The following is a 167298-nucleotide window of genomic DNA, read 5'->3' as shown; positions in this document are numbered from 1 at the left end:
CCGACGCCCGCGGCCAGCGGCAGCTGGCCGGCGGCGGAACGCAACCAGAAGCGGGCGGCGGCCGCCGGCAGCATCATGATGCCGACCACCATCAAGGTGCCCAGCACCTGGAAGCCCGCCACCAGGTTCACCACCACCAGCACCAGGAAGATCATGTGGACCCAGCCGCCACGCCCGCCACTGGCGCGCAGGAAGGCCGGATCCAGGCACTCCGCCACCAGCAGCCGATAGAGCGCGGCCAGCGCCAGCAGCGTGACGCTGGCCGTGATCGTGACCAGCAGCAGCGACGCGTCATCCAGCCCCAGCACCGTGCCGAACAGCACGTGCAGCAGATCCATGTTGGAGCCGCGCAGCGACACCAGCAGCACCCCCAGGCCCAGCGAGATCAGGTAGAACGCGGCGAAGCTGGCGTCCTCGCGCAGCGGCGTCAGGCGCGCCACCAGGCCGGCCAGCAGGGCCACCACCAGGCCGGTGATGATGCCGCCCAGCATCATGGCCCACAGCGACAGGCCCGATAGCAGGAAGCCGGCCGCCACGCCTGGCAGGATGGCGTGCGACATGGCGTCGCCCATCAGGCTCATGCGCCGCAGCACCAGGAACACGCCCAGCGGCGCCGCGCCCAGCGACAGCGAGCAGGCGCCGGCCAGCGCGCGCCGCATGAAGCCGTAATCGATGAAGGGCGCCACGACCCATTGCAGCACGCTCATGCGTAGGCCCTCGCGTGCCATTGGCGCGCCGTCTTCAGGTGCGCATCGGTCAGGACCGACCCCGTGTCGCCCCAGGCCACCACCGACCCCGACAGCAGCAGGCACTGCGGAAAGTGCTCGCGCACCAGGTCCATGTCGTGCAGCACCGCGATCACCGAACGGCCCTGGCCGTGCAGGCCGCACAGCAGCGCCATCAGGTCATCGGCGGTATGGCTGTCGACCGCCGCGAACGGTTCGTCCAGCAGCAGCACCGGCGCGTCCTGCACCAGCATGCGGGCAAACAGGGTGCGCTGCATCTGGCCGCCGGACAACGTATCCACGCCGCGGCCGGCCATGTCCGCCAGGCCCACGGTCTCCAGCGCCTGCATGCAGCGGTCGATCTCGTCGCCGCCGTAGCGCCGCCATCCGCCGACCCGGCGCCAGGCGCCCAGGGCCACCAGATCGAACACCGTCACGGGAAAGGCGCGGTCCAGCTCGGCGGCCTGCGGCAGCCAGGCCAGCTCGGCGCGGCCGGCGCCGCCGATGCTGACGCTGCCCGACATCGGCCGCAGCACGCCCATGATGCCCTTGAGCAGGGTCGACTTGCCGGCGCCGTTCGGCCCGACCACGGCGGTCATGGCGCCCGGCTCGAAGCGGCCCGACACGCCGCGCAGCACTGCGTGGCCGTGCCACCCGAAGGAAGCATCGCGCAGTTCGATGGGGACCGGGGCGGGACTCACCGCGGCCACCAATCCAGCGCCCAGCCGGTCAACGCCCACAGCGCGGCGACCGCCACCAGGGCGAAGGCCATGCGGCGCCAGGCGGATACGAGGAAGGCGGAACGGGACGGCACGCCGGACCCCGGCGCGGCGCCGGGCCGCGGGGGCAGGAGCGAGAAGTGGGACATGACTGACAGCAAGCGCTAAAACATTATTATGTTATATCATAACCAAACCGGCTTGAATCAACGGCTTTCGCCCGCACCTGGGTGTTTTCTGCTACCTTCCAGGCATCTCGCGCGCGTCGCGCGCGTTCCTTATTCAGATGAAGCCCTCCATGCCCGCTCCGCCCCGTTCCCCCCGCAGTGACACCGTAGGCGCCCAACTCAGCGTCGCCGAGGCGCTGTGCGAACAACGCGGCCGCCGCCTGACCCCCATCCGCCGCAAGGTGCTGGAGCTGCTGCTGCGTCATGGCCGCAGCCTGAAGGCTTACGAACTGCTCGAAGCGATGCGCGAGGTGCACCCGGGCGCCGCGCCCCCCACCGTGTACCGTGCGCTGGACTTCCTGATGGACGAAGGCCTGATCCACCGGCTGGACGCGGTCAACGCCTGGAGCGCCTGCCACGATGTCGGCGGCGCGCCCCACGACCTGCTGGTGGTCTGTACCGGCTGCGGCGCGGTGGCCGAAGTGTCCGACCCCGCCATGAGCCGCCAGCTGGCCGAGCGCGTCGCCCAGACGGGCTACGTCCTGGCCACCCATGAGACCGAGATCCGGGCCCTGTGCCCGCAGTGCCAGAAGCAGCAGCCGGCCGACGCCGGGCACCACCACCATCATCACTGAGACGCGCGGCGCGGCCTGTCGCATGACGGGCCCCTGCCCCCGCCGTCCACCCGCGCTCATCCGGACCCTTGAAATCCGGAAAATCGCCCCAAAATAGTGATATCGCCCGATACTTGACGGCGTACAGCCGCGATCTGGGCGGCTACGGCCCCCGGGTTGGCCCGGGGTTTGCCCCCTGCCCCCGACTGTGCTGTAATCCTGCGTCCGGCCGCGATCGGCGGCCCTCGCAGCCTGTGGCAGTAACATCGGCCGAGCGATGTCTGGCAGGCCATCGGCACCCGCCGCCGCCCGCCAGAACCCAGCGCTTGACCGCCGTGTCTAACCGCCTTTACTTCACGCAAGCAGCTTCGCCATGAACACCCCGCGCAGTTTGGACAAAATGGTTCCCGTCACCATCCTCACCGGCTTTCTCGGTGCGGGCAAGACCACCCTGCTCAAGCGTATCCTGACCGAATTCCACGGCCGCCGCGTCGCGGTCATCGAAAACGAATTCGGACCGGAAAGCATCGACAACGACCTGCTGGTGCAGGACAGCGATGAAGAAATCATCGAGCTGTCCAACGGCTGCGTCTGCTGCACGGTGCGCGGCGACCTGATGCGCACCCTGTCCGACCTGCGCGCCAAGCGCGAGGCCGGCGCCCTGAATTTCGAACGCGTCATCCTGGAAACCACCGGCATGGCCAACCCCGGCCCGGTGTGCCAGACGTTCTTCATGGACGACGACATCGCCGAGTACTACCGCCTGGACGCGGTGGTCACGGTGGTCGACGCCAAGCACGGCATGGCGACGCTGGATGAACAGCCCGAAGCCCAGAAGCAGGTCGGCTTCGCGGACCGCATCCTGATCTCCAAGAAAGACCTGGTCAACGACGTCGACTACGAAGCGCTGCGCGCCCGCCTGCTGCGGATGAACCCGCGCGCGCCCATCACCGCGGTCAACTTCGGCGACGCCGACCTGAAGTCGATCATCGACATCAGCGGCTTCAACCTGAATTCCATTCTCGACATCGACCCGGACTTCCTGGCCGATGAGCACCCCGATGCCGCCCACAGCCATGCCCACGGGCACGGCCACGATCATGACCACGGCCATGACCATCACGGTCACGACCATGACCACGATCACGACGGCGACTGCGGGGCGCACTGCAATCACGCGCATCATCACCACCCCAAGCACGACGACGAAATCGGCGCGTTCGTGTTCCGCTCCAACAAGCCGTTCGATCCCGCGCGCCTTGAGGAATTCCTGGGCGGCGTGGTGCAGGTCTATGGTCCCGACCTGCTGCGCTACAAAGGCATCCTGTACATGAAGGGCATCAACCGCCGCATGTTGTTCCAGGGTGTGCACATGATGATGGGCGCCGAACCCGGCAAACCGTGGACCGCGGCCGAAAAACCGTCCACCAAGATGGTCTTCATCGGACGCAAGCTGCCCCAGGAGATTTTCACCCGGGGCTTGGAGCAGTGCCTGGCGGGGTAATCCCCTTTCCGGATAACGTGACGCGGTGCGACGAAGGCAGTACTGTGAGGGTACGAACAGCGTAGGCAGCAAACACGGACCGGGAAGACAAGCCCGCGCCAGGATCGATTCATAGTGGAGTGTTTTCATGGCTACCAAGGCAGCAACCAAAAAATCAAGCAAGTCGACGAGCGATACGGCGATTGATCTGCCCAGCGAGAAGGAATTGCTGGCCATGCCCGAGTCCGACTACATGAACGAACGCCAGCTGGCGTTCTTCAAGGAACGGCTCAAACAACTCGAACAGGACATCCTGGCCAACGCCGGCGAAACCACCGAGCACCTGCGCGAAACGCAGTTCGTGCCCGATCCCGCCGACCGCGCCACCATCGAGGAAGAACACGCCCTCGAGCTGCGCACCCGCGACCGTGAGCGCAAGCTGCTCAAGAAGGTGCAACAGTCCATCGCCCGCATCGACAGCGGCGAATACGGCTGGTGTGAGGAAACCGGTGAACCCATCGGCATCCCGCGCCTGCTGGCCCGTCCCACCGCCACCCTGTCGCTGGAAGCGCAGGAACGGCGCGAAATGCGGCAGAAGCTGTACGGCGACTGATCCGTCCCGTTATTCAAACGCCACATCGAAAGGCTATGCTGGTTTCCAGCATGGCCTTTTTTTCGTCTCGGCGCCGCCGCGAGATGAAGCCGCCTCCCCCGGCGACAGCAAGGGGCCATCACGGATTGGCCCGCAAGCCTTGATTTCGCTCGCATCGCCCCCAGCTAGTCCTTTCAAAGGAAGGAACGCATGGAACAATTTCACGCCACCACCATCGTGTGTGTGCGCCGCGGCAACCGCGTCGCACTGGGCGGCGATGGCCAGGTCACCCTGGGCAACATCGTCATCAAGGGCACGGCGCGCAAGATCCGCCGCCTGTACCACGACAAGATCCTGGCCGGCTTCGCCGGCGCCACCGCCGACGCGTTCACGCTGCAGGAACGCTTCGAAGCCAAGCTCGAAAAACACCAGGGCAACCTGATGCGCGCGGCGGTCGAACTCACCCGCGACTGGCGCACCGACCGCGTCCTGCGCCGGCTCGAAGCCATGCTGATCGTGGCCGACGCCGAGCACACGCTGGTGCTGACCGGCAACGGCGACGTGCTCGAGCCCGAGCACGGCCTGGCCGCCATCGGCTCGGGCGGGGCCTATGCCCAGTCCGCCGCGCTGGCGCTGCTGCGCAACACCGACCTGCCGCCCGAGACCATCGTCAAGCAATCGCTCGAGATCGCCGGCGATCTCTGCATCTACACCAACCAGAACCACGTCATCGAGACGCTGGGAGACTGACGCCCGCGACGCGGCGCCCGCGCGGCGCCGCGCCCCGTTCTCCCGCCCAGCCCCGCTTCAAGGATCCGCCCTCATGTCCGCCTCCAACATGACGCCCGGAGAGATCGTCTCCGAACTCGACAAGTACATCGTCGGCCAGAACCGCGCCAAGCGCGCGGTGGCGGTGGCCCTGCGCAACCGCTGGCGCCGCCAGCAGGTGGCCGAGCCGCTGCGCCACGAAATCCACCCCAAGAACATCCTCATGATCGGCCCCACCGGCGTGGGCAAGACCGAGATCGCGCGCCGCCTGGCCAAGCTGGCCAACGCGCCGTTCATCAAGATCGAGGCCACCAAGTTCACCGAGGTGGGCTACGTCGGCCGCGACGTCGACACCATCATCCGCGACCTGACCGAATACTCGATCAAGCAGACCCGCGAACTGGAAATGCGCCGCGTGCGCACCCAGGCCGAGGACGCCGCCGAGGACCGCATCCTCGACGCGCTGGTGCCGCCGCCCCGCGGCGCCTCGGGCGAGCCCGAGCGCGGCGAGGACAACAGCGCCCGCCAGACTTTCCGCAAGCGCCTGCGCGAGGGCAAGATCGACGATCTCGAGATCGAGATCGAAGTGGCCCAGGCCGCGCCGCAGATGGACGTCATGACGCCCCCCGGCATGGAAGAAATGGCCGAGCAGCTGCGCGGCATGTTCGCCGGCATGGCGCGCGACAAGAAGAAGTCCAAGAAGATGAAGGTGCGCGAAGCCTTCAAGCTGATCGTCGACGAGGAAGCCGCCAAGCGCGTCAACGAGGAAGACCTGCGCACCACCGCCATCAACAACGTCGAACAGAACGGCATCGTGTTCCTGGACGAGATCGACAAGATCGCGGCGCGCCAGGAAAGCGGCGGCGCCGACGTCTCGCGCCAGGGCGTGCAGCGCGACCTGCTGCCGCTGGTCGAGGGCACCACCGTCAACACGCGCTACGGCATGGTCCGCACCGACCACATCCTGTTCATCGCCTCGGGCGCCTTCCACCTGGCGCGTCCGTCCGACCTGATCCCCGAGCTGCAAGGCCGCTTCCCGATCCGCGTCGAGCTGGAATCGCTGACCGCCGAGGACTTCGTTCGCATCCTGAGCGATACCGACGCCTCGCTGACCAAGCAATACACGGCGCTGCTGGCCACGGAAGACGTGCAGCTGGAATTCACCGACGAAGGCGTGCGCCGCCTGGCCGAACTGGCCTACGACGTCAACGAGACCACCGAAAACATCGGCGCCCGCCGCCTCTACACCGTGATGGAAAAGCTGCTGGACGAACTGTCGTTCGACGCCACCGCCTCCGGCAACAAGACGGTGAAGATCGACGCCGCCTACGTCAACGCGCAACTGGCCGAAGCCGCCAGCAGCCAGGACCTGGCCCGCTACGTGCTGTAACGGAGTAGGTGCGAAATTGTACTTTCGCACCTACTACCTTGAAATTTCCGCATGGTAAAAACCTCAATTGTGCTGCTGCGGCACAACGGGCATCCTGTCTAACGCAGTCCAATGCGGCATAGTCAAAGCAACGCTACGGCATCCAATTGAGGAATAAATTGACAGATAATCAAAAGAGCGCTTTCACTAGCGGTGGAGAAGGCGACAGATTCTTCGAACGAAATCGAAGCGAGTTTCAGAAAATGGTCCTCTCGTCCGAACTCGGGCCTGCCAATCGTCTGTATTTTCCGTATCTGAAAGCGGGCAACCGAATTCTTGAAATTGGCAGTTCTTCAGGCACCAACCTGTCGCTTCTAACCCGCGATATCGATGTGGAAGCCTATGGCATCGATCCCTCCGAAGCAGCGGTAGCCAAGGGGCGTAGCGAGTTTCCTCAGCTACATTTGAGCGTGGGAACCGCTGATGAACTTGCATTTCCCGACGGCCATTTTGATTTCATCGTTTTCGGCTTCTGCCTCTACCTGGTAGACAGGGCGCTCCTGACGAAGACCATAGCGGAAGCGGATCGCTGCCTCAAGGATGGCGGCCATATCGCAATTACCGATTTTCGCCCCGATGTGCCGACCGCACGCCCCTATAAGCATCTTGACGGCCTGATATCGTACAAATTCCCATACGAAAAGCTGTTCACGGCTTTCCCCCAATTCCAACTGATCGAGTGCCGCACGTTCAGTCATGGCACGGAGGCTTATCACGCCGACCCCCAGGAACGCGTGTCCGCCAGCATCATCCGCAAGAGCCTCAAAGAAGGCTATCAAAAACTCTGAGGAATGCGTTGGCGCCAGCCGTTCGCGGCTTGGCGCCACATTCCCGAGCCCTAGTTGGAAATAGCCGTCACGACATACTTGCCGTCTTTGCGTTCGGCTGTGAAACGCACTTTGTCACCAGCCTTGATCTTCGCCAATAGCGAGGGATCCGCCTGATACACCAAAGTCATCGCGGGCAGATCCAACGCGGCGATCGCATCGTGCTTGATCGTGACTTTCCCAGCGGCAGGATCCACCCGCCGCACTTCTCCGCTGGCTTCAGCCTGCTGGGCGAACGCAAACGGCCCCACCAGCACCGCTGTCGCGGCTGCAATGGCCACGGGAAACACCAATCTGCGGTTAAATAACATTGCGCTATTCTCCATACACCGCACCGACCTGCCCACGGGACGGCCGACGCTCACAGTGCTAGGATACCGCCCTTTCGTGCAACCCTTCGGAGCCATGCATGGCCAATCGTTTATCCGTAATTGCAACTCGCACGGGCGATGACGGCACCACTGGGCTGGGAGACGGTTCACGCGCACGCAAGAACGCCCCGCGCGTCGCTGCGCTCGGGGATGTCGATGAACTGAACAGCATGATCGGCCTGCTGTTGACAGAGGCCTTACCCCCTGATGTCGCGACGGATCTGGTTACGATCCAGAACGATCTGTTCGATATGGGAGCTGAACTATGCATCCCCGGCCACGTCGCCATCACTGAGACCCAAGTGGCGCACCTGGATACGTGCCTGCAACGCTATAACGGTACCTTGCCCGCGCTGCGCGAATTTATCCTGCCAGGAGGCAGCCGTTCCGCGGCCTGCGCCCATGTGGCGCGCACCCTGTGTCGCCGTGCCGAGCGTACCGTCATAACCCTCAGCGACACGGAATCTGTTGGTGCACCGGTCTGCCAGTATTTGAACCGCCTTTCCGATCTGCTGTTCGTGCTGGCGCGCTACATCAATCAATCTCAGAATGTCCCGGATGTATTCTGGAGTAGCAGGCACGCTCGCCCTGAATGATGAACGACTCGCGCGGCACCATGGTTCGCGGCATTGGATTCGCCCGCAAGGGAGCCTGACCTATCATGACCATCATCGTCACTGGTGGCGCCGGATTCATCGGCTCCAACTTCATCATTGACTGGCTGGATGGGCACGACGAGCACGTGGTAACGCTCGACAAATTGACCTATGCCGGAAACCAGGAGAACCTCGATACGTTAGCGGGCGACCCCCGCCATAGTTTCGTGCAGGGAGATATCGCGGATGCCGCGCTGATGCGCCGGCTACTCCTGCAACATCAGCCCCGCGCTCTCCTGAATTTCGCTGCAGAATCACACGTCGACAGGTCGATCGATAGTCCCGAGGATTTCATCCAGACCAATGTGGTCGGCACCTTTCGCCTGCTCGAAGCTGCGCATCAATACTGGAAGACCTTGACAGGCGAAGCACGAGACACGTTTCGCTTTCTCCATGTATCGACAGATGAGGTCTACGGCACACTGCTGCCCGACGAAGCACCATTTAGCGAAAATACCCGCTACGCGCCCAACGGCCTATACGCTGCGAGCAAAGCTGCCAGCGATCACTTTGTGCGCGGCTATCATCAGACCCACGGCCTCCCCGTGCTGACGACGAACTGCTCGAACAATTATGGGCCCCGTCAGTTTCCAGAAAAATTGATCCCGCTGACGATACGCAACGCGCTCGCGGGCAAGACCATCCCCATCTATGGCGATGGTCGCCAGATCAGGGACTGGCTGTATGTGAGCGACCATTGCCAGGCACTGCAACGCGTGCTGGAACACGGGCAACCCGGGCAGACCTACGCCATAGGCAGCCGGACAGAGAAAAGCAATCTCGACGTCGTGCTATCCGTCTGCGCACTCCTGGACCGCTTGCGGCCACTGGCGGGCGGTGCCACCTACCAACACCAGATCCGATTTGTGGACGACCGTCCCGGACATGACCGCAGGTACGCGATCAATCCCTCGAAGACCGAGCGAGAATTTCACTGGCATGCTCGAGAAACCTTCGAAACAGGCCTGCTCAAGACGGTGCAGTGGTATCTCGACCATCCGGCTTGGGGCACCCATGCCGATCTGGCTACGCCGCCCCGCTGGCTGAGCGGCGAGCCAACGGACCCCACCCCTTCCCTCGAATAGCCCAAATGAAAGCCACGCCACTCTCGATCCCCGACGTCATCCTACTCGAACCTGTGGTCCATGCGGATGACCGCGGGTATTTCTTCGAGAGCTTCAACAGCGTGACTTTTACCGCAGCAACTGGCGTGCACGCTGATTTCGTACAGGACAACGAATCACTGTCCATCCGCGACACGCTGCGGGGCCTACATTATCAGATCAAGCAACCGCAAGGAAAATTGGTCCGTGTCATGCAAGGCCGGATCTATGACGTTGCAGTCGATCTGCGCAGGTCTTCCCCTCATTTCGGCCAATGGGTGGCCGTGGAGCTTTCAAGTCAGGATCGGCGCCAACTCTGGGTTCCTCCGGGCTTTGCCCACGGTTTCTTGACCCTGAGCACCCAGGCAACCGTGCTATACAAAGTCACGTCGCATTACGCGCCTGAACACGAGCGGTGCATCATCTGGGACGACCCATCCTTGGACATCAAGTGGCCGCTGACGCGCACACCACTGCTGTCGGAAAAGGACAAGAGGGGCGAACACCTGCACTTGGCAAGCGTCTACCCCTGAAAGACAAAGCGTGGATCAGTTCACGCCAGCAGCGTGAGCCTGCTCATCCGCATGATACGAAGAGCGTACCATTGCGCCGACCGCCGCATGCGAGAAACCCATGGCATAGGCTTCGCGCTCGAACATCGCGAACGTATCGGGATGCACATACCGCAACACCGGCAGGTGATGCTCGGAGGGCTGCAGGTATTGACCGATCGTGATCATGTCCACGTTGTGCGCACGCATGTCGCGCATGACCTGCAGGATTTCTTCATCAGTCTCTCCCAGGCCCAGCATCAGGCCGGACTTGGTGGGGACTTCCGGATGCAGCGTCTTGAACTCGGCCAGCAGCTTGAGCGAGTGCGCATAGTCGGAGCCAGGGCGTGCTTGCTTGTACAAGCGCGGCACGGTCTCCAGGTTATGGTTCATTACGTCGGGCGGACCCGCATTCAGGATAGTCAGAGCGCGATCCAGGCGTCCACGGAAATCTGGCACCAGAACTTCGATACGCGTGGACGGAGACAATTCGCGAATCTTAGTGATGCATTCGACGAAATGACCCGCACCACCATCGCGCAGGTCATCGCGATCAACCGACGTGATCACGACATACGACAGCTTCAACGCCGCGATCGTGCGCGCCAGGTTGGCAGGCTCTTCGGTATCGAGTGGATCCGGACGACCATGCCCGACATCACAGAAGGGGCAGCGGCGTGTGCACTTGTCGCCCATGATCATGAACGTGGCAGTGCCCTTGCCGAAGCACTCGCCGATGTTCGGACACGAGGCTTCTTCACAAACGGTATGCAGATTGTGTTCCCGCAGGATGCGCTTGATGTCATAGAAGCGCGACCCCGGAGCGGCGGCCTTCACGCGGATCCACTCGGGCTTCTTGAGGCGTTCGGCCGGGATGATCTTGATTGGAATGCGGGCCGTCTTGGCCTGAGACTTCTGCTTTTGCGTCGCGTCATAGCTAGCCGCCGCGGGCGCGGGCGCCGGCTCGCCGGGAGAGACCTGAGAATCGACCTGTGTAGACATAAGACACCTTCTGGGCCGGCGCTCAGGGCGTCCGACCAGGGGAAAAACCAGTATTTTACTCCCCACAAGTGGATCCCTCCTCCGTCCGAAGGGAAAGGGTGCGTTTGAGGTATCGTTCGATCGTATGAATACCAATGCGCGCGCCCCTGCTGCCTTACTCGCTGGAACGCCCGACCGGCGGCCAGTTCTCATACTCATCGCGGACGATGCCCCGGCCCATTTCGTCTTCGACGCATTGCTAGGTGCATCCCGCGAACTCGCGTTGGCCGGCCTATTTTCAACCCTGATCCCGGTATCGACGTCCCGGCCGTTGGATGGCCCCGCGTTGGCCAGCATGGATCCTGCCGGCATCCTCCTGCTGGCGCTCCCAGACCAGCCGGACCAACAAACGACATTGCGTGGCCTGCAGATCCCATGCGTGCAGACCTGGTCAGCGGTGGATGTTGCCGATAGCGCCATAACTCCGGACAATGTTCTCGGCGGACGCATGGCGGCAAGGCATCTGGCCGCCCGGAAGTACTCGAAAGTCGCTTGCATCAGCGGCGATAGCGTCTGGGAAGCCGAACGCCGAACCGGCTTTCTCGCCGAAGCCAGCACGCTCGGCCTGGAAGTGGCGGCCGACGTCATCCAGAGCAGGTTGAACACGTTGCAGGATGGGCGCCAAGCCTTCCTGCGGCTGCTCACGACTTACACATTATTTGACGCGGTATTCTGCTGCGGAGACCACAGCACAGCCGCCACTGTTTCAGAAGCCCACAACCGTGAGCTTGTTGTCCCGCAAGATCTCGCCATCCTGGGTTTCACCGACAATGGTGACGCAGCCCAATGGGTTCCCGGCCTGTCTACGGTAGGCGTCGATGCGGAACGTCTCGGCGGATTGGCTGGCCGCTTGCTGCTGGACCGCATGGCAGGCAGGCGTGGGGCCGGGCAACAAGATCTGCTCCCCCCCGAGCTGACCGTGGGCATCAGCAGCTAAGCAGCGGAGGCAGCATATGAAAGCCATCATCCTGGCGGGCGGCAAAGGCACGCGGCTCTATCCGTTGAATCTGGTGGCCAGCAAGCAGTTGCAGGCGGTCTATGACAAGCCGATGATCTACTATTCCCTCACCGTCCTGGTGGCGAGCGGGATCCGCGAGTTCTGCCTCATCACTACCCCATATGACCTGTCACGCTTCGAGGCGCTGCTTGGCGACGGTTCCCAGTGGGGCATTTCCATCCAGTATCGTGAACAGCCCCGGCCTGAAGGCATCGCCCAGGCATTCCTGATCGCGGAATCATTCATCGGCGACGACAAGGTCGTGTTGATGCTGGGAGACAACATCTTCTCGGGTGGAGATGCCTTTCCCCGCGCTCTGGCGGACTTCAAATCAGGCGCCAGTATCTTCGCCTACCGCGTCAAAGATCCCCAGCGTTACGGTGTCATAGAGTTCGATGTGCAGGGAAAGGCACTGTCAATCGAGGAGAAGCCGGCCAAGCCTCGCAGCAATTATGCGGTACCAGGCGTCTACATCTACGACAATCAGGTCGTCGGCATTGCGCGCGCCCTGCGGCCTTCCGCGAGGCACGAGCTTGAGATCACCGATGTGAACCGCGCCTATCTCGAGCTCGACCAGCTACGAGTCCATCGGCTGAGCCGCGGATTCGCATGGCTCGACGCGGGTACCAGTACCGCCTTGCAAGAAGCGTCATCCTACATCCAGACCATCGAAAAACGGCAGGATGTCAAAATAGGCTGCCCAGAAGAAGCCGCGCTCATGCGCGGATTCTTGTCGATCTCGCAATTCGAGGCCCTGCTGCAAACCATGCCGGAATGCGAATACCGGGCATATCTACAGCGCGTAGCTGAAGACGTGCGCCGACAGCAGTCACCCTGACGCGGGGCTTTCGGCCGCGGCCATCAAGGCCGAGCGCCCCCGGCGCTCAGATAAGGCTCGAAAAAGGCCGCCGCGGAGTCCTGCCCCGCATCCAGCAACATCGCGTGCGCCTCAACCAGAAAAGCACTCGTGGCCGTCTCTGGAACACGCGCCAGCCATTGAGCCGCCTCCCGCTTATCGCCGCGCAGCAGCAGCATGCGGCCCAGGTGAAACATGCCGCGGAAGTCGCCGCCCTCGGCGCAGCGCTGGTAGCAGTCGAACGCGCGCTCCAGGTCCTGCTCGACCACGTCGCCCGTTTCGTAGAAGCGGCCGACCACGCCGATGGATTTGACGTGTCCGGCCTGCGCGGCCTGCTGGTACAGCGCCAGCGCCGCCGCGCGGTTCTGCACCACGCCGCCGCGACCGCTCTTGAGCATGTGGGCGTAGTTGTACATGCCCCAGTCCAGTCCGCGATCCGCGGCCAGCCGGAACCAGTAGGCCGCCACGGTATCGTCCGGCGCGATGCCCCAGCCGTTTTCGTAGCAGCGGCCGATCATGTTGATGGCCATGAGATGGTCGGCATTGGCGGCGCGCTTGAACCAGGCCAGCCCTTCGGCCTGATCCTGAGGCACGCCGACGCCGTCGAGCAGCATCTGGCCGAAGATGGTCTGCGCCTCGACCAGGCCCATTTCGGCCGCCGTGCGGATCCAGGCGGCATATTGCGGCGCCGGCCCGGCGCGCAGCCTGGCCAATTGCTCGGGGGTGGTCGCGGCCACGTCGGCCGGGGTATAGCTTGTCTTCATGCGGGTGTCCTTGCCTGGCGCCACAAGCGGGCCAGGTTGCGAGCCAGCGCGTCGCCCACCTCGGTGGGCTCGCGCCGCACGCTACAGGACGCCATGTCGACCGTGCGCAGGCCGGCGTACCCGCAGGGATTGATGCCCAGGAACGGCGCCAGGTCCATCGCCACGTTCAGCGACACGCCGTGATAGGCGCGGCCGTTGCGGATCTTGATGCCCAGCGCGGCGATCTTGGCCAGGTCGCCGCCCTCGGGATGCGCCACGTACACACCTGGCGCGCCCGGCTTGCGGCAGGCGCCGGGCAGGCCCATCTCGTCCAGCGTGTCGATCACCGCCGATTCCAGCAGGGCCACGTACTCCTTCACGTACATGTCGACCCGGCGCAGGTCGAACAGCGCGTAGGCCATCACCTGGCCGGGGCCGTGGTACGTGACCTGGCCGCCGCGGTCGCAATGGACGATGGGGATGGCGCCCGGATTGAGCACGTGCTCGGGCAGGCCCGCCTGGCCCAGCGTGTAGACCGGGGCATGCTCGCACAGCCAGATTTCATCGGGCGTCTCGGCCGACCGCTGGTCGGTGTACGCCTGCATGTCCCGCCACACGGACAGGTAGTCCGCGGGCCGCGCCAGCCACTTGATCACAGCCACTTGCCTTTACAGGACGATCGACACCATCGGGTGGCCGTGCAAGGCCTGGTACAGGCTGTCGAGCTGCTCGCGCGAGGTGGCGCGCACCGTGAAGGTCAGGCCCATGTAGTTGCCGCCCTTGCTGGGCCGCATCTCGACCGTGGCGGCATCGAAGCCCGGGTCGAAGCGCAGCACGACCTCGGTCAGCGTCTGCGCGAACTCCGGATGATGCTTGCCCATGACCTTGATGGGAAAGTCACTGGGGTACTCGATGAGGGATTCTTCGGGCGGAATATGCATGATGGATGGCCTGGAACGTCAAACTATCTATATGGGGGCAGGCATCGTGCAGGCAAGGCCCGCCGCCGGCGCGGGGGGCCGCCAGGGCCGCCCCGCGTGGCCGTTCTAGAGTGCGGCGATGCGGGCATCATAACCCGCGCGCAATTGCTCAAAAACGGGGCCAGGCTTACCCGAACCCACCGGCCGGCCGTCCAGCGACACGATCGCCAGCACTTCCTTGGTGGCCGAGGACAGCATCAGTTCGTCGGCCCGCGCGACCTCGTCCTGGGTGATGCGGCGCGCCTCGAACGGGATGCCGGCTTCGGCCGCCAGCTCGCCCATCAGGCCATAGCGGATGCCTTCCAGGATCAGGTTGTTCTTGGGCGGGGCCAGCAGCTTGCCGCCGGAGACCACCCAGATGTTGGTGGACGAGCCCTCGGTGAGGAAGCCATCGCGGAACTGCAGCACTTCGTCGACGTGGGCGTCGACCGCCTGCTGCTTGGCCAGCACGTTGCCCAGCAGCGACACCGACTTGATCTCGCAATGCAGCCAGCGCTCATCGGGAATGGTGATGGCCGACAGCCCCTGCGCGCGGGACGCGGCCGACGGCGGCGCCCAGGCCGAGATCATGCCGAACACCGTCGGCTTGACCGGCTCGGCCGGGAACTGGTGGTCGCGCTTGGCCACGCCGCGCGTGACCTGCAGGTAGACGATGCAGGTGTCCAGGTTCGAGCGCGCCAGCAGCTGCTCGATCAGGTCGATCCAGCCCGCGCGGTCGAACGGCTGGGCGATGCGCAGGGCCGCGAGGCTGCGGTCCAGGCGGTCCAGGTGTTCGGCCATGCGGAAGGCATTGCCGCGGTAGACGGGCACCACTTCGTAGATGCCGTCGCCGAAAATGAAGCCGCGATCGAGCACCGAGATCTTGGCCTCGTCGATACGCACAAACTCGCCATTGAGAAACACCTGGCTTTCGCCCGGCACGCCCGGAATCATGAGCCGCTCCTGAGAATCAAATGGATAGGGACGGGCCACCCGGCCCGCCCCTTCTTGGTAAAGCTTACACCCGCGACCGCGCCGGTGGCGCGTCCGCTTACTGGAACCAGCGCTTGACGGTGTCGACCATGCGGCCGAAGAAGCCCGCGCGTTCGACGGCGTCCTGCACCACCAGCGGCTCGGTGCGCAGCACCTTGCCGTCCAGCGTGAACTGCAGCGTGCCGACCTGCTGGCCCTTGGTCAGCGGCGCGATCAGGGGATCGGTGCGCTGCGCCACGGGCTTGAGGTCGCCGGCCTTGCCGCGCGGCACCGCGATCGAGACCGGGTTGGGCGGGCCGAGCTTGACGTTCTCGGCGGTGCCTTCCCAGACGCGGGCGTCGATGCCGGGCTGGCTCTTGTCGAACAGCTTGACCGTGTCGAAGTTCTGGAAGCTCCAGTTCAGCAGCTTCAGGCTTTCCTCGGCGCGCGTGGCTTCGCTGTCGGTGCCCACCACCACCACCAGGATGCGGCGGTCGCCGCGCACCGCGGTCGACACCAGGCAGTAGCCGGCCGAATCGGTGTGGCCGGTCTTCATGCCGTCGACCGACGGATCGGCCCACAGCAGGCGGTTGCGGTTGGGCTGGGTGATCTTGTTGTAGGTGTAGCTCTTCTGCTTGTAGTAGTGGAAGAACTGCGGGTGATCGGTGATCAGGTGAGCCGACAGCGTGGCCAGGTCGCGCGTGGACGTCATGTGCTGCGGATCGGGCAGCCCGGTGGCGTTCATGAAATGGGTGTTGCGCATGCCCAGGCGCTCGGCTTCCTGGTTCATGAGCGAGGCGAATGCGGTTTCGCTGCCGCCGACCGCTTCGGCCAGCGCGACCGAGGCGTCGTTGCCCGACTGCACGATCATGCCCTGGTTCAGCTCATCGACAGTGACCGGCTTGCGCGGTTCGATGAACATGCGCGAACCGCCAGTGCGCCAGGCGTGCTCGGACACCGGCACGGTCTGCTCCAGCGTCAGGCGCTTCTCTTCGAGCGCGTTGAACACGACGTAGGCCGTCATGATCTTGGTGAGCGAGGCCGGCTCGACCTTCATGTCGGGATTCGACGCCGCCAGGGTCTGGCCGCTGTTCACGTCGATCACGATCCAGGCCTTGGCCGCGATGGTGGGCGCCGGCACCGCCGACACATCGCCCACCGGCACCACGCCCGTTGCCGTCGGCGCGGGGGCCGTGGCGCCCGCGGCCGCCGGCGTCGCGGCGGGCGCCTGCTGGGACCAGGCCGGCAGCGACGTCGCGAGCATCGCCGACAACACCGCGCCAGCCAAGGCGCGACGGGCAAAAACAACGGGGAAGTGAGCGGAGTGAGGCAAATTCTTCATCGGCAACGTGGGTCCAGGAAAGACGCCCGCTGGCGCGGGGCAAGTGGCTGACAATTATAGGCAGTCGATGAGACCCGTCCGGCCCGGGATGGGTTCCTTGGGCATTTAAAACATGCAACTTGATGCAACGCGCCGCATTGCGCGGCGCGCCGCTCAATCAAGCTTGACCTTCAGGTGCGCCTGCACCAGCTGGCGCAACACCAACAGCTTGCCGTGGAAAAAGTGCGACGCGCCGGGGATCACCACCACCGGGATTGAACGCGGGCGAGCCCAGTCCATGGCTTCCGACAAGGGCACGACCTCGTCTTCCTCGCCATGCACCATCAGCGTGTCGCCGGGCACCTGGACCTCGTGCGACTGGAAACGGTTGACGGCGGGGCCCATCAGCATCAGCGCGCTCGGCAGCACCGCATCGCCCTGGTCGGCCAGTGCGGCATAGGTTTGCGCGGCCACGGCCGTGCCGAACGAAAAACCGGCCAGCACCCAGGGCGCCTGCGCCAGTTCCGGGTGCAGCTCGCGCATCTGCGCCACCACGGCCAGCATGTCCTGGGTTTCGCCGACCGACTTGTCGAACGCGCCTTCCGACAGGCCGACGCCGCGGAAATTGGGCCGCACCGCCACCAGGCCGTGCTGGACACAGGCGCGCGACAGCGTGGTCACCACCTTGTTCTCGCGCGCGCCGCCCTGCAGCGGATGCGGATGCAGCACCAGGGCCCAGCCCCGCGGCGTGCCGTCAGGCCAGTCCAGCGCGCAGTCGATGCGGCCGGCGGCGCCGGTAAAGGCGTGGGTTTGGGTGCTTGCGGGCATAGGAAAACTCGTGCTGCGTGGAAAAGGAAGATGTTAACCGGCGGGTCGGGCCGCGGCCTTCGGTTGCGTGGCCAGCCATTGCGCCAGCTGGTCGGCGGCGTCGTCGGTGGCTTGGCGCAGGGCGGCCACGCCGCCCGCGGCGTCCTGCGTGGGCGCGGGCGCCCGCGTCGCGATGCGCAGCTGGCCGACCACGGCGCGGCCGTTCAGCAGCACCGCCTGCAGCAGCACACGGCCCTCGCTGGCCGACCCGTCGGGCGTGAACACCTGCTCGAACTGCGACAGGTAGACCTGCACCTGCGGCGTCTGGCCGTTGGCGCGGTCGGCCAGCACCGGCCCCTGGCGCGACAGACGCTCGAGCAGGCGCTGGCGCACCAGGTCGGACGGCGACGAGGCCCAGCGGTAGGTGGCATAGGATTGTGGCGCGGCGCTGTCGCCGACGCGCCAGATCACGCCGGTGCCGGACAGCGCCGGCACCGCCGAGAACGTCAGCGCGATGGGCTCGCGCGCCGGCAGCTGCGGCGCCGGCCGGGCGTCCAGGCCCAGATCGAATACGGCCGGCGGCGCGCCGACGCGGCCCACGCCGCAACCGGCCAGCGCCAGGGTCAGGATCAGGATCGCGCTACGCATCTTCATTTCGGCTGTCTCCCAAAACCGGCGAAGCCGGCCTCGCCCGGCCCGGGCGCCGCCGGCGCCGGCCCGAACAATAACGATTGCGGCGTGTTGTCCACGCGGCGCAGGGTGTAGGTGGCGCCGCGCGCGGCCTCGGTGACGCTGGCCGCCATGCCGGTGATGGCCGGCAGCGTCTCGTTGTCCAGGCGCGAGGCGGCATAGGCGATGTCGCTGAGGCTGCGCGTGGCCATGGCCAGCGCGCCGTCGGGCGCGTTCAGGCGCGCCAGCGACTGCCGCGCCTGTTGCGCCAGATCCGCCACTTCGCGCGCGGCGCGGTCCGCCTGGCGCGAGGTGCTGCCCAGCGACTCGACCAGCGGCCCCAGCTTGGCCAGGGTCGGCGCCAGGTCGCGGCTGGCCTCTTTCAACGACTGGGTGATGTCAGTGGCGTTCTGCAGGCTGGCGGTCAGCGCCTGCACGTTCTGTTCGCTCAGCAGGCGGCGCAGCTGCTCGGTGGCGTCTTCGACGTTGGAAATCAGCCGTCCGCCGCGCTGCTCGATGCGGTCCAGGAAGCCCGGACGCAGCGGAATCGCCGCGGGATTGGCCTCGGTCGACGCCAGCCGCTTGAACGAACTGCCGTCGTCGCGCAGTTCGACGTTGGCCATGCCGGTCACGCCCTGCACGCCCAGTTCGGCCCAGGTCGACTCGGTGATCGGCGTGTTCGGCGCCACGCCGATGCGGATGCGCACCTGGCCCGGCTTGTCGGGGTTGAGCGCGAGCGCCTGCACCTTGCCCACCGGCACCCCTTGATAGCGCACGGTCGACTGCGGATTGAGCCCGCTGACGGCGGTCGCCGAGATGATTTCATAGGTTTGCAGTTTGGTCCGGTCGCGGCCGATCCAGACGGCCACCAGCGCAGCGGCGGCCAGCAGGACCAGCGTGAAGATGCCGGCCATGAGCGCGTGACTACGGTTTTCCATGATGCGTTCCCTTCGGCGCCATGTCCCCGAGCGCGCGCAAGCCGCGCTCGCCCAGGAAGAATGTATGTATGAACGGGTGGTCGACCTTCAGCACTTCCGGCACCGTGTCGCAAACGATCACCCGCTTGTCCGCCAGCACGGCGACACGGGTGGCCAGCGCGAGCAGCGTGTCCAGATCGTGCGTCACCATGACGACGGTAAAGCCCAACTGCCGGTGCAGGCTGCGCACCAGGTCCACGAATTCGTCCGAACGCAGCGGATCCAGGCCCGCCGTGGGTTCGTCCAGGAACACCAGTTCCGGGTCCAGCGACAGCGCGCGCGCCAGCGCCACGCGCTTGATCATGCCGCCGGACAGGTCGGACGGCCGCTTGTCGGCATCCTGCGCCGACAGGCCGACCATCGCCAGGCGGCACATCACCACATCGTGCACCAGGTCCTCCGGCACCGTGCGCAGCTCGCGCAGCGGCAGCGCGACGTTGTCGTACACCGACAGCGCCGAGAACAGCGCGCCCGCCTGGAACAGCATGCCCCAGCGATACGACAGGCGCCGGCGTTCGCTCGGCGTCAGTTCCGACAACGTGCTGCCCAGCACCCGGATGGTGCCGGCCGCCGGCCGGTCCAGCCCGATGATCTGCCGCAGCAGCACCGTCTTGCCCGTGCCCGATCCGCCCACCAGCACCAGGATCTCGCCCGGAAAGACGGTCAAGTCCAGATTGTCGTGCACCACGTGGTCGCCGAAGGCGGTCCGCAGGCCGCGCACGGTGATGACCGGGGCGACCGTGACGTGCTCTTCGGTGAACAGGCGTTGTTGCTCGGCGCCGGCCATCAGATGCCCACCGAACTGAAAATGACCGCGTACAGCGCGTCCAGCAGGATCACCCCGGTGATCGAGGTGACCACGGAGGTCGTGGTGCCGCGCCCCAGGCTTTCCGTATTGGGCTGGATGCGCAGGCCGAAATGGCAGGCGATCAGCGCGATCAGGATGCCGAAGGTCACGCCCTTCAGGATGCCGATCCAGTAATTGGTCAGGGAAATGGCGTCGGGCAGCGACTGCAGGAACCATTGCGCCGACACCCCCAGCTGCACCTGCGCGGCCAGCATCCCGCCCAGGATCGCCATGGCGTCGGTCCACAGCACCAGCAGCGGCATGGTCACGGCCAGCGCCACCACCCGCGGCAGGATCAGCCGCTGGCCATGCGAAATGCCCATCACCAGCATCGCGTCCAGTTCCTGCGTGACCCGCATGACGCCGATCTGCGCGGTGATGGCCGACCCCGAGCGGCCCGCCACCAGGATGGCCGCCAGCACCGGTCCCAGCTCGCGCACGATCGACACGCCGAGCAGCCGCACGATGAAGCGGTCGGCGCCGATCATCTGCAACTGCTGGGCGGACAGGTACGACAGCACCACGCCGATCAGGAAGCCCACCAGCGCGGTGATGCCCAGCGCCTGCGCCCCCGTGCGGTAGACCTGGGCCGAGATCTCGCGCCACGGGCCGCGCGACGGGCGCCGCAGCATGCCGAACAGGTCCAGGATCAGTTGCCCCAGCATGATCAGCAGCGCGCGGCCGTTCTCGGCCGCCAGCAGCACGGCATCGCCCACGGCGCGCAGCCAGCCCCACGAGGGCTCGGGACGCGGCGGCGCCTGCTTGCCGCCCTTGTTCGTCGCCAGGGCGGTGAACACGTCCTGCTGGCCGGCCGACCAGCGCACCCGCTCGGGCAGCTTTTCGCCCCAGGCCTGCCAGATCAACAGCGCGCCGATGGTGTCGAGCCGGCTGATGCCCTGCAGGTCCCAGCGCACGCCGGCGTCGGCGGCCTTGGCCATGGCGGCGCGGCGGCGCTCGACCTCGCCGGGCTCGGCCAGCGCCAGCACGCTCCAGTCGCCCCCGACGTGGCACACACCCGCTTCCTGGCGGAAGGGCGCGGCGGCGGCGGACGCGGACGGGGCGGAATGCGGCATGAACGCTGGATCGCAATGCAAAATGTATCGCTCATCATATACGCTGCGGACGGCAGGGCGCGAACGCGGCCCGCGCGTGCCCTACAATCGGCGCCATGTCCGCTCAAGTCCGCCCCACCGACCTGCCCGCGCCCGAAGATCTCGCGCGGATGCTGGGTTCACGCCTGCCCGCTTTCCAAGATGTCGCCTGGACGTCCAGCACCGGCTCCACCAACGCCGACCTGCTGGCCCGCGCCCGCGCCGGCGGCGGCGCCGGCAAGCCCTGGCTGCTGGGCACCCATCTGCAGGAAACGGGCCGCGGCCGCGCCGGCCGCCCCTGGCAGAACCGGGTGGGCGCGGCGCTGATGTTCTCGTGCGCCTTCGACGTGCACCTGCCGGCCGCCCAGTTGCCGGCGCTGTCGCCGCTGGCCGGCCTGGCCGCCTGCGAGGCGCTGCGCGCCGTGGCCGGCCCGGGCGCCGGGGGCCTCTGCATGAAATGGCCCAACGACGTGCAATGGCACGACGCCAAGCTGGCCGGCGTGCTGGTCGAAACCACCCGCAACCCGGGCGGCCGCGAGACCGGCTACACCGTCGTCATCGGCATGGGCGTCAATCTGGTCGATGCCGGCGCGCTGTCGCAGGCGCTGGGCCGCCAGGTCGCCGACTGGACCTGTGTCACCGAACACGCGCCGGGCCATGCCGCCACCGCCGCGGACCTGGTCTGCGCCGCGGCGACCGCCTGGCACGAGGCCGTGCGGTCGCTGGAGCGCGAAGGTTTCGCCGCCTTTTCCGGGCGCTTCGACCAGGTCGACGCGCTGGCCGGCCGCCCGGTCAACGTGCTGGACAAAGGCGACGTGGTCCTCAGCGGCACCGCCTGCGGCGTCGACGGCCAGGGCCGCCTGCTGGTGCAAACGCCCCAGGGCGCCATGCCGATCTCGGTCGGTGAAATCTCGATTCGACGCCAAGCATGATCATCCTCATCGACTCCGGCAACAGCCGCCTCAAAGTGGGCTGGCTGGACCCCAGCAGCCCGGACATGCCGCGCGAGCCGGCCGCCGTCGCCTTCGACGGCCTGGACCTGGACGCCCTGGACCGCTGGCTCGCCGCCCTGCCGCAACGGCCATCGCGCGCGCTGGGCGTGAACGTGGCCGGCGCCGAGCGCGGCGCCGCGATCTCGGCCATCCTGCAGCGCCATGGCTGCGCGGTGACCTGGGCCACCTCGCAGGCCACCTCCCTGGGGCTGGTCAACCACTACAAGACGCCGTCGCAGCTGGGCGCGGACCGCTGGGCCTCGCTGCTGGGCGTGCTGTCGCGCCTGCCCGGCGCCCATCCGCCCTTCCTGCTGGCCAGCTTCGGCACCGCCACCACCATCGACACCGTGGGACCGGACAACGTCTTCGCCGGCGGCCTGATCCTGCCGGGCCCGGCGATGATGCGCAACGCGCTGGCCCACGGCACGGCCAACCTGCCGATCGCGGACGGCCAGGTGGTGCCCTACCCCACCGACACGCACGAGGCCATCGCCTCCGGCATCGCCGCCGCGCAGGCCGGCGCGGTGGTGCGCCAGTGGCTCGCCGGCCGCCAGCGCTACGGGCAGACGCCGCAGATCTTCGCCGCCGGCGGCGGCTGGCCCGAGGTGCACTCGGAAATCGAACGCCTGCTGGCCGATGCCGGCGGCGCATTCGGCGCCGCGCCGGTGCCGATCTACCTGAACCACCCGGTTCTGGACGGGCTGGCCGCCGTTGCGCGCGCCAACCTGGCAGCGAACGCCTGACGGGGCCGCGGCATGCGAGTGCTCTTCATCCTGATCCTGCTGGCCAACCTGGGCGTCTACGCGCTCGGCCAGGGCTGGCTGGGCGTGCGCCCGGAAGACGAGGGGCGCGATCCGCGCCGTTTCAGCCAGGAACTGAACCCCGGCGCGGTCACGCTGGTGCCGCGCAAGCCTGCCTGACGGCCTGACAGGCCGCCAGCCTCAGCGCAGCCAGGGCGCCAGCGCTTCCATCGTCCGCGCCGTGGCGCCGGCATGGCTGGCGAACCAGGCGCGCGCCGCGTCGCCGGCCGCCTGCCTGGCGGCGGGATCCGCCACCAGCGCCAGCGCGGCCGTCACGGCCTGCTCCGGATCCGGCTGGCGCTGCGCCGCGCCGGCCTCGATGGCATCGCTGGCGGCCTGCTGGAAGTTGAACGTGTGCGGCCCGACGATGACCGGCACCCCGGCGGCGCAGGCCTCGATCAGGTTCTGGCCGCCCAGCGGCGCGAAACTCCCCGCCACCACCGCCACGTCCGCGGCGGCGTAATAGAACGCCATTTCACCCAGGGTATCGCCCAACAGCACTGCCGTCTCCGGGCCGGGTTCCTGTCCCGATGACCGTCGCACGTGGGCCAGGCCGGCCTGCGCCAGCAGCGCGGCGGCCTCGTCGAAACGCTGTGGATGGCGCGGAATCAGCAGGAACAGCGGCCCGCCGGGCGTGGCGTGGCGCTTGAGGGCGTCGATGAACGGCGCATCCTCGCCCTCGCGCGTGCTCGCCACGGCGATCACCGGACGACCCAGTCGGGCGCGCCAGGCCTGTCCCGCCTCGACCTGGGCCGCGGGCAGTGACAGATCGAACTTCAGATTGCCGGACACGGAGGGACGCGGCGCACCGGCCCGGGCCAGCCGGCCGGCATCCGGCGCCGTCTGCGCCAGCACCAGGTCCAGCCCCGCCAGCGCCTCGCGCATCACCCCGCCCATGCGGCCAGCCTGCCGCAGCGACGATTCCGAGAACCGCGCGCTCACCAGCGCCATCGGCAGCTTCGCGCGCCGCGCCGCGGCCAGCAGGTTGGGCCAGATCTCACGCTCGATCAGGATGCCGCAACGGGGCGCGGCGGCGGCCAGGAAACGCCGCGTGGCGCCGGGAAAATCGTAGGGCAGCCAGGCCTGGCGCAATTGGCCGCGGGCGATGGCGTCCGCGAACAGGCGCGCGCCCTCGGCCCGGCCGGTGGCGGTGATGTGAGTCAGCAGCACCGGCAGGCCGCGATCCAGCAGGGCCTGCAGCAGTGGCTGCGCGGCGCGGGTCTCGCCCAGGCTGACGGCGTGGACCCAGACCGGGGCTTGCGCGGTTTCGGCGGCCGCTGTCGCGCCACCGGCCTCGGCCCGACCTGACGCGGCCCGGCCTGACGCGGCCCGACCAAACCGCTCCGGCGAGAAGATCTGCCATTCGCCGCCGGCCCGCTTGGCGCGGCGGGCCATCCACAGCCAGATCAGGGGGGCCAGCGCCCGCAACCCCAGGGTGTAGACGGCGCGATTCATATCACTGTGCCGCCAGCGCCTGCTCCAACGAAGCCATCACGGCCTCGCGTGAAGGCGAAGCGCCGCGATCGCCGAGGCTGGCCGTATAGTTGGAGCCGACCAACGGGGTACGAACAGGTGTGGACGCACGATAGATACCTATGGTCGGTCGGCCAAGGGCGGCCGAGAGGTGGGTCAACCCGCTGTCCAGGCCTACCATCAAGCGCGCTCCCGCCAACAGGCGAGCAACGGAGGTCAGATCCATACGTGGCATGACCTCGGTACCGTCCATGCCAGCGACCAGCAATCTGGCACGCTCGGCTTCCTGTTCGTTGCCGGCCAACAATTTCAACGTACAACCGGCATCACGCAACCGCCGGAATACCGCCCGCCAGTCTTCTTCCGGCCATAGTTTATCGTCGCGGCTGGCCGACGGCATGATCACTGCGTAGCCACGATCATTGTCCAGATGGTGTAGTCGTGGCAAATCAGTGGCATTCAGGCCTTCGCTGCCAACTACGTGGGCGAGATCGGTGGGCTGTCCCGCCTGGCGTGCAAAAGACTGCAACCCGAAATCCGGCAGGCCGCCGTGTTGATACCCGAAGGTCAATGCCGCCAGCTTGCGTTGCCGAATGACCGCAGGCTGCCAGAACTCCACCCGGTGCCGCACGTTGTAAAACAAGGAAGCCAACGGCTCCCGGGCGGATCGCCAGTCCAAGCCGTGGCGCACACCGCGCGCCTGGCGTACCAGCCAGGCCGACTTCAGCAGGGCCTGCATATCCAGAACAATGTCGTACTGCTTGGCGCGCAACCGATCCCGCAACGCCCTGCGCTCGGACCGCACCTGCCCTGACCACCAAGCCTTGCGCCAACGGCGATGAGCAACCTTGATGACCTCTTTCACCGCCGGATGCCACAGCGGAATCTCGGCAAACGCCTCTTCGACGATCCAATCTATCTCGGCGTCGGGAACATGCCTCGCAATATCGGAAATTGCTGGCAGCATATGGACGAGATCGCCCAATGACGAGGTACGAACGAGAAGAATGCGTGTTGGCATCGATAAGAGCTAAAGAGATCCGGGCTGGCCCCCCCCGGGAAACTGGCCTGGCGCCGATCAATCCGAAGACGAACCAAAAGCGTAATCTCGGAATTTACAACAAACCCGTGATGCGGCATCGGCGCAACCCTGTCGGGCGGTGTAATACCCCCCAGGCCACGGTATCAATGCACGCGAACGTCCCCTTCCGCGCCACGCTCCAGATGTATCCAATCGACAATACCGCCATTCGGCCGGTAACCCGACACCAGCGCCAGCAGGAATGCACGCACCGCAGGAATGTCGTTCACTCTCAAGGCGCACTGCAGTTCCTCGAGCTTGCCCTGCAACACGTGCCAGGGCAGACAATCTTCATGAGCCTTCATGATGCGCGAATGCTGGGTCGGCTCGGGATTATCTCCGATCAGCAATTCCTCATAGAGTTTTTCACCTGGCCGCAGCCCGGTGACTTCAAGCGCGATATCGCCATCAGGCTCCTGCGCCGTCCTGATGGTCAAGCCGGACAGTTCCACCATCCGTCGTGCCAGATCGACAATCTTCACTGGCTCGCCCATGTCCAGTACGAAAACGTCGCCGCCATTGGCCATGGCGCCGGCCTGGATCACCAGTTGCGCGGCCTCGGGAATGGTCATGAAATAGCGCGTGATTTCGGGATGCGTCAATGTAACCGGGCCGCCCGCCTTGATCTGCTGACGAAACTTGGGAACCACTGAGCCTGAAGAGCCCAGTACATTGCCAAAACGTACCATCGAGAACTTGGTCGACGTATCTTCCGCCGCCAGCGCCTGCAGCACCATTTCCGCCAGCCGTTTGGTCGCTCCCATGACGTTGGTGGGACGCACCGCCTTGTCGGTACTGATCAGAACAAAGTCAGCGACTTTCTGGGTGATTGCGGCTTTAGCGACGATCAGCGTTCCCAGTACATTGTTGCGTACCCCCTCGGCAGGATTGTGCTCCACCAGTGGCACATGCTTGTATGCTGCGGTGTGATAGACCGTATCCGGCCGCCAGGCCGCCATGATTTCGCCCAAGCGGATCTCGTCACGCACCGAAGCCAGCAACGGCACCAGCCTGAATGTCGGACCGCCGGTATCTGCCAGCAAGGCGGTCAGTTCCTGGTGCAACTCATACAACGCGTATTCGTTCTGTTCCACGAGCAATAGCGCAGACGGCGCAAGATTCACGATCTGGCGACACAATTCACTACCAATCGACCCCCCCGCGCCTGTCACCAGGACCGTCTTGCCCGCGATATTCCGGGCGAGCAGCTCAGGATGAGGCTCCACCGGCTCCCGACCTAGTAGATCGTCGATATCCAGTTCCCGTACGTCAGCAATGCTGACCCGCCCCTGGGCCAGATCGGTCACGCTCGGCAACGTACGCACCGAAACCTTGGCCGGCAGTACGCGTTGCAGAATTTCGTTGCGGCGATGCCGTCCCGCGGAAGGCAGCGCCAACAGAACATCATCGACTTCCAGTGACGCGACCAGCATGGGCAGATCGGTCGGCGAATAGACAGCCAGGCCATTCAAGATCCGGCCATGAAGACGTTCGTCATCGTCCAGGAAACCCACCACCCGCATTTCAGGACCATTGGCCATGGCGGCTGCGAGCTGGCGGCCGGCCGAACCCGCGCCGTAGATAAGCGCCTTGCGCAGAGCATTGCGTTGCAGCTGGCCACGGTACAGCCCCCCCAGCCAATATCGTGCGATAACCCGAGAACTACCCACGGTCAGCAGCAGCAGGATCGGCTGAATCAGACCGACGGTGCGGGGGATGCCATTCACGCCGACTGCGGTGAAAATGGCGGAGTACACCAACCCATAGATCACGATGGCTTTGAGCACCGCGATCATCGCCGGCAACCCCGAATACCGGAAAATGGCGCGGTAAAGGCCGGAGACGATGAAAATGGGCAAGGCGATAGCCATCGATGCAACCGCGGCCCAGAGCGGCCGCCCGGACAGCAATACCCAATCATCGAGGCGGAGATAGAACGCTAGCCACGTGGTAAGCACACAGAGGCTGGCATCAACCGACAGGGCGAGCAATCGCTTGGCCGTACGCGGCATACCAAGCATGGGTTTGGCCAAGCTAGTCAACATCTCTTGTCCCTATCCTGCTTAGTGTGAGACGCCATCTTGCCGAAGCACCCTGGCGGCCGTCATCCAGATGATTTTCAAATCGAACCAGGCTGACTTCCGGCGCAGATACTCCGCATCCAGTTTGACCTTCTCAGGGATAGGAAGCTCATCGCGCCCGTTAACCTGGGCCCAACCGGTCAAGCCTGGCAACAATTCGTGCACGCCGTACTCGGTGCGCAATTGGATCAGATCCTCCTGGTTGAACAATGCGGGACGTGGCCCGACAAAACTCATTTCTCCGGCCAGGATGCTCCACAATTGAGGCAACTCGTCCAGACTGCTGCGCCGCAAGAATGAGCCGATCGGTGTCAATAGTGTCTTCGGGTCCGGCAACAAATGCGTCGCCACAGTCGGTGCGCCCACCCGCATGGTACGGAATTTCGGCATGCGAAAGATCCGATTACCGCGACCGACCCTGTCAGACCAATACAGAGCGGGCCCCGGCGATGTCAATCGAACGGCGAGAAAAACCACCAGAGCCGGCAGCACGAGCAACAGCGACAGCAACACGGCAAAGCAGAAGTCGAATAGGCGTTTCACGGGGAATTGGCGAAGTTATTATTTACTAACGGCATCAAGCAGTTCGAATGGCAGGATGGCGGGCTGATAGCCCAGGATCTTTCGAGCCTGCGAATCGTCTACCTGCAACCATCCTGACAACTGTTCATACGAGCCTCCCTGGCCTGCCGCCCTGGCCACGGCGCGCAATAGCGACTGTGGTGCTGGAAACAGGCGCGCCGGACGGTGCAGCGCTTGCGCCACGCGTCTCAACAGATCCGGCGTGGAGTAGTCCTGCGCATCCCGTACATGAAACACATGACCCGCAGCTTGCGGCTTAGTGATGCATGCGCACAATACGGCAGATAGGTTATCCACATGAATCAGGCTGCGCTGATTCGAAATGTTGCTTAGTGGCAACGGAATGCCGGCATTCACCCAACGAGCCAGGCGAGCCATGTTGCCCGGCGCGCCCTGGCCGTAAACCAGCGGCGGACGCACCACTACGAGTTCGGCGCCATGACGCTGCGCGATATCTGCCAACTCGCCCTCGGCCTTGAGCTTCGACCTGCCGTACGGTGTCGTGGGCTGACAGGGGCTGCCCTCGTGTAATGGCTCACCCGGAACGCTATAGGTCGCCACCGCGCCGATGGAGCTGACGAACACGAACCGACGAACCCCTGCCTCGAACGCGGCTTGTGCCAGGCGACGTGTCCAATCGACATTCACGCTTTCGAACTGGGCTTCATGATCCGCCGGCGCTTTACCAAGAACGTGAGCCCGCCCGGCCAAGTGACAGACCACATCCACGCCAACCATTGCCCGTGCCAGCGCGGCATCGTCCGCCATGTCAGGGATGTTGCAAACCTCGACACGTGGATCAGTCACGGCCCTGCGGGTCAACAATCGCAGCGGTATCCCGCTTTCGTACAGATCGCGTACCACCCGCCGACCCACGAAGCCGGTCCCACCCGTAACCAGTATCCTGCTCGTATCCATGGCGACTCAGAATTGACGGTATTTCAGCAAACCCCTCAGCGCATATTGGCTGAAATGCCAGACCGATGCCACCACACCGAGTTTTTCAAGGTCCCGGTAGGCTCGCCAGACATGCATTGCCGAACGCCGCTTGTTGCGTGACACCGATTGGCTCATGACGCGATAGCGCATCAGATCCTCGTCCAAGCCGTGGGCGAGACGCCCAGGCTTCAGTATCTGCAGCCAGCAATCGAAGTCGTCATAGTAGGTTTTCCTCATGCGCACATCACCCAGCTCGACACGGTCAAGCAAGACCGTCGAAGTCGCAATCGCTGTGTTGCCCAGCAATGAGCGGTAAGACAGCGTGCGAGGCACATGAACCTGCTTACCGGTCTGAGCGCCGTCAGCTGAAATGCGGCGGAAGCCGGTATAGGTCAACACCGAACCATTCGCCTTGGCGTGCGCCAACGTGCGCTCCAGCTTTTCGGGTAGCCAGAGATCATCGCTGTCGAGAAAAGCAATCCAACCGCCTGTTGCCTGGGCCAGCGCCGCATTTCGCGCCATAGCTGGCCCGCCATTGGCGGGCATGGACACCAGCTTAATTCGTGAGTCTCTTTTCTCCCATTCCCGGATGACGTCCCGCGTATTATCGGGCGAACAGTCCTCCGCGATCAGCAATTCCCAATCCGTATATGTCTGGGCCAATACAGATTCGATCGTCTCTCCGATGATCAACGCCGCCTTGTAGGCTGGCGTAATGATGGAGACCCGGTTGGCATTCACGATAGGCATGGATTCAAACCGCCCCGCCCGCTTCGGCCACCAGCAGCTTGTCGAAGTATTCGATCGTCTTGACTAGGCCCGATTCCAGTTCGACCGTAGGCGTCCAGCCCAATTTTTCACGCGCTAGCGAGATATCCGGCTGGCGCTGTTGCGGATCGTCCTGCGGCAATGGTCTGAACACCAATTTGGAAGCGGAACCGGTCAATTCCAGTACCTTTTCGGCCAATTGGCGAATGGTGAATTCGCCCGGATTCCCAAGATTGACGGGGCCCGTCAACGTGTCAGGCGAGTTCATCAAACTGATGAAACCTTCCACCAGATCGTCAACATAGCAGAAGCTGCGTGTCTGCTGGCCCTCGCCATAGATTGTGATGTCCTGGCCTTTCAACGCCTGCACGATGAAGTTGCTAACCACCCGACCATCGTTCGGGTGCATCCGGGGACCATACGTGTTGAAAATCCGCGCCACCTTGATATCGAGCGCATGCTGACGGTGATAATCGAAGAATAGCGTCTCCGCGCAACGCTTTCCTTCGTCGTAGCACGAGCGAATTCCGATGGGATTGACCCTACCCCAATAGCTCTCACTCTGCGGGTGGACTTCCGGATCACCATAGACTTCGCTAGTCGATGCTTGGAAGATCTTCGCCTTGAGACGTTTGGCCAGACCCAGCATATTAATGGCACCATGCACGCTGGTCTTCAGCGTCTGGACCGGATCGAACTGGTAATGCACCGGCGAAGCGGGGCATGCCAGATTGTAGATTTCATCCACCTCCACGTAGAGAGGAATCGTCACGTCGTGGCGCAGCAATTCGAAATACGGATTGGCGAACAAATGAACGATATTCTGCTTCGAACCCGTGAAGAAATTGTCGACGCACAACACCTCGTTGCCCTGCGCCAGGAGACGCTCACATAGGTGTGACCCGAGAAACCCAGAACCACCAGTAACCAATATTTTTTTCACATCAGCTCCACATATTCAATGACCTGACAGCTCGTTGCCAGATCGTACCGGCCACGTCGTCAACCCGCCGCCGCGCCGAGACAGTGCATACCAAAGCGCTACAAAGACGCCGAAGCGCCACACACCCAGTCCGTTATAGATGTAATTGTCGATACCCGAAACCAACACCACCATCACGATATACACCACGAATCCTGATACGTGGCCGTTCTTCCTCCCGCTCAACAGGTAGATGACAAGCAACAGAATCAGGATCAGAGTTCCAATAAATCCGAAATCCAGCAACAGCGACGCGTACAGTGTCTGATACGTTCCCGCGCGAGGATTTATCTGCAAGATCGCATCCTGAATCGCCTGACGATCGCACGCCAACAGCAGACAAACCTGATCTTCAAAATACAACCCCGATCCGAAGATACCGATCGCGCCATGCTCCAGTACGACACCGAACTCAGCCATCGAGTGCGTGACGTACTGCACCAGGTAAATCAAGGGCATCAGCACTGGAAACACCTCGTTCGTCGACGACACCACGTCCGATGGAATCGGCATGTTGTCGAAAATCCAGGAATACCGGATGGTCGCCACCCAATCCCAGCCCACGGTCAGCACGTCGGCGGAACGACCACGAGTCTGGTAGTCGACCAGCACCACCATGAAGATCGCCAGAGCCACCAGGCAGCAGATCGACCTGACTCGGAAGAATCTCACCCGGAGCATCAGAAGGTGAAACAGCAATACGAAAAATGGCGCGTTGCGAGTACCTAGGATGATGAAGTCCACCGAGATGACAGCAAACATCAACACCGCATATCCGTAGTATTTTCTCCTGGGTATATCGATGAATGCGAGCAGGATGCACAGCGGATAAAAAAGGATCGAAAATGCGGAATACCATCCACCGCCGCCGACCGACGTGTCCAGCCGAGTCAGGTACAACCCTTTTTCAAGGAAAACAAAAATGTAAGGCAACCGGCTACATACAAACGTGATAACGAAAGTGCTCAGGAACAGCCACTTGAAGACCCGCTGATTAAATGCGGGCCACTCCATGCTCTGACTCATTCTCAAATAGCTGAGCAACAGCAGAATCATGCCCAGCGTCACCGTTCCTTCCAGAACCAACAGGCTGCGGATATCGAATTCGGCAACAAAGGTAATGTGCAGCAGCTGGATGATCCCCATAAGCGCGTACAGAATCGACGCGCGCATGACGAACACCCTCGGAGAGATGCTCTGCATGTTCACATTCATGCGCATGAGTCCCACACGCCAGCAGGCATCGTCGCGCTCATGTGAGTGATTCCGCTTGCAAAGCCTGCCGCTTTCTGAATCTGATTATGCAGCACAACAACACCGCGCTCCCGATCGTGAATGTCAACGCCAAGCCATAGGCAGCCCCCGCCGCTCCCCACTTGGACACGAAAATATACAGGCATACGAAGTTGAATATGACCATACCGGCATTTATATACGCAATTGCCACCGTCTTCCGCATGAAAATCAAGACCGCGGAAATCATATTGAACATACCGGTGCAAGCCGTCGCGAGCAGACAGGGAAACAGGAACACTTGTGCCGGGGCAAAATCTTTGGACGTCAAATAGGGCATCATGAATCCGAGGATCCCGGGCAGGATGAGGACCAGCACGCACATGCCAGCAAATATCCCCAACAGGCGCAGGCCAATTCGCCTAATTGCCCTGCCATCAATCGGGCCCAGGCTAGTGAAAACCCATGATTCCCAGGCCGGCAACACCGCGCTGAACACCAGACCCGCAGCTGCAGCCAGTTGCAGTGCCACGCTGTACAGGCCCAGCTCATGAGCGCCGCTGAACTCCGCGATGAACATGCGATCGGAAACCATGAATACATAGCTCATCAAGCCACTGGGTAGCAACGGCAGACTGAACCGCAGCATTTTCTTCATCAACGCCGGGTCGAACGACCAGCGCAATTGGTATTGCTTCCGCAGGTAGTAAATAGCCACGGGGAACGCAACCATCGCTGCAATCCATTCGCCCCACGCCCGGGCGCGCCAATCTGCGCCCACTGCAAAGATAAACAATATCGCCAGCCCATAAGACAGGATATTGGAAGTCAACGCCCAGATGCCGAACGGCAGAGCCCGATTGGTGATCTGCCACAAGTGGTGCAGCACCATACTGTTGAACCGAAAATACACCAGCAACACGATCAGGAACAGCCAATGCCAGGGAATGCCATAGAACCTGTCAAAGAATGGCCAAAGCAGCAGAACCACCAGCGCATACGGCACCATCATGAAGGTCGAGAACACCGTCGCACTGCTCACGTAGGGCGAGAACTTCTGCGGTGCCTCGACGTATTCACGCTTCAAGGCCATGTTCAGTTCGAGCCGAAATGCATTGCCCGCGAACATGCTGACGATGGTGAAGATCGTGAACAGCCCGTAATCTTCCGGCGTCAGGTAGCGAGTAAGGATCGGCAACGCCATGATCGGCACGACTGCCGACAGGACATTGAACACCAGATAGATCGATACGCTTCTGAAATTCACGCGTTTGCCTTCAGGACCTTATCTGGCTTGGCTAGACCGATGTAAGCGGTCAGGAAGCGTTCAAACTCGGCGCTGTAGCTGCCGTTGTCCGGCACATGGATGTACTCGTCGAGAAACTCCCGGACGTAGGTAGCCGGAATCGGCGGCGTCTGGCCACGTACGCTGGCCTCGATCATCGCCAACAGCTCAGCCGGCGAGCGCGCGAACCCCACGACCCGGGAGATGACTTCCCGGTCAGCCGGATACATGACCTCGTCGCCACGGTCCATGCATTCACCCCAAGCGGGGATTACCGAACTCGCACGCGCCATCACCGCTTCCACCAGTGACAGCGAGTTGTAGTTGATCACCAGGCGTGACTTGGGAAGTACGTCGAAGAGATTCAGCTCGTGACCGCAGCGCACCCCCCCCAGCCCCATCTCAGTCATGATCCTGCGCACCGCCACCGAATCATTGACATCTTTCGTCTTGACCAGAAAATCCAGGCCGCCCCGGCCATATAGGACGGCTGCCTCGCAAAACAGCTTCAACACTTCCTTGAAGGTCTGGTCGGCATAATAGCCTTCGGTGAAGGTCAGCAGCGTGACCAAGGGCCGCTCGGCCACCGGCAGCGACGTGTCCACATCCTGCCACGCGTCATAGCGGGGAAGGCCTGTGATGGTGATCTGGTCGGGCCGACAGACCGTGCCAACAGCCAACGTGACATCACGAGTGGACTTTCCTGCTACGGCCATGGCGGTCCCCTCGAAGCGGTACCCGGATTCGCGATACCAGCGAATCACCTCGGCGCATACCTTGGGTACGACAGGATGCTCGCGCGAAAGCACCAGAAACGGAATGGATAATTCCTTGGCGACCTGCTTGAACCCGTTGTCCTGCCAATAGTCGAAGTTGGCGGACAGGATCGCATCCACCCGCTGTTTACGACCGACAAGACGGACCAGATGACGCGCATAGGCAGTGCTCTGCCGCAATGCCCGTGGATTGTCGGCCATCTGGCGCTGGTAGAACGTCTGGATCTGCATGGCAGTTGGCGTCCATGCCATCTGGAATCGGGTGAACCCCCCCATCACCATTGGATAGTTGAAGGACGAACGTTTGCGCAATTCCACCACGTCCTTCACGAACGACTCACGAGACAGACAAAGGACAGTCCGCTCCCGCGTCATCGCCCCCCAATCAATACTCAAGTAGCTCAGGTAGGCTGCCACTCTCGGGCCGCCCAGCCGCACCATCGTCGACGAAAGCCAAGGCCAAATGCGAGCAAGGGCGCCATAACGCAAGGAGTGCAGGACTCTCTTCATCTTCGTCTTCAACGATCGCCACGCGGGAACGCGTCGCGAATAATGTCTATCGGGCGGAACATCCAACGGCGATGAACCAGGCGTGGGACTGCCGGTAGTTGCTCAACGCCGTCTCCCAATGCATTGAGTTCCTCCCACTCGCGCCGCGAAACCATCGCCAGCACCTCATCTTCGCCGCTTTCATTGTCCGCATGGGTGGCATCATCGGCGGAAAGAGCGCCACGACGGAACGTGTCGACCAACCGGCCGGCATCCGCACCCTCCCGATATTCGTAGCGGGTGGCGGTGATACTGCGTACATAATCCACGTACTGAGGTGCGCGATAGATCATCGTGTAGGCAAAGCGCAAAGTCAGGCGGGCAATATGGGCGCGCTCGCTGAAATTCGACGCCGGCAGCAGGCTCATGGCCTGCAGCGCAGCAGGCGACATTGCATCACTTTGGAAGCCCGCCTGCTGATAGATCGATGGCCCCATCGCAATGACCTGCTTGCCCAACATGCCCGCTTCCAGCGCGGCGGAGCCCCCCGCGACCACGATGGCATCGCTGCGCTCGATCAGACCCAGAGTACTGGCCGTGTCCGTGCTGGCGATACAGTGCACGCCCCTACGGTTTGCCCAATCCGTGTAGTAACGCTCCGCTTTGCTGCCATCCGCCGTGCCAATCCTTTCACCCCAGTTCGGATGGCAGCGCAACACCAGCTCAGAGGGCTGCAGATCGAACCGGTCAATCAGGGCATCATAGGCAGCCGTCTGCTCTGACCATTTCGACACCCAATCCGGGTGCCCCCAAAATTCGTTGTAGCTGCCCGGCACCAACAGAATGCGGCGGGCCGATTCGGCTTGCGGCCATTCCACGGTCCGAGCCGCAACGTTATAGGCACGCCACTCCTTGTCATTGCGGCGCAAGAATCGCGCAGCCACATGACGCACGGCGCGCAGGGCCTGATTGCGTGTGAGTGGACGATCGCGCCATTGCGCCATCATTTTTCCCAAAGTCCTCAGGCCCAAGCAGTTCTCGTTCGGCAGAAGCTGCAAGCCGTCGCCAAACCAGGTCCGCTCGAGACTGACAAAGGGAATGCCGGCGCTACGCGCCGCCTCGAGGACAGCACGAGTCGCATCCATGCGCCCGTTAAACAAGCAGACGGCCTCGAGCCGCTCCCGCTCGATCCAGCGCAGTGCAGCAGAATAGGCTTTCTGCGTGCCGTCCTCCAGACTGCGAGCGATCGCATGGAATTCCGGGCTCTGGAAATCCGCCTTCGATTCAAAACGGCCCAGCGTGCTGGCGCTGGAAAGCGCGCCATGATGAGCGTCCTCGGAAAACGGCACGCCGCTGTCCGCAAATGACCCGATAGAACAGACATGCTGGCCAGCAAACGAACGGATATTGCCGGCCCGGCATCGCAGACAATGCATCAGCGCGCTGCGCTGTGGATGCAGTGCCTTTGGATAGCAACCACTCAAATTGCCGTCGCAAGCCAGGAACGAAGCCGAATGGCCAGCATCGCGCATGATGCCGGCTAGATAGTAAAGATGCTCTACATGCGGGCGCCAGCTGTAGATGCTTGCATAACCAATACGCATAGATCCGCGGCTCAATCAGTCCCGAGGCGCCACGTCGACCGAGTTCCAGTCCACAGGCATTCCGTAATGCACGTCCCGAGTGACCCGGCTACCGATCAGGACTTCCAGATGTTTGGGCGCGAGCCCGAAACCGGGCCGCACACTGCGCACGGCATCCGCCGAGACGAGATCGCCAACCTTCAGGTCTCGCACGAAATAGAGTGAACGACGGAATTTGGCATTGCCCTGCTCACTGGATTTCCGGCCATAATCGATCTTGCCCAACGACTCCCAAGCGGTCCGCGCACCTTGGCACAACTGAGCCATTTCCGCAGGCTCCAGCGAGAAACTGTCGTCGGGTCCACCACCACTGCGATTGAGCGTGAAGTGTTTCTCGATGATCGCGGCGCCCAGCGCAACACTGGTAATCGCGGTGGTATTGTCCAGCGTGTGATCCGACAAGCCCGTCACCAACCCGAAGCGCTGCATCATGTCCGGAATGGTGCGCAGGTTGTAGTCGGCGGCGGGGGCGGGATAGCCACTGACACAGTGCAGAATCGCAAGCTCCGTGCAACCGCCCTCGCGGGCGGCATCGACGGCCTCCTGTATCTCTTCGGCGTCAGCCATGCCGGTCGAGATGATCATGGGCTTTTTCGTGCCCGCCACATACTTGATGAGCGGCAGATCGATCGCTTCGAAAGACGCGATCTTGTAGGCCGGCGCGTTCAGGTCTTCGAGCAGATCGACGGCCGTAGTGTCGAACGGCGAACTGAAAATACTGATGCCCAGTTTGCGGGCGTGCTCGAACAAGGGGGCGTGCCATTCCCAGGGCATATGCGCTTCCTGGTACAGGTCGTACAGGCTGCGCCCATCCCACAGGCCACCGTGGATCAGGAAATCGTCGGTATCGCAGTCCAGGGTGATTGTGTCTGGACGATAGGTCTGCAGCTTCACCGCATCGGCGCCGGCCTTGCACGCTTCCTCGATGATCCGCAGGGCAACATTGAGTTTGCCGTTGTGATTGGCCGACAGTTCAGCAATCACATAGGGAGGCTCTTCGACGCCGATGCGGCGTCCGGCAATTTGCAGGCTCGGTGTAGTGGACATGGCATTTACTCTCAGAACTTCACAATAATCCGCACCAGCCTTGACAGAATCAAGGCTGGTGTTCGCGTCAGCGGCGGACTCTGGCGCCTGGCATCAGTTCAGTCGCTTGAACCCGCCGTGGCATACCGGGCCCTTGAGCAGTCCCATCACATCACGACCATCCTCGCACTCTTTCACCATCCCGAAGATCGGATCGAGCGCGGTGAAATATCCATCGACGATCTCCGGCGTGTGCTCGGTGCAGGCGTACACACTATTGCCCGCCAAATAACCCTTGGTGAGCATTTCTTGCGTCACCAAAGTCTTGTAGGCCAACGCGTTCGGGCTTTGGAAGGTGTACCCCGTCAAAGCAGGCAGCCCCCATTGTTCGATCTTCAGGCCGTGCTTGTCAGCCAGTTTCTGCCAACGCGCGCGGACATCCAATCCGATCTTGGTGATGGTTTCCCAGGATTGGGTACGTTCCATCACTTCGAGCGTCTTGAGCGCCGCGGTGGGACCAATACGCTCGGTCCAGAAAGTGCTGCTGATGAAAGTGGACTGAGCGGCCTCCATGATCTCGCGGCGCCCAATGGTCGCGGTGATGGCGTAGCCGTTACCGAGCGTCTTGCCGAACATCGCCATGTCGGGCTCAACGTCGTACATTTTGTGCAGGCCACCAAACGTCTGACGGAAACCCGACGTGCACTCGTCAAAAATCAGCACAATGCCATGGTCGGTGGCCAGTTTGCGCACCTTGTGCAGGAAGTTATCCTCCGGGCCCTTGTTGCGCACCACTTCCATCTTGATGACGCCGATGTCGTGAGCTTTGACCAGGGCTTCGAGCTCGGCATAGTTGTTGTAGTTGAAAGGGAACACCGTGCCACGCAGATTCTGCGGCACCCCCTTCGGCTCCAGGCCGGGCAACAAATGGCCGGCCAGGTTTTCGTTCTCGCCCAGATTGGCCGATAGGTACCAGTCATGCCAGCCGTGGTAGCCGCAGACGGCGACCTTGTCCCGGCCGGAGGCGGCGCGGGCGATGCGGATGGCAATAGCGTTGGCCTCGCCGCCCGACCGTGCGAACCGCGCCATGTCGGCCCACGGATGCAGTTCGATCAGCTTCTCGGCTAGGTAGACCTCCTCGGGGCAGTTGAGCGTCGTCATATTGCCCAGGTCCACCACCTGACGCACTGCCGCGTCAACCTCCGGATTGCCATAACCCAGGCTGTTCGTACCGACACCCATTAAGGACATGTCGAAGTACTCGTTGCCATCCAAGTCCCATACCCTGCAGCCCTTCGCCTTGCTGAAGTACGCCGGCCATTGATCCGGCAGCATCATTTCGGCACGCTTGGACAAAAGCATGTTCCCACCCGGGATGATCTGCTTGGCGCGCTTCCAAAGTTTTTGACCGGTGCCCATACTGGCTCCTTCGTTTCGGATAAGTTGTTTGTTGGCAGAAAACAATTGCGGCTGGGCCTGCTGCAAATCCAGCACCTGCCGCCACGTGAAGTGAATTTCCGGAGCGAAATGCGCAAACACCTGAGAAATCACATCGAGATCGACCGGCTCATCCACCGTCCATCGCAATCCGGACAGGTCGTCCTTGTGACTCGTTCCAGCCCGGCTGAAGTGATCGGATCCCCTCAGGTAAGGGGTCACATGCTCACGGTCGAACGGCACGGACGTCTCTTTGGCAGCGCGCTCCAGCGCGGCAAAACTAAAAACCTCGATATCCAGACCATCAGGGTAGGTCGGCGGATCCGTATTCGAGAAGTAATCCACCTCGGCAACCTTATAGCCACGGATCACGTCATCGACCAGAGCAGGATCCACCAATGGACAATCACCCGTGATTCGAACGACCACCGTGGCGTCACTGATGCGCGCGGCCTGGTAATAACGGTCAAGCACATCGTCTTCGCTGCCCGCGTGACAGCGATATCCCAGCGAACGGACATGTTCGATCAGCGGCGCGTTCTGCGCTGCCTCCGACGTCGCCAGGACAATCTCGTCGATCTCGTTCGAGCACGACAGGCGAGCCAGTAACAGCTCGATCATCGGCTTGCCGCCGATGCGCTTCATGACCTTGTTGGGTAGGCGCGTAGAACCCATGCGCGCCTGTACGATCGCTACCACTTTCATAGGGCACTCCAGCGTGCGGGATTAACCAGATCGGTATCGATGGGAGACGGCCAGACCGGCAGGTCTGGCAGGGGCGCCTGCGTCACCGCGAGGATGCCACGCAATTGTTCCAGGCTGTCCACGCCGACGACCACCTTGTCCACTGATGGGACCGACAGCGCAAAGCGTAGGCACGCGTTTATGGCGGGAATTTCAGTTGCCTGTAACCAGCGTTCCCATTCCTGCCACAGGCCGTCCCAACGATCAAACTTCTCGGCCCTGTCGCCCCGCGCCATCAACAACAGGCCTTGCAGGAACACGGACCGCACATGCAATTCGATACCTGCCGCCTTGAGACGATCCGCCCAGCCGGAGACGATCATGCGCTGATCCAGCACGCTCAACGGTGCCTGCACCATGTCGATATCCAGAACCTGCAGGAGCGCTTCCAGCTCCTGCGGCGCATAGATCGACACGCCGACTTTTGCCACGAGCCCTTCGCGCCTCAACTCACGGAGGGTACGCGCCAGCGCGGCCCCCTGGCCCCCAAGAAGTTGCTCCGGGCGATGCAGCAGGAGCCCGTGCAGCGCATCGACACGCAAGCGCCGCAAAGATCCCTCGAGTTGCTGGCGCACCCAGGTGGCACAATCGCCGCAATCGTCGGGCATGCCCGGCAATTTGCTGATGATCTGCCAGCCTGCCACATTCGCATCGCCCAACGCCGACTCGCTATCACCGTAGGCAATTGCCGTATCGAGCGTATCGACACCCGAGTCCCGGGCATCCGCCAGAATATGGCGGACTGCAGACGGCGCCACCCGCCCCGTCTGGTTGGCGATACCGTACGGCAGGCCAAACTGCGCCGTTCCTAACACCAAACGCCGACTCATCCAATGTCTCCTGGCTAGCCGCGCAACGCTTGGCGCAGCACGTCGACCACGCGGTCTTGCTCGGCTTCTTGCAAAATCGCGTACATCGGTAGACTGATCGCCTCGGAGTAATAGCGCTCGGCCTCGGGAAAGTCCCCGGCCTTGAAACCCATGGCGGCGTAGTACGGCTGGAGATGTACCGGTATGTAGTGCAGATTCACGCCTATGCCATTTTGGCGCATCGCGTCAAACACTTGGCGATGCGTGCGCGCCGTCTTGTCCAATTGCAGGCGAATCACGTAAAGATGCAAACCGGAATACGTATCGGGATGCTGCCACGGCACTGTCACCGGGCATTCCGCGAGCAACCCGTCATACCGACGCGCCAGTTCATGGCGCCGAGCGACGAACTCATCCAGACGATCGGTCTGACTGACACCCAACGCCGCCTGCAATTCCGTCATGCGGTAGTTGTACCCCAGCATGATCTGCTGGTAGTACCAGTCCCCATCCGGAGCGTGCGTCATCTTGGTGGCGTCGCGCGTGATGCCATGGCTGCGCAACAGCGCCATACGTTCGGCCAGCTCATCGCTGTTGGTCATCGCGACGCCACCCTCGGCTGTCGTGATGATCTTCACCGGGTGAAAACTGAATACCGTGATATCGCTGAACTCGCAGGAACCGATAGGCTGATCGGCGTATCGCCCGCCGACTCCGTGCGACGCGTCTTCAATGATCTTGAAGCCATAGCGCTGCGCCAACGCATGGATGGCCCGCATATCGCAGGACTGGCCCGTCAGATGCACTGGCACCACCACCTTCGGCAACCGGCCTTCCCGCTCAGCCTGCTCCAGCTTGCGTTCAAGCGCCACCGGGCACATATTGTAAGTACTCGGATCGATATCCACGAAATCGACCCTTGCACCGCAATACAGACCGCAATTGGCCGACGCCACGAATGTGATGGGCGAGGTCCAGAGCCAGTCTCCCGGCCCAAGGCCCAGGGCCATGCAAGCCACGTGCAACGCCGACGTCGCACTATTGACGGCCAGCGCATGCGCCGTACCACAGTAGTCCGCCAGGAGTTTTTCAAACTTGGGGACGGCGGGTCCCTGGGTCAGATAATCCGATTGCAGCACACGCACGACGGCATCGATGTCCGCCTGGTTGATATGCTGCCGGCCATACGGAATGGATTGCATCAGATGGCTCCGATCTTTTCGCGATTCGCGTCGATCCAGGCCTGCAGTTCCTCGTCCCGCATCCATTCTGTGTTGTTATCGCTGGCATACACGAAACCCTCCGGCACCTTCTGGCCGGTCTTGATGCGCTTTTCGCAGGTTGCCCATCCATTGATTGTGGGCAGGATCTTGAAATGCTCAGGATACTCGTAGGTATAGTAGGCATCCTCGGCGCTGATCATCTGTTCATGCAGCTTTTCACCAGGACGGATGCCAATCACTTCCTGCTTCGCCTCGGGAGCAATGACGCGAGCCAGATCAGCAACCTTCATGGACGGAATCTTCTTGACGTAGATCTCACCGCCTTCCATATCCTCGAAGGCATGCCAGACAAGTTCCACACCCTCTTCCAGCGAAATCATGAAACGCGTCATACGTGGGTCCGTGATCGGCAACACGCCCTGATCCTTGATGGACATGAAAAACGGGATGACCGAACCGCGAGAGCCCATAACGTTGCCGTACCGCACCACGGCAAAGCGCGTGTTGTGGCCACCGGAGTACGAGTTGCCCGCCACGAACAACTTATCCGATGCGAGCTTGGTTGCACCATAGAGATTGATGGGACTGCTGGCCTTGTCGGTAGACAGCGCGACAACCCGCTTGATCCCCTTATCGATGCAGGCATCGATAAGGTTCATCGCACCGATAACGTTGGTCTTGACGCATTCGAACGGGTTGTATTCCGCAGTCGGGACGATTTTAGTCGCCGCGGCATGAACGACGTAATCCACGCCATCTAACGCGCGGTAGAGACGATCCTTGTCGCGCACATCGCCGATGAAAAAACGGATGCGATCATCTTTCTGGTACTTCTTGGCCATATCCCATTGCTTCATCTCGTCGCGCGAAAAGACGATTATCTTTTTGGGATTGTATTTGGCCAGCGTCATCGGAACGAAGGTATTGCCGAACGAACCCGTGCCGCCAGTAACCAGTATGGTTTTATTTTCGAACATGTCGTTAAATCCTATGGATTTTTAATCATTTCCAAAAAGGTCGCGGGTATACACCTTCGACTCAACATCAGCCAATTTTGGACTCATTCTATTGGCAACAATGACATCTGCACGCCGCTTGAATTCATCCAGATCGCGGATCACTTTAGAATGGAAAAACTCATCGTCGGTCAACGACGGTTCATATACGATGATTTCCACCCCCTTGGCCTTGATACGCTTCATGACTCCCTGAATACTGGACGCGCGGAAGTTATCCGACCCACTCTTCATTATCAGACGATATACCCCGACGACGCTCGGCCTGCGCGCCAGAATGCTATCGGCCACGAAATCCTTGCGCGTCGTATTGGACTCGACGATGGCATGAATCAAATTCTGAGGCACATCCCGATAATTAGCGAGCAACTGCTTGGTATCTTTCGGCAGACAGTAGCCGCCGTAGCCAAATGATGGATTGTTGTAGTGCGCACCAATACGAGGATCCAGGCCGACCCCTTCGATGATCTGACGCGAATCCAAACCGTGGGTGGCTGCGTACGTGTCAAGTTCGTTGAAATACGCTACACGCATCGCCAAATAAGTATTTGAAAACAGCTTTACTGCTTCGGCCTCGGTAGAACTGGTGTAAAGGATCGGAACATCCTCTTTCAGCGCACCTTCCCGAAGCATATTGGCAAATATCTCGGCACGACTTGACTGCTCACCAACGATAATACGAGAAGGATAAAGATTGTCATATAACGCCCTGCCCTCCCGCAAGAATTCAGGTGAGAAAAAAATATTGGCGCAATTCAACTGCCGGCGCATTTTCATGGTAAAACCAACCGGCACGGTGGACTTGATGACAATTACTGCCTCGGGATTGATCGCCATCACATCGTTTATAACCGCCTCGACGGTCCGGGTATCGAAGTGATTGGTTTTCGGATCATAATCCGTAGGCGTCGCGACAATAACGAAATCGGCCCCCTCGTAAGCCTCACCTTTGTCCGTCGTCGCCTTTAAATTCAAAGACTTGGTCTTGAGGTAGTCCTGCAACTCGGCGTCCACGATCGGGGTTTCACGCCGATTCAACATATCCACTTTCGACGCCACGACATCAAGCGCCACGACCTCATGGCGCTGTGCCAGCAGCACTGCGTTGGACAATCCGACATAGCCACTGCCGGCGACCGCAATCTTCATTCATTGGCCTCATTTATTTTCGACATCTCTTCCTTCAGAGCCTCGATCTCGACGCGTATAGCCTCGTATTCCTGCATCTTGCGTTTCAGAAAACGCGCGGTTAGCGACGTTTTTTCTGCAATTCCGGCGGGTGTCAACAAATAAACATAGCCGAATTTGTTTTTGCTGTGGCTGAAATTCTGCATTTTCACCAGCCCCTTTTCCATCAGGGCTTTAATGCAATAATTAACCCCGCCCAAACTGATTCCGAGCTCTTTCGCCAACTCGCGCTGAGTGATGTCCGGATTTTCCTCCAGACGCTTCATCACCCAGAAATGGGTATCTTCCTGTGATTTGAGTCGACGATCGATCATTTACAAGATGATTAAACCAAAGTTGAGGGGCGGCAGACTGTTCAACCGTCCGGCCAGTAGCGGCAGGGGATCGTTCAGCTTCTGAACAAAAAAGACACGCCAATCCACAATCGGGCGTACCCCCATGCATCAGCAGGGCATGCCCATCGATCCGTACTCGAATCCGCGTCTGGCCCCCCTCGTTGGCTGGCGGCCGGTCCGGGAAGCGCGCAAGAGTATGCATCTCGTCCCCTACCTTGCACAACAACCCAATTGTAACAATCACGAGACATCATGCGGGCGCAACAAGGAGCACTCTACCCCGCTCGTCAGTTATTGCACTTGCCGTAACAAAATAGTAAACATCGGGTGTTAGCACTAGCAACAAATCCCACCAAGCTACAGCAAGATACAACTGATTTCGACCACCCCGTCTACAATATTTATTTCCGCTGCCAAACGCAATTTATGACCACATCTCATAGCGCCCCAACCCCGATGGGCAGCAATTTCGACCTTGGGGACGTTATCGTCTTTCTCAGATCTAATGTAATCACTATTTTCATCTGTGGCACGATCGGCTTGCTGGCGGGGGCTGCGCACATATGGCTTACACCCAAGCAATACGAATCCGTAGGGCTGATTCAAAGTGCGTTGACAACGTCGTCGACCAATCTGCGCAGGGGCTCGTCGGCTCCCCAAATTCCTGTGGAAGACTCAGCCCTGACGATCGCCAGACTGCAAATACCGAGTTCCTATACCGATGCTGTTGTGAAACTTTGCGAGCCGTCGAGCAACGGTCCACTGAATCGCGAGGCAATGCTGAGCATCGTGAAGCCGACAATCAATCGCATGAGTCCGGGAGCCATCGAATTGCGAGTACGGCGAGAGGATCCGGCCGTGGCTCAGGCCTGTGCCCAGGCGGTGTTCGAGATGATACGACAACAGCAAATAGCGATGACCGAGCCGATGATCAAGTCGCTTGAAGAACAACGGACAACCGCGCAAGCCCAGATCGCGAGCGGCCAGGACATGATCAGGAAGATGGAGTCCGCTCAGGAAAAATCCGTGGCCTATCTGATCACTCGTGACGAAACCTTGGTCCAGCAGGATCGACTGCACTCGATCGACAACGACATCGGCTTTATCACTCGCAATCCGACCTCGTTGCTGGCCCCTTGGTACACACCAGAAACACCTGTGCTGCCGAAAGTACGCATCACCTTGTTGGCCGGCTTGCTCGCGGGCCTGCTGATCGGTGTACTGTATGCCTTGGGACGTCAGGTCTTGCGCACTTCAGTACGTCACAGATGATGCCTGGCGAGGCATACGCGCCTCGTCGAATGGGCCTCGCCCCTTCAATGCTCAGGCCACCTTCGTTGGCAGGACCGAGGTGAGCCCCCTGGCGGTGAGCGATCCTCAGACTGCGGTGGACCGGCCCAATTGGTCAATGATGCGCTGGACACCCTTGCCATCCACCAATTTGGCTGCGCGTTCGCTCAGGCCGCGCAACATCGCCGGCTGGTGCAGGGCATATTCGACAAGGTTCACACAGTCGCCGACTTGATCCGGCGATTCTCGCGACACGCCTAGTACCAACCCATCTTGTTCCAGGTCGCGCAACACTGGCTCCTGGTTATCCGCCACCGCGACCGCAATAGCGGGCGCGGCCAGGCAAAATCGTTCCCAATTGCTGCTACCGCTTGCACCGACAACAAGGTCGGCCGCATCAATCAATTCGGCCATACGGTCCGACTGGACGTGCAGTTGAACATCCGACCGCGCCATACACAACGACTGCAACAACGCACGCTGCGGATTGCCCCCTCCAATGACCACATCCATGAAACAACCGTCGTTGCGAGGCGGAAGCGCCGCCAAGAAACGGCCTGTATGATTGGCCAGGTCCATGCCGCCGAACGCGACTAGGATCTTGCGCACAGAGCCATCACGGACACGGCTCTGATCGCGCAGGCGCTGAAACTCCGATCGCAATAGCGCATAGCGGGGGCCGAGCAGCTGGACACAATGCGGAGGCACCCGCCCCCGGTAGCGGTCCGAATCACGGAAATAATTCTGGTCCAGCAATACATCGCAATCATGGTTGCGGTCTGCTAGGTCATCGATCACCAGGATCCCACCCACCCAGGGACGCAACGGCGACTGCCACGCCCGACCGAGCGCGTAGTGATCGACAACGAGCCAATCAGGGCGGACCTGGCGCAACACCCGTGCTGCAGCCTGTGCGTCTTGCGCCTGCGTAACCCCGAGCCACTTGCCGTAACCCTCGAGTTCCAGAGCGGGCTCGGCGTCATCCAGCCAATGCACAACATGTCCCTTGCTCTCGATCAGATCGCCAAGATGTGCAACGTGCCGCCGGGTAAGAAAATGCACTTGGCCACCTTGGCGCGCAATACCGTCCGCCAAGGCGAGGCATCGCATTACATGCCCCGCTCCGATCAAGAGAGAAGCGTCGGCCCGGATGGCAACAACGGGAAGCGGCCGCAGCATAGGAACCTGTCGAGAAACTCATGGGGGAATGACTCGCATTGTAGATCTGTATCGCACAAATGAGCAGAGCAGAGCCTCGTTCAAAACGCCTTTCGTCCGCGCGGGAAGGCATCAACCAGGTAGCAGGACCGAGCTATGATTGCGCCCACCCTTCCCACACCACACACTCATGCAATATCAGTCCATCCAAGCGCTTCGAGCGATCGCGGCATTGACTGTAGTCGTGTTCCACTCTCACTGGGCGTCAGCGTGGAACTCCAGCCAGCTCCTGCGACTGCCTCTCATTTCCGACTACGGATACATCGGGGTGGATCTGTTTTTCTGTATATCGGGCTTCATCATTTGCCACGTGGCATCGTCAGCGCCACGTTTCAATCCAATCCGATTTCTGCTCAAGCGCGTTTGGCGAATCGCTCCGCTGTACTGGGGGATCCTGGCACTGATCCTAATCTGGACGCTAGCCACCAACCGCTACGCCAATGAGATCAGCGCCTTGGGCATGAACGGAGTTATCAAGAGTTTCCTGATGTTCCCGATGGAGGCTTACCCGCTCCTTTCGCCGGGCTGGTCACTGGAACACGAAGTGCTCTTCTACCTGCTCGCCGCATTGGTCGTGCCTTTCTTTGGAACAGCCGGCCTCGCCGTGACCCTCTTCTGCCTTTGGGGAACCGGCCAACGGTGGACGGGCTGGGACTATCACCTGTTCTCTTACGCTCAGCTCTATTTCGCGGCCGGCATCCTCGCCTATCGGCTGCGTCATGCGCCGATGAGAGTCACTGGCGTTGTTTGCCTGGCGTCCCTGGCCGCCGGGTTGCTCATGCTCTATGGCATCGTCGGATTGCCCGGATGGCTCAGGCATCCACTATTCGCGACGGCATTTGGCGCTTTGATTTCCTTTCTGGCCGCCGCGGAACAGGCCGGCTTGAAGTTCCCAATGCCACTCCTCAAGCTGGGGGATGCATCCTACTCGCTTTACCTGGTGCATGGCCCCATATTCGTGGAATTGTCAGTCATTGGATATCGCTCAGGCATGCCGATCGAAATCTGGCGCTGGCTCTCGATCGCCGTCAGTATCGGCGCCGCGCTGTTGGCCCGACGCTACATCGAACTGCCAGCGCAGGAACTAGGTAGACGGTTGCCGGGAATGTCCGAAGCAAGGCCCGCATCGGTTTGAGCTCGAACGGCAAGTCCTTACTTGGCATGGTCTTTTTTCAAATTTGGGTTCACAATAAAAAGAAGAAGTGCCAAATAAAAGGAGACAGCCATGCGCATTGCAGATGCCCAATGGATTCCCTCCACCCAGCATCAAACCTGGGACGCCCTCACGGATCCCGCGGTATTGCAGCGATGCATACCGGGTTGCATCAGCGTGACACAGCGGTCCGCCACCGAATATGCGGTCACATTGCGGGCCAAGGTGGCCGGCATCGATACCGACTATGAAGGCGAAATCCTGCTGTCCGACGTCGATCCGCCCAACAGCTGCACGCTGGTGTTCGAGGGCAAGGGGCTGGCGGCCTGCCTGGCGATCGGCACCGCCCAGGTCAATCTCAGCACCAAGGACGAAGGCACCCGCGTCGCCTACACCCTCGCCGGCATGACCGGCGGCAAGCTGGCCGAATGCGGCGAGGGCCTGGTGTTGAAGGCCGGCGAGAAAATCATCGAACGCTTTTTCACTGCCTTCATCGACTACATGGCCGCGCAGCCGCGGCTGGCGCCGCCACCGCCGCCGCCGGAACCCCCCGGCCGCGGGCTGTCGAATTCACGCTGGTCGTGGGCCATCGTGGTGCTGGTCATCGCGGTTTTCTGGAGTTACCACGCCTTCTACAAGTGAAAACCCTAGTGGGCCGATGATATGCTTGGCGGCATGAACCCGCCCCCCCCATCGACCCAGCCCGCCGCTCCCGTACATTCCCGCCGCGATCTGCTGATGGCCATGGCGGGGGTCTCCGCCACCGTGGTGCTGGCGGCGTTCGATTCCACCATCATCAGCACCACCCTGCCGCGCGTGGCCGAGGCCCTGAACGGCATGGCGCTCTATGCCTGGGTCGGTACCGGGTATCTGCTGGCCACCGCCGCATCGATCCTGATCTTCGGCCGCCTGGGCGACATGTTCGGCCGCAAGCCGCTGATGCTCGTATCGGTGCTGATCATCGCCCTGGGTTCCATCGCCTGTGGCCTGGCGCAGTCGATGACGCAACTGATCATCTTCCGCTCGCTGCAGGGCATTGGCGGCGGCATGATGATCGCCACGGCCTTCGCCGCGCCCGCCGATCTGTTCCCTGACGCCAAGCAACGCGTGCGCTGGATGGCGCTGGTCTCCGCCGCGTTCGCCATGGCCAGCGGCATCGGGCCGGTGCTGGGCGGCGCGGTGACCCAGGCGCTGGGTTGGCGGGCCGCGTTCTTCATTTCGCCGATCGCGGCGGCCTTCACGCTCTTCCTGCTGGCCCGGTACTTCCCCCGCATCCGGCCGCTGCACGATGAAAGCCGCAAGATCGACTGGCTGGGCGCCGTCCTGCTCGTCATCGCGGTGGGCGCCCCGCTGGCGGCGCTGGAGCTGGCCTTCGCCAGCGGCGACCACGCCCATCCCGTGCTGGGCCTGTGCCTGGCGCTGGCCGGCGTCATTGCCATTGCCATCCTGATACCGACGGAGCGCAGGGTTGCCACCCCGATATTCCCGCTGCGCGTGCTGGCGGGCTGGGAGTCACGGCTTCTGAATCTGGCCGCCATGATGGTCGGCGCCGTCATGTTCGTCCTGATCTTCTACAGCCCCCTGCTGTTGCAGCAGGTGCTCGGATACTCCCCGAGCGAAGCGGGCCTGCTGCTGACGCCGCTGGTGGCCGCGATTTCGGTCGGCAGCATCATCAATGGCCGCCTCTTCCCCAGGCAGACCGAACCGCAGCGCCTGATGGTGTTCGGCGGCGGGCTGCTGGCGACAGGTTCGCTGATGGTGCTGCTGATTTCCCCCGGCACCTCGGCCTGGTGGATCCTGGCGGCCTTCTTCGTCAACGGCTGCGCGCTCGGCTTCCTGTTGCCGAACCTGACCCTGTTCATGCAGATGCTCAGCGAGCGCCGCGACGTGGGCGTGGCTTCCGCCCTCGTCCAGACCACCCGCGCCATCGGCAGCGCCCTCGGCACCGCGGTGGTCGGCATCCTGATCTCCCACAGCAGCGTACTAAACGGAGTGCGCACCGGCCTGGTCCTCTGTATCGTCCTGTCCCTGACCTGTGCGCTGCTGGCGCACCGGGTCAAGATGAAGAATCTGGCCACGAGCCGGAAGACAACGTAACCCGGGACTGAACGCATGCGTCAACGTGATCTGCTGGACCTTCTGGTACTGGCCGCCGTCTGGGGCGGCTCTTTTTTGTTCATGCGCCTGGCGGTGGCGGACTTCGGTCCGGTCGCGCTGATCGAACTGCGCGTGGGCCTGGCGGCGCTGTTCCTGCTGCCGATTGCCTTGTGGCGCGGCAAAATGCCGATCATCCGTCGGCACTGGAAATCGCTGCTGGTGGTCGGTACGCTCAACGCGGCGGTGCCCTTCCTGCTGTATGCCTACGCGGCCCAGTCGCTCGGCGCCGGATTCCTGTCCGTGGCGAACGCTGTCACCCCGGTCTGGGGCGCGGTCGTGGGCTGGCTGTGGTTCAAGGACCGTCTGCCCTGGATGCGGTCGCTCGGCCTCATGATCGGCCTGGTCGGTATCGTCGTGCTGGTCTGGGACAAACTGCACTTCCAGGACGGCGGCACCGGTCCTGCCGTGATTGCCGCGATTTCCGCGCCCATCTTCTACGGCATCGCCGCCAACTGGACCAAGCGCTTCCTGAGCGGCGTGGACGCCTTGGCCAATGCCACGGGCAGCATGATCGCCGCCTCGCTGGTCCTGCTGCCGCTGGCGATCTCCGCCTGGCCCGAAACACCCGCGTCGGGCTCCGCCTGGATCGCCACCATCCTGCTGGCGATCGTCTGCACCGGCGCGGCCTATATCGTGTTCTTCCGGCTGATCGCCAATGTCGGCCCCACCGGGGCCGTCAGCGTCACCTTCCTGGTGCCGATCTTTGGCGTCGTCTGGGGCGCCTGGTTCCTGGACGAGGCCATCACGCCATCCATCGGCGCCGGCGCCGCCATCATCCTGGTCGGCACGGCGCTGGCCCTGGGGCTGCTGAAAAAACGCGCCTGAGGCGGCGCGCGTCAATACTTGTCCGACGTCCCCGTCAACGCCACCCCGATCCGCAGCAAGGTATAGGACGCCGCGTCCACCCAGCGCCGCACCCAGCCGCGCCGCTGGTACTCCAGCGGCCGGATGAAGCGCCCGCCCTGCTCGATGGCCGCCTCCAGCCGCTCCTGCAGGTCCCAGGCGAACGGCTGGTCGTCGACCACCACGTTGGCCTCGCGCGCCAGCAGCAGGCTGAAGGGGTCCAGGTTGGACGAGCCCACGGTGGCGACGTTGTCGATCACGGCCACCTTGGCATGCAGGTAGCTCGGCATGTACTCGTAGATCTCGATGCCGTCGCGCAGCAGCTGGTCGTAGAGCGAGCGCGTGGCGTGGTACTGCATGCGGTATTCGACCTTGCCCTGCAGCAGCAGCCGCACGCGCACGCCGCGCGCGGCGGCCTTGGCCAGGGCGCGGCGGAACTGGCGGCCGGGAAAGAAATAGGCGTTGGCGATGAGGATGTCGCGCCGCGCCTGGGTGATGCCGTAGAGATAGGCGCGTTCGAAGGTCTGGCGAAAGCGCAGGTTGTCGCGCAGCACCAGCGCGGCGCGCAGCTCGCCGCAGGGCGCGACGTGCGCGTGGCTGGGCTTGGTCAGGCGCATGCGGTTCCAGTCGCGCGGATGGCGCCGCAGGCGCGCCCAATTCAGGCGGACCCACAGCAGGTCCTGGGCATAGGCCGCCTCGGTCACCAGCGGGCCGCGCACCTGCACCGCGAAATCGAAGCGCGGCGCCGAGATGCCATCGGTGGGATCGAGGTCGTCGTAGTCGTCGATGATGTTGATGCCGCCGATGAAGGCGACGTTGCCATCGACGATGGTGACCTTGCGGTGCAGCCGTCGCAAGCGGCTGCGCGAAGGAATGAACCTGGCGAACCAGCGCGGTTCCGGGCGGAAGACGCGGCATTGCGCGCCCGCGCCGGTCAGGCGCTCGCGCAGCGTGTCCACCGTCTCGGCCGCGCCGAAGCCATCGAGCACTACGCGCACCTTGACGCCGCGCGCGGCCGCCGCCATCAGGCAGTCCAGGACCTTCAGGCCGGTGCGGTCCAGCATGAAGATATAGGTTTCCAGGTGCACGCTGGACTGCGCCGCGTCGATCGCCTGGCACAGCGCCGGGAAGAATTCGGTGCCGTTCTGCAGCAGCCGGATGTCGTTGCCGTCGGTCCACTCCAGCCTGACCTGCTCGGCCTTCACGGGAGTTCCAGCTCGGCCAGCAAGGGGGAATGATCGGACAGCCGCGCCCACTCGCGGCCCCGCAGCACGCGCGCGCTGCGCACGGCGAAGCCGCGTTGGTAGATGCGGTCCAGGCGGAACCAGGGGAACACGGCCGGGAAGGTGCGCGGCGGCGGCAGCAACAGGCGCGAGCTGCCGTCCATGCCCAGCTGGTTGGTGCGCTCCAGCACCGACACGCCGCTGTTGGGCAGGCCGCGCAGGGCGTTGCTCAGGCGCTTGACCGAATCACGCAGCCGCGGCAGTTCGCCGCCATGGCTGCGCGGCGCATGCGAGAACACCTCGTACAGGCCCAGCTGCTGCACGAACAGCGGCGCCAGGCGATCGCCCCAGTCGTTGAAATCGCCCGCGATCAGGATGGGCTCGCCGTCGGGCACCATGCGCCGGATGCGTTCGGTCAGCGCCAGGATCTGGCGGCTGCGGCTGCCGGCGAACAGCCCCAGGTGCACCACGAAGCAATGCACCGAACGGCCGTCGAGCTCGATGGTCGCGTGCAGCAGGCCGCGCTGCTCCAGCCGGTGGTCGGAGATGTCCTGGTTTTCGTGGTCAAGAATGGGAAAGCGCGACAACAGGGCGTTGCCGTGGTCGGTCTCGTGGCGGATCGCGTTGCGGCCGTAGGCCACGTCCAGCTTGAGCGCGGCGGCCAGCGATTCGTGCTGGGCGTCGAGCAACGACTTCTGCTCGTTGCGGCCCTGCACTTCCTGCAGGAAGACCAGGTCGGGGCGCAGGCCATACAGGCCCAGGCGCAGTTCATTCAGGGAGTCGCGGCGGCCCAGCGCCGAGCGGCCCTTATGGATGTTGTAGCTGACGACACGGATGAGCGACATGGAGGAGATGGCGCCTCTCAAGACAGTGAAACCGCCAACCGCGGCCCACAAAAAAAGGAGCCCCGGCAAGCGCCGCCAACCCAGGCGGCGTCTGCCAGATTACTCCAATTCCATGAACCCTTCCCACCTCGGAGACACCCTGAAACCAGAGTGACCGGGCCGGTGCGCGTCCCGCGCACAGGCCCAGGCAAGCCAGATGTCCCGCCCCAAGCCAGGCCGCCGGGATCCGGCTCCGCCGGTCCCGCGCGGCGCCCCCTTGAGGGGGAGCGCCGCAGGCGCTCGGGGGTGGGCCTACTTCGGCTCTGCGTTGCGCAGGCGGATGTGCAGCTCGCGCAGTTGCTTCTCGTCGACTTCCGACGGCGCCTGGGTCAGCAGATCCTGGGCGCGCTGGGTCTTCGGGAAGGCAATCACGTCGCGGATCGATTCGGCGCCGGTCATCATCGTAACGATGCGGTCCAGGCCGAAGGCGATGCCGCCGTGCGGAGGCGCGCCGTACTGCAGCGCGTCCAGCAGGTAGCCGAACTTCTCGCGGGCTTCCTCGGCGCCGATCTTGAGCGCGCGGAACACCTTGCTCTGCACTTCCTCGCGGTGGATACGGACCGAGCCGCCGCCGATTTCCCAGCCGTTCAGGACCATGTCGTAGGCCTTGGCGAACGCCTTGCTGGGATCGGTCTCGAGGAAGTCCTCGTGGCCGTCCTTGGGGCTGGTGAACGGATGGTGGGCGGCAGTGTAGCGGCCGTCTTCCTCGTCGTATTCGAACATCGGGAAGTCGACCACCCACAGCGGCTGCCAGCCGGCGGTGAACAGGCCGGTCTTCTTGCCGAATTCGCTGTGGCCGATCTTCACGCGCAGCGCGCCGATGGCGTCGTTGACGACCTTCTCGCGGTCAGCGCCGAAGAAGATGATGTCGCCGTCTTGCGCGCCGGTGCGCTTGACCAGTTCGGCCAGGGCGGCGTCATGCAGATTCTTGACGATGGGCGATTGCAGGCCGTCGCGGCCCTTGGCCACTTCGTTGACCTTGATGTAGGCCAGGCCCTTGGCGCCGTAGATGCCGACGAACTGGGTGTAGCCGTCGATCTCGCTGCGCGACATCTCGGCGCCGCCGGGCACGCGCAGGGCGACCACGCGGCTGCCGGGCGCCGTGGCGGCGGCGGCGAACACCTTGAAGTCCACGTCGCGCATGACGTCGGTCATGTCGGTGAACTCGAGCTGCACGCGCAGATCGGGCTTGTCCGAGCCGTAGCGACGCATCGCTTCGGTCCAGCTCATGATCGGGAACGGCTCGGCCAGGTCGACGCCCTGCACCACCTTGAAGACGTGGCGGATCAGGTTCTCGAAGATCTCGCGGATCTCGAATTCGTTCAGGAACGAGGTTTCGCAGTCGATCTGGGTGAATTCAGGCTGGCGGTCGGCGCGCAGGTCTTCGTCGCGGAAGCACTTGGTGATCTGGTAGTAGCGGTCGAAGCCCGACACCATCAGCATCTGCTTGAACAGCTGCGGCGACTGCGGCAGCGCGAAGAAGTGGCCGGCGTTGACGCGCGAGGGCACCAGGTAGTCGCGCGCGCCTTCGGGCGTGCTCTTGGCCAGCATCGGGGTCTCGATGTCGATGAAGCCCAGCTGGTCCAGGAACTTGCGGGTCTCGATCGAGACGCGGTAGCGCAGCATCAGGTTGCGCTGCATCTGCGGGCGGCGCAGGTCCAGCACGCGGTGCGTCAGGCGGGTGGTTTCCGACAGGTTGTCGTCGTCCAGCTGGAACGGCGGCGTGACCGACGCGTTCAGGATCTCGACTTCCTTGCACAGCACTTCGATTTCGCCCGAGGCCAGCTCGGCGTTGGCGGTGCCCGCCGGACGCTCGCGCACCAGGCCGGTGACGCGGATGCAGAATTCGTTGCGCAGGCGCTCGGCGGTGGCGAAGGCGGCGTTATCCGGATCGAACACGATCTGCGCCAGGCCCGCGCGATCGCGCAAGTCGATGAAGATGACCCCGCCGTGGTCGCGGCGGCGGTTCACCCAGCCATACAGGGTGACGGTCTGGCCGAGATGGTCGCGGCAAACCTGGCCGGTGTAGCAGGTACGCATCGGGATAACTCCGTTGTGTGCTTGGTAGTAGCGTAAAGGGTTACAGGTCGACGCCCGGCGCGCGCTGCGCGTCCGGCGTCGGAGCGGGCGGCGCCGGCCGGGCGCCCGGCATGGCCGGACCCGGGGCGACGACGCCCATGGAAACGATGTACTTCAAGGCCGCGTCCACGCTCATCTGCAGGTCCACCGTGTCGGCACGGGGCACCATCAGGAAGAAGCCGGACGTGGGATTCGGCGTGGTCGGCACGTACACGCTGATGTGGTCCCCGGGCAAGCGCTCGGCCACTTCACCGCTGGGCGTGCCGGTGACGAATGCGATGGTCCAGCTGCCGGCGCGCGGATACTGCACCAGCACCGCCCGGCGGAACGCCTGGCCGTTCGGGGCTAGCACGGTATCGCTGACCTGCTTGACCGAGTTGTAGATCGAACGCACCAGGGGAATGCGGCCCAGCAGGTTTTCCCACTGGTCCACCATGGTACGGCCGATCAGGTTGGCCGCGAAGATGCCCGTCAACAGTACCACCACGATGACCAGGACGAAGCGGAAGCCGGGAATGTCGACGCCGAACAGCGATTCGGACGACAGGAAGCCAGGCACGAACCCTTCGAGGGTGGCGACCAGCAGCCCCAGCACCCACACCGTGATGACCAGGGGAACCCAGATCAGCAGGCCGGTGATGAAGTACTTTTTGATGACGCGCATACGCATCGCGCGCGTGCTCAGGAAGTGGTGGCCGGTCCCGCGGCCGGCGCGGGGGCAGCGGCCGGAGCCGGTGCGCTGGCGGCCGGCGCGGCGCTGTCAGCGGGCGTCGACGGGGCGCTGGCGCCGGTGGCCTGCTGGCCGCCGCTGCCGTTGCCGCGGAAATCGGTGACGTACCAGCCCGAGCCCTTGAGCTGGAAGCCAGCCGCGGTCACTTGCTTGGAAAACGTGCTCTGGCCGCATTCGGGGCAAACCGAAAGCGGCGCGTCGGAAATCTTCTGCAGGACGTCTTTGGCATGGCCACAGGCGCTGCACTTGTAAGCGTAGATGGGCATCGAGGGCTCCCAGGCGCGGGCCCGGTATATCTATGACCGTCGACCGGACGCTGCGCAAAACCAGGGGCGCGAGGGTCCTCCAACGAGAGGCCCCGGGGCCGGAACTGGCTTGGACCGGACAACGGCCGGGCACGGCCGGAAAAATACGGGAAAGTCTTGAATTTTAGCGGTTTTTCATGAAAGGCCGGCGGCACCCCCGCGACGGGGCGCCCCGGGGCTCCGGCGGGGGTGCGCGCCCCGCTCCGTCAGACGGGCAGCAGGAACATCAGGGCGGCCACCAGCGTCGGCCCCAGGGCGGACAAAAACAGCCGTCCGGACGAGATGCTGCCGTCCGGGAAATGATTCTTCAGGATGGCGAAACCGGCCGGATTCGGGGCGTTGGCGATCACCGTCAGGCCGCCGCCCGTCACCGCGCCCGCCACCAGCATGTAGCGCCAGGCCTCGCTGGTGCCTTCCACCAGCGACCCCAGGTAGGTCAGCGCGGCGTTGTCGGTGATCGCCGTCAGGGCGGTCGCGCCCCAGAACAGCACGAACGGCTCCAGGCCGCCCAAGAGGTCCTGCAGCCACCACTTCTGCAGGCCGCCCAGCACCACCAGGCCCGCCAGGAAGAAACCCACCATCAGCCCCTCCTTGATGAGCAGGCGGTTCTGGTGGCGCTTGTAGGCCTCGGCAAAACCGATGAACATCATCAGCAGGCCCAGGAAGATCGCCGGATGATGCGCGCTCAGCACCACCGCCACCAGGAACACCAGGTGGATCAGCATCACCAGCGCCGGCACCGGCGGGCGGTTGTCCTTGCCGTCCGGCGCGTCGACCCCGCCGCCCGTGCCCACCGAGCGCTCCAGCAGCGCCTTGCGGCAGATGAAGGTCAGCAGGCCCGCGTTCAGGCACACCGCCACCGCCGCGCGCCAGCCGAAATGCTGCGCCATGAAGGCCGAGTCCCAGCCGAAGGTGGACGCCACCATCAGCACCGGCGGCGCCGCGTACGAGGTCAGCACGCCGCCGATGGAGACGTTGACGAACAGCACGCCGAGCGTCAGGTACTTGAAGCCGGCGCGCCCGCTGCTGCGGAAATAGGCGTCGCGCAGCAGGATGGCCGCCAGCGTCATGGCCGCCGGCTCGGTGATGAACGAGCCGCCCAGCGGCACCAGCGACATCACCACGAAGAACGTTGCCAGCTCCCGCGGCAGCGGCAGCACGCGCGCCGTGGCGCGCACCAGCAGGCCCACCAGCTCCAGGATCGGCCGGCTGGCCGCCACCACCATGATGGTGAACACGAACAGCGGTTCGGTGAAGTTGCGCGTGTCCATGTAGCCGATGGCCGCGGACGGCCCCGACAGCGCCGCCATCGCCACGATCAGGGCGAACGCCCACACGCCGAACACCGCCTCGACCTCGGCCAGCAGGTGCCAGAAGCCGGCGTGCGGGCCGCCGCGATGGGCCAACCGCGCAAACACGGGAACGGAGAAGGTGTGCAACACCGCCACGACGAACAGGAGTGTGGCAATGACTTCTATGGACTGGGGCATCGAAAGCGCTTCCGGAATGGGAATCCGGGTCACGCGCACGCGGCCCCGAATCGGCGGACAAGGGTCGCACTATAGCGTAGCGACCTCGACCCGCCCTATAGGGACAACGCCAGGATCCACCCGTTTTTCAGGCGATCGGCGCCGGCGGTTCGCCGCCCTGCTGCGCGTCCCGCATCTCCATCAGCAGGCTGTGCAGCATCTCGGTAGACAGGCCGTGCAGCACCAGCCGGTAGCCGGCGCGCAGCGTCGACATCGGCACCAGCGGATGGCTGTTGTTGACCAGAATCAGGTGCTGCGGCGCGCCCAGCAGCTTGGCCGCGTAGATGCCGATGGTCTCGTCCAGCTGCAGCGAGTTGGCCGCGCGCCAGAAGTCGTTGTCGGTCAGCATCAGCTGGTAGAGCGGCGTGAACAGTTCGATGGCGCTCTGCAGGTCGAGGAAATTCAGCCTGCCCTGCGGCATGTCCTCGAGCTTGAGACCCGGGTCGCGGATCATCGAGAAGTCGACGCGCTCGGGCGCATGCATCTCCACGCCGGCGTCGCGCAGCGCCTGGTTCAGCCGGATCACGAAGTTGAACAGGTTCAGGTCGTGCTTGACGAACAGCTCGTCCTTGAGATCGTCGATCTCCATCGGCTCGAGCGGCGTGGTGGCCACGCGCACCGGCGAATTGGCCGCGATGAACGCCAGGATCTGCGCGCCCAGGTGGAAATGCCGCAGGATCAGCCAGTTGGCCTCGGGCGACACGAAGCGCTTCAGGCCCCACGCCAGGATGCGGTGCAGCAGCCGCGAATGCGACCAGCGGCGCGGCAGGAAGGTCTTGATGACCTGGATCAGGATGATGAAAGCGCGCGCCAGCGGCCGCAGGAACGGCAGCAGGTACTGGCGCGAGCCGCAGCTCGAATCGGTCAGCCAGGCCTTCTTGACCTTGTCCGGCAGCGGCGTGCTGCGATCCAGGTACAGCGCCAGCCAGGGGCTCGGATCGGCGGGATCGTGCCCCTTGGCCAGGAATTCCGGTTCCTTGTTCATGCGGCGTCATCCTCCATCACGTGATGAAACTGCATCAGGTACAGCGCGGCCGTGCGGCGCGCGGTGTCGACGATGCGCTGCTCGGCGCGGCCGTCCTCGTCGCAGTCCAGCGCCAGTTCCACCGCCGTCAGCCAGCGCGCCAGGTGGTTCTCGTCGTTGTGGCCATGGTATTCCAGGAAGCGGAAGGCGTCCGGCGGCAGCTTCAGGCTGGCCTTGAGCAGCGGCAGCAGGGCCGGCACGATGCGCTGGCCGGTGCCCTCGATGATGTAGATGGCGCCCAGGAGGCCGATCGGGTCGCGCGTGGCGGCCAGGCTGTGCAGATAGGCGTTGAGCGCCTCGCCTCCGGGGTTGCGGCGCAGCGCGTCGATGCTGTCGATGGCGCCGCCGGCCGTGCGGTAGTCCTGGAACAGGATCTGGAAATCGTTCTGCTCCTCGCCGGCATGCATGTCGATCAGCGCGGCCAGCGGCTGGTACTGCTCGGTCAGCGAGGCCGCGCCTTCGCGCATCCACTTGCTGCCCTCGCGCACCTGCGGGATCCAGTTCTCCATCCAGTTCAGGTAGTCGGCGGTCTCGAAGCGGCGGTTGCGCAGGCGCCGCACCACCGGCGTGCGCCAGACGCGCGAGCGGTAGTCGTGCCAGATCGCCGCCAGTTCGGTCAGCAGCTGGCCCAGGCCCTGCGGCGCCATGTCCGGATCGTGCGGCGGCGCGATGGCGTCGGCATCGGCGCTGTGCGCGTCCTCGCGCCCGGCCGCGGCCGCGGCCGGCGTGGCGCCCACCACGGCCACCGACGGCGCGGCCTCATGCGCCGCCTCGGCTTCCAGCAACATGTAGGCCGCCATGAAGCGGCCCGACTCGGGGATGTAGCAGAAGATCTGCTCGCCCGGCTTGATCTCGCGCGTTTCCAGGAACTCGGCCAGCATGATCAGGATCGACGCCGCGCCGGTGTTGCCGCGCCAGGCCAGGTTGCTGAACCAGCGCTCGCGCGGGATCACCAGGCCGGCCTTCTCCATCAGGTCCTCGACCACCGGAATGAATTTCTCGGACGAGTAATGGCACAGGAAATGGTCGACCTGATCCGGATCCAGCCAGCCGTCGCGCACCAGCTTGGCGTACTCGTGGATGCCGATGTCGAACAGATGCGGCAGCAGGCGGATGTCCTGGCGCAGCGACAGCGCGCCATCGGCCTCGGCCTCGTTCCACGACGGATAGTCCAGGTGGCCCTTCTGCCGGTCGGCCGACAAGCCCAACTGCATGCAGACCGGATAGTCGCCCGAGAACGAACGCTGGTGCACCCACTTCAGGCGCAGCCGCACGCCCTTGGAGGCGCCCGGCAGCGGCCGGCCGCCGCGTCCCAGCAGCAGCGCGCCAGCGCCGTCCGACAGCATCCAGCGCAGGAAATGCGCATCGAAGTCGGCGTCATAACCACGCGCGGCAAAGCGCGAGCGCTTGAACAGGCGCGACGGCAACTCGGCCGCCACCGCCAGCGCGCTGGCGTGGCCGCCCATCTCGACGCCCTGCGCAGCCACCTGGATCGCCGACACGCCCGCGGCGCAGATGCCGTGCACCGACAGCGTCTCCATCGGATGCGCGGCCAGCTCGCCCTGGATCATGTTGGCAAAGCCCGGCATCAACGCATCGCCGCCCGACGAGCCGCTGGTCAGCAGCGACACGTCCGCCAGGTCGCCGTCATTGCGCCGCAGGCAATCGCGGATGGCGTTGGCGGCCAGCTGCGCGTTGGTGAAAACGGTGGAACCCTCGGCATCGATCGCGTAGTAACGCTGCTTGATGCCGTTCTCGGCCAGGATGCGGCTCTTGATGCGGCTGGACATGCGGTTCAGCGGCGCGATGTAGCTGTCCATGGCCTCGTTGGACACGGGTTCGCCCGGCATGAAATAGCCGGCGCTTTCCAGGTAAACACGATTGAACGCGATAGGCATGGCGGGTCTCTAGTGGCAGGTATGGGGTTGCGGCGCTAGCGCACGTGCTCGGGCGCCATGCACGAGCGGCTGCGAAAGCGCGGCAGGAAGGTGCCCAGCACGAACACGCGGAACATGTACGGCGTCAGGCCGCCTTCGTTCAGCGCGGGCGTCACGCGGGCCCGGTAATGGTCGCGGTGCAACCGGGTCAGTTCGGACCAGTGCGCGCGCGGACTCTCGTGATGCGCGGTGTGCAGGCCGATGTTGAACAGCAGCGGATTGACCAGCCCTTCGAAATTGCGGGCGTAGTTCAGGCCCGCGACGGCGCGCGGCCCGCCATCGGCGTGCGCGTGCTGCAGGTAGTTGGTGGCCAGCAGCCAGTGCAGGCCATGCAGTTGCGGAATGATGACGAACACCAGCGCCTTGACCGGATTGATCGCCAGCAGGCCGCCCCACAGCCCCAGCCAGGCGCCGTACTGGCACAGGCAATAGCGCCAGGCGCCCGGCCAGTGGCGGCGCAGCCGCCCGAGCCAGGCGAAGAACAGCGGATACAGCACCCACACGGCCTGCGCCGGATGGATCAGGTAGCCCCACAGGTGATTGGTGTCGCCGCCGAAGCGATAGGTGCGCGCCACGTCGCGCGCGCCGTGCTTGAAGCGGTGATGGTTGGCCACGTGCGCCGGATAGAACACGAAGGTGGGATGCCCCTGCAGCAGCGTGATCCAGAAATCGGTGGCGCGATTGGCCCAGCGGCCATGCCACATGCGGATGTGCGTGTGGTTGTGATGGATCACGCCGATGCCCAGCGTCAGGAACAACATCAACGCATACAGCGGCCACCAGAAGCCGTGCAGCCACTGCCACGCCGCCAGGGCGGGCAGCGCGGCCAGGTAGGCCAGGCTCTGCCAATCGCGCCGGTTGCGCAGCGCGGGCAGCCGGCGCCTCTTGCTAAGCCCGTCCGCCAATCGATTCTCGCTGCCGGAAAGCCTCCAGCTGGGACGTCGCCGCCTCGGCCTTCAGCCGGGTGCGGAACAGGCGGTCCATGAAGGTGAACTGGAAACCGAAATTGCCGTTGTAGCAGGCGTGGTGCAGGTGATGCCGGCGGCTCGCGGCGAACCAGTGCGAATACGACACGTTGGGAAAAAAGTCGTAGTTGGCGTGGCCGATGCAGTTGAAGAACAGGCTGAACAGCGGCACCGACGCCAGCGACCAGAAGCTGAAATCATGCAGCACCATCGGCAGCATGATGACGTTGCCCAGCATCAGCGCCTCGATCGGATGGAAGCTGTAGGTCGAGAACGGCGTGGTCACCACCGAGCGGTGGTGCGGCAGGTGGAAACGGCGCAGCAGCTTGGTGTGCAGCAGCCGGTGGTTGATCCAGAAATGCACGTCGTTCCAGGCCACCAGGGCCAGGATCTCCAGCGTGATTTTCTGCCAGCTGGCATCCGGATCCAGGTGCGCCCAGCCCAGCTGCAGCAGGCCCCAGGGAAAGATCATGCCGGTGCCGAACAGCAGGATCGACACGCCCGACTGCGTGAACTCGCGGCGCAACTGGCCCGGCGCCAGCGGCCGCGGATCGAGCGGCCGGCCGATGCCCAGCGCCGGCAGGATGCGCTGGGTCAGCAGCCAGGTGGCCGCGCCGAAAAGCAGGTAGATGCCGCCGAAGAACAGCAGGCCCGCCAGCATGACCTGCCAGGCGGACAACGCGACAAAAGCTTGGGCCATGAACGTTTTGTTTCACCCCGGAGAATGGCCGCATCATAAGCAATCCGTCAGCCTCGCGGTGAGACATTTATTACCAAATGAATCCGGGCGCCACAAAGCTGCCGCGCCCGGGCGCAACTTCCCGCTATTGGCAGGGAAACTGCCGGTTCAGGCCCGCTACCGCCGCGTCCATGCGCCGCGCCAGCGCCGCGCTGGCGGCCGGCATGGGTTCGCGCAGCTCGTCGCTGAGCAGCCCCTGGCGCCCCAGCTGTGCCTTGACCGGTCCCGGGTTGGGTTCGGCGAAGGCCAGCTGGATCACCGGCGCCAGCGCCTGGAACAGCCTGCGCGCCAGGTCCAGCTGCTGCGCCCGCACCGCCTGGTGCATGGCCACGAACAGATCGGGACGGATATGCGCGGCCGCCGCGATCAGGCCGCTGCCGCCCAGGCACAGCAGCGACAGCGATTGCAGGTCCTCGCCCGCCAGCACGTTCATGTTGCCGTCGGCGATCAGCGCCAGGGTCTTGTCGAGCGAACCGCCGCAGTCCTTGATCGCGGCGATGTTCGGATGCGCGGCCAGCGACAGCAATGTCGCGGTCTCCAGCGTTGTGCCTGTGCGATAGGGAATGTCGTACAGCACCAGGGGAAAGCGCGAGGCATCGGCCAGGCTGCGGAAATAGGCGGCCGCGCCGTCCTGGCCCGGGCGCACGTAGTATGGCGCCGGCGCCAGGATGCCGGCCAGCGGCCGGGTGCCGAACGCGGCCAGCCGCTGCAGCACGTGGCCCTGGTGATTGCCCGCCAGGCCCATCACCACCGGCATGGCGCCGGCCTCGTTCAGCACGGCGTCCAGCACCGCCAGTTGCTCGGCGTCATCGAGCGCCGCGGCTTCGCCCGTGCTGCCGCAGACGACCAGGCCGTCGACGCCCGCGGCCTTGAAATGGCGCACCAGGCGGCGCAAGGCCCCGCCATCGACGGCGCCGCCGGAAAACGGCGTCACCAGGGGAATCCAGACGCCTTGGAACGGGGATTGATGAGTTTGCATGAACACTCCTTCGGTGTAAGCGGACCGTGGTTGGACCGTACAGAAGTGCTCGGGATACTAGGGGGGTGCGCGCGAAGGCGCCGTGGCGCCGCCGTGAGGCCGCTGTTCCGTCGCCCATCTGACGGAACAGCATGCTCCGGTCAGATGAGCGGCTGTTTTTTGGATTTCAGGCCGGCGCAAACCGTCGCCACGCCGAGGGCGCGGAACAGGAAAGCGGACTGGAGGGCCTGAGGAATCATGAATGGAATAAAGGGTTGAAACCGGCCGCGAGCGACCGATGCGCAAATCTACCGGGCCGCCGCCACGCTGTCAACGCAGGCTGGCCAGGAAGATCGCGCACAGCGCTTCCATGCCCTGGCGATCGTCTTCGTCGAAGCGGTCCGGCACCGGGCTGTCCACGTCCCACACGCCGATCAACTCGCCCCGGTGCACCAGCGGCACCACGATCTCGGAACGCGAGGCCGCGTCGCAGGCGATGTGGCCGGGGAACGCGTGCACGTCCGGCACCAGCTGCGTCTGGCGCTGGCTGGCGGCCGCGCCGCACACGCCGCGATTGAGCGGAATGCGCACGCAGGCCGGCTTGCCCTGGAACGGGCCCAGCACCAGCTCGGTGCCGTCAAACAGGTAGAACCCGACCCAGTTCAGGTCGGGCAGCGCCTGGTAGGCCAGCGCGCTCAGGTTGGCGGCATTGGCGATGCGGTCGTGCTCGCCGTCCAGCAGGGCGCGGGCCTGCTTGGCCAGTTCGGCGTACAGCGCGGCCTTGGAATCGGCGGTGATCGGGGCGGCTTCAAACATATATCTAAATGTAACTGTACAGGCGATTATCGATGCAAGTGATTTTAGGGGCTGCCCACGATAAAGGGGCCGCCTTGCCACGCTGTGGGACAATAGTTTACGCAGTAACGTCTTTACCGCGCCGTTGTCATCACCCCGTCACCCCCTTCTTGATTAAGAAGCAAACCATGGACAAGCCTCTCGAACCGACGTTCGCATTTTCCGAACGCGCCCTGCAACTCACCAGCTCCGCGATCCGCGAGATCCTCAAGGTCACCGAGCGCCCCGAAGTCATTTCGTTCGCAGGCGGCCTGCCGGCGCCCGGCGGCTTCCCGGTAGAAGTGGTGCGTGCGGCATTCGACAAGGTACTGTCCACCAACGGCCGCGCCGCCCTGCAGTACGGTCCCACCGAAGGCTACGCGCCGCTGCGCCAATGGGTCGCCGACGACCTGAACCGCGCCGGCGCCAATGTCGCCGCCGACCAGGTCCTGATCGTGTCCGGCTCGCAGCAGGCGCTGGACCTGCTGGGCAAGGTGCTGGTCGACAAGGACAGCAAGGTGCTGGTCGAAGACCCCAGCTACCTGGGCGCCCTGCAATCGTTCAGCCTGTACCAGCCCAAGTACGTGCCGGTGCCCACCGATGACGGCGGCCTGATCCCCGAGGCCATCACGCCCGAGCTGGCCGCTGGCGCCCGCTTCCTGTACGCGCTGCCCAACTTCCAGAACCCGACCGGCCGAACCCTCAGCCTGGAACGCCGCATCGCGCTGGTCAAGCGCGCCGCCGAGCTCGGCCTGACCATCATCGAAGACGATCCCTACGGTGAACTGCGCTACGCCGGCGAACCGCAACCGGGCCTGATCGCCCTGGCCGCCGAATACGGCGCCAACGTCGTGCGCCTGGGCACGTTCTCCAAGGTGCTGGCCCCCGGCCTGCGCCTGGGCTACATCGCCGCCGCCCGTCCGCTGATCAACAAGCTGGTGCAGGCCAAGCAGGCCACCGACCTGCACACGCCCACGCTGACCCAGATGGCCGTGTACGAAATCGTCAAGGACGGCTTCCTCGAAGAGCACCTGCCCAACGTGCGCGAGATCTACCGCGCCCAGGGCAGCTGCATGCTGGACGCCATCGCGCGCGAATTCCCCGCCACCGTCAGCTGGACCAAGCCCGAAGGCGGCATGTTCATCTGGGTGACGCTGCCCGAGCACATCGACAGCACCAAGCTGCTGGAAAAGGCCATCGCCCAGAACGTCGCGTTCGTGCCGGGCGCGCCGTTCTACAGCGGCGCCGGCCGCGCCAACACGCTGCGCCTGAGCTTCGCCACCGTGCCGGAAGACAAGATCCGCACCGGCATCGCCATCCTGGGCAAGCTGCTCAAGGAATACACGGCCTGAAAACCGGGTCCTGACCAGGCTTGACGGTCCCACGGCCGGGCGCGATGCCCGGCCGTTGTTTTATGCTGTCGGCTTTCCTCCCTTTTCTTTCGCCGTGACAGTGAGCGCTCCGCAACCCTCTCCCGTCGACCTCAGCGACATTGTTTTCACCGACTGGGTCGAACGTTGGCTGCCCAAATCGTGGCGCCCCTACGCCCGGCTGTGCCGGCTCGACCGCCCCATCGGCACCTGGCTGACGCTGCTGCCCTGTATCGCCGCCCTGATCCAGGCCGCCGGCGGCCTGCCCGACCTGCAACGCCTGGTGGTGTTCTCGCTGGGCGCGCTGCTGATGCGCGGCATCGGCTGCACCGTCAACGACATGTGCGACCGCGACTTCGACAAGCACGTCGAACGCACCCGCTTCCGTCCGTTGACCAGCGGCCAGCTCAGCATGCGTAATGCGGTCTGGTTTTTATTTGGCCAATTGGTGGTCTGCGGCTCGCTGCTTTTCTTCCTGAATGGCATGAGCCGCTGGCTCGCGCTGGCCGTTTTGCCGTTCGTTTTCATCTATCCGCTGTGCAAGCGCGTCACCTATTGGCCGCAGGTCGTCCTGGGCATCTGCTTCAACTGGGGCATGCTGATGGCCTGGTCGGATACGCAGAACCACGTGTCCCTGGCCGCCATCGCGATGTGGTTCGGCGCGGTGCTGTGGCAGGTGGGCTACGACAGCATCTACGCCTACGTCGATGTGCGCGATGACCGCAGCCTGGGCCTGCATTCCACGGCCATGCGCTTCGGCGACCAGGGCAAATTGTGGATCGGCGGCTTCTATTTGGCCACCGTGATCCTGTGGGCCTGGGGCGGCTATGCCATCGGCATGTCGTGGGCCTATTACGTCGGCATGGCGGCGATCGGCGTGCACCTGGCGTGGCAGTTGAAGGTGTTCGACATCCAGCGTCCCGACCGCAACTTCATGCTGTTCCGCGCCAACCTCTGGCTGGGCGCGATCCTGGTCGCGGCGGCGCTCGCGGGCACCCTGATCGGCTGATCCGGCGCATTGCGGACGCGCCATGCTTGGGAGATGATGGCCGTTCCGACACGCTTTACGGAGACACCGATGTCCGCTCTGACGAAAACCCTGCTGGCCTTTGCTTCGGCCAGTGCCCTGCTCGGCGCCCTGCCGGCCCACGCCCAGGCCACCACCGATTGCTCGGCCCAGCGCGGCTGCGCTGCCAAGTTCTGCCATCTCGAAAACGAAATCACGTATGCGCGCGCCCACGGCAACACGCACCGGGTGGCTGGCTTGCAGAAGGCGCTGGCAGAGGCCAAGGCCTACTGCACCGACAGCCGCCTGCAATCGCAACGCGAAGCCGACGTGCGCGACAAGCAGAACAAGGTGTCCGAGCGCGAAGACGAGCTCAAGGCCGCTCGCGCCAAGGGCAAGCAGGAAAAGATCGACAAGGCCCAGCGCAAGCTGGACGAAGCCCGCACCGAATACGACGCCGCGCTGGCCGACCTGAACCGCTGACCCCTTCCCCTTGCCGTATCCGCCCCCGGAGCCCCGCGCTCCAGGGGGCAGGTTCCGCGCCGCGCCTCCCCGCACCGCCTTTTTTTATCGCCCGTCTCTCGCCTGCCGAGACGCGGCTTGCGAGCGCACGCCCGCTGCCTGCCCCGCGGGCCGGAAACCTACCCCGCCCCTCTCGTCCGCGGCCAATGCCGCCAACCACTACCTATTGCGTCATCAAATGGAAATATCGCCACCTATGGTGCCATTTGGTAAGTTCCCAGCCGATTAGTATTCATTTTGGAAAGATGTTTTCAGGTAATAAGGGTTTATCCCAGGGTTATTTGGGCCGAGAATGCATCTCATCGGGACACAGCAAGCGACCCCCGGCAATCAGGCCAGAGGATCGGATCCCAAGCTCAAGACATATGGAGGTCTGCTATGAAAACCCTTGCTACCGCTTTGATGCTGTCCATGTCCGTTCTGGCCGCCGCTGGCGCCCAAGCCGCTGAAGCCGACCAAGGCCCGACGCGCGCCCAGGTTCAAGCCGAACTGCAACAAGCCAAGGTTTCCGGCCAATACACCTTCGGCGAAGAAGGCTACCCCGCCGCTATCGCCTCGAAGTCGAGCCTGACCTCGCAGCAAGTGCAGGACCAACTGGCCCAGGCCAAGAATGCCGGTGAAGTCACCTTCGGCAACATGGACTACCCGCCCGTCGCCCACGCCGCCAGCACCACGTCGCTGAGCCGCAGCCAGGTCCAGACCGAACTGGCCCAAGCCAAGGCGGAAGGCCTGGTCACCTTCGGCAACATGGACTACCCCCCCATGGGCAGCTGATTGCACGGCCTGGCTTCCAGGCCCGGCAATCGCCCCCAAAGCCCTCCGGCCTCACCCGGGGGGCTTTTCTTTTTGACGTTTCGATCTTCAATTAAGTCATAACGACGTTACTTACAGCCGTTACGACGCTTTGCTATCTACAAATCGACAGCGCCCGCGCATAGGATGAGGCCAACCCATCCCCCTCTATGCAGGAGCCGCACCATGTCCCCCTCCCCCAAGCCCATCCTCCTCCTGGGCGCCGGCAAAATCGGTTTCGCCATCGCCCTGATGCTCGAGCGCAGCGGCGACTATTCGGTCCTGGTGGCCGACCAGGATCCGGCGCGGCTGCGCGTTGTCGCGGAATTGGGTTGCGAGACGCGCCAGATCAGCGACGACGCATCGCTGGCCCGCTGCATCGAGGGCCGCTACGCGGTGGTCAACGCCCTGCCGTTCCATCGCGCCATCGCGGTCGCGCAGTTGTGCGCCCAGGCCGGCGTGCACTATTTCGACCTGACCGAAGACGTCGCCAGCACCCATGCCATCCAGGCGTTGGCCAGCGACGCCCGCGCGGTGCTGATGCCGCAGTGCGGCCTGGCGCCGGGCTTCATCGGCATCGTCGGCAATGCGCTGGCGCGACGCTTCGACACCCTGCTGGACCTGCGCATGCGCGTGGGCGCATTGCCGCGCTACCCGTCCAACAGCCTGCGCTACAACCTGACCTGGAGCACGGAAGGGTTGATCAACGAATACTGCAATCCGTGCGAGGCCATCGTCGACGGCCAATTGACCAGCGTGCCGGCGCTCGAAGGCTACGAGACCTTCGCGCTGGATGGGGTCGAGTACGAGGCCTTCAACACCTCGGGCGGCCTGGGCACCTTGCCGGCGACCTTGCTGGGACGCGCCCGCAACGTGGACTACAAGTCGGTGCGCTATCCCGGGCACTGCAACCTGATGAAGCTGCTGCTCAATGACCTGCGCCTGCGCGATCGTCGCGACCTGCTCAAGGACATCTTCGAGACCGCGATTCCCACCACCGAGCAGGATGTCATCGTCATCCAGGCGCAAGCCTCGGGCCACCGTCACGGCCGGCTGGAGGAAGAGTCCTATCCCATCCGCGTGTTCGGCGCCGACGTCGACGGTCACCGGCTCAGCGCCATCCAGCTGTCGACCGCGGCCGGCATTTGCGCGGCGCTGGATCTCGTTGCCCACCAGGTGCTGCCGCAGCGCGGCTTCGTGGGCCAGGAGCAGATCTCGCTGGAGGCCTTGCTGGCCAACCGCTTTGGCCGCGTCTATGCGGGCAAGCCGCTGGCCCTGGCCGGCGCCGTGACCGAAGACCGCTGAGCCCGGCGACGCGCGCGGCATCATCGCGCAGCGGGCCGGCTGTCGGCCCGTCCGCCGCCCCGATCCGCGCGGTCGCGTTCAGGTCCACCCTTCCAGGCGCAGCGTCGCCCGCACCAAACGCTGCTCTTCCTGTTCGATCTCGGCCAGGTTCTGCCGCACGCTGTCGACGTGGTCGGCCGCGGCGCGGCGCGCCTGCTCCGGCTGGCGGCCGATCACCGCATTGAAGAGCCGCGCGTGCTGCTTGTCGATCTGGCGCTTTTCGGGCTCGCGGTGGTACAGGTTGTTCACACAGGCGAACACCGAACCGAGCATCAGGTCGTTGAGCGACTGCAGCGTGTGCACCAGCACCGGATTGTGCGAGGCCTCGCAGATGGCCAGGTGAAAGGCATGATCCAGGTGCGCGTGCGTGGCGGTGTCCGCGGCCTGCGTGTTCACCATATCGTCGTAGCGCCGACGGATCATGATGAAATCGGCCTCGGTGCCGCGCAAGGCCGCCAGCCGCGCCGAATCCGCCTCCAGCAGCGAGCGCACTTCCAGCAGGTCATACAGCGTGCGCGGCTGCGAATTGAACAGATGCATCAGCGGCCCGGCGTCCACCTTCGAGATGCGGGCCACGAACGAGCCCTTGCCCTGCGAGGTATGGATGATCTCGCGCGCGCGCAGCAGCTTGAGCCCTTCGCGCAGCGCGGTGCGCGACACGCCCAGTTTTTCCGTGAGCCGCCGTTCCGATGGCAAGGCCTGGCCGGCCTTCAGGACGCCGTCCAGGATCAGGCGCTCGATGCGCTCCGCCACCTCGTCCGCCACCTGGCGGGGTTTCGCTTCAGTTTCCGCGTGCATTGCGTTCTCCAGACCAGTGGTATGACCATGCCGCCGCCATCCTTGGTCCGTCGCTCCCTGCCTTTGTAAGTTACTGATATAGAACCATAAAAAAACGATGTTTGCCGGACCGCCGCCAAATAAACTGGTATGACCAGCGGTTTTTGATATGGACTTTGGGTCGGGTGCGAACGATGATGTCAGGACCGATTCGCCCGGCGCCCGCGCCGCCCAGACCTACTACCGTCAGAGATCCGCATGACTCAACGCACCCAGCACCACGGCCTGCAAGTGGCGGCCAATCTCAGCCAGTTCATCGAAAAGGAAGCGTTGCCCGGCTCCGGCCTGGATGCCGACGCGTTCTGGAAGGGATTCGCGGCCCTGGTGCATGACCTGGCGCCCAAGAACCGCGCCCTGCTGGCCGAGCGCGACCGCCTGCAGGCCGAACTCGACGCCTGGCATCGCGCCCATCCGGGCCCGATCGCCGATCCGGCGGCCTACCGCCAGTTCCTGGAAGGCATCGGCTACCTGCTGCCGCAGCCGGCCTCGGTGCGCGCCACCACCGACCACGTCGATACCGAAATCTCGCAACAGGCCGGTCCGCAGCTGGTCGTGCCGATGTCCAACTCGCGCTATGCGCTGAACGCGGCCAACGCGCGCTGGGGCAGCCTGTACGATGCCCTTTACGGCACCGACGCGATTCCCGCCACGCCGGGCGACAACGGCGCCGGCTACAACCCCGAGCGCGGCCGCGCCGTCATCGCCCGCGCCCGCCAGTTCCTCGATACCGCCGCGCCGCTGGCGCAGGGCTCGCACGCCGACGCCCGCGGCTACACGGTCGAGAACGGCCAGCTGAAGATCGCGCTGGCCAGCGGCGCCACCACGCTCAAGACGCCGGCGCAGTTCACCGGCTACCAGGGCGACGCCAGCGCGCCCACGGCCATCCTCCTCAAGAACAACGGCCTGCATTTCGAGATCCAGGTCGACCGCGCCCACAGCATCGGCGCCACCGATGCCGCTGGCGTCAAGGACGTGCTGGTCGAGGCCGCGCTGACCACCATCATGGATTGCGAGGACTCGGTCGCCGCGGTCGACGCCGAAGACAAGGTCCACATCTACCGCAACTGGCTCGGCCTGATGAAGGGCGACCTGACCGAGGACGTCACCAAGGGCGGCAAGACCTTCACCCGCAAGCTCAACGCGGACCGCCAGTACACGCGTCCGGACGGCTCGGCGCTGACGCTGCATGGCCGCTCGCTGATGTTCGTGCGCAACGTCGGCCACCTCATGACCAACCCGGCGGTGCTGGACCGCGACGGCCAGGAGATCCCCGAGGGCATCCTCGACGCCGTGGTCACCAGCCTGGCGGCGCTGCAGGATCGCGAGCGCAAGCTCAACTCGCGCACCGGCTCGGTCTACATCGTCAAGCCCAAGATGCACGGCCCGGTCGAGGCCGCGTTCGCCAGCGAGCTGTTCGATCGCGTCGAGGACCTGCTGGGCCTGCCGCGCAACACCCTGAAAATGGGCATCATGGATGAAGAGCGCCGCACCAGCATCAACCTGAAGGCCTGCATCCAGGCCGCGGCGTCGCGCGTGGCGTTCATCAACACGGGCTTCCTCGACCGCACCGGCGACGAAATGCATTCGAGCATGGAAGCCGGCCCCATGCTGCGCAAGGGCGACATGAAGTCCACCGCCTGGATCACCGCCTACGAGCGCAACAACGTGCTGGTCGGCCTGGACGCCGGCCTGCGCGGCCGCGCGCAGATCGGCAAGGGCATGTGGGCCATGCCCGACCTGATGGCCGCCATGCTCGAACAGAAGATCGCCCATCCCAAGGCCGGCGCCAATACGGCCTGGGTGCCCTCTCCCACCGCCGCCACGCTGCACGCGCTGCACTACCATCAGGTGGACGTGCAGGCAGTCCAGCAGGAACTCGAGCGCACCAAGCTCGACAGCGTGCGCGACGAACTGCTGGCCGGCCTGCTGACGGTGCCGGTGGGCGACCGCAGCAAGTGGTCCGCCGCCGACATCCAGCAGGAACTGGACAACAACGTGCAGGGCATCCTGGGCTACGTGGTCCGCTGGATCGACCAGGGCGTGGGCTGCTCCAAGGTGCCGGACATCCACAACGTCGGCCTCATGGAAGACCGCGCCACGCTGCGCATCTCCAGCCAGCACATCGCCAACTGGCTGCGCCACGGCGTGACCAACAACGACCAGGTCATGGAGACCTTCAAGCGCATGGCCAAGGTGGTGGACGGCCAGAACGCCGGCGATCCCCACTACCTGCCGATGGCGGGCCACTTCGACAGCTCGCTGGCGTTCAAGGCCGCCTGCGCGCTGGTGTTCGAGGGCCTGACCCAGCCCAACGGCTACACCGAGCCGCTGCTGCACAAGTTCCGCCTGGATTTCAAGGCCGCCCGCGCCTGAGTCTTCCGCCTCGGCACGCGCAACACCCGGACACCGGGCAGCCCAGGCTGCCCGGTTTTTTTTGGGGTGCGCGGCCCCGACCCGGCGCGTTGATCGCGCTTTTTTCGCACAGTCGTGCTAAATTTCCGACATGACTGCCAAGACCGAAAAAAGCGAACTGACCTTCGCGGCCATTGTGGACGCGGCCCTCGACATGGCCGCCGCCCAGGGGCTGGAAAGCCTGTCGCTCGGTCAATTGGCCAAGCGCCTGGGCATCAGCAAGAGCGGCGTGTTCTCGCGGGTGGGATCGCGCGAAGCCCTGCAGCAGGCAGTGCTCGAGGAATACGACCGCCGCTTCGTGGCGGCCGTCTTCACGCCCGCCATGGCCCAGCCCCGCGGCCTGCCGCGGTTGAACGCGCTTGTCACGCTCTGGATCGAGCGCGCCTGCAACGTCGAGCTGCTGACCGGCTGCATCTACGTGGCCGGCGCCTTCGAGTTCGACGACGTCGAGTCGCCGCTGCGGGCGGTGCTTGAAGAGCGCCTCAAGCGCTGGCGCGCCGCCATGGTGCGCACGGTCGGCCAGGCATTGGAAGAAGGCCACCTGCGCCCGGACACCGATCCGGAACAGCTGGTGTTCGAGGTCTACAGCCTGATGATCGGGCTGATGCACGACGCCCGTTTCCTGCGCGATCCGCGCGCCCGCGAACGGGTGCGGGCCGCGTACGAACGGCTGATTTCCACGTATCGCAGCTTCCAGTACATCACGTAGTCGTTGCAACGGATACCGGCACGGGCCGGTATTTCTTTCGGATAATTTCGCACGATCGTGCGAATTTTTGGACAAGGAACGAGATCATGGTCTTCTACATCGGCGGGGCCGTCGTCATCGCGGCGCTGGCGCGTTTCTGGCTGCTGTGGCGCGCCCTCCTGCGCCAGTTGCCGGACCAGCCGCACCATCTGGTGCTGTTCTAGGCGCGACCACCGGCGGGCAGGCCGGCCCCCGGGGCGGGTCGGCGCGTGGCGCTCGCCCGCGGCGCGCATCCCGGTCTATATTTCACATTCACTCCCCGTCACTGCCCCCATGTCGCGCTCCGTTCACCTACTGATCATCGATCCGCAAAACGATTTCTGCGACCTCCCTGCGGAATATCTCCCCGTCGATCCGCTGACCGGCCGCGCCACCGCGCCCGCGTTGCCGGTGCCGGGCGCGCATGCCGACATGCAGCGGCTGGCGCGCTTCGTCGATGCCGCCGCGCCCGCGCTGTCGGCCGTCACCGTCACGCTGGATTCGCACCATCGGCTCGACATCGCCCATCCGACCTTCTGGCGCGGCGGCGACGGCCGCCCGGTGGCGCCCTTCACGCCCATCACCGCCAGCCAGGTGCGTTCGGGCGCCTTCCTGCCCCGCCACGTCGACGACCTGCCGCGTACGCTGTCCTATCTGGACGAACTGGAGACGCGCGGCCGCTACACCTTGATGGTCTGGCCGGTGCACTGCGAGATCGGCACCTGGGGCCACAACGTCCACCCGGACGTGCGCGCCGCCTATGGCCGCTGGGAAGAAGAAAGCCAGTACATCGTGCGCAAGGTGCCCAAGGGCGCCAACCCCTGGACCGAGCACTACAGCGCGCTGATGGCCGAAGTGCCCGATGCCGATGATCCGCGCAGCCAGCTCAACCGCAAGCTGCTGGACTCGCTGGACCGCTCCGATCTCATCATCGTGGCCGGCGTGGCGGGCAGCCATTGCGTCAAGGCCACGGTCGAGCACCTCGCCGAACATCTGCCGGGTGGCAACCTGTCGCGCGTGGTGCTGCTGACCGACTGCATCAGTCCGGTCACCGGCTTCGCCGACGCGCAGTCCGCCTTCCTGCAGCGCATGCGCGACCTCGGCATGCAGGCGCGCAGCAGCGCGGACATGGCGCGCGCCCTGGGGTAATACCCCCGCGCCGCCCGCGCCAAAAACACAACGGCCGCACGCTTGCGCGTTGCGGCCGTGGCACTGGAAAAACGGATGGATCAGGCGGCGGGCTTGTCCTGGCACTCGACGTACAGGGCGCTGATCGCTTCGCACAGGGCCGGCGGCGCCTGGAACAGGCGTGACACCAGCATGCAGCCCTGCACCGTGGCGAACACCGCCCGGCCGGCCGCTTCGGCGGTGCCCGAAAACTTCAAGGTGCCCTCTTCGGCGCCTTGCGCCAATACACGGGTGAGCCAGGCTTCGTGCGCACGGAAGAATCCCTGCAGCGCGCCGCGCACGCGGTCGGGCAGGCTCATCATTTCGGCGGCCAACATGCCGCCCAGGCACAGTTCGCCGTGGCCGCAAGCCTTCGATTCCATCATCGTCAGATAGGCGTCGAGCTGGGCGTGGGCCGGCTGCGCGGTGTCGATGCTGCGCACCGACGCCAGGGCACGAGCGCTGTAGGCTTCGACGGCCTCGTAGAGCAGGTCGTCCTTGCCGGGAAAGTAGTAGTGGATGCTGGACGTCTTCACGCCCACGTGCTCGGCCAGGTCGCGATAGCTGAAGCCGTTGCAGCCGCGGGTACGGATCAGCTTTTCGGCATGGGCCAAAAGCTGGTCGCGGGTGGTGTTGGGGGTCGGAGTGTCCATGGCTGAATATTACCTACTAATAGGTCGGTTCGTCATCGGCGGTATCCCTAGGCGGTGATCCGATGCAACCGTGCGAACCCCGGCCGGGAATGATCCCGCCCCCCGGGGTTCGCAGTGGCCGTCATCGGACTCAGCCTTGCACGGGCGGGTAGTCCAGTTCGCCGCTTTCGGTCAGGCCCTGGGCGCGCGCGGCGGCCAGTTCCTGCTTCACCTGGGCGCGGCTCTTGTCGCCGGCGCTGGCGAAGGCGGTGGCGGCGTAGCCTTCTTCACCGCTGGCCAGTTCGCCGTTGGCGCGGGCGGCGGCCAGTTCTTGCTGCACTTGGGCGCGGGTCACCGTGCTGTGGGTGTCCACGGCGGGCGGATAGTCCAGTTCACCCGCATGGGCGGCGCCCAGGAACGAAGCGGTCAGGATCAGGGCGGATACGAGGGTCTTCATGGTGGATCTCCAGTAAGGATCAGTACGGCACGATTACGTTGTTGCTATCTATCTGTAGATAGATTCGATGGGAAAAAAATCAGCCTTGGACGGGCGGATAGTCCAGTTCGCCACTTTCGGTCAGGCCTTGGGCGCGGGCGGCGGCCAGTTCCTGCTTCACCTGGGCGCGGCTCTTGTCGCTGGCGCTGGCGAACGCGGTGGCGGCGTAGCCTTCTTCGGTCGTGGCCAGTTCACCGTTGGCGCGGGCGGCAGCCAGTTCTTGCTGCACCTGGGCGCGGGTCACCGTGCTTTGGGTGTTCAGGGCGGGCGGGTAGTCCAGTTCGCCGGCTTGGGCGGCGCCGATGAAGGAGGCGGACAGGATCAGGGCGGATACGAGGGTCTTCATGATGTGATCTCCAGATAACGATGGCTAGGGTGTTTCGTTTAAACTATCTACTTATAGGTAGATAACAAGGCAAATAAAAAGGGGTGCTACTGTATTTCTGGTTTGGGGCGACGCTGCGGTGTTGCTGGGTGCTGCGTCGATGGATGAATCTTACCTACTACTAGATAGATAGCGCAAGAGGCTTTTATGAAACTAAATATTTCACGCCACCGAACTGCGCTTTTCCTCCCCGCGCCTGCCTGAAGCCCCTCCTCCTCCGGCCGGTCCGTCAGCGGCTGCATAGGACGATCCCGGCCCTCGCGGGCGGCACTGCCTCCGTTGGAAACATCACGCCGTTGCAGCGATGCCGGAATGCGCCCTTTCACCCCTGTTGAAAAGCTGTGGAAAAACCCCGAATCACGGTGCACAAGCTGTGCATATGCTGTGCGCAGCCTGTGGACAGCAAGCCCTCCCGCTACCTGTAGATCCAGCCTGCGGGCGGCTTGCAGGCGGGTGGCGAAGCACGGATCCGAAATCCGGCCGGTTGAGGCACCGCCTCGCCGGCCCGAGGGCGCCAGGGACCTGTCTGGCAGACCCTGTGAACAAGCGGTGGACAAGGCCCGAAAATCAGTGGGCAAGCTGTTGAAATGCTGTGCACAGCCTGTGGATAGCTGGCGAGATTTCCCTGAAAAAACAGCGGCTTCCCGCCGCAGCGCAGCCGTGGCGGCGCCCAAACGGCACAAAGCCCGGCAAGCGCAAGGGCTTGCCGGGCTTTGTTCGTGAACTGCCGCGTGGACGCGATCAGAACGGAATATCGTCGTCCATGTCGGCCAGGTTGGCGCCGCCGCCGGCGGGCGCTGCCTGGGGCGCGGGACGCTGCTGCGGCGCCGGGCGCTGGGCCGGGGCGCGCTGCTGCGGCTGGCGCGCCGGGGCGTCGTCGTAACCGCCGCCGCCACCGTAGCTGCCGCCACCGCCGCCGCCGTCTTCGCGGCCGCCCAGCATCTGCATCTGGTCGGCGACGATTTCGGTGCTGTAGCGGTCAGCGCCGGTGTCCTTGTCTTGCCACTTGCGGGTCTTCAGGCGGCCCTCGATGTAGACCGAGCGGCCCTTCTTCAGGTATTCGCCGGCGATTTCGGCCAGGCGGTTGTACATGACCACGCGGTGCCATTCGGTTTCTTCGCGGCGTTCGCCCGATGCCTTGTCCTTCCAGGTGGAGGTCGTGGCGATGGACATGTTGCAGATTGCGGCCCCGTCGGGGCTGTAGCGGACTTCCGGGTCGCGACCCAGGTTGCCCACGAGAATGACTTTGTTAACCGATGCCATGCCGTTGTCCCTCTGTTGTTGACAGCCTGTGCCACACGTTGCCGCGAGCGCGCCGGCAACAACATAAAAAGCGATGTTGAAGACCGGCTTCATGAAACTCGCCGGTCACCGCAATGATGACCGGCGACGCCGGTGAAGCCCTAGTTTGTCTTCTATTATCGACGAAAAGCGCTTGCCGCGCCAAACCGGAATCGTGACAAAGCTGTCCTGTCAGGGAAACGATTTCACCGCTGTTGGGCACCGTTGGCGGCGCGATCCGCGACTTTCCGCCGCCCGCTGGGCGGGCGGCTCAGGCCAGCGGCTTGAGCGCCCAGGTCACGGCCAGCCAGACGGCCGCCAGCACGGCCGCGCCGATGAAGACCGCGCCGGCGCCGGAGTGCGATGCCACCCAGCCGCCCAGCGCGCCGCCCGTGAACAGGCCCGCGGCCTGGGCCGTGTTGTAGAACCCCAGCGCCAGGCCCTTGTAGGCCTGCGGCGCCACGCGCGACACCAGCGAAGGCTGCAGCGCCTCCAGCACGTTGAACGCCACGAAGAAGCCGGTCAGGGCCGCCGCCAGGGTGTAGAAGCCATGGCTGGCGGCCGGCAGCAGCGCGCACACCAGCACCAGCCCGGCCACGGCGGCGCGCAGGGCGCCCCGGTGGGCGCGGCGCTTTTCGGCGACGAACACCACCGGCACCATCAGCACGAACGACACCAGGATCACCGGCAGGTAGACCTTCCAGAGCTCGCGCGCATCCAGGCCGCCGACCTTGGCCAGCAGCGCCGGCACCACCACGAACAGCGACACCTGGATCAGGTGCAGCACGAACACGCCGAAATTGAGCCGCAGCAGGTCGGTGTGGGTCAGCACCTGGCGCGGACTGGCGGCCTGCATGCTACGGGCCTGGGTGCGCGGCACCACCGGCACCACCCAGCGCGCCACCGCCAGACAGACCACGCCCAGACAGGCGATGGTCCAGAACAGGCCCGACAGGCCCCACCAGCCCACCAGCACCGGCGACAGCACCAGCGACGCGGCGAACGACAGCCCGATCGAGCCGCCCACCATGGCCATGGCGCGGGTGCGCACCTCGTCGCGGGTGGCGTCGGCCAGCCAGGCGGTCACGGCGGCCGAAATGGCCCCGGCGCCCTGGATGGCGCGGCCGATGGTGATCCAGAACACGTCGTCGGCCTGCGCACAGACCACGCTGCCCGCCACGAACAGCAGCAGGCCGAACAGCACCACGGGCCGGCGGCCCCAGCGGTCGGAGGCCAGCCCGAAGGGAATCTGCATGAATGCCTGGGTCAGGCCGTACATGCCCAGCGCCAGGCCGACGCGGGCGGGGTCATCCCCCCCGGGCAGGCCGCGGGCGGCGACGGCGAACACCGGCAGCAACAGGAACAGGCCCAGCATCCGCGCGGCGAACAAACCGGCCAGCGCCACGCTGGCGCGGCGCTCGGAAGGGGTCAATTTCAGTTTCGTGTCTGCCGGCATGCGGAATTTTCAACGATGACGAGGGCCGTTCGCGCGCGAATGTCATGCGCTTGCGGTCTGATCTATGGCCTGAGGACTCGGCGCGCTATAGTACCAAGTTGGCCTTTGCAACCGCTTAAAAGAGCCCGATAGACGTGACCATACGCATTCGGGGTGCCCGCACCCACAATCTCAAGAACGTCTCGCTGGATCTGCCGCGCCACAAGCTGGTGGTGGTCACCGGCCTGTCCGGCTCGGGCAAGTCCTCGCTGGCATTCGATACGCTCTACGCGGAGGGGCAGCGGCGCTACGTCGAAAGCCTGTCCGCCTACGCCCGCCAGTTCCTGCAGCTGATGGACAAGCCCGATGTCGACCTGATCGAGGGCCTGTCGCCGGCCATCTCGATCGAGCAGAAGGCGGCGGGCCACAACCCGCGCTCCACCGTCGGCACCATCACCGAGATCCACGACTACCTGCGCCTGCTGTACGCGCGGGTCGGCACGCCCTATTGCCCGGACCACGGCCTGCCCTTGCAGGCGCAGAGCGTCAGCCAGATGGTGGACGCGGTGCTGTCCTGGCCGGCCGACACCCGGTTGGCGGTGCTGGCCCCGATTGCGCGCGGCAAGAAAGGCAGCTTCGAGGACGAATGCGCCAGCCTGCAGGCGCAGGGCTACGTGCGCCTGCGCGTGGACGGCCAGATGGTGGAAATCGACGGCATGGCGCCGCTGAAGAAAACCGAGAAGCACGACATCGACGTGGTCATCGACCGCCTGCGCATCAAGCCCGAGAGCAAGCAGCGCCTGGCCGAGAGCTTCGAGACCGCGCTGCAGCTGGCCGACGGCCGCGCGCTGGCGCTGGACATGGACGGCAGCCGCGAGCAGGTGTTCTCCAGCCGCTACGCCTGCCCGGTGTGCAGCCACAGCCTGCCGGAACTGGAACCGCGCCTGTTCAGCTTCAACAACCCGATGGGCGCCTGCCCCAGCTGCGACGGCATCGGCCAGGTGGGCTTTTTCGATCCCAAGCGCGTGGTCGCCTTCCCCGAACTGAGCCTGGCCGCCGGCGCCATCCGCGGCTGGGACCGCCGCAACGCGTTCACCCATTCGCTGCTGACCAGCCTGGCGGCGCACTACGAATTCGACATCGAGGCGCCCTTCGAGGACCTGCCCGAGGCGCTGCGCGACAAGGTGCTGTATGGCTCGGGCGACGAGGAAATCTCGTTCCTGTACCTGAACGAAAAGGGCCGCAGCACCGTCAAGCGCCACACCTTCGAAGGCGTGATCCCGAACCTGGAGCGCCGCTGGCGCGAAACCGATTCGGCCACCGTGCGCGAGGAGCTGGGCAAGTACCGCAACATCAAGACCTGCCCGGACTGCGGCGGCTCGCGCCTGCGGCCGGAAGCGCGCCACGTGCTGATCGGCCAGGATCCGCGCGGCGACGAACGCCACGGCCAGGCCATCTATGAAGTCGAGGCGATGCCGCTGTCGACCTGCCTGGCGTGGTTCCGCGACCTGGCGCTGACCGGCGCCAAGCAGGAGATCGCGCAGCGCATCGTGCGCGAGATCGAGGCGCGCCTGAGCTTCCTGAACAACGTCGGCCTGAACTACCTGTCGCTGGACCGCAGCGCCGACACCATCTCCGGCGGCGAGGCCCAGCGCATCCGCCTGGCCAGCCAGATCGGCTCGGGCCTGACCGGGGTAATGTACGTGCTGGACGAGCCCTCCATCGGCCTGCACCAGCGCGACAACGACCGCCTCATCGGCACGCTGCAGCACCTGCGCGACCTGGGCAACAGCGTCATCGTGGTCGAGCACGACGAAGACATGATCCGCATGGCCGACTGGGTCGTGGACATGGGCCCGGGCGCGGGCGAGCACGGCGGCGAGGTGGTGGCGCAGGGCGATCCCGAAACCGTGCAGCGCGACCCGAACTCGCTCACCGGCCAGTACCTGAGCGGCCAGCGCGCCATCGCCATCCCGCAGCGCCGCCCGGTCACGGACGAACTGCCCTGGCTGACGCTCACGGGCGCCACCGGCAACAACCTCAAGAATGTCGACCTGCGCCTGCCCGCCGGCCGCCTGATCTGCGTCACCGGCGTGTCCGGTTCGGGCAAGTCGACCCTGGTCAACGACACGCTGGCGGTGGCGGTATCGCGCCAGTTGCATCACGCCCAGAGCGAACCCGCCCCCTACGCCGCGATGCAGGGCCTGGAGAACTTCGACAAGATCATCAGCGTCGACCAGAGCCCGATCGGCCGCACCCCGCGCAGCAACCCGGCCACCTACACCGGCCTGTTCACCCCGATCCGCGAGTTGTTCGCTGGCGTGCCCGAGGCCCGCACCCGCGGCTACGATCCCGGCCGCTTCAGCTTCAACGTCAAGGGCGGGCGCTGCGAGGCCTGCCAGGGCGACGGCGTGGTCAAGGTCGAGATGCACTTCCTGCCGGACATGTACGTGCCCTGCGACGTCTGCCACGGCAAGCGCTACAACCGCGAAACGCTCGAGATCCGCTACCGCGGCCGCAACATCAGCGAGGTGCTGGACCTGACGGTCGAGCAGGCGCTGGAGTATTTCGAATCGGTGCCGGCGATCGCGCGCAAGCTGCACACGCTGATCGACGTCGGCCTGTCGTACATCCGGCTGGGCCAGAGCGCCACCACGCTCTCGGGCGGCGAAGCGCAGCGCGTGAAGCTGTCGCAGGAACTGTCGCGCCGCAGCACCGGGCGCACCCTGTACATCCTGGACGAACCCACCACGGGCCTGCATTTCCGCGACATCGAACTGCTGCTGCAGGTGCTCAACCAGCTGGTGGACAGCGGCAACACCGTGCTCATCATCGAGCACAACCTGGACGTCATCAAGACCGCGGACTGGCTCGTCGACATGGGCCCGGAAGGCGGCGACGGCGGCGGCCGGGTGGTGGCGCAAGGCACGCCGGAAGACGTGGCGGCCGCGCCGGAAAGCCACACCGGACACTATCTCGGCAAACTGCTGCGCCGCACGCCGGGCGGCTGAACGGCGCGGCGCAATCAGGGCCTACTAAGGGGAATCGGCATGTACACCTTGATCATCGGCAACAAGAACTACTCGTCGTGGTCGCTGCGGCCCTGGCTCGCGCTGCGCGCCACCGGCGTCGCCTTCACCGAACAGAAGCTGGGCCTGTTCACCGAGGCGTTCGCCCGCCGCCTGGAAACGCTCACGCCGGCCGGCCTGGTGCCGGTGCTGCTGGATGGCGACCTGGCGGTCTGGGACTCGCTGGCGATCTGCGAATACGTGGCCGAACAGCATCCCGAGGCCCGCCTGTGGCCGCAGGACGCGCGCGCCCGGGCCCGCGCCCGTTCGCTGACCGCGCAGATGCACAGCGGTTTCGGCGCGCTGCGCCAGGCGCTGCCGATGAACATCGAGGCGCACCTGCCCGGCATCGATATCCCCGAGGCCGCGCGCCAGGAGATTTCGCGCATGCACGCCATCTGGCAGGACACGCGCGCGGAATTCGGCCAGGGCGGCCCGTTCCTGTTCGGCGCCTTCTCGATCGCCGATGCGTTCTTCGCGCCGATCGTGTCGCGCTTCGTCACCTACGGCATCGCCGCGGCCGGCCCGGTGCGCGACTACATGGACGCGGTGCTGGCGCTGCCGGCGATGCAGGAATGGATGCGCGACGCGCGCGCCGAAGCCACTTTCGTCGAGGCCGACGAACCCTACCGCAAACATCGTTGATGCCGGCGGGCCGCGTCTCGCCGCCTGAACCCGGCGCGCATGCCGCCCAGAACGCCGCCTGGCGCCGGCCCTAGCTCATGTCGAACAGGCGCCGGTGCTCGCGGATGGCGTAGCGGTCGGTCATGCCGGCAATGTAGTCGGCGATGGCGCGGGCCTGGTCGTTGAAGGCGGCGCGGCGATAGTCCGGCGGCAACAGGCGCGGATCGTCCAGGAACGCCGCGAACAACTCGCGCACGATGCGGCGCGCCTTGGTGGTCATGCGCAGCACGCGGTAGTGCCGATACAGGTTGTCGAACAGGAACTTCTTCAGTTCGTCAGCCTCGCGCCGGATGCCTTCCGAGAACCCCGCCAGCGGCGGCGCGCGGCGCACGTCGTCGGCGCTGGCCGGCGCCGCGTCGCGGATGCGCGCCAGCGACGTCTGCGTCAGGTCGCCGATCAGGGTGTTGATCATGCGCCGGATGGTCTCGGCCACCGCGCGGCGCGACGCCAGGCCGGGATAGCGCGCCAGCACCTCGGCGTAATGGCGCTGGAAGATCGACACGCCCTGCAGCTGCTCCAGCGTGATGAGGCCGGAACGCAGGCCGTCGTCGATGTCGTGGTTGTTGTAGGCCACTTCATCGGCCAGGTTGGCGATCTGCGCCTCCAGCGACGGCTGGGTGCGCGCCAGGAAGCGCTCGCCCACCGCGCCCAGCTGCCGCGCATGGGCCGCCGAGCAATGCTTCAAGATGCCTTCGCGGGTCTCGAAGCACAGGTTCAATCCGTTGAAATCGGCATAGCGCTCTTCAAGCTCATCGACCACCCGCAGGCTCTGCAGGTTGTGCTCGAAGCCGCCGGCCTCGGGCGCCAGTTCGCGCATGCAGGCGTTGAGCTCGTCCTGGCCGGCATGGCCGAACGGCGTGTGGCCCAGGTCGTGCGCCAGCGAAATGGCTTCGGTCAGGTCTTCCGACAGCCCCAGGCTGCGCGCCAGGGTGCGCGCGATCTGCGCCACTTCCAGGCTGTGTGTCAGCCGGGTGCGGAACAGGTCGCCTTCGTGGTTCACGAACACCTGGGTCTTGTATTCCAGCCGCCGGAACGCGCTGGAATGGATGATGCGATCGCGGTCGCGCTGGAATTCCGTGCGGTTTTCCGGCGCGGGTTCGGCATAGGCCCGGCCGCGCGATCGGGACGGGTCGGATGCATAGGAAGCCAGTTCTTTCATCTGCGACACCGTCTCTCCAGCGGTCTTTACTGAGTGGTTCGGGCCAGTACGGCGCGCACGGCATCGGCCGGCGCCGCCCGCATCATCGCTGCGCCGATGCGGGTCATGAGCACGTAGCGGATCTCGCCGCCCTCGGTCTTCTTGTCGACCTGCATCAGGTCGAGCCAGCGATCGGCCCCCAGGTCGGGCGCGACCACGGGACAGCCGATGGCCTCGACCAGGGCGTGCACGCGGGCCACGTCGGCGCGCGGGAAGCCGGCCACGTCGGCCGACAGTTCCGCCGCCTGCACCATGCCGCAGCCGACCGCCTCGCCGTGCAGCCAGGCGCCGTAGCCCAGGCCCGCCTCGATGGCGTGGCCGAAGGTATGGCCCAGGTTCAGGATGGCGCGCAGGCCGGATTCGCGTTCGTCCTTGCCCACCACCTGCGCCTTCAGCTCGCACGAACGGCGGATGGCATAGGCGATGGCCTGCGGGTCCAGGCTGCGCAATTTCTGCGCATTCTGTTCGCACCAGGTCCAGAATTCCGGATCCAGGATCAGGCCGTACTTGATGACTTCGGCCAGGCCGGCCGACACTTCGCGCGCCGGCAGCGTGGCCAGCACGGCGGTGTCGATCTCGACCGCCAGCGGCTGGTAGAACGCGCCGATCATGTTCTTGCCGAGCGGATGGTTCACGGCCGTCTTGCCGCCGACCGACGAATCGACCTGGGCCAGCAGGGTCGTGGGCACCTGCACGAAACGCACGCCGCGCATGTAGACCGCGGCGGCGAAGCCGGTCATGTCGCCGATCACGCCGCCGCCCAGCGCCACCAGCACGCAGCGGCGGTCCAGGCGATGGGTCAAGAACGCGTCGAAGATCAGGTTCAGGGACTGCCAGTCTTTGTACGACTCGCCGTCGGGCAGCTCGATGCGCAGCACCCGCTTGCCGGTGCGCGCCAGCGCGGCTTCGGCGCGTTCGCCGTACAAGGCGGCCACGGTCGGGTTGGTCACCACCGCGATGGCGGTGGCGTCGGCGGGGATGCTCTCGTGCAGGGCATCCAGGCGCCCCGGCGCGATGCGGATCGGGTACTGTCCGCCCGGGGTGTCGACCTCAACAACGTTCATATCTGCTTCTCGAAGGCTTGTAATTGCGGCAGGAGCGCCTTGACCAGGGTGTGGATGGGCATGGAGCCGGTTTCCACCACCAGGTCGGCGACTTCCTTGTAGAGGGGTTCGCGCAGGGTCATCAGGTCGCGCAGCGTGCCGCGCGGATCGGCGGTGGCCAGCAGGGGCCGGTTGCGATCGCGGCAGGTGCGGCGGAACAATTCGTCCACACTGGCCCTCAAATAGACCACGATGCCCCGCTCGCGCAGGCGCAACCGGTTTTCGGCGGCCAGGATGGCGCCGCCGCCGGTGGCGAGAATTATGTTGCGGCGTTGGGTACACTCTTCCAGGGCGGCGGATTCCCGGCGACGGAAACCGGCCTCACCCTCGATTTCGAAGATTACCGGCACCCGCACGCCGCAACGCGCCTCGAGCTCATGGTCCAGATCGATAAAATCGCGCCCCAGGGCTCGCGCCAGGCCACGGCCGATGGTCGTCTTGCCCGCCCCCATCATCCCCACCAGGAAGATGGGCAGGTCGTGCGGCAACGACACGGTCTTGCCCAGGCACTCCGAGGCGCAAGGCGGGTTTTCGGGCGCCTCGCCGGAGGGCGCCAGGTCCGGGTCAGCCTCCGGACATGAGTGAGCGGAAAAGTTCATGACGGCATTATCACATCTGCCGCCAAGTTGCCCGCGCACCACACTGAACTATCTTGTTACAGAAACCGATCCGCCACACTGAGGCGGGACCGGAGATACCCGTAAAATCGCCGCGATGAGCAAGCCGCAGAATTCCTCCAAAAAAGACAAGCCCGCCAATAACGGTTCCCCGATATTGCGTTTTTTCGTCAAGACCGGCATTTTCTTTGCCGGCCTGTTCCTGTGCGGCGTGCTGCTGGCGGGCATGGCGCTGGCGCTGGCCTGGCCCAACCTGCCGGACCTGAACGCCATGACGGACTACCGCCCGCGGGTGCCGCTGCGCGTCTACACGGCGGACAAGGTGCTGATCGGCGAGTTCGGCGAAGAGCGCCGCAACGTGCTGCGCTTCAATGAAATCCCGGACGTGATGAAGTCCGCGGTGCTGGCGGCCGAGGACGACCGCTTCTACCAGCACGGCGGGATCGACTGGACCGGCGTGGTGCGCGCCGGCCTGACCAACCTGATCAACATGTCCAAGACGCAGGGCGCCAGCACGATCACCATGCAGGTGGCGCGCAACTTCTACCTGTCGTCGGAAAAGACCTACTCGCGCAAGTTCTACGAACTGCTGCTGACGTTCAAGATCGAATCCGAGCTCACCAAGGACCAGATCCTCGAGCTCTACATGAACCAGATCTACCTGGGTCACCGCGCCTACGGCTTCGCCGCCGCCTCGCGCACCTATTTCGGCAAGCCGCTGTCCGAAGTGACGCCGGCCGAGGCCGCGATGCTGGCCGGCATTCCCAAGGCCCCGTCGCGCTTCAACCCGATCTCCAACCGCCCCCGCGCCGAACTGCGCCAGCGCTACGTGCTGGGCCGCATGCAGTCGCTGGGCTACCTGACCGAGCCTGAGTACAAACAGGCGATGGCGCAGCAGATCGTCATGAAGTCGGCGGAAGGCACGCCGGCCGGCGGCTACAGCATCCATGGCGAATACGTGGCCGAACTGGCGCGCCAGCTGCTGTTCAATGTGTACCAGGACAACGTCTACTCGCGCGGCATCAACATCTACACCACGGTCCAGTCCAAGGACCAGGAAGCGGCCTACCGCGCCGTGCGCGAAGGCGTGCTGGAATACACCCGCCGCGCGCCCTACCCCGGCCCCGAGGAACAGCTCGACCTGCCCCCGGGCACCGAGAACAACCCGCAAGCCCTGGATGAATTCCTGGACGGCGTGTTCGACAAGTTCGGCGACAGCGGCGACCTGCTGACCGCGCTGGTGCTGTCGGCCAGCCCCACCGAAGTGAAGCTGGCGCGCAGTTCGCGCGAGATCATCACTGTCACCGACAAGAAGGTGCTGGGCGTGGTGGCGCGCGCGCTCAACGACAAGGCCAAGCCCGAGCAGCGCATCAAGCGCGGTTCGGTGGTCTACATCCGCAAGCTGGGCGACAACTGGGAAATCATCAACCTGCCGTCGGTGCAGGCCGCGTTCGTGGCGCTGTCGCCGCAGGACGGCGCGATCCGCGCCATGGTCGGCGGTTTCGATTTCTACCGCGGCAACTTCAATCGCGTGACGCAGGCCTGGCGCCAGCCCGGCTCGAACATCAAGCCGTTCATCTACGCCGCCTCGCTCGAGCGCGGCCTGACGCCGGCCACGCAGATCTCCGACCAGCCGTTCGAGCTGACCGCGGCGCAGACCGGCTCCAAGGCCTGGAACCCGAAGAACTACGGCAACCAGTACGAGCCCATGCTGACGCTGCGCCAGGGCCTGTACAAGTCCAAGAACATGGTCTCGATCCGCATCCTGCAGGCCATCGGTCCGCAGTACGCCCAGGACTACCTGACCCGCTTCGGCTTCGACAAGGCGCGCCAGCCCGCGGTGCTGCCGCTGGCGCTGGGCGCCGGCTCGGTGACCCCGCTGCAGCTGGCCGGCGCGTTCTCGGTGTTCGCCAACGGCGGCTACCGCGTCACGCCCTACCTGATCGATCGCGTCACCGACAGCAACGGCAAGATCGTGATGCAGGCCAAGCCGACCGTGGCCGGCGACGCCGCCGCCCGCGCCATCGACCCGCGCACCGCCTGGATCATGGACGACGTGCTGCGCGGCGTGGCCACCTACGGCACCGCCGCCCGCGCCCGCGTGCTGCTCAAGCGCAACGACATCGCCGGCAAGACTGGCACCACCAACGAATCGGTGGACGCCTGGTTCTCGGGCTATACGCCCTCGCTGGTGGCCACCGCCTGGCTCGGCTTCGATCAGCCCAAGTCGCTGGGTTCGCGTGAAACCGGCGGCGGCGTGGCCATGCCGATCTGGGTCGATTACATGCAGGACGTGCTCAAGGGCGTGCCGGAAGAAAAGCCGCGCCCCCGTCCCGACGGCATCATCGTCGAGAACGGCGAGTACTACTTCTCGGAATTCCCGCCCGGACAGGCGGTGGCGCGCCTGGGCCTGCCGCAGGCCGATACGCTGGGCGAGTTCCTGAACGGCCTGAACAACGACAGCGGCGAAGACAACCGCATCAAGGTCGGACCGGGCGTGGGCTCGCAGAACGCCCAACCCTGGTCGCAGAAGATCCCGTTCTGAACGGAATGAAAAAAAGGCCGGCGTCAGCCGGCCTTTTTCTTGGGCGTTACAGGCGGATCGTGACGGGCACGCCGGCCGCCGCCGAACAGATCTGGGACAGGGCGTCCGGCAATTTCGGGCCGCCTCGGGTATCGTTCCAGTTCTGGCCGTCGTAACGGTAGTGGAAGCCGCCGCTGCGCGCGGCCACCCACAGTTCCTGCATGGCGGCCTGGCTGTTCACCACCACGTGGGTATTGTCTTCGAAGACCATCGTCAGCACATTGCCGCTGCGGCTGGTTTCGACGTCGACGTCGAGCGAAGCCGCCCAGTCATCGGCCTGGCTTTCGATGCTGTTCAGCACCTGGTCGATCAACGCAAGAAATTCGGATTCGGTCATAATCGAGCCTGCAAGAATTACGGAGTTCCCAGTGTTCCAATTGGCATTCAGCCGCATGTCTCTTCGCATTGTAGCCACGCTCTTGGCGACCGGCATGGTTGCGGCCTGCGGCTACAAGGGTCCGTTGTATACCCCGACGCCTGATGGGAAACCGCCATCAACCCACCAGCGACCGCCCACGACGCCACAAATCCCGACGCCCCTCTCCCTGCCATGACCGCCGCGTTCCCAGTTCCGCCCGAACTGGCCGGGCACCCCTTCTTCCAGTACCGCAACAACGTGCTGTACGCCGAAGACGTGCCGCTGGACCATCTGGCCGAAAAACTGGGAACGCCGCTCTACGTCTACTCCCGCGCGGCGCTCAAGGCCGCCTGGGAGACTTACCGTAGCGCCATCGGGCAACGCCCCGTGCAGGTCTGCTACGGCATGAAGGCCAATTCCAACCTGGCCGTCCTCAAGGAATTCGCCCGCCTGGGCGCGGGGTTCGACATCGTCTCCGGCGGTGAATTGAAACGCGCCCTGGCCGTCGGCGCCGATCCCGCCCGCATCGTCTTCTCCGGCGTCGGCAAGCAGGCCTGGGAGATGCGCGCGGCGCTGGCCGCCGGCGTCATGGGCTTCAACGTCGAATCCGAGGCCGAACTGCAGCGGCTGTCCGACGTGGCCCAGGACATGGGCTTGCGCGCCAGGGTATCGCTGCGCGTCAACCCGGATGTGGACGCGCAGACCCATCCCTATATTTCCACCGGCCTCAAGGAAAACAAGTTCGGCATCCCCATCGGGGCGGCGCTGGACGCCTACCGCAGCGCCCGCCTGCTGCCCGGCCTGGAGATCACCGGCCTGGACTGCCACATCGGCTCGCAGCTGACCGACATCAGTCCCTATTTCGACGCGCTGGAAAAACTGCTCGACCTGGTCGCCGACCTGGACGGCATCGGCATCCGCCTGTCGCACCTGGACCTGGGCGGCGGCCTGGGCATCCGCTACCGTGACGAAGTGCCGCCCTCGCCCAAGGCGCTGCTGGATCACGTGTTCCAGCGCCTGCAGGCGCGCGGCCAGGGCCATTTGCAGCTGGTGCTCGAACCCGGCCGGTCGCTGGTCGGCAACGCCGGCGTGCTGCTGACCACCGTCCAGTACCTGAAGCACGGCGAGGCGCGCAATTTCGCCATCGTCGATGCCGCCATGAACGACCTGCTGCGGCCGGCGCTGTACGACGCCTGGCACGGCCTGCGGCCGCTGCGGCCGCGCGCCGGCGACACGCTCGAATACGACGTCGTCGGCCCGGTCTGCGAAAGCGCCGACTGGCTGGCGCGGCAGCGCGCGCTGGCGCTGGAACAGGGCGACGTGCTGGCGCTGGAATCGGCCGGCGCCTACGGCATGACCATGGCCGGCAACTACAACACCCGCCCGCGCGCGGCCGAGGTCATGGTCGACGGCGACCGCTATCACGTGGTGCGCCAGCGCGAAACGCTGGACGACCTGCTGCGCGGCGAATCGACGCTGCCCTGAACGCCCCGCCGCCCCACGAAAAAGGCCCCGTCGAAACGGGGCCTTTTGCCGTGCGCGTCTGGCTCAGAGCTGGCCGTAGGAATGCAGGCCCGACAGGAACATGTTCACGCCGAGGAAGGCGAAGCCGGTGATCAGCAGGCCCGTCAGCGCCCAATAGGCCGCCATGGTGCCGCGCAGGCCCTTGATCAGGCGCATGTGCAGCCAGGCCGCGTAGTTCAGCCAGACGATCAGCGCCCAGGTTTCCTTGGGGTCCCACTGCCAGTAGGCGCCCCAGGCGTCCGCGGCCCACAGCGCGCCCAGGATGGTCGCCACGGTGAAGAAGGCGAAGCCGATGGCGATGGCGCGGTACATGATGTCGTCCAGCACCTCCAGCGGCGGCAGCGCGGCCGCGATGCGGCGCCGGCCCAGCAGGATGGCGCCGACGATCACGGCGCCGATGCCGAAGTACAGCATCCAGGTGGCCGACAGGCCATCGGTGCGGAACACCATGGGCTCGGCGCACAGCAGCACGCCCAGCACGAACAGCGGCGCCAGCTTGAGCCACGACGAGGTCTGGCCGTGCTGCTTGACCAGGTAGGCAAAGCCGACCATCGCCGCCAGCGAGAAGGTGCCATAGCCGATGAAATTGGCCGGCACGTGCAGCTTCATCCACCAGCTCTTGAGCGCCGGCACCAGCGGCTGGATCTGCCCGGCGTCGCGCGTGAACGAATACCACAGCAGGAACACCACCGCCGAGGTCACCACCAGCAGCACGAAGCCGCCCAGCGCGCGCGTGGCGTACTTGCGTTCGTAGTACAGGTAGAACAGCGCCGTGATCAGCGCGAACAGCACGAACACTTCGTACAGGTTGCTGACCGGGATGTGGCCCAGGTCCGGGCCCATCAGGTGGCCTTCGCGCCAGCGCACCAGCAGGCCGGTGACGCCCGCGAACACCGCGCCCCAGGTCAGCGCCGTACCCAGCCAGGCCGCGGTCGGGCTGAAGAAGCCGATCCAGTAGCAGACCATGGCCAGCGCGAACAGCGCGCTCATCCACAGGATGGCCGACTGCGACGAGAACAGGTATTTCAGGAAGAACACCTGCTCGGCCCGCGCCAGGTCATTGCCGTAGAGCATCAGCGCCAGGCCGGCCGCGATCGCACAGGCCACCATCAGGCGGCGCAGGGGCCGCCACAGCCAGCCCATCCAGGCCAGCACCGGCACGGTGCCGCACAGGATGATCTTCTCGTAGTAGTCCATGGCGCCGCTGAAACGCGTCAGCGCGAAACCGGCGCCCGCCGCCAGCAGCAGGAAGAACACGATGTCCGTCCAGTCCGGCCGGCCGCGCTGCGCGCGGCTGTCACCGGTCTCGGACAGGCTGTCCTGCCAGAGGTTGTCGGGCGTGGGGGAATGCGTGGTGGTCGTCGTGGACATAGGAAACCTTAAGACCCTTTCTGGCGCAGCAGCGCCTGCTTGAAGCGATCGAATTCCTGGTTGAAGTCGAGTGTACGCTTCTGCGACGTCATCGCCGCCAGGATGCCGCTGCCGCCTTGCTGCGGCTTGATCCAGATCCAGACGCGACGATCCCGAATATAGAACATCGAGAACACCCCCAGCACCAGCAGCAGGCTGCCGAGGTAGACCGTATTCTTGCCCGGCGTGCGGCTGACCTGGAACACGCTGGCCTGCACGTGGTTGAAATCGGCCAGCGAGAAGAAGACCGGCGCCGGATAGACCGTCAGGTCCGACAACGCCGCCACCGCCAGGCGCGACCACAGCGCGGCGCGCTCGGCCTCGGGGCCTTCGGTCGGGACCGGCGGCAACCCGGCGCGTTCGCGCTCGACCGCCCGCAGTTCGTTCATGCTGGCGCCGATCAGGCGGATCACCACGTCCGCGGCGCGCTCCAGGTCGGCGGCCGGCGTGTTGGCCTGCAGGAACGCGGCCACGGCCTGCAGGCCGCCGGAAGCATAGGTTTCCAGGGCGCGCTCGGCGGCCGTCTGCAGCGGCTGGTGGTCGGCGCCGCTGGGGCTGTTGCGCTCGGCGAAGCGGCGGGCCGCCTCCTGGCGCGCGGCGGGATCGGCCAGCGTCGCGCGCAGCCGCATGAACTCGGCCACGGAGCTGTCGTCGTCGGCCGGGATGCGCAGATAGCGGAACGGCTCGGAGGCATTGTTGCGTATGCCGGCCAGGAACACGCTGGCGCCGTCCAGCTGCACCGGCAGCATGTAATTCTGGAATTCGTGCGCCTGGCCGGCGTCGTCGATCAACTTGTATTCGACGCTGGGGCCCACGTTGCGCAGGTTCTCGTTCTTCTTGCCGGCGGCGCTGCCGGACACCGAGGCCACGTGCTCGGCGAAGCTCTGGTTGCCGCCCTTGGGATCGCCGCGGGTCAGGTCCTCGACGTTGATCGGGCGCAGGGCCGTGATCTCCACGCCCATGCTGCGCGGGCCACGCGCTGTGTTAGCGCTTACTTCGGCGGTCTTGCCCACGGTGCCGTCAACATTGAACGTGGCGCTGTCGGCGCCCACCAGCGGATAGCCCTTGAGCACCACCGTGCTGCCGCCGTCGTCGAAGCTGGACTGGTAGACCGTCATGCCCTTGAACCGCAGCGGCTCGTTGACCTCGATGGTCGAATCGAAACTCTTGCCGGTATCCGGATCGGTCACTTCGACTTCGCTGGCGAAGCGGCTGGGCATGCCGGTCGAGTAGTAATCGACGACGAATTTCTTGAGCTTCAGGGTGAACGGCATCGGCTGCACCAGCGCGCCGTCGCCCACCATCACCACCGCGGTGCTGGCCTGGCCATTTTCCGGCACCAGCACGCTGGCGCGGAAGCTCGGGTTGTTGACCGACAGGCGGCCGCTCTCCGGCACCTCGGAAATCAGCATGTTCTCGACGATCGGCTTCTTGCCGCCGAACATCACCTGCAGGCGCACCGGCAGCTCGCTGTCGAGCAGCCCGCCGATACAGATGATGACCATGGCGGCGTGGGCGAACACGTAGCCCAGCCGGTTGGCGCTGCCCTTCTTGGCCGCCAGCAGCACGCCGGTGCTGTCCTGGCGCTCGCGCACCGCGTAGCCCATGCGCTTGAGCAGCGCGGTCAGGCCCGCCGCGGTCTGCGGCACGTCGGTCGGCGCCTCGGTCTCGACGCGATGCGGAAAGGCCCGCAGGCTGCCGCCGCGCACGTGCTCGCGGAACGAGCGCGCGTCGCGCAGCATCTTGGGCGCATTGCGGATCAGACAGACCGTGGTCGAGATGACCAGGAACGCCATGATCAGCAGGAACCACCAGCTGTTGTAGACGTGCCAGATCGAGAACTTGTCGAACACCTCGAACCAGAACGGGCCGAACTGGTCGATGTAGTTGTTGGACGACCGGTTCTGCTGCAGCACCGTTCCCACCAGGCTCGCCACGCAGATGAACATCAGCAGGCTGACGGCGAAGCGCATCGAGCCCAGCAATTCAAACAGATCGCGGGGCAGGCTGCGCAGGGAGGGACGGGAGTGTGTCTGAGTCGAATTCATGAAAAAAGGGGGGCCGCACGATCGGCTACCCCCCTCGTAGACAGCGCAGGACGGAAACAGGTTCCGTCATGCCCAGGTTGCGTGAACGCGGACCAGCCGCGCGCGTTGCCGGCGGGTGCTTACCGCAGGCCGGCCGCGTAGTCCGCCACGGCCTTGATGTCGGCATCCGACATCCGGTCGGCCACGGCGTGCATCACGTCGTTGGCGCGATCGCCGCTGCGGAACAGCTTGAGCTGCTCTTCGATATACAAGGGGAACTGGCCCGACAGGCGGGGATACTGGCCCGGAATGCCCGCGCCGTTGGCAGAATGGCATGCCGCACAGGCGGGAACATTGCGCTCGGGCAATCCACCGCGCCAGATCTTTTGACCCAGATCAACCAACTTCTCATAACCGGCGGTGGCCGGCTCTTTCAGCGGTTGCTGCGCCAGGTACAGCGCGATGTTCTGCATGTCGGCCGGCGTCAGGTTCTGCGCCATGGCGGTCATGGGGGTGGGATTGCCGCCCGGGCCGTTGCGCACCGGCAGCTTGGCGCCCTGCTTGACCTGGAAGTCGGTCAATTGCTTGACCAGATATTCGTGGGGTTGCGCAGCCAGGTTGGGATTCACCGGGATGGTGCTGTTACCCGCCGCGCCATGACAGGACGCACAGGCGATGATGCCGCGCGAGGCATCGCCCTGGTCAAACAGCTGCCCGCCCTTGGCGGCATCTGGCTTGGCCGGGCCCGCGGCGCCATCGGCGGCGAAACTCGTAGTAGATAAGGCGGAGGCGCCGAGCAACAGCCCGCTCGCAACCAACATCCGGGACAGCACACGCTTCATGAAGACCTCGACGATCACATCGATCAAGGCGCAAAAAGGCGCCCACGCCTGCCCGCACATCTGGAAAACCGTATCGAACCTGATTTGCCCGTTTGCCTGCTCGTCAAAGGCCGGGGTACCTGGGAAACCGGCTGGCCGGCTGGTACGAAATGCCCTCAACAGTAAGCAAAAGAGACGGCTCCGCGCACGGGGACCACTGTTGCAAACGCCGGATTATACAATAGGGCTCGAAACCAACTGTAGCCAAAGCCATCCGTGTCCCTCCTACATCGCGCCTCTTTCCTCACGTCAGCCGCTCGCCTCGACCAGTTGCCGCCCCCTGATGCGCCCGAGGTTTGCTTCGTCGGCCGCTCCAACGCCGGCAAGTCCACGGCCATCAACGTGCTGTGCAACCAACGCCGTCTCGCCTTCTCGAGCAAGACGCCGGGCCGCACGCGCCTGATCAACATGTTCGGCCTGCCCGACCCGTTGAACCCGGAAGGCCACATCGGCTATCTCGTCGACCTGCCCGGCTACGGCTATGCGTCCGTGGCCCGCGATGAAAAGGAAAAGTGGGCCGACATCCTGGGCGGCTACCTGCGCGACCGCGAATCGCTGGCCGGCATCGTGCTGCTCATCGACATCCGCCGCGGCGTCACCGAACTGGACCGCCGCCTGGCCAACTTCATCGCCCCCACCGGCCGCCCGGTGCTGGCGCTGCTCACCAAAGCCGACAAGCTGCCTTACGGCCAGCGCGTGCGCACCGTGTTCTCGGTACGCAAGGACCTGGCGGACATCGGCGCCCTGCACACCATCCCCTTCTCGGCGCCGGAGCGCATCGGCCTGGAAGAAGCTGGCGCGCACATAGAAAACTGGATTTCTCCCAAGGTCGTACCATGAACCCGCAGATCATCACCCCCGACTTCCCGGTTTCCCGCCCCCGCCGCCTGCGCCGCGACGACTACACCCGCCGCCTGGTGCGCGAGAACGCCCTCACCGTCAACGACCTGATCTATCCGGTCTTCGTGGCCGAGGGCAATGGCCTGAAGCAGGCCGTGCCGTCGCTGCCGGGCGTGGTGCGCTATTCGCTGGACACGTTGCTGCCGGTGGCCGAGGAATGCGTGGCGCTGGGCATCCCGGTGCTGTCGCTGTTTCCCGCCATCGACCCGGCGCTCAAGACGCCCGACGGCATCGAGGCCACCAATCCCGACGGCCTGATCCCGCGCGTGGTGCGCGAGCTGAAGAAGCAATTCCCGGACCTGGGCGTGCTGTGCGACGTGGCGCTGGACCCGTACACCAGCCATGGCCAGGACGGCGTCATCGATGAAAACGGCTACGTCATCAACGAGCCGACCGTCGAGATCCTCGTCAAGCAGGCGCTGACGCAGGCCGCCGCCGGCGTCGACATGGTCGCCCCCAGCGACATGATGGACGGCCGCATCGGCGCCGTGCGCCGCGCGCTCGAAGCCAACGGCTACATCCACACGCAGATCATGGCCTACTCGGCCAAGTACGCCAGCGCCTTCTACGGCCCGTTCCGCGACGCCGTGGGCTCGGCCACCAACCTGGGCAAGTCCAACAAGATGGCCTACCAGATGGACCCGGGCAACCTGGACGAAGCGCTGCGTGAAGTCGCCGCCGACCTGCAGGAAGGCGCCGACATGGTCATGGTCAAGCCCGGCATGCCGTACCTGGACGTGCTGCGCCGCGTCAAGGACACCTTCCGCGTGCCGACCTTCGCCTACCAGGTGAGCGGTGAATACGCGATGATCAAGGCGGCTTCGGCCAATGGCTGGCTGGACCACGACAAGGTCATGATGGAAGCCCTGCTGGCGTTCAAGCGCGCCGGCGCCGACGGCATCCTGACGTACTTCGCGATCGAAGCGGCGCGGCTGCTCAAGCAGCAGCGCTGATCCTGGAGGGCGAGGCCGCCACGGCCCTGCCCCGCTTGTCATCCGCGCGCATCGACATGATGCGCGCGTGCCAACGGCGGGCCCTTGCGGCCCGCCGCGTTTTCAGCGCGATGCCGGCGCGCCACGGCGCAGGCCGAGCCACGTGCCGCTGAGAATGCAGGCCAGCCCCGCCACGTGCACCAGCGTCACGTGCTCGTCCAGGAACAGCGCGGCGAACAGCAGACCGAAGATCGGCAGCCAGTTCACGAACAGCGCCGCGCGACTGATGCCCAGCCTGGCGATGCCGGCGTTCCACAGGATGTTGCTGACGCCCGAGGCGATCACCGCCGAGAACAGCAGCACCAGCCACGGCCACCAGGTCATGCTCCAGTTGTCCGCGTCATACGACGATGGCGTCATCGCCGCGTGCACCATCAACATCAGGCCGCCGGCCAGGTACATGTACCAGAGCATCGCCAGCGGATCGAGCGTGCGCGAGATGCGCTGGATCACCAGCCCGCCGAACACGAACACCGCCACCGCCAGGAACACGATGGCATCGCCCCAGCCAGTCAGCCCCAGCTGCGCGCCGCTGCCCACCACCACCATCGCCACGCCGGCCAGGCCCAGCAAGGCGCCGGCGATCCGCAGCCACGTCAGCCGCTCGCGATAGAACAGCGCCGCCAGCAGCGCCGACAGCAAGGGACTGGTGGCCATCAGCAGCGTGCCATTGGCGGCCGACGAGAACTGCAACCCGTACACCAGCGCGGTCTGGTGCGCGTACACCACCAGGAAGCCGGCCAGCGCCACCCAGGCCAGTTCCACGCGCCCCAGCTTCGGAATGCGGCCGCGCCGGGCCTTGACGATGAGCGTGACGGCGACGAACGCCACGGCGATCCGCAAGGCCGCCAGGGCGCGGATATCCATGTGCTGCGTCAGGTACTTGATGGAGACGATGTTCAGGCCCCAGGTGGCCATGACGAACATCAGTTGCAGATAGATCAGACCGGTGCGGTCCTGGCTTGCATCGACTGTCGGAGACGTCACGGGCGCCGGCCTGAGGGAGTGGAGGCGCCGCCCACGCGGCGCGAGCCCTCATGGTAGCGGCCGGCCGCCGCTCAGCGCAATAGCACGCGGTCCAGCGACTCGGTGAAACGCTTGGCGTCCTGGAAGCCCACCACGCGGGCCTCCGGCAGTTCCTTGCCACCGGGTTCGAAGAACATGATCCCCGGCGGGCCGAACAGGCGGAAGCGCTTGAGCAGCGCGCGATCGTCGGCATTGTTGGCGGTCACGTCGGCCTGCACCAGCAGCATGCCGGCCATGCGTTGCGCCACGCCCGGATCGGTGAAGGTGAAACGCTCCATCTCGCGGCACGACACGCACCAGTCGGCGTAGAAGTCCAGCATCACCGGCTGCTGGCTCTGCGCCAGCAGCGCATCCAGTTCGGCGTTGTTGCGCACCCGCTTGAACTGCACTTCGCCGGCATGCGCCGCGGCGCCGGCCGCGGCCGGGCCGCCGGAAGCGAAGTGCGACAGCGGCTGCAGCACGTCGCGGCCGCCGCTGGCCGCGCCGATCAGCCACGCGGCGGCGGCCAGGGCCAGCAACAGGCCGATGCCCTTGCCGAACATGCGCGCCGAGCCGGCGCCGGCCGGCAGCGCGTCGAACGCGCGCAGCATCACCGCGCCGACGATCGCCAGGAAGGCCCAGCCGGTCATCTGCACCCAGGTCGGCACCACCGGAATCAGCATCCACCAGGCGGTCGCCAGCAGCAGCATGCCGAACAGCCGCTTGACGCCATCCATCCACGGCCCCGCCTTGGGCAGCAGCGCGCCCGACGAGGCGCCGACGATCAGCAGCGGCACGCCCATGCCCCACGCCATCGCGAACAGGGCCGAGCCGCCCAGCACTACGTCGCCGGTCTGCGAGATATACAGCAGCGCGCCCGCCAGCGGCGCGGCCACGCACGGCCCGACGATCAGCGCCGACAGCGCGCCCATCAGCAAGGCGCCGGTATAGCGGCCGCCGGGAATGCGCGACGAGCGCTCGGCCAGCCGCGCCTGGATGCCGGACGGCATCTGGAAGGTGAAGGCATCGAACATCGCCAGCGCCAGCACCGCCAGCAGGATCGCGAACAACGTCAGGATCCACGGCGTCTGCAGCCACGCGGCCAGGCCCGCGCCGCTCAGGCCGGCGGCCACGCCCAGCGCGGTGTAGACCACCGACATGCCCAGCACGTAGGTCGCCGCCAGCGCCAGGCCGCGGCCGCGCGTCGGACGTTCCTGGCTGGCGCCGCCCAGCACGATCGAGGACAGGATGGGAATCATGGGCAGCACGCAGGGCGTGAACGCCAGCAGCAGGCCCAGCACCAGGAACACGCCGGCCGTCTTGATCCAGCCCAGCCCACCCAGGGCATCGGCCAGGCCGGTGTCGCCCGCGTTCACCAGCGCGCTCAGGCCACCGCCCGAAGCCGCCGGCGCGGCCGAGGCGCCGCCGCTGCCCGCCAGCGCGTAGCCGCCCGCCACCGGCGTCAGCTTCACGCTGCTGTCCATCGGCGGATAGCACAGGCCGGCATCGGCGCAGCCCTGGCCGGTCAGCGTCAGCGTGAACGGCTGGCCGCCAGGCGTCACCGGCACGCGGATCACCACGTCCTGGTGATAGACCTCCATGTCCTTCTCGAAGGTCGGGTCGTATTTGACGTCGCCCTTGGGATAGACCGGCTCGCCCAGCGTGGCCGCGCCCAGCGGGCTGATGCTGATGCCGAAGCGCTCGCGGTACATGTAGTAGCCCGGCGCCACGCGGAAACGCAGCTCGACGGTATCGGGCGTGGCCATCGCCGCGCTGAAGACAAACGCCTTTTCAGGCTCGAGGAACTCGGCCTCGGCGCGCGCCGGCGCGTTCCAGGCCAGCCACAGCATGGCCACGGCCAGCAGCGCCAACAGCTTGGGGAAAAAGGCACGCATCGGTGCGCCGGTTCGGACCGCGGGTTGCAACATCAGTCTCTCTTGTTCTGCACGACGGCCGTTTGCTGGCGCACCCAGTCGAGATAGGGCGCAGCGCCGCCGATGACCGGCAGCACGATGATTTCGGGCACGTCGTAGGGATGCATCTGCGCCAGGGCCTGGACCACGGCCTGGTGGCGCGCGTAGGTGGTCTTGATGTGGATGGGGATTTCCTCGGCCCCTTCCACCTCGCCTTGCCACTGGTAGATGGACAGGCCCGGCGCGCCAAGGTTCACGCAGGCGGCCAGGCCATCCTCGACCAGCACGTGGGCGATGCGCTTGGCCAGCAACAGGTCCGGCGCATTGCTGATGACCAGCACGACGTCGTCATCGCGCAACATGGAGCCTCCTGGGAATACCCGTGTGGGATGTAACTCGGGGTATTTTATCGGTATCGCCGCCCGCGTCCGCCGACAATCAGACCCGTGGCCATCGCGCACCCCATCCCACCGAGACAAGCATGTCCGACAACTGCCTGTTCTGCCGCATCGCCCGCCACGAGATCCCGGCCCACATCATCCACGAAGACGACCGCCTGATGGCCTTCCTGGACATCCAGCCGGTGCGCCCCGGGCACACGCTGATCATCCCCAAGCAGCACTATCCCTACTACGAGGACATGCCCGCCGACCTGGCCGGCCACATCGTCAACCTGGGGCAGAAGCTGGGGCGCCACATGAAGCGGCTTTACGGCGTGGACCGCGTCGGCTTCGCCTTCACCGGCATCCACGTGGCGCACACCCATGCGCACGTGATCCCCATGCACCATCCGCAGGACGTGACCTCGACCCAGTACATCGAGCAGCAGGACCTGACCTTCCGCATGCCGCCGCAGGCGCCCCAGGAGGCCCTGGCGGCCACCGCCGCGCAATTGCGGGGGGAACTGCACGCCTCGTAGCGATCGGCCCGCCTGCGCCGTCTGGGCGATCCGCAAGCGTCGCGCAAAAAAACAAGGGCGGGTCCGAAGACCCGCCCTTGTCGCTTATCTAGACACCGAAACTTATTCGGCGCTGTCCTCAGCGGCCTCATCGACTTCCGGACGGTCGACCAACTCCATGAAAGCCATGGGAGCGTTGTCGCCTTGACGGAAACCCATCTTCAGCACGCGGGTGTAGCCGCCGTTGCGGGCCGCGTAGCGCGGGCCGATTTCGGCGAACAGCTTCACCACGGCGTCGCGATCGCGCAGACGGGCAAAAGCCAGACGCTTGTTCGCGAGGGTGGGTTCTTTACCCAGCGTGATCAGGGGTTCGATGACGCGGCGCAGTTCTTTCGCCTTGGGCAGCGTGGTCTTGATGGCTTCGTGGGTGATCAACGAAACGGCCATGTTGCGGAACATGGCAAGACGGTGACTGCTGGTGCGGTTGAGCTTACGCAAGCCATTACCGTGACGCATGATAAGTATCCTTTGAATCTAATGAAGGCGTTTCCGCCATCGGGTTATCCGGCTCTTCTATCAACCTGCAATCAGGCCGCGGTCCGGTGGAAAACGGTGCATTTTACGACGGTTTCGCAAACCGCCCGGCGGTGAGGCCGGGCGCCGCGGGAAACGCCCCTGCGAGAGGGGCGCCACCCTGCAAGACTTACGGACGCTCCAGGCCCAGCGGGGGCCAGTTTTCGAGCTTCATGCCCAGCGTCAGGCCGCGTGCGGCCAGGACTTCCTTGATCTCGTTGAGCGACTTGCGACCCAGGTTCGGGGTCTTGAGCAGTTCGTTCTCGGTGCGCTGGATCAGGTCGCCGATGTAGTAGATGTTTTCGGCCTTCAGGCAGTTGGCCGAACGCACGGTCAGTTCCAGGTCGTCGACCGGACGCAGCAGCACCGGGTCGATCTGCGGCGTGCCGCGGACCGGGGCTTCGTACGAATCGCCAGCGCCTTCCAGGGCGGCGAAGACCGAGATCTGGTCCATCAGGATGCGAGCCGACTGGCGCACCGCTTCCTCGGGCGAGATGACGCCGTTGGTTTCGATGTCCAGGACCAGCTTGTCCAGGTCGGTGCGCTGTTCCACGCGGGCGCTTTCAACCGCGTAGCTGACGCGGCGGACCGGGCTGAACGAGGCGTCCAGGACGATGCGGCCGATGGTGTGGGTGCGGTCTTCCGACAGCGCGCGCACGTTGCCCGGCACGTAGCCGCGGCCCTTTTCGACCTTGATCTGCATTTCCAGCTTGCCCGCGTCCGTCAGGTTGCAGATGGCGTGGCCGGGGTTGATGATCTCGACGTCGTGCGGCAGCTCGATGTCGCTGGCCAGCACGGTGCCGGCGCCGGTCTTGCGCAGGACCAGGGTGACTTCGTCACGGTTGTGCAGCTTGAAGACCACGCCCTTCAGGTTCAGCAGGATGTCGACGACATCTTCGCGAACGCCCGGGATGGTCGAGTATTCGTGCACCACGCCCGTCATCTGGACTTCGGTCGGCGCGTAGCCGGTCATCGAAGACAGCAGGATGCGGCGCAGGGCGTTGCCCAGCGTATGGCCGTAGCCGCGCTCGAACGGCTCCATCACGATCTTGGCATGGTGGGTGCCGACCGGTTCGACTTCAATGGAGCGCGGCTTCAGGAAACCTTGAGTGGACATGTACTGTGTTCCTTTTCAATACCCTCGGCTCGTTACACCGATAAGGCTGATGGACAGGTTGAAACGTGAAACGCGGGCAGCGCAAAAAGCCGCCCGATACTTACCGCAAAGCCCGCCCCGCCGAATGGCGGAAAGCGGGCTGCTGCGAGACTTGCAAACCGGTCGCGAAACCAGCGTGCCAGCACCTTGCGAAGGAGGCGCCGGCAGGCGTGATTAACGCGAGTACAGTTCGACGACCATCGATTCGTTGATGTCGCGAGCGACGTCAGCGCGATCGGGGGCCGACTTGAACGTGCCGGTCAGCTTGGTCGTGTCGACTTCCACCCACTGGGGGATGCCGATGCTGGTGGCCAGGTCGAGCGATTCCTTGATACGGCCTTGCTTCTTGGCCTTTTCACGGATCGAGATGACGTCGCCAGCCTTGACCAGCATCGAAGCGATGTCGGCGGTGTGGCCGTTCAGCTCGATGGCGCGGTGGCTCACCAGCTGGCGAGCTTCGGCGCGGGTCGAGCCGAAGCCCATGCGGTAGACGACGTTGTCCAGGCGCGATTCCAGCAGCTGGATCAGCGTTTCGCCGGTGTTGCCACGGCGACGCTCGGCTTCAGCGAAGTACTTGCGGAATTGCTTTTCCAGCACGCCGTACATGCGCTTGAGCTTTTGCTTTTCGCGCAGCTGCAGGCCGTAGTCGGAAGTGCGGGCACCCGAAGTGCGGCCGTGTTGGCCAGGCTTGGAATCCAGCTTGCACTTGGAATCCAGCGAGCGACGGGCGCTCTTCAGGAACAGGTCAGTACCCTCGCGGCGCGAGAGCTTGCATTTGGGTCCAATATAACGTGCCATGTGGATTCCCTTTAGATACGACGACGCTTCGGCGGACGGCAGCCGTTGTGCGGAACGGGCGTGATGTCGGCGATGGACGAGATCTTGATGCCCAGCGCGTTCAGCGCGCGGACCGACGATTCACGGCCGGGGCCGGGGCCCTTGATACGCACTTCCAGCGTCTTGATGCCGTATTCCAGCGCGACACGGCCGGCCGTTTCAGCGGCGACCTGCGCGGCGAACGGGGTCGACTTACGCGAACCCTTGAAGCCAGCACCGCCCGACGTGGCCCACGACAAAGCGTTGCCCTGACGGTCGGTGATGGTGATGATGGTGTTGTTGAACGAAGCGTGAACGTGCGCGATGCCGTCCGAGACGTTCTTCTTGACCTTTTTGCGCACGCGCGAAGCGCCGCTGGTGGAAGCTTTCGCCATAATCCAGTTCCTCGATTATTTCTTCAGGGACGCAGCAGCACGACGCGGGCCCTTGCGGGTCCGGGCGTTGGTGCGAGTGCGCTGGCCGCGCACGGGCAGGCCGCGCTTGTGGCGCATGCCGCGGTAGGTTCCCAGGTCGATCAAACGCTTGATCGAGAGCTGCACTTCACGACGCAGGTCACCTTCGACCGTGAACACACCAACGTGTTCACGGACGCGTTCCAGTTCAGCGTCGCTCAGATCCTTGACCTTTTTGTCAAACGGGACGTTAGCCGCTTCGCAGATCTTGCGAGCGCGCGTACGACCGATGCCAAAAATGGCGGTCAGGCCGATCTCGGCGTGCTGATGCGGCGGAATGTTAATGCCAGCAATACGGGCCATGACTGTTCCTTGAATAAATCCGTTGCGTAGTCGCTAACCCGAGTTAGCCTTGACGCTGCTTGTGACGCGGGTCGGTGCAGATAACGCGCACCACGCCGTGACGTTTGATAACTTTGCAGTTGCGGCAGATCCGCTTAACCGATGCCATTACTTTCATGGTTGACTCCTAATTTTCCGTAATCCGGTTTCGCTCACTTGGAGCGGAAAACAATCCTGGCTCGCGTCAGGTCATAGGGCGTGAGCTCCACTGTGACCTTGTCACCCGGCAGGATCCGGATGTAATGCATACGCATCTTGCCGGAAATATGGCCCAACACCACGTGGCCGTTTTCGAGCTTGACGCGAAATGTCGCGTTCGGGAGGTTCTCAAGAACCTCGCCTTGCATCTGAATGACGTCGTCCTTGGACATCTTTTGCTTACCGCATCGGCAAACCCGCGCCCTTGAAGTTAGCCTTCTTGAGCAACGAGTCGTACTGGTGAGACATCATGTAGGCCTGGACCTGCGCCATGAAATCCATCGTCACCACCACAATAATCAACAGAGACGTACCACCGAAGTAGAAGGGGACGTTCCACCGCATCACCAAGAATTCCGGCAACAGGCACACCAACGTGATGTAGATGGCACCTGCGAGCGTCAAACGCATCAGGATCTTGTCGATGTAGCGGGCCGTCTGTTCGCCCGGACGGATGCCCGGAACAAACGCACCACTCTTCTTCAGGTTGTCCGCCGTTTCGCGGCTGTTGAACACCAGAGCCGTGTAGAAAAAGCAGAAGAAAATAATCGCGACCGAATACAGCGTGATGTAGAGCGGTTGACGAGGCGACAGGGCCGCAGCCAGGTCGCTAAGCCAGCGCATGTTCTCACTGCTGGAGAACCAGCTCGTGATCGTTGCCGGGAACAGGATGATCGACGACGCGAAGATCGGCGGAATCACCCCGGCCATGTTCAGCTTCAGCGGCAGGTGCGAGCTTTGACCACCGTAGACCTTGTTGCCGACCTGACGCTTGGCGTAGTTCACCGTGATCTTGCGCTGTCCGCGTTCCACGAACACCACAAAAGCGGTAACCAGCACCACCAGGGCCACGATGAACAGTGCCGACAGCACGGACATCGCGTTGGTGCGAACCAGGTCCAACAGTGCAGCCAGCGCCGCGGGCAGACCCGCAACGATACCTGCGAAGATCAGGATGGAAATCCCGTTACCGAGACCGCGTTCCGTGATCTGCTCACCCAGCCACATGACGAACATGGTGCCGGTGACCAGGGTCACGACGGTCGTGAAGCGAAACAGCATGCCCGGATCGATCACAAGTCCCTGCTGGGACTCAAGCGCAACCGAAATGCCCACAGCCTGCACCAGCGCCAGCACGACCGTGCCATAGCGGGTGTATTGGGTAATCTTCCGACGGCCGGCCTCGCCCTCTTTCTTGAGCGCTTCCAGCGACGGCACCACCACCGACATCAACTGCATGATGATGGATGCCGAAATGTACGGCATGATCCCCAGGGCAAAAATCGAGAAGCGCGAGAGCGCCCCGCCCGAGAACATGTTGAACAGGCCCAGGATCCCGCCCTGGTTCTGACGGAACAAGTCCGCCAGCGCGTCCGGGTTGATACCCGGAACGGGGATGTGTGTACCCAAACGGTAAACCACCAGGGCGAGCACCAGGAACACGAGGCGGCGCTTGAGGTCGCCGTACCGCGTTCCGGTTTTACCCAATGCCTGCGCGTTAGCCACTCGTCACCTCGTGATCAAGCAAGCGAGCCGCCCGCGGCTTCGATGGCGGCGCGAGCGCCGGCCGTCGCGGTAATGCCCTTGAGCACGACCTTGCGCGAGAGTTCACCCGACTTGATGACCTTGGCGTAACGAACCGCCTGGCCAATCACGCCAGCCGCCTTCAGCACTTGCACGTCGATTTCGTCGACGGGCACGGCTTGCAGGTCCGACAGACGGACTTCGGCGTACAGGTGCTGACCGAGCGGGGTGAAACCACGCTTGGGCAGGCGACGCTGCAGCGGCATTTGACCGCCTTCGAAGCCAACCTTATGGAAACCGCCCGAGCGCGACTTCTGACCCTTGTGACCACGGCCGGCGGTCTTACCCAGACCCGAACCGATGCCACGGCCGACGCGGCGCTTGGCGTGCTTGCTGCCCTCGGCGGGCTTCAGCGAATTAAGTTGCATATCCGACATGGTGATTCCTTAGGCTTCCGAGACGGAAACGAGATAATCCACCTTACGGATCATCCCACGCACCTCGGGCGTATCGACCAGCACGCGGCTGCTGTTGATACGGCCCAAGCCCAGACCGCGAACCGTGTCACGGTGCGATTGCTTGGTACCGATCACGGAGCGCACGAGGGTCACTTTGATCTGCTTCTGAGCCATGATTTACCCCAGGATCTCTTCGACGGTCTTGCCGCGCTTAGCAGCAACATCCGCCGGGGTCAGGGAGGCGCGCAGGCCGTTCAACGTGGCGCGAACCATGTTGTAGGGGTTGCTCGAGCCCAGGCTCTTGGCAACCACGTTACGCACACCCATCACTTCGAAAATAGCGCGCATCGGGCCGCCGGCGATGACGCCGGTACCTTCAGCAGCGGGCGAAATCAGCACGGTGGCGGCGCCATGCTTGCCGACCACGGTGTGGTGCAGCGTGCCGTTCTTCAGGGCCACCTTGAACATGCCGCGACGGGCCTGTTCCATAGCCTTCTGAACCGACACCGGCACTTCACGCGCCTTGCCCTTGCCCATGCCGACGCGGCCATCGCCATCGCCAACCACGGTCAGCGCGGCAAAGCTCATGGTGCGACCACCCTTGACCACTTTGCTCACGCGGTTGACCGCGATCATCTTTTCGCGGAGGCCGTCATCGTTCTCTTTTTCCGCGGCGTTCTTGCCTTGTACTTTAGCCATTTGACAGATCCTCGCTTAGAACTTCAGGCCGGCTTCACGCGCGGCGTCGGCCAGCGCTTTCACGCGGCCATGGTAACGAAAGCCCGAGCGATCGAAAGCGACCAGTTCGATACCGGCAGCCTTGGCCTTTTCGGCCACGCGCTTGCCAACCAGCGAAGCGGCGGCCTTGTTGCCACCTTGGCCGGTCTGACCAGCCAGCTGGGCGCGCACTTCGGCTTCCACCGTCGAGGCGCTGACCAGAACGCGATCGCCTTCCGGCGAAATGATATTGGCGTAGATGTGCTGGTTCGAGCGGAAAACCGAGAGGCGATGAACGCGCAGCTCGTTGATCTTCCGGCGGGTAGGAACCGCACGACGCAAACGGGAAACTTTTTTGTCCATGATTCGTCCTTGCGTGCGCCGTTATTTCTTCTTGGTTTCTTTGATGACGACGCGTTCGTCCGAGTAACGCACGCCCTTGCCCTTGTAGGGTTCGGGTTCGCGGTACGCGCGGATTTCAGCGGCCACCTGGCCGACGACTTGCTTGTTGGAGCCCTTGATGACGATTTCCGTCTGGGTGGGGCATTCGGCCTTGATACCGGCCGGCAACTTGTGCAAAACGTCGTGCGAGAAACCGAGCTGCAGCTTAACGGCGTCGCCTTGAATCGAGGCGCGGTAACCCACGCCAACCAGATTCAGCTTGCGCTCGAATCCCTTGCTCACGCCGTTGACCATGTTGGCCACCAGCGCGCGCACGGTACCCGACATGGCGTTGGCGTGGCGGGTTTCGTTGGCGGCAACAAACGTCAGCTTGCCGTTGTCCAACGCGACCGTGACGTCGCCAGTCAGGGCTTGGGTCAGGGAGCCCAGCGGGCCCTTGACGGTGATCTGATCCTGCTTGATGTCAGCTTCGACACCCTTGGGCAGGTCGACCGGATACTTAGCGATACGTGACATTCGAATTTCTCCTTAGGCCACGTAGCACAGCACTTCGCCGCCGACGCCGTTGGCGCGAGCCTTACGGTCGGTCATGACGCCGCGCGAGGTCGACACGATAGCCACGCCCAGGCCGTTCATGACCTGAGGAATGCTGGTACGGCCCTTGTAGATACGCAGACCGGGGCGCGAAACACGTTCGATGCGCTCGATGACCGGACGGCCAGCGTAGTACTTCAGGGTGATCTCGAGCTCAGGCTTGGCCTGGGTGCCCTTGATTTCAAAGCTGTCGATGTAGCCTTCGTCCTTCAGCACAGCGGCAATGGCCGCCTTCAGCTTCGAGGAGGGCATGTTCACCGTAACTTTGTCCACTTGCTGCGCATTGCGAATGCGGGTCAGCATATCGGCGATGGGATCGCTCATGCTCATATTCGTTCTCCTACCAGCTGGCCTTGGTGATGCCGGGGATTTCACCCTTCATCGCCATTTCACGCAGTTTGTGGCGCGTCAGGCCGAACTTGCGGAACACACCGCGCGGACGACCGGTGACCACGCAACGGTTACGTTGACGCGTCGGGTTGGCATTGCGCGGCAGCTGTTGCAGCTTCAGCCGAGCTTGGTAACGTTCTTCGTCGGTCTTCGACTGGTCGTCGATGATCGACTTCAACTCAGCGCGCTTGGCAGCGAACTTGTCAGCCAGCTTGGCGCGCTTGATGTCGCGATTGATGAGGGAAAGTTTAGCCACGTCATCAGCCCCTTAGTTACGGAACGGGAAGCTGAAGGCCGTCAACAGCGCCTTGGCTTCTTCGTCGGTCTTCGCGGTGGTGGTGATGCTGATGTTCAGCCCACGCAGCGCGTCGATCTTGTCGTACTCGATTTCGGGGAAAATGATCTGCTCTTTCACCCCGATGTTGTAGTTGCCACGGCCGTCGAAAGCACGACCCGAGATGCCGCGGAAGTCGCGCACGCGAGGCAGCGCAACCGCCACCAGGCGATCCAGGAATTCGTACATGCGTTGACCACGCAGCGTGACCATGCAACCGATCGGGTAGTTTTCGCGGATCTTGAAACCGGCGATAGCCTTCTTGGTCTTGGTCACGACAGGCTTTTGGCCAGCGATCTTGGTCAGGTCCGAGACAGCGTGCTCGATGACCTTCTTGTCGGCGACGGCTTCCGAGACACCCATGTTCAGGGTGATCTTGGTGATGCGCGGCACTTCCATGGCGCTCTTGTAGCCGAACTTGGCCTGCAGGTCGCCAGCGACCTTGCTCTTGTAGAAATCTTGCAAACGAGACATGTCTATCGCCCCTTACGCCTTGGCGCCGACAACGGCACCATTGGAACGGAACACGCGAACCTTGCGGCCTTCGACTTCTTGCACGCCGACGCGGTCGCCACGACCGGTAGCGGGGTTGAAGAGCGCCACATTCGAGATGTGGATCGGCATGGTCTTTTCGACGATGCCACCCGGGTTGTTGGCCATCGGGTTGGCTTTCACGTGCTTCTTGACGACGTTGACGCCTTCGACCAGAACGTGGTCGGCATCGACGCGCGCCAGCACGGTACCGCGACGCTTCTTGTCGCGGCCGGTCAGGACGATGACTTCGTCGCCTTTACGAATGTTGTTCATCGTAGGGCTCCTTACAGCACTTCCGGGGCCAGCGACACGATCTTCATGAACTTCTCGGTACGCAGTTCACGCGTAACGGGTCCGAAGATGCGGGTGCCGATGGGCTCCAGCTTGGCATTGAGCAACACGGCGGCATTGCCACCGAAACGAATCAGCGAACCGTCCTTACGGCGCACGCCCTTGGCGGTACGAACCACCACGGCATTGTAAATTTCGCCTTTCTTGACGCGTCCGCGCGGAGCCGCATCTTTGACGCTCACCTTGATGATGTCGCCGATACCGGCATAACGGCGCTTGGAGCCACCGAGCACCTTAATGCACATGACATGACGCGCACCAGTGTTATCGGCCACGTCCAGCGTGGTCTGCATTTGGATCATGATTTTTCCTGTTCCAACTTAACTGGAAATACGGTTTTCCCCAAAAAAGGGAACACTGCAATTCCTGCCAGTTTTGGTCCCGTCAGGTCAGCCGCCCTGCTTTATTGCTGGCTGGCGCATCGAGCTTTCGCATCGAACGCCATCAACTGGTGGCAACGCAACGACCCTGGGTTGAAATCCTGCGGGTATTCCCCCAACACGTTGGCCCGGCTAGTTCCTGGCCAATCGACAATCTGGGAAAGCTGACCATTCTATCCTGGTTAGATTTTGAGCGCAAGGCCTTTGTTGAGAGAGTGAGCAAATACGCGACAGTGCCTGTGGACAACTGTCTCTTTTCCACCCTCCCGGGGGTCGATTTAGTCTGACCCCGTTTTATTTCGGTAGTAGTTGCGCTCCCAGGCGTCGTGGTTGGCCTTGCCGCGCCGGATCTCGTCGGTGAACGGCGCCGCCATCAGCACCAGCCGGTTGAGCCAGCGGATCGGCGCCCGGCAGGGACGCTCGAAGTCGATGAACAGCACCGCGCGGGTGCCGTCCGTGTCGTTGTGCACCTGGTGCGGGTAGAGATCGTCGAACACCACGGCCTGGCCTTCCTTCCAGTGGTAGCGCTCGCCGCCCACCTCGATCCAGCAGCGTTCCGCCGGCTGCGGCACCAGCAGCCCCAGGTGCAGGCGCAGGACTCCGTTGTACGGGCCGGTGTGCAGGGGAATGCGCTTGCCCGGTTCGAGGATCGAATAGAACGCGGTGCGCAGGCCGGGAATCTCGCGCAGCGCCCGGGCGGTGGCTGGGCAGCGCGCCAGGTTGCGGTCCGAGCGCAGGCCGTAGCCCATGAAGACGAAGGTCTTCCACTGGTCGTCGGAGGTGATCATGCCAACATCCGGGGACAGTTCATGGAAGGACGGCAGCTGCTCGCGCTCGGCCAGCAGGGCCATCAGTTCGGCGCGGATGGCGGGCGCCTGGGCCTCGAGGCGGGCGATCCAGGGGAACTGGCTGTTCTGGAAGATCGGGTGGTCGCCCACCAGGGAGGACTGCGCGATACGGTGGCGCAACCAATCGATGAAACGGAAAAAGACGCGGGAATAGACACTGGGCTGGCTGGGCGGACGCGTATCGACGGGTTGCACAATAGTTATCTATATAGACAGCCAAAGATGCACCATTTTGTCCATGGCGCCCCCGGGGCGCAAGTACCGGCCATTGGCTCCTAGCCGGCGGCGGGGATTGGACCTCCCCGCGGCGGACAAGCTGGTTTAGACTGGCACGGGCGATTGCGATCGCTACCCACTCCTATTTCGCAAGGAAAGACAGGCATGTATGAACAGTTGGCGCTGTATATCGACGGCGAATTCGTCGCCGGCGAGGGCAGGCGCACCCAGGACGTCATCAACCCGGCCACGCTGGAAGTGCTCGGCCAGCTGCCTCACGCCACCGAAGCGGATCTGGACCGTGCGCTAGCCGCCGCCCAGCGCGCGTTCGAATCCTGGAAGAAATCGTCTCCCATGGATCGTTCGGCCATCCTGCGCAAGGTCGCCACCCTGTCGCGCGAGCGCGCCAAGGAAATCGGCCGCAACATGACGCTGGACCAGGGCAAGCCGCTGGCCGAAGCCATCGGCGAAGTCACCTCCTGCGCCGAGCACGCCGACTGGCACGCCGAGGAATGCCGCCGCATCTACGGCCGCGTGATCCCGCCGCGCAACCCCGACGTGCGCCAGATCGTGGTGCGCGAGCCGATCGGCGTCTGCGCCGCCTTCACGCCCTGGAACTTCCCCTACAACCAGGCCATCCGCAAGATCGCCGCCGCGCTCGGCGCCGGCTGCACGGTGGTGCTGAAGGGTCCGGAAGACTCGCCCAGCGCCGTCATGGCGATCGCCCGCATGTTCCACGACGCCGGCCTGCCCAAGGGTTGCCTGAACATCGTCTGGGGCGAACCGGCCAAGATTTCCGACTACCTGATCCGTTCGCCGATCGTGCGCAAGGTCTCGTTCACCGGCTCGGTGCCGGTGGGCAAGCAGCTGGCCGCGCTGGCCGGCGCGCACATGAAGCGCGTCACGATGGAACTGGGCGGCCACTCGCCGGTGCTGGTGTTCGACGACGCCGACATCGACCGCGCCGCCACCATGCTGGCCAAGTTCAAAGTCCGCAACGCCGGCCAGGTGTGCGTCTCGCCGACCCGCTTCTACGTGCAGAACGGCGCCTACGAACAGTTCCTGGCGCGCTTCTCCGACGTGCTCAAGAACATCAAGGTCGGCGACGGCCTGGAAGCCGGCACCGACATGGGCCCGCTGGCGCACGAGCGCCGCGTGCCCGCCATGAGCGCCTTCATCGACGACGCCAAGAAGCATGGCGGCAAGGTGGTGGTGGGCGGCGGCCCGCTGGACCGCAAGGGCTTCTTCTTCGCCCCCACGGTCGTGACCGACCTGCCCGACAACTCCATGCTGATGACCGAAGAGCCCTTCGGTCCGGTGGCGCCGGTGGTCCGCTTCACCGACACCGATGAAGTGCTGGCGCGCGCCAACAGCCTGCCGTTCGGCCTGTCTTCCTACGTCTTCACCAACTCGCTGCAGACCGCCACCAAGGTCTCCAACGGCCTGGAAGCCGGCATGGTCAACATCAACCACTTCGGCAGCGCGCTGGCCGAGACGCCGTTCGGCGGCATCAAGGACAGCGGCATCGGCAGCGAAGGCGGCCTCGAAACGTTCGATGGCTACCTGGTCACCAAGTTCATCACGCACATCTGATCGCTGTTGCATCAGTCCCGAAAAGCCCCGCAAGGGGCTTTTTTTTCGCCCTCGCCGCGCGATTGTTTCTCACTTTGGCGCCATTCTTTCATGTTGCTGTAATCCTGGCCGGCGAGGATTGCGCCTCACTCGCGGGCGGCACCTCCCAGGAACAGGGAAAACGCGCCTGAAGAAAAATCCGTTCCAATCAGAGAAGCACAATGCATCGATATCAGCAAAGCGCGCGCGCGCTGGGCGCGGCCGCGCTCATGGGTCTGTTGGCCGCCTGTGGTGGCGACAAGGATGACGACGACAAATCGCCGACCGCCGAAACGCCGGTGGTACAGCCGGCCGCGATCCAGGTCGCGTTCATGCCCGACATCCACTTCCACGACATCTACGCGGACTTCAAGGACGGCTCGTTCCCGGGCATCCCGAACCCCAAGCGCGGCGACAACGCCACCATCCGCACGATGTACGCGCAGCTGACGTCGACGCGCCTGTTCAACGAGAACTACTTCGCCTTCCTGGCCGCGCTGGACGACGCGGTGGCGCGCGGCGTGAAGTACATCGCCCTGCCCGGCGACTTCTCCGACGACGGCCAGCCGGTGCACATGCGCGGCCTGGTCAAGATCATGGACGAGTACACGCGCAAGCATGGCATCCAGTTCTTCGCCGCCCCCGGCAACCATGACCCGGTGCGGCCCTTCAACCAGGCCAACGGCAAGAGCGACTACCTGGGCCTCGATCCGGTGACCGGCGACATCGGCTTCTCGCAGCCGATCTACAGCCGCGGCGGCAACGCCGCCTGCAGCACGCCCTATGCCGGCGACTGGGCGCGCGTGGGCGATACCTACTGCACCGAGGAAGTGCTGCACATGGGCTACGCGGGCATCACCGACGCCCTGACCCAGCACGGCTTCATGCCCAAGCCCGAATACCTGTACTACGAGACCCCGTACAGCAGCTACAAGTACGAGGACTACAACTACAACACCGCGTTGTCGCAGGCCAGCTGGATCAACCGCCAGTACGAGATCTGCGCGCAAGGCACCGGCGGCCCGAACAAGCCGGCCAACTACACCTTCTGCAAGATGGTGCCGGACACCTCGTACGTGGTCGAGCCGGTCAAGGGCGTGTGGCTGGTCGGCATCGACGCCAACGTCTACGTGCCGACCGGCAACGGCGCCAACGACTTCACCGGCTCGGGCGACCAGGGCTACAACAAGATGCTCACGCACAAGGCGCACGTCATCAAGTGGCTGGCCGATGTGGTGGCGCGCGGCAAGGCGCAGGGCAAGCAGGTGGTGGCGTTCAGCCATTTCCCGATGACCGAGTTCTTCAACGGCGCGTCCGATGACATCGAGGCGCTGCTGGGCGCCAACAAGATGCAGATGGTGCGCCGCCCGGCCGAGAACACCACGCGCGCGCTGGCCGACACCGGCCTGAAGGTGCACGTGGGCGGCCACATGCACTTCAACGACACCGCGTCGCGCAACTACGGCGGCGACAAGGCGCTGTTCAACATCCAGGCGCCGTCGATGGCGGCCTACGTGCCGGCATACAAGCTGATGACGATGCAGGGCGCCGACCAGATCGAGCTGCAGACCATCCGCCTGGACAAGGTGCCGCGCTTTGACGAACTGTTCGACCTGTACCGCGCCGAGCACGCCTACAACGTGCCGCCGCGCTGGGACGTGTCGATCCTGGATGCCAAGGACTACGGCGACTTCAACTACCGCTACATGAGCGAACTGGTGCGCCTGCGCCTGCTGAACGATGACTGGCGCTGCGAAATGCGCGAGCTGGTCAAGAGCCCGCTGACCGGCGCCGACCTGCTGGTGCTGTCGCAGCTGCGCACTTCGGTGACGCTGGGCGAACTGCAGAACACCGGCGACCGCGCCCAGCTGACGCCCGAGTTCTTCAACTGCCTGTACGTCGCGGGCGGCCCGACCGCCAGCAACCCGGCCTTCGCCGGCGACATGGCCGACGCCACCACCCGCGCCCGGGCGCTGGCGCAGGCCAACGGCATGCAGCTGGCCGACTTCGCCAAGTGGAAGGCGCTGGACATGGCGGGCGACTTCGTGCGCCTGGCCAACGCCGGCGACCTGGCCTACGCCGACATCCCGGCGCAGCGCGCCAGCCAGTACAAGCTGCTGGCCCAGGCCCTGAGCCAGACCAACGCCAGCATGCAGATGAACGGCGACCGGGTCAGCGACGCCAATACCCCGGCCGACATGTTCAAGGCGCGCTTCAAGCCGCTGATGGCGATCATGCTGAAGCTGGCCGATGGCCTGCCGTCCGAGCACATCCGCCTGGACCTGAAGACCAACAGCCTGGTCAACCTGTCGACCACGCCGTCGCCGTTCTGATCGAACCGCGGGCCGCCGGCCCGATGCGACAAGGCCCGCGCGAGCGGGCCTTTTTCATTGCGCGGCGCGAACCTAGCCGCGCGCGCGCCATTCGCGCGGCGACACGCCGAAGCGGCGCTTGAACAGCCGGCTGAAATGCGAGGGATGGGCGAAGCCGGCCTGATACGCCAGCTCGGCGATGCCGCGGTGGCGTTGCGCCGGGTTCAGCAGCAGTTCGCGGCAGCGCTCCAGGCGCTGGTCGAAGACGAAGCTTTCCACCGACAGGTCGCCCGCCTGGAAGATGCGGTGCAGGTAGGCCACCGACAGGCCGCAGCCCTGCGCCACCCGCTGCGGCGACAGCGCCGGGTCGGCCAGGTGCTGGCGGATGTAGGCCATGGCGCGCTGGCGATGCGCCATCGTCACGCTGCTGTCGGCTTCCGAGGCGTGGCCCTGCCCCGGCTGCACCAGGAACAGCACGATCAGGTCGATCAGCCGTTCGCCCAGCTCGGCCGCCTCGGCCGGCGACCAGCCGTCCAGCCCTTTGAAAAGGTGGTCCATGTAGCTGGCCAGCATCGCGCCGCGCGGCGACCCGTCGTCGACGCGCAGTTTGTAGAAGGGGCCGATGCGCGAATCGCGCTGCGACAGCGCGCTGCGCGGGAACGACACGCTCAGGCTGCGGTAGCCGTCGGCGCCGAGCGCGGTGGCCTGGTAAGGCAGGCTCTGGTTCATCAGGTAGACGCAGCCGGGCTCGACCTGGAACTCGCGGCCCTGTTGCACCACGGCCAGCGGCCCGGCCAGCGGCAGGCCGAAGGTGTAGAACTCCTGGTCCAGCCGCGAGGCATTGCCGGCGGTGCGCTCGATCTTCTGTCCCTGATAGTGCAGGTCGTTGAACTGCAGGCTGGCGCGCCGCACGTAGCGCACGTGACCGGCGAACTGGCCGGCCTGGCCATGGTGCACCTCGAACGGCCCGAAGGCATCCGACAGGGCCGCGCGCCATTGCTCGTACCGCTCGGCGCCAGCGATGGCCGAAGTGGCGAATTCCGTGTCGGGCATGGCGCGGTCTCCTGGTTCGCGGGGGTCGGCGGGGGCTCGTGACCCTGCGTCTACATATTCTTGACTCACCCTGCCGCGGGTGGTCCGGCGCATTGTGGCCGCGCCTTGCGCAAGTCTATAGTCAGCGCCACAAGCATACAACCTGGACAACCCGGGAGGAGACGCATGGCCAACGCGCCCGCACAGGCCGCTCGCCACACGCCGGCTTCGCGCTATCTGCGCTGCGAAGGCCGCGAGCTGCATTACACCGAATGGGGCCGTCCGGACGCCCCCGCGCTCATCATGTGGCACGGCCTGGCCCGGACCGGCCGCGACTTCGACGAGCTGGCGCAGGCGCTGGCCGGCGACTACCGCATCATCTGCCCCGACACGATCGGGCGCGGGCTGTCGCAATGGAGCCCCGATCCGGTGGCCGAGTACCGGCTGGACTTCTACGCGCGGCTGGCGCGCGCCCTGCTCGACGGCCTGGGGCTGGACCGGGTGCGCTGGGTCGGCACCTCGATGGGCGGCGCCACCGGCATGTACGCCGCCGCCACCACGCTCAAGCACCGCATCACGCACCTGGTGGTCAACGACATCGGGCCGTCGCTGCCGCAGCCGGCCATCGACCGCATCCTGGCCTATGCCGGCAATCCGCCGGCCTTCGACACCGTCACCGAACTGGAGACCTGGCTGCGCGCCGCCTACAAGCCGTATGGCTGGCAGAGCGACGAGCAATGGCGCCGCATGGCCGAGACCTCGGTGCGCCGCCTGCCCGACGGCCGCGTCACGGCACATTACGATCCGGCCATCGTCGGTCAGTTCCACCACCACCCGGCGGACTATGAACGCTGGGCCGAATACGACAGCCTGCGCATGCCGCTGCTGCTGCTGCGCGGCGCCGATTCCGATCTGCTGCTGCCCGAGGTCGCCGAGGCCATGACCCGCCGCGGCCCGCGCGCTCAGCGCATCGACTTCCCGGACTGCGGCCATGCGCCGGCCTTGAACGTCGCGCCGCAGATCAACGCCGTCCGCCAATTTCTCGCCACGCCGGCCGCCGACGCAGCCGCCGGCGCCCTCTGAACAAGGAGACTCCCATGAAACGCATCCTGCTCGCCGCGCTGGCCGGCCTGTGCCTGAGTTCGGCCGCCATGGCCAAGGACTTCGTCGTGGCGCACGTCTACGACAAGACCGGGCCGCTGGAGGCCTATGCCAAGCAGACCCACAACGGCCTGATGCTGGGCCTGGAATACGCCACGCAGGGCACCATGACGGTGGCCGGACGCAAGATCCGCGTGATCGAGAAGGACAACCAGGGCAAGCCCGACGTCGCCCGCGCCCAGCTCGCCTCGGCCTACGCCGATGACAACGCCGACATCGCGGTGGGGCCGACCTCGTCGGGCGTGGCGCTGGCCATGCTGCCGATCGCCGAGGAATACGAGAAGATCCTGCTGGTGGAGCCGGCGGTGGCCGACTCGATCACCGGCGACAAGTGGAACAAGTACATCTTCCGCACCGGCCGCAATTCGTCGCAGGACGCCATCGCCAACGCCGTCGCCTTCGACCAGCCGGATACGTCCATCGCCATGCTGGCGCAGGACTACGCGTTCGGCCGCGACGGCGTCAAGGCCTTCAAGGGCGCGCTCAAGCAGGCCAAGATCGTGCACGAGGAATACCTGCCGGCCAACGCCACCGACTTCACCGCTGGCGCGCAACGCCTGTTCGACGCGCTCAAGGACAAGCCGGGCCGCAAGATCATCTTCATCCTGTGGGCCGGCGCCGGCAATCCATTCAAGATCGCCGATCTCGACCCCAAGCGCTTCGGCATCGAGATCGCCACCGGCGGCAACACGCTAGCCGCAATGACGCCGCTCAAGTCGCTGGCCGGCATGGAAGGCGCGACCTATTACTACTACGGCATCCCCAAGAACCCGATCAACGACTGGCTGGTGGCCGAGCACCAGAAGCGCTACGGCCAGCCGCCGGACTTCTTCACCGCCGGCGGCATGTCGGCCGCCATCGCCATCGTGACGGCGCTGAACAAGAGCGCCGGCAAGAGCGACACCGACACGCTCATCAAGACGATGGAAGGCATGAGCTTCGACACGCCCAAGGGCAAGATGACCTTCCGCCCGGAAGACCACCAGGCCATGCAGTCGATGTACCACTTCCGCATCAAGAACGACGCCTCGGTGCCGTGGGCGGTGCAGGATCTGGTCAAGGAAATCACGCCCGACCAGATGGCGGTGCCGATCCAGAACAAACGCTGAGCCCTGCCCTTCATGCTGGAAACCCAATCGCTCACGATCCGCTTCGGCGGCCACGTGGCCGTCAACGCGGTGAGCTGCCGCTTCGCGCCGGGCAGCCTGACGGCCATCGTCGGGCCCAACGGCGCGGGCAAGACCACCTATTTCAACCTGATCTCGGGGCAGCTGCGCGCCAGCGCCGGCTCGGTGCACCTGAACGGCCGCGACCTGACCGGTCTGTCGGCGCCGGCGCGCATGCATGCCGGCCTGGGGCGCGCCTTCCAGCTGACGCAGCTGTTCCCGCGCCTGTCGGTGCGCGAGAACGTGCGGCTGGCGCTGCAGTCGCGCCAGCAGGGTCTGGGCTGGCGCCAGATCCGCTTCTGGCGCACCTGGGACGATGACCGGGCGCTGCTGGCGCGCGCCGACGCGCTGCTCGAACGCACCCGCCTGACGGCCCGCCGCGGCCAGGCCGCGGCCGACCTGCCGCACGGCGACCAGCGCAAGCTCGAGATCGCCATGCTGATCGCGCTGGAGCCGCAGGTGTTCATGTTCGACGAGCCCACCGCCGGCATGAGCGTGGATGACGTGCCCGTGGTGCTGGACCTGATCCGCGAGATCAAGGCCGACGCGTCCAAGACGATCCTGCTGGTGGAGCACAAGATGGACGTGGTGCGCGAACTGGCGGACCGCATCGTGGTGCTGCACAACGGCGAATTGATGGCCGACGGCGAGCCCGCCGAGGTGATCGCCTCGCCGATCGTGCAGCAGGCCTACCTGGGCGCCGCCCTGCCGGAGAAGACGACATGAGCGCGGCCACCTTGCTGGAACTGAAGGACGTGCACACGCACATCGGCGCGTATCACATCCTGCACGGCGTGGACCTGTCGGTGCCGGCCGCGGGCGTCACCATGCTGCTGGGCCGCAACGGCGCCGGCAAGACCACCACGCTGCGCACCATCATGGGCCTGTGGAAGGCCACGCAGGGCCACATCGGCTTTGACGGCGCCGCGGTCGGCGGCCCGGGCGTGCGCACCTCGCCGCCCGACATGGCGCGCCAGGGCATCGCCTACGTGCCGGAGAACATGGGCATCTTCGCCGACCTGTCGGTGAAAGAGAACATCCTGCTGGCCGCGCGCCAGGCGCGCAGCGCCGCGCAGCTGGACACCGCGCGGCTGGAATGGATCTTCGGCTTCTTCCCCGCGCTGCGCAAATTCTGGCTGTACCCCGCCGGCAAGCTGTCGGGCGGCCAGAAGCAGATGCTGGCGGTCGCGCGCGCCATCATCGAGCCGCGCCGCCTGCTGCTGGTCGACGAGCCCAGCAAGGGCCTGGCGCCCGCCATCATCCAGAACATGATCGACGCCTTCATCGAACTCAAGCAGGCCTCCACCACCATCCTGCTGGTGGAGCAGAACTTCAATTTCGCGCGCCAGGTGGGCGACCACGTCGCGGTCATGGACAACGGCCGGGTGGTGCACGCCGGCGGCATGGCCGAGCTGGCGCACGACGACGCGCTGCAGACCCGCCTGCTGGGCCTGTCGCTGGGAGCGCACCAATGAGCGCCGCCGATATCGATACGCCGCTGCCGCAGACCCGCGCCGATCTGCGCCCGGCGCTGCTGGTGCTGGCGCTGGCCGCCATCGCGCTGCCGCTGGTCGGCTCGTTCTCGACCTGGGTGACGCTGACCTTCGCCGGCCTGGCGATGGGCATGATCATCTTCATCGTGGCCTCCGGCATGACGCTGGTGTTCGGCCTGATGGACGTGCTGAACTTCGGCCACGGCCTGTTCATCGCCATCGGCGCCTACATGGCGGCCACGGTGCTCGGCGCGATGTCCGACTGGACCCAGACCGGCAGCCTGTGGCTGAACCTGGCCGCGGTGCTGCCCGCCATGATCGTCGGCATGCTGGTGGCCGGCGCGGTGGGCGTGGCGTTCGAGCGCGTGATCGTGCGGCCGGTCTATGGCCAGCACCTCAAGCAGATCCTCATCACCATGGGCGGCATGATCATCGGCGAAGAGATCATCAAGATGCTGTGGGGTCCGCAGACGCTGTCGCTGCCCCTGCCCGAGGCGTTGCGCGGCGCGCTGCTGGTCGGCGACGCCGCCATCGAGAAATTCCGCATCGTCGCGCTGGTGGTGGGCCTGGCGGTGCTGGGCGGCATGCTGTGGCTGCTGAACCGCACCAAGCTCGGCCTGCTGATCCGCGCCGGGGTCGAGGACCGCGAGATGGTCGAGAGCCTGGGCTACCGCATCCGCCATCTGTTCGTCGGCGTGTTCGTGGCCGGCTCGATGCTGGCCGGCCTGGGCGGCGTGCTGTGGGGGCTGTACCAGCAATCCATCGTGCCGCAGCTGGGCGCGCAGGTGAACGTGCTGATCTTCATCGTCATCATGATCGGCGGACTGGGCTCGACGGTGGGCTGCCTGATCGGCGCGCTGCTGGTCGGGCTGATGGCCAACTACACCGGCTTCCTGATGCCCAAGGCCGCGCTGTTCTCGAACATCGCGCTGATGGTCGCCATCCTGCTGTGGCGCCCGCAGGGCGTGTATCCGGTCACGAATCGCTAGGAATCGCCCTCATGTCCTTCCGCCTGCTTTCCGGCGATCCTCCGCGCAGCACGCTGCTGGCGGTCATGCTGGTCGCCATCGTCATCGCGCTGGCCGCCGCGCCGTTCCTGTTTCCCGGCCCCAAGTCGCTGGCCGTGGCGGCCAAAATCCTGGTGTTCGTGATCCTGGTCGCCAGCTATGACCTGCTGCTGGGCTACACCGGCATCGTCAGCTTCGCCCACACCATGTTCTTCGGCATCGGCGCCTATGGCGTGGCGATCGCCAGCCTGCGCATGGACGCCAGCTGGCTGTCGGTGCTGGCGGGGACGGCCGCGGGACTGGTCGTGTCGCTGGTGTTCGCGCTGGTGATTGGCCTGGCCAGCCTGCGCGTGCGCGCCATCTTCTACGCCATGATCACGCTGGCGGTCGCGGCGGCGTTCCAGACGCTGGTGTCGCAGCTGTCCGACCTGACCGGCGGCGAGGACGGCCTGAACTTCAAGGTGCCGCAGATGCTGCGCCCGGCCTACCGGCCGTTCGCCGAGCCGCTGTTCGGCGTGACCATCGACGGCCGCATCATCACCTACTACCTGATCGCCGCGGTCTGCGTGGCGCTGTTCCTGATGCTGCTGCGCATCGTCAATTCGCCGTTCGGCCGGGTGCTGCAGGCGATCCGCGAGAATCCGTTCCGCGCCGAGGCCATCGGCTACCGCACGGTGCTGTACCGCAGCCTGTCGAACCTGCTGGCGGCGGCGTTCGCCACGCTGGCCGGCGCGCTGTATGCGCTCTGGCTGCGCTACAACGGCCCGGACACGTCGCTGTCGTTCGAGATCATGCTCAACATCCTGCTGATGGTGGTGATCGGCGGCATGGGCACGATGTACGGCGCGGTGATCGGCGCCAGCCTGTTCGTGTTCGCGCAGAGCTATCTGCAAGACGGGCTGCACGTGATCCATGACGCCGTCGCCGGCGTCGCGCCGCTGGCGCTGCTGTTCGAGCCGGACCGCTGGCTGCTGTGGCTGGGCATCCTGTTCGTGCTGTCGGTGTACTACTTCCCGACCGGGATCGCCGGGCGCTTGCGGGAGCTGGCGCGGCGGGGCTGACCGCCCGACAGGCGTGGCGGGTTCACCGGCGGGTTCAAACGGACGGCGCGGCGCATCGCCACGCGGACAGAACGCCTAGCGTCCGCCCTGCCGCATCGTGTCGGCGTCGCGCCGCAGATCATCGACCCGACGCTGCATCGTGTCCACGCTGCGCTGGGCGGCGCCGCCCAGCTGCGAGCCCGACGGCGTCGGGGCGAGCGGCGCCATGTTCATCGGCGCGCCGTTGTTCAGGGGGATCATCGCCGGCGGATAGGGGTCGACCGCGGCCGGCTTCTGCGTCAAGAGACGCTCCAGCACCTGCAGCTGATCGCGCTGCGCCTGCAACGCGCGCTCGTTGTCCAGCACGGCCTGCTCGCCTTCATCGTCGGTGCCGAAAATGGCGGCGTGGTCGAGCGACAGGCCGTCCAGGCGCACGCGCGGGTCGGGACCGGCATTCAGGACATTGCGGCCGATCGCGGCGGGATCGGTGGCCGGCGTGATGCTGCCCGCCGGCTTTGCCGGCGTGGCGGTGGAGCCCTCGGCCGTGGCCGGCGGTTCGACCCAGCGCTGGCCCTGCCCTTGCGCCAACACGGGCATCGCGGCCAGCAACCCCAGCGCGAGCGCGTTCCTGAAACCTCGCATGATGTCCTTCGTCTCTCCCGGGCACCACGGCTTGACGCGATGATCGGCGCCAACCTGCCCCTGCCGCCGATATATTACTGCCCGCCACTGGGCCGGGCTGTCGCGGGCGGGACGCCGCGACGCTCAGAACCCCACGCGGTCCTCGGCGGCCAGGGGCGCGCCCAGGTCGCGTTCGTCCATCTCCCAGATCAGCAGACGCGGCGGACTCTGCTTCCACGCGGGACTCTTGAAGTACGCCTGCGCCGCGCCGCCGAACTTGCCGCCGTCGCGGGCGAAGTTGCCGACGGCCACGCCGAGATCCCGCGACAGCTGCGGCAGGAACTCCGAGGTGCGCGAGAACGAGGTGCCGACCAGCGCCAGCGACGGCAAGGCGCTGTCGCCGAACAGGTCATCGGCGTCGCCGGCCGAGGCGGCGGCTTCCGGCGTATACGTATGCAGCGCGACCACTTCGGCGCGCGGCTGCCAGGCCAGCGGCAGCCAATCGACGCCGGCCAGTCGCACCAGATCGCCCGGCCGCGGCGCGGGCGGCTGGGCGGTGACGCGCCAGCGCTGCGGCGCCTGCAGCGCAACACCGCTGGCGCGCACCTGCTCGGCGACGGCGCGCGCCGCCGCGCCGGCGCCGGCCTCGGTCCAGTGCGAGTCGTTGCGGTAGTAGGCGTCCTGCGGCACGCCACGCAGCGCTGCGCTCAGGTCGACCGTCGCCACGCCCTGCGCGCGCAGCACGCCGACCCAGCTCGACAGCCGGTCCTCGAAGCCCGCCGACCGGTGCAGTCCGCACAGGCGCGCGGACTCGATGCGGCTCTTGTCCGGCACCACGGCCACCAGCAACTGGATGCCACGGACGGCCAGCGCGTCGCGCAGCGACACCACGATGCGGGCGCGCTCGGCCTGGTTCTCGCGCGCGCCGGGATGGGGCTGCAATTCGTCGCCCAGGAACAGCCAGCCATCGCACCCCTGCCGCACCCGCGCGCCCAGGTCGCCGAGCGTCAGCCAGCCCAGGCCGCGCTGCAGGCGCGCGGCCTCGCTGCTGAATGTCATGTCGGCCAGCCGCAACGACAGGTCGTGCGTGACGCCACCATCGAGCACCCGCGGCAGCGAAGTGTCGTCCGGCAGCACGTCGTGGTCCACGCTCCACCAGATGTTGCTGAGCATGGCGCCGGCCATGAAGAGCACCAGCGCCACGCCAGCCAGCTGGCTGGCGCGGCGGTTGGCCACGGAGGCATGGGCAATGGGCGGCGGGGCCGGGGTATCGTGATGGACGCTCATCGTCTCCGGCCTCAGAACTGGAAGTAGAGGAAAGGCACGGCGCCGCGCGCCGCGATCAGCGCGTAGGCCAGCAGGAAGCCGGCCACCGGCCACACCGCGCTCCAGGCCGTGCGCAACATGCCCGCCGGCCGCATCGACCACCACGGCTGCCAGGCGGGCAGGATGACGCACACAATGCCCAGCGCCGCGGCCAGCCAGTGGGTCGGCCGCAGCACGTACAACATCGAATCGCCCAGGCCGATGCCGTTCAGGCCGAACTGGCCGCGATACATGGCCAGCGCGGCATGGAAGTCGACCGCGCGGAAGATGGTCCAGGCCAGCATCACGAACAACAGCGTGGCGATGCGCGACAGCCAGCCCGGCAGCGCCGGCAGGCCATTGCCGTTCCAGGCGCGCGCCACGGCCAGCGCGGCGCCATGCGCCAGGCCCCACAGCAGGAAGTTCCAGCTCTCGCCACCGTGCCAGAGACCGGCGATGCCCATGGTCAGCAGCAGGTTGCGGTAGGTCTTCCACACGCCCAGGCGATTGCCGCCCATGGGGATGTACAGGTAGTCGCGGATCCAGCTCGACAGCGACAGGTGCCAGCGCCGCCAGAAGTCCTGGATGCTGCGCGCCAGGTACGGATTGTTGAAGTTCTCCGGCAGGTGAAAACCCATCATCAGGCCCAGGCCGATGGCCATCGCGCTATAGCCGGCGAAGTCGAAGAACAGCTGCAGGGTGTAGGCGCCGCAGCCGATCCAGGCGTCGGCCAGCGATGGCGTGCGCAGCGCGAAGGCGGCGTCGACCACGGGCGCCAGCGTGTCGGCCACCAGCACCTTCATGCTCATGCCGATCATGAAGCGCCGCGCCCCCAGGCAGAAATTGCGCCAATCCATGGTGCGATGGGCGATCTCTTTCTCGACCCAGGCCCAGCGGATGATGGGGCCGGCGATCAGCTGGCCGAACATGGCCTTGTAGGCGGCGAAGTCGATGAAGTTGCGCTCGGCGCGCACGTCCTGGCGATAGACGTCGACCAGGTACGAGATGGCCTGCAGCACGAAGAACGACAGGCCCGCCGGCAGCGCCACCCGTTCCCAGGCCAGCGGCACGGCGCCCGCCATGGCGGCGATGTCGTTGAACGTCGTCACCAGGATGTTGGCGTACTTGTACCAGCACAGCGCCGCCACATTGGCCGTCAGCAGCAGGGTCAGCAGCACCTTGCGGCGATGGCCGGCGCGCAGCTGCTCCAGCATCAGGCCGCCGGCCCACGCCACGACAGTCACCGCGACCAGCAGCAACAGGTAGATGGGCTTGAGCCAGCTGTAGAAGATCCAGCTGCCGACCAGCAGCACGAAGTTGCGCGCGCGTTGCGGCGTCAGGGCGTAGACGACGAGAAACAGCGGCAGGAACAGCGTCAGGAATTCGAGGGACGCGAAGACCATGGCGGAGGGTGGCCGGAGATATTGTTATCGAAGCGGGGGCCGCGCCCCCGCCGGTCATGGGCCGGATCAGCGGGCCGTCTGGTCCGCCGCGTGCAGCAGGCGCGAACCCTGCGCCGACGGCAGCAGGAACACGGTATGGCGCTCGCCGGCCTGCAGCGCGCCCAGATCCAGCTCCTGTCCCGCGGGCTGGCCGCCGCAGCTGGCGCGCACCTTCAAGGACACGGGATTGACCAGGCGCCGGGCGACCGCGCCATCGGCCACGTGCTCGAACATCGCCAGGTTGCGCGGCACGGCCAGCAGGCCGGCGTCCGCGCATGACGGATCGAGGTTGTAGAAACCCACCGAGACCTTGAGCGCGTTGAAGTCCTCGGGCTGCTCGCGCACGATGCGCGCCTGCAGGCCGTCCTTGCCGGGCAGGCCGACCACCGAGGCGAATTCGCCGGGCTGCACCGAGATGTCCACCTCCTGCTTGCGGCCGCCGCTTTCGAGCAGGCCCTGCATCTTCGCGCCCGCCTTGACCGGCATGAAATCCGACGCGGGATGGGCGGCGTCGAGCTGGATGCGCGCCTGCGATCCCTTGGCGCTCACCGCCATCGGCTCGGCGCCGGCGTTGACGAAGCGCACGAACGACGCGTCTTCGGCCGGGCCGGTTTCATAGAGCTGGATCTGCGCCGCGCCGGCAACGCCGGCGGCCAGGGCGAACGACAGGGCGGCCAGGCCGCGCGACAGGAAGAGGCTCATCCGTTGTCCTTTGGTAGCGGGGATCGCGCGCGTCATTTCTTCTGCAGCGCCTTGACCTGCGGCAGATCGCCCAATTGCTTGGCAATGGCATCGCCCCAGGCCTTGTAGCCGGTGTTGGTGTAGTGCTGGCCGTCGGTGGTGGGCCACTGGCCGGGCGTCGAGAACTGGGTCGAATCGATGTACGCGCAGGGCGCCACGTTGCTGCCCAGGAAGGCCGACACCTGCTTGACCCGCGCGAAATTCTTGTTGTACTTGCCGCCCTCGGTGCCCCAGCTGGGGCCGATCCAGACGCAGGCCGTGCCGGTGCCCGAGATGGCCTTGGTCAGCGCGGTCGTCTGCTGCCAGGCCCAGGTCTTGGGAAAGGACGGATTGGTGTAGCCAGCCATGGTGTCGCCCAGCACGATCACCACCAGGTTGGGCTTCTTGGCCGCGATCAGGTCGGTCACCGGCGTGGTGCTGGCGTCCTTGCCCTTGAGCACGATCTGGCCGCCGTTGAGGCGCTCGGCGCCGCCGCAGGTGCTGGGCGTGGTCTTGAGCCAGTCGCCGGCATTGCTGCCGCACACGCCGATGGTCTGCACCACCGCGCCCTGCTTGACCAGGTCGTCCTGCAGGGTCGTGATCAGGTAGCCCGGCGCGGCCAAATGGCTGTCGCCGATCAGCAGGATGCTCATTCCGGCAAAAAGAGAGGTCAGCATGGCAATACTCCTTGATGAAACGTCCCTAGCGGGCGTACGGCGACTGATAGGGATTGACCGGCAGGTCCAGCGGGCGCGTCTGCGGATAGAACGCGTAGCGCAGATAGAGCCCGCCCACGTACTGGCGATAGTCGGTGGCGTTGTCCATGGCCATGGTGCCGCCCAGGAACAGATTGGGCGACAGCTGGTACTCGCCCGCGGCCGCGAGGTTGTAGCCCACGCCGGTGCGCGACTGCCCCTCGTAGGTCGCCGAGGTGCCGTAGACGGAGCGGTTCACCGCGTTGGCCGCCGCCTGCATGCCGCCGTTGGTCGGGAAATAGTCGGCGCCGTCTTCCTTGAAATGACGCAGGCCGACCGAGCCTTGCAGCTTGTAGGTGAAGCGGCCGTCACGCTGCGCCCAGGTCACCGGCACGCTCAGCGCGTAGAACTGCTGCGGGCTGAAATAGCCGCCGTTGCCGTAGGTGAAGAAGCGCTGATTGTTGTCGTAGAAGATGGCGCCCAGGTTCAGGCCGGCCGTCAGCATGCGGTTGGTGTCGCGCGTCAGGTTCCAGTAGATGCCGGTGCCGACCTCGGTGCGGCTGTTGGACTCGACATTGTGGCCGTCCAGGCTGCGCCACGAGCCGTAGGCATAGACGCCATAGTCCTTGTTGTCCATGCCGATCTGGCCGCCCACGCCGGTGGCCGTGACCGCGCCCCAGCGCTGGCCGGTGCGATCGTCGCGCGCGCCGGCGAACGACACCAGGCTGTCGGTCACCGCGCGGCGCGACAGGTCCACGCTGTACCAGGTGCCCGCGCTGCGGTCGATGGGGCCGTTCAGGCGCACGCCGCCGACCACGTTGGAATACTCGAAGCCCAGCGGCGTGGTGCCGATGTCGGCGCTCAGGCCCTGCATGGTGTAGCCGACCGACAGGCCCACGCCCGAGTCGCGCTGCTTGCCGGCTCCGCCCACCAATCCGGCCTGCTGTGCCGCGGCCGCCACCGGACCGCCGCCAAAGCGGCTGTTGCTGGCGTAGTCGTCGCCCAGGCGGCCGGCGTCCAAGGTGACCGGCGTGGCGCGCAGCGAGATCTTGCCGTCGCCGGCCGGGATCAGCGCCTCGATGGGCGCGTCGATCTCGGTCATCTTGCTCATGCCGGCCTCGCCGTTGTTGGAACGGACGAAGCCGCCGACGCGGACCTCGGCGCTACGCTCCTGCATGACCTCGTCCAGTTCCCGCTGCAGGGAGGGCGACGCCGCGCCGCTGCCGCCGCCATAGGCCGCGGGCGGGTTGGCGGCCGCGCGCGAGTCCTGCGCGCCGGCGATGACATACGGTTCCTGGCGCGACGCCGCGGGCGCGCCGTCATAGCTCGCGCCGTAACCCGCGGCATAGCCCGTGCCGTAGCCGGCGCCATAGGCGGGGGCCTGCGGGTCGTTGAAGGCCTCTCCCATGACCTGCGTCACGCGGGTGGACCGCGAACGCTGGCCCGGCAGGCCGACGAAGGGGTTGCCGTCGGCATAGTTGGCGGGCGCCGCGCCGCTGGCCACCATGGTGCCGCCGCCGCGCGCCTGCTGGGCGGCGATGGCCTGCTGGTACAACTCGGCGGCGCGCCCGGTCTTGCCGCGCGAGCGGTAGATGCGCGCCGCGCCGGCCAGCACATCGGGATCGTTCGGCGCCAGCGCCAGCGCCTTATCCATCGAGGCTTCGGCCGAGCGCCAGTCATCGGCCTCGGCGGCGATGCCGGCCACGGCGATCTGCAATTGCGCATTGTCGGGATCGCGCGCCTGCAGGCCACGGTAGATGGCCAGGGCCTTGTCGCGGTCGCCGGCGGCGACGTACATGCGCGCCAGCGCGCCCTGGGCCAGGGGATCGTCCGGCCGGCGCTTGAGCACCGGCTGCAGGATGTCGTAGGCCGCCACCAGGTCGCCGCGCTGGCGCATGGCTTCGGCCTGGCGCACGGTGTACAGGCTGACCAGGTCCTGGAAGCTGCGGTGCTGGTCGGCGTCCATGGGCTGCTTCTGCACCTGGCGCAACACGGCCGCGGTGCCCGCGTCATCGCCGCTCTTGAGCAGCACGCTGGCGTACGGGATCAACACATCCGGGCCGGCCGGCCGGCTTCCATCCACCAGCGGCCGCATCACGGCGAGCGCCTGCGGCGTATCGCCCGCGTCGATATAGGCCTGGGCGATGGCGCCAAGCAACTCGGGATCGTTGCCCGCCGCGGCCTGCAGGCCGGCCAGGCGCTGGCGCGCCTGCGCCACGTCGCCCGACTGCGCCAGGCGCGCGGCCTGGGCCGCCTGCTCGTGCACCCACACGTTGCGCTGGAAGCGCGTGATTTCCGGGGTGCGGCGGTTCTCGGGAATGCGCGCCAGGGTGTCGTAGGCGCGGCCCCATTCGCCGCGCTCGGACGCGAACAGCGCGCTGGCGTGCAGCGCGTCGGCCGAGTCCGGCTGCGCGCGCAGCGTTTCATCCATGATCTGTTGCGCGCGGACCGACTCGCCGCCGCGCAAGAGCAGCCGCGCCAGCTCGTAGGCGGTCCAGGGATTGCGCGGGTCGGTCCTGCGCGCGTCTTCCAGCATGCGGCGCGCGCCGGCCGTGTCGCCGCGCTTTTCCGCCTCGCGCGCCTGGCCCGCCATCACGGCGGCGCGCAGGCGGCTGACATCGCCCGCCTGCCCCGCCGGCAGCGCGTCGACCAGCCGCAGGGCCTCTTCGGCGCGGCCGGTCTGGGCCAGCACGTCGGCCAGGCCGCGAACCGCCTCGGGATCATTCTTGTGCCGGGCCAGCACGTAGCGATAGGTCTTCTCGGCGTTGGCCATGTCGCCGGCGCTGGCATAGGCCCGGCCAATGGCGTTGTAGGCGCCGGTGGCGTTGCCGTCCAGGCGGATGGCCTGTTCCAGCAGCTTGCGCGCGCCGTCGGCATCGCCGCGCTGGCGCGCCGCCTCGGCCTGGTCCAGCAGGTTCCAGTAGCGCACGCCGGCCAGGGCGCGGGTCCAGTTGCGGCCGGCGCCCGGACGGGCCGCGGCGCGCGACAGCAGTTCCTGGGCCTCGGCATTGCGGTCCTGCTGCATGCGCACCAGTCCCAGGCCGCCCAGCGCGTCCGGATCGTTGGGGGTGGCGCGCAGCTTTTCCTGGAACGCGGCTTCGGCCGCGGCCAGGTCGCCGTTCTTCAGCGCCGCGAAGCCGCGCGCCAGGCGCGCATCCTGGCGCCAGACCGGCGCCGGCGCGCCGCGCCTGGCCGACGGGTTGTCGAGCACCGCGCGCACTTCCTTGTCGTCCGGATGCGCCGCCAGATAGGCCTCGAACAGCGGCTTCTCGCTGGCGTTCGGCGCGCCCAGCCAGATCAGCCCGGCGCGCCAGCTTTCGGTGGCGTCGGCGCCGACGTCCTTGCGTTGCGACAGCTGCGCCAGCATGCGCACGCCGTCGGCGCGCCGGTCTTCGTCGCGGATCAGGTGTTTGGCCAGGGCCAGCTGGACATTCGGATTGCCGGGCATCTCGCGCGAGAGCCGCTGCAGGCCGGTGATGGCGCGCGACAGGCCCTTGTCGGAATAGCCGAGGAAGCTGTAGTACTCGAGCGCGATCTCGCCCTGCGGCTCGCGCCCCTGCAAGGCCTGGTCGTAGGCCTGCATCGCCTTGTCGATCTCGCCCGAGGCCGCCAGCATGCGGGCGCGGTCCAGGTCGGCCGCGGCGGCGCCGCCGGCCAGGCCGATATCCTGCTGCAGGCGCTTGGTGAAGGTGCCGTTGGCGTTGAGCTGCTTGAGCCGGGTCAGGTAGCCCTGGGCGTCGTCCAGGCGCTTCTCGCGCACCGCTGCCAGCCCCAGGCCGTACATCGCCTCCTGCTGCGACGGATCGGACAGCAGCAGTTTCTCCCAGGCCTGCGCGGCGCGCTTGGCGTCGCCCTGGTTCTGCCAGTAGCGTCCCTGCTCCAGCAGCGAAGCGGTGGCGGCCGGTTGCGCCCAGCCACTCTGGTGCATCAGGGCGGCCAGAACGCCGATGGCCAGCTTGTGGCGGTTCAAGGACATTTCTTCTCCCACTCCAATGACACGCGGCCGGTGGCTCCGAACCGGTAACGCTGCTCGAACCAGCCCATTCCGAACAGGCTGAGTACGTAATCGTAATAAGGTGGCTGCTGAACCGCCAGCCGGGCGGGACTCTGGCTGGCGGCCCAGGCGTCGCGCACGCGCCGCAACTGGCCCTGCAGCAGGTCATTCTGCCCGCGCGCCTGGAAGTACGGCAACAGGGCGGCCGAGAAGCCGAACGGCCCCTGGCCCTGCGCCTGGCCGCTGTCCACGTCCACCGACTCGGGCGGCGCGCCCGTGGCCGCGACCGCGGTGGCCATGCCCGACAGCGCCGCCAGCAACGGCCGGGCGGCGGGATCGGCGGCCGGCGTCATGCCGGCCCACAGATAGGTGCGGATCGCATCGTAGCTGCCCTTGGCGCCATGCACCGGGTCATTCTCGTACCGGCCCAGGGCCCCGCCCTCGCGCGACACGTCGCGGTAGGCCACCCAGTCGGCCGCGTAGCCCTTGGGCGTGGTCGCCTGGATCACCCGCACCGTATTGTTCGCCACCTGGGTCCACGGCCCCTTCGCCGAAGCCTGCGCCAGCCGCCGCAGCACGGGAACCGGCAGGTAGCTCGGATTCAGGCGCCATAGATCAGGCTGCGCGAAGCCCTCGGGCGCCGGCAACAGCATGCTGCCCAGGCCCGGCAATTGGGCCACTTCGCGCCCCTCGATCAAGGCCAGCAACGCCTGCGCGTCGCGGGTGTAGGCCGGCTGGCGCCAGAGCCTGCCGGCCTCGAGCAGGGCGTAGGCGAACCACAGGTCGGCATCCGAGGCGGCATTGCTGTCCAGCACGCCCCAGGCGCCGTCGTCGCGCTGGCCCCAGGACCAGGCCGGCAGGCGCTGCGCGGTGTCGCCGCCCGCCAGGTTGGCGACGCTCCAGCGCCACAGCCGCTCGAAGGTCTCGCGGTCATTGGCGACCAGGGCGAAGAACATGGCGTACGACTGCCCTTCCGAGGTGCTCATCTTGCGCGGCGTGCTGGCATCCACCACCCGCCCGTCGGGCTGGACGAAGTGCCTGACGAAGGCCGACCACTCCGGCCAGGCCACCGCCGTGCAGGCCGGCGCGGCCCGCGCCGCGCCCGACGCCGCCACGGCCAGGCCGAGCGCCAGCAGCGCCCGCCCGGCACGCTGGTACCAGGCGAAGCGGCGGCGGGCGGGCCGGGCCGGATGCATCAGGCTTCCTTCTTGCGCAGGCGGCGCAGCAAGGCGCGCAGCACGGCCAGCGCCACGGCGATGCCGACCAGCCAGACCAGCGCCATCACCACCAGGCGCAGCAGGGTGTAGCCCGGCCACTGCGACGACACCCACCAGTCGATGCGCTTGAGCAGCGGCAGCTGGCCCAGCGTGTAGGTCTGGTCGCCGACCAGCGCGTCGATCTGCTTGCCGCGGATCACGGACAGGCTGCCTTGCACGCTCTTGTCGTAGCCCTCGCCGCCGCGCAGCGCGGCCACGGCCGCGTCCAGCCCGTCGGGCTTGCTGCTGGCCAACAGCACCACGCTGCGCTTGGCGGCCAGCGGCGATTCGAAGCCGGCCACGATCGCGCTGACGCCTTCGCTGGTGTAGCTCATGGCCACGCGCGGTTCGCGGCGATCGAGGCGCGGATCGGTGTGGAACCAGTCGGTCACGCGGTAGATCAGGTCCGACAGGCCGAAGTGCGCGCCCGACTCGTAGCTGCCCGGAATGTGCGGAGCCCAGGTCTTGAGCAACGGATTGGCGGTGTCGCCCGCGATCACCAGCAGATCCTTGCCGGCCTGCGCGCTGGCCTGCTGCGCCCGCGTCACGGTCACGCCGGTGGCCGGATAGCCCGTGGCGTCGCCCAGGCGGCCCAGCACGTTCAGGTAGGCCGAATAGGCCGCCGCATTGGCGCGGTCATCCAGCACCACGGCCGTTTCCGACAGGTCGGCCAGGCGGGTGAAGGGGAAGCCCGCCTGCGCGAACGCGCGCAGGTCCGGCATTTCGATGAAATGCGGATAGCCCGACAGGTCGATGGTCGACTCGGGTTCGATCATGCCGCGCACGTTGTCGATGATGATGTCGCGGCACTCGCCCTGCTTGACGTAGTCGTACATGTAGCGAAACTGCAGCTGGCCGTCCGACTTCAGCAGGTCCAGCGGCACGTCCAGCTGGGCGCGCATCGGCAGGCTCTCGTCGGGCAGCACCTCGGCGCGCAGCTTGTCGCCGCCCTCGATGCGCTCCAGCGCGAACAGCGGCATCGACTTGACGAACTCGCCGTTGACGCCGAACAGCAGCGAGGAGTTGAGCGACGTCGGCTGCGGCGTGTAGCGATAGCGCAGGTCGATCGGCACCTTCTTTTCCTGCCAGCCGAACAGGTCGGGCGGCACGCGCACGTCGATGCGGATGGTGTCCGGGCTGAAGCCCGACACGTTCAGGCGCTTGGGATCGATCAGGTCGCCGAAACGCACCGGACGATCGGTGCGCAGCCAGCGCGGCGCGTCGTACGGCTGGCGCGGCTTGACGTCCGCCAGGCGCGTGATGGCGGCCGACTGGCCGGCCAACGTCTGGCTGCCAAGCGCCAGCGCGGCGGCGGCCTGCTTGAGGTCCTTGCCGTCGCGGCCCAGCACCAGCAGCAGCTTGCCGTCGGGATCGTTGGGGTTGGTGATGACGGCCAGGGTCGGGCCGTTGACGGTGGCCTGGGTCAGTCCGGCGGTGGCCGCGCCCATCGCGAACACCACGGCATTGCCGCGGCTGGGCAGCTGCGCCACCGAGGCCGGGAAATCCGAGCCGCGATAGCCCGCCAGCCCGCCGAACCACGAGGACAGCGCGCCCGCGGCTTCCAGCGTGGTGTTGTCCGGCTCGGCCTGGAACACGAACGGCAGCACCAGCTTGCGCATGTCGCGGCGGTCGAAGAACGGCAGCGGCAGATTGGCCAGCTCGTTGGGCAGCGGCAGCGCCGCGGTCGCCAGGTCCAGCGTGCTCAGGTTGCTGATGTTGGCCCACAGGCTGGAATGCAGCGGGTCTTCGCAGTTCAGCGTGTAGTGGCCGATCAGCTGCAGGCGCAGGTCGTTGTAGGGCGTGATCAGGTACGGCGGGATCTCGATGGTCTGCCGCAGATTGCTGCCGGCCGTCTCGCGCGGCACGGCAATGGTGGCGGCCACCTCGTCGTTGACCAGCACGTTGATATGCGACAGGTCGGACAGCAGCGCCGGCGAATAGGCATAGCGCAGGTCGACCCGCGCGCCGGTCACCACGCGATCGTTGCGCACGCTGAAGTTCAGCGTGTTGCTGCCGTCCACGCCGCGCAGATTGAGCGGATACTGCGCGCCGAGCTGCTTGAAGGTGTAGGTCTGGTCGGCCACGAACGGCGCTGGCGCCGGCGCCGGCGTGGCGGCCGGCACGGTGCCCGGCGCTTCGGCCGCGCTGGCCAGCAGCGAGCAGCCGGCCAGCAAGGCCAGCGACAGGCGGCCCAGCGCATGGCCGCGGCGGCGCGGCGAGCGGGACGGCACCGCTTGCGCGACCGGCGGTTGGGTCGAACGGATTTTCTTATGCATGATCACGATCCCAGGCGGCGCTGAGCGCGGGCGCGCAGCGACAGGTAGAGCAACACGGCGATGACTAGCGCGCTCAGGAGCAACGCCCCCACGAGCGTGAGCGGATGGCGCGCGAAGAACCACTGCAGGCCCAGCCAGGTCGGCAACGAACCCACGTAATAGTTCTGCTCATCCTGCAGGGTGTAGGCCTGCTTGCCGCTGATCACCGTCAGGCTGCCGCCGATGCGGTCCTGCGAGTTGTCGGCCTTGCTCTCGGTATCGCGGCTGGTCAGCAGCGCCTGCACGGCGCTGGCCAGGCCATCGGCGCTGGTGCCCGACACCACCACGGCGCTGCGGCCCGACTGCAGCGGCGATTGCAGGCCGGCCAGCGTGGCCGAGACGCCGCCGCTGGAGAAGGCCAGTTCGATGTCGGCCTGGCGCTTGCGGTCGCGCGGATCGTTGCCGAACCAGGACGCGACGCCATCGACCCAGCCCGACAGGCTGAAGCGGCGCTCCTTGCCATTGAAGCCGCTCGGCAGCGCGTCGCCCCACTGCGCCAGCAGCGGCTGGTTGTCGCCGGAGGCCAGCACCAGCAGATCCTTGTCGCGCTGCGCCGCGGCCTGCGCGCCCTGGGTGACGGTGACGCCGGTGGCCGGATAGCCGGTCGCCTGGCCCATCACGCCCAGCAAGGTCAGGTAGGCCGAGAAGTCCGACACGCCCGCGCCCTCGGGCATGACGACCGCGGTTTCCGACAGGTCGGCCATGCGCGTGAACGGGAAGCCGGCGTCGGCGAACAACGACAGGTCCGGCATGGCGGCGTACTTGGGCAGCCCGGAGATGTCGATGGTCGAGCCCGGATCGATCGCGCTGCGCACGTTGTCCAGGATGCTGTTCTGGCACTCGCCCAGCTTGGCGTATTCGTAGACGTAGTTGAACTGCAGCGCCGTCTGCGGCGGCAGCAGATAGGTCGGCACCATCACGCGCGCCTTGCCTTCCGAGGCCGGCATGCCGGTCAGGCGGTTGTAGATGCCCGGGCCTTCGTGCAGCGCGAAACTGCGGATCAACTGGTTGCCGGCCATCATCTCCATCACCGACTGCTTGGCGCCGGGACGCGGCGAATAGCGGTAGATCAGGTTCACCGGCACGCCATCGCTATGCCAGCCGAACAGGCCCGGCGGCACGCGCAGGTTGACCTGCACGGGCGGCGGCCGATGGCCCGAGACGTTCAGGTCGCGGGTCGGCACCAGCTCGCCAAACGCCACCGGCCGGTCGCTGCGCAGCCAGTTGGGCGCGTCGAACGGCTTGCGCGGCCGCGGCGTCTCCAGGCGCGTGATGCGCGCCTGCGGGCCGGATAGCGCTTCGCTGCCGAGCGCCAGCGCGGCGGCGGCCTGCTTCAGTTCCTTGGCGTCGCGCCCCATCACCAGCAGCAGCTTGCCGTGCGGGTCGCGCGGATTGGTCTGCATCGCCACCGACGGCCCCTCGATCGTCGGCGTCTGCAGTCCGGCGACCGTGTCGCCCGGCTGCAGCAGCACGACCGCGTTGCCGGCGGCCGGCAGGTCCTGCAGGCTGGCGTCGAACTTGGCGCCGCGGTAGCCCGCCAGCGCGCCGAACCACGAAGCCAGGACGCCCGCGCTCTCCAGCCGCGCCGCATCCGGACTGCGGCCCAGCACGATCGGCAGCGCCAGCTGGCGGACGTCGCGGCTGTCGAAGAACGGCACCGGCAGCAGCGCCAGGTCGTTGGGCAGGTCGACCGGCATCACGGTCAGCTCCAGCGTGCTGCGGCCGGCCACGTCGGCCCACAGGCTGGAATGCACCGGGTCTTCGCACCCCAGCGTGTAGTGGCCGATCAGCTGCACATCGAGCCGGTTGTAGTCGGCCAGCGCCGGCACCGGCAGCTCGACCGTCTGGCGGGTCGGCGTGGCCGCGGCTTCCTTGGGCAACGGCACGCTGCCCGCCACTTCGCCGTTGAGCAGCACCTTCAGGTGCGACAGGTCGGGCAGCAGCGCGGGCGAATAGCTGTAATCCAGGTTGACGCGCGCGCCGATGACCTGCTGGTCGCGGCGCGCGCTGAAGCCCAGTCCGTTGATGCCGTCCACGCCGCGCAACGGCAGCGCGCTCTGGCCGCTCAGGCGCGACAGCGGCACGGAGTAGGTCCGCGCGCCCGGCGGCAGGGCCGGCGCGGGCGCCGCCGTGGCCGCGGCGGCGGGATCGGCGGCGACGGGCTCGGCCAGGGCCGGCATGGCCGCCCCCAAGGCCAGCAACGCCGATAGCAGCGCCCGCCGCAGGACGGGCTGCGCGGGGGACGGGCAAGGCCGGGGCGGCCAAGCATCAAGCCTGGGAATCATCGCTCTGTCGTCCTCTAGTTTTTGGTGGACACGGACGTGGGACGGCGCACGGCCGCAAGGCTGCGATCGCGCAACTGGCGCAGCAGCAACGAAAAACCGCGGACGCCGATGCTCGAGATCTGTCTCAACGCGACCCACGGCGAGTCGGGCGCGTTGTTGCCCCAGGTGCTGGCCCAGGTATCGGCGCGGCCAAAGGTCATCTGCGCCAGGTCGCGTTCCTGCTCCAGCGTCAGCGACTGGAAGCTGATCCCCAGGCGGTCGCCGCGGCTGAACGTGACCAGCGCCGGGAACATCGCTTCCTCGTCATTGCGGAACAGCGACACGCTCAGCGGCATGCCATTGGGCACCAGCACGCCGGGCGGCAGCACCAGGCCCAGGCCGCCCTGCGAGTAATCGCTGGTGCGGCAGGCGACGGTGCGGCCGTCCGGCAGCAGCAGCATGGCCGCCAGCGAAATCGCCACGCGCGGCGTGTTGCGCAGTTGCCGGACCTCGCCGGCCACGGCCACGCTGGCGCTGGTCATGACGATGTTGTAGACGGTCCAGATCAGGTTCAGCACGATGGTCAGGCGCGCATCCACGCCCCCGTACCCCGTGACCAGGCTGATCACGCCGACGATGAAGCCGGCCAGGTTCAGCCCCAGCAGCACCACGTAGGGCCGCGCCAGCGTCCAGTCGAAATACGATTCGCGGATGATGCCGCCCTTGGCCGTCACGTTGAACAGCGCGGTCTTGGGACTGATCAGCGTCACCAGCGCCGGGCGCATGATGTACCAGGCCAGCACCGATTCGTAGACCTCGTTCCAGAACGAGTGGCGGAACCGCCCCTGGATGCGCGAGCCGGTCAGGTTGGACAAGACGATGTGCGGCAGGGCATAGGCCGCCACCATGATGGCCGAGGCCTGGAACACGTTGGCATGGAAGAACAGGTAGGCCAGCGGCGCCGTCAGGAACACCACCCGCGGCAGGCCGAAGAAGAAGTGCAGCATCGCGCTCAGGTAGCACAGCCGCTGCCCGATCTTCAGGCCCTTGCCCAGCAGGGGATTGTTGGTGCGGATGATCTGCGCCATGCCACGCGCCCAGCGCGTGCGCTGGCCGATGTGGCGCGACAGGTTCTCGGTCGCCAGGCCCGCGGCCTGCGGCACCGCCAGATAGGCGGTGTTGAAGCCCAGCCGGTTCATCTTCAGGGCGGTCAGCGCGTCCTCGGTCACGCTCTCGACCGCCACGCCGCCGACGGCGTCCAGCGACGAGCGGCGCATCACGGCGCACGAACCGCAGAAGAACGTGGCGTTCCACAGATCGTTGCCGTCCTGGATCACGCCGTAGAACAGTTCGCCTTCATTGGGCACGTTGCGGAAGGTGCCCAGGTTGCGCTCGAAGGGATCGGGCGAGAAGAACACGTGCGGCGTCTGCAGCAGCGCCAGCCGCTTGTCCTTGAGGAACCAGCCCATGCAGATCTGCAGGAACGAGCGCACCGTGACGTGGTCGCAGTCGAACACCGCGATGAATTCGCCGTCGGTCTTGGTCAGCGCGGCGTTGATGTTGCCGGCCTTGGCGTGCTTGTTGTCCGGCCGCGTCAGGTAGCCCACGCCCGCCTGCTCGCTGAACTCGCGGAACTCCTGACGGCGGCCGTCATCGAGCACGTAGACGCGCAGCTTGTCCGCCGGCCAGTCCAGCGACTGCGCCGCCAGCACCGACTGACGCACCACGTCCAGCGGCTCGTTGTAGGTGGGAATGTAGACATCCACGGTCGGCCAGAGGGAGCGATCGACCGGCAACGGCGTGGGCTTGCGCCGCAGCGGCCAGGCCGTCTGGAAATAGCTCAGCAGCATGACCGTCAGGGCGTAGATTTCCGCCAGCAGCAGCCCGTAGCCGAAGAACGCGTCCACCACGTTGTGAAAGCCGATGGTGTCGGTGATACGCCAATACATGTAGCGCAACGACGTGATGACCGACAGCATCACCAGCGTCAGCGTCGCCAGCCGTCCGCCCACGCGGTGCAGCAGCAGCGCCACGATCACACAGAACGCCGCGAACATCATCTGTTGCAGCAGGCCCATCTCGACCGCCACCGCCAGCACCGACAGCACGCCGGCCAGCACCAGCGACAACACCCGGACCCAGCCTATCTTCCAGATGCGCCAGGACAACAGGCTGTTGCCCAGGCGCGAGAGACGCGGATTGTGCGCCGCGGTCTCGTTGGTCACCGACTTCATGGCTGGTCCTCCCGGGGCTCGCGCAGTTGCCGCAGCAGCCATTGCGCGCTGATGCCGATGTCATTGCTGGCCTGGCTGTGCGGCGCGTGGTCGATCACCGTCGTGCCGAAGGCCAGCGCCTCGCTGACCGTGGCGTCGCGGTGGATCACGCCGGCCAGGCGGTCGGCCAGGATGCCGCGCATCACCTGCAGGGTGTCCTTAGCCAGCGCGGCGGCGCTGTCGGCCTGGTTGACCACGAAGGCATGGCCCAGGAATTCCGGGCGCCCTTCGCAGTACTGCGCGATCAGGTTCTCGACCTGCGGCAGCGTGGCGTACGAGGCGGCGTCCGGCAGCGTCACCACCAGCACCAGGTCGGCGCAGCGCAACGCCTGGCTGAGATAGATCGACGGTCCCGGCGGCGTGTCCACCAGCACCACGGTATCGGGTTCGAGATCGAGCGCCCGCAGGTGGTTCGCCAACCAGGCGTCGTCCTGGCGCATCTGCTGCTCCAGCGCCAGGCGGTCCGCTTCATTGATCTGGCCGAACGGCAACAGATAGGGGCCGGCGTCGCCCCGCACCACCGTTTCGCGCCAGGGGATGTCCGCCAGGCTGGCGCGCGCCAGTCCAGCCTCGGCGGCCTGCGATTCGGCGCCCAGGTGAAAACGCAACGCGTTCTGCGGATCCAGGTCCACCAGCAGGGCGGGATGGCCGGCCCGGCTCAGGGCCAGGCCCAGCGTGGCGGCTATCGTGGTCTTTCCTACCCCGCCCTTGGCGGAAACAATCGCGATGGTTTTCATTTTTTCGCCGCTTTCGAAGATGGCGGATCCTGGGTCGCGTCCGCGCGGGCCGTCCGCGCCAGGCGCGCGAAGACGCCTTGCAACGGCGTCGCCGCGCTGGCGGGCGCGGGCTCGGGGGCAATCGCCGCCGGCCGCTCGGGCGCGAGGGTGGGTTCGATGAGGACTTTCGGCGCGGGACGCGCGGGCGGCTCGGCGGCGACCGGCGCGCGAGGCGCGGCAACGGGCGGCTCGGCGGCGACCGGCGCGCGAGGCGCGGCAACGGGCGGGGCCGGCGCGACAACCGGCGCGCTGATCCGCGGCTCGACGGCGGCGGCAGCGACAGGCGCGACGACAACCGGCTCGGCGGCAGGCGCCGGCGGGGTTTCCCGCAAGGGCGGCCGCGGAATCTCCAGCGCATCCAGCGGCGGACGCTGCACGCGCGCGCCACGGATCAACGCGGCCACCTTGGCCGCATCCACCGCTGCGCCACGACGCACGGGCGAGAATCGGGACAACGGCAGCGCCGACACGGCCGCGCCGGGCGCCAGCGGCCAGGCCACGGCCTGCGCGGGGCGGTCGGCGGGCGAATCGCCGGCGGCGGGCGGCACGCTGGCTTGCCCCGGCCGGATGCGGCTCAGCAACGGCCAGCGGCCGCGCGCGGCGTGGGCCCGGTCCTCGCGGCCGATCTCGCGATAGTTGCGGGGATCGCCCCCGAACTCGCGATACAGGCTGGTGATGTCGTTGTCGTCTCTCATCCGTGGTCCCGCGTCCTAGCGGCCGAACCGGTAGAGAATGACACCGTGTTCATCGGACGCGCGCTGCTGCGTCACCTTCAACTGCGCATCGGCGCCCAGCAGGCGCATCCACGATTCGTAGGCGCCTTCCAGGAACCCCGCGCTCCAGTCCAGGTGCGTGGCGCCGAACGCCGCGCGCAGCGGCGCGCAGTAGTGCGCCAGCGCCAGGTGATCCTCGGCTTCTTCGATTTCCACCCAGCCCCAGTCCAGCGGACGCCAGACCTGATTGATGGCGGACTGCATCTCGACGATCGACGCGGCGCTCGACAGCGCATGCTTGTCGGCGAATGTCTCGCCGGCGCGCCGCATCAGCGTGTGCAAGCGCTGCACGGTCAGATCCTGCGACAGCTCCTGGGCGAAGGCCGCCAGCACATCGCGCCACTGGCTGGCACAGAGTCGATCATCGAGGTGGGAGAGGATGGCGCTTTGCACGTTGTTCCTTCGTCATGGACAGGCGACAGGACTTGGCCCGCAAGCGTCAGCGCGACGCGCCGCGGGACCAGGGCAAGTGTTGAAAGGCAAGGCTAGCAGGCATGCGGCGGGCCGGGTAAAGGCCGCCATGCCGAGTTGTTTCATACAGGCGTCGACGCGAATCGAGGCCGCGCGCGGGAAACCGCGCGTCAAGGGAGGCGCGGACGACACGGGGGACATCCTGGCTTTCAGGCTTTGCATAGCCTGCATCCGCGAGTTGGCAAGGCGGAGCTGCGGTACTTTAGGCCGCATTCTTGGAGCATGACCTTGCGTCTTAGACGGCAGCGCGTGGTGTCATCGGTTTGAAGTCTTTTCACGGATGCTCGTAAACGTTTTGTTTCGGGCAGTATTAACGCGTGCTGACTTATATTGCCGACAATAGCAAAATGCATCGATATATATGCATCCAGCCTGCGCTGCGGCACAGTCTTTTAGTATAGTGAAGACAACAATCAATTTAAAGACATACACATCTTAAAGATCTTAAAGATTTGCAAACACTTTGCCACAGCCGATTGCGCAGCCTTTATAGTTGAGGCCGCTGGCAGGACGCAGACCGTGTGCCGCGACCGATGAGTATCCCGCCCCGCTGCGCCACGCGCCGCCGGCGACAAGATTGCAAGGGACTTCCGATGTCGAGTACCACGCCGCAACTGCGTTCCGTACTGCTGGTAGGCGGCACCGGCAGCCGTCTATGGCCGCTGTCCCGCGGCAGCTACCCCAAACAATTCCTCCCCCTGCTCGGCGACCTCTCCCCGCTGCAGGCCACCTGTGAACGCGTGGCCGGCCTGGGCGGCCTGGCGCCGATCTTCGTGGCCAACGAGGAACACCGCTTCATCGTCGCCGAACAACTGCGCCAGATCGGCCAGCAGCAACCCACCGTCCTGCTCGAACCCGTCGGCCGCAACACGGCGCCGGCCATCGCCCTGGCCGCCCTGCTGGCGCAGGCCGAGGGCGCCGACCCCGTGCTGCTGGTGCTGCCTTCCGACCACGCGGTGCCCGACGTCGAGCGCTTCCACGACGCCGTGCGCCAGGCGCTGCCGGCCGCCGAGGCCGGCCGCCTGGTCACCTTCGGCATCCAGCCCACCTACGCCGAGACTGGCTACGGCTACATCCGCGCCGGCGCCACCCACGACGGCGTGGCCGACGTCGAGGCCTTCGTCGAGAAACCCGACGCGGCCACCGCGGCGCAATACCTGGCGAGCGGCCAGTACTTCTGGAACAGCGGCATGTTCCTGTTCCGCGCCTCGCGCTACCTGCAGGCCCTGCAGGCGCACCGCCCGGACATCCTGGCGGCCTGCCGCCTGGCCATGACCGCGCCGCGCCACGACGGCGACTTCCTGCGCATCGACGAGGCCGCCTTTGCCGCCTGCCCGTCCGACTCCATCGACTACGCCGTCATGGAACGCGATGCGGGCGTGGCCATGGTGCCGCTGGACGCCGGCTGGAGCGACATCGGCTCGTTCGCCTCGTTGTGGCAGCTGGCGCCGCAGGACGCCGACGGCAACGCCTTGCGTGGCGACGTGGTGGCCGAGGATTGCCATGGCGTCTACGCCTATTCCAGCCACCGCCTGGTCACGCTGCTGGGGCTGGAGGACACCGTGGTGGTCGAGACCGCCGACGCCCTGCTGGTCGCCGCGCGCGACAAGGTGCAGGACGTGCGCCGCATCGTCGCCCGCCTGAACCAGGCCAGGCGTCCGCAGGCCACGGCCCACCGCCTGACCTACCGGCCGTGGGGCAGCTACGACGCCATCGACAACGGCGACCGCTTCCAGGTCAAGCGCATCCGCGTGGCGCCCGGCGGCCGGCTGTCGCTGCAGATGCACCACCACCGGGCCGAACACTGGATCGTCGTCACCGGCACGGCGCGCGTCACGCGCGGCGACGAGGTCTTCCTGCTGACGGAAAACCAGTCCACGTATATTCCTCTGGGTGTAAAACACCGCCTGGAGAATCCGGGTTCCATCGACCTGGAGCTGATAGAAGTGCAGTCCGGCCCGTATCTGGGCGAGGACGATATTGTGCGGTTTGATGATGTCTACGGTCGCTGATCCCCCCACCACCTTTTCCATGCTCACCTACGCGACGCCCAGCCACCCTCAGCGCTCCTTCATGGCCCTCACGGGCCTGATCTGCGCGCTGATCAACGCCGGCACCTTTCTCGGCCTGACACTGGCCGAGGACATGGCGTCGCCCATCTTCCGCGGCTGGATTCCGGTCATCCTCGCCGCGGGCGCCTCCATCGCCTTCGCCCGCTTCACCCTGCTGATCAGCGCCCGCAGCGTGTGGTGGATGCTGAGCCGCGGCGTGATGCGCTGGTTCAGCGTGCTGTTCCTGGCGCTGGTCGCGCTGTTCTTCCTGCCCGGCAGCGCCACCGACACCGAGTCGCTGCGCGTGCTGCTGCTGAAGTGGGCGGCCATCACCCTGCCGCTGCAGGTCCTTGCCCTCTACGGCCTGCGCCGCACCGCCTATCGCCTGAACAACGCGTCCGCCAGCCGCCGCTCGGCCGTGTTCTTCGGCATGGGCCCCGAAGCGCGCAAGCTCGCCATGCGTCTGCAGCGCTCGCCCATCCTGGGCATCCACACGGCGGGCTATTACGCCGAGGAGCAAGTGCGCACGCGCAAGGGCGAGCCGACGCCGCCGCCCTATCTGGGCCGTTATCCGGACGCGCTGACCCGCATCGAGGCGGGCGAATACGGCATGGCCTTCGTCACGCTGGACGACACCAAGGACAACCCGGTCGTACTCAACCTCATGAACCGGCTGTATGACTCGACCGCCGCCATCTACCTGATGCCCGAGTCGCCGTTCCTGGGCGAACTGACCGCCAGCAGCGCCGAAATCGCCGGCGTGCCGCTGCTGGCGCTGCACGAAACGCACATGCAGGGTCTGTCGCGCAGCCTCAAGCGCGCCATGGACCTGACGCTGGGCGGCCTGATGCTGCTGCTGGCGTCGCCGGTGATGCTGGTGATCGCGCTGGCCATCAAGCTCGACTCGCCCGGGCCGGTCATCTTCCGCCAGATGCGCTATGGCGAACGCGGGCTGCCGATCACGGTGTTCAAGTTCCGTTCCATGCGCGCCAACGCCGGCGCCGAGGCCGATGGCACGCTGCGCCAGGCGCAACAGGGCGATTCGCGCGTGACGCGCATCGGCCGCTTCCTGCGCAAGAGTTCGCTGGACGAGCTGCCGCAGCTGTTCAACGTGATGGCCGGCACCATGAGCCTGGTCGGCCCGCGCCCGCACGCGGCCGAGCACAACGAGATCTACCGACGCATGATCCAGGGCTACATGCTGCGCCACAGCGTCAAGCCCGGCATCACCGGCTGGGCCCAGATCCACGGCCTGCGCGGCGAGACCGACACCACCGACAAGATGCTGCAGCGCGTGCGCTACGACCGCTACTACATCGCCAACTGGTCGCTGATGCTGGACCTGAAGATCCTGTTCCGCACCGTGCTCGTGATCTTCTGGGACCGCAACGCCTACTGAGCGTTCAGGGTTCCTCGCCCATCGGATCGCACATCGCCAGTTCCGGTCGCCGCCATTGGCAGTCGGTCGGCTGCATCATCAGCCGCAGATTTTCCTTGCCGCGGCTGCCGAAGGTGTATTCCAGCCCGACGCGCACGAAGTTCTGGTTGTAGCTGTCGCCAGCGGATTCGCCCATCTGCCGATCGCGGTAGACATCGACGGTCCAGCGCAGGTTGTCTTCCTGCTGCCATTGCACGCGCGCGCCGAAGCGGCGGATCTGCAGGGTCTGGTCATTGCCGCCGGTGAAGGCGGTGTTGCGCTGGCGGGTCAGCTCGGCGCCCAGCTGGAACGCGGTCTTGACCGTGGGCCGCCACGTCACCGAGGCCAGGCCGCCGGTCTGGATCGAATACAGCACGGTGGGATCGTCGTCATAGGCGTAGGGCCGGCGCCACAGCTGCAGGTCCAGGCGCGTCTTGGGCGAATAGTCCCAGGTGGCGCGGCCGGCGAAGGTGAACAGATTGGTGTCGCGGTCGCCCAGGTGTTCGTAGCTGCGCTTGAGCAGGCCGACGCGCGCCTGCAGCAGGGTCTTGGGGCTGTACTCCCAGCGCGCCGCGGCGAAAGCCTCGTTATCGGTGTAGCGGTCATCGATGGTCGCGACCAGTTCCGGCGTGCGGCCGTAGTAATCGACCTCGGTATGGCGCAAGCCCGTCTGCGCGAAGGAGCGGCCGAATCCGGCATAGCGCGCCGACAGCTGCCAGCCCTGGTCCTTGCGGTCGTAGAGCGTGCGGTTGACGTCCTGGTCGTAGCGCGTGCCGTTGCTGAAGACGCCGAACACGGGCAGCGTCAGCCGCTCCGAGACGCGCAAGCCCAGTTCGGCGGACTTGTTGTCGCGGGTCTGCTGGTCGCGATCGGGCCAGGTGTTCGCCATGTTCGGATTGAGCTGGCGCTGGTAGCCGTAGTCGAAGCGCCCGGCGAACAGGCGGCCGGCGCGCCAGTGCAGCGTCGACAGCATGTTGCTCGGCTGGTGATCGAGCTGCCGGTTGTTGCTGTAGCGGGCGTCGGACAGCGTGCCGCCCATGTCCAGCCGGGTGTCGTCGGACAGCAGCGGCATGCGCAGCCCCAGGCCCATCGACTTGACCCACACGCCCGCGCCGCGGATGTCGGAAGACGACTGCGGCAAGCGCGCGGGATTGCTCTGGTATTGGTAGGAACTGCCCAGCTGCACCGCGTAATCGGCCGGCCCCGGCGCGCCGACCGCCTGGGCGCCGCACAGCATCAGGCTGGCCGCGGCCAGCTTGCGTCCGATCGTGAACGTGCCTCGCGTGGCCCCGCCATCCACGGCAAGGCTGGCGCTGGGGCGCAAGATCACGGCGCCGAGCCGCGCCGCTTGCGCCACTGCCGCCAGCAAAGCCCCAGGAAGCGTGGATCGTCGACCAGGTAACGGCGCCACAGGCGGCGCGGATTGCTGGCCAGGCGCCACAGCCATTCCAGGCCGACGCGCTGCATCCACATGGGCGCCCGGCGCTGCAGGCCGATGGCGAATTCCATCGCGGCGCCCACGCACAGCAGGATGCCGCCGGGCAATTCGCCGGCGTGATGCAGCACCCAGTGTTCCTGCTTGGGCATGCCCACGCACAGGAAAACGACATCGGGCTGGCGCTCGCGCACCCGGTCGGCATAGGCCTGCCCTTCGGGTCCGAGCGGATCGAAGCGCATCGAGGGGCTGACGATATCGATGTTCAAGCCCGGGTAATACTGCGCGAAACGCGCGAGCAGGTCGGGCTCGGAGCCGGGCATGCCGCCCAGCAGCATCACTTGCCAGCCCTCGCGCTGGGCGCGCTGGCACAGCGCGACGAACAGGTCGGAACCGGTGATGCGCTCGGGCAGCGGCTGGCCCAGGAAACGGCTGGCCCACACCACCGGCATGCCGTCGGCGAAGATGAAATCGGCCTTGGCGTAGCGCTCGCGGAATTCCGGCGAGGCATCCAGGCGCACCACATGATCGACGTTGGGCGTAACCACGATGCGGGCGCGGCCGTCGCGGCGCACGGCCGCCTGCGCCAGGCCTTCGACGGCCTCATCGAAGGAAACTGCCGCGATATCGAGGTCGAACAGCCGCACGACGGGCATGACGGGGATATCGTCGTTCGCAGTTCCGCGGGGGTCGGATACGTGCTCTGAACTGTGCAAGGAGAATCTCGCTACGAAGGGCGGTAAGCTCGGGAACAATGGTCTCACGTTTGCGTTTGAGAAAACCACATTCATCGAGCCGGCACGCGCGTATTGTATTTAAAATACCCGTAGTGTGGCGTTTTGCTTCGGCTACTATTGGACGCGCGCAACCTTTAACCAAAGGATCGGAGAATAACGTGGCGTGTCTGACGACGATGTGGCGAAGAGCGATGTTGGCGGCGCTGCTGGCCTGTGCCCAACCGGCAGGCGCGCAGGACCTGCCGATTCCAGACCCCGTGTCTCCGTCCCGTCCGGCCGCCACCTCGCCCGACAACGACTTCAAGCGCTACAACGCGCCCTACGAGTCCCCCGCCTACACCCCGCCCGCCCCCGTTGGCGCACCCGTGCGCCCGCAACCGACCACGCCGGTCGCCGCCCCGCCCCCGCCGCCCGCCGCCTATACGCCGCCGGCCGTGCCGCCCGCGGTCAAGAGCGGCAGCGGCGACCGCGGCACCGACCGCAACATGGCCGGTAACCGGCTGCCGGAGAACGGCGTCGTGCAGCCGCCGCGCCAGGCCGCCGCGGCGCCGGTCGACCCGGCCCTGGAGCAGGCCATCGGCAGCGCCATCGGCGCGGTCGGGCCGGGCGACACGCTCAACATCAACATCCTCGGCACCGGCGGCACCCAGGCCCGCGCCACCGTCGACGCCGACGGCCAGATCGTGGTGCCCATGCTGGGCAACATCCGCGCCTCGGGCCTCACGCCCGCCGCCATCGGCAAACGCATCGAGCAGGACCTGCGCAGCAAGGGCTTCATGACCGATCCGCAGGTGGCCGTCGAGGTCGTCACGCTGCGCAGCCGCATCGTGTCGGTGCTGGGCCAGGTCGCGCGGCCGGGCCGCTACCCGATCGAAGGCAAGCTGTCGGTGCTGGAACTGCTGGCCATGGCCGGCGGCGCCACCGGCGGCGCCGGCGATGTCGCCACCCTGGTGCGCCGCGCCGGCGGCGGCAACGACCGCATCAATCTGTACGTCGGCAATCGCCAGTCGCCCTCGCAGAGCCTGCAGGACACCGAACTGCAGCCGGGCGACGTGGTGTTCGTGCCGGAAGCGCCGCGCTTCTACGTCTACGGCGAAGTCGGCAAGCCCGGCGCCTATCCGCTGGAACAGGGCCTGAACGTCATGCGCGCCCTGGCGGTCGCCGGCGGCCTGACGCCGCGCGCCTCCGACAGCCGCATCGACCTGAACCGCACCGACGCGCTGACCGGCGAGATCACCGACCGGCGCGCCAAGCTGACCGACGCGGTCCAGCCAGGCGACGTCATCCACGTCAACGAGCGCTTCTTCTGATGAACCGCCGCACCCTGCTCTCGGCCCTGCTGCTGGCCCCGGGATGCGCCGCGCTGCCCGCCTGGGCGCGCAACGAGCGCATCTACGCCGTGGTGGTCGGCGACTCCATCGCCGAAGGCGAGATCCAGCGCAAGGGCCGCCTGAACGTGCAGGGCCAGTTCGTGCCGGACTATCCGTCCAACCCGGGCCAGCTCTCCTACGAACTGGCGCGCTATTCCGGCGTGTTCCATTTCAACCATGGCATCGGCGGCCAGATGTCGGCGCAGGTCCGCGCGCGCTGGCGCCGCGACGTGCTGGCCGAGGAATACGATCCCGGCGATGGCCGCGGCGCGCGCACCCTGCCGGCCGGCACACGGCCGAGCCTGGCGTATCTGCACGTCGGCATCAACGATGTCGCCGTCGGCATGGTGCCGCTGCAGACCCTGCAGGACAACTTCACCTACTTCGCGCAGACCACGGCGAAGCTGGGCATCCCGCTGGTCGTGGACAACGTCGGCGCCTATCTCGGCATGACGCCGCCCATGATCGAACTGACCCGCGCCTTCAACGACTGGCTGCTGCGGGAACTGCCGCGCCAGTACCCGCACGTGCGGGTCGTCGACTACCTGTACTGGTCCAGCGGCGGCACCAACGATTTCCTCAAGCTGGCGCCGGGCATGTTCGCCGACGGCGTGCATCCGAACATCGCCGGCTATACCGCCTTCGCGGGCTACATCCACGAAACGCTGAAGCTGCCGGCGGGCGCCGCCGTGCGATACTGATGCCCCTGGTCCGCGCACGCGCGGCGCCAGGCTTGCGGCGCCTGCCCGGAGCGACACGATGATCCTGGACGCCAACACCGTTCCGAACGGCTCGATCCTCACCGCCGACCTGTGCATCGTCGGCGGTGGCGCCGCCGGCATCACGCTGGCCCTGGCCTTGCTGGACAGCGGCCTGGACGTCGTGCTGCTCGAAAGCGGCGGCCCGGCCGAGGACAAGGCCACCCAGGCGCTCTACGCCGGCAGCGTCGCCGACGCGCGCATGCACCCCGAGCCCGAGCGCTACCGCCAGCGCCGCATGGGCGGCTCCACCACCATCTGGGGTGGCCGCTGCATGCCGTTCGATCCCATCGACTTCGAGCCGCGCGACTACATCGCGCACAGCGGCTGGCCCATCGGCCTGGACGACCTGCGGCCCTACTACCCGCGCGCCAACCAGCTGTGCGAAGCGGGCGATTTCGCCTACACCGTCGAGACCGCCTTCCATCGCCCCGTGCGGCCGATGATCGAAGGCTTCGACAGCCCCGAGTTCTCCACCGACACGCTGGAACGCTTCAGCGTGCCCACCGATTTCGGCTGGCGCTACGCCGAGCGGCTGCGCCAGGGCCCCGTGCGCGTGCTGCAGAACGCCAACCTGTGCCAGCTCGACAGCGGCGCGGCCGGCGCCCCCGTCGGCCCGGCCCGGGTCCGCACGCTGGCCGGCAACAATGTCTTCACGGTCCGGGCGCGCGCCTACGTGCTCGCCACCGGCGGCCTGGAAACCGCGCGGCTGCTGCTCGCCAACCCCGGCGCCAGCGGCCGCGGACTGGGCAACGCCCACGACGTGGTGGGCCGCTACTACATGTGCCACATCGCCGGCACCATCGGCAACGTGGACCTGGCCGGCGCCCGTTCCGTCTGGCATGGCTACGAGGTCTCCGACGAAGGCATCTATTGCCGCCGGCGCCTGGCCCTGCAACCCGAGGCGCAGCGCCGCCTGCACGCCGGCAACTTCATCGCGCGCCTGCACCATCCGCGCATTCCGGATCCCGGGCACGGCAGCGGCGTCCTGTCGGCGCTGTACCTGGCCCGTCCCGTCGTGCCCTACGAATACGCCAAGCGGCTGTATGGCGACACGCCGGGTTCGCTCGGCCTGTGGCTCAGCCACCTGCGCAACGTGCTGCTGGGCGCGCCGGCCACCGCGCGCTTCATGTGGCACATGCTGACCGAACGCAAGCTGGCCGCGCGCAAGTTTCCGTCCATCATCGTCCACCCGCGCAACCGCCGCTACAGCCTCGACTTCCACGCGGAGCAGGAGCCCAACCCCGACAGCCGCGTCACGCTGGGCAACGACGTCGACGCGCTCGGCATGCGCCGCCTGCACATCGACTGGCGCTACACGCCGCGCGACGTGGCCACCGTGCAGACCGCGCTGGCGGCGCTGGCCGAGGCGCTGGCGGCCAGCGGCGTGGGCCGCTTCGACTACGACCCGGCCCAGGTCGAGGCCGAGATGACGCGCTACGGCGCCTACGGCGGCCACCATATCGGCACGACGCGCATGGGGCACGATCCGCGCGACAGCGTGGTCGATGCCGACTGCCGCGTGCACGAAACCCCCAATCTCTACATTGCCGGCTCGGCGGTCTTCCCGACCTCCGGCCAGGCCAACCCGACCCTGACCATCGTCGCGCTGGCCCTGCGCCTGGCCGATCACCTGCGCCGCGTCCATGCGCCCAGCGACGTAGCCACGGAGACCCGCACATGAAACAACGCATCCTGGTCCTGGGCGCCAACGGCTATGTCGGCCGGCGCGTGGTGGCGGCGCTGGCCGCCAGCGACTGGGCCGAACCCGTGGCCGGCGTGCGCCGCGCGCGCCAGCAAGGCCGCGAGATCGTGCTCGACGCCGCCGATCCGGCCGCGGTGACGCGCGCCCTCGGCGACGTCGACGCCGCGGTCAATTGCGTCGCCGGCTCCCCCGACACCATGACGGCCGGCGCCCGCGCGCTGGCGGCCGCGCTCGACGCGCGCGCCACGCGCCTGGTGCATTTCAGCTCCATGGCGGTCTATGGCGCGGCGCGCGGCGACATAAGCGAAGACCACCCCATGGCCGCGAACCTTCAAGGCTATGGCGGCGCCAAGGTCGAAACCGAACGGCTGCTGGCCGCGCGCGACACCGTCGTCACCTTGCGGCCAGGCTGCATCTACGGCCCCGACAGTCCGCAGTGGAGCCTGCGCATCGCCGACCTGCTGCGCGCGCACCGCATCGGCGACCTGGGCGCGGCCGGCGACGGCTGCAGCAACCTCGTCTACATCGACGACGTCGTGGCGGCCGTGCTGGCCGGGTTGCGCGCGCCGGCCGGAGCCGCGGCCTACAACCTCGCCATGGCCGATGCGCCCGACTGGAACGGCTACTTCCTGGCCTACGCCCGCGCGCTCGGCGCCGTGCCGCTCAAGCGCATCGGCGCGCGCCGCCTGAAGATCGAAACGCACCTGCTGGCGCCGGCATTGAAAATCGCCGAGATCGGCCTGCGGCGCGTGGGCCTGCGCCTGCCGCCGCCGATTCCGCCGTCGCTGGCGCGCCTCTGGCGCCAGCCCATCCGGCTGGTCTCGACCCGCGCCGAGCAGCAGCTCGGCCTGCGCTGGACCTCCCTGCAACAGGGTCTCGCGGCCACCGTCGCCGCGCCCCGGACATGATGCCGCCGCAACCAGGAGAACCGGCCGTGGCCTACCCCTATCGCGTCGCCGCCCAGATCAGCATGTACCCCATGGACTATCCCCATGCGGCGCTGCTGCTGCCGCACCAGATCCGTGTCTGGGCGCCCATGGTTGACCGCATCCTCGTCACCATCGACACGCACCGCAGCCGCTCGGGCCGCTATCGCGGCACGCACTTCGACGAATACCGGTCCAAGCTGCTAGCCCTGGCGCAGGACCTGCGCCGCGACATGCCCAAGCTCGACGTCATCGAGGTCGATTACGCGCCGGCGGCCCGCCGCGAGGTGGCGCAATCGTTCTTCGGCGCCGACGACATCCCCGTCAAGGCCTGGGACGGCGGCCCGTTCTACGCCTATTTCTACGGCATGCATCACAGCCAGGCGCGCCACATCGTGCATTTCGACGGCGACATGCTGTTCGGCGGCGGCAGCCACACCTGGGTGGAAGAGGCCATCGCCTACACCGAGCAGGATCCCACCGTGCTGCTGACGGGCCCCTTCCCCGGCCCGCCGCGCACCGACGCCGCGGTCCATGGCCACGGCCTGCCCGCGCCCGAGCGCGTCGAGATCGCCGGCGCCCCCGCCTACCGTTTCCAGAATGCCAGCACGCGCATCTTCATGCTCGACATGGAACGGCTGCGCGCCACGCTCGGCCACCTGCCGCTGCTGCGGCCCGGCGCCGTGCAACGGACCAAATCGCACCTGCTGGGCAATCCCCCGGACGTGCGCGAGGCCGAGGTCATCCTGAGCGAGGTGCTGCGCGCCAACGGCCTGCACCGCGTCGACCTGCTGGGCGCGGCGCCCGGTCTGTGGTCACTGCACCCGCCCTATCGCGGCGCGGAGTTCTATCGCAGGCTGCCGGAACTGATCGCCGCGGTCGAATCGGGCCAGGTGCCCGACGCCCAGCGCGGCCACTACGACATCCACGACAGCATGATCGATTGGACGCCGCAGCGCGCCGCGGCGCGCCGCCACAAACGCTGGCTGCGCCTGCTCAAAGACCGGCTACGGATCGGCGGGTAGCGGCCTTGGAGGCCTCCTGCTCGCGCGGCTTCTTGAAGAGGTTGATCAGCGGCCGCTCCATCAGTTGGTAGACCAGCAGGCCCGCCACCGTGCAGGCCAGGATGCCGACGACGCAGAACGCCACCTGCCCGCCCGGCAGACTGTCCAAGTGCAGCTTGCGCCAACCCTGGCTCACGGCCGACAGCACGAAGGCGTGCGACAGGTAGAGCGAATACGAGGCATCGCCCAGCTTGTGCAGGAAATTCAGGCGCGGCAGCGCCTGGAAGCGTTCCAGCAGGATCGCGCCCACCACGATCGCCGCCGCCGGCACGCCCTGCGCCAGCGGCCGCGAGGCATTCGGGGCCAGCACCGACATCAGCCCGATCACGACGAAGCCGCCCAGCACCAGTGTCCAGCCCAGCGTCGCCGATCCGCCCTTGTGCGGCCGCGAGAACCACCAGCCCACGGCCATGCCCAGCACGAATTCGAGCACGATGTCCGACGTGTAGACCTTGAGGATCGGCGTGTCGTCGCCGACAACGAACCATCCCAGCATGCTCAGGCCGAGCAGCACCAGGGTCGTGATCGCGAAGCGCCAAGCCGTCGGCAGCACCAGCGTCAGGCCGAAGATGACGTAGTAGAGCATCTCGTAATTGAGCGTCCATCCCACCGTCAGCACCGGTTCGATCAGGCCCGCCGGATTCGGCACCATGACGAACAGATACGAGGCGATCACGTGGAACAGGCCGAAGCGGGTGGTCTGCAGCAGCTGCGGCGCGATCAGCATCACCGCCACCGCCACCGAGGTCAGCACCCAGTACAGCGGAATGATGCGCACCGCGCGGCGCCGGTAGAACTCCAGCACGCCGACCTTCTTGCCGCGCGTGGTGATCCACATCAGGAAACCGCTCAGGACGAAGAAGATGTCGACGCCGGCGGCCAGCCAGTGCGGCCAGTAGCCCTGGTAGCCCATGCGCTCGAGCTGCGGATACAAGTGGACCAGCACCACCATCATGGCCGCGACGCCGCGCAGGTACTGAATCGAGAGAATGTCCATGTACGATTACCTGGTACGGTAAGAAGGGAAGGCGTCACCGTCATCGCGCCGCACTTCGCGCCACGCCATGACGATCACCGCCAGGCCATAGCAGGCCTCGCCGGTCAGGATGCCGATCACCGCGCCGATGGGGCCCAGCTGGAGCATGCCCACATAGCTTATCGCCAACGCGATCAGCGCGCAGACCAGCGTGGCCGCGCTCAACGCCCGGAAGCGCTGGCGCAGCAGCGGCACCATCATGATCGGCTCGCGGATCACCATCAGCACGAACAGGCCGATCCACAGCACCAGCAACAGGTCGCGTTGCGGGAAATCCTTGCGCATCAGGTCCAGGAAGATCCAGTCGCGCAGCAGCCAGATCACCGCGCCGTACAGCAGCGTGAACAGCGCCAGCGCCAGCGAGAACAGCATCAGGCGGCGCAGAGTGCGGCGCGCGCCCATGCCGTGCATCCAGACGGAGGCCAGCGGCGTCAGCTGCTTCTGCATGCCGGCCAGCAGCAGGTTGATCGGCATCAGCGTCAGGCGCGAAGCGGCCAGCGCCGCCACCGCCGCCAGGTCCAGCGTGGCCGCGGTCAGGAAGTTGTAGCCCTGGTTGAACAACCAATAGATGACGCCGCCCGAGGCCGCCCAGAACCCCATGCGGGCGATCTCGCGCAGGCGGCCGGGCGCCGCGTCGCGCTCGATATCACTGGCCAGCACCCGGCGCAGCACGCCGGCGCAGGCCAGCGCCGCCATCGTGCCCGCCAGCAGGGCGCCGGCCGCCGCCACCGGCGTCTTCACCGCCAGCGCGCAGCCGGCCAGCAGCACCGCCACGTAGATCGCGTCCGCGCCCAGCACCTGTTGCGGACGGTGGTACATCAACAGGATGCCGCGCAGGTATTCGCGGTACAGCGCCGCCAGCACCAGGCCGATGGCCGCCATCACCACGAGGGTCGATTCGCCGTCGAACAGCCCCATCGCCCAGCCGGCCAGCGCCACGGCCAGCGCCAGCGCGCCGCCCGCCGCCCCCAGCCATTTCTGGTCGCGCAGCAAGCTGCCCATCCACTGGCGCCGCGCCGCCTCGTCCAGGGCGGGCAGGCGGATCACCATCGGCGTGCCGATGAAGGTGCCCTGCAGCGTCGTCAGCAACATCATGGTGTTGAAAGCCAGGATGTAATAGCCGTACTGCGCTTCCGCCGCGTAGCGGATCAGGATCAGGCCGACGCCGAAGTTGGCGGCCGACAGCATGGCCTGGTCGGCAATCGAGCTGCCGAACAGGCGCGCCAGGCCCGAGGCGGAGAGGCGTGCCCGCGTCACTTGGTATCCCGATCGGTCTTGATCCAGTGCTTGTTGCGCCGGTTGCGCAACAGCACGTACAGCTTCCACAGCACGAAGAACGGCACGCGCAGCAGGTCCAGCAGCGCCCGCGGCCCCAGCGGCGACAGCTGCCAGCCACGCAGCGCGTGCAGCGCCAGCACGCCCAGCAGGACCAGCGCCAACAGCGGCCATGCGGCCAGCCCGGCGCCGGGCAGCAGCCACGCGGCCAGCCCGCCCAGCACCAGCAACGCGCCGATCTGCAGCGCGATGTAGCCCAGCGGCATGGTCAGCAGGTCGATCGCCAGCTCCAGGCAGATCCAGCTCGGCCGCGTGACGGCCTGGCGCAGCAGTCGGCCGACGTAAGTCCGCATCACGGCCAGGCGGCCGCCCTCCCACCGCTGGCGCTGCGTGCGCGACCCGCGCTCGGAAGCCACCAGCTCCGCGTCGGCGCTGGCCTCGTCGATATAGACCACGCGGTGACCGTGCAGGCCCAGCACCACGCCATACTCCAGATCTTCCGCCATCGAATGGATATTGAACGGCACCTCGCGCAGCAGCGCGTGCGTCATGCACATGCCGTTGCCGCGCAGCCCGTTGGAAGCGCGCAGCCGTTCACGCGCGCGGCCCCGCACCGCATGGAAGGCGCCGTAGGCGATGGTGATGATGCGGGTGCGCCACGATTCGTCCGGGTTGAGCACCCCGTAATGCACCTGCATCACGGCCGCCCCCTGCTCGATGCGCGCGGCGTAGGCGGCCAGCAGGTTGGGCGTGACCTCGGTGTCGGCGTCGATCACCGCGACCGCGTGCGCGAAACCGTCGGCCGCGCTGCGCGCGATGCCGTACTCCAGCGCATACCCCTTGCCGCGATGCTGGTCGTCGTGGCGTTCGATCACCTCGGCGCCCGCGGCGCGCGCCAGCGCCGCCGTATCGTCGGTGCAATTGTCGGCGATGACGATGATGCGGTAGTGCTCGCGCGGCCAGTCGATGGCCGCCAGGCTGCGCACCGTGCGCTCGATCACCGCGGTCTCGTTGTGCGCCGGCACCAGGATGTCGAAGCGCATGTCGCGCCGCTGCGGCTGCGGCCGCGGCAGGCGCGCCGACAGCAGCGTCAGCAGGCCCAGATAGGCGGTGGCCGCCGTGACGGGCAAGGCGATGATGAACAGGATCAGGTGCAGGAAGCCGGCCATGTGCTCAAGCGTACTCTTGGTAATGCCCGCCCCACAGGACGGACAGTTTTCCGTAGTTGGCATAGGCGCGGCCCAGCCAGTGCACCGCGTGATGCCGGCCCAGCGGCCACGATACCAGCGCCAACACGCCGGCGACGGTCATCTGCGTCACCGCCCGCGCGTAGAACACCACCCGGCGCATGATCGCGGGGCGACGGTTTCCCAGCCGGCCCGCTTCGAAGTGGATGGCGAAATCCTGCCCGCCGCGCAAGGCGCGCTTCAGGATCCACCGGGTCCGCATGCGGCTTTCGGGCACCGGCTCCGTGACGTGGGCCTCGTCGCACCAGATCAGGCGCGCGCCCTGGCCGACCAGGCGCATCAGCATGTCGCCGTCCTCGCCGCCGGTCAGGCCATAGGCCGGATTGAAGACCTGCGCCTGGCGCCGCAGCCAATCGGCCGCGATGAAGAAATTGCCGGTGCGCAGGGCATTGCGCGGCACTTCCTCGCCGGTGCGGAAACGCGGCCATTCATAGAAACGGCCGCGGCGCACCCAGGCCGGCGCGCTCGCCGGGATGTCGGGCACCACCGGCGCCTGCACCCCGTCAGCGCCATGATCGCGGGCCGCCGCCGCCAGCAGCGCCAGCCATTGGGCCGGCGCGCGCTCGTCGTCGTCGATCATCGCCAGCCAGTCGCCACGCGCCAGCGCGACCGTCATATTGCGCGTCAGGGAAATATTCTTCTCGGGCTGCACGGCGTAGTCCAGCGCCACGCCCCGCGCCTCGAACGCGCCGCGGTGCGCCTCGACCACGGCCCGCGCGCTGCCCGCGACGTCATTGTCCACCACCACGATCTGGGACGGCGCCAACGTCTGCGCCGCCAGGTCGTCCAGCAGTTGGCTCAGCATGAGCGGCCGCCGATAGGTGGGGATGCAGACGCTGATGGGACCGAAGCTCATGGCGCATCCTCGAAGACCAGTTCATACCAGGGACTGGCGCCATCATCGCGGGCCTGCACCCGCACGCGCACGCCGTCGGCGCCCGAGCTCGCCTCGGCGGCCGGCAACGCGGCCCGGCGGCGGCCTTCGCCATCCAGCGGATAGACCGACAGCCGGCCGCCGCGCGGCGCCAGCCCCAGCAGCGCCGGCGTGCGGCGCAGCCAGGCCGGCGGCCGGGTGGCGTAATCGCCCGACGGGCCGGCCGAACCGGCGTCCGGCTCCAGCGTGGACCAGGCGCCCTGGCCACGATAGGGCACCCGCATCTTGGGCCGGGCCGGCATCGAGCCCGGCTGCGTGCCGGTGGTGTCGTTGCCCAGGCCCAGCAGCATATGCCGCGACCGCGCCAGTGGCTGGCCGTCCAGCGGCGTCAGCATGGCGCTGGCCGCGCCCGCCGCGTCGAACTGCATCCAGACCGACGGGCCGCCGATACGGCCGCTGCCGGTGGCGCCGAACACGGCCCACAGGGCCGGCGCGTCGATCACGATGCGGCCCGCCGACGCGTCGTGACTCAGCAAGGGCGTCGCGTTCGGCAGACCCGGCAGCGCCGCGTCGGGCGCCGCGGCCAGGTCCAACCCCACCCGGCCCTGCAATGCCCATTGCGGCTTTGCGCCCAGGCCATCGGCCAGGCCGGTGGTGATCGCATCGAAGCGCCGGTCGGCGCCCAGCCGCAGGCGCTGCTGCGGACCCATCGGCAAGGCGATCGCGTCGGGCAGCGCGGCCAGCAGCGGCTGGCGGAACAGCAAGGCGCTCTGGCCCGCCAGCGCCATGCGCCCCCAATCGCCGCTCAGCGCGAAGCGCGATGGCGACTGCGGCAGGCGCTGGGCATCGCTGTAGTCGAAGTAGAACAGGCCATCCCAGTCCTGCAGGGCGCCCACCGCGCTCATCAGCGGCAGGATTTCCGCGCCACGGGGGTTGGGGAAAGGCTGGTTGAATTCGCTGACCACGAACGGCCGCCTGGCGTCGCGCCGCAGCGACAGGGCCAGCACGCGGTCGAACTCGTTGCCGCTGGCAGTCAGGTCCGGGATGCGCCAGTCGTCGTTGGCCCGGATGTCCGGATGGCCGACGTAGAAGTGCTCGTCGATGTAGTCCATGGCGACCTGGGAATCGAAATTCAGCAGGCCGCCATAGCCCATCTGCGTGCCGGTCACCGGCACCCGCGCGTCGGTGCTCTCGTGCACCACGCGGCGCAGGCGCTCGAAATAGGCCTGGTCGGTCGCCGCCAGGAACAACAGGAAATCGCGTTCGCGCAGATCCACCTTGGCATCGCTGCCGAACCACGCGCTGACGCGCCGCGCGATGCCCGAACGCAGCTGCGCCAGGCCGCTCTCGTAGAGCGGCTGCTGCTGGCCCGGCACCGGGAACTCCACCGCGTTGTCGTTGCCGCCCGCGCATCCGCCCCAGGCGGCGCAGGCCTGCGCCAGCGACCCGTGGCGCTGCATCAGCCAGGCGCGCCACTGCTTGCGCAGTTCGGGCGCATAGGCCGACGGAATCGCCGCCAGCCAATCCGGCCCCAGCCACGCCGCCAGCAGCGACGACTCGTTGTTGAGCTCGACCATGGCGAGCGCCGGATTGTCCTTCAGGCCCAGCGCCTGGATCAGCCGCCGCGCGTAGTCTTCCTGCATCGCGATCAGGCGCGGGTCGTACACATGGATCGGCGCGGTCAACGGCGGCATGTCGACGCCGCCGTCCAGCGCCGGCAGGCCGTCCACGCGCGGGCGGAAGCGATAGCCCACGTGCAGGTTCAGGTTGACGTAGATGCCCTCGCGCGCCAGCGCCTCGATCAGGCCCCGCAGCCGCGCCACCGCCGTCGGGCTGAAGGTCGGAAACGGCCCCGTGGTCAGGATGCTGATCGGCGCGTCCGGATAATCCGACGGCAGCGAATCCAGATGATGCAGACGCACCGCGTTGAAGCCCAGCCTGCGCAACTGCCGCGCCAGCGTGGCGGCCTCGATGGAATCAGGGAAGTTGGCGCCGAACGTCAGGTTCACGCCGAAGAACCGCACCCGCGTGTCATCGCCCGCGCCCGGCTGGCCGTCGGCGCCGACACGATGGAAATGCCCGTCGCGCACGACAATGCGCGAAGCCGCGTCCAGCGGCCGGTTGAGCGCCGACACATCCGGCGCGCCCGACAGCGCCGCCGGATTCATCTCGAAGCCGAACCAGCCCGCGGGCGCGGCCGTCGCGGCGCTCATCACCCACATCAGCGCCAGAACCAGCACGGCGCGCCAGCGCATCATGCCTCGCGCTCCCGGCGGATGGCGTAGGGCCGCGCCGCGGCGGCCCGGACAGGCGGCGGCGCCGGCTGGGACTCCACCGCCGCGCGCCGCCGCCAGCGTTCCATCGCCAGGCGGCCGCTGATCGCCAGCGACGAATAGATGAACATGATGTTCTGGAAATTGGTGTCGCGCAGGATCTGGCTTTCCGAGAAATTACTGACCATGATCGTCACGCAGATGGCCAGGTGCATCGCCGCATCCTCGCGGTCGATCTTGAACAGCCGCATGATGCTGACCACGTGCCACAGCAGGCAGCCCAGGAACAGCCCCATGCCGACCTGGCCCAGGTCCAGCAGGATATCGATGTAGCCGTTGTGCGCCTGCCCCGGCAGCCAGCCCAGCTTGTCGGCGATGAACTGCGCCGGACCGCCCTCGCCCACCCAGAAGGCGCTGTAGCCGATGCCCCAGACGGGATGCCGCTGGATGGCCATGTCCACCAGCGCCCAGATCTCGCCACGGCCGGTCAGGTCATTGCTCTTGTTGAACAGCGACGTGACCACCAGCACCACGTCGTCGACCCGCGGCATGCGGCCCACCGCCACGTAGAACATCAGCAGGAAGTACAGCGCCACCAGCAGCGCGCCCAGCATCAGGATCTGCCCGGTATGACGGCCGCCGAAGAACCGCTTGCGCGTCAGCAGGTAGACCCCCGCGCCCAGCCCCGTCACCAGCATGGCGGTGGCGCTCTTGGCCATCACCAGCATGAACACGCTGAACAGCAGCCCCACCGCGCTCAGGCGCCGGATCGACGGCGTCATCAGCCATTCGCGCAGCCACAGCAACACGGCGAAGCCGGCGATCGAACCCAGCATGTTCTTCTGCCAGGTGATGCCGCGCCAGGCATTGCCCAGCAGGGTGTCCACCCCCATGCTCGGAATGAACACCGCCACCAGGCACGACAGCACCAGCACGATCGTGTAGGTGCCCAGGATCACGCGCAGGAACTGGCGCGGACTGCTGAAGGGCGGCGCCACGGTCAGCCCGATCAGCACCAGGCCCGCGAAAATGATGGTGCGCTTGATCGTGATGTCCGGATACGGCGACCAGGTCGCGCTGGCCAGGCAATAGAACACCAGCAGCATCAGGAACAGATTGGACGCGCGCAGGTTCATGAGCGCGGGTCGGACGTGATGCCAGAGCACGAACAGCGCGCCCAGGAACAACGACCCGTACTGCACCTGGCGCAGCATCGAACCCTGTTCGATGGTGTGGTTGGCTTCCGGGCCCACCGCGTTGACCGACAGCGTGTCCGGCACGATGGCGAACAGCAGGCTCAGCCCCACCAGCAGCCAGACGGCCCAGCGGTCGCCCCGGCTCTGTCCGCCAACCGCCACGACCGCGGGCGCGCCCATGGCCGCGCTCCTCAACGCCGCAGCCGCGCCGGCAGGAGCGCGCGCAGCCGGTCCTTCCAGCCCTGCGGGGCATCCGGCTCGTATTCGTTGTAGACCGTGCCCAGCACGCGCACGCCGGCCGTCTCCAGCACCTCCGCGGTACGCGTCAGGGCGCTCAACGACGTCACGTCCTTGCGCGCCACCAGCACACAGGCATCCACCTGGCGCGCGATGCTCTGCGCATCCGAGGAGTGGGCCGCCGCCGGCGTGTTCACGATGAAGATCTCGTACTGGTCGGCATAGGCCGCCAGCAGGCGGTCCAGCGCCGGTTCGCGCAGCAGTTCGGCCGGGTTGGGCGGCTGCGGCCCGGCATCCAGCACGCCCAGCGTCGGAAAGCCCGGCACGGCGCGGCTGTCGCCCGCCGGCGCGCGGCCGGCCAGGATCGAGGACAGGCCCGCGCCGCTGGCGCCGCCCAGGATATCGTCCTGGCCGCTGGCGCGCAGATTGGCGTTGACCAGCAACGTGCGGCGGCCGGTCTGCGCGAACGCCAGCGCCAGGCTGGCCGACAGGTAGGCACGGCCCTCGCTGTCATCCGGGCTCACCACCGCCACCGCGATGCGCGGCAGGTCTTCCAGGCGGATCGAGATCTCGGCGCGCACCTGGCGGATCGCCTCGGCCTCGCGGCTGAACGGCGCCGCCGCGATCGCCAGATGGATATCCCCCTGCTGCGCCGGGGCATAGTCGTAGCGATACTGTTCGGCCAGCACCGACTGCACCCGCGCTTCCGACACGAAACCGAGCTTCACGGCGGCCTGGCCGAAGCGCAGACGCTCGGCCTGCTGCAGCTGGACCACGTGCTGGACCTGGTCCTCGGTCAGCAGCCCCAGGCGCACGAAGCGCTCACCCATCTTCTCGCCCGGCACGGTATCGGGCGCCAGGCTTGGCGCCATCTCCGCGGCCTGCTGCTGATTGAGCCGGTCAAACAGAGGACGCAGCGTGGAATCGCTCATGACGTCACCGTCGCGGGAGTCGGGTTACGGCCGATGCGGCCCAGCACGGGCTGGCGCGTGTTGCGCTCCAGGTCTTCGGCGCAGCGGATGCGGCGTCGGCTCAGTTCCAGCAGCATGGCCAGCGCCAGGCCCGCCAGCAGGCCCACCACCAGGCCCAGCGCCAGGCTGCTGCGCACCTTCGGGCGCGACGGCGAGGTCGGCACGTCGGCCGCGCGCAGCACCGCCAGGTTGGGCAGGGAGATGTTGCTGGCCATCAGGATGCCGTCGTACTTCTGCAGGGCGGTCTGGTAGACCTGCTCGACGCCGGCGAACTGGCGCCGATAGGCCGCGATGCGATCGCGCTTGGCCATCTGGTCCAGGACCTTGGCGCGCTGCGCCTCGATGTCACGCTGCAGCGCCGCCTTCTGGGTCTGCAGGCGCTCCAGCTCGCCGCGCTGCGCCTCGATGGCGGCCTTGGACTGGCGCGAGATATCGGCCAGCATCTGCGACCGTTGCGCCAGCAGCCCCGCCACGGTCGGGTGCCTGGGCCCCAGCGAGCCGCGCAATTGGCCGAGCTGGTGATCCACCACCGTCAGGCCGTTGCGCAGGTCGTTGATGGGCGCGATCTGCCCCACCTCGGGCAGGTCCTCCGGACGGATGCCGCTCTTGAGCAGGCGTTCGGTGGTTTCGTTGCGCGCCTTGGCGGCCTCCAGCTGCGCGTCCAGCGTCAGCATCGACGTCGTCATGTCGTTGAGCGTGCGCACGTCGATATCGCCGCCGGTCTGCTCCGTATCGACGATGCCGGTCTCCTGCTGGTAGCGCGTCAGCTTGTCCTGGATCGCGTCCACCTCGCCGCGCAACTGCTCCAGCTGCGCGGAATACTGTTCGCTGCGCGCGCGCGCCGCCGCCGACGAGATGTTCTGGCTGACCGCCAGGTAGGAATTGACCACCGCGTTGGTGAACTCGCGCGCCTTCTGCGGCGTATTGGCGGAGAACGACACCGTCAGCACGCGGCTGTTCTGCTGCTTGACGACTTCCAGGTTGCGGCGGATGTACTCCACCAGGTCGTTGTGCGCCTTGGTGCCCTGCGCCGCGTCCGGTCCCGACAGCAGCTCCAGGGTCGAGATCACATGGTCGGCGACCGCCTGGCTGCGGATCATGTCGATCTGCGTCTGCATATAGCTTTCGTCGAGCAGCGCTGAAAACGAGCGTCCGTTGATCGGGTCGTTTTCGCGGTAGTCGATGAAGACGTCCGACGATGCCGTCCACACGCGCGGCAGCACCAGCAGCAGCAGGCAGGTCAGCGCCAGCGTGGCCAGGGTCACCCGGGCGACCAGCCGCGCGCGGGCGGCCAACATTGCCCACACCTGATTCAACGAGAGCAGACTGTATTCGGGAGTCACGGCGGGATCTGGAGTCAGCGTGGCGTAATAGCTGATTCTACCGGAGAGTCCGATCTGGGGGCCAGATGGGAAAAATACCGGAAATAAAACGCCCGATGACGATATTTATGGCAAAAAAAAGGCAAGGGCCTGAGCCCTTGCCTTTCTAGCCCGGAACGGCAAGCCGTTCCGAAAGCTGGCACTTAGATGATACGTGCGGCTTCAACCAGACGCACCACGCGCCACGACTTCGAGCGCGAGATGGGACGGCCTTCAGCGATTTCAACCGTATCGCCTTCGTTGTACTGGTTCGACTCATCGTGCGCCTTGTACTTCGCGGAACGCATGATGATCTTGCCGAAGATGGGGTGCTTGACGCGGCGTTCAACCAGAACGACGACAGTCTTGTCCATCTTGTTGCTGACGACCTTGCCGACCAGCGTACGCTGGCGCTTGGCCACTTGGGTGTTTTGAGTTTCGCTCATCTTTATTTCCCTGCCTTCTCGGTCAGCAAGGTACGCACGCGCGCGATGTCGCGGCGCACGTTACGCAGCTGGCTGGTGTTGGCAAGCTGCTGCGTGGCCTTCTGCATACGCAGACCGAATTGTGCCTTCAGCAGGCTTTCGAGCTCTTTGCCGAGCTCGGCGGCGTCTTTCGAACGGAGTTCGCTGGCTTTCATGTCTTAGTACTCCTTAAGCACCGATATGACGCGCGACGAACGTGGTCGAAATCGGCAGCTTGGCAGCGGCCAGGCGGAAAGCTTCACGCGCGAGCTCTTCGCTAACCCCTTCCATTTCGTAGAGCACCTTGCCGGGCTGAATCTCGGCGACCCAGTACTCCGGGTTGCCCTTACCGTTACCCATACGGACTTCGGCAGGCTTCTGCGAGATGGGCTTATCCGGGAAAATGCGAATCCAGATGCGGCCGCCGCGCTTGATGTGACGGTTGATGGCACGACGAGCGGCTTCGATCTGGCGAGCGGTCAGACGGCCACGGCCGGTGGCCTTCAGACCGAATTCGCCGAACGACACGTGGGTACCACGGGTCGCCAGACCGGTGTTGCGGCCCTTCTGCTCTTTGCGATACTTTCTGCGAGAGGGTTGCAGCATGGTTATTCTCCTTCAGGCGCCGGAGCAGCGTCCGCCTTGCGGGGACCACGGCCACGACCACCCGGACGACCGGTGCGAGCACCGTCCGGACGATCACCACGCGGAGCGCGGCGCGGACGACGTTCTTCTTCACGCGGGGCGGCGGTTTCCGGCGGCAGTTCGCCGTTGGCCAGCATGTCGCCCTTGTAGACCCAGACCTTGATGCCGATCACGCCATACGTGGTGTGGGCTTCGGAGGTGCCGTAGTCGATGTTGGCCTTGAGGGTGTGCAGCGGCACACGGCCTTCGCGATACCACTCGGTGCGAGCAATTTCGATACCGTTCAGACGGCCCGAGCTCATGATCTTGATGCCTTGGGCACCCAGACGCATGGCGTTCTGCATCGCGCGCTTCATGGCGCGGCGGAACATGATGCGCTTCTCGAGCTGTTGCGAGATCGAGTCGGCGATCAGTTGAGCATCGGTTTCCGGCTTGCGGATTTCTTCGATGTTGACGTGCACGGGCACGCCCATCAGGCGCTGCAGATCAGCCTTCAGGCTTTCGATGTCTTCGCCGCGCTTGCCGATCACCACGCCCGGACGAGCCGAGTAGACGGTGATGCGGGCATTCTTGGCGGGACGCTCGATGATCACGCGACCGACGGAGGCGCTCTTGAGCTTCTTTTTCAGGTACTCGCGGACACGGATGTCTTCGGCCAGCATGCTGCCGAAGGCCTTGTCGTCGGCGAACCAACGCGAGGACCAATTACGGGTGACCGCGAGACGGAACCCAGTGGGGTGAATTTTCTGACCCATCGTGACTCCTTAAGCTCCGACCTTGACCGTGATGTGGCAGGTCTGCTTCTCGATACGGTTGCCGCGGCCCTTGGCGCGAGCGGAGAAGCGCTTCATCGACTGAGCCTTGTCCACGAAGATCGTGGTGACTTTCAGTTCGTCGATATCGGCACCGTCGTTGTGCTCGGCGTTGGCGATGGCGGACTCGACAGCCTTCTTCAGGATGGCGGCGGCCTTCTTCGGCGAGAAGGAGAGGATCTCGAGCGCACGGCCGACCTTCTGACCGCGGATCAGATCCGCAACCAGACGCGTCTTTTGAGCGGAGATGTGAACCCCACGGATAATGGCAGTAGTTTCCATCGCTTACCTCTTCGCCTTCTTGTCCGCGGCGTGACCCTTGAACGTACGGGTCAGCGCGAACTCGCCCAGCTTGTGACCGACCATGTTCTCGTTGATGTAAACGGGAACATGCTGCTTGCCGTTGTGCACAGCGATCGTCAGACCGATGAACTCGGGCAGGATCGTCGAGCGACGCGACCAGGTCTTGATCGGCTTCTTGTCTTTGCCCGCGACGGCCGTGTCCACCTTTTTGATCAGGTGAGCATCGACAAACGGGCCTTTCTTGATCGAACGTGACATAGTGTTCGCCTCTTACTTGCGCTTGCGCCGTTGGACGATCATATTGTTCGTCCGCTTGTTGCGACGGGTCTTGAAACCCTTCGCCGGGGTGCCCCACGGGCTGACCGGTTCGCGTGCTTCACCGGTACGGCCTTCGCCGCCACCGTGCGGGTGATCGACCGGGTTCATGGCGACGCCACGAACCGTCGGGCGAATACCGCGCCAACGCATTGCACCGGCCTTGCCGATTTGGCGCAGGCTGTGTTCTTCGTTACCGACTTCACCGATGGTGGCACGGCACTCGATGTGCACACGGCGGACTTCACCCGAGCGCAGACGCACTTGAGCGTAGGTACCTTCGCGGGCCAGCAGGACGGCGGAAGCGCCGGCCGAACGGACCATCTGGGCACCCTTGCCGGGCAGCATTTCGACGCAGTGAATCGTCGTACCCACCGGGATGTTGCGGATCGGCAGCGTGTTGCCGGCGCGGATCGGGGCTTCGACGCCCGAGATCAGCGTGGCGCCCACTTCCAGGCCGCGCGGAGCGATGATGTAACGACGCTCGCCGTCGGCGTAGCACAGCAGAGCGATGTGCGCCGTACGGTTCGGGTCATATTCCAGACGCTCGACCTTCGCGGGGATGCCATCCTTGTCGCGACGGAAGTCGACGACACGGTAGTGTTGCTTGTGACCGCCGCCACGGTGGCGGATCGTGATGTGACCGTTGTTGTTACGGCCCGAACCACGGGTCTTCTTTTCCAGCAGCGGCGCGTAGGGCTCACCCTTGTGCAGGTTCGGGCTGACAACCTTCACCATGCCACGGCGGCCAGCCGAAGTCGGCTTAACTTTTACGAGGGCCATTTACTTCACCTCCGCAAAGTCGATTTCCTGGCCGTCCTTGAGCGAGACGTAAGCCTTGCGCTCATTGCGACGGCGGCCAACGAATCGGCCAAAGCGCTTGACTTTGCCCTTACGGTTGAGGACCTGCACGGACTCGACCTGCACCTTGAAGAGCAGTTCGACGGCAGCCTTGATTTCCGGCTTGGTAGCGTCAGCCACGACACGGAAAGCGACTTGCTGATTCTTCTCAGCGACGAACGTGGCCTTTTCGGTCACGATCGGAGCCAGAATGACTTGCATCAAGCGTTCAGCGTTCATCCCAGCATCTCCTCGAGTTGAGCGATGGCCGGCTTGGTGATCAGCACTTTCTTGTAGTGGACCAGCGACAACGGATCGGCATAACGGGGCTCGACAACGGCAACGTGCGGCAGGTTGCGGGTGGCGAGGTAAACATTTTCATCAACGTTGTCGGTGATGATCAGGACCGAGTCCAGGCCCAGGCTCTTCAGCTTTGCAGCGGCAGCCTTGGTCTTGGGCGATTCCAGATCGAACGATTCGACGACGGCGATGCGGTCTTCGCGAGCCAGCTGCGACAGGATCGAGCGGATCCCGGCGCGGTACATCTTCTTGTTGACCTTCTGGCTGAAGTTCTCTTCCGGCGAGTTCGGGAAAATCCGACCACCGCCACGCCACAGCGGCGACGAGGTCATACCGGCGCGAGCGCGGCCGGTACCCTTCTGGCGCCAGGGCTTCTTGGTCGAGTGCTTGACTTCCGAGCGATCCTTCTGAGCGCGGTTGCCGGCACGGGCATTGGCTTGGAAAGCCACCACGATCTGATGAATCAGCGCTTCGTTGAAGTCACGGCCGAAGATCGTGTCGGGCGCGCTGAAAGTCGCGGCCTGACCTTGGTCGTTCAGGAGCTTGAGATCCATTTACTTACGCTCCCTTCTTGGCCGGGGCCTTGATGGCCGGACGCACGACGATGTCGGCGCCAGCGTGGCCGGGGACAGCGCCCTTGACCAGCAGCAGGCCGCGCTCAACGTCAACGCGAACGACGTCGAGGTTTTGAACGGTGCGGGTGACATCACCCAGGTGACCCGCCATGCGCTTACCCGGGAAAATGCGGCCCGGATCTTGAGCTTGGCCGATCGAGCCGGGAACGCGGTGCGAACGGGAGTTACCGTGCGAGGCGCGTTGCGAGCCGAAGTTGTGGCGCTTGATGGTACCGGCAAAGCCCTTACCAATCGTGGTGCCCGTGACGTCGACCTGTTGGCCGGCTTCGAACACCGATTCCACGGCGATCACGGAACCGGCCGCAAATTCAGCGGCGCGAGCGGGATCAAGGCGGAATTCTTTGAGGATGCTACCGGCTTCAACGCCGGCCTTGGCGTAGTGGCCCGTTTGTGCTTGCGGCACGCGCGAGGCGCGACGAGCGCCATAAGCCACCTGGATCGCGGCGTAGCCGTCGGTTTCCAGCGACTTAACTTGGGTCACGCGGTTGTTCGACACGTCCAGCACGGTCACCGGGATGGATTCACCTTCCTCGGTAAAAATGCGGGTCATGCCGACCTTGCGACCCACCAGCCCCAGCCGATGAGCGGCGGGCGTGGGTGTCGAATTCGACATCGTTTTCTCCATTCCCGACTGCGATTGGTCGGGGCTAATCAGGCAAAAGGTAACGGCCTTTGCCCTACGACTATGTTCAACCTGGCTTGGGGTTGCTCGCCCGGAAAATCCCGGATTTGCGCGCGCCTCACCATAGTTAGACCTGCCACAAAATGGCAAGCTTGGCATATTAGCATGTTTTTTCCAGGCAGCACAAGCACTTAGCGTAAAAGGCCGCCGGCCCCGCCCGCCGCGCGCCAGGCTGTGGCGCAAAAACAAAGTGGCCGCAGTCCCGAAGGATTGCGGCCATTCTTCACAAGTCCACTGGCGAAGGTAGCGGACTCGCGATACGCCTTACTGCAGCGCGATTTCGACGTCGACGCCGGCCGGCAGGTCCAGACGCATCAGGGCGTCAACGGTCTTGTCGGTGGGATCAACGATGTCCATCAGGCGCTGATGGGTACGGATTTCGAACTGGTCACGCGACGTCTTGTTGACGTGCGGCGAACGCAGCACGTCGTAACGACGAATACGCGTGGGCAGCGGCACCGGGCCGCGGACAACGGCGCCCGTGCGCTTGGCGGTGTCGACGATTTCAGCGGCCGATTGATCGATCAGCTTGTAATCGAAAGCCTTCAAGCGGATACGGATCTTTTGGTTTTTCATGGCGTTTCCTAAAGAACGAGGGGCGAGGGCGGCAGGCGCCCCCGCTGGTTGTGTGCTGCTTAAGTGATCCGAATTACTTCAGGATCTTGGCGACGACGCCGGCGCCGACGGTACGACCGCCTTCACGGATGGCGAAA

Annotated in this window: 166 protein-coding genes and 1 pseudogene; 50 read left to right on the top strand and 117 right to left on the bottom strand. The window is 65.8% G+C overall.

Translation table 11 applies throughout. From position 1 onward, the window contains the following. The 3 genes from AOZ53_RS13855 to AOZ53_RS34700 form a co-directional block, all read right to left on the bottom strand. On the bottom strand, positions 1–707 hold a 707-nt coding region (locus AOZ53_RS13855; RefSeq protein WP_054488232.1), incomplete at its 3' end, for a metal ABC transporter permease. Then, complete coding sequence (locus AOZ53_RS13850; RefSeq protein WP_054488236.1) at positions 704–1426, bottom strand: metal ABC transporter ATP-binding protein; 723 nt, start codon at positions 1424–1426, stop codon at positions 704–706. The genes AOZ53_RS13850 and AOZ53_RS13855, both read right to left, overlap by 4 nt. Further along, complete coding sequence (locus tag AOZ53_RS34700) at positions 1423–1593, bottom strand: hypothetical protein (RefSeq protein WP_197286485.1); 171 nt, start codon at positions 1591–1593, stop codon at positions 1423–1425. The genes AOZ53_RS13850 and AOZ53_RS34700 overlap by 4 nt, the downstream gene beginning before the upstream one ends. A gap of 149 nt (positions 1594–1742) precedes the next feature. Here AOZ53_RS34700 and AOZ53_RS13845 point away from each other — a divergent pair, with 149 nt between their 5' ends. The 6 genes from AOZ53_RS13845 (at position 1743) to AOZ53_RS13820 (ending at position 7285) form a co-directional block, all read left to right on the top strand. Then, positions 1743–2246: a Fur family transcriptional regulator gene (locus AOZ53_RS13845; protein ID WP_054431098.1), complete on the top strand. Its 504-nt coding sequence runs from the start codon at positions 1743–1745 to the stop codon at positions 2244–2246. Positions 2247–2598: 352 nt separating this feature from the next. Next, positions 2599–3729 (top strand): CobW family GTP-binding protein, encoded by a 1131-nt coding sequence (locus AOZ53_RS13840; protein ID WP_054430776.1) that lies wholly within the window; start codon positions 2599–2601, stop codon positions 3727–3729. 127 nt (positions 3730–3856) lie between these two features. After that, entirely contained in the window at positions 3857–4321 is a 465-nt protein-coding gene (gene dksA / locus AOZ53_RS13835) for an RNA polymerase-binding protein DksA (RefSeq protein ID WP_006389752.1), read from the top strand. 189 nt (positions 4322–4510) lie between these two features. Then, positions 4511–5050 (top strand): ATP-dependent protease subunit HslV, encoded by a 540-nt coding sequence (gene hslV / locus AOZ53_RS13830; RefSeq protein ID WP_054430777.1) that lies wholly within the window; start codon positions 4511–4513, stop codon positions 5048–5050. 73 nt (positions 5051–5123) lie between these two features. Beyond that, positions 5124–6458 (top strand): ATP-dependent protease ATPase subunit HslU, encoded by a 1335-nt coding sequence (gene hslU, locus AOZ53_RS13825; RefSeq protein WP_054430778.1) that lies wholly within the window; start codon positions 5124–5126, stop codon positions 6456–6458. A 158-nt stretch (positions 6459–6616) separates the two neighbouring features. After that, positions 6617–7285 carry a class I SAM-dependent methyltransferase gene (locus AOZ53_RS13820; protein ID WP_156333391.1) on the top strand — a complete coding sequence of 223 codons (669 nt, stop codon included), beginning with the start codon at positions 6617–6619 and terminating at the stop codon, positions 7283–7285. 50 nt (positions 7286–7335) lie between these two features. Here AOZ53_RS13820 and AOZ53_RS13815 read toward each other — a convergent pair whose 3' ends face one another. Next, on the bottom strand, positions 7336–7635 hold the full coding sequence (locus AOZ53_RS13815) for a copper-binding protein (protein WP_054488231.1): 300 nt from the start codon (positions 7633–7635) through the stop codon (positions 7336–7338). Positions 7636–7733: 98 nt separating this feature from the next. On the opposite strand from AOZ53_RS13815, the gene AOZ53_RS13810 reads away from it, so the two are divergent. The 3 genes from AOZ53_RS13810 (at position 7734) to rfbC (ending at position 9987) form a co-directional block, all read left to right on the top strand. Next, a complete protein-coding gene (locus tag AOZ53_RS13810; protein WP_054488230.1) occupies positions 7734–8291 on the top strand; it encodes a cob(I)yrinic acid a,c-diamide adenosyltransferase in 558 nt (185 codons plus the stop codon). A 65-nt stretch (positions 8292–8356) separates the two neighbouring features. Next, positions 8357–9436, top strand: coding sequence for a dTDP-glucose 4,6-dehydratase (gene rfbB, locus AOZ53_RS13805; RefSeq protein ID WP_082385636.1), 1080 nt, complete (start codon positions 8357–8359; stop codon positions 9434–9436). Between the two features lie 5 nt (positions 9437–9441). Then, positions 9442–9987, top strand: coding sequence for a dTDP-4-dehydrorhamnose 3,5-epimerase (gene rfbC, locus AOZ53_RS13800; protein WP_054488228.1), 546 nt, complete (start codon positions 9442–9444; stop codon positions 9985–9987). A 15-nt stretch (positions 9988–10002) separates the two neighbouring features. Here rfbC and lipA read toward each other — a convergent pair whose 3' ends face one another. Further along, positions 10003–11007, bottom strand: a complete 1005-nt coding sequence (gene lipA / locus AOZ53_RS13795) for a lipoyl synthase (RefSeq protein ID WP_054488226.1) — start codon at positions 11005–11007, stop codon at positions 10003–10005. Positions 11008–11131: 124 nt separating this feature from the next. On the opposite strand from lipA, the gene AOZ53_RS13790 reads away from it, so the two are divergent. Continuing rightward, positions 11132–11983, top strand: coding sequence for a LacI family DNA-binding transcriptional regulator (locus tag AOZ53_RS13790; protein ID WP_054488224.1), 852 nt, complete (start codon positions 11132–11134; stop codon positions 11981–11983). A 16-nt stretch (positions 11984–11999) separates the two neighbouring features. Then, positions 12000–12881: a glucose-1-phosphate thymidylyltransferase RfbA gene (gene rfbA / locus AOZ53_RS13785; protein WP_054488222.1), complete on the top strand. Its 882-nt coding sequence runs from the start codon at positions 12000–12002 to the stop codon at positions 12879–12881. 23 nt (positions 12882–12904) lie between these two features. On the opposite strand, the gene AOZ53_RS13780 is transcribed toward rfbA, so the two are convergent. From AOZ53_RS13780 to AOZ53_RS13735, 10 genes are all read right to left on the bottom strand, one after another. Beyond that, positions 12905–13663 (bottom strand): tetratricopeptide repeat protein, encoded by a 759-nt coding sequence (locus AOZ53_RS13780; protein ID WP_054488220.1) that lies wholly within the window; start codon positions 13661–13663, stop codon positions 12905–12907. Next, entirely contained in the window at positions 13660–14298 is a 639-nt protein-coding gene (lipB, locus tag AOZ53_RS13775) for a lipoyl(octanoyl) transferase LipB (protein ID WP_054488218.1), read from the bottom strand. The genes AOZ53_RS13780 and lipB overlap by 4 nt, the downstream gene beginning before the upstream one ends. A gap of 12 nt (positions 14299–14310) precedes the next feature. After that, a complete protein-coding gene (locus AOZ53_RS13770; RefSeq protein WP_054430788.1) occupies positions 14311–14583 on the bottom strand; it encodes a YbeD family protein in 273 nt (90 codons plus the stop codon). Positions 14584–14688: 105 nt separating this feature from the next. Continuing rightward, the gene (locus AOZ53_RS13765; protein ID WP_054474510.1) at positions 14689–15555 is read right to left on the bottom strand and encodes a D-amino acid aminotransferase; all 867 of its coding nucleotides are present in this window, start codon (positions 15553–15555) and stop codon (positions 14689–14691) included. 97 nt (positions 15556–15652) lie between these two features. Next, positions 15653–16915 (bottom strand): D-alanyl-D-alanine carboxypeptidase family protein, encoded by a 1263-nt coding sequence (locus AOZ53_RS13760; RefSeq protein ID WP_156333390.1) that lies wholly within the window; start codon positions 16913–16915, stop codon positions 15653–15655. A gap of 153 nt (positions 16916–17068) precedes the next feature. After that, positions 17069–17722 (bottom strand): alpha/beta hydrolase, encoded by a 654-nt coding sequence (locus tag AOZ53_RS13755; RefSeq protein WP_054430790.1) that lies wholly within the window; start codon positions 17720–17722, stop codon positions 17069–17071. Positions 17723–17755: 33 nt separating this feature from the next. Continuing rightward, complete coding sequence (locus AOZ53_RS13750; RefSeq protein WP_054474511.1) at positions 17756–18355, bottom strand: ABC-type transport auxiliary lipoprotein family protein; 600 nt, start codon at positions 18353–18355, stop codon at positions 17756–17758. Next, positions 18352–19308 (bottom strand): MlaD family protein, encoded by a 957-nt coding sequence (locus AOZ53_RS13745; RefSeq protein ID WP_054488217.1) that lies wholly within the window; start codon positions 19306–19308, stop codon positions 18352–18354. Before AOZ53_RS13745 ends, AOZ53_RS13750 begins: the two co-directional genes overlap by 4 nt. Then, complete coding sequence (locus AOZ53_RS13740; protein ID WP_054430793.1) at positions 19295–20134, bottom strand: ABC transporter ATP-binding protein; 840 nt, start codon at positions 20132–20134, stop codon at positions 19295–19297. Before AOZ53_RS13740 ends, AOZ53_RS13745 begins: the two co-directional genes overlap by 14 nt. After that, on the bottom strand, positions 20134–21267 hold the full coding sequence (locus AOZ53_RS13735) for an MlaE family ABC transporter permease (protein WP_054488215.1): 1134 nt from the start codon (positions 21265–21267) through the stop codon (positions 20134–20136). The genes AOZ53_RS13740 and AOZ53_RS13735 overlap by 1 nt, the downstream gene beginning before the upstream one ends. Positions 21268–21362: 95 nt before the next feature. On the opposite strand from AOZ53_RS13735, the gene AOZ53_RS13730 reads away from it, so the two are divergent. The 3 genes from AOZ53_RS13730 to AOZ53_RS34695 are packed head-to-tail and all read left to right on the top strand — an operon-like array spanning position 21363 to position 23197. Further along, positions 21363–22217 (top strand): biotin--[acetyl-CoA-carboxylase] ligase, encoded by an 855-nt coding sequence (locus tag AOZ53_RS13730; RefSeq protein WP_054488213.1) that lies wholly within the window; start codon positions 21363–21365, stop codon positions 22215–22217. Further along, positions 22214–23020, top strand: coding sequence for a type III pantothenate kinase (locus AOZ53_RS13725; protein ID WP_054430796.1), 807 nt, complete (start codon positions 22214–22216; stop codon positions 23018–23020). The genes AOZ53_RS13730 and AOZ53_RS13725 overlap by 4 nt, the downstream gene beginning before the upstream one ends. Before the next feature lie 12 nt (positions 23021–23032). Continuing rightward, entirely contained in the window at positions 23033–23197 is a 165-nt protein-coding gene (locus tag AOZ53_RS34695) for a hypothetical protein (RefSeq protein ID WP_006391936.1), read from the top strand. Positions 23198–23218: 21 nt separating this feature from the next. On the opposite strand, the gene AOZ53_RS13720 is transcribed toward AOZ53_RS34695, so the two are convergent. The 18 genes from AOZ53_RS13720 to AOZ53_RS13640 all read right to left on the bottom strand — a co-directional run bounded on the left by AOZ53_RS13720 (position 23219) and on the right by AOZ53_RS13640 (position 44166). Beyond that, positions 23219–24532, bottom strand: a complete 1314-nt coding sequence (locus AOZ53_RS13720; protein ID WP_054488210.1) for a 3-deoxy-D-manno-octulosonic acid transferase — start codon at positions 24530–24532, stop codon at positions 23219–23221. 1 nt (position 24533) lies between these two features. Further along, entirely contained in the window at positions 24534–25571 is a 1038-nt protein-coding gene (gene waaC, locus AOZ53_RS13715) for a lipopolysaccharide heptosyltransferase I (protein ID WP_054430798.1), read from the bottom strand. Positions 25572–25735: 164 nt separating this feature from the next. Next, a complete protein-coding gene (locus AOZ53_RS13710) occupies positions 25736–27676 on the bottom strand; it encodes a polysaccharide biosynthesis protein (protein ID WP_054430799.1) in 1941 nt (646 codons plus the stop codon). Positions 27677–27694: 18 nt separating this feature from the next. Beyond that, the gene (locus AOZ53_RS13705; protein WP_054430800.1) at positions 27695–28255 is read right to left on the bottom strand and encodes a sugar transferase; all 561 of its coding nucleotides are present in this window, start codon (positions 28253–28255) and stop codon (positions 27695–27697) included. An 18-nt stretch (positions 28256–28273) separates the two neighbouring features. Next, complete coding sequence (locus tag AOZ53_RS33410) at positions 28274–29212, bottom strand: NAD-dependent epimerase/dehydratase family protein (protein ID WP_082380326.1); 939 nt, start codon at positions 29210–29212, stop codon at positions 28274–28276. A 6-nt stretch (positions 29213–29218) separates the two neighbouring features. Then, the gene (locus AOZ53_RS13700; protein WP_054430801.1) at positions 29219–29983 is read right to left on the bottom strand and encodes a glycosyltransferase family 2 protein; all 765 of its coding nucleotides are present in this window, start codon (positions 29981–29983) and stop codon (positions 29219–29221) included. A gap of 4 nt (positions 29984–29987) precedes the next feature. Continuing rightward, positions 29988–30944 (bottom strand): UDP-glucuronic acid decarboxylase family protein, encoded by a 957-nt coding sequence (locus tag AOZ53_RS13695; RefSeq protein WP_054430802.1) that lies wholly within the window; start codon positions 30942–30944, stop codon positions 29988–29990. Positions 30945–30959: 15 nt separating this feature from the next. Further along, the gene (locus tag AOZ53_RS13690; protein WP_054430803.1) at positions 30960–32186 is read right to left on the bottom strand and encodes a hypothetical protein; all 1227 of its coding nucleotides are present in this window, start codon (positions 32184–32186) and stop codon (positions 30960–30962) included. A 49-nt stretch (positions 32187–32235) separates the two neighbouring features. Continuing rightward, positions 32236–33483, bottom strand: a complete 1248-nt coding sequence (locus AOZ53_RS13685; RefSeq protein WP_054430804.1) for a lipopolysaccharide biosynthesis protein — start codon at positions 33481–33483, stop codon at positions 32236–32238. Then, the gene (locus tag AOZ53_RS13680; RefSeq protein ID WP_156333389.1) at positions 33480–34787 is read right to left on the bottom strand and encodes a hypothetical protein; all 1308 of its coding nucleotides are present in this window, start codon (positions 34785–34787) and stop codon (positions 33480–33482) included. Before AOZ53_RS13680 ends, AOZ53_RS13685 begins: the two co-directional genes overlap by 4 nt. A gap of 8 nt (positions 34788–34795) precedes the next feature. Further along, a complete protein-coding gene (locus AOZ53_RS13675) occupies positions 34796–36370 on the bottom strand; it encodes a hypothetical protein (protein ID WP_054430807.1) in 1575 nt (524 codons plus the stop codon). A 15-nt stretch (positions 36371–36385) separates the two neighbouring features. Continuing rightward, positions 36386–37456: a pseudaminic acid synthase gene (gene pseI / locus AOZ53_RS13670; RefSeq protein WP_054430809.1), complete on the bottom strand. Its 1071-nt coding sequence runs from the start codon at positions 37454–37456 to the stop codon at positions 36386–36388. A gap of 93 nt (positions 37457–37549) precedes the next feature. After that, positions 37550–39577 carry an aminotransferase class III-fold pyridoxal phosphate-dependent enzyme gene (locus AOZ53_RS13665; RefSeq protein WP_054430810.1) on the bottom strand — a complete coding sequence of 676 codons (2028 nt, stop codon included), beginning with the start codon at positions 39575–39577 and terminating at the stop codon, positions 37550–37552. Beyond that, entirely contained in the window at positions 39574–40446 is an 873-nt protein-coding gene (locus AOZ53_RS13660; RefSeq protein WP_054430812.1) for an aldo/keto reductase, read from the bottom strand. Before AOZ53_RS13660 ends, AOZ53_RS13665 begins: the two co-directional genes overlap by 4 nt. A 14-nt stretch (positions 40447–40460) precedes the next feature. After that, on the bottom strand, positions 40461–41627 hold the full coding sequence (gene pseC, locus AOZ53_RS13655; protein ID WP_054430814.1) for a UDP-4-amino-4,6-dideoxy-N-acetyl-beta-L-altrosamine transaminase: 1167 nt from the start codon (positions 41625–41627) through the stop codon (positions 40461–40463). After that, on the bottom strand, positions 41627–42625 hold the full coding sequence (pseB, locus tag AOZ53_RS13650; RefSeq protein WP_054430818.1) for a UDP-N-acetylglucosamine 4,6-dehydratase (inverting): 999 nt from the start codon (positions 42623–42625) through the stop codon (positions 41627–41629). Before pseB ends, pseC begins: the two co-directional genes overlap by 1 nt. Before the next feature lie 21 nt (positions 42626–42646). Then, positions 42647–43813 (bottom strand): nucleotide sugar dehydrogenase, encoded by a 1167-nt coding sequence (locus AOZ53_RS13645; RefSeq protein WP_054430819.1) that lies wholly within the window; start codon positions 43811–43813, stop codon positions 42647–42649. Further along, positions 43810–44166: a MarR family EPS-associated transcriptional regulator gene (locus tag AOZ53_RS13640; protein ID WP_054430821.1), complete on the bottom strand. Its 357-nt coding sequence runs from the start codon at positions 44164–44166 to the stop codon at positions 43810–43812. The genes AOZ53_RS13645 and AOZ53_RS13640 overlap by 4 nt, the downstream gene beginning before the upstream one ends. Before the next feature lie 348 nt (positions 44167–44514). On the opposite strand from AOZ53_RS13640, the gene AOZ53_RS34175 reads away from it, so the two are divergent. Continuing rightward, a complete protein-coding gene (locus tag AOZ53_RS34175; RefSeq protein WP_197286484.1) occupies positions 44515–45459 on the top strand; it encodes a hypothetical protein in 945 nt (314 codons plus the stop codon). A 105-nt stretch (positions 45460–45564) separates the two neighbouring features. On the opposite strand, the gene pseG is transcribed toward AOZ53_RS34175, so the two are convergent. Beyond that, positions 45565–46656, bottom strand: coding sequence for a UDP-2,4-diacetamido-2,4,6-trideoxy-beta-L-altropyranose hydrolase (pseG, locus tag AOZ53_RS13630; protein WP_054474519.1), 1092 nt, complete (start codon positions 46654–46656; stop codon positions 45565–45567). A gap of 169 nt (positions 46657–46825) precedes the next feature. Between pseG and AOZ53_RS13625 the strand changes: the two genes are divergently transcribed. The 4 genes from AOZ53_RS13625 (at position 46826) to AOZ53_RS13610 (ending at position 50830) form a co-directional block, all read left to right on the top strand. Further along, positions 46826–47830, top strand: coding sequence for an acyltransferase family protein (locus AOZ53_RS13625; protein ID WP_054430826.1), 1005 nt, complete (start codon positions 46826–46828; stop codon positions 47828–47830). A 90-nt stretch (positions 47831–47920) separates the two neighbouring features. Next, positions 47921–48490, top strand: a complete 570-nt coding sequence (locus AOZ53_RS13620; RefSeq protein ID WP_054430828.1) for an SRPBCC family protein — start codon at positions 47921–47923, stop codon at positions 48488–48490. Positions 48491–48586: 96 nt separating this feature from the next. Further along, positions 48587–49945: an MFS transporter gene (locus AOZ53_RS13615; RefSeq protein ID WP_054474522.1), complete on the top strand. Its 1359-nt coding sequence runs from the start codon at positions 48587–48589 to the stop codon at positions 49943–49945. Positions 49946–49960: 15 nt separating this feature from the next. Then, entirely contained in the window at positions 49961–50830 is an 870-nt protein-coding gene (locus AOZ53_RS13610) for a DMT family transporter (protein WP_054488208.1), read from the top strand. Between the two features lie 11 nt (positions 50831–50841). Here AOZ53_RS13610 and clsB read toward each other — a convergent pair whose 3' ends face one another. From clsB to AOZ53_RS13550, 12 genes are all read right to left on the bottom strand, one after another. Beyond that, positions 50842–52053 (bottom strand): cardiolipin synthase ClsB, encoded by a 1212-nt coding sequence (gene clsB, locus AOZ53_RS13605; RefSeq protein ID WP_054430833.1) that lies wholly within the window; start codon positions 52051–52053, stop codon positions 50842–50844. Next, a complete protein-coding gene (locus AOZ53_RS13600; protein WP_006389688.1) occupies positions 52050–52916 on the bottom strand; it encodes an endonuclease/exonuclease/phosphatase family protein in 867 nt (288 codons plus the stop codon). Before AOZ53_RS13600 ends, clsB begins: the two co-directional genes overlap by 4 nt. Positions 52917–53207: 291 nt before the next feature. Continuing rightward, positions 53208–54995 (bottom strand): aspartate--tRNA ligase, encoded by a 1788-nt coding sequence (gene aspS / locus AOZ53_RS13595; RefSeq protein WP_054430835.1) that lies wholly within the window; start codon positions 54993–54995, stop codon positions 53208–53210. A gap of 40 nt (positions 54996–55035) precedes the next feature. Next, positions 55036–55698: a DUF502 domain-containing protein gene (locus tag AOZ53_RS13590; RefSeq protein WP_006391987.1), complete on the bottom strand. Its 663-nt coding sequence runs from the start codon at positions 55696–55698 to the stop codon at positions 55036–55038. 17 nt (positions 55699–55715) lie between these two features. Continuing rightward, a complete protein-coding gene (locus tag AOZ53_RS13585) occupies positions 55716–56030 on the bottom strand; it encodes an FmdB family zinc ribbon protein (protein ID WP_054430837.1) in 315 nt (104 codons plus the stop codon). A 245-nt stretch (positions 56031–56275) separates the two neighbouring features. After that, positions 56276–57559, bottom strand: coding sequence for a putative Na+/H+ antiporter (locus AOZ53_RS13580; RefSeq protein WP_054430839.1), 1284 nt, complete (start codon positions 57557–57559; stop codon positions 56276–56278). Positions 57560–57686: 127 nt separating this feature from the next. Beyond that, on the bottom strand, positions 57687–58583 hold the full coding sequence (locus AOZ53_RS13575) for a DUF6999 family protein (RefSeq protein ID WP_054430841.1): 897 nt from the start codon (positions 58581–58583) through the stop codon (positions 57687–57689). After that, entirely contained in the window at positions 58580–60520 is a 1941-nt protein-coding gene (locus AOZ53_RS13570; protein ID WP_054474525.1) for a StlD/DarB family beta-ketosynthase, read from the bottom strand. The genes AOZ53_RS13575 and AOZ53_RS13570 overlap by 4 nt, the downstream gene beginning before the upstream one ends. A gap of 35 nt (positions 60521–60555) precedes the next feature. Continuing rightward, a complete protein-coding gene (locus tag AOZ53_RS13565; RefSeq protein WP_054474526.1) occupies positions 60556–61464 on the bottom strand; it encodes a fatty acid desaturase in 909 nt (302 codons plus the stop codon). After that, entirely contained in the window at positions 61448–62224 is a 777-nt protein-coding gene (locus AOZ53_RS13560) for a sterol desaturase family protein (protein WP_054430847.1), read from the bottom strand. The genes AOZ53_RS13565 and AOZ53_RS13560 overlap by 17 nt, the downstream gene beginning before the upstream one ends. Positions 62225–62348: 124 nt before the next feature. After that, positions 62349–63242, bottom strand: a complete 894-nt coding sequence (gene dapA, locus AOZ53_RS13555) for a 4-hydroxy-tetrahydrodipicolinate synthase (protein ID WP_054430849.1) — start codon at positions 63240–63242, stop codon at positions 62349–62351. A gap of 309 nt (positions 63243–63551) precedes the next feature. Next, positions 63552–64037, bottom strand: a complete 486-nt coding sequence (locus AOZ53_RS13550; protein ID WP_054430850.1) for a GAF domain-containing protein — start codon at positions 64035–64037, stop codon at positions 63552–63554. Positions 64038–64204: 167 nt separating this feature from the next. Here AOZ53_RS13550 and AOZ53_RS13545 point away from each other — a divergent pair, with 167 nt between their 5' ends. The 5 genes from AOZ53_RS13545 to AOZ53_RS13525 all read left to right on the top strand — a co-directional run bounded on the left by AOZ53_RS13545 (position 64205) and on the right by AOZ53_RS13525 (position 69050). After that, a complete protein-coding gene (locus AOZ53_RS13545) occupies positions 64205–65407 on the top strand; it encodes an aminotransferase-like domain-containing protein (RefSeq protein WP_049077171.1) in 1203 nt (400 codons plus the stop codon). Between the two features lie 100 nt (positions 65408–65507). Then, the gene (gene ubiA, locus AOZ53_RS13540; protein ID WP_054488197.1) at positions 65508–66434 is read left to right on the top strand and encodes a 4-hydroxybenzoate octaprenyltransferase; all 927 of its coding nucleotides are present in this window, start codon (positions 65508–65510) and stop codon (positions 66432–66434) included. A gap of 69 nt (positions 66435–66503) precedes the next feature. After that, complete coding sequence (locus AOZ53_RS13535) at positions 66504–66914, top strand: DUF1090 domain-containing protein (RefSeq protein ID WP_054488195.1); 411 nt, start codon at positions 66504–66506, stop codon at positions 66912–66914. A 417-nt stretch (positions 66915–67331) separates the two neighbouring features. Continuing rightward, complete coding sequence (locus tag AOZ53_RS13530; protein ID WP_082385634.1) at positions 67332–67727, top strand: DUF4148 domain-containing protein; 396 nt, start codon at positions 67332–67334, stop codon at positions 67725–67727. A 204-nt stretch (positions 67728–67931) separates the two neighbouring features. Further along, positions 67932–69050: a saccharopine dehydrogenase family protein gene (locus AOZ53_RS13525; protein ID WP_054430859.1), complete on the top strand. Its 1119-nt coding sequence runs from the start codon at positions 67932–67934 to the stop codon at positions 69048–69050. 78 nt (positions 69051–69128) lie between these two features. Here AOZ53_RS13525 and glcC read toward each other — a convergent pair whose 3' ends face one another. Continuing rightward, positions 69129–69887 (bottom strand): transcriptional regulator GlcC, encoded by a 759-nt coding sequence (gene glcC, locus AOZ53_RS13520; protein WP_054430861.1) that lies wholly within the window; start codon positions 69885–69887, stop codon positions 69129–69131. A 237-nt stretch (positions 69888–70124) separates the two neighbouring features. Between glcC and AOZ53_RS13515 the strand changes: the two genes are divergently transcribed. The 3 genes from AOZ53_RS13515 to AOZ53_RS13505 all read left to right on the top strand — a co-directional run bounded on the left by AOZ53_RS13515 (position 70125) and on the right by AOZ53_RS13505 (position 74214). Further along, on the top strand, positions 70125–72299 hold the full coding sequence (locus tag AOZ53_RS13515; protein WP_054488193.1) for a malate synthase G: 2175 nt from the start codon (positions 70125–70127) through the stop codon (positions 72297–72299). Positions 72300–72429: 130 nt separating this feature from the next. Beyond that, positions 72430–73047, top strand: a complete 618-nt coding sequence (locus AOZ53_RS13510; protein ID WP_054430865.1) for a TetR/AcrR family transcriptional regulator — start codon at positions 72430–72432, stop codon at positions 73045–73047. Between the two features lie 312 nt (positions 73048–73359). Then, the gene (locus tag AOZ53_RS13505; RefSeq protein ID WP_054474530.1) at positions 73360–74214 is read left to right on the top strand and encodes a cysteine hydrolase family protein; all 855 of its coding nucleotides are present in this window, start codon (positions 73360–73362) and stop codon (positions 74212–74214) included. 80 nt (positions 74215–74294) lie between these two features. Here the strand turns inward: AOZ53_RS13505 and AOZ53_RS13500 are convergent, their stop codons facing one another. From AOZ53_RS13500 to AOZ53_RS13480, 5 genes are all read right to left on the bottom strand, one after another. Beyond that, positions 74295–74885, bottom strand: a complete 591-nt coding sequence (locus AOZ53_RS13500; protein WP_006392006.1) for a TetR/AcrR family transcriptional regulator — start codon at positions 74883–74885, stop codon at positions 74295–74297. Between the two features lie 130 nt (positions 74886–75015). Continuing rightward, complete coding sequence (locus AOZ53_RS13495; RefSeq protein WP_054430871.1) at positions 75016–75321, bottom strand: DUF4148 domain-containing protein; 306 nt, start codon at positions 75319–75321, stop codon at positions 75016–75018. Positions 75322–75400: 79 nt separating this feature from the next. Then, the gene (locus AOZ53_RS13490) at positions 75401–75706 is read right to left on the bottom strand and encodes a DUF4148 domain-containing protein (protein WP_054430874.1); all 306 of its coding nucleotides are present in this window, start codon (positions 75704–75706) and stop codon (positions 75401–75403) included. A 780-nt stretch (positions 75707–76486) separates the two neighbouring features. Next, positions 76487–77008, bottom strand: coding sequence for a single-stranded DNA-binding protein (gene ssb, locus AOZ53_RS13485; protein WP_026382027.1), 522 nt, complete (start codon positions 77006–77008; stop codon positions 76487–76489). Between the two features lie 289 nt (positions 77009–77297). Next, the gene (locus AOZ53_RS13480) at positions 77298–78482 is read right to left on the bottom strand and encodes an MFS transporter (RefSeq protein ID WP_054430878.1); all 1185 of its coding nucleotides are present in this window, start codon (positions 78480–78482) and stop codon (positions 77298–77300) included. A 134-nt stretch (positions 78483–78616) separates the two neighbouring features. On the opposite strand from AOZ53_RS13480, the gene uvrA reads away from it, so the two are divergent. Both uvrA and AOZ53_RS13470 read left to right on the top strand, forming a co-directional pair. Beyond that, the gene (gene uvrA, locus AOZ53_RS13475; protein WP_369816820.1) at positions 78617–81472 is read left to right on the top strand and encodes an excinuclease ABC subunit UvrA; all 2856 of its coding nucleotides are present in this window, start codon (positions 78617–78619) and stop codon (positions 81470–81472) included. A gap of 39 nt (positions 81473–81511) precedes the next feature. Next, a complete protein-coding gene (locus AOZ53_RS13470) occupies positions 81512–82174 on the top strand; it encodes a glutathione S-transferase family protein (protein ID WP_054430882.1) in 663 nt (220 codons plus the stop codon). 70 nt (positions 82175–82244) lie between these two features. Here AOZ53_RS13470 and AOZ53_RS13465 read toward each other — a convergent pair whose 3' ends face one another. Genes AOZ53_RS13465 through AOZ53_RS13455 form a run of 3 tightly spaced genes read right to left on the bottom strand, consistent with a single transcriptional unit; the run spans position 82245 to position 85113 of the window. Next, the gene (locus AOZ53_RS13465) at positions 82245–83372 is read right to left on the bottom strand and encodes a deoxyguanosinetriphosphate triphosphohydrolase (protein ID WP_054474570.1); all 1128 of its coding nucleotides are present in this window, start codon (positions 83370–83372) and stop codon (positions 82245–82247) included. 26 nt (positions 83373–83398) lie between these two features. After that, positions 83399–84475 carry a 3-dehydroquinate synthase gene (gene aroB / locus AOZ53_RS13460; RefSeq protein WP_054488179.1) on the bottom strand — a complete coding sequence of 359 codons (1077 nt, stop codon included), beginning with the start codon at positions 84473–84475 and terminating at the stop codon, positions 83399–83401. Further along, entirely contained in the window at positions 84472–85113 is a 642-nt protein-coding gene (locus AOZ53_RS13455) for a shikimate kinase (RefSeq protein ID WP_035359749.1), read from the bottom strand. The genes aroB and AOZ53_RS13455 overlap by 4 nt, the downstream gene beginning before the upstream one ends. A gap of 115 nt (positions 85114–85228) precedes the next feature. Here AOZ53_RS13455 and AOZ53_RS13450 point away from each other — a divergent pair, with 115 nt between their 5' ends. Then, a complete protein-coding gene (locus tag AOZ53_RS13450; protein ID WP_006392016.1) occupies positions 85229–87676 on the top strand; it encodes a penicillin-binding protein 1A in 2448 nt (815 codons plus the stop codon). A gap of 46 nt (positions 87677–87722) precedes the next feature. On the opposite strand, the gene cyaY is transcribed toward AOZ53_RS13450, so the two are convergent. Further along, entirely contained in the window at positions 87723–88052 is a 330-nt protein-coding gene (gene cyaY / locus AOZ53_RS13445; protein ID WP_006392017.1) for an iron donor protein CyaY, read from the bottom strand. Between cyaY and AOZ53_RS35230 the strand changes: the two genes are divergently transcribed. Beyond that, entirely contained in the window at positions 88003–88269 is a 267-nt protein-coding gene (locus AOZ53_RS35230; protein WP_306670203.1) for an LPS translocon maturation chaperone LptM, read from the top strand. The two genes, cyaY and AOZ53_RS35230, sit on opposite strands and share 50 nt — an antisense overlap. Then, positions 88266–89558 (top strand): diaminopimelate decarboxylase, encoded by a 1293-nt coding sequence (lysA, locus tag AOZ53_RS13440; RefSeq protein WP_054488175.1) that lies wholly within the window; start codon positions 88266–88268, stop codon positions 89556–89558. The genes AOZ53_RS35230 and lysA overlap by 4 nt, the downstream gene beginning before the upstream one ends. Positions 89559–89621: 63 nt before the next feature. On the opposite strand, the gene ccsB is transcribed toward lysA, so the two are convergent. The 3 genes from ccsB to AOZ53_RS13425 form a co-directional block, all read right to left on the bottom strand. Beyond that, positions 89622–90968: a c-type cytochrome biogenesis protein CcsB gene (ccsB, locus tag AOZ53_RS13435; protein WP_006392019.1), complete on the bottom strand. Its 1347-nt coding sequence runs from the start codon at positions 90966–90968 to the stop codon at positions 89622–89624. An 8-nt stretch (positions 90969–90976) separates the two neighbouring features. Further along, a complete protein-coding gene (locus AOZ53_RS13430) occupies positions 90977–93055 on the bottom strand; it encodes a cytochrome c biogenesis protein ResB (protein ID WP_054488174.1) in 2079 nt (692 codons plus the stop codon). A gap of 119 nt (positions 93056–93174) precedes the next feature. After that, a complete protein-coding gene (locus tag AOZ53_RS13425) occupies positions 93175–93876 on the bottom strand; it encodes a c-type cytochrome (protein WP_156333392.1) in 702 nt (233 codons plus the stop codon). Between the two features lie 255 nt (positions 93877–94131). Here AOZ53_RS13425 and yihA point away from each other — a divergent pair, with 255 nt between their 5' ends. Then, positions 94132–94755: a ribosome biogenesis GTP-binding protein YihA/YsxC gene (gene yihA / locus AOZ53_RS13420; RefSeq protein WP_049077223.1), complete on the top strand. Its 624-nt coding sequence runs from the start codon at positions 94132–94134 to the stop codon at positions 94753–94755. Further along, the gene (hemB, locus tag AOZ53_RS13415) at positions 94752–95768 is read left to right on the top strand and encodes a porphobilinogen synthase (RefSeq protein WP_054430890.1); all 1017 of its coding nucleotides are present in this window, start codon (positions 94752–94754) and stop codon (positions 95766–95768) included. The genes yihA and hemB overlap by 4 nt, the downstream gene beginning before the upstream one ends. 102 nt (positions 95769–95870) lie before the next feature. On the opposite strand, the gene AOZ53_RS13410 is transcribed toward hemB, so the two are convergent. The 3 genes from AOZ53_RS13410 to cutA form a co-directional block, all read right to left on the bottom strand. Then, entirely contained in the window at positions 95871–96734 is an 864-nt protein-coding gene (locus tag AOZ53_RS13410) for a DMT family transporter (protein WP_054430891.1), read from the bottom strand. A 131-nt stretch (positions 96735–96865) separates the two neighbouring features. Next, positions 96866–98707 carry a protein-disulfide reductase DsbD gene (gene dsbD / locus AOZ53_RS13405; protein ID WP_054474539.1) on the bottom strand — a complete coding sequence of 614 codons (1842 nt, stop codon included), beginning with the start codon at positions 98705–98707 and terminating at the stop codon, positions 96866–96868. Between the two features lie 32 nt (positions 98708–98739). Continuing rightward, a complete protein-coding gene (gene cutA, locus AOZ53_RS13400) occupies positions 98740–99087 on the bottom strand; it encodes a divalent-cation tolerance protein CutA (RefSeq protein ID WP_054430893.1) in 348 nt (115 codons plus the stop codon). Positions 99088–99206: 119 nt separating this feature from the next. On the opposite strand from cutA, the gene AOZ53_RS13395 reads away from it, so the two are divergent. Next, positions 99207–99644, top strand: a complete 438-nt coding sequence (locus AOZ53_RS13395) for an HIT family protein (protein WP_006389638.1) — start codon at positions 99207–99209, stop codon at positions 99642–99644. A gap of 102 nt (positions 99645–99746) precedes the next feature. Here AOZ53_RS13395 and rplQ read toward each other — a convergent pair whose 3' ends face one another. The 19 genes from rplQ to AOZ53_RS13305 form a co-directional block, all read right to left on the bottom strand. Further along, positions 99747–100139: a 50S ribosomal protein L17 gene (gene rplQ, locus AOZ53_RS13390; RefSeq protein WP_006389635.1), complete on the bottom strand. Its 393-nt coding sequence runs from the start codon at positions 100137–100139 to the stop codon at positions 99747–99749. Positions 100140–100326: 187 nt separating this feature from the next. Beyond that, the gene (rpoA, locus tag AOZ53_RS13385) at positions 100327–101313 is read right to left on the bottom strand and encodes a DNA-directed RNA polymerase subunit alpha (protein WP_006216514.1); all 987 of its coding nucleotides are present in this window, start codon (positions 101311–101313) and stop codon (positions 100327–100329) included. A 213-nt stretch (positions 101314–101526) separates the two neighbouring features. Beyond that, on the bottom strand, positions 101527–102150 hold the full coding sequence (gene rpsD, locus AOZ53_RS13380; protein ID WP_006389633.1) for a 30S ribosomal protein S4: 624 nt from the start codon (positions 102148–102150) through the stop codon (positions 101527–101529). A gap of 11 nt (positions 102151–102161) precedes the next feature. Further along, positions 102162–102563 (bottom strand): 30S ribosomal protein S11, encoded by a 402-nt coding sequence (gene rpsK, locus AOZ53_RS13375; RefSeq protein ID WP_006216516.1) that lies wholly within the window; start codon positions 102561–102563, stop codon positions 102162–102164. Between the two features lie 15 nt (positions 102564–102578). Continuing rightward, positions 102579–102944 (bottom strand): 30S ribosomal protein S13, encoded by a 366-nt coding sequence (gene rpsM, locus AOZ53_RS13370; RefSeq protein ID WP_006389632.1) that lies wholly within the window; start codon positions 102942–102944, stop codon positions 102579–102581. 43 nt (positions 102945–102987) lie between these two features. Further along, entirely contained in the window at positions 102988–103101 is a 114-nt protein-coding gene (gene rpmJ / locus AOZ53_RS33400) for a 50S ribosomal protein L36 (RefSeq protein ID WP_003806928.1), read from the bottom strand. 34 nt (positions 103102–103135) lie between these two features. After that, the gene (gene infA, locus AOZ53_RS13365; RefSeq protein WP_003806927.1) at positions 103136–103354 is read right to left on the bottom strand and encodes a translation initiation factor IF-1; all 219 of its coding nucleotides are present in this window, start codon (positions 103352–103354) and stop codon (positions 103136–103138) included. 7 nt (positions 103355–103361) lie between these two features. Beyond that, entirely contained in the window at positions 103362–104687 is a 1326-nt protein-coding gene (gene secY, locus AOZ53_RS13360; protein ID WP_006389630.1) for a preprotein translocase subunit SecY, read from the bottom strand. A 14-nt stretch (positions 104688–104701) separates the two neighbouring features. Beyond that, positions 104702–105142 (bottom strand): 50S ribosomal protein L15, encoded by a 441-nt coding sequence (gene rplO, locus AOZ53_RS13355; protein WP_006389629.1) that lies wholly within the window; start codon positions 105140–105142, stop codon positions 104702–104704. Positions 105143–105151: 9 nt separating this feature from the next. Then, on the bottom strand, positions 105152–105337 hold the full coding sequence (gene rpmD, locus AOZ53_RS13350) for a 50S ribosomal protein L30 (RefSeq protein WP_006216520.1): 186 nt from the start codon (positions 105335–105337) through the stop codon (positions 105152–105154). A 3-nt stretch (positions 105338–105340) separates the two neighbouring features. Continuing rightward, complete coding sequence (gene rpsE / locus AOZ53_RS13345; protein ID WP_006389628.1) at positions 105341–105862, bottom strand: 30S ribosomal protein S5; 522 nt, start codon at positions 105860–105862, stop codon at positions 105341–105343. Positions 105863–105877: 15 nt separating this feature from the next. Continuing rightward, a complete protein-coding gene (gene rplR / locus AOZ53_RS13340; RefSeq protein WP_006389627.1) occupies positions 105878–106243 on the bottom strand; it encodes a 50S ribosomal protein L18 in 366 nt (121 codons plus the stop codon). A 21-nt stretch (positions 106244–106264) separates the two neighbouring features. Further along, positions 106265–106798 (bottom strand): 50S ribosomal protein L6, encoded by a 534-nt coding sequence (gene rplF, locus AOZ53_RS13335; protein WP_006392028.1) that lies wholly within the window; start codon positions 106796–106798, stop codon positions 106265–106267. 12 nt (positions 106799–106810) lie between these two features. Continuing rightward, positions 106811–107206, bottom strand: a complete 396-nt coding sequence (gene rpsH / locus AOZ53_RS13330) for a 30S ribosomal protein S8 (RefSeq protein ID WP_006392029.1) — start codon at positions 107204–107206, stop codon at positions 106811–106813. Between the two features lie 10 nt (positions 107207–107216). Then, entirely contained in the window at positions 107217–107522 is a 306-nt protein-coding gene (gene rpsN / locus AOZ53_RS13325; protein WP_006227037.1) for a 30S ribosomal protein S14, read from the bottom strand. A gap of 12 nt (positions 107523–107534) precedes the next feature. Then, on the bottom strand, positions 107535–108074 hold the full coding sequence (rplE, locus tag AOZ53_RS13320; RefSeq protein ID WP_006389624.1) for a 50S ribosomal protein L5: 540 nt from the start codon (positions 108072–108074) through the stop codon (positions 107535–107537). A gap of 12 nt (positions 108075–108086) precedes the next feature. Next, on the bottom strand, positions 108087–108407 hold the full coding sequence (gene rplX, locus AOZ53_RS13315; protein WP_006389623.1) for a 50S ribosomal protein L24: 321 nt from the start codon (positions 108405–108407) through the stop codon (positions 108087–108089). 11 nt (positions 108408–108418) lie between these two features. After that, positions 108419–108787, bottom strand: coding sequence for a 50S ribosomal protein L14 (rplN, locus tag AOZ53_RS13310; RefSeq protein ID WP_006216531.1), 369 nt, complete (start codon positions 108785–108787; stop codon positions 108419–108421). Between the two features lie 356 nt (positions 108788–109143). After that, positions 109144–109908 carry an aspartyl/asparaginyl beta-hydroxylase domain-containing protein gene (locus tag AOZ53_RS13305; RefSeq protein ID WP_054430894.1) on the bottom strand — a complete coding sequence of 255 codons (765 nt, stop codon included), beginning with the start codon at positions 109906–109908 and terminating at the stop codon, positions 109144–109146. Between the two features lie 186 nt (positions 109909–110094). On the opposite strand from AOZ53_RS13305, the gene AOZ53_RS13300 reads away from it, so the two are divergent. After that, the gene (locus AOZ53_RS13300; protein ID WP_006389621.1) at positions 110095–111522 is read left to right on the top strand and encodes an NAD-dependent succinate-semialdehyde dehydrogenase; all 1428 of its coding nucleotides are present in this window, start codon (positions 110095–110097) and stop codon (positions 111520–111522) included. A gap of 200 nt (positions 111523–111722) precedes the next feature. Continuing rightward, on the top strand, positions 111723–113873 hold the full coding sequence (locus AOZ53_RS13295) for a metallophosphoesterase (protein ID WP_054430895.1): 2151 nt from the start codon (positions 111723–111725) through the stop codon (positions 113871–113873). A 72-nt stretch (positions 113874–113945) separates the two neighbouring features. Here AOZ53_RS13295 and AOZ53_RS13290 read toward each other — a convergent pair whose 3' ends face one another. Beyond that, a complete protein-coding gene (locus AOZ53_RS13290) occupies positions 113946–114905 on the bottom strand; it encodes an AraC-like ligand-binding domain-containing protein (RefSeq protein ID WP_054430896.1) in 960 nt (319 codons plus the stop codon). A 165-nt stretch (positions 114906–115070) separates the two neighbouring features. Here AOZ53_RS13290 and AOZ53_RS13285 point away from each other — a divergent pair, with 165 nt between their 5' ends. Genes AOZ53_RS13285 through AOZ53_RS13260 form a run of 6 tightly spaced genes read left to right on the top strand, consistent with a single transcriptional unit; the run spans position 115071 to position 120772 of the window. After that, the gene (locus AOZ53_RS13285) at positions 115071–115967 is read left to right on the top strand and encodes an alpha/beta fold hydrolase (protein WP_054488172.1); all 897 of its coding nucleotides are present in this window, start codon (positions 115071–115073) and stop codon (positions 115965–115967) included. A gap of 14 nt (positions 115968–115981) precedes the next feature. After that, positions 115982–117154, top strand: a complete 1173-nt coding sequence (locus tag AOZ53_RS13280; protein WP_054430898.1) for a substrate-binding domain-containing protein — start codon at positions 115982–115984, stop codon at positions 117152–117154. A 12-nt stretch (positions 117155–117166) separates the two neighbouring features. Beyond that, the gene (locus AOZ53_RS13275; protein ID WP_054430899.1) at positions 117167–117937 is read left to right on the top strand and encodes an ABC transporter ATP-binding protein; all 771 of its coding nucleotides are present in this window, start codon (positions 117167–117169) and stop codon (positions 117935–117937) included. Further along, positions 117934–118686 (top strand): ABC transporter ATP-binding protein, encoded by a 753-nt coding sequence (locus AOZ53_RS13270; RefSeq protein WP_054430900.1) that lies wholly within the window; start codon positions 117934–117936, stop codon positions 118684–118686. Before AOZ53_RS13275 ends, AOZ53_RS13270 begins: the two co-directional genes overlap by 4 nt. Then, on the top strand, positions 118683–119693 hold the full coding sequence (locus AOZ53_RS13265) for a branched-chain amino acid ABC transporter permease (protein ID WP_054430903.1): 1011 nt from the start codon (positions 118683–118685) through the stop codon (positions 119691–119693). The genes AOZ53_RS13270 and AOZ53_RS13265 overlap by 4 nt, the downstream gene beginning before the upstream one ends. Positions 119694–119704: 11 nt before the next feature. After that, positions 119705–120772, top strand: coding sequence for a branched-chain amino acid ABC transporter permease (locus tag AOZ53_RS13260; protein WP_054430904.1), 1068 nt, complete (start codon positions 119705–119707; stop codon positions 120770–120772). A gap of 75 nt (positions 120773–120847) precedes the next feature. On the opposite strand, the gene AOZ53_RS13255 is transcribed toward AOZ53_RS13260, so the two are convergent. The 13 genes from AOZ53_RS13255 to AOZ53_RS13195 all read right to left on the bottom strand — a co-directional run bounded on the left by AOZ53_RS13255 (position 120848) and on the right by AOZ53_RS13195 (position 139578). Next, the gene (locus AOZ53_RS13255; protein WP_231690614.1) at positions 120848–121393 is read right to left on the bottom strand and encodes a hypothetical protein; all 546 of its coding nucleotides are present in this window, start codon (positions 121391–121393) and stop codon (positions 120848–120850) included. A 123-nt stretch (positions 121394–121516) separates the two neighbouring features. Further along, entirely contained in the window at positions 121517–122659 is a 1143-nt protein-coding gene (locus AOZ53_RS13250; RefSeq protein WP_054430905.1) for an alginate O-acetyltransferase AlgX-related protein, read from the bottom strand. An 11-nt stretch (positions 122660–122670) separates the two neighbouring features. Then, positions 122671–124080 carry an MBOAT family O-acyltransferase gene (locus tag AOZ53_RS13245; RefSeq protein ID WP_054488168.1) on the bottom strand — a complete coding sequence of 470 codons (1410 nt, stop codon included), beginning with the start codon at positions 124078–124080 and terminating at the stop codon, positions 122671–122673. Between the two features lie 66 nt (positions 124081–124146). After that, positions 124147–124821, bottom strand: coding sequence for a cell division protein FtsQ (locus AOZ53_RS13240; protein ID WP_054430909.1), 675 nt, complete (start codon positions 124819–124821; stop codon positions 124147–124149). A gap of 32 nt (positions 124822–124853) precedes the next feature. Then, on the bottom strand, positions 124854–125516 hold the full coding sequence (locus AOZ53_RS13235) for an SGNH/GDSL hydrolase family protein (protein WP_082380331.1): 663 nt from the start codon (positions 125514–125516) through the stop codon (positions 124854–124856). Positions 125517–125541: 25 nt separating this feature from the next. Beyond that, positions 125542–129510, bottom strand: a complete 3969-nt coding sequence (locus AOZ53_RS13230) for a cellulose biosynthesis protein BcsC (RefSeq protein WP_231690613.1) — start codon at positions 129508–129510, stop codon at positions 125542–125544. After that, positions 129501–130724, bottom strand: a complete 1224-nt coding sequence (gene bcsZ, locus AOZ53_RS13225; RefSeq protein WP_054488162.1) for a cellulose synthase complex periplasmic endoglucanase BcsZ — start codon at positions 130722–130724, stop codon at positions 129501–129503. The genes AOZ53_RS13230 and bcsZ overlap by 10 nt, the downstream gene beginning before the upstream one ends. Next, positions 130724–133060 carry a cellulose biosynthesis cyclic di-GMP-binding regulatory protein BcsB gene (bcsB, locus tag AOZ53_RS13220; RefSeq protein WP_054488159.1) on the bottom strand — a complete coding sequence of 779 codons (2337 nt, stop codon included), beginning with the start codon at positions 133058–133060 and terminating at the stop codon, positions 130724–130726. Before bcsB (AOZ53_RS13220) ends, bcsZ begins: the two co-directional genes overlap by 1 nt. 2 nt (positions 133061–133062) lie before the next feature. After that, positions 133063–135279, bottom strand: coding sequence for a cellulose biosynthesis cyclic di-GMP-binding regulatory protein BcsB (gene bcsB, locus AOZ53_RS13215; protein WP_231690612.1), 2217 nt, complete (start codon positions 135277–135279; stop codon positions 133063–133065). A gap of 119 nt (positions 135280–135398) precedes the next feature. Then, a complete protein-coding gene (gene bcsA, locus AOZ53_RS13210) occupies positions 135399–137597 on the bottom strand; it encodes a UDP-forming cellulose synthase catalytic subunit (RefSeq protein ID WP_054488156.1) in 2199 nt (732 codons plus the stop codon). Then, complete coding sequence (gene bcsQ / locus AOZ53_RS13205) at positions 137594–138373, bottom strand: cellulose biosynthesis protein BcsQ (RefSeq protein WP_054488154.1); 780 nt, start codon at positions 138371–138373, stop codon at positions 137594–137596. Before bcsQ ends, bcsA begins: the two co-directional genes overlap by 4 nt. Continuing rightward, on the bottom strand, positions 138370–139107 hold the full coding sequence (bcsP, locus tag AOZ53_RS13200) for a cellulose biosynthesis protein BcsP (RefSeq protein ID WP_054488151.1): 738 nt from the start codon (positions 139105–139107) through the stop codon (positions 138370–138372). The genes bcsQ and bcsP overlap by 4 nt, the downstream gene beginning before the upstream one ends. Positions 139108–139122: 15 nt before the next feature. After that, positions 139123–139578 (bottom strand): cellulose biosynthesis protein BcsD, encoded by a 456-nt coding sequence (locus AOZ53_RS13195; protein WP_231690251.1) that lies wholly within the window; start codon positions 139576–139578, stop codon positions 139123–139125. Positions 139579–140249: 671 nt separating this feature from the next. On the opposite strand from AOZ53_RS13195, the gene AOZ53_RS13190 reads away from it, so the two are divergent. Together AOZ53_RS13190 and AOZ53_RS13185 are read left to right on the top strand one after the other, a co-directional pair. Then, on the top strand, positions 140250–141668 hold the full coding sequence (locus AOZ53_RS13190; RefSeq protein WP_054488149.1) for a mannose-1-phosphate guanylyltransferase/mannose-6-phosphate isomerase: 1419 nt from the start codon (positions 140250–140252) through the stop codon (positions 141666–141668). Beyond that, a complete protein-coding gene (locus AOZ53_RS13185; protein ID WP_306670215.1) occupies positions 141652–143106 on the top strand; it encodes an undecaprenyl-phosphate glucose phosphotransferase in 1455 nt (484 codons plus the stop codon). Before AOZ53_RS13190 ends, AOZ53_RS13185 begins: the two co-directional genes overlap by 17 nt. Positions 143107–143110: 4 nt before the next feature. Here AOZ53_RS13185 and AOZ53_RS13180 read toward each other — a convergent pair whose 3' ends face one another. Together AOZ53_RS13180 and AOZ53_RS13175 are read right to left on the bottom strand one after the other, a co-directional pair. After that, entirely contained in the window at positions 143111–144454 is a 1344-nt protein-coding gene (locus AOZ53_RS13180) for a hypothetical protein (RefSeq protein WP_156333385.1), read from the bottom strand. Continuing rightward, positions 144451–145215, bottom strand: a complete 765-nt coding sequence (locus tag AOZ53_RS13175; RefSeq protein ID WP_054488147.1) for a WecB/TagA/CpsF family glycosyltransferase — start codon at positions 145213–145215, stop codon at positions 144451–144453. The genes AOZ53_RS13180 and AOZ53_RS13175 overlap by 4 nt, the downstream gene beginning before the upstream one ends. A 338-nt stretch (positions 145216–145553) precedes the next feature. Between AOZ53_RS13175 and AOZ53_RS13170 the strand changes: the two genes are divergently transcribed. The 5 genes from AOZ53_RS13170 to AOZ53_RS13150 are packed head-to-tail and all read left to right on the top strand — an operon-like array spanning position 145554 to position 151080. Then, a complete protein-coding gene (locus tag AOZ53_RS13170) occupies positions 145554–146606 on the top strand; it encodes an SLBB domain-containing protein (RefSeq protein ID WP_156333384.1) in 1053 nt (350 codons plus the stop codon). Continuing rightward, positions 146606–147367 carry an SGNH/GDSL hydrolase family protein gene (locus AOZ53_RS13165; protein WP_054488144.1) on the top strand — a complete coding sequence of 254 codons (762 nt, stop codon included), beginning with the start codon at positions 146606–146608 and terminating at the stop codon, positions 147365–147367. Before AOZ53_RS13170 ends, AOZ53_RS13165 begins: the two co-directional genes overlap by 1 nt. Before the next feature lie 58 nt (positions 147368–147425). Then, a complete protein-coding gene (locus AOZ53_RS13160; RefSeq protein ID WP_054488140.1) occupies positions 147426–149108 on the top strand; it encodes an FAD-dependent oxidoreductase in 1683 nt (560 codons plus the stop codon). Then, positions 149105–150037, top strand: coding sequence for an NAD-dependent epimerase/dehydratase family protein (locus AOZ53_RS13155; RefSeq protein ID WP_054488135.1), 933 nt, complete (start codon positions 149105–149107; stop codon positions 150035–150037). The genes AOZ53_RS13160 and AOZ53_RS13155 overlap by 4 nt, the downstream gene beginning before the upstream one ends. Positions 150038–150063: 26 nt before the next feature. Further along, positions 150064–151080, top strand: coding sequence for a capsular biosynthesis protein (locus AOZ53_RS13150; RefSeq protein ID WP_082380333.1), 1017 nt, complete (start codon positions 150064–150066; stop codon positions 151078–151080). Here the strand turns inward: AOZ53_RS13150 and AOZ53_RS13145 are convergent. The 20 genes and pseudogenes from AOZ53_RS13145 to AOZ53_RS34170 all read right to left on the bottom strand — a co-directional run. Next, complete coding sequence (locus tag AOZ53_RS13145) at positions 151052–152116, bottom strand: acyltransferase family protein (protein WP_054474559.1); 1065 nt, start codon at positions 152114–152116, stop codon at positions 151052–151054. The genes AOZ53_RS13150 and AOZ53_RS13145 overlap by 29 nt on opposite strands. 6 nt (positions 152117–152122) lie before the next feature. After that, positions 152123–153412 carry a lipopolysaccharide biosynthesis protein gene (locus AOZ53_RS13140; protein WP_054488132.1) on the bottom strand — a complete coding sequence of 430 codons (1290 nt, stop codon included), beginning with the start codon at positions 153410–153412 and terminating at the stop codon, positions 152123–152125. Then, positions 153409–154599 (bottom strand): glycosyltransferase family 2 protein, encoded by a 1191-nt coding sequence (locus AOZ53_RS13135; protein ID WP_054474561.1) that lies wholly within the window; start codon positions 154597–154599, stop codon positions 153409–153411. The genes AOZ53_RS13140 and AOZ53_RS13135 overlap by 4 nt, the downstream gene beginning before the upstream one ends. Before the next feature lie 4 nt (positions 154600–154603). Then, positions 154604–155533, bottom strand: coding sequence for a glycosyltransferase family 2 protein (locus AOZ53_RS13130; RefSeq protein WP_054430943.1), 930 nt, complete (start codon positions 155531–155533; stop codon positions 154604–154606). Beyond that, positions 155530–157809, bottom strand: a complete 2280-nt coding sequence (locus AOZ53_RS13125) for a glycoside hydrolase family 5 protein (RefSeq protein ID WP_054488131.1) — start codon at positions 157807–157809, stop codon at positions 155530–155532. Before AOZ53_RS13125 ends, AOZ53_RS13130 begins: the two co-directional genes overlap by 4 nt. Then, entirely contained in the window at positions 157806–159200 is a 1395-nt protein-coding gene (locus AOZ53_RS13120) for an O-antigen ligase family protein (RefSeq protein WP_054430947.1), read from the bottom strand. The genes AOZ53_RS13125 and AOZ53_RS13120 overlap by 4 nt, the downstream gene beginning before the upstream one ends. A gap of 11 nt (positions 159201–159211) precedes the next feature. Further along, a complete protein-coding gene (locus AOZ53_RS13115) occupies positions 159212–160189 on the bottom strand; it encodes a CpsD/CapB family tyrosine-protein kinase (protein ID WP_054488129.1) in 978 nt (325 codons plus the stop codon). After that, a complete protein-coding gene (locus AOZ53_RS13110; RefSeq protein WP_255353236.1) occupies positions 160186–161571 on the bottom strand; it encodes a GumC family protein in 1386 nt (461 codons plus the stop codon). Before AOZ53_RS13110 ends, AOZ53_RS13115 begins: the two co-directional genes overlap by 4 nt. Before the next feature lie 182 nt (positions 161572–161753). After that, positions 161754–162035: a 30S ribosomal protein S17 gene (gene rpsQ / locus AOZ53_RS13105; protein ID WP_006216549.1), complete on the bottom strand. Its 282-nt coding sequence runs from the start codon at positions 162033–162035 to the stop codon at positions 161754–161756. Between the two features lie 2 nt (positions 162036–162037). Beyond that, positions 162038–162229 carry a 50S ribosomal protein L29 gene (rpmC, locus tag AOZ53_RS13100; protein WP_003806912.1) on the bottom strand — a complete coding sequence of 64 codons (192 nt, stop codon included), beginning with the start codon at positions 162227–162229 and terminating at the stop codon, positions 162038–162040. Between the two features lie 13 nt (positions 162230–162242). Further along, positions 162243–162659, bottom strand: coding sequence for a 50S ribosomal protein L16 (rplP, locus tag AOZ53_RS13095; protein WP_006389610.1), 417 nt, complete (start codon positions 162657–162659; stop codon positions 162243–162245). Positions 162660–162661: 2 nt separating this feature from the next. Then, the gene (gene rpsC / locus AOZ53_RS13090) at positions 162662–163453 is read right to left on the bottom strand and encodes a 30S ribosomal protein S3 (protein WP_006389609.1); all 792 of its coding nucleotides are present in this window, start codon (positions 163451–163453) and stop codon (positions 162662–162664) included. Between the two features lie 9 nt (positions 163454–163462). Then, positions 163463–163792 carry a 50S ribosomal protein L22 gene (gene rplV, locus AOZ53_RS13085; RefSeq protein ID WP_054488127.1) on the bottom strand — a complete coding sequence of 110 codons (330 nt, stop codon included), beginning with the start codon at positions 163790–163792 and terminating at the stop codon, positions 163463–163465. Between the two features lie 3 nt (positions 163793–163795). Continuing rightward, positions 163796–164071 carry a 30S ribosomal protein S19 gene (gene rpsS / locus AOZ53_RS13080; protein ID WP_006216555.1) on the bottom strand — a complete coding sequence of 92 codons (276 nt, stop codon included), beginning with the start codon at positions 164069–164071 and terminating at the stop codon, positions 163796–163798. Between the two features lie 12 nt (positions 164072–164083). Next, positions 164084–164911, bottom strand: a complete 828-nt coding sequence (gene rplB / locus AOZ53_RS13075) for a 50S ribosomal protein L2 (RefSeq protein WP_054430952.1) — start codon at positions 164909–164911, stop codon at positions 164084–164086. Further along, on the bottom strand, positions 164912–165208 hold the full coding sequence (rplW, locus tag AOZ53_RS13070; protein WP_006216557.1) for a 50S ribosomal protein L23: 297 nt from the start codon (positions 165206–165208) through the stop codon (positions 164912–164914). After that, entirely contained in the window at positions 165205–165822 is a 618-nt protein-coding gene (gene rplD, locus AOZ53_RS13065) for a 50S ribosomal protein L4 (RefSeq protein ID WP_006389605.1), read from the bottom strand. Before rplD ends, rplW begins: the two co-directional genes overlap by 4 nt. 4 nt (positions 165823–165826) lie before the next feature. Next, on the bottom strand, positions 165827–166516 hold the full coding sequence (rplC, locus tag AOZ53_RS13060) for a 50S ribosomal protein L3 (RefSeq protein ID WP_006392074.1): 690 nt from the start codon (positions 166514–166516) through the stop codon (positions 165827–165829). Between the two features lie 333 nt (positions 166517–166849). Next, positions 166850–167161, bottom strand: a complete 312-nt coding sequence (rpsJ, locus tag AOZ53_RS13055) for a 30S ribosomal protein S10 (RefSeq protein WP_003806903.1) — start codon at positions 167159–167161, stop codon at positions 166850–166852. A gap of 73 nt (positions 167162–167234) precedes the next feature. After that, positions 167235–167298, bottom strand: a pseudogene (locus AOZ53_RS34170) (elongation factor Tu); the annotation flags it as partial.

The organism is Achromobacter sp. 2789STDY5608621, assembly GCF_001299375.1.
Lineage (GTDB): Bacteria > Pseudomonadota > Gammaproteobacteria > Burkholderiales > Burkholderiaceae_B > Achromobacter > Achromobacter insuavis.
The sequence above is the reverse complement of the archived record's forward strand: the minus strand, read 5'-3'. Positions and strand labels throughout refer to the sequence as shown.

Excerpts from the sequence above, each read along its gene's own strand:
- AOZ53_RS34700 (WP_197286485.1), bottom strand. The coding sequence starts at position 1,593 with ATGTCCCACTTCTCGCTCCTGCCCCCGCGGCCCGGCGCCGCGCCGGGG.
- AOZ53_RS13845 (WP_054431098.1), top strand. The coding sequence starts at position 1,743 with ATGCCCGCTCCGCCCCGTTCCCCCCGCAGTGACACCGTAGGCGCCCAA.
- AOZ53_RS13840 (WP_054430776.1), top strand. The coding sequence starts at position 2,599 with ATGAACACCCCGCGCAGTTTGGACAAAATGGTTCCCGTCACCATCCTC.
- dksA (WP_006389752.1), top strand. The coding sequence starts at position 3,857 with ATGGCTACCAAGGCAGCAACCAAAAAATCAAGCAAGTCGACGAGCGAT.
- hslV (WP_054430777.1), top strand. The coding sequence starts at position 4,511 with ATGGAACAATTTCACGCCACCACCATCGTGTGTGTGCGCCGCGGCAAC.
- hslU (WP_054430778.1), top strand. The coding sequence starts at position 5,124 with ATGTCCGCCTCCAACATGACGCCCGGAGAGATCGTCTCCGAACTCGAC.
- AOZ53_RS13815 (WP_054488231.1), bottom strand. The coding sequence starts at position 7,635 with ATGTTATTTAACCGCAGATTGGTGTTTCCCGTGGCCATTGCAGCCGCG.
- AOZ53_RS13810 (WP_054488230.1), top strand. The coding sequence starts at position 7,734 with ATGGCCAATCGTTTATCCGTAATTGCAACTCGCACGGGCGATGACGGC.
- rfbB (WP_082385636.1), top strand. The coding sequence starts at position 8,357 with ATGACCATCATCGTCACTGGTGGCGCCGGATTCATCGGCTCCAACTTC.
- rfbC (WP_054488228.1), top strand. The coding sequence starts at position 9,442 with ATGAAAGCCACGCCACTCTCGATCCCCGACGTCATCCTACTCGAACCT.
- lipA (WP_054488226.1), bottom strand. The coding sequence starts at position 11,007 with ATGTCTACACAGGTCGATTCTCAGGTCTCTCCCGGCGAGCCGGCGCCC.
- AOZ53_RS13790 (WP_054488224.1), top strand. The coding sequence starts at position 11,132 with ATGAATACCAATGCGCGCGCCCCTGCTGCCTTACTCGCTGGAACGCCC.
- rfbA (WP_054488222.1), top strand. The coding sequence starts at position 12,000 with ATGAAAGCCATCATCCTGGCGGGCGGCAAAGGCACGCGGCTCTATCCG.
- AOZ53_RS13780 (WP_054488220.1), bottom strand. The coding sequence starts at position 13,663 with ATGAAGACAAGCTATACCCCGGCCGACGTGGCCGCGACCACCCCCGAG.
- AOZ53_RS13770 (WP_054430788.1), bottom strand. The coding sequence starts at position 14,583 with ATGCATATTCCGCCCGAAGAATCCCTCATCGAGTACCCCAGTGACTTT.
- AOZ53_RS13765 (WP_054474510.1), bottom strand. The coding sequence starts at position 15,555 with ATGATTCCGGGCGTGCCGGGCGAAAGCCAGGTGTTTCTCAATGGCGAG.
- AOZ53_RS13760 (WP_156333390.1), bottom strand. The coding sequence starts at position 16,915 with ATGAAGAATTTGCCTCACTCCGCTCACTTCCCCGTTGTTTTTGCCCGT.
- AOZ53_RS13755 (WP_054430790.1), bottom strand. The coding sequence starts at position 17,722 with ATGCCCGCAAGCACCCAAACCCACGCCTTTACCGGCGCCGCCGGCCGC.
- AOZ53_RS13750 (WP_054474511.1), bottom strand. The coding sequence starts at position 18,355 with ATGAAGATGCGTAGCGCGATCCTGATCCTGACCCTGGCGCTGGCCGGT.
- AOZ53_RS13745 (WP_054488217.1), bottom strand. The coding sequence starts at position 19,308 with ATGGAAAACCGTAGTCACGCGCTCATGGCCGGCATCTTCACGCTGGTC.
- AOZ53_RS13740 (WP_054430793.1), bottom strand. The coding sequence starts at position 20,134 with ATGGCCGGCGCCGAGCAACAACGCCTGTTCACCGAAGAGCACGTCACG.
- AOZ53_RS13735 (WP_054488215.1), bottom strand. The coding sequence starts at position 21,267 with ATGCCGCATTCCGCCCCGTCCGCGTCCGCCGCCGCCGCGCCCTTCCGC.
- AOZ53_RS13730 (WP_054488213.1), top strand. The coding sequence starts at position 21,363 with ATGTCCGCTCAAGTCCGCCCCACCGACCTGCCCGCGCCCGAAGATCTC.
- AOZ53_RS13725 (WP_054430796.1), top strand. The coding sequence starts at position 22,214 with ATGATCATCCTCATCGACTCCGGCAACAGCCGCCTCAAAGTGGGCTGG.
- AOZ53_RS34695 (WP_006391936.1), top strand. The coding sequence starts at position 23,033 with ATGCGAGTGCTCTTCATCCTGATCCTGCTGGCCAACCTGGGCGTCTAC.
- AOZ53_RS13720 (WP_054488210.1), bottom strand. The coding sequence starts at position 24,532 with ATGAATCGCGCCGTCTACACCCTGGGGTTGCGGGCGCTGGCCCCCCTG.
- waaC (WP_054430798.1), bottom strand. The coding sequence starts at position 25,571 with ATGCCAACACGCATTCTTCTCGTTCGTACCTCGTCATTGGGCGATCTC.
- AOZ53_RS13710 (WP_054430799.1), bottom strand. The coding sequence starts at position 27,676 with ATGTTGACTAGCTTGGCCAAACCCATGCTTGGTATGCCGCGTACGGCC.
- AOZ53_RS33410 (WP_082380326.1), bottom strand. The coding sequence starts at position 29,212 with ATGGATACGAGCAGGATACTGGTTACGGGTGGGACCGGCTTCGTGGGT.
- AOZ53_RS13700 (WP_054430801.1), bottom strand. The coding sequence starts at position 29,983 with ATGCCTATCGTGAATGCCAACCGGGTCTCCATCATTACGCCAGCCTAC.
- AOZ53_RS13690 (WP_054430803.1), bottom strand. The coding sequence starts at position 32,186 with ATGCAGAGCATCTCTCCGAGGGTGTTCGTCATGCGCGCGTCGATTCTG.
- AOZ53_RS13680 (WP_156333389.1), bottom strand. The coding sequence starts at position 34,787 with ATGAAGAGAGTCCTGCACTCCTTGCGTTATGGCGCCCTTGCTCGCATT.
- AOZ53_RS13675 (WP_054430807.1), bottom strand. The coding sequence starts at position 36,370 with ATGCGTATTGGTTATGCAAGCATCTACAGCTGGCGCCCGCATGTAGAG.
- pseI (WP_054430809.1), bottom strand. The coding sequence starts at position 37,456 with ATGTCCACTACACCGAGCCTGCAAATTGCCGGACGCCGCATCGGCGTC.
- AOZ53_RS13665 (WP_054430810.1), bottom strand. The coding sequence starts at position 39,577 with ATGAAAGTGGTAGCGATCGTACAGGCGCGCATGGGTTCTACGCGCCTA.
- AOZ53_RS13660 (WP_054430812.1), bottom strand. The coding sequence starts at position 40,446 with ATGAGTCGGCGTTTGGTGTTAGGAACGGCGCAGTTTGGCCTGCCGTAC.
- pseC (WP_054430814.1), bottom strand. The coding sequence starts at position 41,627 with ATGCAATCCATTCCGTATGGCCGGCAGCATATCAACCAGGCGGACATC.
- pseB (WP_054430818.1), bottom strand. The coding sequence starts at position 42,625 with ATGTTCGAAAATAAAACCATACTGGTTACTGGCGGCACGGGTTCGTTC.
- AOZ53_RS13645 (WP_054430819.1), bottom strand. The coding sequence starts at position 43,813 with ATGAAGATTGCGGTCGCCGGCAGTGGCTATGTCGGATTGTCCAACGCA.
- AOZ53_RS13640 (WP_054430821.1), bottom strand. The coding sequence starts at position 44,166 with ATGATCGATCGTCGACTCAAATCACAGGAAGATACCCATTTCTGGGTG.
- pseG (WP_054474519.1), bottom strand. The coding sequence starts at position 46,656 with ATGCTGCGGCCGCTTCCCGTTGTTGCCATCCGGGCCGACGCTTCTCTC.
- AOZ53_RS13625 (WP_054430826.1), top strand. The coding sequence starts at position 46,826 with ATGCAATATCAGTCCATCCAAGCGCTTCGAGCGATCGCGGCATTGACT.
- AOZ53_RS13620 (WP_054430828.1), top strand. The coding sequence starts at position 47,921 with ATGCGCATTGCAGATGCCCAATGGATTCCCTCCACCCAGCATCAAACC.
- AOZ53_RS13615 (WP_054474522.1), top strand. The coding sequence starts at position 48,587 with ATGGCCATGGCGGGGGTCTCCGCCACCGTGGTGCTGGCGGCGTTCGAT.
- AOZ53_RS13610 (WP_054488208.1), top strand. The coding sequence starts at position 49,961 with ATGCGTCAACGTGATCTGCTGGACCTTCTGGTACTGGCCGCCGTCTGG.
- AOZ53_RS13600 (WP_006389688.1), bottom strand. The coding sequence starts at position 52,916 with ATGTCGCTCATCCGTGTCGTCAGCTACAACATCCATAAGGGCCGCTCG.
- aspS (WP_054430835.1), bottom strand. The coding sequence starts at position 54,995 with ATGCGTACCTGCTACACCGGCCAGGTTTGCCGCGACCATCTCGGCCAG.
- AOZ53_RS13590 (WP_006391987.1), bottom strand. The coding sequence starts at position 55,698 with ATGCGCGTCATCAAAAAGTACTTCATCACCGGCCTGCTGATCTGGGTT.
- AOZ53_RS13585 (WP_054430837.1), bottom strand. The coding sequence starts at position 56,030 with ATGCCCATCTACGCTTACAAGTGCAGCGCCTGTGGCCATGCCAAAGAC.
- AOZ53_RS13580 (WP_054430839.1), bottom strand. The coding sequence starts at position 57,559 with ATGCCCCAGTCCATAGAAGTCATTGCCACACTCCTGTTCGTCGTGGCG.
- AOZ53_RS13575 (WP_054430841.1), bottom strand. The coding sequence starts at position 58,583 with ATGAACAAGGAACCGGAATTCCTGGCCAAGGGGCACGATCCCGCCGAT.
- AOZ53_RS13570 (WP_054474525.1), bottom strand. The coding sequence starts at position 60,520 with ATGCCTATCGCGTTCAATCGTGTTTACCTGGAAAGCGCCGGCTATTTC.
- AOZ53_RS13560 (WP_054430847.1), bottom strand. The coding sequence starts at position 62,224 with ATGGCCCAAGCTTTTGTCGCGTTGTCCGCCTGGCAGGTCATGCTGGCG.
- dapA (WP_054430849.1), bottom strand. The coding sequence starts at position 63,242 with ATGCAAACTCATCAATCCCCGTTCCAAGGCGTCTGGATTCCCCTGGTG.
- AOZ53_RS13550 (WP_054430850.1), bottom strand. The coding sequence starts at position 64,037 with ATGTTTGAAGCCGCCCCGATCACCGCCGATTCCAAGGCCGCGCTGTAC.
- AOZ53_RS13545 (WP_049077171.1), top strand. The coding sequence starts at position 64,205 with ATGGACAAGCCTCTCGAACCGACGTTCGCATTTTCCGAACGCGCCCTG.
- AOZ53_RS13535 (WP_054488195.1), top strand. The coding sequence starts at position 66,504 with ATGTCCGCTCTGACGAAAACCCTGCTGGCCTTTGCTTCGGCCAGTGCC.
- AOZ53_RS13530 (WP_082385634.1), top strand. The coding sequence starts at position 67,332 with ATGAAAACCCTTGCTACCGCTTTGATGCTGTCCATGTCCGTTCTGGCC.
- AOZ53_RS13525 (WP_054430859.1), top strand. The coding sequence starts at position 67,932 with ATGTCCCCCTCCCCCAAGCCCATCCTCCTCCTGGGCGCCGGCAAAATC.
- glcC (WP_054430861.1), bottom strand. The coding sequence starts at position 69,887 with ATGCACGCGGAAACTGAAGCGAAACCCCGCCAGGTGGCGGACGAGGTG.
- AOZ53_RS13515 (WP_054488193.1), top strand. The coding sequence starts at position 70,125 with ATGACTCAACGCACCCAGCACCACGGCCTGCAAGTGGCGGCCAATCTC.
- AOZ53_RS13510 (WP_054430865.1), top strand. The coding sequence starts at position 72,430 with ATGACTGCCAAGACCGAAAAAAGCGAACTGACCTTCGCGGCCATTGTG.
- AOZ53_RS13505 (WP_054474530.1), top strand. The coding sequence starts at position 73,360 with ATGTCGCGCTCCGTTCACCTACTGATCATCGATCCGCAAAACGATTTC.
- AOZ53_RS13500 (WP_006392006.1), bottom strand. The coding sequence starts at position 74,885 with ATGGACACTCCGACCCCCAACACCACCCGCGACCAGCTTTTGGCCCAT.
- AOZ53_RS13495 (WP_054430871.1), bottom strand. The coding sequence starts at position 75,321 with ATGAAGACCCTCGTATCCGCCCTGATCCTGACCGCTTCGTTCCTGGGC.
- AOZ53_RS13490 (WP_054430874.1), bottom strand. The coding sequence starts at position 75,706 with ATGAAGACCCTCGTATCCGCCCTGATCCTGTCCGCCTCCTTCATCGGC.
- ssb (WP_026382027.1), bottom strand. The coding sequence starts at position 77,008 with ATGGCATCGGTTAACAAAGTCATTCTCGTGGGCAACCTGGGTCGCGAC.
- AOZ53_RS13480 (WP_054430878.1), bottom strand. The coding sequence starts at position 78,482 with ATGCCGGCAGACACGAAACTGAAATTGACCCCTTCCGAGCGCCGCGCC.
- AOZ53_RS13470 (WP_054430882.1), top strand. The coding sequence starts at position 81,512 with ATGTACACCTTGATCATCGGCAACAAGAACTACTCGTCGTGGTCGCTG.
- AOZ53_RS13465 (WP_054474570.1), bottom strand. The coding sequence starts at position 83,372 with ATGAAAGAACTGGCTTCCTATGCATCCGACCCGTCCCGATCGCGCGGC.
- aroB (WP_054488179.1), bottom strand. The coding sequence starts at position 84,475 with ATGAACGTTGTTGAGGTCGACACCCCGGGCGGACAGTACCCGATCCGC.
- AOZ53_RS13455 (WP_035359749.1), bottom strand. The coding sequence starts at position 85,113 with ATGAACTTTTCCGCTCACTCATGTCCGGAGGCTGACCCGGACCTGGCG.
- AOZ53_RS13450 (WP_006392016.1), top strand. The coding sequence starts at position 85,229 with ATGAGCAAGCCGCAGAATTCCTCCAAAAAAGACAAGCCCGCCAATAAC.
- AOZ53_RS35230 (WP_306670203.1), top strand. The coding sequence starts at position 88,003 with ATGCTGTTCAGCACCTGGTCGATCAACGCAAGAAATTCGGATTCGGTC.
- cyaY (WP_006392017.1), bottom strand. The coding sequence starts at position 88,052 with ATGACCGAATCCGAATTTCTTGCGTTGATCGACCAGGTGCTGAACAGC.
- lysA (WP_054488175.1), top strand. The coding sequence starts at position 88,266 with ATGACCGCCGCGTTCCCAGTTCCGCCCGAACTGGCCGGGCACCCCTTC.
- ccsB (WP_006392019.1), bottom strand. The coding sequence starts at position 90,968 with ATGTCCACGACGACCACCACGCATTCCCCCACGCCCGACAACCTCTGG.
- AOZ53_RS13430 (WP_054488174.1), bottom strand. The coding sequence starts at position 93,055 with ATGAATTCGACTCAGACACACTCCCGTCCCTCCCTGCGCAGCCTGCCC.
- AOZ53_RS13425 (WP_156333392.1), bottom strand. The coding sequence starts at position 93,876 with ATGAAGCGTGTGCTGTCCCGGATGTTGGTTGCGAGCGGGCTGTTGCTC.
- hemB (WP_054430890.1), top strand. The coding sequence starts at position 94,752 with ATGAACCCGCAGATCATCACCCCCGACTTCCCGGTTTCCCGCCCCCGC.
- AOZ53_RS13410 (WP_054430891.1), bottom strand. The coding sequence starts at position 96,734 with ATGTTCGTCATGGCCACCTGGGGCCTGAACATCGTCTCCATCAAGTAC.
- dsbD (WP_054474539.1), bottom strand. The coding sequence starts at position 98,707 with ATGCGTGCCTTTTTCCCCAAGCTGTTGGCGCTGCTGGCCGTGGCCATG.
- cutA (WP_054430893.1), bottom strand. The coding sequence starts at position 99,087 with ATGTTGCGCGATGACGACGTCGTGCTGGTCATCAGCAATGCGCCGGAC.
- AOZ53_RS13395 (WP_006389638.1), top strand. The coding sequence starts at position 99,207 with ATGTCCGACAACTGCCTGTTCTGCCGCATCGCCCGCCACGAGATCCCG.
- rplQ (WP_006389635.1), bottom strand. The coding sequence starts at position 100,139 with ATGCGTCACGGTAATGGCTTGCGTAAGCTCAACCGCACCAGCAGTCAC.
- rpoA (WP_006216514.1), bottom strand. The coding sequence starts at position 101,313 with ATGTCCACTCAAGGTTTCCTGAAGCCGCGCTCCATTGAAGTCGAACCG.
- rpsD (WP_006389633.1), bottom strand. The coding sequence starts at position 102,150 with ATGGCACGTTATATTGGACCCAAATGCAAGCTCTCGCGCCGCGAGGGT.
- rpsK (WP_006216516.1), bottom strand. The coding sequence starts at position 102,563 with ATGGCGAAAGCTTCCACCAGCGGCGCTTCGCGCGTGCGCAAAAAGGTC.
- rpsM (WP_006389632.1), bottom strand. The coding sequence starts at position 102,944 with ATGGCCCGTATTGCTGGCATTAACATTCCGCCGCATCAGCACGCCGAG.
- rpmJ (WP_003806928.1), bottom strand. The coding sequence starts at position 103,101 with ATGAAAGTAATGGCATCGGTTAAGCGGATCTGCCGCAACTGCAAAGTT.
- infA (WP_003806927.1), bottom strand. The coding sequence starts at position 103,354 with ATGTCCAAGGACGACGTCATTCAGATGCAAGGCGAGGTTCTTGAGAAC.
- rplO (WP_006389629.1), bottom strand. The coding sequence starts at position 105,142 with ATGTCGGATATGCAACTTAATTCGCTGAAGCCCGCCGAGGGCAGCAAG.
- rpmD (WP_006216520.1), bottom strand. The coding sequence starts at position 105,337 with ATGGCTCAGAAGCAGATCAAAGTGACCCTCGTGCGCTCCGTGATCGGT.
- rpsE (WP_006389628.1), bottom strand. The coding sequence starts at position 105,862 with ATGGCTAAAGTACAAGGCAAGAACGCCGCGGAAAAAGAGAACGATGAC.
- rplR (WP_006389627.1), bottom strand. The coding sequence starts at position 106,243 with ATGGACAAAAAAGTTTCCCGTTTGCGTCGTGCGGTTCCTACCCGCCGG.
- rplF (WP_006392028.1), bottom strand. The coding sequence starts at position 106,798 with ATGTCACGTATCGCTAAGTATCCGGTCGACCTGCCCAAGGGTGTCGAA.
- rpsH (WP_006392029.1), bottom strand. The coding sequence starts at position 107,206 with ATGAGCATGAGCGATCCCATCGCCGATATGCTGACCCGCATTCGCAAT.
- rplE (WP_006389624.1), bottom strand. The coding sequence starts at position 108,074 with ATGTCTCGTTTGCAAGATTTCTACAAGAGCAAGGTCGCTGGCGACCTG.
- rplX (WP_006389623.1), bottom strand. The coding sequence starts at position 108,407 with ATGAACAACATTCGTAAAGGCGACGAAGTCATCGTCCTGACCGGCCGC.
- rplN (WP_006216531.1), bottom strand. The coding sequence starts at position 108,787 with ATGATCCAAATGCAGACCACGCTGGACGTGGCCGATAACACTGGTGCG.
- AOZ53_RS13300 (WP_006389621.1), top strand. The coding sequence starts at position 110,095 with ATGTATGAACAGTTGGCGCTGTATATCGACGGCGAATTCGTCGCCGGC.
- AOZ53_RS13295 (WP_054430895.1), top strand. The coding sequence starts at position 111,723 with ATGCATCGATATCAGCAAAGCGCGCGCGCGCTGGGCGCGGCCGCGCTC.
- AOZ53_RS13290 (WP_054430896.1), bottom strand. The coding sequence starts at position 114,905 with ATGCCCGACACGGAATTCGCCACTTCGGCCATCGCTGGCGCCGAGCGG.
- AOZ53_RS13285 (WP_054488172.1), top strand. The coding sequence starts at position 115,071 with ATGGCCAACGCGCCCGCACAGGCCGCTCGCCACACGCCGGCTTCGCGC.
- AOZ53_RS13280 (WP_054430898.1), top strand. The coding sequence starts at position 115,982 with ATGAAACGCATCCTGCTCGCCGCGCTGGCCGGCCTGTGCCTGAGTTCG.
- AOZ53_RS13275 (WP_054430899.1), top strand. The coding sequence starts at position 117,167 with ATGCTGGAAACCCAATCGCTCACGATCCGCTTCGGCGGCCACGTGGCC.
- AOZ53_RS13270 (WP_054430900.1), top strand. The coding sequence starts at position 117,934 with ATGAGCGCGGCCACCTTGCTGGAACTGAAGGACGTGCACACGCACATC.
- AOZ53_RS13265 (WP_054430903.1), top strand. The coding sequence starts at position 118,683 with ATGAGCGCCGCCGATATCGATACGCCGCTGCCGCAGACCCGCGCCGAT.
- AOZ53_RS13260 (WP_054430904.1), top strand. The coding sequence starts at position 119,705 with ATGTCCTTCCGCCTGCTTTCCGGCGATCCTCCGCGCAGCACGCTGCTG.
- AOZ53_RS13255 (WP_231690614.1), bottom strand. The coding sequence starts at position 121,393 with ATGCGAGGTTTCAGGAACGCGCTCGCGCTGGGGTTGCTGGCCGCGATG.
- AOZ53_RS13250 (WP_054430905.1), bottom strand. The coding sequence starts at position 122,659 with ATGAGCGTCCATCACGATACCCCGGCCCCGCCGCCCATTGCCCATGCC.
- AOZ53_RS13245 (WP_054488168.1), bottom strand. The coding sequence starts at position 124,080 with ATGGTCTTCGCGTCCCTCGAATTCCTGACGCTGTTCCTGCCGCTGTTT.
- AOZ53_RS13240 (WP_054430909.1), bottom strand. The coding sequence starts at position 124,821 with ATGAGCCTCTTCCTGTCGCGCGGCCTGGCCGCCCTGTCGTTCGCCCTG.
- AOZ53_RS13235 (WP_082380331.1), bottom strand. The coding sequence starts at position 125,516 with ATGCTGACCTCTCTTTTTGCCGGAATGAGCATCCTGCTGATCGGCGAC.
- AOZ53_RS13230 (WP_231690613.1), bottom strand. The coding sequence starts at position 129,510 with ATGTCCTTGAACCGCCACAAGCTGGCCATCGGCGTTCTGGCCGCCCTG.
- bcsZ (WP_054488162.1), bottom strand. The coding sequence starts at position 130,724 with ATGCATCCGGCCCGGCCCGCCCGCCGCCGCTTCGCCTGGTACCAGCGT.
- bcsB (WP_054488159.1), bottom strand. The coding sequence starts at position 133,060 with ATGCATAAGAAAATCCGTTCGACCCAACCGCCGGTCGCGCAAGCGGTG.
- bcsB (WP_231690612.1), bottom strand. The coding sequence starts at position 135,279 with ATGCCGGCCCTGGCCGAGCCCGTCGCCGCCGATCCCGCCGCCGCGGCC.
- bcsA (WP_054488156.1), bottom strand. The coding sequence starts at position 137,597 with ATGAAGTCGGTGACCAACGAGACCGCGGCGCACAATCCGCGTCTCTCG.
- bcsQ (WP_054488154.1), bottom strand. The coding sequence starts at position 138,373 with ATGAAAACCATCGCGATTGTTTCCGCCAAGGGCGGGGTAGGAAAGACC.
- bcsP (WP_054488151.1), bottom strand. The coding sequence starts at position 139,107 with ATGAGAGACGACAACGACATCACCAGCCTGTATCGCGAGTTCGGGGGC.
- AOZ53_RS13190 (WP_054488149.1), top strand. The coding sequence starts at position 140,250 with ATGTCGAGTACCACGCCGCAACTGCGTTCCGTACTGCTGGTAGGCGGC.
- AOZ53_RS13185 (WP_306670215.1), top strand. The coding sequence starts at position 141,652 with ATGTCTACGGTCGCTGATCCCCCCACCACCTTTTCCATGCTCACCTAC.
- AOZ53_RS13175 (WP_054488147.1), bottom strand. The coding sequence starts at position 145,215 with ATGCCCGTCGTGCGGCTGTTCGACCTCGATATCGCGGCAGTTTCCTTC.
- AOZ53_RS13165 (WP_054488144.1), top strand. The coding sequence starts at position 146,606 with ATGAACCGCCGCACCCTGCTCTCGGCCCTGCTGCTGGCCCCGGGATGC.
- AOZ53_RS13160 (WP_054488140.1), top strand. The coding sequence starts at position 147,426 with ATGATCCTGGACGCCAACACCGTTCCGAACGGCTCGATCCTCACCGCC.
- AOZ53_RS13155 (WP_054488135.1), top strand. The coding sequence starts at position 149,105 with ATGAAACAACGCATCCTGGTCCTGGGCGCCAACGGCTATGTCGGCCGG.
- AOZ53_RS13145 (WP_054474559.1), bottom strand. The coding sequence starts at position 152,116 with ATGGACATTCTCTCGATTCAGTACCTGCGCGGCGTCGCGGCCATGATG.
- AOZ53_RS13135 (WP_054474561.1), bottom strand. The coding sequence starts at position 154,599 with ATGGCCGGCTTCCTGCACCTGATCCTGTTCATCATCGCCTTGCCCGTC.
- AOZ53_RS13130 (WP_054430943.1), bottom strand. The coding sequence starts at position 155,533 with ATGAGCTTCGGTCCCATCAGCGTCTGCATCCCCACCTATCGGCGGCCG.
- AOZ53_RS13125 (WP_054488131.1), bottom strand. The coding sequence starts at position 157,809 with ATGATGCGCTGGCGCGCCGTGCTGGTTCTGGCGCTGATGTGGGTGATG.
- AOZ53_RS13120 (WP_054430947.1), bottom strand. The coding sequence starts at position 159,200 with ATGGGCGCGCCCGCGGTCGTGGCGGTTGGCGGACAGAGCCGGGGCGAC.
- AOZ53_RS13115 (WP_054488129.1), bottom strand. The coding sequence starts at position 160,189 with ATGAGCGATTCCACGCTGCGTCCTCTGTTTGACCGGCTCAATCAGCAG.
- rpsQ (WP_006216549.1), bottom strand. The coding sequence starts at position 162,035 with ATGAGCGAAACTCAAAACACCCAAGTGGCCAAGCGCCAGCGTACGCTG.
- rpmC (WP_003806912.1), bottom strand. The coding sequence starts at position 162,229 with ATGAAAGCCAGCGAACTCCGTTCGAAAGACGCCGCCGAGCTCGGCAAA.
- rplP (WP_006389610.1), bottom strand. The coding sequence starts at position 162,659 with ATGCTGCAACCCTCTCGCAGAAAGTATCGCAAAGAGCAGAAGGGCCGC.
- rpsC (WP_006389609.1), bottom strand. The coding sequence starts at position 163,453 with ATGGGTCAGAAAATTCACCCCACTGGGTTCCGTCTCGCGGTCACCCGT.
- rplV (WP_054488127.1), bottom strand. The coding sequence starts at position 163,792 with ATGGAAACTACTGCCATTATCCGTGGGGTTCACATCTCCGCTCAAAAG.
- rpsS (WP_006216555.1), bottom strand. The coding sequence starts at position 164,071 with ATGTCACGTTCGATCAAGAAAGGCCCGTTTGTCGATGCTCACCTGATC.
- rplB (WP_054430952.1), bottom strand. The coding sequence starts at position 164,911 with ATGGCCCTCGTAAAAGTTAAGCCGACTTCGGCTGGCCGCCGTGGCATG.
- rplW (WP_006216557.1), bottom strand. The coding sequence starts at position 165,208 with ATGAACGCTGAACGCTTGATGCAAGTCATTCTGGCTCCGATCGTGACC.
- rplD (WP_006389605.1), bottom strand. The coding sequence starts at position 165,822 with ATGGATCTCAAGCTCCTGAACGACCAAGGTCAGGCCGCGACTTTCAGC.
- rplC (WP_006392074.1), bottom strand. The coding sequence starts at position 166,516 with ATGTCGAATTCGACACCCACGCCCGCCGCTCATCGGCTGGGGCTGGTG.
- rpsJ (WP_003806903.1), bottom strand. The coding sequence starts at position 167,161 with ATGAAAAACCAAAAGATCCGTATCCGCTTGAAGGCTTTCGATTACAAG.